This is a genomic window from Agrobacterium salinitolerans, assembly GCF_002008225.1.
Lineage (GTDB): Bacteria > Pseudomonadota > Alphaproteobacteria > Rhizobiales > Rhizobiaceae > Agrobacterium > Agrobacterium salinitolerans.
The window spans coordinates 56,373-279,942 of the sequence record NZ_MRDH01000006.1; the positions used below are offsets into that span (position 1 = coordinate 56,373).

Here is a 223,570-nt window from a genome sequence, read left to right on the forward strand (position 1 = left end):
CTGTCCATCTGTCGCCGTTGTATTCCTCTGATTGTGGGAAGTGACATAGCTTGCCCTAAGGGTGAAGTGAAAACTTGGTAATATTTATGATAGTTCTGGTCTGCTAGAGATAGGTATTGGAAAAGCCGATGCCATCTTTAGGGCAGAGGTTTCAGCAGCGACACTCAGGACGATGATGAAATGAACGACAACGTGGTGAAGTTCCGCAAACCGGCGCCGCCGAAAAAACCGCGCCAGCCGATGGGTCCGAAAGGGAAGAAGGCGCTGACGATTGTTGCTGTCATCGCGTTTTTTGTGGCGGCTTGGGGGTATTTCACGCTGATGGGGCAGGGGTAGGGCTCGGCTGCTTGCGGCGGGTACGCTGGGGGCGATGGTGTGAGCGCCATATTGGGGATTGACGCCGCGTGGACGGCGACCGAGCCGAGCGGCGTGGCGCTGGTCGTCAAGGACGGCCTTCACTGGCGCCTGCGGGCTGCCGCCTCGTCCTATGATCATTTTCTCGCACTTCTACTGGAAACATCCGCCCGCACTGATCGTCCCCGGGGTTCGGTTGCGCAGGCGACAGCGCTTCTGAATGCCGCGGAATCGCTTGCCGGATGCAACGTCAGTCTCATCGCGATTGATATGCCGCTCTCCAATGCCCCGATCAGGGCCCGCAGAGTGTCGGATAATCGTGTGTCATCGGCTTACGGCGCGCGTTATTGCAGCACCCACACCCCGAATGCACTGAGGCCGGGCAAGATCAGCGACGATCTCAAGCTCGCATTTGAAAGCGCGGGTTATCCATTGTTGACTAGGGAAATTTCCGGGCGGGGACTGCTCGAGGTCTATCCACACCCGGCACTGGTCGAATTGACGAAATCCGAGAAGCGGCTTCCCTATAAACACTCGAAAATCGGTAACTACTGGCGATCAGATCCCATTCCTGTCCGGCGCGCCAAACTCATCGACGTATGGCGTTTCATTGTCGCTCATCTCGATGAGCGTATCGCGGGCGTCGCCGATGCATTGATCGTTCCGCAGGCGAATGCTCGCGCCTGGGAGATGAAGGCCTTCGAAGACATGATGGATGCCGTGGTGTGCGCCTGGATCGGCATCTGCGCGCTGGAGGGCGATGCGATACCTTACGGCGACGACAGCTCCGCGATCTGGATTCCCTCGGCTGGCTGAGCCGCAATCGTCAAATGGAAGGTGGCGACCCCTGCAGGACTCGAACCTGCGACCTACTGCTTAGAAGGCAGTTGCTCTATCCAGTTGAGCTAAGGGGCCGTTATGCCGGGCAATCGATACTCCGGCAAAAAACTTTGATCGTCGTGTTTCAGTGCGTCCAGGGCTGGGTGCGGTTGAAACGGAAATTGTCGGTGTAGGAAACCACCTTGCGGGTCGCTTCCTTCGGCTGGATGACACGGTATTCGATGCCCTTGCGCTGTGCATAGGCTTCGGCCTGTTCCTGCGTCTCGAAATTCAGCTTCACCTGCTGCTTCATGTCGGAACTGGAGGTATAGCCCATGATCGGATCGATCTTGCGCGGAACCTCGGCGTCGAATTCCAGAACCCAGACATTGGTCTTCGCCTTGCCGGATTGCATGGCGGTTTTTGCAGGGCGGTAAATCTTCGCAGACATGTCGAAACTGCTCCGGTTGGACAGTGGGGCGCAACACCCCGAATTGTTCATCACGTACCTGAATACAATAACCAAATCGTGTCAGGAACGTTGAATTTGAAATGGACTGACTTCAGGTGAGAGTCAAGACGATTATCCCCCAGCAGCCAGATCGCACTCTGTCGTTTCGATGTTACGTTTTGCTCGCCAAAGCCGAGAGTGAACAAAGATGAATTTCCCTGTTGCGCAGTCTGGGTGAACCGTGTATTCCCCAGCCATCGCCTCGGCGGAGTGTAGCGCAGTCTGGTAGCGCATCTGGTTTGGGACCAGAGGGTCGGGAGTTCGAATCTCTCCACTCCGACCATTTTAAAGCAAAACATCAGCTTTCCGGCGTAACGTCTTCCAAATAGCTGTGATTTATTCCGTTGATGGACCGGCCAGGGTGCTTTCTGCCGTGCCGATTGTCATGACATTGCCGCGCCATGCCACCGCGCTGCCGATCCAGCTTCGCGCCCAGACGATGGGCATGATCATGTCGCGGGCGATCATCGCCGGCAGTGTGTGGAGCGATACCGGCCAGCGGTTTAGGGCCGCGAGCGCAAGTTCCGGCACGTACATGAGGGCGAGGACGGCAAAGGCGGTTGCGACGAGGTTTAGATCCATCATCGCCGCGGCGGCAAGCGCGAAGAGGAGCGGGGGAAGCGCCCCGGTTAAGATTTCCGGCGCGAAATATTGCGGGAAGGTCACGCGTCGCAACCGCGCCCAGCGGGTCTGGCGCGACCAGATCTCGCCGGCATGGCGCTGGCCGAGCGGCTGCTCGAACGGGGCAAAGACCAGATGCACCTTGCGGCCGGCGTTTCGCACCAGCTTCGTCGAAGCGGCGTCCTCGGCGATTTCTGCGGCAAGGGCGCGAATGCCGCCGTGGTCTTCGAGAAACGGCTTGTTCCACAACATAGATTTGCCCTGCGCGAAACCGATGCCGATCGCTTCCGCCGCATATTGCCAGCGTCCCTGCGAGCCATTCAGGAAGGCGCATTCCACATTGGCCCAGAAACCGGCCGGACGGGAGCCGAGCGGCGGCGAGCAGACCAGCCCGCTGTCCGGCCGCCAGGCCGACATCATGGTGGCTATATAGGATTTTGGCATCAGCACGTTCGAATCGGCGAGAATCACCCATTCATGTTTGGCGGCGCGCCAGCCCTTGACGCAATTGTTCAGTTTCGGATTGGCGCTGATACGGTCATCGCCAATGAGCAATTGCATGGAAACCGAGGGAAAGGCGGCTTGCGCGGTGCGAACTTCCTCGATCACGGGATCGAATTCATCAGCGACGCAAAACAGCAGCTCATAATTGGGCCAGTTGAGTTCGAAGGCGCGCGACAGGGTCAGCGACGTGAAGTTTTCCACACCGCGCAGCGGCACCACAAGCGAGACAGCCGGTGTTTGCCGGACAAGATCGTTTTCCGCGTCGGGTCTCGTCAGTCGCCAGCCGGCCAGAACGATGCCGAGAAGATTGAAGCCGAGGAGCAGAATTGCGCAAAGGGCAAAGACAGTTTCCATGCTGGCCAGTTCCACTCCCAAGCTTCGGCGGTCTGCGCGCCAATCGATTCCATGGAATTCGTCTCTGCCGATTATAACGTTTGCGTGACAGTTACATGTCATCGTCGGCTTGTGGGGAGGCAACGCCGTGCATCAAGGCGCCGCAGAAGCTGCGTGCGCAAAAGAAAAGCCCTCCGCATGGAAGGGCGCAATCGTCATAACAGTCGATAAATTTTAGTGGACGTTCAGGATATGGGCATGACTGCTTGCGACGAGAAACGATTCCCGTGCTTTCTCGATGTCGCATCTGCCCGCGATGGCATCGAGGCAGTTCCTGCGCGCCTCTTCATATTCCGGCCCGTGTTCCTCGGGCCAGCGGTACATCAGCATGTCCAGCGCCACCAGCGGGCTGTAGATTTCTACGGCGACGCATAGCGGCAGGTGAATTGCCACCGGTTTCATCCACGAGGCGTGGTGACACGGCTCTGTTCTGTTAATCAGCATGTCATTTTCCTCCCTGTTTTAGCTGTCTTGGAGGTCGTTCTCTCTCCTATGCGCGAAATGCCCGCCTCACGAAATGGTTCCCGATCACCAAAAATGTGATCGGTCAGGGGGTTCCAATTTTCCAAGATGAATGGAAGATGAACAAACAGATGAACCGGAGATGAACAAAACCGCCATCAGGGCGTTGTTATGTCCATAAGAAGGAGAACGCATATGTTCAATTTGTCAGGCATTCAGGAAAGCTTCTTCGGGGACCGCATGGCCGGCGTATGTCAGGCAATCACGTCGGCTCTGGCTTTCGAATCCGGGTTAGAGAAGTCGCGGATTTCGGCAACTGTCGAAAATGATGTGATCTATCTGGAAGGTACGGCCGATTCGGTAGAGGCGATCGACATCGCCATCAACCTTGCCTCTTCCATTTCCAATTGCCGGATTCTGAGCCATATCGAGCCGGTCTACTGACCATTGCGCCAGCCGGGCGAAACCTCGTCCGGCTAATTCTAACGCAATGACGCGGCAATGTCATTTCCGGTTGCCGATTTGCGCGCTGCGAACCATATCACCCGGCTTGATGCCATAGCGCTTCGCAGTGCCTCCATTGAGTTCAAGCACAAATTTTACTGGCCCGCGGGAGCTGATGATTGCCTCCGAATGCGGAACCGCGTTTTCGTGAATATGGGTAATACGGCCGTCACGGCCGATAAAAAGCATATCGAGCGGAATAAGCGTATTCCGCATCCACATGGCCACATCACGCGCTTCGCCGAAATCGAACAACATTCCGTTTTCAAGCGGCATGCTCTTGCGAAACATCAGCCCCTGTTCGCGCTGGGCATTGTTCAGCGCCAGTTCGGCAGTGAAATCGTGGCTCTTTCCCCCGGCGGTCTCAATCTGCAGCGGTTCGGACGTGAATGTCTGCTGTTGCTGGGCCTGCGCTGCGGCGGCCAGCGTAAAAAAAAGAAGCGCCATAACGGCGCTTTTCACCATATGGGGCAGGGCGGACATCAATGCGACATCCCGATGGAAACCGGGTTGTCGGGGTGGATTTCCGCCGCCATCAGGCCCTTGTCGCCATCGCCGTAACGCACCAGCACCACCTGGCCGGGGCGAAGCTCCGTCAGGCCGAAACGGCGCAGCGTTTCCATATGCACGAAAATATCTTCCGTTCCTTCGCCGCGCGTCAGGAAGCCGAAGCCCTTGGTGCGATTGAACCACTTGACGATGGCGCGCTCCAGCCCGCTGGACGGCGTTACCTGCACATGGGTGCGCACCGGCGGCATCTGCGAGGGATGGACAGCGGTCGACTGGTCCATGGAGAGAATACGGAACGCCTGAAAACCGCGGTCGCGCCGCTGTATGAGGGCAACGATGCGCGTGCCTTCAAGAATTGTCTGGTAACCGTCGCGGCGTAGGCAGGAGACGTGCAGCAGCACATCCTGTGTGCCATTGTCGGGCACGATGAAGCCGAAACCCTTGGCGACGTCGAACCACTTCACCACGCCGGTAATTTCGGTCAGGTCCACGGCATCGCCCGAAAGGTCCTCGACATCGACTATCGTTTTCGATGACATCCTATCAGCCATATCCTGCCAACCCCTCAATTACGCGCCATACACCGGTCAACTGATTCCTGTGCGCCAGATTAACATCTTGGTAACGGTTTCACGCAAGCCCTAGTTTTTGATTTACGCAGCTGCTTTTATGTCGCCGTCCTTGTCCGGGGCTTGCCGTCATGCGTTTGACGGCTCCGGACCCGTGTAATGGAGAGGAAGAAAATGCGGTATCTGCACACAATGGTTCGCGTCAAAGACCTTGGCGAATCACTGAAATTCTATGTCGATCTGCTCGGCCTTACGGAAATACGCCGAATCGAGAACGAAAAAGGTCGGTTCACTCTGGTGTTTCTTGCGGCGCGCGATGACATTGCTGCGGCGAAGGAAAACAAGGCTCCCTGCCTAGAACTCACCTATAATTGGGATACCGAGGATTATACCGGCGGCCGCAACTTCGGCCATCTGGCTTACGAGGTCGACAATATCTACGATTTCTGCGCGCATCTGCAGCAGAACGGCATCGTCATCAACCGGCCGCCGCGTGACGGGCACATGGCCTTCGTGCGCTCGCCGGATGGTATTTCGTTCGAGATTTTGCAGAAGGGCGAAAGCCTCGCACCAGCTGAGCCCTGGATATCTATGCAGAATACCGGTTCCTGGTAGGGACTTTCCGGTGAGCAGCGGCGTTTTCGGGTGCTCTTGCCTTGTCCCGAGGGGATGAGGCATAGTCCGCGAATCAAAACGGCCAGTCCCGTTTTGGGGAAGCACACGCGCCCGTTCCCGTGTTGCTGTTGGAAATGCAAGATACGGAGGCCACCCATGAAAACTGTCGAGAGCGCGAAAGGACGTCTGCTTCGTCAGCGTCTTGTCATCGCGGTTTCACTGTTTGGGCTTTCCGGATGCGTTTCGGCGGTGACCGACGACGAGATGGCCGGCACGACCAAAAAGCCGGAAATTTCCACACAACAGAAGCCGCAGACCGCCGCTTCAACTGCGGCGGCCGGCGCGCAACCGGGACATTATGTGGATCCGGCCGTGGCGTCGGCGGCTGGAGCGGCCGCGCCGGTCCAGCCTCAGGCAGCGGGCGGCCCGGCGCAGGCCTATGGCGCCGCCCCCGATATCGCCGGGTTGACGACGCAGCCAACGGCGATCTCGGCAGGTACGGCAAGCATTTATTCGACCGCCTCCGCCGCAGCAGCGCCCGCGGGTGCCGCAGGGGCACCGGGCGCCGCCGTCGCTACGGGTGTTCCTTCCCAGAGAATCACTCCCGCCGTCAGCAGCGTCTATTCGGCGCCGGTGCAGGCCGCACAGCCGCAACCGGCGGCAGCGCCGGCTCAGGTCCCGCCAGCCGGACAGGCGTCGGCGGAGCAGCACAGCGAAAATCTTCAGCCGGCTCCCGTACCCCTTCCGCAATCGGCATCTGGACAGCTCGCGGCGGCTGCCGCGCAACCAGCCGCCAGCGCCGGAGCGACCGGCGAGAAGCAGGGAGCCGATGGGCAGGGCATGACGCTTGCAGCATTTTTTGCCGGTGCGGCCAAGAAACGTCTGCCGAAAATGATTGAAAGCGGGACTGCGGGCAATACGCAGGTCGCTGCGCTTCCCGGAGCCGCGGACGGGACGATGGGCATTGCGCTTTCCGGCCGCTCGGTGATGTCCGACGAATTCGACGATGCCCATCTCGATGAAGAGGATGACCAGCCGACAGGCCTGATGAAACTCGCTTCACTCTCCGGCCTCACCCGCGTCGCCCCGAACGGGCTTTTCCTGCAGACGGACCGTGTCGAAGTCGGCTGTTTCAAGCCGGAACTGGTGCGGATGATCAAGGATGTGGAGCGCCACTACAACAGACCGGCGATCGTCACCTCGGGTTATCGTCCGCCGAAGGGCATAAGGCGGGGCTCCAAGCACTATACCTGCGATGCCGCCGATATCCAGATCAAGGGCGTCTCCAAATGGGAGCTTGCGACCTATCTGCGTTCCCTGCCGGAACGCGGCGGCGTCGGCACCTATTGCCACACCGAGTCGGTCCATATGGACACGGGTGAGCCGAGAGACTGGAACTGGCGTTGCCGCCGTACTGCCGCGCGCAAGTGATTTCCGGGTTTGGCCCTGAGCCTGAGGAACTATTCCTAGCGATCGAAAGCGACTGGCCCGGTTTTGCCGGGGTGCTGGTACGTGAGCCGGTGACCTTTGTCGCTGCGGCGGCGCTGAAACCAAGCTTGCGCTGGATATCGCTGGCTGCATTGCGAAGACTGCGAGCGAATCTTTTCCGCTCCCATGGGAGTTTGATCACCTTCAGTGATAACTCTTTGTGAAATATCAGGAAATTGGACTTGAGGTGGTGAGAGCGCAGGGATTCGAACCCTGGACCTACTGATTAAAAGTCAGTTGCTCTACCGGCTGAGCTACGCTCTCCCGTGTCGGGGCTTGGTTGCCCTTCGGAAGTGCGCGGAACATAGGTAGAGCGATCCGTTCGGTCAACCCAAAAAAAGCGGTTTCGACAATCAATCCGGTTTTTTTTGTCGCACCCCCGAAAAGGTGATTGGAGAGAGGGGGCGGCTGGGGATAAAACCGGCTTCAGACATGTCGGCTGGACGGGTGAAATCCTTTTGCAGCAATGACATGCACGAAAATGAAGCGTGAAGCGGCGGCGCAGCTTGAGAATCGCGGCGGCTTTGCGGGATGCGGAGTTCTTTGTTGTCGATTGCCGATATTTCCCTGTTCAGCGCGCTTCTGGCCGGCGCTCTTTCGTTTCTGTCGCCCTGCGTCCTGCCGCTGGTGCCGCCTTATCTCTGTTATATGGCGGGTGTTTCGGTCGAGCAGTTCAGGACGGAAGATACCGCGCCGCGGCCGGAGATTCGCAGGGCCGTGCTGTTTTCAGCCTTCTTCTTCACGCTCGGTTTCGCCACGGTCTTCGTGGCGCTTGGGGCAGGCGCCTCGACGATCGGTACGCTCCTGCGTCAGAATCTGGATATTCTCGCCAAGGTCGGTGGTTTCATCATCATTCTGATGGGGCTGAATTTCCTCGGCGTGTTCCGCATCGGCCTGTTTTCGCGCGAGGCGCGGTTTCAAGGCGCGGGCAAGCCGGCCACGCTGTCCGGGGCCTATGTCATGGGCCTTGCCTTCGCTTTCGGCTGGACGCCCTGCATCGGTCCGGTTCTGGGGGCTATTCTCGGCGTCGCCGCCGCACGCGATACGGTTGGCGACGGTGCGGCGCTGCTTGCGGTCTATTCTCTTGGCCTTGCGGTGCCGTTCTGGATCGCGGCGGCGTTTTCCGGCTCCTTCATGCGTTTCCTCGTCCGCTTCCGCCGCCATCTTGGGCTCGTGGAAAAGCTGCTGGGCGTGTTGCTGGTGCTGACCGGTCTCGCTTTCATGTCCGGTTTTATCACCAATGTGGCGATCTGGTTCCAGGAGACCTTTCCGATCCTGATGCAAATCGGCTAAGCCTCCCGCTGGAGTTGCTTGCGGGGGAAATATAGTGACGGATATCGTCGGATTGCTGTTGCCGTTTTTCGGCCTGATCTTCATCGGCTACGGTGCGGCGCGCATCACGAAGCAGCCGGTCGAGGCGATGGGCTGGCTGAACACTTTCATCATCTATGCGGCGCTGCCGGCGCTGTTTTTCAAGCTTGTGTCTAAAACGCCGGTGGAAGAGCTGGCGCGGATGGATTTCGTCGCGGCCAGTCTCGCCTGCACCTATGGCGTTTTCCTGGCTGTGTTCCTGATCGGCCGATTCGTACGGAAAAACAGCCTTTCCGAAACCACGATCCAGAGTTTCGCGGCCAGCTACGGCAATATCGGTTATATGGGGCCGGGCCTAGCGCTTCTGGCGCTTGGCGAGAAGGCGGCGGTGCCGGTGGCGTTGATCGTCTGCCTTGAAAACGCCGCCCATTTCATCGTCGCCCCGGCGATGATGGCGGTTGCCGGCGGCGACAAGCGTTCCCCGCCAAGGCTTGCGCTGGATGTGGCGCGCAAGGTCATTACCCATCCCTTCATCGTCTCCGTCATCGCCGGCTTTCTGGCCGCATCGCTGTCGTGGCAGCCGCCGGAGGCGGTGCAGCGGCTGGTGGATTATCTGGCGCAATCGGCGGCGCCCTGCGCACTGTTTGCCATGGGCGTGACGCTGGCGCTTCGGCCAATGAAACGTGTGCCGGTGGAAATCAGCTATATCGTGCCGGCAAAGCTGATCCTGCATCCGCTGGCCGCCTATCTCGTGCTGTCGTCGCTCGGGCGGTTCGAGCCGGTGTGGATCTATTCAGCCGTGCTTTTGGCCGCGCTGCCGACCGCGACGAATGTCTTCGTCATCGGCCAGCAATATCACGTCTGGCAGGAGAGGGCGTCTGCGACGATCCTGATTTCGACGGTTCTGTCTGTCTTCACGCTCACCGGCGTGGTTTATTTCATCCAGCCTTTTTGAAGCTGCCGAACAGCAGCGAGGGCAGGGCCTTCAGCCCGCGACCCGGCTCGATGCCTTCGCGCATGACCATGCTTCTCAGCGTGCCGATGCCGGAAAGCACATGCAGTCCCGCCGCGCGCGCCATCTGTACCGGCAGGAGATCGGAAAGCAGCGAGCGGTTCAGGAGATCGACGCTCAGCGTGCGGCTATAGACATCCGCTCGCCGCTTGCGGTCGAATCTATCGCCGGCGTCGGCCGCAATCGGCCGGTCGGAGACGGCGCTCAGCAATTCCGTCAGCGCGATGATGTCGCGCAGGCTGAGGTTCAGCCCCTGCGCGCCGATGGGCGGAAAACCGTGCGCTGCCTCGCCGATCAGGGCGACGCGGCCCTTGCCGAAGCGGTGCGCAGTCATGGAAGAAAGCGGCCAGGCCTGAACGCTGTCCTCGACGGTGACCGCTCCCAGCATGGATTGCATGCGCTCCTCGACGCGCAGGCTGAGCGTCTCCAGCGGCAGCGCCGTCAACTCTTCCGCCTGCTGCGGGGTAACGACCCAGACGAGGCTGGAGCGGTCGCCGGGCAAGGGAACCTGTGTGAAAGGCCCGGTGGGTGTGTGGAACTCCGTCGAGACATTGCCGTGCGGCCGGCTATGGCCAAAGTTCAAAACAATGGCGGTCTGCGGATAGGACCAGGATTTGACGCCGATGCCGGCTGCATCCCGCACCATGGATTTGCGACCATCCGCGCCGATGAGGAAATCGGCGGAGAGCGTTTCGTCATTCGCAAGGGTCACCGTCATGCGGTCGTTGCCGATGTCGATTGTCTCGGCGGAGGTGTCGAGGCGGGAAATATTGTGTTCCTGCTCGACCGCTTCGCTCAGGACGCCGAGCAGCGCCTCGTTGGGGATGTTCCAGCCAAAGGCGTCCAGCCCGATTTCGGAGGAACGGAACTGCACGGTGGGTGCACGCAGCAGGCGGTCGGTGCCATCGATGATCTGCATGGTGGAAAGGCGTGCGGCCGAAGGCGCGATGCGCGACCAGAGGCCAAGGCGGTCCATGAAACGGATGGACTGGTCCATTAGCGCGGTGGTGCGCTGGTCCTTCCTGTCGCTGGAAGGTGCGATGAGCGCCACGTGGCGGCCCGCCCGCGCCAGCGCGATGGCCGCGATCTGCCCCGCAAGTCCCGCACCGGTGATGGCGATATCGAAGTGTCTCATGGTCGTGATCCGTTGTTATTTCCAAACCATCATAAAGGCTTCGGTTGGGTAAATCCACTTCGGTCCCGGAACATCCGGTTGCGAAGATTCGTTAGTTGTGCCGCTATATTAGTCCTAGGATAAGCGGATTGAGCCGGTTGCAAAGCGTGGTGAATGGCCGCATACCGGAACAAACAGGGCGGATGAAAAACGGGGCGCAGACGCTGACCATGAAAATTTTCAACTATAAGCGTGTTCCCTACGCGGAAATCCGCGCCTTTTCCGTCCACATGCTCACGGCCTCCGGCTCGTTTCTGGCTTTTCTCGGTGTTGTCGCCGCAGCCGAACACCGCTTCGTCGATATGTTCTGGTGGCTGGGGCTTGCGCTGCTGGTGGATGGCATCGACGGTCCCATCGCCCGCAAGGTCAGGGTGAAGGAAGTGCTGCCCAACTGGTCCGGTGATACGCTCGATAATATCATCGACTATGTCACCTATGTGCTGTTGCCCGCCTTTGCGCTTTATCAGAAGGGCATGATCGGCGAGCCGCTGTCCTTCGTGGCAGCCGGCATGATCGTTGTGTCGAGCGCCATCTATTACGCCGACATGGGCATGAAGACGGACGAGTATTTCTTCTCCGGCTTTCCGGTGGTGTGGAATATGGTAGTGTTCACCCTGTTCGTCATGGACGCCAGCGCCACGACGGCAATGGTTGTCGTTACCGTTTCGGTGTTTTTGACATTCCTGCCGATCAACTTCCTGCATCCGGTGCGGGTGAAGCGATTGCGGCCGCTCAATCTCGCCGTGGTCTTCATTTGGTGTGCGCTTGGCGGTTATTCGCTGCTGATGCACTTCGAAACCCCGAGCTGGGCCGTGATCGGCTTTGTGACAAGTGGCCTCTATCTTTATTGCATCGGTGGAATATTGCAGTTTTTCCCCTCGCTCGGCGCGAAGTAAGAACGGGTAAAGCCATTTATTGCTTGTGCAAATTGCATTTAAGCGGCTTCTTTTTCAGTTGTGCGCAGCAGCAAAACCGTTATCAATAAGTCTTGATTGGATGAGATTGCATACGCATTGGCGTCCGATTGGGAACAATGACCACGATCGTTGGAAACGCTTCGAAGAAGGCGCGGCGGTCGGTGAGAGAGGGAACTCGTGACTGGAACTTTGGCGCCGGAGGCCGTGCCTCTCCTGTCCGTTCGCAAGCTGACCAAGCTGTTCGGCAATTTCGCCGCCTGCAACGGCATCGATCTCGATATTGCGCCGGGCGAAATCCACGCGCTTCTGGGTGAAAACGGCGCGGGCAAATCCACGCTCGTCAAGATGCTGTTCGGTGTTCTCGCGCCAAGCGAAGGCGAGATTGTCTGGCAGGGCCAGCCGGTTTCCGTCGCCTCGCCAAGCGAGGCCCGCAGGCTTGGCATCGGCATGGTGTTCCAGCATTTTTCGCTCTTCGAAGCGCTGACGGTGGCTGAAAACATCGCCCTATCGCTCGACCCGAAAATTTCACTGAAGGAAATCGCCGGGCAAGCGGAAACGTTGTCGCGCGCCTATGGCCTGCCGCTCGATCCCAATGCCCATGTGGCCGATCTTTCGGTCGGCGAGCGCCAGCGCATCGAAATTGTCCGCGCGCTTTTACAGAACCCGCGCCTGATCATTCTCGATGAGCCAACCTCGGTTTTGACGCCGCAGGAGGCCGACAAGCTGTTCGAGACGTTGGAGAAGCTGAAGGCTGAAGGCCGTTCCGTGCTTTATATCAGCCATCGTCTCGAAGAAGTGCAGCGCATCTGCGACCGTGCCACCGTCCTACGGCATGGCAAGGTGACGGGCGCCTGCGATCCGCGCAAGGAAACGCCAGCGTCGTTGGCGCGCATGATGGTCGGCAGCGATGTCGCAAGCGTTTCGCGGGCCACGGGCGAGACGCTCGGCGCGCCGCAGATCGAGGTCAGTGGGCTCTCGGTGGCGCCCCGCACGCCTTTTGCGGTGGCGCTGAAATCGATATCCATGCAGGTGCGCGCCGGCGAGGTGCTGGCGATTGCCGGTGTGGCCGGCAATGGCCAGGGTGAGTTGTTCGATGCGCTTTCGGGCGAATATCCGGTCTATAACAATGACGCCATTCGCCTGCGCGGCAAGCCAGTCGGTCGCATCGGCATCAATGGCCGCCGGCTGATGGGCGCGGGTTTTGTGCCGGAAGAGCGCCACGGCCACGCCGCCGTTCCCGGCATGAGCCTGTCCGACAATCTGCTCTTGGCGCGGGCGCGCTCCGACCGCAAGGCGTTTCTGACCGGCGGTTTCCTGCGCATCGTGCGTGGCTCAGTCATCAGGGCTGCGGCGCGGCGCATTTCGGAAACCATGGATGTGCGCAAGAGCGGCGCCGATCCGCTGGCGGGCTCGCTTTCGGGTGGCAATCTGCAGAAATTCATCGTCGGGCGCGAGCTTGACCGCCAGCCTGCCGTGCTGGTGGTCAACCAGCCGACCTGGGGCGTGGATGCGGGTGCGGCGAGCCGCATCCGTCAAGCGCTTGTCGACCTTGCCAAAGCGGGCTCGGCCGTCATCGTCATCAGTCAGGATCTCGATGAGATCTTCGAAGTCGCCACCAATATCGCTGTCATTTCCGACGGCAAGCTGTCAGAGACCCATTCGGTGGAGGAAATGACGCTCGAAAAGATCGGCCTGTTGATGGGCGGCATTCACACGTCACATTCGGGAGCCGCCCAGCATGCGCATTGAACTTGAAAAACGCGCAGGCGTCTCCCGGCTTTTCACCCTGCTTTCGCCGCTTCTGGCGCTCACGCTGACGCTGCTTGTCGGCGCCATCATGTTCGCCATGCTCGGCAAGAACCCGTTGGACGCGCTCTATGCCTTTTTCGTCGAGCCGCTGCTGGAAGTCTGGTCGCTCCATGAACTGGCGATCAAGGCCGCACCGCTGATCCTGATCGGCGTCGGGCTATCGATCTGTTATCGCTCCAACAACTGGAACATCGGCGCGGAGGGGCAGTTCACCATCGGCGCGATCACCGGTTCCATCCTGCCGGTGCTTTATCCCGATTGGCATTCGCCGCTGCTTTTGCCTTTGATGCTGGTGATGGGCGCCGTGGGCGGCGCGCTTTATGCGGGTATTCCCGCACTTTTGAAGACGAAATTCAACACCAACGAAATCCTCGTCAGCCTGATGCTGGTCTATGTCGCGCAGCTTTTCCTCGACTGGCTGACGCGCGGCATCTGGCGCGATCCGGGCGGCTACAACTTCCCGCAGACCAAGCCTTTCAACGACAGCGCCGTTTTGCCGGAAATGCTGGCCTCGGGCCGGGCGCATTGGGGTTTCGTTTTCGCCATCGTTGCGGCCATCGCGCTGTGGTTCATGATGCGCTACATGCTGAAGGGCTTCGAAGTCACCGTGCTTGGCCAATCGGCGCGGGCAGGGCGTTTCGCCGGTTTTTCGTCGAGCCGCATGGTGTGGTTTTCGCTGCTGCTTTCCGGCGCGCTGGCGGGGCTTGCTGGCATATCGGAGGCCTCCGGCTCCATCGGCCATCTCCAGCCCAGCATTTCGCCGGGTTACGGCTTTACCGCCATCATCGTCGCCTTTCTCGGTCGTCTCAATCCGCTCGGCATCATCCTTTCCGGGCTGGTGCTGGCGCTGACCTATCTCGGCGGCGAAGCGGCGCAGCTTTCAATCGGTGTGTCGGACAAGGTGACGCGCGTGTTTCAGGGGCTGATGCTGTTCTTCGTGCTGTCCTGCGATACGCTGATCTTCTATCGCATCAGGGTGTTCTTTCCCGGCAAGGCGCATCGTAAAGAAGGAGCGGCATGATGGATATGCTTCAGGCCATTCTCCTCACCGTCATCACCGCCGCCACGCCGCTCGTCATCGCCGCTTCAGGCGAGCTGGTAACGGAGCGCTCCGGCGTCCTCAATCTGGGTGTCGAGGGCATGATGATTATGGGTGCGGTCTGCGCTTTCGCGGCCGCGCATATGACCGGATCTCCCTATCTCGGCATTCTGGCTGGCATTGCCTCCGGTGCGGTTTTCTCGCTGCTCTTCGGTTTCCTGACGCTGACGCTCGTTACCAACCAGGTGGCGACGGGTCTTGCGCTCACCATTCTCGGCCTCGGCGTCTCGGGCATGCTGGGTGAAAGTTTCGTCGGCCTGCCGGGCATCAAGCTGCAGCCCATCGTCTTTCCGCTGCTGTCGGACATTCCCTTCCTCGGTCCGCTGCTTTTCCGGCAGGATTTGATCTTCTACCTCTCCATCGCGCTTGTCGCCGGCATCAGCTGGTTTCTGTTCAAAAGCCGCATGGGTCTCAAAATTCGCGCCATCGGCGATAATCACGCTTCGGCCCATGCGCTCGGCATCAATGTCATCCGCACCCGCTATCTGGCCGTCATGTTCGGCGGCGCCTGTGCGGGGCTTGCGGGGGCGCAGCTGTCACTGGTCTATACGCCGCAATGGGTGGAAAACATGGCGGCCGGGCGCGGGTGGATTGCGCTGGCGCTCGTCGTCTTCGCCTCGTGGCGCCCATGGCGAGTGCTGGCGGGCGGTTATCTGTTCGGCGCTGTCACCATCGGCCAATTGCATGCGCAGGCGTTCGGCATCGGGGTGCCGTCGCAATTGCTGTCGGCGCTGCCCTATCTCGCCACTATTGTCGTGCTGGTCATCATCTCGCATAATCGCCGCACGACCTTGATCAATACACCGGCCTCGCTTGGCAAGTCCTTCGTGCCGGACAGGTGAAGCATTCTCACGTCTCCAAACCAACAGGGGTAAAAATGAAAAAACTGGTCATCGCACTCGCCGCTTCCGTTGCGGCTCTCGGCGGCGTCGTTTCCTCGGCTGAGGCCGCCGACGCCAAGAAGGTCTGCTTCATCTATGTCGGTTCAAAGACCGACGGCGGCTGGACACAGGCGCACGATATCGGCCGTCAGGAATTGCAGGCGCATTTCGGCGACAAGATCGAAACGCCGTTCCTCGAAAGCGTTCCGGAAGGTCCGGATGCCGAACGCGCCATCGAACGCATGGCCCGCTCGGGTTGCGAACTGGTGTTCACCACCTCCTTCGGCTTCATGGACGCCACCATCAAGGTTGCCCAGAAGTTCCCCAAGGTGAAGTTCGAACACGCTACGGGCTTCAAGACCGCCGAAAATGTCGCGACCTACAATTCGCGCTTCTATGAAGGCCGCTACATTCAGGGCCAGATCGCCGCGAAGATGTCGCAGAAGGGTCTCGCCGGCTACATCGCGTCCTTCCCGATCCCGGAAGTGGTGATGGGCATCGACGCCTTCGTGCTCGGCGCGCAGTCCGTTAATCCGGACTTCAAGGTGAAGGTCGTCTGGGCCAACACCTGGTTCGACCCCGGCAAGGAAGCCGATGCCGCCAAGGCGCTGATCGACCAGGGCGTCGATATTCTGACCCAGCACACCGACACCACCGCGCCGATGCAGGTTGCCGCAGAACGCGGCATCAAGGCCTTCGGTCAGGCGTCCGACATGATCGCGGCCGGTCCGAAGACGCAGCTTACCGCCATCAAGGACACCTGGGGCGCCTACTACATCAAGCGCACGCAGGCTCTTCTCGATGGTACCTGGAAGTCCGAATCGGTATGGGACGGCCTGAAGGACGGCATCCTGACCATGGCGCCTTACACCAACATGCCTGATGACGTGAAGAAGATGGCTGAAGACACCGAAGCCAAGATCAAGTCGGGCGAGCTGCATCCCTTCACCGGTCCGGTGAAGAAGCAGGACGGTTCGGAATGGCTGAAGGCGGGTGAGAAGGCCGAGGACGGCGTTCTGCTCGGCCTCAATTTCTACGTCGCCGGTGTGGACGACAAGCTGCCCCAATAATGCTTTTTAGCCATCGTTACTGAAGCAAGGCCGCACATATGTCATGTGCGGCCTTGCTTATTTTCACGCGTTTTATTGCAGGGATGAAGTTTACCTTTGCTTTTCATGCAACTTGATGTTTTTCACTATAATCTGACTTGAGATACACACGTCTGGCGCGATTTTTTCAAGATCGCCAACCGAACGGAAGGATATGGCACTTGCAGCGCGGAATGCTCGATGCGGCGATCGGTTTTCGAAAGCTGCGGACAAATCATGCACAGGTCGTTCACAAGCTCGGTCTCGATATCGTGTCCGGCGTCTTCAAGACGGGTGATATACTGCCGGGCGATGCCGAGCTGATGGACCGCCTGAAAGTATCGCGCACAGTGCTGCGCGAAGCGATGAAGACGCTGACCGCCAAGGGTATGATTTCCCCCAAGGCGCGGATCGGCACCCGGGTGACGGAGCGCGAAAGCTGGAACATGTTCGACAGCGAGGTGCTGCTCTGGCATTTCGAGGCTGGCGTCAGCGACGAGTTTCTGTTGCATCTTTACGATATCCGTCAGGCCTTCGAGCCCTATGGCGCGGGGCTCGCTGCCATCAGGGCGCAGGACGCCGATATCGCCAAGCTCGCCGCTTACGCCAACGAGATGGGCAATACGGCCTATTCCAAGGAAAAGCGCGCGCTTGCGGATATGAATTTCCATGTGCTCATCACCGAAATGTCCGGTAATCCGTTCATGCGCACCGTCGGTTCGCTGATAAAGGCGGCTCTGGTGGGCATTTTCCGGATGAGCAACCCGGAAACCGATCCCAATGAGATTTCCGACGTGTCCGCCTCGCATCTGCGGCTCGTGGAGGCGTTTCGCCTGCGCGATGAGGGTGCAGCGCGCCGCGAGATGGAAAGGCTGATCGAAAACGGCCGCCAGCAGGTGCTGGAATTCACTGCCCGCAATCCACGGCGATAAATCAGACCGAGGGAACGGGATGCGATACCGTTGCAATCACGTTTGATGAAAATCGTTGCGGAAATTTGGTGCAGATTTGCATGGTTTCTTAAGTGGGCCGCCGTTATAGCAATTTCGGAATGAAATTACCGATGCGCCCGTTCGTTTTGCCGGACGGCGTGAAGTCAAACATATGCCGCCGTCCTGACCGTCCTGCGGTCGGTGACGTGGTGTTGGAGGTCTTATGGAGCGCAGCTCTCTAGCCGTTATTCTCGCAGCGGGCGACAGCACGCGCATGAAATCGTCGAAATCCAAGGTGCTGCATCCGGTCGCCGGGCGTCCTATGATCGCCCATGTGGTTGGGGCGGTGGCTGGATCTGGCGTCAGCACGGTGGCGTTGGTGGTTGGGCGCGATGCCGGGAATGTCGCTGCGGCCGCAAGCCTGCCGGGCCTTGAGGTGGAAGCTTTCGTGCAGACGGAACGCAAGGGCACCGGCCATGCGGTGCTTGCCGCACGCGCAGCTATCGAACGCGGTTTTGACGATCTCATCGTTGCCTATGGCGATGTCCCGCTCATCACGTCTGCAACGCTCGACCGGGCGCGTGAGGCGATTGCCGCCGGCGCCGATGTCGCCGTCATCGGCTTCCATACCGACCGCCCGACCGGTTACGGCCGGCTTCTGGTCAAGGATGGCGAACTTGTCGCGATCCGCGAGGAGAAGGACGCGACCGATGCGGAGCGTAAGGTGACCTGGTGCAATAGCGGATTGATGGCCATCAACGGCCGCAACGCCCTTGATCTGCTCGACCGCATCGGCAACAGCAATGTGAAGGGCGAATATTATCTGACCGATGTGGTCGAGATCGCCCGTTCCCTCGGCCGCCGCGCCGTCGCCATCGATGCGCCGGAAACGGAACTGGTCGGCTGCAACAACCGTGCCGAACTGGCCTTTATCGAGAAGCTCTGGCAGGAGCGCCGCCGTCATGAGCTGATGGTCGATGGCGTCTCGATGGTCGCGCCCGAGACAGTATTCCTTTCCTTCGATACGAAGATCGGGCAGGACGTATTGATCGAACCGAATGTCGTGATCGGTCCCGGCGTCACCATTGAGCCGGGCGCCGTCATTCATGCGTTTTCGCATCTGGAAGGGGCGTATGTTGCGCAAGGTGCGGCCGTTGGTCCCTATGCGCGGCTGCGTCCGGGCGCGAACCTGCACGCCAATGCCAAGGTGGGCAATTTCTGCGAGGTCAAGAAGGCTGAGATCGGTGAGGGCGCCAAGGTCAACCATCTGACCTATATCGGCGATGCCTTCATCGGCGCGGGCAGCAATATCGGTGCGGGCACGATTACCTGCAATTATGACGGTTACAACAAGGCGGAAACGCGGATCGGGGCCAACAGCTTCATTGGCTCGAACTCGTCGCTGGTTGCACCTGTCACCATTGGCGAGGGGGCCTATATCGCTTCCGGCAGCGTCATCACCAATGACGTGCCTGCTGAGGGCCTGGCTTTCGGGCGCGCACGGCAGGAGGTGAAACCCGGTCGCGCGACCGTGGTGCGCGAGCGGGCAAAAGCGCTGAAGGAAGCGAATAAAAAGTCGTCCTGACGGACGTTACCAAACGATACCGAAAGTGACCGGCGCCATAATTGCGGATTGTTCGGGAACGGTTAGTAGTTTCGGCGAAGAGATCGCCGTCTGGAGAAATATATGTGCGGAATTGTCGGAATTGTCGGAACCCAGCCCGTTGCTGAACGGCTTGTCGATGCGCTGAAGCGTCTCGAATATCGCGGTTACGATTCGGCTGGTGTCGCCACCATCGACAATGGCGCGATGGATCGCCGCCGGGCGGAAGGCAAGCTGTTCAATCTCGAGAAGCTGGTTTCGGAAAAGCCGCTGCCGGGTGTGGTCGGCATCGCCCATACGCGCTGGGCGACGCATGGTGTTCCGAACGAAACCAATGCCCATCCGCATTTCGTCGATGGCGTTGCCGTTGTCCACAATGGCATCATCGAAAACTTCGCCGAACTGCGCGAGGAGCTGACAGCCGAGGGTGCGAGCTTCACCACCCAGACCGATACCGAAGTGGTGGCGCAGCTGCTGGCGAAATATACCCGCGAGGGTCTCGGCCATCGCGAGGCGATGCTGAAGATGCTGAACCGCGTGACGGGTGCCTATGCGCTGGTCGTCATGTTCAAGGACGATCCCGGCACGCTTCTCTCGGCGCGTTCCGGCCCGCCGCTTGCCGTTGGTTACGGTCGGGGCGAGATGTTCCTGGGGTCTGATGCCATCGCGCTGTCGCCGTTTACCAATGAGATCACCTATCTGGTGGATGGCGATTGCGCCATCGTGACCCGGCAGGGTGCTGAGATCATCGATTTCTCCGGCAAACCGGTGAAACGCGAGCGGCAGATATCGCAGGCGACGGCCTATGTGGTCGACAAGGGCAACCATCGCCACTTCATGGAAAAGGAAATCTACGAGCAGCCGGAAGTCATTTCCCATGCGCTCAGCCATTACGTGGACTTCGCCTCCAAGACCGTGAAGCAGGCCGACACGGCCATTGATTTCGCCAAGCTTTCCGGTCTTGCCATTTCCGCCTGCGGGACGGCCTATCTTTCCGGCCTGATCGGTAAATACTGGTTTGAGCGTTATGCACGCTTGCCGGTGGAAATCGATGTCGCCTCGGAATTCCGTTATCGCGAAATGCCGCTTCAGCCATCGCAGGCGGCGCTGTTCATCTCGCAATCGGGCGAGACTGCCGATACGCTGGCGTCGCTGCGCTATTGCAAGGAAAACGATCTCAAGATCGGCGCCATCGTCAATGTGCGGGAATCGACCATCGCGCGGGAATCCGACGCCATTTTCCCGATCCTTGCAGGCCCGGAGATCGGCGTCGCCTCCACCAAGGCTTTCACCTGTCAGCTTGCGGTCCTCGCGTCTTTGGCAATCGCCGCTGGGAAGGCGCGCGGTACGCTGAAGCCGGGCGAGGAAAAGGAGCTGGTGCAGCAGTTGATCGAAATGCCGCGCATCATGAGCAAGGTGCTGAACCTCATCCAGCCGCAGATCGAGGCGCTGTCGCGCGATCTGTCGCGCTTCAAGGACGTGCTTTATCTCGGCCGCGGCACCAGCTTCCCGCTGGCGCTGGAGGGTGCTTTGAAGCTCAAGGAAATCTCCTATATCCACGCTGAAGGTTATGCTGCCGGCGAGCTGAAGCATGGGCCGATCGCGCTGATCGACGAGAACATGCCTGTTATCGTCATCGCCCCGCATGACCGTTTCTTTGAAAAGACCGTTTCGAACATGCAGGAGGTCGCCGCGCGCGGCGGCCGCATCATCTTCATCACCGATGAGAAGGGGGCTGCTGCCTCCACGCTCGACACCATGGCGACGATCACGCTCCCCAATGTCGACGAGCTGATTGCGCCGATGGTCTTCTCGCTGCCGATCCAGCTGCTTGCCTATCACACCGCTGTCTTCATGGGCACGGATGTGGACCAGCCGCGCAATCTGGCGAAGTCGGTCACGGTGGAATGATCGTCCGGCCGGAGCGGCAGGGGGATGAAGAGGCGATTGCTCGCGTAACGGAAGATGCCTTCCGTAACGTCGATTACAGCGACAAGACGGAGCATCTCATCGTCGGGCGGTTGCGCAGGGCAGGTGCGCTCACCGTTTCACTGGTTGCCGAGGACAGCGAAGGCATCATCGGTCATGTCGGCTTTTCGCCGGTGACGCTTACCAGCGGCGAGACCGGCTGGTTCTGCCTCGCGCCGCTTTCCGTAACGCCGGAACGGCAGGGGCAGGGTGTCGGCTCCAGGCTGGTGCGGGACGGGCTTGCCGCCCTGGAGCGTCTGAATGCTTCCGGCGTGGTCGTCGCGGGCGATCCGGACTACTATGGCCGCTTCGGTTTTCGCCATGTCGATGGGGTGAATGCGGAAGGGATTCCTGACGAATATTTCACAGTTCTTCGCTTGCATGGTGGAACTCCATCCGGCATTGTCGGTTTTCATCCGGGTTTCGATGGCGACAACGCTTAATTCCGAACGGTAAATGACCGATATTCCAGTAAAAATTTCATTCGCAGCCCGCCTGCGCAACAGTTTCCTCACGGGCGTTCTGATCCTTGCGCCTGTTACCATCACCATGTGGCTGGTGTGGAGCTTCCTGCAATGGGCGGATAGCTGGGTGAAGCCCTATATTCCGGCCCGTTACGATCCGGAGCAATATTTCGATGTGGCGATCCCCGGTTTCGGCCTGCTGATCGCCGTCATCGGCATCACACTCATCGGCTTTCTGGGCAACAACCTGATCGGCAAATGGATCGTCGGCGTCGGCGAATCCATCCTCAACCGCATGCCGCTGGTGCGGCCGATCTATAAAAGCATCAAGCAGCTGTTCGAATCCGTTCTGAAAGAGCATTCGAACTCCTTCAAGAAGGTGGGCCTGATCGAGTTTCCGTCATCCGGCACCTGGGCGATGGTCTTCGTCGCGTCCGAGGCCAAGGGCGAGCTTGCCCATCGTTTCAACGAAATGGGCCAGCAGATGGTCGCCGTGTTCCTGCCGCCCACGCCGGTGCCGACGGCGGGCTTCCTGCTGTTCGTGCCGAAAGACAAGATCGTGATGCTGGACATGACGCCGGAAGATGCGGCGAAACTGCTGATATCCGGCGGTTTGGTGGCCCCGGATTTCACGCCGCCGAAAATGATTGCGCCGGTTTGAGGATTTGTGACGCACTGGGTTCGTTGCTCTGTTCTCCCTTGAGTTTTCATGCCCACGGTTGACGAACCAATATGGTTCACCGATAATCATAGTGAACCACGAAAGGTCGCAACCATGACTGCATTCACGGTGCGCTTGCCGGACGAAGTTGCCAACAAGCTTGAACAGCTGGCGGAAAAGCTTGATCGCTCGCGGTCCTACATGGCGGCACGGGCGATTGAGGACTTTGTTGCTCGCGAAGAGTGGCAGCTCGCGGAAATCGAGGCCGGTTTGGCGGAAGCGGATCGCGGCGAGTTTGGAACGCAAGACGATCTGGCAAACATTGTCGGGAAATATGTAAAGTCCGCTCGGCCGTCATGAGCGACCGGAGAATTCGCTGGACTGTGCGGGCGCTGCGACGGCTCGATGAAATCGGTAGGCATATCGAAACGGACAATCCTGCAGCTGCCGCCCGCGTGATTTCCCGTATTGTGTCAGCGGCCGACATGTTGGTGGATCAACCAGCTATGGGACGGGTCGGGCGCATTAAGGGAACGCGGGAAGCCGTGCTGTCCGACATTTCCTACATCGTTGCCTATCGTGTTGGCCGGGATATCGAAATCCTGACGGTTATTCACACCTCGCAGCGATGGCCGTCGGCACTTTAACCAAACTATTTCTCAGGCGCCCCGATCAATCCTCGTCATCCAGATCGTCCATCTCTGTCCCCGTCGTGGTCGCGTGGAAAACCGGAACGAAAAGCCGCATATAGACCAGCCGCACGGTCCAGCCCTGTTCCAGTGCCTCCGTCCATGCCTTCTTGCGGCCTGGTTTCTTGAAGGCCTTGCCGATGGCTTTTTTCTCGCTTTTCGCAAATGTCTCGGGCTGCAGAATATTCTGCGGCGAGCAGAGCGCGTAGCCTTTCCTGAAGGCGGGCGGTGGGCGGCGCGGGTCGATCATGTTCATGGGCGTTCACTTTCAGCCAGCGTGCAGGAAACGAATCGCTTCGTCGCGGCGGTGCAGGTAGAGCAGGGTGCGTAGGGCATCGCCGCGTGGACCTGTCAGTTCGGGATCACGCTCGATGACATAGGCTGCGTCCTTGCGGGCGATTTCGAGAAGATCGGCATGGGCCTCGAGGCTGGCGATGCGGAAGCCCGGCGTGCCGGACTGGCGGGTGCCGAGCAGCTCGCCTTCACCGCGAAGCTTCAAATCCTCCTCGGCGATCAGGAAGCCATCCTCGCTGTCGCGCAGGATGGAGAGTCGTGCGCGGCCGTTTTCGCTGAGCGGGCCCTTGTAGAGCAGGATACAGGTGGAAGCCTCGTCGCCGCGTCCGACACGGCCGCGCAGCTGGTGAAGCTGAGCAAGACCGAAACGTTCGGCATGTTCGATGACCATGATCGTTGCATCCGGCACATCGACACCGACTTCCACCACGGTCGTCGCCACCAGCAGCCGGGTTTCGCCGCTCTTGAAAGCGAGCATCGCAGCATCCTTCTCCGGGCCGCTCATGCGCCCGTGAATGAGGCCGATATTGGCGCCGAGCATCTGCGACAGAACCGCATGCCGCTCCTCCGCCGACATCAGGTCGGATTCCTCCGTTTCCTCCACCAGCGGGCAAATCCAGTACGCCTTCTTGCCGTCTTTTAGCGCTGCGCGCAGCCGTTCGACGATGTCGCCGATGCGTTCGGTGGGGATCGTCACGGTCTGGATGGGTTTGCGGCCGGCCGGTTTTTCGGTGAGCTTGGAAACGTCCATATCGCCGAAGGCGGCCAGAACCAGTGTGCGGGGAATGGGCGTGGCGGTCATGACCAGCATATGCGGCGTGATGCCTTTGGCGGTGAGGCGCAGGCGCTGGTGCACGCCGAAACGGTGCTGTTCATCCACAACGGCCAGCACGAGGTTCCTGTAACTCACGCTGTCCTGAAACAGCGCGTGGGTGCCGATGACGATCTGCGCTTCGCCCGAGGCCACCCGCTCCTCGATCTCGCGGCGCTCCTTGCCCTTGGTGCGGCCGGTCAGCACTTCGACGGTGATGCCCGCTGCCTGCGCGAGTTTGGAGATGGTGGCGTAATGCTGGCGGGCGAGGATTTCGGTGGGCGCCATCAGCACCGCCTGTCCGCCGGCCTCCACCGCAGTCGCCATGGCCATCAACGCCACCAGCGTCTTGCCCGCACCGACATCGCCCTGCAGCAGCCGCAACATGCGGTCTTCGCCGGCCATGTCGGTCAGGATATCCTTGACCGCAGCGCTTTGGCTCGCCGTCAGCGAGAAGGGCAGCTGAGACAGGATTTTTGCGGCGACATCACCCTTGGCGCGGATCGGCTGGCCCGCCACCTTGCGCAGTCGCTGGCGCACCAACGCCAGTGACAGCTGTCCGGCGAGGAATTCGTCGTAGGCGAGCCGCCTGCGCGCCGGGGCCTGCGGTTCGATATCGGCGCTGTCGCGCGGATCGTGCAGTTCACGGAAGCTCGAAGCGACATCGCCGAAACCCTGCCTGGTCTTGAGCGTCTCGTCGATCCATTCCGGGAAGGCCGGCAGCTTTGACAGCCCGCCCTCGATGGCGCGGCGCAGCACCTTGGGCGATAGACCGGCGGTCATGGGATAGACCGCTTCCACCAGAGGCAGGTTTTCCGCCTCGGAAAGCTTCACCATGAAATCCGGATGCACCATGGAGGCGCGGCCGTTAAACCAGTCCACCTTGCCGCTGACGAGAACCTCTTCATCGACGGGCAGGGCCTTGGACAGCCAGTCGCCCTTGGCGCGGAAAAAGGTCAACGCCAGTTCGCCGGTCTCGTCATGCAGGAAGACGCGATAAGGCGCGGAGCGGTTTCCCGGCGGTGGCGGCTGGTGGCGGTCGACGCGTCCCTGAATGGTGACAATGGCGCCGGGGCTGGCCAGCGCAATGCCGGGGCGGTTGCGGCGGTCAATGACGTTGGATGGCGCGTGGAACAGGAGATCGATCACGCGGGTGTCGTCAGCGCTTTCCCGGCTCAAGAGCTTGGCCAGAAGATCGGCAAGCTTCGGCCCCACACCGGCAAGGGTGGAGACGGAGGCAAACAGCGGATCGAGAATGGCCGGGCGCATGGGTCAGCAAAATCGGGGAAGGGGGCGGCTTATGCAAGACTTCGCTGGTCACAAAGGCGGGTTATCACCGGCAGATTTTCACTACTTCGGCATTATTTCGATAAAAACCGGTTCCCAAGCGTTCGCCTCCTGTTCTATAGGAGGTCGCAGTCAACAATTTGTTGATTAATCAACCGAAAGGTGAATGCGATGACTGGACTGGTGCGCACGAGTGCCGACCTCGATCCGAGACGCCGGCGGATTCTTTACCGCTGCTGGCACCGGGGCATTCGCGAGATGGATCTGGTGCTCGGGCAATTCGCGGAAGACAATATTGCCGGGCTTTCCGATGAGCAGCTCGATGAGCTGGAAGTCATCATGGCGGAAGAGGATAACGACCTCGTCAAGATGGTGACCGGCGCGCTTGCCATACCGGAAAAATTCCAGACCCCGCTGTTTGAGAAGATCGCCTCCTACCGTCCCGATTTCGATCTCGTCACCACTGACACCCTGAAAGCCTGAGAATATGATAGCCGGATTCGATGCAAAGCTGGTGTCGTCGGCCGATACGCCGCTGACCATCGGAAACGTACCATCAGGCATGGAAGCCCTTTTGCTTGCTGACATGGCACGGGCGGGCACGTCGGTGGCCTATGTGATGTCGGACGGCCAGCGGGTCGCCGATCTCGAACAGATCCTCGGTTTCGTCGCACCGGATATTCCTGTTATGACGCTGCCGGCCTGGGACTGCCTGCCCTATGACCGCGTGTCACCGAGCGCCGACACCTCTGCGCGCCGGCTGGCAGCGCTCTCCGGTCTGATCTCTCACGCCAAGAAACCGCATCCGGCCATCGTTCTCGTCACCGTCAACGCCATGCTGCAGAAGATGGCGCCGCGCGACATCATCGAAAGCCTGGGCTTTTCGGCGCGCCCCGGCAACCAGATTCGCATGGAGGAGATTGCCGCGCGGCTGGAGCGCAACGGTTTCGACCGGGTGGCAACGGTGCGTGAGGTGGGCGAGTTCGCCGTGCGCGGCGGCATTCTCGATGTCTTCGTGCCGGGCACGGAAGAACCGGTGCGGCTCGATTTCTTCGGCGATACGCTGGAAAGCATCCGCACCTTCGATCCGGCCAGCCAGCGTACCATCGGCCAGGCGCGCTCGCTCGATCTGAACCCGATGAGCGAAGTGACGCTGACGCCGGATACGATCAGCCGGTTCCGCAAGAATTACCTGTCGCTGTTCGGCGCGGCGACGCGTGACGATGCTCTTTATCAGGCTGTCTCCGAAGGCCGCCGTTATGCCGGTATGGAGCATTGGCTGCCACTGTTTTATGAGCAGCTGGAGACCGCTTTCGATTATCTGAGGGGCTTCCGCATCGTCACCGATCATACGGCGCGGGAGGCGGCGAAAGAACGCTCCAAGCTGGTGCTCGATTATTACGATGCGCGCCGCAGCTCCGGCGAAACCAAGGGCTCGACGCAGGGTGCGCCCTACAAGCCGGTTTCGCCCGGCCAGCTTTATCTCGACGGCAAGAGCTTCGATGCCGCGCTTGCTGCCGTCAATGCGGTGCGTCTCACGCCCTTCAACGAGCAGGACAGCGAAGGCCGCCCGGTCGCGACGCTCGATGCCCATGTCGGTCCGCGCTGGGCGCGTCCGCCAACCGAAGGCGAGAGCGAAGAACGGGTCAATGTTTTCGATCTGGCCGTGAAGCACATTGCCGAACGCCGCGCCAAGGGCTGGAAGGTGCTGATCACCGGCTGGTCGGAAGGTTCGCTCGACCGGTTGTTGCAGGTGCTGAACGAGCACGGGCTTGAGAAGATCAAGCCGGTCACCTCGCTGAAAGAGGTGGAGAAGCTCGGCAAGGGCGAGGCGGCCTCGGCGGTGCTGAGCCTCGAAGCGGGTTTCGAGACTGGAAACCTTGCCGTCATCGGGGAGCAGGATATTCTCGGCGACCGTATGGTGCGTCGCTCGAAGCGTCGCAAGCGCGGTGCCAATTTCATCTCGGAAGTGGCCGGGCTGGACGAGGGCTCGCTGGTCGTCCATGCCGAACATGGTATAGGCCGTTTCGTCGGCCTGCGGACCATCGAGGCGGCGGGTGCGCCGCGTGCGTGTCTGGAACTGCATTATGCCGATGACGCCAAGCTGTTCCTGCCGGTTGAAAACATCGATCTTTTGTCCCGTTACGGTTCCGATGCGGCGGAAGCGCAGCTCGACAAGCTTGGCGGTGGCGCATGGCAGATGCGCAAGGCCAAGCTCAAGAAGCGCCTGCTCGACATGGCCGATGAGCTTATCCGCATTGCGGCCGCGCGTCTGGTGCGCCATGCGCCGGTGCTGACAGCGCCGGATGGGCTTTATGACGAATTCGCCGCCCGTTTCCCCTATGACGAGACGGAAGACCAGCTGAACGCCATCGAAGCCATCCGCGAGGATCTCGGTGCCGGCCGGCCGATGGACCGGCTCATCTGCGGCGACGTCGGTTTCGGCAAGACAGAAGTGGCCCTGCGCGCCGCTTTCCTTGCCGCCATGAATGGCGTGCAGGTGGCGGTGGTGGTGCCGACGACGCTGCTGTCGCGCCAGCATTTCCGCACTTTCTCGGAACGTTTCCGCGGATTGCCCATCCGGGTGCAGCAGGCTTCGCGCCTTGTCGGCTCCAAGGAACTGACGCTGACGAAAAAGGAAGTGGCTGATGGCAAGACCGATATCGTCGTCGGCACCCATGCGCTGCTGGGTGCGGGCATCAGTTTTGCCAATCTCGGCCTGCTCATCATCGATGAAGAGCAGCATTTCGGCGTGAAGCACAAGGAGCGCCTGAAAGAGCTGAAGAGCGACGTGCATGTGCTGACGCTGTCTGCGACGCCCATTCCGCGCACCTTGCAGCTTGCCATGACGGGCGTGCGGGAATTGTCGCTTATCACCACGCCGCCGGTGGACCGCATGGCGGTGCGCACCTTCATTTCGCCCTTCGATCCGCTGGTGATCCGCGAGACCTTGATGCGTGAGCATTATCGTGGCGGCCAGAGTTTTTACGTCTGCCCGCGTCTTGCCGATCTCGCCGATATCCATGCCTTCCTGCAATCGGATGTGCCGGAACTGAAGGTGGCGGTGGCGCACGGCCAGATGCCGGCGGGTGAACTCGAAGACATCATGAACGCCTTCTACGACGGCAAATATGACGTGCTGCTGTCGACCACCATCGTCGAATCCGGCCTCGACGTGCCGACTGCCAATACGCTGATCGTGCATCGCGCCGATATGTTCGGTCTTGCCCAGCTGTACCAGCTGCGCGGTCGCGTCGGCCGGTCCAAGGTGCGTGCCTTCGCGCTCTTCACCCTGCCGGTCAACAAGGTGCTGACGACGATGGCCGAGCGGCGGCTGAAGGTGCTGCAATCGCTCGATACGCTGGGCGCTGGCTTCCAGCTGGCGAGCCACGACCTCGATATTCGCGGTGCGGGCAATCTGCTCGGCGAGGAACAATCCGGCCATATCAAGGAAGTCGGTTTCGAGCTTTACCAGCAGATGCTGGAAGAGGCGGTTGCCGAAGTGAAGGGCGATGAGCAGGTGCAGGATAGCGGCTGGTCGCCGCAAATCTCGGTCGGCACCTCGGTCATGATTCCGGAAGATTATGTTCCCGATCTGCATCTGCGCATGGGGCTTTACCGCCGCCTTGGCGAGCTTGCCGATATCAGCGAGATCGACGGTTTCGGCGCGGAAATGATCGACCGTTTCGGCCCGCTGCCGAAAGAGGTGCAGCATCTGCTCAAGATCGTCTACATCAAGTCTCTCTGCCGCATTGCCAATGTCGAGAAGCTGGATGCCGGGCCGAAGGGCGTTGTCGTGCAGTTCCGCAACAAGGAATTCCCGAATCCGGGCGCGCTGGTCGGTTACATCGGCAAGCAGGGATCGATGGCGAAAATCCGCCCCGATCACAGCCTGTTTCTGAACCGCGATCTGCCGACGCCGGAAAAGCGGCTGACGGGTGCGGCAATGATCATGACGCAGCTTGCGGAACTGGCTCGGTCGTAGATTTGAGCTTCAGGGGGTGCCCGTTCGACAACTGACCGAAGGTGGGTGGGGTTTACCCCCCTCTGCCCTGCCGGGCATCTCCCCCTCAAGGGGGGGAGATCGGCAGGAGGCCCTTTCCTCGCTTCATCCTCAAACGTTGAGAGGGGCGAAACCTAGCCGCAGATCGATCTCCCCCCTTGAGGGGGAGATGCCCGGCAGGGCAGAGGGGGGTAAAGCTCCACCCACCTTCGGCCCGCTAACAAATGGCCAATCCTCGGAAAACCCAGCCCGCAAGGCTCAGCGAGAATTACCGCGATGTAACGAAACGGACATGCGCCGGTAGTCTTTGCGGGCGTAATCTTTGCCTCATACCCGGTGCGGCGGATCGTGAAGCCGCCGGGTGATGAAGGAGCAGGACGATGTGGACCAATATCAACAGGTTTGCCACCGCTGGTCTGGTTGCTTTGACAATTGCGGGCACCACAATTGCCACCACCAGTCAGGCGGAAGCGCGCAATAATTTCGGCCGCGGCCTTGCCGCCGGCATCGCAGGCACGATCATCGGCGGAGCGCTTATCGCCGGGGCAAGACATCCCGGTTACGCTTACAGCCCCGCCTATTACGCGCCGGCTTACGGTCCACCCGTCTACGCTGCGCCGGCTTATGGCCCGCCGGTTTATCCGCGCTGCCATGTGGCTTGGAGGCAGAATGCCTGGGGTGACATGTATCGGGTCAGGGTTTGCGATTGATCGACTGGCAGACCGGCGGTGTGCAGAGCGTCGTCGGTTTTTGCATGTTTTTAGCTAGCGGCTGTCTTCCGGGGTGATGCCAACAGCCACATTCTGGTCGGTAGCCGCAATCGAGGCGGGAAGCGGTACTTTTCTCTGTTTTTCACGGATCAGCGTCAACAGGCCGGAGCCGACGATGAGGGCGATGCCGATCAGCATCCATCCGTCGATACGGTCGCCGAATATCAGATAACCGAACAGGATGGCCCAGAGCATCTGGCTATATTGCGTCGGGCCGATCATCGCGGCCGGCGCATATTGGGCGGCATACATGACCAGCACGTTGCCGAGCGCGCCGAGCAGGCCGTATCCCGCCAGCAGCAGCCATTGCTCGCCGGCTGGCATGATGAAGGTCGGGACCATGGCGATGCCGCTTATGGTGAGACAGCCGAGCACACCAGCACCATAAAGCGAGACATTCTTTTCCGACGGGCCCATGGCGCGGAAAATGACAATGCTGAGCGCGCCGCTGAAGCCGCCTATGATGGCGCCGAGATGGCCGATGCCGAGTTCGCGGAAGCCCGGACGCAGGATGACCAGCACGCCGAGGAAACCGATGATGACGGCCGACCAGCGCTTGATGCCCACTTGTTCTTTCAGGAACACCACCGACATGATGGTGACGAAGGAAGGCAGCAGGAAGATCAGCGCGAAGGCTTCGGCCATGGAAAGATGGGTAAAGGCGGTCACGCTGCCGACGGCACCCGTGCCGGCGGCAAAAAAGCGGATGATCCACAAGGGCCGGTTTGTCGTCTTCACCACATCCAGCCAGCTGTCATTGCGCTTGCGGATGAATGGCAGGGCGACGAGGCCGAACACGGCGCCGAAAAAGACCGATTCGATCGGCGAAATCTGGCCTTCTATGAGTTTAACGCTCGCATCGCTCCAGGCGTAGGCAGCGAAGGCGGCAAAGGCGAGCAGAATGCCTTTCAGGGTCTGGTCGGACACGGAAACACCGGCGGAAAATCGAGTTGCAGAAAACCGCCGGTGGTTTGGCCGTCAGTTCATCGATCTATGCTCGTCCGCCTTGATTTTTGCAATATCCCGCAATGCAGCAATCAGGATGTCAGGCGTTTGTGCACCGCTTATGGCGTATTTCTGGTCGATGATGAAGAAGGGTACGCCGGCGACGCCCATCTGCTGCGCAGCGTCGATTTCGGCAACGATCGTATCCTTGTCCGCGTCGGAGGCGAGCAGCCGCTCGACCACTTTCGCGTCCATGCCAGCCTTTGCGGCAATGTCTGTCAGCACAGCATGATCGCCGATATTGCGACCTTCCTCGAAATTGGCCTTGAAAAGGCCGGTCACGACCTTCTCCTGGAGATCGCGGCCTTCGGAATGAGCCCAAAGCGACAGGCGGTGTGCGTCGAGCGTGTTCGGCCCGATCTCGATCGCGTCGAAATCGTAATTGATGCCGACTTCCTTGCCGAGTTGCACCAGGGTGGCATGGGCCTGTTCCAGGCGCTCCTTGCCGAGCTTTTCCTCGAGAGCGGCTTTCTGGTCGACGCCTTCCGGTGGGTAGTCCGGATTGAGGCGGTAGGGACGCCAGTTCACGTCGACGCTGATTTCATCCTGCACTTCGGCAATGGCGAGATCCAGCCGCGCCTTGCCGAGGTAACACCACGGGCAGACCATGTCCGATACGACGTCAACAACGATTCGTTCCATGGCTGAGGTTCCTTATATGATCGACCTGACGGTGGCAGGTTATTGCGCCCGCGCGTCCCACCAGGTCTGTTTCTGATTGCCCTGTATTGGTGTCATATCCGGGCGGTCGATATATTTCCAGCGTGCGATCCATTGGGCGCCGATGTAATAGAGCGGAATTATATAATGGCCGGCCACAAGCAGGCGGTCGTAGGCGCGCACGGCTGCCTGAAAGTCTTCCGTCGAGCGGGCCTGCAACAGCGCCTCTATCATCCGGTCTATGTCGGGATTGGCAACACCCGCATAGTTGAAGCTCCCCTGCGCATCACGCGAAAGCGAATTCCAGCGATTCAGTTGCTCCATACCAGGCGAAAGCGACGAGGGCAGGGAGCGGATGATCATGTCATAATCGAAGCTGTTCGAGCGGGACTGGTATTGTCCGTCATCGACGGAGCGGATGCCCATCGCGACGCCGATCAGGTTCAGCGAACGTTGATAGGCAAGCGCGATGCGTTCCTGCGCCGGGTTCTGCGTCATGATCTCAAAGGCGAGCTGGCGCCCATTGGCATCGGACATCTTACCGTTCTTGATGCTGTAACCAGCCTCTTTCAGCTTGTCGACGGCCATCTTCAGCACCTTGCGGTCGGCACCCGTGCCGTCGGTTTCGGGCAGGGCGTAGGTGCCGGCCAGCAGTTCCGGCGACATGGTCTTCGCTGCGTCGCCCAGCAGCGCCAGCTCGCGCTCGTCGGCGGCGTTGCCGTAAGCGCCGAGCGGCGAATTCTGCCAGTAGCTTTGGGTGCGCTTGAAGGAGCCGCCGAGGATGTTTTTGTTCATCCACTCGAAATCGAACGCATAGGTGAGGCCCTCGCGCACCTTCTCGTCGGCGAAGACGGGACGTCGTGTATTGAAGACGAAGCCGAACATGCCGGTCGGCAGGCGCGGCTGGAACACGTCCTTGACGATATCGCCGCGATGGACGGCCGGGAAATTATAAGCCTGGCCCCAATGGGAGGTGTCGGAGGTGCCGTTGATGGCGTCACCCTCTGGGTAGATGTCGATATCGCCCTTCTTGAAGGCCTCGAACATGGTCGTGACCTGAAGGAAATAGGTGATGCTGATTTCGTCGTAATTATCGAAGCCGACTTTGCCGGGAATATCCTTGCCCCAGTAATCGGGGTTTCGCTCCCAGATGATTCGTTCACCCGGGCGCAGCGTTTTGATTCGGTAGGGGCCGGAGCCGATAACATCGCCAAGGCCCGCCTGTTCGAATTTTTCCGGATCGATCGCATGTTTCGGCAGGATCGGCGTGGAGGAGGCGAGAATGAGCGGGGTTTCGCGGTTGGCCTTGTCGTTGAAGGTGAAGCGCACGCTGCGATCGCCAATTTTTTCCATCTTGGCCACGCCGTCGAGGCGGCTGTTGAAAGGCGGGCGGCCTTTGTCCTTAAGCAGGTTGAAACTGAAAATCACATCGTCAGGTGTGACCGGCTGACCATCCGACCATTTCGCCCTTGGATTGATGTTGAATTGAACGAAGCTGCGCTCATCGTCCCATTCCACCGTTTCTGCAAGCAGGCCATAGAGGCTGAAGGGCTCGTCGCTCGAGCGCAGCATTAGCGGCTCGTAAAGCAGATTGCCGAATTCCGGATCCCAGACACCACGCGCCGTGGTGCGCATTCCCTTGAGAACAAAGGGATTGAGGCTGTCGAAGGTGCCCACCACGCCGTAGGAAATGCGACCGCCTTTTTTCACGTCCGGATTGACATAGGGCAGGTGCCGGAAATCGGCAGGAAGGGCAGGCGTGCCATGCATGGAGATGCCGTGTAGCGGCTGTGCCTGCGCTGCCCCAGCTGGAAGCAGGGATGATCCCAAAAGGAACAATGCGGGGATGAGGGCCGCAAGGTTGCGCATGTCATTATCCTGTCTAACTATCCGTCCGATGATCGTTACGATGGTTTATCGTCATGATTCTGGCAGATATGTAGCACAGGGACATTGCAGGACCCATGCGAGTGCGGGAAATCTTGGGTCCGCTCAAGAAAAAGTTAAAGAAGTGCTGGATATCGCCGCGATCGGCATGTAACAGGGTGGCCGGAAGAGACGGGTCACGCATTTGCCTCATTTAAACGACAGTTGAACGGGCAGAAGGATACCGCCATCGGCGAACAGGATCTTGCGGTTCTGTTCTGGCAGACATTCAGGAGACGGAACTCTTATGATGCACAAGGCAAACACATTCACCCGGACAGCTCTGTCCGCTCTGGTCCTTTCTCTCGGCGCAATGTCTGCTCCGGCAATCTCGCAGGCGCAGGATGCTGCTCCCGCCGCTCAGGGCGCTGGCGCTCCGCCGCTCGGCTGGTTCAAGACCTGCTCCAAGCAGGAAGACAACGACGTCTGCGTCGTGCAGAACGTGGTTCTTGCCCAGAACGGCCAGATGATCACGGCTGTCGGCCTCATTACCGTTGAAGGTAAGGTCAACCGTAAGCTGCTGCAGGTCTCGGTCCCCACCGCGCGTCTCATCCCTCCGGGCGTGATGATGCAGATCGACGGCGGCAAGGGCCAGAAGCTCGATTACGCCGTTTGCCTGCCCGACAAGTGCACGGCCGAAGTTCCGCTGACGGACGCCATGATCGCTTCGCTGAAGAAGGGCAACGAGGTGGTCTTCACCTCCATCAACTTCCGCCGCGCACCGAACCCCATCAAGATCGCGCTCACCGGTTTCACCGGCGCTTTTGACGGTCCGGCCATCTCGCAGTCGCAGCTTGCCGAAAGCCAGCGCAGCTTGCAGGAAGGCATGCAGAAGAAGGCTGAAGAGGCCCGCAAGAAGCTGGAAGCCGCACAGGACGCCGCCAAGGGCGCGCCGAAGCCCTGATTGCAGCGTAAGCTTCAGGAACAGAAAAACCGGTCTGGCGACAGACCGGTTTTTTTATGTCCCGGGGAGGGCGGGAGAAAGTTGGCGCGGCGTCAATGCGCCGTCGACATTTTCGGTCGCCATTCGCCGTTCGGTGCTTTGTCGAAGATGCGGCCGATATTGGGATTTCTCAGCGGCGTCTCGTTTTCGTCATGGACGAGGTTCTGTTCGGAAACGTAAGCGACATATTCAGTCTCTTCGTTTTCAGCCAGAAGATGATAGAAGGGCTGGTCGCGATCCGGCCTGATTTCCGCGGGGATGGCGTTCCACCATTCCTCGGTATTGGCATATTCCGGGTCCACGTCGATCACCACACCGCGGAACGGAAACACCTTATGGCGAACGATCTCGCCAAGCGTGAATTTTGCGTCTCTTTGTTTCATGGCATGAACTTCCTTTCCCAATACTAGTTGGGTGCGTAATGCGAAATATCAAGACCTAGCGGTTTGAGGCTGTCTGCCGGCCGGCTCAGCGTCTTCTGCCGATCGGCGCGGTGGCCAGAATGACGCCCCCGGTGACCAGCACAATTCCCACGGCGTGATAGGCCTCGAAGGTCTCCCCGAGGAACAGCGTGGCCATGAGGATCGAGACCGGCGGCATCATATAAAGCGTGACCCCCGCCGTGGCGGGACCGAAGACGCGTACGGTATGGGTGAAGCAATAAAAGGCCAAGAGTGAGGCGAACAGGATGATGCCGCCGATCTTGGCCCAGGCCATTGGGGTGGCGGGCAACATGCCGCCCTGCGCCAGTTCCAGCGCCGCCGGCGGCAGAAGCACGAGCGCGCCGGAAAAGGCGATCAGGCCGAAAAGGCTGAAAGAGGCCATCTGTCGCGCGGCGGGATCGCGCAGCAGCAGCGAGTAGATCGCAAAGCAGATGGCTGCGGTCAGGATCGCGAAATCGCCAATGTTGAAATTCAGGCGCCAGAGGGCGGACACATCGCCCTTCAGCACGATGGCCGCCACGCCGGCAAAGGCGATGACCATGCCAGCCACTTCGAGTTTGCGGATCGGGCGGCCCTGAAAGACGCGCTGGAACAGGATGATGAACAGCGACGACGTCGTATAGATCAGTGTGCCGTTGGCGGCCGTCGTCATAGTCAGCCCCCAATAGACCACGCCGCCGCAAATTCCCATGCCCAGAATGCCGAGGACGAGCCAGAGCAGCGTTTTCCGCCGCACGAAAGCAAGGCAGTTGCGCCAGTCCGCGATCATGAAGGGAGCGATGATGAGGGTCGAGCCGATCCAGCGAATGAAGGCGGCGATGAAAGGCGAGACTTCGCCGACGACGCCACGGCCGAAAATGACATTGCTGGAGAAAAAGAACGGCACCGCCAGAAAGATAAGCCAGTCCGTGAGGCGCGTTTGCTGAGAGGCTGGCTTGTTCGACATTCTTCGCAATGATGGCTGGGTTCCAAAAGAAAACGGCGGCTTTCCGGGGAAAACCGCCGAGATGGATCGAGCGCTCCTGTAGAGCGCTCGCAGGGCCGATCAGGCCGAGTAGTACATGTCGAATTCGACCGGGTGAGGGGTCATTTCGAAACGCATGACTTCCTGCATCTTCAGTTCGATGAACGAGTCGATCTGGTCGTCGTCGAAAACGCCGCCAGCGGTCAGGAACTTGCGATCCTTGTCGAGGCTTTCGAGCGCTTCACGCAGCGAACCGCAGACGGTCGGGATCTTCTTCAATTCCTTGGCAGGAAGATCGTAAAGGTCCTTGTCCATCGGCTTGCCGGGGTGGATCTTGTTCTTGATGCCGTCGAGGCCGGCCATCAGCATGGCCGCAAAACCGAGATAGGGGTTCTGGGTCGGATCCGGGAAGCGGACTTCGACGCGCTTTGCCTTCGGGTTGGAGCCGAAGGGGATACGGCAGGAAGCAGAGCGGTTGCGCGCGGAGTAGGCGAGCAGAACCGGCGCTTCATAACCCGGCACCAGACGCTTGTAGGAGTTGGTGGTCGGGTTGGTGAAGGCGTTGATCGCCTTGGCGTGCTTGATGATACCGCCGATGTAATAGAGGCAGGTCTCGGAGAGGCCGGCATATTCATCGCCTGCGAAGGTCGGCTTGCCGCCCTTCCAGATGGACTGGTGAACGTGCATGCCCGAACCGTTGTCGCCGAAGATCGGCTTCGGCATGAAGGTTGCCGTCTTGCCATAGGCATTGGCGACCTGGTGCACGACATACTTGTAGATCTGCATCTTGTCGGCGCTGGAGACCATCGTGTCGAACTTCACGCCCAGCTCGTGCTGCGCAGAAGCGACTTCATGGTGGTGCTTTTCGACGACGACGCCCATTTCGGCCAGAACCGTCAGCATTTCGGAGCGCATGTCCTGCAGGCTGTCGATCGGCGGAACCGGGAAATAACCGCCCTTGACGCGCGGGCGGTGACCGAGGTTGCCGGTCTCGTAATCGGTGTCGTCGTTGGAGGGCAGTTCCGACGAATCCAGCTTGAAGCCGGTGTTGTAGGGGTCTGCCTTGTACTTGACATCGTCGAAGACGAAGAATTCCGGCTCGGGGCCGACGAAAACCGTGTCGCCGATACCGGATGCCTTAAGGTAAGCTTCGGCCTTCTTGGCGGTGCCGCGCGGGTCGCGGTTATAGGCTTCGCCCGAGACCGGGTCGAGAATGTCGCAAAGGACGACGAGGGTGGACTGGGCGAAGAACGGATCGATATGGGCGGTGGCCGGATCGGGCATCAGCACCATGTCGGACTCGTTGATGGCCTTCCAGCCGGCGATCGAGGAGCCGTCGAACATGACGCCATCGGCGAACATGTCTTCGTCCACACAGACAACATCCATGGTGACGTGCTGCAGCTTGCCCTTGGGGTCGGTAAAGCGCAGGTCCACGAACTTGATGTCGTTATCCTTGATCTGCTTCAAGATATCGTTTGCGGTCGTCATTTAAACATTTTCCTTGAGTGTGATGATGACGAGGTGAAAACCCAAGCCTCCCCGGCTCGGGACGTTCTTGATTATATGGCGTCAACGCCTGTTTCACCGGTACGGATGCGGATGACTTCCTCGACATTGGAAACAAAAATCTTTCCGTCGCCGATACGTCCTGTCTGGGCCGCATTGCGGATCGCCTCGATGACGGCTTCCGCATTCTCATCCGCCAATACGACTTCGACTTTCACTTTCGGCAAAAAGTCCACAACGTACTCCGCACCGCGGTAGAGTTCCGTGTGTCCCTTCTGACGACCAAAGCCTTTTGCTTCCGTGACCGTGATTCCCTGAAGTCCGACTTCCTGAAGGGCTTCCTTCACTTCATCGAGCTTGAAAGGCTTAATGATCGCTTCGATCTTTTTCATGAGAAAATATCTCTCCGCTTCTCCCGTTAAAGCAGGTAACTCCCGCTCTGCCACAAGAATGCACGTATTGTGCCAGATCGGAAGCGGGCTTGAAGAAAAAACTTCGATCCCCCGGCCTTCCGGCACAAAATGCATTCGCTTTTTGCGCTTTTCCAGCCAATTTCTCGCCGAAACCCGAAAAATCGACCAGCATTTATGCGCATTTGTATTATTTTAGGAATCCTTGATATTTGAAGGCGCGCAGATGTGGCTCGGATTGATTGTCTATATTTTATGCATTTGATTATTATTTCGTCGCTAAAAATTGCTTATTTTTGTATCGATTGCCTTTTCGGCGTTTTGAAGGGATGATCGGGCATGAAATTCCTGTCTCCGTTTTCCCTTTTCGATCCTGCTACGATGGCGCTTGTCGATGTGGCGGCCGGGCAGTCCGGCATTCCGCTCTATGATCTGATGGAGCGGGCGGGGCAGGCGGTCGCCTCTTCCGCGTTGCGGTACTATCCGCAGGCGCTGCGTTTCGTCGTGCTCTGCGGCGGCGGCAATAATGGCGGCGATGGTTATGTGGCGGCGCGGGCGCTTTTGCACAGCGGAGCGGTCGTCGCGGTTCATCATCTCGGCGATGTCGGCGCGCTCAGGGGCGATGCGCGGACGGCATTCCAGCGAAGCGGCGTGACGCCGCTGCCGCTCGGCGACTATAGGCCGTTCTCGGGCGACGTGGTGATCGACGCGGTATTCGGGGCTGGATTGTCCCGCGATGTTCCGCAGGAACTTATCCGCGTGATCGAGGCGGTCACGCAAGCGAAGGCGCCGGTTCTCGCCGTCGATCTGCCCTCGGGCCTCTGCGGCAGACGGGGCGTGCCTCTCGGCGCATCGTTCAGGGCTGAGCGTACGGTGACCTTCATGGCGCGCAAGCCGGGTCATCTGCTGATGCCGGGGCGGGCGCTTTGTGGAACGCTCGAGGTGTTCGATATTGGCATTCCGTCCCGTATCCTCAATGCCCACGCGGGAGCGGTGGCGGAAAATAGCCCGCCGGTCTGGCGGGATGTCTTGCCTCATGCCGATATGGAAACCCACAAATTCCGCCGCGGGCACCTGACCGTGTTTTCCGGCCCGGCCCATGCGACGGGTGCAAGCCGCATGACCGCGCTTTGTGCACTGAAGGCGGGGGCGGGGATCGTCACCATCGCCGCGCCGAGGCAAGCGCTCGACGTGCTGTCCGTCACGCTAACGGCGGTGATGAACGCGCCGGTGGACGATGCCGACGATCTGCGGTCGTGGCTGGATGATAGGCGTCATGGCACTTTCGTTCTCGGCCCGGGTTTCGGCGATCTCGAAAAGGCGCGGCAATACGTGTCCCTGCTTGGAGATAAGGCGGTGGTGCTGGATGCCGATGCAATTACGGCTTTCAGAGATCATAGGGAGGCCCTGTTTGCGCGCGTCGGGTCGGGCGCGGGCAAATTCGTGCTGACGCCGCATGAGGGAGAGTTTGCGCGACTGTTTCCCGATCTTGTCGCCGACAAGATATTGAGCAAGATCGAAAGGGCGCAGATCGCCTCGGCGCGCAGTGGCGCGGTGCTGGTCTATAAAGGTGCGGACACGGTGATTGCCGCACCCGACGGCCGGGCGCTGGTCAACACCAATGCGCCGGCGAGCCTTGCTACGGCTGGATCAGGCGATGTGCTGGCCGGCGTCATCGGCGCGCTTTTGGCGCAGGGTACGCCGGCCTTCGAAGCGGCTGCGGCCGGGGTCTGGTTGCATGGCGAGGCCGGCCATAGGGCAGGTGACGGCATGACGGCGGAGGACCTTGGTCATGCGGTTCGGCCGTTTTTGTGAACTGTTTTCCGGTTGAGGCCAGGCGCGTACCATCGCGCCTGAGAGGTTAGAGCCGCCTTCTCAATGCGCGGCCTTGCCCGCCTGATTCGCCATAGCCATTCTCGATGCGCTGATCAGGAGCTTGCGTTCGGCGCGCTCCTGCTGCGGGGTGCGGTTATAGATTTCGCGATAACACTTGGAAAAATGCGAGGCGGAGACGAAACCGCAGGCGACGGCGACTTCGACCACCGGCATGGCCGATTGCACCAGCAGGTGGCGGGCGCGGTCGAGGCGGATTTCGAGATAATAGCGGGCGGGCGAGCGACCCATCTCCTGGCGGAAGAGGCGTTCCACCTGCCGGCGCGAAAGATCGGCCGCGTCGGCGATGTCGAGCAGCGACAGCGGTTCGGCGAGATTGCCTTCCATCAATTCGATGATCGACAGGACCTTGCTGTTCTGGACGCCGAGGCGGGCGCGCAGCGGCAGGCGCTGACGGTCATTGGGGCTGCGCACCCGGTCGGTCAATTGCTGTTCGCAGACGCGGTTGACGAGGTTTTCACCGAAATCCTGGCCGATCAGGCTCAGCATCATGTCAAGCGAAGCCGTGCCACCGGCGCAGGTGTAGATGTTGCTATCGACTTCGAAGAGGTCGGCATAGACTTCCACCTGCGGGAAGGCCTCGGAAAAACCGGGCAGGTTCTCCCAGTGGATCGCGCAACGCTTGCCGTTCAAAAGGCCGGCCTGTGCCAGAATATGGGCGGCGGTACAGAGGCTGCCTATGGCGATGCCACGATTATAGGCTTCGCGCAGCCAGGCGTTGACGGACTTGTTGATGTGTTGGTCCACATCGATGCCCGAACAGATGATCGCCATTTCCGGGCGGTTTTCGCCGCTGACGTAACGCCGCTCATCGGCAAGACAGGTGTCGGCCTCCAGACAGATGCCGCTTGATGACATGACCTTCTGGCCATCAAGCGAGGAGAGGCGCCACTCATAGGCCTGATAGCCCAACATTCGGTTGGCGATGCGAAGCGTTTCAACCGCTGCAGCGAATGGCAGCATGGTAAATTGCGGAATGAGAAAAAAGACGATTGAGCGTTTCTTCTGGGAGTTCCTGCTCATTTGCCCGTGCTCCGTTGCGAATACGCAATTCCTCTCTTGGAATTGGTCTTCTGGATGTCCTGCCTACGACATCTTTAACGAAAAATACGCCGTGGAATCGGGGCTGTCAAAAAATCGCTTTTGAAATATGCAAATTTTGCGACAAGTCTTAAAAAAAGGCGGTGTGTCGCATGTAAAACAGGCAGGCTGTTTTGCGCACTCGTCCTTGCACTAGACGGGTTGGTGGGGATGGCTCGCACATCTGAAAACGTTGCGAGCCATCGTTTGAATGTCATCTGCGGATGACGTTTATGCGGCTGTTGTCCGTCGTCGGCCATCCGATATCCTTCAATGTTTCAGGAGGCAGTGCTTCCAGTGCACGAAGCATTTTTTCGCGACGCCATGCCGCATAACGGGTGGAAACATGGTCGGACAGGCGATGAAGCCAGCCGCTGGATGACGGACGGTGCGAGGAACGGTTCGCCACCGGTAGATAATGTATCATGGTCATGTCTTGATCCTTTCCTGAACCACGATCCTGTTTGCGATTTCTATAGTCGCCGCCGACGAGGCTCGATGCTCCCCGTCAATCGATGTCCCGGATGGTGCGCGCTTGTTGACATTCAATCAAACGAAATGATATCCATCTATAAATCAAAATATTTGAAGGTGCGTGCCATGACCGTGACTTTCCGCCAGCCGCTGCCGTTGCTGGATAACGACATATTGAGAACCTTCGTCGCCATCGCGGAAACGGGAAATTTCTCCACCGCCGCGGAAGTGGTGTTCAGAACGCCTTCCGCCGTTTCCATGCAGATCAAGAAGCTCGAAGAGCAGTTGAAAACGACGCTTTTCCTGCGCGACGCCCGCTCGGTGACATTGACGGCGCATGGCGAGACGCTTCTGACCTATGCGCGGCGGATGATTGCGTTGTCCAACGAGGCCGTGTCTCGTTTCGTCATGCCCGAGCTTTCCGGCGTCGTCCGTCTCGGCGCGCCGGAGGATATTGGCGAGCGCGGCCTGCTGCCGGGCATTCTCAAGCGCTTCGCCGAGGCTTTCCCCGGCATCATGATCGACGTCACCATCGATTCCAGCTCCAATCTCTACAAGCGCATGGATGAGCAGAGGCTCGATCTCGCCCTCGTCAACTGCGCCTCCCATCCCTTGCGGGATACGGGCGAGGTGCTGATGCGCGAGCGGCTTGTCTGGGCAGGCGCCAAATGCGGCGCCGCCTATTTGCGCGATCCGCTGCCCATCTCCATCTGGGAAGACGGCTGCATCTGGCGTTCGGAAGCGATTAATTCGCTGGAAAAGCGAGGGCGCAATTTCCGGGTGGCCTATCTCAGCGGTCATACCATGGCGCAACGTGCGGCGATTGTCGCCGATCTCGCCATCGCGCCGCTGCCGCGATCTTATGTGCAGAACGACATGGTCATTCTGGGCGAGAAGGAAGGCCTGCCCGAGCTTGGGTGTTTCGATATCCGCCTGATCATGGGCGACAAGGCGTCCCGTCCTGTTCTTGCCGTCGCTGAAAGCATTCGCAATGCGTTTCTCGAGGTTGCCAAGGCGGCTTGAGGCCTCGGGAGTACGCGGCGGCCATGGCCCGTCGCGCGGCCAGAATGGCGGTTTTTAGAGTATTTTTGGCGCATTTCCGGACGGAAACCGGGGTCCGCTTTTCCCGGAAATGCTTTAGCCAGCCCTTGAATCCGGCGATGCAGAACGGTCCGCTGCGCCGGTTTGCCAGCTTCCACGTTTGACCAGCCAGTCGGCCGAATTCTGCAATCCGCCGAAGGGAAAGACGTGAATTTGACGTATTGGCCCTTGCGGATTGGCCTGCCAGTGCCGCTCAATCGGCCCGACGATGCTTTCCGGCGAGTGTCCTCTGGCAAGCGTCGTCAGGGAAAGCGCGTTTTTCTTCAGATAGGCAATGGAATTGCCGACGCCGCAGAGTGCTGCATATTTCAAGAGCGTCGTGATTTTGGCCGGGCCGGAAACGCCGATATGCACCGGGAGCTCAATGCCAGACGCGATAAGCCCTTCCGCCCAGGCGATGAAACGGGCGGGATCAAAACCGAACTGCGTGACGATGCGCATGGCGGCATCGCTTCTTTCCGCAAAATCGCGTTTCAACCGGAGTGCGGCCATTGCCGTGTCGTCGTTGAAGTCCGGGCTGCCTTCGGGGTGGCCGGCGATGGCAATCTGATTTATGCCGCAACGGTCGAAAATGCCGGTGGACAACATGTCCATGCTGGATGCGAAGGGGCCGACCGGCCGTTCGACGCCGCCGCCGACAACCAGAACATCTGTTACGCCCGCTTCTCCGGCAAGCCGTCTGACCTGTTCTACAAACGCCGCGCTTGAAGGGATGCGTCGTGCTGCAAGATGCGGCACCGGTTCGTAACCGAGGTCGCGCAAATGTGCTGCGGCTTCAACGAGCCGTTGCTGCGAGGCCGCTCCGGTGTCGGTGAGATAGACGCGCACGCCCTGCGGAAAAAGGCCAGCAAGGTCGGTCGCGCCAAGCACCTGCGCGGGCGAGGCTTCGATGGAGGCGGGAATGATGGGAGCAGCGGAAATATCGGGCAATTTGTGCGTGATCCTTTTTATTACCATGCACCTATTTCGCGGCGAAGTCTGTGCCTGTTGCGGCAAGACAGGCTTGCATCTGCGACGAAGCTCGCCCCCAATTCATTGACGTGCGGTTTTACCAGATTCGTTTCGTCAGGCCATTCCACAGCCAGGTCCAGATGGTTGGCGGGAAGCGCAGTACCGATTTGCCGGGCGAAGGCGGCTGCGGCGCAAGGCTGCCGGAAAGGGCGTCCTCTATGGCGCTGACGGCGATATCCACCGAAGCGGCGGTCAAGAGCAGCGGATAGGTGGCAATCGTGTCGGAAGGCGAGGGTTTCAGCCGCTTTTCGTAGAGCGTGGCGCCGGTATCCACACCCTTGTCGACCAGATGCACGGTCGCGCCGAAATTGCCGCGGTCCCTTTCCACCAGTGCCCAGTAACCGCCCATCTGGCCACGATATGCGGGGTTGATGCCGGCGTGGAAATTGATGACCGGGCATTGCAGGGCTTGCAGCGTGGCTGGCGTCAGCAGGCGGCAGGAAATGGTGAAGATCGCCGCCGGTTTCAGCAGATTGGCGGCGTTGCGGCATTCTTCATCGTTGAGCGAGGCGAATTGCGTGACGGGAAGGCTGTGGTGGAGATCGGCGGAAAGACCGTGTTCGGCGATGATCTCAGCGCTTCTACGCACCGTGAAGCGTTTGCCGAGCCGTGAGGCGATCATCGTCGCCATCTGGCCTGCGGCGATTATCCAGCCCAGTCGGCGCGCACGCCGCCGGAAAATCACCGACTTGCTTTCCGGCTGCTCCATGAAAACATGGATATCGGGAAATCGTGTTGCCAGCGCATTGATCATGACATTGGGGTTTGCGCCCCCCGCCGTCATCACCAGAAGCCGATTGTTGATGTCAGTCATATCACCCACGGGATTTTCCTAAGCCATGATCCAGATGCCGAGTTTCACGCGTGAACTTCAAAACCATGTTAATTTTCATCGACGGGATTTTTTGAAATGCCGCTGGAACCGTTTTTTCGGACTCACGTTATTGTGACGCATATCACATCGGCGCTTGCCTTTGGACGGCAAGTCATAGGGGAGTAGTTTCACATGATTACACGTATTCTTTCGACCGTTTTCGTGGCTTTGCTGACCGTTGTCACCCTGAGTTCCTGCGGCAACACCATTCGCGGCATGGGCCGGGATACGGCAAACGCCGTTGACGCGACGCAGGATGCGGGCCGCAGCGTGGACCGCGCAGCGCGCCGTTAATCCACTCCCCTCTCGGAAAGGCGTTGCCCGAAAACCAGGGCGACGCCTTTTCTTTGACCGAATTTCCCTGCGAATGTTCGCCTGATGAGAATCAAAGGGGCGGGCATTATTTTATCGATGAAGAAACTGGCGCAGTTGCTGCTGCCGTTGCTTTTGCCATTTTCCGCGCAGGCCGGCGGGCAGGCGGATTTCTGCAAGGCCATCGACCATGCGGGTGGGCGCTATATCGTCTGCAGTTTCGATCCGGCGAAGAATACCATCCGTATTTATGATCGCGACCATATCTCCGGGCAGGGATATCGGAGTTTCGCCGATCTTTCTTCAGCCCTGTGGCGCCAGCATATGTTCAGCATCTTCGCCATGAACGGCGGCATGTATCATTCCGACTATTCGCCGGTCGGCCTCTACATTGAAAATGGGGTGGAGCGCTCATCGATCAGCACGCGGGGCGGCTGGGGTAATTTTCACCTTCTGCCGAACGGTGTGTTTTATCTGAAGGGGGACAAGGCTGGCGTACTGGAAACCGGGGCCTATCTGGCGGCGGATCCGAAACCGGATTTCGCCACGCAATCCGGGCCGATGCTTGTCATAGCCGGCGCGTTGCATCCGCGCTTTCTGCCCGATAGCGACAGTCTGAAGCGGCGCAACGGCGTCGGCGTTTCCCGCGATGGCATGGTGCATTTCGCGATTTCGGAAAATACCGTGCGATTTTACGATTTCGCCACGCTGTTCAGGGATGTGCTGGATGCGCCGAACGCGCTCTATCTCGACGGCACGATCTCAAGCGTCGATATTCCCGCGATGAAAAGGCGGGACTCGCTCTTTCCGATGGGGCCGATTATCGCTGTTGTCGACAGGGTGCCGGACTAGGCGGGCCGATCAGATCGGCGCCTTGGGATAGGCTTTTTCGAGACCGGCCGATGCCGTCAACCCCTTGCGGAAGGCGATATAGGCGGGGTGCTGGCTGGCCCTTGCGGTTTCGGTGATGCGAATCTGCAGCCGGGCAGGGGCATTGCCGCCAAGCCATTCGCCCGCCGTTTCCAGTTTCAGGCTGTTGAGGAAACGGGCATTGGCCTGCCGGTCGAGATAAAGATTGAGGCCGGCCAGCAGGTTTTCGTCCTGCAGGGCGTTTTCCATCAACAGCAGCACCCAGGCTTTATCCTCACTGCCAAGCGAAGTGAGTTTCGACGCGACCGTTTCGCGATCAGGAAAGGAGGATGCCTGCTGCATGGAAAGACTCGCATCGTTGTCGTTGCCAACGTCGATAAAGCAGCAATCGCGGCCTTTCAAGACTCGGCGCTTCGGCGAAAGAAATTCGACTCTAAGGTGTTTTGCCGAATGAGTTTTCAACAGGCGTTTGTGGGAAAGCTTTAAATAACGGTTACACTTTAGCCTAAATTGCGGCGATCGCCAAAATGGCGCTTAAACACACATCGCGCTAACACCTTGTTTTTTCACATACCTATGCATACCGCGAATGGCAGCCTGTCAAAAACGCCTTCATTTAGCCGCTTTTTGCATTTGCCTTCGCCGCCGGATTTTAATAAATGCTTGGCTCAACGGGCCGGGTCTTGAAGATCCCCCGGAGAGTGAATAGCTGGAGTAATCATGGAAGAAACCGCTCAGAAATCCTGCTGGGGCGTCACTTTGCGCGCACTTGCAGGCTTTGCCGCTTTTCTCGCATTGACATACATTTTTGGCAGCCCATAAGCACTTCTCCTGAATGACGGGTTTTGAAACGGCGCGGTTTTCCTCTGGAAACCGTGCTGTTTTCGTTTCCGGGACGCTCATGTCGCAGCTGCGCAAACCGCTGACGCTCTTTTGTGGCGATCCGTTGCCGCTTTGGATATGATGGTGGTGGAATCCATTCTTATTCAGGGCGAACTTCATGTTTCTTTCGGTCTTTGACGTCTTCAAGATCGGTATCGGTCCTTCGAGCTCCCATACGATGGGGCCGATGACGGCAGCCAACCGCTTTCTGGCGCTGATCCTTAGCGATGAGTGGCCGCGGCCGGCAGGCGCGGCCGTTGCGCAGCTGAAGGTCAGCCTGCACGGTTCGCTTGCCTTTACCGGCATCGGCCACGGTACCGGGCGTGCCGTCATCCTCGGCCTGACCGGCGAGCGGCCGGACCTTGTCGATCCCGATGCCATGGATGCGATCATCGACACGGTAGAAAAGGCGGGCACGGTCACACCGCCCGGTCACCCGTCCTATCTGTTCCATCCGGCCGAGGATCTGGTCTTCGACAAGAAGAATCCGCTGCCCGGCCACGCCAACGGCATGACTTTTTCCGCCTTCGACAATCAGGGCAGGCTTCTCATCAAGCGCATCTATTATTCCGTCGGCGGCGGTTTCGTCGTGACCGATACGGAACTGGAGGCGATCAAGCAGCGCGGCAAGTCCATCGATAACGGTCCGCGCGTGCCTTATCCCTTCGGGACGGCGCGGGAAATGCTGGATATGGCGGCCCGTTCCGGCCGCACCATCGCCCAGATGAAGCGCGCCAACGAGGAGACGGTGGTTTCCCGCGAAGAACTGAACGAGCGTCTCGACCAGATCTGGGAAGCTATGAATGGCTGCATCGAGCGCGGTCTGAAAGTGGATGGCATCATGCCTGGCGGTCTGAAGGTGCGCCGCCGCGCCCGCTCCATTTACGAAAAGCTGAATGCGGAATGGCGCAGCAACCGGCTGAACCCGGTCATGGCCAATGACTGGCTGAGCGTCTACGCCATGGCCGTGAACGAGGAAAACGCCGCCGGCGGCCGTGTGGTGACCGCACCGACCAATGGTGCGGCTGGTGTCGTTCCGGCCACCGTCAGATATTTCCGGCATTTCCATGAGGATGCGACGATTGACGACGTGCGGGACTTCCTGCTGACGGCCGCCGCCATCGGCGGCATCATCAAGCACAATGCCTCGATATCGGGCGCGGAAGTGGGCTGTCAGGGCGAAGTCGGATCGGCTGCGGCGATGGCGGCGGCGGGTCTTGCCGCGGTCATGGGCGGATCGCCCGAACAGGTGGAGAATGCCGCAGAGATCGCGCTCGAACATCACCTTGGCATGACCTGCGATCCGATCGCGGGCCTCGTGCAGGTGCCGTGCATCGAGCGCAACGCGCTTGGCGCCGTCAAGGCGGTAACAGCGGCTTCGCTGGCGCTGAAGGGTGACGGCCAGCATTTCGTGCCGCTCGATGCCTGCATCGAGACCATGCGCCAGACCGGCAACGACATGAGCGAGAAATACAAGGAAACCTCCACCGGCGGCCTCGCCGTCAACGTTGTGGAGTGCTGAGCGGGCAGGGCGGCAGGCGTCGTGCAGATGCTTGACGCCCGTCGCAAAAAGGCATTGATAGAGGCATGCCTCTACATCTCATCAAACTTTGCGTTGGCGCGGATTCAATCCAGGACTTGCGAGACTGGGTCGCGCACCGCGCGCTGACAGCAATTGCCGCTGGCCTTGAGCCGCATAGCGTCCACACCACCCGGATGATCCCAAAGCGCGTCGAGGAATTGCTGGAAGGCGGCTCTCTCTACTGGGTCATCAAGGGACAGGTGCAGGCGCGGCAGACACTTCTCGATATCCGCTCCTTCAAGGGCGAAGACGGTATTTCCCGCTGCGATCTCATTCTCGGCCCAGAGGTCATCGAAACCTCACCCGCGCCGAAGCGCCCGTTTCAGGGCTGGCGTTACCTGAAGGACGACGAGGCGCCACGCGATCTCGGCGGCGGCATGGGCGGCGAGGACATGCCTTCCGATCTCAGGCGGGAACTGGCGGAGCTTGGGCTGCTCTGACGCTTAACGGATTTGAACATGAAAAAGCCGGCATCCTTGCGGAGCCGGCTTTTTCGTTTGGGGAGACAGGTCGTTTGTTGGTTCAGTTGATGCCGCCGACCGCAGTGGTGGCACGACCATCCTGAATTTTCACCCAGCGGCCGGGATTGGCGGTGTCCTGGCGCTTCAGATAGGTATATTCGGTTTCCGACCAGTTCATGACCTTGTTGCGCATGTTGTCAAGAACAAAATCGCCACGATCGGTGCGGACGGTCAGAACGGCATGGCCTTCGCCATTCGGCTGCAGAACCACGGTGATCAGGAGGTTGGAGGCGGAGAAGCCCTTGTTCATCAGCATCTTGCGCTTCAGGAGCACGAAGTCTTCGCAGTCGCCGACCGTGGTGGGATAGGCCCAGCGTTCTTCGACGCCATAGATTTCCATGTCGGTCATCGGCGTGATGGTGGTGTTGACGGTGTAGTTGACGTCGAGCATCGTCTTCCAGCGCTCTTCGGTCAGCTTCATCGGGCCGTTGTCCAGCGAGGTCGGCTGGCATTCGCTCTGATAGGTCTGGCAGAATTCATAGTGGCCGATCGGCGGGTTGGCTTTGCCGATGACGCGCATGACGGCGGCCGGCGAGGCGCTTGCCTGATGCGCGAAGGCGCTGACGATGAATGCGATCAGAGTGAAAACGAAACGGTTGTTCTTGTTCATTGCTTGTCTCCCCGTGGTGAGGAGACATTCGCAGGTATATTTTGACCCGGCGGAAATTTGCGAAGCGCAATTTGAGCTTAAATTTCAGCAAATTAGCCGTTGTTTTGAACTGTATTCGAACTAGTTTTTATGCGTGTTTGAAGCAAATTTTATTACAATTTTACGCGTCTTGGCCTTAGGCTTTTGGTAGCCATCTAGACCGCTGTATTGACAGCGATTTTCCGCGTCCTGCGGTTTTCATGGCGGCGCGCGGCCGGTTCACGGCGCTCAAGGAAGTGGTGGATTTCCCGTTTCGGGATGGCTGTTTCAGGCTGGGACAGGCCGGAAAAAGCGGCAAAAAAACTTCAAAAAAACTGCATTTTTTCCGGAAAAAAAGTTTTGCGGAGCGTTTTTTGTCCCAGTTCGCGCGGCGGCTGACCTGAGCGAGGGCGCGAAATGGTCCGCGGCGCTGTCTCGGATCAGAGCCGGCGCGGTCATGGCGTGAAAACCGAAGTTCGGCGGAGAGAAGCAGAGAATGGTGCGGCGGACGCGATGAGCGATGTGTTATCGTGACGCTGCCGCGAAGGGCAGAGCATAGACTGCCACACCGCGATCAGGGAATCTTCTCAATTATGAGACGATGGGGCGAGCGCAACGCGCGCTGAAGACGCCGCCGTATTCTTACGGGCGCAAAACCTGCCGCGTTCGATGGAACGTCCTAGAGAAATTCAATCAGCGCATCGGGCGATTGCACCCGGTCGAATTCGACCGCGACGCCTTCCATGAAGTGGCGCACGATCTTGCCGCTCATATTCTTGCCGAGCTGGACCCGGCTTCCGAGCGGCGGCCGGTTTTCGATCTCAATGGCCGCACCTGACAGGGAAAGGTCGATCAGCCGGCAGGCGACGAGCACGCCGTCTTCCAGAACGAGCTGTGCCTTGGCGTTACGCGGCGTCAGACGGTCGTGGCGACGGTCTTCCGGCAGGCCGAGCAATTGACGCTTGGCGATCCAGGCGAGCTGCGCGGCGAGTTTTTCCCGCTTGCGCTCCGGCGCGTTGATGGCGATGAGGAATCCGGATGCGATGAGTGATGTCACCGTGCCTTCGATCCGACCGATATGCTGGAGATAGGCGATGACGCGATCACCGCGGCGGGCAATGCCTGGGCAGGTGAACTGCGCCCTTTCGGCAGTCATCTCGGTTGCGGTGCAATCATATTCTTCATGATCGGGCAACATCAGGCGGCCGGTGAAGGACACACGGACGGCGTCGTCGAGGTGAGCTTCCTCAACCGGACGCAGGATTTGGGCGGTGTTGGCCGAACGAGACGAAAACATGGGCAGCGCAATTGTAATGAATGATGACGGTAAGTTTCTACCTTGCGCGAGTTAACAGACTGTATTGTTTAATCTCTACAATTTTTCTGATCGGCAATATCGTTACAGTTCTGACGTATTTTTTTGAGATTCGGGTGCTGCCGGACCTCTCCTGGAGGGGCGGGGAGCGTTGGAACAGGTCCGTCAGCGGCTTTCGGCGCGCGGTGTATCGGCGGCCATCCCATTCACCGGATACCCTGCCGGCGCGATGTCCAGGAGCAGAAGGCGGCTGCTCTTTATGGACAGGCACTGGATGGGCGCGGCGAATTCGTGTCGCGGCCGCTCCGCAAGCAGCGCCCCGAGCAGCCTTGGGGCGGCGTCGGGATCGGTGCGCAGCGGCAGGAGCAGCATTTCGAATGCCAGCGGCGCCGCGCCATAGCTATCCTCCGCCTCGACATCGAAGACCACGGGTAACTGGTGGTGCAGGATGCCGCGCGCGACGCGGCAGGGGAAGACGGCGTTCGCCGGCTGCCATAACTCCGAAAACGGGCGATCCCGCAATTCCCGGCCGAACAGGTCGCAAAGACGTGTACCGGCAAGGCGGAAAAACGGGGTGTTCTCTCCCTTGTCCGTGAGGATAAAAAGATCGCCGAGGTGATGTTTCAGCTTTGCGGGATCGATGTCCTCGCGTCGCGGGGCCGATCGCTTGCCGCGCAGTTCATCCCAATAAGCGTATATCTCCAGTCCGGCCATGCTCTTCATAGCATCTCTCCATGTTCGTTTTTGGGACATCATGTCCATCCGAACGTCTGTATCTGGAGGTGTAGCGATTTTCGTGCCAAGTGGATTTATTAAGGTTAACAAAGGGTTGACATTGAATGACGGCGGCGGTCGTGGCATCGGAGCGGCCATGTCGGGGAAAGCTCCGTCAGCACAATTCGATGGCGTTGCCTGTTATTTCAAGGCGAGCCCGCAAGCCGGACCGTCTGCGGCCCGGCGTCTTTGCCGATAGCGGTTTGGGCGTCGCGCGCTTCGAAGGCGGGACGGCTTTTTTTTCGTTCGGGCTTCCTATATTGCTCGGGGAACGCAAAATTCGACCAAGACAGGGATGGGATCATGTCCTACGGGGACGGCGAACAGCCGCCGGTTTCGGAAACGCCGGAGCCGAAAGACGACACGAACAATCCCGTCTTCAACTTGCCGTCGCTGCTGGTCGGCATTCTGGCCGCGCTGATCGTCGCTTATGTCGTTCCCGCCTATCTTCTTTCGGAGGAAGGCAATGGCTGGTTCATCTTCACTTTCGGCTTCATTCCGCTGCGTTATGCGGTGCCGTTTTCCCAGCAGGGTCTGGAATGGCTCTGGACGCCGGTGACCTATTCTTTCCTGCATGGCGGCATCGAGCATATTCTCTTTAACGGCCTGTGGCTGATGGCCTTTGGCGCGCCGGTTCTGCGCCGGATCGGTACAGTGCGTTTCGTGCTGTTATGGTGCATTTCCGCCGCCGTTTCGGCCTTTGGTCATGCGGCGCTGAACTGGGGCGATGTCACGGTGCTGATCGGGGCGTCCGGGGTCGTTTCGGCGCTGATGGGGGCGGCCTGCCGCTTCGCTTTTCCTGCGCGCGGTGGATATAGCGCCTCCTTCGGGCATCTGATGCCGAGACAGAGCATTCTCGGGGCGCTTTCCAACCGCACCGTGCTGATCTTCACGCTGATGTGGCTGTTCGGCAATGTGCTGATTGCGGTCGGCGTGCCGCTGTTCGGCGATGTCGGCGGTCAAATCGCCTGGGACGCGCATGTCTTCGGCTTTCTGCTCGGCTTCCTGTTCTTCGGGCTTTTCGATCGGCGACTGGTCTGAGCCGATCACGCTCCTTGTCGGCCGTGGCGCAAATTTGCTTTCGCGCGTCCCATCCGGGATTGCATTCATGCGGGCCTCAGCGCACCATATCCCATGATTTGCAACCGCCGGGGGAGACTGCGGCGCTGCGGGTCGCTGCAAAGAGGAGGAAGGCATGGCAACATTCGTAAAGGATCTTCTCGACCGCAAGGGCCGGGATGTCGTGACTGTCAGTCCCGACGTCAGCATCGGTGAGGCGGCGGGCACGCTGCATGCGCACAAGATCGGTTCCGTCGTCGTCACAGACGCCGATGGTGTTGTTCTCGGCATCTTTACCGAGCGCGATCTCGTGAAGGCCGTTGCAGGCCAGGGCGCCGCCTCCCTCCAGCAATCCGTGTCGGTGGCCATGACCAAGAATGTCATTCGCTGCCAGCATAATTCCACCACCGATCAGCTGATGGAAATCATGACCGGCGGACGCTTCAGGCATGTGCCGGTTGAAGAAAATGGCCGCCTTGCCGGCATCATCTCCATCGGCGACGTGGTGAAGGCGCGGATTGGCGAGATCGAAGCCGAAGCGGAGCAAATCAAGGCCTATATTGCCGGGTGATTTCGTTCGCGACGCGAATCACGTCCCTCATTCCTGTGCTCGCCACAGGAATCTAGTCAGCCCAAGTCCTTGGGCTGAAAGGAGTCCCTCCGCCATGCAGATGCGTCGGCTGGATTCGTGTGACAAGCATAGGAATGAGGGTCTCGCGCATCAGCGCCGGAATGCCTGCTGCATGCGCTCCAGTTCCGGAATGCGGGAGCGTGTTTCCTCATATCCCCGGTCGATGGCTTCACTGGCGCGATGGAATTCCGAGAGGCCGATATCGTTGATGCGGGGGTGAAGCATCAGGTCGGGCGGGTCGCCCGCCAGGCGCGAGCGCGAAATCCTGTCCTGAATGATGTTGAAGGCCTGCACCATGACGCCCGGCAGGCCGGGACGCGGCGGGCTTTCCACAGCCGGCGCAACGCCGCCATGCGATGGCGACGCGGAGTGCTTGACCACGGCGGAGCGGCCGAAAAGATCGTAATTCAGATTGACCGCGACGACCAGCGCCTGCTCATAGGCCCGGCAGACCGAAACCGGTACGGGATTGACGAGCGCGCCGTCGATCAGCGTGCGGCCGTTGCACTGCACGGGTTCGAAAATGCCCGGCAGCGCATAGGAAGAGCGCAGCGCGGTGACGAGATCGCCCTGGTGAATCCAGACCTCGTGGCCGGTGCGCAGTTCCGTCGCGACCGCGATGAAGGGATGGTCGAGGTTTTCGACGCGCAGGCCTTCCAGATGTTCCTGCATGCGCTTGGTCAGCCGCATGCCGCCGAAGAGCCCGCCGCCGCCGATCGTCAGATCGAGCAGGCCGGCAATGCGGCGCATCGTCAGCGAGCGGGCGAATTCTTCCAGCTCATCGAGCTTGCCGGCGAGATAACAACCACCGACCAGCGCGCCGATCGAGGTGCCGGCGATCATGCCGATCTTCACTCCTGCCTCATCCAGCGCCCGCAGGACGCCGATATGGGCCCAGCCGCGCGCAGCCCCACCGCCAAGCGCGAGCGCTATGCGGTGCTTGTCGACGATCTGGGTGACCGGCGGTTCGTTGCCGAAGGCTTCGGGATTGCCAGCCGAAAGTTGATTGTGACGATTTCCCCATCCCAACATGACTGCACTCCCTGCCAGTTCCGTCAGGCTCCGTCCTATCCCCGGAACCCGCTATATTGGTAGCAAATTGGTGCGGCCGATGGAAGGTAGCCGTTCAAGTTGCGGAATAGGTGGTCGCCGGATCGAAATGGCGGGTATCGTCGGTGATCTTCGTCACCGCCTGGCCGTCGGAGAGTTCGACTTTGCGATAAAAGCACGAGCGGCGGCCGGTGTGGCAGGTCGCGTCATGGCCGGCGACGGAGACCTTCAGCCACACGGCGTCCTGATCGCAATCGGTGCGGAATTCCTTCACCGTCTGCAGGTTGCCGGAGGTCTCGCCCTTCTTCCAGATTTTGTCGCGCGAGCGGCTGTAGTAATGGGCAATGCCGGTTTCGAGCGTCAGCGACAAAGCTTCAGCGTTCATATGGGCAACCATCAGCAATTCGCCGTCACGCGCATCGGTGACCACGGCGGTAACGAGGCCGTGAGCATCGAATTTCGGCGAGAACAGGCCTGCGTTTTCGAGCACTTCCTTGTCCGCAGGCGCGGATGGAAAGGGAATGGACATGGTAACCCCGGAAAATGGCGGAACGATTAGCGGTTCCGCACCATGGTCATGAAGCGTACCTGCTCGGCCGGATCGTTCTTGAACGTGCCGGTGAAGCTGGTGGTCAGCGTCGTGGACCCTTGCTTGTTGACGCCGCGCATGGACATGCACATATGTTCGGCGTCGATCATGACGGCCACACCGCGCGGCTTCAGCGTTTCTTCGATCGATCTTGCGATCTGCGCGGTCATGTTTTCCTGCGTCTGCAGGCGGCGGCCGAAGATTTCGACGACACGGGCAATCTTCGAAAGGCCAAGCACGCGGCCGGCCGGAAGATAGGCGACATGCGCCTTACCGACGATCGGCACCATATGGTGCTCGCAATGGGAGAAGAAGGGGATGTCGCGCACCAGCACCACATCGTCATAACCGCCGACTTCCTCGAAGGTCGTGCCAAGCACGTCCTGAACATTCAGCTCATAACCGGCAAAAAGCTCGCGATAGGCCTTGGCGACGCGCTTCGGCGTATCCAGAAGTCCTTCGCGGGCGGGATTTTCTCCTGCCCAGCGCAAAAGAACGCGCACTGCTTCTTCCGCTTCGGCCTGGCTTGGGCGAGCTTCTGCCACGTCGGGTTTTGCGCCAGCGCCGGGGAAATTCTTCACGATCGCATCCATTCCGTCTCTCCCGATGCGGGTAAAGGCCGCACCTGAATTCGTTTTTCATCGCGAACTCATGTTCGCAGTTGCTGCTATCTGGTTGTTTTACAGCATTTTGGCAAGACCGGTGCTGTTATTTCGGTATCGGAGCCGTTAATTTCATCACGGCTTGATGTCCAGAAAGCTCGTTAGCATATAATGAGAATGAAGGGCAGGAAAGCTTCACTGCGACAAACGCTGTGTTTGAAAAATCTGACCTGTCCTGTTTTTGGGCATTCTTGAGCGCGCCGGGCACCTGACGATGGACGATATCTACAACAATCGCATTCTGGACTTCGCCGGGAATATTCCACTGACGGGAATTCTCGAGGATGCCGATGCGAGTGCTGAAAAACACTCGCGACTATGCGGCTCTAAACTCAAGGTCTATCTGAAGGTTGAAGAAGGCATAGTGACGGCTTTTTCGCACGAAGTCCGTGCATGTGCACTGGGGCAGGCCTCGGCCTCCATCATGGCGCATCACATTGTCGGGGCTTCCAGCGGCGAAATCCGGCAGGCGCGGGAAGACATGCTCGTCATGCTGAAACAGGACGGTGAGGGGCCGACGGGTCGTTTTGAGGACATGCGAGTGCTTTTGCCCGTCCGGGATTTCAAGGCCCGCCACGCCTCCACCATGCTGACCTTCGAAGCGGTGGTCGATGCGCTCGACCAGATTGAGGGGCGGCCGGCTCTGAACGTTGCGGGTTAGGCGATGTGTGGCGAACCGGGCTGCCGGCACCAGCAGACAGCGGAAAAAGCGAGCCGATCACGCAATTGGGCGGGCAGCTTCGCCAAAACGCCGGGGCGGCTTCTGGGCGTGGGTTTCATCCGGCTTTATCAGCTGACGCTATCCGGCTTCATCGGAAATTCCTGCCGCCATATCCCCACCTGTTCCGAATATGGCTATGAGGCGATTGCCCGCCACGGGCTGTGGGCCGGCGGGTGGATGACGCTGTTTCGCGTGGCGCGCTGCGGCCCGGGCGGCACCAGCGGGCTGGACCCGGTGCCGGAAACGCTCGGCAGCACGCGGCGCTGGTGGGCGCCGTGGCGTTACTGGAGCCTGCATCGATGAATGATTATGTTGCCCTGCTGCACAGTATCGTGCTCGGCCCCGGCAAGCGGCTCATCATGGCCGATCTCAGGGCATTGGCGGAACAGCTGGGGTTTACCGACTGCAAGACGCTTGTCGCGACCGGAAATCTGGTTTTTCGCACTGAAGCGGCACCTGTTCGCGAGATCGAGGACAGGCTGGAGCGCGCCTTCGAAAAGCGTTTCGGCAAACATGTCGATATTCTCGTTCGCGCGGGCGACGACTGGCTGAAACTGGCGGCGGATAATCCGTTTCCGCAAGGCAATCCGCCGGATGTCTGCGTGAGGGTCATGCGGGCGCCGTTGGACCACAGCGTCCTCGAATTGCTGGAGAAATATCGGGGCAGGGAGAAGATCACGCTTGCCGGTGGCGATCTATGGATCGATTTTTGCGGCAAACCGAGCGAGAGCCGGCTGTTGCCTGTCCTGACCACCAAAAGGCTTGGTGTCGGCACGACCCGCAACGCCAATACGGTCAATGGCCTTGCGGAAATGCTTCGCTGAAGCACCCTTCACCTTTGACTGCAATGGCAAAAGCCTTTATCAGCCTGCGTGCCCGCCTGTTGCGGGCAAATCATTATTCCAACACCACCCGCATTCGTTGGCGGGACTGGACAGGAGCACGAGACGATGTCTGAAGCCATTTCCCTTACATTTCCCGATGGATCCGTGCGCAGCTACCCCGCCGGTACGACCGGCCGTGAGGTCGCCGAATCCATCTCCAAATCGCTTGCCAAGAAGGCCGTCGCCATTGCGCTTGATGGCACCGTGCGCGATTTGTCCGAGACCATCACCGATGGCAAAATCGAGATCGTCACGCGCGACGACAAGCGCGCGCTGGAGCTTATCCGCCACGATGCCGCCCACGTCATGGCCGAGGCCGTGCAGGAACTGTGGCCCGGCACGCAGGTGACGATCGGCCCTGTTATCGAGAACGGCTTTTATTACGACTTTGCCAAGAACGAGCCTTTCACGCCGGAAGATCTGCCGAAGATCGAAAAGCGGATGAAGGAGATCATTCAGCGCAACAAGCCGTTTACCCGCGAGGTCTGGTCGCGCGAAAAGGCGAAGGAAGTCTTTGCCGCCAAGGGCGAAAACTACAAGGTCGAACTGGTCGACGCCATTCCCGAAGGCCAGGACCTGAAGATCTATTATCAGGGTGACTGGTTCGATCTTTGCCGCGGTCCGCATATGGCCTCCACGGGACAGATTGGCACGGCCTTCAAGCTGATGAAGGTGGCCGGCGCCTATTGGCGCGGCGACAGCAATAATGCGATGCTGTCGCGCATCTATGGCACCGCCTGGGCAACGCAGGAAGAGCTGGACAATTACCTGCATGTTCTGGCCGAAGCCGAAAAGCGCGACCATCGCCGCCTTGGTCGCGAAATGGACCTGTTCCATTTCCAGGAAGAGGGTCCGGGCGTCGTGTTCTGGCACGGCAAGGGCTGGCGCATGTTCCAGACGCTGACTGCGTATATGCGCCGGCGGCTTGCTAACACCTATCAGGAAGTCAACGCGCCGCAGATTCTGGACAAGTCGTTGTGGGAGACTTCAGGTCACTGGGGCTGGTATCAGGAAAACATGTTCGCGGTGAAATCCGCCCATGCCTTCACCCATCCCGATGACGAGGAAGCCGACCAGCGTGTCTTTGCGCTCAAGCCGATGAACTGCCCGGGTCACGTGCAGATCTTCAAACATGGCTTGAAGTCTTACCGCGAAATGCCCGTCCGCCTTGCGGAATTTGGTAATGTGCATCGCTACGAGGCTTCCGGCGCCCTACATGGCCTGATGCGCGTTCGCGGCTTTACGCAGGACGATGCGCATGTCTTCTGCACGGAAGAGCAGATGGCGGCGGAATGCCTGCGCATCAACGACCTCATCCTCTCGGTCTACGAGGATTTCGGTTTCAGCGAAGTTGTCGTCAAGCTCTCCACGCGCCCTGAAAAGCGCGTCGGTTCCGACGATCTCTGGGATCGCGCCGAAAGCGTGATGATGGAGGTTCTGAAGACCATCGAGGAACAGTCCGAAGGCCGCATCAAGACCGGCATCCTGCCGGGCGAGGGCGCATTCTACGGGCCGAAGTTCGAATATACGCTGAAGGATGCCATCGGCCGTGAGTGGCAGTGCGGCACGACGCAGGTAGACTTCAATCTGCCTGAACGTTTTGGTGCCTTCTATATCGACCAGAACTCGGAGAAGACGCAGCCTGTCATGATCCATCGCGCCATCTGCGGTTCGATGGAGCGTTTCCTCGGCATTCTGATCGAGAACTTCGCCGGTCACATGCCCTTGTGGTTCGCCCCGCTGCAGGTGGTAGTCGCGACGATCACCTCGGATGCCGATGATTACGGCCGCGAAGTCGCCGAAGCGCTGCGCGAAGCGGGCATGGCGGTCGAGACCGATTTCCGCAACGAGAAGATCAACTACAAGGTCCGCGAGCATTCGGTGACCAAGGTTCCGGTCATCATCGTTTGCGGCCGCAAGGAAGCGGAAGAGCGCACCGTCAACATCCGTCGTCTCGGTTCGCAGAACCAGACGTCGATGTCGCTCGAGGAGGCGATCACCAGCCTCGTGGACGAGGCGACGCCGCCGGATATAAAGCGCAAGCTTGCGGCGAAGAAGCAGGTTGCTTGACAAATAACGACGGCCTCTTCGGGGGCCGTTTTTGTTTGCGGGGTAAGGGACGCTTAAAGCTCTCTGAAGTCATCCTCGGGCTTGACCCGAGGATCCACGGTCTGGCGCGGGGAATGGATCCTCGGGTCAAGCCCGAGGAGGACGTGGAGGGTGGTGGGTCGTTCCTCACAATCTCGCCTCCGACGAGACGATGAATGTGAAATGTCGGCTACTCAAAATCCCCGGACATCTCTTCCGGCGCCTGGTCCTTCATCAGCACTTCCACGTCCGAATCCCGGCCGGAGGTCACCTTGAAATTGCGCTGGTAGACCTTGTCCTTGTTGCGGGCGATGGCGGTATATTCGCCTTCGGCAAGAACCATGGTCGAAAAGGCGCTGACACTTTCGTTGACAACGTCGCCGCCGCCGTTCAGCACCGACCAGGCCGTATCGGCAATGGCTTCGCCGCCCGGTTCTGAGACCAGCTTGAGGGTGATCTGCGCGGCCTGATGCTGCAGGGTCGCTTCCGTCAGCTTGCCGGCTTCCACCTGGATGTCGGCGCGCACCACCGCGTTGACATTGCCGTATTCAGAAACCACGTGATAGGTCCCGGCGTTCAGCCGCACGATGGTATTGGGCTTGATATCGGCCATGACGAGGCCGCGTTCTCCGTCGGAGCGGACGTCTGAGGAATAGACGGAAAATTTGAGCTGGTTGCCGGAAATCTGCTTGTCGGAACCCGCAACCGCATTCAGTACGAAGCCGCCGGCATCGAGAATCAGCACCTGTTTCTGCACGTTGCCTGAAGTCGGGACATTGAGCTTTTTGGTGACGCCCGCGCGCCCGAAGGCGACGTTGACCAAATATTCGCCCGGCACCAGATGAAATTCGGCGGAGCCGCCTTCCGAGCTTGCCAGCATCGGCAATTTGCCGTCAGCGCCGGGAATGGGGCTGAATACGCGCCATGACAGGCCTTCCTTCACCGCTTCGCCTTCGCTGGTCAGCTTGGCTTCCATGGCGATGTCACGGGCGGCGCTTTCCGGGGCGTTGGGCGCCGTTGGGGCGGTGAAAGCATTGAGCTTCGGCATTTTCGGCGTGCCGCCGAGCTGCTTGAAGTCTTTGAAGGCGTCCTGCGAAAAAGCGGCTTGTGATAAAAGGCCAAGCACGGCACATGCAATGGTCAGACGTGCCGCGATTTTGATTGCCGACATTTTCGATACCGATTGACTTCTTGATTTTCCCGGATCACTTCAAAACCAATGCCGTGGCTATTTCAAGGCCCAATGTTTTTGCGATGACAGCAGAATGGAAGATTTTTAATCATGACCAGTGATATCAAGCTCCTCGACTATCTCAAGGTTCGCCGTTCCACCCCGGCCCTGCAACTTGCCGAGCCGGGGCCTTCTAAGACTGAAATCGAGGAAATCCTGCGTCTTGCCGTGCGTGTGCCCGACCATGGCAAGCTGGCCCCCTGGCGTTTCGTCGTTTATCGCGGCGAGGAGCGCGTGCGTATGGGTGAGACGGCGCTCAGGATCGCGCTTGAAAAGAACCCGGAACTGGACCTGCAGCAGCAGGAAGCGGAACGGACACGCTTCACCCGCGCGCCCGTCGTTATCGCCGTTATCAGCACCGCAAAGCCGCATTTCAAAATCCCGGAATGGGAGCAGGTCATGTCCGCCGGTGCTGTGTGCCTCAACCTCATCTTCGCCGCCAATGCCAGCGGTTTTGCAGCGAACTGGCTGACCGAATGGCTTGCTTTCGATTCCGCATTTCTTACGGAAATCGAGGTCGGCGCGGAAGAGAAAGTGGCCGGGTTCATTCATATCGGCTCGACGACATTCCCGCCGGTGGAGCGGCCGCGGCCGGAGCTTGCCGATGTCGTCACCTGGGTCGGGGACGTTTGATGTTCTACACCACGGACACCAATCAGCACGGCCTGCCGCATGATCCGTTCAAGGCTATCGTCGCGCCGCGTCCGATCGGCTGGATCGGCTCGAAGGGCAGCGACGGTTCTCTCAACCTCTCGCCCTATTCCTTCTTCAATGCGATTTCGGACCGGCCAAAGCTTGTGATGTTCTCCTCCAGCGGCAGGAAGGACAGCCTGCGCAACGTCGAGGAAACCGGCGTCTTCACCGCCAATCTCGTCAGCCGCCATCTGGTGGACCGGATGAATGCGTCTTCGGCGCCCGTCGGTTATGATGTCGACGAATTCGCCCTTGCCGGTCTCACTGCCGTCGACGGGCGGGTGGTGGATGCGCCTTTCGTCGGCGAGGCGCTGGCGGTTCTGGAGTGCCGCGTGACCCAGATACAGCAGCTTACGGACGTCGAGGGCCAGCCAGCGGATTCGTGGATGGTGATCGGGCAGGTCATGGCGATCCATATCGATGAAACGATCATTCGCGACGGCCGCATCGATATGGGGCTGTCGCGACCCGTGGCACGAATGGGCTATATGGACTACTGCGATGGCGGCAGCGATGTATTCCAGCTGCAGCGCCCCTCTACCGCGCCGTAAATATAGCCCTTCTTCGGCGGCGGTTAATTTTTATGGTGAACCAAACGTAAACCATTTGCGCCTAGAGTTTTATACATGGTGGCGGCGATGATGCCGTCATCCATTGTTGCGAATGTTTTCGAGGCTCAGGTGATCGTACAGGCATTTCTTCGCTGGTCTGAAAAGGCTGGATCGACCGAGCGGGCGAAGGCCGCCAATGCGCTCGGCCGTGCCTATCTTCAGTCCGACATGGCGCGCGAGAACCGCGATGCCGCCTATATGGCGATGACCTATCTGCTTGACGATCCTTCGCCGCGTGTGCGGCTGGCGCTTGCCGAAGCGCTTGCCGACGCCCATGACGCACCGCGCGCCATTCTCGTTTCACTCGCCGAAGACCAGCCGGAAATCGCCTGCACCGTCATTGCCCGTTCACCGGTTCTCGGTGAGGCCGACCTGGTTGATCTGGCCGGGCGCGGCGAAAGCCTGACGCGCGCGCTCATTGCGGCACGGCCTGGCCTGCCGCGCGGTGTTTGCGCAGCGCTTGCCGAAGTGGGCGAACTGCCGGAAACCATCATCCTGCTCGAAAACGACGATGCCTTTATCACGCCGTTTTCGCTCAGGCGCATCGCCGAGCGTCATGGCTCGGACGCCGATATTCGCGACCTCCTGCTTCGCCGCGAGGCGCTGCCCGCCGATGCGCGTCACCTGTTGGTGGGCCGCATCAGCGAAGCTCTCGCAGGCTCCGCGCTCGTTCACGCGATGATCGCGCGAAACCGCGCCGACAGCGTTTTCCGCGAGGCGGAAGATTCCGCCACCATCCTTATCGCATCAAACGTTTCCTCGCCGGAGCTGCCGGCGCTGGTGGAGCATCTGCGCCAGCGGCTGGAGCTGACGCCCGCGCTGCTCATCCATGCCGTCTGTTCGGGACGCCTGGAATTCTTCACGGCGGCCATGGTCAATCTCTCCGGTCTCGATGACCGCAAGGTGCGCGCCATTCTGGCGACCGGGCGGCCGCATGCGTTGAAGGCGCTATTCCAGTCGGTCGGTCTTTTCGGCGATGTTGTCGACGTCTTTATCGAGGCGACGCTGCTGTGGCGCCGCGCTGCCCGATCGCAGCTTTCCGATGTGGCGGCCTCAGTCTCGGCGGAACTGCTGGCGCATTTCCGCGACGTCAACGGTTCCGAAACGCTGTTCGAATTGCTGCATGCCGTGCGCAAACTTGCCATTGCGGAAGAGCGGCAAAAGGCGCGGTATTACGCGGAAGCGCTTTCGCTCGAGGCGGCGTGAGATTCGTGATGTTTCCGGGCAGGAGAATCCCCACACTCTCATTCCTGTGCTTGTCACAGGAATCCAGCCGACGCGCGTCTGCGCGGCGAAAAGACTCGCTCTAAGCCCTAAGGACTTGGGCTGGCTAGATTCCTGTGACAAGCACAAGAATGAGGGAAGATCGGTTCCTAGCAATCACTTATCGAACCGCTTTGCGATCCACGAATAGCTGTTCTCAACCATCCTCACCGGCGTGCCCAGGAGATGCTTTATGCCTTCCGTGGAAGGCAGGATACGGCTGACACGGCTGATTGCCTGTTTTGTGAGGCTTTCCTCCTCCTTCGGCGTAACCGCTGCCGTTGCCTGCGGGGCAGTGGCCGGCGCAGTGGCTGGAGGTTGCGTACCGGCCGTCTGCGGCGCCTGTTCGCCCGGTGTCTGGCACACGGCTACCACGACAGGGTAGGGCGCGTTGGCGTAACGCTCCAGCTCCTTTTCCGACACGGCGTCGCACAGTTCGATGCTCGTCCAGCGCTGCTGCGAGGTGGCGAGGTAATGGCAATCGGTGGCGCTGTCGTCGCAGCCAAGGAAGGTCATGAGAACGAGGGCTGTTTTCATGGGGTGTGTTGCCTCTGTCGGGAATTATGCTCTAGAAACTCATCTATCCCGATTGCAGTGACATTACGACGAAATACGCATTTTTACAGAGAAGGCAGGCATCGCATTGGCCACCGAAATCAAGCTTGAAACACCGAGGCAGGATGCGGTTCTGCGCCTCATCGACCTTTCCAACGCCTATATGGCCTCGCTTTATCCCGCCGAAAGCAATCATCTGGTCGATATCGGCCAGCTTGAGCAGGACAATGTTTCGTTTTTCGTGGCGCGGCACGATGGCCGCGTGGTCGGCTGTGGCGCGCTGGTGGAGGCGGGTGACGGCACGGCGGAGATCAAGCGCATGTTCGTCGATCCCGAGGCGCGGGGATTGCGGATCGGCAAGCTGATCATGGATGCGCTTCTTGCGCGCGGCGCCGAGCTTGGCCTTTCCGCCATTCGCCTCGAGACCGGCATCAGCCAGCCGGAGGCGATCGGTCTTTACCGCAAGGCGGGGTTCGTGGAGATCGAGGCCTTTGCGCCTTATAAGCCGGATCCGCTCAGCCTGTTCATGGAGAAGGCGCTTTAAGACTACGGCGCCAGTTTGCCGAGACCCTGCCGCGATCTAATCACGGAGGCGCCTGCCGCAGACTTCAACGATCAAAACGCCGCTTTCCGAAACGCGGTCGTTTGCTCGCTATCCTCTTCGAGCGCGGCAACCTCATCAACCGAATCGTCCTCTGTCGGCGGCGGTGGCGGAGCCTCGGGGATCGCGGCGGCGGACAGTTCCACCTCGCGCACCCATTCGCGCCAGATTGCCACCAGAAGCGCCATCAGCACCGGGCCGATGAAGAGGCCGAGGAAGCCCATGGTCTTGACGCCGCCGACGAGGCCGAAAAAGGTGGGCAGGAAGGGCAGCTTGATCGGGCCGCCGACGAGTTTCGGGCGGATGGTCTTGTCGACGATGAAGAGTTCCACCGAACCCCAGACGAACAGCGCCAGCCCATGGGCGGGCGAGCCGCTGGCGACCAGATAGATCGAAACCAGCGTAAACGAGAGCGGCGCACCGCCCGGAATGAGCGCCATAACGCCGGTGAGCACGCCGAGCGTGACGGGTGAGGGCACGCCGGCGATCCAGTAGGCGATGCCGAGGATGATGCCTTCGCCGATGGCGATCAGCGTCATGCCGGTGACCGTGGAGCTGATGGTGGCTGGCACGACGCGGGAAATGCGTTCCCATCGCGTCGGCAGGATGCGTTCGCCCACCAGATCGACCTGCCGGGTGAAGCCTGCGCCGTTGCGGTAGACGAAGAACAGCGCGATCAGCATGAACAGCAGGGTCAGAACCAGATGAAACGCGCCGTTGCCGGCGGCGAGGATCGCCCGATAGATATTGCCGATATTCGCGCCGCTGACGAGCTGGATGAGTTCGCCGATGGCGCCCGGCGTGCCGATATATTTCACCCATTGTTCGCCAAGCCAGGGGCCGACGGCGGGAAGGGCGGCGATCCAGCCCGGCACGGGTGCACCCGTCTTGTTGACATGCACCGCCCAGCCGAACCATTCGCGGATTTCGCTTGCCGTATAGGAGGCGGCGATGAAGATCGGCACGACGAGGAAGGCGAGGATGAGGATGATGGCGATGGTGGCGCCGAGCGTGGTGTTGCCGCCCACCTGCCGCAGAAGCCGGGTGTAAACCGGCCAGCTGGCGAAACCGATGACGAGAGCGGCGAGAACGGGAACGAGGAAGCCATGGAAGAAATAAATGCCGGCAAGAGCGACGAGAACGAGAAGCCAGCGCGCAGCCGAGATGGGCGGGATCAGGGCGATCCGCGTCGGGCTGGCAGGACCAAGCCATCTCGGTTCGCCACTGGGCTTACGGCTGTCAATGTTACTCACGGCAGGCTCTTTCTCGCATTCTCCCCGAAGGGTGCATTCACTCTGTCACACCGATACATATAAGTGCAATATAACCCGATCACATTACCGTTGTGTGTTTATTGCCGAACCTATTGAACGATTTTGGTAAAAATAGAACATCGGTCTTGGCGCGCGCATTGAAATATGACAATTAAACTCCGTTTTTCTGCGGCATCACGTCGCCGCGCCCGATCGTCAGGTCATGCCATGCTCCGCCGTTTCTTCGCCTATTATCGCCCCTATCGCGGTCTGTTCATTCTCGATTTTTCCTGCGCGGTTTTGTCGGGCGTGCTCGAACTCGGTTTTCCGATGGCGGTGAAGGCCTTTGTGGATGTGCTGCTGCCGGGCGGTGAATGGGCCATCATCCTTGCCGCTTCGGTCGGGCTGCTGCTTATCTATGTGCTGAATACCGGGCTGATGGCGACCGTCACCTACTGGGGACACATGCTCGGCATCAATATCGAGACCGACATGCGGCGGCTGGCTTTCGATCATCTGCAGAAGCTTTCCTTCCGTTATTTCGACAACCAGAAGACCGGCCATCTGGTCGGGCGGCTGACCAAGGACCTCGAAGAGATCGGCGAGGTGGCCCACCACGGCCCCGAAGACCTTTTCATCGCCATCATGACCTTCATTGGCGCGTTCCTTTTGATGCTGTCGGTGAATGTGCCGCTGGCGCTCATCACCGCCGCCGTCGTGCCCGTTACCGCCTGGGTGACCAGCCGTTACGGCGGCCGCATGACGCAGAATTTTCGCGCGCTTTACGGCCGTGTTGGGGATTTCAATGCCCGTATCGAGGAAAATGTCGGCGGCATGCGGGTGGTGCAGGCCTTCGCCAATGAGGATCACGAGCGGACGCTGTTCGAGAAGGACAATCAGAAATACCGTCGCACCAAGCTCGACGCCTACAAGATCATGGCGGCCAGCACCTCGCTCAGCTATATGAGCATGCGCCTGACGCAGATGATCGTGATGATCTGCGGTGCATGGTTCGTGCTGACGGGCGATCTCACGGAAGGCGGCTTCGTCGGCTTCCTGCTGCTGGTGGGCGTGTTTTTCCGGCCGGTGGAAAAGATCAATTCGGTCATCGAGACCTATCCGAAGGGCATTGCCGGTTTCCGCCGCTTTACCGAACTTCTGGACACCGCGCCCGATATCGTCGATGCGCCCGATGCGGTGGAAGCGCCCTTGCTGCGCGGCGATATCGAATATCGCCATGTCGGTTTCGGTTATGCCGAGGGCAAGACGGTTCTTACCAATATCGACCTGAAGATCAGCGCCGGCGAGACTGTTGCCTTCGTCGGTCCTTCGGGGGCGGGCAAGACGACGCTGTGCTCGCTTTTGCCGCGCTTTTACGATGTGACGAGCGGTGCGATCACCATTGACGGCATCGATATCAGAAAGATGAAGCTCGCCTCGCTGCGCAACCAGATCGGCATCGTGCAGCAGGATGTTTTCCTGTTCGGCGGTACGATCCGCGAGAATATCGAATATGGACGGCTTGGCGCTTCGGATGCGGAGATCATGGAGGCGGCGCGGCGCGCCCGTCTTGATGGTGTCATCGAGGCCATGTCGCTCGGGCTTGACACCGTTATCGGCGAACGCGGCGTCAAACTGTCCGGTGGGCAGAAACAGCGTCTCGCCATTGCCCGCATGTTCCTCAAGAACCCGCCGATCCTCATTCTCGACGAGGCCACCTCGGCGCTCGACACGGAAACCGAGCGCGCCATCCAGCAATCGCTGACCGAGCTTGCCAAGGGCCGCACCACGCTCGTCATCGCCCACCGGCTGGCGACAATCCGCGATGCCTCGCGCATTGTGGTGGTGGACCAGAGCGGTATTGCCGAAACCGGCGCGCATGCCGAACTCTTGGCTGCCAAGGGCCATTATAGCCGTCTGCATGAGGCGCAGTTCAGCGGGCATCTTGCTGGCCTCAGCTGAGTCCGGTGCGGTTGCGCCGCCGCTTACCCGCCGTTCTCTGCCGCCTGCTCCTCCACGATGCCGGGGTTTGGCTCCGGCTTGCCGGGGTGGCTTGTGACGAGATAACCCATGGCAACCGCGGCGGCGACAATGAACAGCAGCACGATTCCGCTGATCGTCATCATCCAGTCGCGTGGTTTCCTGTTCGCCATAATATATTTCGGCCACCGGCTTGGATGGTTCACCAGACTGAATTTGTGGCCCTGTCGCATAAATTTCCCCCGGTGTTGGAGTGCTTCCTCAAAGACCAACGCAGGCGGGTGCGCAGCTGTTCCGAAATCCACAGGGCAGGCAGATGACAAGGCTGTGAGGCGCAAGCCCGACACGCGCCTGCGGCGTCGTGTGCCGATATCCGGCCGCAAAACGCCCCTTGCCAGTCGCTGCCGCTTATGCGAATGATTTGCAATTGCATCAATTTATTCTCCCATTTGAAAGCGCATAAGATGGACAAGCCTGTCTTTGGATGGCGACGGAACGGCGACGATCTCTCGTTGTCCGACGTTCACTCCTCGATCCGCATCAAACCGAATGCCGGGACGTTTCGGCGCGCCATGGCCTTTTTCGGCCCCGGCTATCTTGTCGCGGTCGGTTATATGGATCCCGGCAACTGGGCGACGTCGCTCGCCGGTGGTTCGAAATTCGGCTACACGCTGCTGACGGTGGCGCTGATGTCGAACATCATGGCCGTTGTCCTTCAGTCGCTCTGTGCCCGTCTTGCGATCGGTTCCGGGCGCGATCTGGCGCAGGCCTGTCGCGATGCCTATCCGAAACCTGTGGCGATGGTGCTGTGGCTGCTGGCCGAAATCGCCATCATCGCGACCGATATTGCCGAGGTCATCGGTACGGCGATCGGTCTCAACCTGATTTTCGGCATTCCGCTGGAGCTGGGCGTCCTCATCACCGCGCTTGATGTCTTCCTGATCCTTTACCTGCAAAGGCTTGGCTTCCGCTGGGTGGAAGCGCTTGTCATCACGCTGCTCGGCGTCATCGCGGTGTGTTTCGCCATCCAGCTGGCGTTGGCCGATCCAGACTGGGGCCAGGTGATCCGCGGTTTTGCGCCGACGACCGACATCGTGACCAACCCCGACATGCTCTATCTGGCGCTCGGCATTCTCGGCGCGACTGTCATGCCGCACAATCTCTACCTGCATTCCGGCATCGTGCAGACCCGCGAAATCGGCAAAACAATTGCGCAGAAACGCGAGGCGTTGAAATTCGCCACGCTCGATTCCACCATCGCGCTGACATTCGCCCTCGTCATCAATGCCGCGATCCTCATTCTCGCGGCGGCGACCTTCAACAAGGCGGGGCAGACCAATGTCGCCGAACTTGGAGAGGCGCATAATCTGCTCGCACCGCTGCTCGGCCTTGCCATTGCGCCGACGCTGTTCGGCGTGGCGCTTTTATGCTGCGGTATCAATTCCACCGTCACGGCAACGCTTGCGGGCCAGATCGTGATGGAGGGTTTCCTCAAGATGCGGCTCGCCCCCTGGCTGCGCCGCCTCATCACCCGCGCCATCGCCATCATCCCCGCCGCCGGCGTCACCATTCTCTATGGCGACAGCGGCACGGGCGAACTGTTGATCCTGACGCAGGTGGTCTTAAGCCTGCAACTCTCCTTTGCCGTCTTCCCGCTCGTGATGTTCACCGCCGACCGGACGAAGATGGGCGAATTGCGTTCGCCACTCTGGCTCTCGGCCTTTGCATGGTTGATCGCACTGGTGATTGCGGCGCTGAATGTGAAGCTGCTGGTGGATTTTATGGGGTGAGGTTGAAAGCGGGCATCGCGGCAACGTGTCTCTAATTCACGTCTTCTGAATGTGTGCACTTATAGTATACGTACTTTAGGTGAATCTTTGGAGTCTGGACCACCCTCAAGTTCCGGTTCAAACCGGTGGATTCGGTCTGACAAATAGTATAGTGAGAAAAAAGTAACGGATATCAAATTAAATAAAATAAAGAGAATTATGTATAGTGATATCCATGGAAATATGTTTCCTATCTTAACTTCCGTTACTGTGACCTCTTTTATTATCGATATCGGCTTTTTAAGGTATGTCGAGAAGAGGCTTACCGTAAAAAGCAATATGCTCGTAAATGCAAGGTACCCAAATTGTAGAGATAGGAATTGACGCCTTGTCGGATTGTTAGTTGTACTTTTGCCTAGGATTTTGATTTTGTCGCCCGGCATTTCTCTGTCGAGTGAAGCTATGGGAAATGCGGACACCGCGGTTAAGGCGGCAATGTAAAACCCTGCAAGCGCACCTAATAGAGGAACCAGCAATGAAAGAAGGCCGTCAGAACTGAGAAGGCCGGTTGATGGATAGTAAAAGAAACGCAGCAAAAATATGGCCGTAGCGGCTGCCAGCGGCATTATGAAGTCAATAAGCAATTTTGTTGGGTGCCATACCCTTAGATAGAGAAGCGGCCCTACTAAATTTTTCATTTGATATACTTCAACATAGCTGAATGAAGTTCAGACTGTATTTTTTCTGAACATTGTGGCAACGGTGTGCTAACACCTATTCTCTCTACGCGCCCAAACAATACGTCTCCAACATCGGCACGGGCAGTGCCAAGTGCAACAGTTTTTGTTTGCTTGTTCGCGTTCACCCATCGAACACGCATATCGTAGTATTTCTTGTTGTTCGCGAATATCTTTATTTTATTTAATAAGTCAGTGGCCATATTTCCTGTTGGGCGACCAGATATTTTTATAACTGTCGTGGTTTTTTTCTCCTGAAGTCCCGCAATTTGGTCGAAGCCACCAGTGGCTTCGTACTTTGTCACCTCGACTTCAGTTAAATATCCGCCTGATGACAGAGACTTACTCAATTGCTCACTCTGTTTTACAACGAGAGTTGGAACAGGCCATGTTTTCTGTTCATTCTTATTCTGGTTTTGAAATTTATAGGAACTAGCGTTTTTGAACGCGCTTCGCAGGAATGGCTCAAGCAAAGTCCGACCAATGCCAGGAACGTCTTCTAGTATCGCAGGATATAGCCCGTTTATGGCATTGGCTTTAAGCCCGAACATTAGGTGAGCGGAGATAGCGACGCCTTCTCCATCTAATTTGGGTTCGGATCGAAGTGTTCCTTTTTCCAAGTTAGCGAAAACTGGATCGGCCCCCCTTTTGTCAGCGTATGTTATGAGCAACGTTGCAGTATTGGTTTGAAAATCAACGTTGATGTCATTCAGCCTCACAGCCGCTTGCTCATTGTCTATGAGTTTTACGAAACCCTCTTTTCGGTTTTCATCTTCCAGTGATCTCAGGATTCCGTCGAGGGGGATATCTTTTATGCCCTCGTGATGCGGCTTCAAAATTGTATCGAAAAAAAGGATATTTCTAACTGAAGCTTCAAGCATCTATACAGCATCCTGAAATTGCATATTTCTTCATTATTGCCATAGGGTTGCGTCCATTCAAACAAAAAAGGGCCGCGACGCGGCCCTTTCCAAATGTTTTTTTAGTTAAGAGCAACCGCTCGTCGCACCACAAGTATCGCACTTCTCGCAAGTGCCGTTCCGCACCATTGTGAAGTTCTGGCATTCCGAGCACATGTTGCCCGTGTAGCCCTGTGCAATCGAGCGCATGCGGCGTTCGTTTTCGACCTTCTTGGCCTCCGTCTTGGCCGAGGCAGCGTCTGCGGCGGCCTTGTCGGAGAAGAGGGCGGTGGCGGTCTGCTGGGCTTCCTGGACGACCTCGTCGATCACTTCTTCGGCGATTTCTTCGGCCAGTTCCTTGGCGCGCTCTTCATAGTCCCGCTTGAAGGAGACGATTTCGGAGGTTGCGATGGAGACCGTTGGTTCCAGCTTGCGGGCGGCGGAGCCTGCAAAGGAGGTGACGTTGGCCGAGGCGCGGGCAGGGGTTGCCGTTGCCGAACCCTTGGGTTCGGAGGCGGCGCGTTCGCCCTCGTTGCTGGAAACCAGCGTCGGCTTGTAACCGCGTGTCCAGCCGGTGGAGAGCAGGTTGGTCTTGCCTTCCTGGATGCCCTTGCCGAGTGCCGTGTTGGAGAAGTCAGACGTATCGACATGAGCGAGGTCGTGACGGCCGAGATAGGAGACGGCGAGTTCGCGGAACACGTAGTCGAGGATCGAGGTGGCGTTCTTGATCGCGTCATTGCCCTGCACCATGCCGGCCGGTTCGAACTTGGTGAAGGTGAATGCCTCCACATATTCTTCCAGCGGCACGCCATATTGCAGGCCGAGCGAAATGGCGATGGCGAAGTTGTTCATCATCGCACGGAAAGCCGCGCCTTCCTTGTGCATATCGATGAAGATTTCGCCGATGCGGCCGTCACCGAATTCACCGGTGCGCAGATAGACCTTGTGACCGCCCACAGTTGCCTTCTGGGTGTAACCCTGACGGCGGTTCGGCAGCTTTTCACGCTCGCGCGAGACACGCTCGATGACCCGTTCGACGATCTTTTCGGTGATCGTCACGGCCTGCTGTGCGGCGGGCTGCTGGATCAGCTCTTCGATCAGGTCTTCTTCGTCCTCGTCTTCCACCAGCGAAGCATTGAGCGGCTGGGAAAGCTTGGAGCCATCGCGGTAAAGGGCGTTGGCCTTCAGCGCCAGCTTCCAGGACAGCATGTAGGCTGCGCCGCAATCTTCCACCGTCGCATCGTTCGGCATGTTGATCGTCTTGGAGATCGCGCCGGAGATGAAGGGCTGAGCCGCCGCCATCATGCGGATATGCGATTCGACCGAGAGGTAACGTTTGCCGATCTTGCCGCAGGGGTTGGCGCAATCGAAGACGGGCAGGTGCTCGTTCTTGAGGAACGGTGCGCCTTCCAGCGTCATCGCGCCGCAGACGTGCACGTTCGCCGCTTCGATGTCCTTTTTGCCGAAGCCGAGGTGCTCGAGCAGGTTGAAGCTCATGTCGGAGAGCTGCTCGTCGGAAACTTTCAGCGTTTCCTTGAGGAAGTCGGCGCCGAGCGTCCACTGGTTGAAGACGAATTTGATGTCGAAGGCGCTCTTCAGCGCGCCGTTGACGGCTTCGATCTTCTCATCGGTGAAGCCCTTGGCCTTCAGCGTCGAGGGGTTGATGGCCGGCGCCTGGTTGAGATTGCCATGGCCGACGGCATAGGCCTCGATCTCGGCGATCTGGCTTTCGGAATAACCGAGCGAACGCAGCGCCTCCGGAACAGCCCGGTTGATGATCTTGAAGTAACCGCCACCGGCGAGCTTCTTGAATTTCACCAGCGCGAAGTCCGGCTCGATACCGGTCGTGTCGCAATCCATGACGAGGCCGATCGTGCCTGTTGGCGCGATAACGGTCGTCTGGGCGTTGCGATAGCCGTGCTTTTCGCCAAGTTCCAGCGCCTTGTCCCAGGCGGCTGTCGCGTGGGTGATCAGGTCCTGATCCGTGCAATCGGCATGAATAAGCGCGACCGGATTGACCGACAGGCCCTCATAACCATCCGACAGGCCATGGGCGGCGCGGCGGTGGTTGCGGATGACGCGCAGCATGTTGTCGCGGTTCGGCGCAAAGCTCGGGAACGGGCCAAGCTCGCCGGCCATTTCAGCCGAGGTTGCGTAGGAAACGCCGGTCATGATGGCGGTCAGTGCACCGGCAATGGCGCGGCCTTCGTCGCTGTCATAGGGAATGCCGGAGGACATCAAGAGACCGCCGATATTGGCGTAACCGAGGCCGAGCGTCCGGTATTCATAGGAGCGTTCGGCAATCTGGCGCGACGGGAACTGCGCCATCATGACCGAGACTTCGAGAACGACGGTCCACAGGCGAACGGCATGTTCGTAATCGGCGATGTCGATGCGCTTCGTCTTGGCATCCTTGAACTGCAGCAGGTTCAGCGAGGCAAGGTTGCAGGCCGTGTCGTCAAGGAACATATATTCCGAGCACGGATTGGAAGCGCGGATCGGGCCTTCGGCCGGCGAGGTGTGCCAGTCGTTCATGGTGGTGTTGAAGTGCAGGCCCGGATCGGCGGATGCCCAGGCGGCGTGGGAAATTTTTTCCCAGAGATCGCGGGCCTTCAGCGTCTTCATGACCTTGCCGTCCTTGCGGGCGGTCAGGTTCCAGTCACCGTCATTTTCGACAGCGCGCAGGAAGTCATCCTTCAGCGAGACGGAGTTGTTGGAGTTCTGGCCTGATACCGTGAGGTAGGCTTCCGAATCCCAGTCCGTGTCATAGGTCTTGAACTGGATGTCCTTGTAACCCTGCTCGGCGAACTGAATGACGCGCTTGACGTAGTTTTCCGGCACCATGTCCTTCTTGGCAGCGCGGATTTCGCGCTTCAGGGCAGGGTTCTTGGCCGGGTCGAAGCAATCGCCATTGTCGGCCTCGCAGTTGACGCAGGCCTTCATGATCGCCTTCAGGTGCTTGGCGACGATCTTGGAACCGGTGACGAGAGCGGCAACCTTCTGCTCCTCGTTCACCTTCCAGTCGATATAGGCTTCGATATCGGGATGGTCGGCATCAACGACCACCATCTTGGCCGCACGACGGGTCGTGCCGCCGGACTTGATGGCGCCGGCTGCGCGGTCGCCGATCTTGAGAAAGCTCATCAGGCCGGAGGATTTGCCGCCGCCGGAAAGCTTTTCGCCTTCGCCGCGCAGATAGGAGAAGTTGGAGCCGGTGCCGGAGCCGTATTTGAACAGGCGCGCTTCACGCACCCACAGGTCCATGATGCCGCCTTCATTAACGAGGTCGTCCTCAACGGACTGGATGAAGCAGGCATGCGGCTGCGGATGTTCGTAAGCGGATTTGGACTTGGTCAGCTTGCCCGTGAAGGGGTCGACATAGAAGTGGCCCTGGCCGGGGCCATCGATACCATAGGCCCAGTGCAGGCCGGTGTTGAACCATTGTGGGGAGTTCGGGGCAACACGCTGGGTTGCGAGCATATAGGCAAGCTCGTCGCGGAAGGCCAGCGCATCTTCTTCGGACGAGAAATATTTGCCCTTCCAGCCCCAATAGGCCCAGGTGCCGGCCAGACGGTCGAAAACCTGGCGCGCATCGGTCTCGGAGCCGAAACGTTCGGCTTCCGGCACGTCCTTCAGCGCCTTTTCATCGGCAACGGAGCGCCACAGGAAGGAAGGAACGTCGTTTTCCTCGACCTTCTTCAGGAACTTCGGCACGCCGGCCTTGCGGAAATATTTCTGCGCCAGAACGTCGGTCGCAACCTGGCTGAACTGCGCGGGAACGTCGATGTCCGCCAGACGGAACACGATGGATCCATCCGGGTTCTTGATTTCACTGACGGCCTTGCGGAAGTCGATCTCCGCATAAGGCGATTGGCCGGGCTTCGTGAAGCGGCGTTCAATGCGCATGGGTTTGTGTCCTCGTCCATTGGGCGCCCGGTGAAGGGCGCAAAAATCCGTTCCAGCCGTGCGATGCCTTCGCGCAGCCGGGTTTTGCCGATCTGATAGAGATGCTCATCCTTGGATGTCATCCCTGTATCTCGTGTTTAAGATGGCTGCAAGCCTACTATATATAGTATTAACACATTCTTGCTGCCAGTCCCCGCCTCATGTTTTTGGCGGTTCCACAAGGCGCAGAAAAACCACCGGCGAGCCGCCCCTTCATGGCCGGGACGCCGTTTGGACATGCGCGCTGAAGATGGAGAAGAACCGGCCTCGTTACTTTCCGGTCCGTTGCCGCCGCAACATAAGTGTCACTTTCCTCTCGCGGCACAGATTCGTCAAGCCATAGATTGAAACCCATTTTTAACCACAAGATATTGTGTGGAGTGCCTGTGGAAAACGGGGATAGGAAAAGCTAGTAGAAAAATCAGTGACTTGGCGGGAAGGTTTGAAGCTTGCGCGAGGCTGGTTTCCGCAACGGAAAGGTAAAACCCTGCATTTCCGGGGTGAGGCATAATGGCGACACTGCGGTTTTTCCGTGTTTTCCGCAGCTTTCAAAAAAGACGTTTCTCCACAAAAAACCGCCCACGAAGGGGCGGCTTTTCATGTGCGATTTTGAATGAGGGCAGCAATCAGCCGCGCGATCCCTTGGCGATCGGCTCCTGATAGGTGAAGCCCATGTCCCAGGGAAAATAAATCCAGGTGTCCTGGCTCACTTCAGTGACGAAAGTGTCAATGGTCGGCACGCCCTTCGGCTTGGCGTAAACGCAGGCAAAATGCGCCTTCGGCAACATTTCGCGTACTTCCAGCGCCGTCTTGCCGGTGTCGGTCAGATCGTCGACAACAAGCACGCCTTCGCCGGCGTCGCTCGTCAGCTCGGGGGCCACGCCCTTCAGGAGAACCGTGTCGCCCTGGTTGACATAGTCATGACGGGTGGCGATGCAGACCGTGTCGATCATGCGGATGTTGAGCTCGCGCGAAATGATCGCCGCCGGAACGAGGCCGCCGCGGGTGATGCAGACGATTGCCCGGAACTCTTTGTCGAGACCGGCAAGACGCCAGGCAAGCGCACGGGCGTCGCGGTGGAACTGGTCCCAGGAAACGGGAAAGGCTTTATCGGGAAGGGACATGTCGTCTACCATCTGGTCAAAATTGTCGATGGCTTTGGCTAATAGCCGCAAGACCGGCAAAAAGGCAAGAGTTCCGCAAAAAGGTGAGTGCGGGAGATTGCGGCTTGGTTCTTCTCCCCACGGGGGAGAAGGTGGCCCGAAGGGCCGGATGAAGGGGCAACGGTAGAGATATGCGGAGGGCTTGCCCCCTCATCCCGCTGCCGCGGACTTCTCCCCGGCGGGGAGAAGAACCAAGCGGCAATCGCCCGCTTCATGTCGGATGTTGAGGGGGTATCCGCGCCCCATCCATTTTCAACGCGACAGCAGCGTCATCGCCGTCATGGAATCGAGCAGTGTACGGGTGACGCCGCCAAACAGCAGTTCCCACCAGCGGGAATGGCCGTAAGCACCCATGACCAGAAGGTCGATGCTGTTATCCGATAGACGGTTTTCGATAGCCGCCTGTGGTGAGATGCCGGCGATCTTTTCCTGCGAGGTGACCGTGACGTTGACACCGTGGCGGGCAAGCGTGGCGGCGAGTTCCGCACCGGCAAGGCCTGATGACTGCGTTTCGCTTTCCGCCTGATCAACGGAGAAAATTTCGACGCTGTCGGCCGCTTTGAGGAAGGGCAGGGCGTCGAAGGTGGCGCGGGTCGCCTCGCGCGAGCCGTTCCAGGCAATCAGGACGCGCTTGATCGGTTTGGCAACGGTCAGCACATGCGGCACGAGGAGAACGGGGCGGCCGCTTTCATAAAGGAAACCGTCAATATCCGAGCGGCTGTCCGATAGCGCCGAGGAACTGCTCTGGCGCGCGATAATGAGGTCGGCGCAGCGGGCGCTGTCGATGGCGGAGGCGGAAGCGTAACCGACCGAGGTGACGAAGCTGCGCCATTCATGCGAGATGCCGTTGGCCGACAGCGTGCGCTCGAAAAGCGCGCCGACATCGGTGGTTTCCTTGTGCGCTACGTCCTGCAGCGCCTGCACGGTGGCGGGGTCGGGAATTTCCATCGGCGCGACCAGCGGAACGGCCGCCAGCGTTTCCATGTGAAGGCCGATCACATGCGAGGAAAACTGGTCGGCAAGGCTCACCACGAATTCGCCGAGCTTCTGTGTGTTCGAAACATTGTCGACCACTGCCAGTATCGTCTTGTAACCCATTTTCTCTCTCCTCGGTGACATCTGGTTGCTGTGCGCAGAATGGCCGTCTTTGCCGATGGCCACCTTGATTTTGGTCAACTCGACGCCTTTGAAATTTCTCCCTCAGGCGGTTGCATCGCCCTTGCTTGCGGCCAGCTGTTTTTCCTGGCCGATCGCTTCGATCATGGCGGCAACCGCGTCTGCTGCTGCCTTCAATACGCCAGCGTCGCGGGCGCGCACGACGATTTCGGTTGAGAAGCGCTGCCCGTCATATTTCGGATAGGAGCCGATGCTGGTTTCGGGATGGGCCTTTTGGATGGCTGTCAGCGGCGTGCCGATATCGCCTTCGCCATAGGGCGAGCGCACCGCCTGCGACATGACCTTGGCGCCGGTGCGCAGGGTTGGCATGACATTGTCCAGCATGGCCTGAAACACCTGCGGCACGCCGGCCATGACATAGACATTGCCGATGACAAAGCCGGGAGCGACGGAAACGGGATTGGCGATATGGGCCGCACCTCTCGGCATGCGCGCCATGCGCTTCCTCGCCTCGGTGAACTCCATCTCGCGGACGCGATACATATCACCCAGCAGGCGCAGCGCCTCGGTATCGTGCTCGCAGGGCAGGCCGAACGCCGCAGAGACCGCATCTGCCGTGATGTCGTCATGGGTCGGGCCGATGCCGCCCGAGGTGAAGACATAATCATAGCGGCTGCGCAGTGCGTTCAGTGCTTCCACGATCGCTTCCTCCTCGTCGGAGACGATGCGTACTTCCTTCAGGTCGATGCCGGACATGGTGAGGACATCCGCGAGGTGGCCGATATTCTTGTCTTTGGTGCGGCCCGAAAGCAGTTCGTCGCCAATGGCGAGCATGGCGGCGGTCACGACGGATTGAGCGGAGGAGGGATTGGACATGATTGCACTCGTCATCTGTTTCACCCGACGTTAACGCCGCGCCAGCGCGAATGCAAAGCGGTTTTGAAGAAACGCAGAAGGGGGATTGGTTGACGATGACTCGGAGCGTTCACTCATCGTGAACAGTGCGTATGCCAATCCCCGGCTGGCGGCAGACCGATCCGTCCGCTACCTTTTTGTCATACGCTTTTTACAGGTCAAAGCCGATGATCATCGAGTTTTTAAAGAAGCTTGTCGCCGGTACGCCGGAAACAGTTCCAGCAAAGGAAACGAAGAGAATGACGAAGGTTCTGGTACTTTATTACTCCTCTTACGGCCATATCGAGAAAATGGCTTATGCGGTTGCCGAGGGCGTGAAGTCCACCGGCGCGGAAGCCGTGGTGAAGCGCGTTCCCGAACTCGTTCCGGAAGAAGTTGCAAAGTCCTCCCATTTCAAGCTGGATCAGCCGGCCCCGGTGGCGACGGTGGACGAACTGGCGGATTACGACGCCATCATCGTCGGCGCCGGCACACGTTTTGGCACGGTCGCCTCGCAGATGCGCAATTTCTGGGACCAGACAGGCGGCCTGTGGTTCAGTGGCAAGCTGGTCGGCAAGGTCGGCTCGGCCTTCACGTCGTCCGCCACCCAGCATGGTGGCCAGGAATCCACCATTCTCGGCTTTATCCCTACCTTCCTGCACCACGGCATGGCCGTTGTCGGCCTGCCCTATGCTTTCCAGGGCCAGATGGGCGTCGATGAAATCAAGGGCGGTTCGCCCTATGGCGCCTCCACCATCACCGATGGCGACGGTTCGCGCCAGCCTTCCGAAATCGAGCTGGAAGCCGCTCGTTATCAGGGTGCCCATGTCGCCAAGCTGGCGGCCAAGCTTTCTGCCTGATGGGATGATGTGTTGAAACAGAAATGCGGCCCAAAAGGCCGCATTTTTTATGCCGGAACGTCAAGTCGCCGGTTCTGTCGGAGACAGATTTTTGAGGTCGCTCAAATCGGTGGGTTGACCATGAAAAGGCAGCTTGCGACCACGAAGCCGATCATCGAGATTTCCAGAAAACCGTTCAATCCGTCACGCATTCCAACCATCCTCCTGTCGAGTGAAAAGAGAACGGGCAAAGCTTATCGCGGTTCCATAACGAAAGAATGAAATTCAGCAAATTCCCAAATCCAGCCTCTCCGCCGTCCGACGGAGGGCGTTTTCACGCTTCAGCCAGTGACGACGAAAGCGACCACGAGGTGGCCGAGAAGGCCGATCGCCAGGCAGGAGAGGAGAAAAATGAACAGGGCTTTTTTCATATTTCCGGAAGCTTCCATCTGTTGCGATCCATCGAACCTGTCTTTTTGAAAACGCAGCGCTTCTGGCGGCATTTATAGTCTGCGGCCCCAGTTATTTCGACGTCAGGCCTTGATATCGAGGCCCGCTTCGATTGCGGCTGCGATGAAGGCCTTGCGCGCATCCTCGGGCTTTTTCCGGCCTGCATCGACGGCGGCGCAGATCAGCAGCGCCTTGTCCAGCGCATCGCCGTCTTCTATCGGCCAGTCCTCGATCAGCGCCCAGGAGGCGGCCTGCGTGGTGTCGATGCTCGTGTAATCGCCCGGCGTTTCGAACGCGATCAGGACGGGTTTCTGCCAGCGCGTATTCATCGCCTATCCATCGTGGTTGTTGCGCCCGGCTCTAAACCAAGCGGTCAGGATGCGCAATCCCGTTGCGGATGCGTTTCTGCCGGTTACGGTGCGGTCAGTCGTCGCGCCCGAACAGCCATTCGCGGATGATGCGGCGGTCGATGAGTTCCAGCGAGCGGTCCGGCGCGATGCGGTAGGTTTCCACCGCTCTCGTGCTGCCGTCGATGCGGAACTCATGGGTGAAAGTGCTGCCGATTGGCGATTTCGTCAGTTTGGTTCGCGGCTGGCCCCTGTAGATGATGCTGCCGGGGATGGGTTCGACATAGGGCGCGGGGCCGAGATAGGCGGCCGGCCCGGCCGTGGTGCATCCGGCAAGCGCCAGTGCAAGCGCGATAGCGGCCGACGATACGAGCGTTTTCATCCTGTCCTCCCAAGTGCGTCTGTGAAAACGATGTCGAGGCGCGACGGTTCCCGGCGGCAGAGGGGCGGAGACGATTTTCCCGACTATTTGCTCTTCGGTTTCTGAATGTCGCGCGCGACCCAGCGAAAGAAAAAATAGACGAGGAGGCCAAAGATGAAAAGCGGGATGAGGTTCGCAAAACCGGACATGTGATGCTCGTTTCTCCCTCCCGGTCCGGGGTCTAGCCGGAGTGAAACCGGCAATGCAAGCGAAAGGCAGGAGATAGCCGGTAAAATATCCGTGTGCCTGCGAAGGTGAAGGGGATATGAGGGGCTGTTGGGAGGGGCGGGAGAGATCCGGCGCACTGCCAGTGATGCCGGATCTCTCCGTCTCCCGCCAGTTTCAGGGGACGGGTGACTGGCATTAATATGACGGACAACCGTCAATAGACATAGGCCGAGAAATCACCTCGGATAAATCGCTGCTTTGGTCATCCCGGTGAAGGCCGGCCCGCCACAGCTCCTGAGGGCTTTTGTGGCGACCTAACTTGGCGGAGAATTATTTCCCGAGACGGAGCGGCAAGGCAGCATTTCAGAATTTCCGGTGTAACCCGTTGAAACTGAAGAGGATGCGTTTCCACCCTTATGCTGCCGGCTATAGAGAGAAGGGAACTTTTTGCGCGTTTCATCATTCAAACATGCAGGACATATGCCAATAGTGGAGGGTTACACATGCTCGGCACCATCCTCGTCATCCTTCTCATTCTTTTTCTCATCGGCGCACTGCCAAGCTGGGGTTACCATAATTATGGCTACGGCCCGTCAGGCGGTCTCGGACTGGTTCTGGTCATCGTCCTGATCCTGGTTCTGCTTGGGCGAATCTGACCTTCCGGCACAGCAAATGCAGCATCGCCCGCAACGGCGCAAACGCGCCGGGTGCGGGCTTTGTTTGTTCCGAAATATGCAGCGGATACGAAAAGCTTCATAATCTTAAGCGCTTAGGAGTTCGGCTGCTGTGGTGTGCCGGTCCGGCCCGAAAAAACACCACATTCGGAACGAACCCTCTTGCGCCCATAATGGATTCGTTCTAAATGCCCGCCATCGCTTGATTGATGAGCGTGTGAGGCCTCGTGGCGGAGTGGTGACGCAGAGGACTGCAAATCCTTGTACCCCGGTTCAATTCCGGGCGAGGCCTCCAAAAATTTCACCTTATAAAACAAGCGCTTGCAGTCGAAACTTCAATTTTTTTGTAGGGTTTCGTGTCGCGGTGTGTTGCGACCCGTTTCCCCGTGATTGCGGGCGCTTCCTTCTAGTCACGGCGAATCCATGCAACATGAGTTGCGACATGGAGAACCGCGTTATGAGAGACAGAAGTGAAATATTTCACTGGAATAAGGCGGCGATTCGCCTGGCCGCCGACATAGCGAAAGAGAAGGGCGTTATCGTCAAACTCAATCGCGACGGATCAATTCACGTCACACCTTTACAAGACGATGCTGTGGAGGAGATGCGCACTTTCATTGCATCTCAAGCGTTGCCTGAGGCGTGGTGACTGTTCAGCGGACGAATACCTGATTGAAGCGGTATGGATGTTGGAATGACAACCAAGGCGTTGGTGACGAAATCAGAGCTTCTGAGGATGGCCAAAATTGCGAAGCAGTGTGGCGTTATCGTAGAGCAAGAGTACAAGGGCGTGATCGTTCGCGTTGCGCCAATCGACGCTGGAAGCGTAAAGCCGGCGAAGACGGAGCCTCGCTGGGCACCGGCTGAAGATGCGCCGCCGCCGCCCATACAACCTCCACTGAACAGGTACGAGGAAGCGGTGATGAAGACTCTCGCAGCAATCGGACCGAACGCAAAACTGCGCTACACCCAGCTACGGTCATTTGGGCCAGCGACGGAAGAAAAACTCTTGGCGCGCGGATACATAGATGTAATTCGACCAGCCGGGGGAAGGTTGAAGGACGAGGTCGTTTGCCTCACCGAAAAAGGTTTTGATGACTGGCAAAAGCACCGCGATCACATCAGCAGCCATCCTTACTTATAGGCTGGTGCCGTCATCCTGACACCCGCTCCGATCTCGCATCATCTTACTCGCGATGCTGTTGCCAGACCCATCGAATTTCAAATCACCGCTGTACGGCCGCCACTCGTCCTCAGAATGGCAGCAATCCTGCTCGTCGCCGTTCTGGTCAGTTTCTTCTGGTTCCCGCTCATCGTCATCTTCCCGGTCGCCCGCCGCCGGGTCACTGTCCGCCAAATAGGGTTCCATGTTCTCGTCACCGTCGAGAAGATCCAGCAGGGCAACAAGTTCCTCAATCTTGGCTTCCAAGCGAGCGCGAGTGAATTCGATCTCAGTCCGGTTCATGTTGCCTCCCTCCGACTTTCGGCTGCAGGGGCCACCATCGCGAACGCGGCGTTATCTGAATGCTGGATGTGAACGCGCCACGTCATGCCGTGGATCTTCTGCATCGCTTGCGCGAGCTCGGTCGCTAGGCGATCAACTTCGGAAATCAGATCCTTCCCGCCATCCAACTGGCGGGAAATGTCGGGGTGAATTGCCGCAGCGATCTTCATGCCTTTGCCCTCAGATCGAACACGCCGACCTTAGTCAGCATGACAGTGTGACCGGCCGAGGCGGAGGGCAGAACCACCGCTTGAAAAGCGCCGTTCTGATACCGGCTCAAGGCTTCGGAAAGCTCCCACGAGAGGCGCTCGACATGATCAACCGGCAATTCGTCGCGAGTTTCCCTCATAGGGAAGGAAGCAAACCCGTTAAACGAGGGCGGAATCGGAGGCATTACGTGAGCAGACCATTTCGCGTTGTCGCAGTCCGCGAGTGTGTCCGAAAGCTCTTTCATCAGACGGCGCGCCTTGGTCCACGGATGTTCCTCGGTGCCGGGAATGGTAAGCTTGGTGTAAACGCCGTGCTTGTTGGCGGTAACCTGGTCAATCATCAGATTGGGATTAGCACGGATGATTTTCCCAGCTTCTTCGAGGGTGGCGTCGAGCCGCTTCTTCGGGGATTGCGCTTCAGCGGGCATGGCTTCGCCAGCGGCCGGAATCGTATTCGGCATGATACATTTCCCTTTGTTTATGAGCATTTTCTGTTTATACGTAAACCATAACGGTTAACCAAGGTCAACAGTAAATGTTTACGTGTAAGCAAAAATTGTTTATATAGAGGCATGCCAAGAGGGACTGATGTTGAGAGCAAATCAAATCCGGGCCGCGCGAGCCCTGTTAAACTGGTCGCAATCGGAGCTTGTCGAGAAGTCGGGCTTATCGCTGACGACGATCCGTCGCATGGAGGACGATAAGATCGGGCCAGAAAGAAGTTCGGCTGGCAATGTCGCCACCGTGACGAGGATCATCGAAGACGCTGGCGTCACCTTCTTGAGCGACGGTGAAGTGGTCGAAGGTGGCCCAGGCGTGAGGATGTCATGAACGGACTTTGGCAAAACTCGATAGCTACCGTCGGCGTGGTTAGTGGCTTGCTTTCAATTATCGCCATGATTGCTCCTTTCCCCGTTAGAGAGAGTAGAGTCGCGATCGGTCTATACGTGATTGTCGTCGCAATTCTGGCCACGTTTGCTACTCATTTCTCAAGCCGATTGACACGGATTGAGGAAGTTTCGCGGGTAGCGGATCAGATGGTGAAGGAAAGACAAGTGAACTACACCCATCGAGCATTTGTACTCGCCAGCTTGTCCTTTTTGGAGAAGAACAAGGATCTTTTTCCGGACACCTACGACCGAGCAAAAAAGCTCTGCGAAACGTTCCGATGCGGTGATCCCGAGGCCTCGTTGGAGATGATCGAACTGTCCTATACGATGGCGGGCATTGTCAGGGGACTTGGGACAATGTCGTCATCCAAGTAAGCGGTAGTGAGAAACCCGCTTGTCGCTACCAGTTGACCCCGGAGGTTATCTAATGGGCGTGCGTAGAACGCCGACGTTTCCGCCTGACACTTGGCCGCCGAGGATGATGGCCGACATGGCAGCTGCTTATTGTGGCGAGCGTCACGTCGAAGATTTTCTCGAGCGGGTAGGTACCTCTTATCCGCAGCCGCGAGTCATCGAGACTGCTCGGCGCAAGTTTTGGTATCGTGTCGATTTGGACCGAGCCATGAGCATCGGTGCTGCTGAATCTGGTCCTAGTATGGGAGCGATTTTCCGCGCGAAGATGCAGGAGAAGAAGCGTTCGGCGGCGAAAGCAAAGCTGAACGACGAGGTCTGACGCCATCTTTCAGGGTGTTCGCATGACACGAATACCTCTGCACGTGCATGACACACATACCTCGGGGCACCTGCACCATACAGGCACCCGAGCCCCAAAATGTGCCGGTGGGGCACGCTATGAAAAGGAGAGCATTGAATGTCCGCATTGACGTTGATCTCCTCACAGCCGGGAATAGAGGCTGTCTCCGATCTCTCTGTCTCCGATCTCTCTGACGCTGCGCTCGACTACGGCCGCGCTGCGCTATCCAGCAACACCATGCGGGCCTACAGAAGCGACTGGCAGGATTTTCAGGACTGGTGTGCGGCTCGCGACCGATCGCATCAGCCGGCCACCCCTGCGACCGTGGCCAACTATGCATCGTCTCTGGCCGAGGCTGGGAAGAAGGTGCCCACAATCGCCCGCAAGTTGGCCGCCATTCGCTTCTTTCACCGCGGCGCTGGCCTGGATAACCCGACCGATAATGCGGGCGTGGCGGCCATCCTGAAGGGCATACGCCGCACAGTGGGCACAGCGGCCCGCCAGAAGGCTCCAGCAACGGTTGACGTCATTCATGCCATGATGGCGCGGATCAACGCTGACAGCCTCCAGGGCAAGCGTGATAGGGCATTGCTGTTGCTTGGCTTCGCTGGCGCCTTCCGTCGATCGGAGCTTGTGGCTATCACTGTCGAGGATCTGACGTTCAGCGAAGAAGGCGTGGACGTGTTCTTGCCGAAATCGAAGACCGACCAGGAGGCGAAGGGCCAGTCGGTAGCCATCCTGAACGGCAAGGCTCTGAAACCCGCTGACAGGCTCAAGGAGTGGCTTCAGGCGGCGGGGATAAGCTCGGGCCCTATCTTCCGCCGCTTCAATCGGGGTGACCGCCTGACGGCCGAGACGCTGACGGATCAAGCCGTGGCGCTGATCGTGAAGAAATATGCCGACGCGGCCGGCCTCGATGTGGCGAGCCTATCCGGTCACTCGCTGCGCGCTGGCTTTGTTACCTCGGCGGCAGAGAACCGGGCGAGCATATCGCGCATCATGGAAGTGACCCGGCATCGCGACCCGCGCACCGTGGAAACCTATGTGCGCCGAGCGGACCGGTTCAAGGATCATGCGGGGGATGGGTTCCTATGAAGACGTTCACCTTTGATACAAACTGCTTGATTGCCCTGTCCGACGAAACCCGCTCTGAACATGGTGACGTTCTGAAGCTCGTGGAGGCCAGCAAGAAAGGCCTGATCAGCGTTGCCATGGTGGCGTCCAGCGCCGCAGAGCGGCAGTTGTCGGGCGAATACCTCGGCAACATCGCAGGATTCAAGCAGAGGATGGCCGATCTGAACTTAGACCACGTCGAGCTTCTGCGGCCAATCGGTACCTACGGCATGACATTCCATGATCATGCTATCTATCCAGATGATGCGCAGATGGCATTGCAAACGCAGATATTCGAGACCCTTTTTCCAACCACCCCAGCTAGTTGGCCGGATCATGCCGCTGATCTCGGCCAGAGCACCGAAGATACTGAAACACCAGCCGGCGTAAAGTGGCGGAACAAATTCCTCGACGCCCAAGGGATGTGGGGGCATATCAACTACGGTCGAGACGTCTTCGTCACGTCCGATGCAAACTTTGCCCGCCGCTTCAAGGCCCGCGAGGAGTTCAAGCGTGTCGTCATCGCGACCCCAAGCGAGGCCGTCGAGATGTTGACCACTGCATGAAAACCTTGGAGAAAACGTCCGGAACTCCGGACGAATTTCGCACTCCGCCAAACTCCAAATTTCTGCCATTTGCTGCCAATTGGCTGAGCCCATATGTTGACATTTGTTGACGGCTTGCTCGCGATAAGGGTGATTATCGATAGCAAGTTGGATCAAGATTCCGGAAGTTCCGCAGCCGTTGGCGGAACTATGGAGTACCAGTTGAACTGAAAGACGGCTTCTCTGTCTGCATTGAGGTCGGCAGAGAGTATTAAACCGGTGCCAGGCAATCCCGTTTTCTTGTTCACGACAAGAACGGTGAGGGGTGGGAGCCCGTTTTCGTCACACCAGTACATCAGGTGCCCGAGTTGCCTATCCAAAACGCCAGACCCCTTATAGCCTAGGCGGTCTGCGACCATCTGGTACGTTAGAATCTCTCGGCGATGGGCTGCGCCAATTAGAATTAGGTAGATTTGTACCGCTCTGGTTCTGGTCGTGGAATTGGTAGCAAAATACGAAATCGGCACTATCGAATCCTCTAGTTGTCCTGAGACGTCATGCGGGCCTAACTGCAAGAGGCCAGGGCGGTTAAAGCGAGCGCAGATCCTTCACGAGCCTTCTCCCAAGAACAGCTGTTTCTAACCACAGATCAATTTCGCCGCGTATTACGCGGGCTACGCCTTCTGGGCCCAGATCGTCATATGCCCCTACCTGCATATCGGCTACCGTTGTTCTAATACCAATCACACGGGTGTAGAACTTCGCAAGCGGGCCGGTGATTTGCCCAAGCGTGCCAATATTCCCCATGTTTGCTGTGAAAATCGGGAAAGGGTCTCTCGCTTGCTCTTGATCAGAAAGCCAGCCCTCCACTTTGGGGATCGTGCCTTCGGTAGCTTGCTTGAATAGCATTTCAGCGACCGGGACCCAGCCTCGGTGATCGACAATGTCTATGTAGGCCTCAATTTCAGCAGCTATGGCGAAAGCGATTGACTGGCGACGGTGGGTAATTTCATGGCGACGCTGAAGGTGTTGGCCGAACAACGCGGCGCCGGCACCGATCAAGGCACCAACAAAGCCAGTAACGGCAGGTAGCACCTGCAGCCAAACACTCATTACGTTCTCCAAGATTACGCGTGCCAGGTGGTGTCTGTCAGACCCTTAATCGATGTACTTCTTTGCCGTCGCTCTGAGCCTGTCAGAATGCTCATAGATTTGATCAAGGCTGTCGATGATGAGCCGCTCTTCCGCCTCACCATCGAAGAGGCCAATGTATTTGATCGATCGATTGAAGTGTAAGCGTGCCAGGGGCTTACGGTTATTGTTGTCGATCAATACGCCGCAATAGGATTTCTGGTCGCGCATGACCACGCGGGCAGGACTTATGGTATCTCGCACGATTGCTTTCACAATCATGTAGCCTTCCCGTTCTTCTTCCGTCGTGACGATTTCCGGCTCGTCTTCCACAGGAGCGTCGATCTTCTCGATGACTTCTTCCGTGTCCGCCAGGGCGCTGGAGAGCCTGCTCTTAACGGTGTCCATAATCACTTCGCGAAACGCGGTCCTAACCACGCCGGTAAGCATTTCTCGTACCTGAGCCGTCATCCGGCCCTCATAGACTCCAGCAGACACGATCCGCACAAATTCCTCGGAGGGCTCTTCAATCAGCTTGGAAATGACCTGCTTGATTCCCGAGGTGTATTTGAGACGCTCGGCCGTTGCGAGTATGGCATCCACGTCGAAGGCGGACTTCTCAAACTTCCTAAGCTCGGTGACGATGCCCGCATTGAAATCGGTCACATCGAAGACAAAGAAGGGACGGGTATCGAGTTTATTTGGCGCTTCCAGATCCGTGTAGAAATTGAAGGTTCGCCCGTTCGTCAAGATGGCGAATTTCGCATTCGTAACGCTAAAATAGCGGTACAGTTGATCGAGATGCTTTTTATCCAGAGCCACTGATATGGGTTTGCACTCGATCAGTATGCGCACCTCGTTGTCGATCTTGATCGCGTAATCGACCTTTTCACCCTTTTTGCCCACAGCATCCGCAGTGAACTCGGGAACAACTTCGGAGGGGTCGAAAACATCATAGCCAAGCGATCGCAAGAAAGGCAACACGACGGCGGTCTTGACCGCTTCCTCGGTGGCCATCGTGCTGGAATGCGATTTCACCCGCTCAGCGATTGCGCGCAAGCTTTCTTCGATCGTGCTCATGTGTTCCCCCTGCCGAGCCATAATCAAAGTAAAGTTGCTTAACAGATTGATTCCGTCAATCTGGCGTTGTCATCAATTTCACGACTTGCTTAACAAGGGCAGGGCTGACTGGTAGCGATAACGGTCATTCTCACGATGAAAAGCTGAAGCGCGTTGCGACGGCAATCGATCGCCTTGCAGCCGGTGAGACACCCGAACAGATCAAGGCCGGGCCGCGGCCTGAATACGATCCGACGCCGGCGGAGAAGGAAGCCATAGCTGAGTTTATGGAACTTCCGGAAGGCCTGCCGCAATACATTAAGGTGCCTGATCTGCCGCAGATGTTGAGGTTTCAGCACCCCCGGCAAGAGGTCGCGTTGGCGGTCGTCATGAAGGCTCTAGGGATCACCGATCAACGTCTATATACCTCGATGATCTCACAGATCACTAATGCGCTCTCGCGCGGGGAGGAAGCGGAAGTTGCTGAATTGAATGCTGCCATTGCTCTGGTGGCCGGCATCGAGCCCAGAGACCACCTTGAGGCAATGCTGGCCTTCCAAATGGCCACGGTGCATGTCCTGTCTCTCCGTCACACCAGATCGCTTGTCACCGCTGATCGCGTCGATCTCCTGGACCTGCATGAGCGTATCGTCAACAAGCTGATGCGGACATTCACAAGCCAGATGGAGGCCCTGCGAAAGCATCGCAATGGCGGCAATCAAAAGGTCGTTGTCGAGCACGTTTATGTTGGCGAAGGCGGTCAGGCGATCATCGGCAATGTCACCCACGGGGGGCGGGGTAGAAACAAAAAAGGTGCACAATCCCATGGACAAGAAGATTTATCCTTACCAGCTCGCGCCGCGGTGCTCGGCCATGTCGAAGCGGACAAAGTGCCAGTGCCAGGCGCCAGCGGAACGCGGGAAGATGGTTTGCCGGTTCCACGGAGCGCGCGCCGGAGCGCCAAAGGGTAGCAAGAACGGTGCATATAAGCATGGTCGGTTCACCTGCGAAATGATCGAAATCCGCAAGGAGATTGCCGAGATAGGGCGTCAGCATCGCGACATGATGGCGCTTCTTTCCGGTGGCGGCCGGTAGCACCTTATCAACACAATTCAACACACAAATTGATGTTGTTGCGCAAACCTATCATCATCTGTTATATATTCGCCAGCGACCACGGATGAACTGGCGCAAAGGATTGGCCGGCCTTCCGAGGTGACGGCCTTTCTTTTTGCCTGGAGCACCAGATGATTACCGAGATCGAGATTGAAGACGTTGGCATGCTTCGTCCCATGAACGCTTTCCAGCTTCACCGAGCCATGAGGATCAAGGATCGGGGCAATCGTGCTATCGCATTTGCAGCCTTCGGACTCGGCTTGAGTGTCCAGCAATTCAAGAAACTGCCTACACAAAAGCAGCGTGAAATCTGGGATGCTCATAGCCGCCTCATATCGCCCGCTTCAAGCGCGCCAAGGCGTGAGCGCAGTGAACATGCTTCCAACCCGCCAAAGCCATATACGAGACTGTCAGAGGCGCAGAAAGCCTACTACGGTAAACAGCTTATCGACATGAAGGCTTCGTTGCCTCGCGGTCATTTCGGTCCATGGCTACGTGAAAAGAGTGGGCTGACTGTTAGCCAAGCTCAACGGTATATGCGAATGGCGAGGTGAATCCCGTTGACAGGCACAACCTGTGATGATGAAAATTCAAGCTTGCGGCTTGGAGGGATATGCATGCGCAAATGGGTTCTATCAGCAGTGTTTTTCGTTTCGATCACTGCTCCTGCAATGGCGGGTTTTCAGCAATGGTCAGTGGACACAGAGGACGATCCTTTCTCTGGCGGTAAGCGTGTAACCGTCGATTTTATGAGCTCCCTTCGGTCGGGCGTGATCGTAATATGTGACACCGCCGAGAAGGGACTTATGTTCCGAGCAATACCTGGCTTCGCATTCGATACGCGGCTTCAGGGGCTTACTCCCGAGATAGAATTCGCGATCGACGGGGTAAGACTTCTTGGGCAGACCGGAGAGACAGGGGCAGTCGGGGATAACTTGGCCGCCGCCCAAGTGATGCTGACGAAAGAGAACGCAGAATCTCTCGTCGCAGCGTTCGCCACTGCCAAGAAGCAGATTGCGATTAAGGATGGCATCAGCGACAGACCGCATCTGTTGACTGCCAGAGGATCAACGAAAGCAGGTGCCTCGTTGCTCACTTGTATGAAATTGCAGAAGTGAAGCCGCAGCACCTTGAAGCTTCGAAGGATCGGTAGCGAGAAGACCAGTTATCAATACCGATCGCGGTGCCAGGAGCCGTTCAGATCGGCCACCATCTGGTCGTAAGCCGCCATGGACTTTGCCTCGTCGTCGGTAACCTTCGGGGTGCCTACATCCGCGCCGTCGAGGATGGCGAAATACCTTTCCGCCGGCATTCCAGAGGTCACCACGCCGCGCACGCCATCATAGAGCGGCAGGGCTGCAGCCTGGTCGAGCGGCATGCCTTTCACGCTGTCTTTCATCGTTTGGCGTTCGGCATCGGTCATCGCCTGAGGTTCCTTCCGGTTGGCACCGTCACCAATGCGCAGTTCAGAGCCGCCACGCGCGGCCGGGACAACGGCGATATGGTTGCTGCGGATACCGCGCTGAATCGCGTCGTAGGCCTCGCCAGAGGGCGATACGCCAGCCGTCCAGTCGAGATCACAGGTGTAGCCCATGGAGAGCTCTCTGGTGCCGTCCTCGATCTCTCTGATAGTGCCGGCGTCGGCCAGCAGCATGGACACGCGGACAAACTCGCCATCGCGCGCCACTTCGCCGTCGCTCCAGCCCTTTGCCACGTCTTTCCAGTTGTTGGCCGACACAGCCTGATTAGGATGCCCCAGCGTCACCGGACGGTGAGCGAAGCTCTGCATCGTGTCGCTGCTAAAAACCTCGTCAGCGGGCCGGAAAACGCGAACCACGGGCATCTCCGGCTTGCCCACCTCTGAGCCCGCGTAAAGCTGCACATTGTTCGCCCGGGCGACCTTGGCATTGACCGTGAGATATCCGTCGCGAGTGCGGTGCTGGCCGTCGATCGTCAATTTGTCCTGAAGGTGCATGTTCAGTTCCTTTCAAGTTGAGCGGTGGCGGGAAGCCCTCGGGCGGAGACAACCCATCTTCCCGCCACCTCATGCCGACGGTTACCAGTCGCGGGCATATCAATTCTCCGGTGGTTGTTTGTGGGCGTCACGAAGGCGTTGGACAGAATCCTGATAGGCCTTTTCGGCCGCATCCTTCGGATCATTCCGCCTGATGCCATCGGCCATCACGACCGCAAACGGATCGGTGTTTACGCGCGCTGCGAGGAGGTCAAAGCGCTCATCGATGTAGGCTTCAGTCTTGCCATCCACAGCGCCGTCACCGCATCGGCGGCGAACGACTTCCCGTTTCACATCGAGCGCGCTCGCGAAATTGTCAGCGTCAAAAGCGGGGTAGATTTTTTTGGCGATGTCTTTCGTGTCGACAAGGGCAAGCGCGCGACGATGAATTTCACCATCCTGATCCTGCAGCTTCGCCTTCTTGCTTTCGATTTCGCGATTGATTGCGGCGATCTGGGCGTCTTTCTGCGCGATATCAGCGATATGTCGTTTCCGGGCGTCCTCGATCTCAGCTTCGATAAGCGCTGCCTCGTCTTCCATAGCCTTGACGAAATATGCCACGTCAGCGTCAGTGAGCAGCTTCAGCGGCTCTTCCTTTCGGTCGGCCACCGGCTGGCGGTGCCCACGCTGGAGAGCGGCCCAATCCTTGACGAACTCGGCAACCTTTGCCTCAACGCCATCGCTCAGACCGACGCGCTGATGAGTGCCATCTTCTTTCTTGCGGTTGAAAAGCATTATGCGGTTCCTCGTCAGTAAGCGGCCGGCGGCCACATGAAGCCGTGCACCGAATTTTCGTTCTTGCGGAATTTCGGAAGACGCACGCCGTCGATCAGGTTCGGAAGCTGGGAATCGTGCTGGACGCCGAATTCAAAACTGGCATCGCGTGCAATCTTCTGGGCGGAGTAGAGCCACGTGTCGGCGCTCTGGCCAGCATTGGCGCGCTGCAGGCGGTCGCTGTTCTTTGCGAGCCGGTCAAGCAACTGAACGATTGCGGAGGCGTGCTTCTCGTAAGCCGCCAGATCCTTCACAAGCTGGTCGCGCTCTGCTTTGGCCGCGTCATACTCGGCGGCGCGGGCAGCGGCTGCCTCGTTGCTCTTTGCGGTCTGGAGAAGCTCACTCAACTGATCGGCGGCGGCGTCCATGCGCTTGCTTCGGAAATTGGCGTCTTCCATTTCCTTGCGGGCTGCCTCGACTTCGGCGGGGCGCAAGCGGGGATTGAGCGCGCGTTGCTCTGCGGCCTCGCTGGTGGCCTTGGCATCGGCGCTGGTCTGCTGGACTTCCTGAAGTAGCGCGGCAATGGTCTGGGAGGTCTGTTCGCCTGCGAAAGCATCGGCAATGCGATCATCCAGGCTGGTGGCTTCCTTGCTCATTCGGTTCTCCTTTGTTGAGAACCATAAGATCACGCTGAGAGGCTTGGCAGAATTCGAATAATTTGGAAGTCTATGCTAGTTTCTGAGTCTTTTGCGGGGGCGAAAATGGATTTATTTCAGAATTTTATAGTTTATTGGCCGTTCTCATTGGCGGGAATTTTGATATTTTTTTATGCGATGATTTTGGTGCATAGGAAAATTGATATCGGTGTTGGCCATTCTATTCTTGTGGTGGCAGGTTTTTTGATAGCGCTCGTTCCATTTGTAACAGTCAAAGTTGGGACTGATGGATCCATCGAGCTGCAGCGCCTTAAGGTTCTTAATGAGGCAACTCAAAGTACGGTCGAAGGGGTCGGCGAACTTCAAAAAAGACTTGAGAACTTAGCGTCAGTAACAGAGAAGCGCCTAGATGCCTTGGAAAACCCGAAACCTACTGGCACTTTCACTCATACTGGCGTGACGTCGTTACCTACAATCGTCAATCCGCCGAACATCCAGATTCCCGCATTGGACGACCCACAAGCGATATTGAACACTCTTCAGAGAGATGACTGGCGAAATAACCGACTGCCGATCCATTGATCATCTGGAAGGTCGGCGCCTGATTTCTTCGAGTAGCGCGACAGCGCGCGATAAATAAACTGCGACCAACGGGTGTGTTCGTTGACCTTGGCGAAGGCGTTCAAGTGTTTCGACTTCCCCGTCTAACTTCATTAGTAGGGCGGGCAGCGATATTTGGAGCGGAGAATGTCTTTCCGCCTGCCGTCCTATACCGTCTTTGCGGGCCCAAATGCGTATCGTCTTGTCGCTGACTTGGCCGAAGTACATTGCTGTTTCGATTCTGATGATTTCAGACGGCATCATAGGCACTGGCAGCTTCCGGCCGCCGGCGATGCCACGCTGGATATCGTCGTGATCGAGGAGTGAGGGCGCGGGGTTGATCAAAAGGCATCCCCGATGATGTTCTCGTGGGCCCAGGCCACATAGCGATCGAGGACGGGGCCGGCATCTTCACCAGTGCACTTGCGATAAGCTTCGCGCGTCGGCCGGTCCTGTATCGCCCATAGAAGCGCGTCAGCATCGACAGGGAGCGGATATCCTTCCTCTGGATTGATATCGGGAATACCGTTTATCGTGACTGGTTCGGCTGTCATGCTGCGCCCTCCAGTTCCTTTGCCAGCCTGGCGCTCTCGACTATTGCTCGTGATCGAATATCGACGGCAAGGTCATGCAGTTCGGCGGTCCGCTTGATGATGAAGCGAAGGCCTGCTACCTGAGCAGTATCGACGGCTGCCGCCAACACGTCGAGTTCGTGGCAAACCGCCTCAGCCTCGGCTTTAAGGGCCAGCGCTTCCCCGAGGTCGTCTCGTGCTTCAAGCACCCGCAAAGCTTCGTTGACTGTCAAATCCGACACGCGTTTCGTTTTTGCCATGATCTCCGGCCAGCGCTTTGCAACTCGCATGTAGCGCTGAGCGGTTCGCGATCCGCCTTTGAAGTTTTCCTTTAGCCAGGATTCCCATTCACCATGCGGCACAAGGGCTTTCGCATCAAGCAACGCTGAGCCGGCTTCCCTCGCGGATTGTGCGGCCGACCGAAGCGCCACGGCTGCCGCCTCATGGGCATCATTCGCCATCTGAGCGAGAACAGGGAGATGATTGCTCATGCCACGCTCCTTTTGAGGGGGATCGGATCGCCGCCGCCTTTCGGCCGAGGGATGTTGTAGATCGTCTCCATTGCGGCCTTTCGGATAAGCGCAGGCATCGCGTCGATAACATTCGATGGCTTGCTGTCTGCCCACTGAAAGAGATCAAGCTGCTTCATCTTGTCCTCGCTTGCTTTTGCACAACGTCCCACTCCTCAATATCGAACGGAAACAGGTCCCCATCCATCAGCGTATTAAGACGACGCTGGAATTCATGCGCAGGGCAACCTCGCTGCTGCAAAAATGACCGACCATCTTCAATTGAAGACGGCACTGGGAAAGCACGACTGTCCCTCTGCTTAACCATTCCTTCCTTTTCATAAGCCCCCATTGATGGTGGTGCCTGTGGCGCTGCCGGTGGCGGTGTTTTTGATTGTAATGGTGATGGTGGTGGTAATGGTGATGGTGTTTCGTTTAGCTTTCATCAGCTTTACCGTTAGCTTTACCTGTAGGTTTTGTTTCGGTTTCGTTTAGGTTTTCAGGCTGCTTGCGTGGGCGCCCGCCTTTCTTGCCGTTTTCGACTTTCGTCTGCCGAAGTGCCTCAGACTGGAGACGCAATTCTGCAGTCTTGGAATGCCGCCAAACCCAATCAAACAAGGGTGCTAGCGCGTCACGAATGCCAGCCCATTGTTCTCGATCCGCCATGCAGATGCGGCGCAACCGCTCATCATCGGTCGGGAGTTCGCCGTGTTGCCATTGATGGAGACGGAGACGCATATGGCAACCGTATTCTTCTGGGCTTAAAGCAGAGGTTTCTGCCAGTTCGTCGCCTATGTAGATTTGCATCCATGGAAGGTGGCTCATGCGTTTGCTTGCCTCCACATCCGGTACTTGTTGGACAGCGCCGCCGCCTCACACGCCTCCAGCGCCGAGAGGCCGAAGCGATCGCGCAGGTTAGGAATAATCGGTGTCGGTGCTGGGTTTTGCTCGGCAAGCCATTGTGCGGCCTGGATAACTGTTTCGCTGTGTTGATGATCGGCGCCTGTCATGCTGCCTCCACCAAAAAGTCAATTAGCTTCTGAAGGCTAGCAACCCATCGACCGCCGACTTTCTTTGCGGGGATCTCGCCCTTCTCAAGAAGGCTGAAGGTGACCCTTGGGGTGCGCCCGATTACTTTAGAAATTTCTTCTCCACCCCATACGAGGTCAACAACGGCATTTTTCTCGGCCATGGTCTTCTTTCATCTCCGGTGAATTTACGTGATGGCTAGTAGCCACTAGTTAACTATGGCTAGTAGCCGCTATTGCGTCAAGCAGAGATTCGTGGCTAGTAGCCACTATGAGCAAAAAGCCAGTGATCCAGCCCCAAGACAAATACGTGTTACGAATGCCTGATGGTCTGCGCGATAGAATAAAAGCGTACGCCGAAAGACACGGGCGAAGCATGAATGCAGAGATTATCCGAGTTTTGGAGCGAGAGTTTCCGGAGCAGTGGCCAGTCGATGACCGCTTAATAGAACTTGCAAAAATGCTGAATGTCTTGAGTGCGGGCCGTGGTGATCCTCGGCTTGACGGCTTTATCGATCGGTTCAAGGAGACCGTGGACGGAATTGTCTCCGGACGAGTGACGGGCGTAGATGCGGAAACAAGGGAGTCTGTCAGAGAACTGTGGGCTGCATACAAGGCCGAAGCTGACGAAGCAGCGCACGAAGCCTTCAAAGACTCTCAGATGGATTACAGTGACGATGAGTTGGAAGCTCACGAGCTCACAGGGAACTATGAAAAGTACGCCGTCCCGCCACCCAAACGGCCGCATCCTGTAGGGGACAGCTTCTATTTGATGGATATCATTCCGCGTGGTCCTCTGTCGGAAATAGCCGAGCGATTGAGTTCCGGCGACACCGAAGGTGCGGCGGATATCATGCGAAAGATACCAAAGCGCCAAATAGAGGAGCGTTTGAAATTTCACGCATTGTCAAAGTTCGAACAGGATGAACTTCGCAGTAACCCGGATGCGGGGGCTCCAGAAGAAAATTACGACCCGTTTAAACTCTCGGAGTGAGGCATGAGTGTACGCAAGCGCGAATGGACAACTCCAAAAGGCGATGCGAAGAGCGCTTGGGTAGTCGACTACTTCGACACTGCCGGGAAGCGCCGGCTGAAAACATTCAAGCTAAAAAAGGAAGCCGACCGGTTCGCCGCGACGGCCTCTGTGGAGGTCAGGGAAGGCGTTCACGTCGCTGACAGTGCAAGTGTGACTGTCGAGAAGGCTGGCGCGCTGTGGATCGCCTCGGGCGAAAGCGCGGGGCTTGAGCGCTCATCGATGGATCAGCGCAAAAGCCACCTGAAGCACCACATCAATCCATTGATTGGCCAGACGCTGTTGTCGCGCCTCAATGTTCCGGCCGTCAGGGACTTCGAAGACACGATGAGGCAGAACGGCCGATCGCCAGCAATGGTGAAGAAGGTTCTGACCTCGCTCGGCTCGATCCTGTCTGATGCGAATGAGCGTGGCCTGGCAACGCGAAATCCAATCCGGGACATCCGATCCAGCCGTAAGGGCCGTGACAGGCGGCAGGAGAAGCGCCAGAAGGGCAAGCTTGTCGTGGGCGTGGACATACCCACCAGAAGCGAGATTAAGGCGCTCGTGGCCGCTCTGGACGGCAACTGGAGGCCGTTGCTTGTGACGGCAATCTTCACGGGTATGCGTTCCTCAGAATTGAGGGGCCTGCGGTGGCAGGACGTTAATTTCAAAAAGGCAGAGATCCACGTCAATCAGCGCGCCGACCAGTTTAAGGAAATCGGCCCGACAAAGTCAGAGGCCGGCGTAAGAACGATCCCTGTGCCCCCTGTCGTCATCGCAGCGCTGAAGGAACATAAGCTCCGCCAGCCGCCGGGCTTCGAACTAGTCTTTGCCAATCCAGACGGTGAACCTCGGTCACATGCGAACATCGTCAACAAAGGCCTGAAACCAGCGATGATTCGAGCTGGTGTGACTGTGGGTGAGGGGGATGCCATCGAGGCGAAATATACTGGCCTCCACGCGCTGCGCCACTTCTACGCCTCTTGGCTTATCAACCGAAAGGAAGATGGCGGCTTAGGTCTCCCGGTCAAAATGGTGCAGGAGCGCATGGGGCATTCCTCGATCGTGATGACAATGGACACCTACGGGCACCTATTTCCGCGGCTGGATGATGGGACAGAACTAGCACAAGCCGCGAACATTTTGCTCGATTGATTGCAACATAATTGCGACAAACGGGGAAATTGCGATGGTAAATCAATGGCGGGTGAAAGCCTGCAAATCCTTGTACCCCGGTTCAATTCCGGGCGAGGCCTCCAAAAAATTCCACGAACACAATGTTTTCGGTATTTGTGCCCCGCTTCGCGGTAATTTGCTGTTCCGGAAAACTCCACTGTTTCGCTTTTTCCCGCACATCCTGCTCAGCGCGCTTGAAAGCGTGCGCTTGGGCAATTATGAGATTATCCAAAGGCGAGGGTGAGCCCCTGCCATTTTGAGCTTTTGGAGCCGAGGCTTCCCGACCGGCATCCTTGAAATTGAGGCGAGACGATATGATGGATTTCGAAACCGCACGCGCCAATATGGTCGACAGCCAGTTGCGTACGACCGACGTGACGTCGCATTCCGTGCTGAAGGCGTTTTTGAGTGTGCCGCGCGAGGCATTCGTGCCGGCGGGCGTGCGGCAGATTGCCTATGTGGACGAGGACCTGCAGATCTGTCCCGCCCGCGATGGCCGTCCGGCCCGTTATGTCATGAAGACCTCGCCGCTGGCAAAGCTGCTGCAGCTTTCGGCCGTGTCGAAGGAGGACGTGGTGCTGGAAGTCGGCGGCGGCGCAGGTTATGCGGCTGCCATCCTTTCGCAGCTTGCCGGTTCGGTGGTTTCGCTTGAAAGCGATGAGGCGCTGGCCGCACAGGCGACCGAGACGCTCGCCTCGCTCGGATATGACAATGTCGCCGTCGTGACAGGCGATCTCGAAAAGGGCTATGCGGGCGAAGCGCCCTATGACCTCATTTTCATCAACGGCTCGGTGGAAGAAGTGCCGGCGGCACTGATCGACCAGCTGCGCGACGGCGGACGTCTGGTCGTGGTCGTCGGATATGGTGGCGCCGCAAAGGCCACCGTCTATCGCCGCGATGGCAACAGCACATCGGCAGCCGCTTTCTTCAATGCTTCGATCAAGCCGCTGCCGGGTTTTGCCAAGGCGGCCGAATTCGTTTTCTGATCGGCAAAGGATCATCTTCTCTTTTGACGCCGGGGTGACGTTTCCGCCCCGGCGTTTTTATGTTCGGTTTGCCGGCGGGCGCTTCCTTCCGGGCCGCTCTCACAAAGCTGTGCATCATCACGAAACTTGTCGAATCAGTGATTTAGTTCCTCGCTATGCTGACCTAAACTAAGGGTGATTCGGGGTGTGCGTATTTCTGCCCCGCATGATCCTGCGACAGGGACGGCGAAATGCTCAAGCGCTTGGCCGGCCATGTTTCAGAGCATCGGTGTGACGATCGATTTCGGTTGTCGAAAACGCGATGTGCAAATTGAACAGGTCAAGGAGCGCTCATCCGGTGTCCGAGGGATGCGGCAAGGGCGCTCGAAGAGTGGAAACCGGGGATTGATATGGCTCAGCCAAGCGTAGCGCGTGAACCGTCCATGGAAGAGATTTTGGCGTCTATCCGCCGGATCATCGAAAGCAACGAGACCGGACCTGCCGGTGCGTTTTCCGGGCAGTTGCCGCCGGTCTATGACGATGAAGACGAGGCTGCGAGCGAAGCGGCCTTCGTGGCGGAGCCCATCAGCCCGCCGGCGCGTGTTCCCCCCGCTGCAAACCAGGCTTTCGGCTCACGGCCTGCGCAGGAGTTTTCGCCGGTTTCCGAAAAGCCAATGGCTGAAGGGCAGGAAAGCGCCGCCGAAAAGACCATGTCCCTTGCCGATGTTGCCGCCCGTGTGCGTGCCGCTGCAGACCGTAACGCGGCCATGGGGCCGCAGGCTTTCGCCGCGCAGGCCCGCAGTGGCGCGTCCGAGACCGCGCCGCCGGCTGCTGCGCCGGCTCTATCGCAGCCTTTGTCCGCGACGTCTTCGGAACGCGCTGCACCGCAGCGCCCGACGGATGTTCGGCCGCTGATGGCTGCGGCCGCCGCGAGCGTCGGCGAGCAGCCGGCATCCAGCGTGAGCGAGCAGCCGGTATCTTTTGCCGCCGAGGATCGCGCCGCCGCTGCCGCCATCGAGAGCGCGCCTTCGGCCGAAAACCGCTTCGATCAGCTGTCGCTGCGCGGTGCCATCGAAACGCCGCTGACAGCGGATCGTTTCGATATGGCGGTGCTGGAACCTGCTGTTGAAAAACATGCATTCGATCTGGCCAAGCCACAGGCAGAAGACGTGGCGGTTGGTGAGGGCGGCGTGTCGCTCAATCTCCTTTCCGCCGCTGCCGGCGCGCAGATCGCCCGTTCCTTCAGCGAGCTTGCGCAGGTTTTCGACGGCGTCGAGCGGCGCTCGATCGAGGACATGGCGGCTGAAATGCTGCGCCCGATGCTGCAGGACTGGCTGGAAGACAATCTTCCGACGCTCGTGGAGCGTCTGGTGCGTGAGGAAATCGAGCGCGTGGCGCGCGGTTCGCGCCGCTAAGTTCTCCTCCGGCCGCACGAGCGATTGCGGCGGATGCTACGAAACAGGGGCCGCTCCGGCATAGGGGCGGCTTTTTTGTTGAAGATGAAGGTGTTATGGGGGCATAGTCACCCGTGGGTCCGCTCAATGGTTGGCTCGCGGGCGGGTTTCTGTTGACTCTCTCCCGTCCATCCTTATTTAAAAAATCCACACAAGAACTCTAAAATTCAGGTCAGGAAATGCTCGAAAAGACCTACGATTCCGCTTCCGTCGAACCGAAAATCGCCAAAGCCTGGGACGAGGCTAACGCTTTTCGTGCCGGCGCCAACGCCAAACCGGGTGCGGAAACCTTCACCATCGTCATTCCGCCGCCGAATGTGACCGGCTCCCTGCATATGGGCCACGCGCTCAACAACACGCTGCAGGATATATTGGTCCGCTTCGAGCGCATGCGCGGCAAGGACGTGCTGTGGCAGCCGGGCATGGACCATGCCGGCATCGCCACGCAGATGGTCGTCGAGCGCAAGCTGATGGAACAGCAGCTTCCGGGCCGCCGCGATATGGGCCGTGAGGCTTTCGTCGAAAAGGTTTGGGAATGGAAGGCCGAATCCGGTGGCCTCATCTTCAACCAGCTGAAACGTCTCGGCGCCTCCTGCGACTGGTCGCGGGAACGCTTTACCATGGATGAAGGCCTCTCCGAAGCGGTTCTCGAAGTTTTCGTCACGCTCTACAAGCAGGGCCTGATCTACAAGGACAAGCGCCTCGTCAACTGGGATCCGAAGCTGCTGACGGCGATTTCCGACATGGAAGTCGAGCAGATCGAGATGAAGGGCAATCTCTGGCACCTGCGTTACCCGCTGGAAAAGGGCGTTACCTATCAGTATCCGGTTGCCTTCGACGAAGAGGGCAAGCCCACCGAGTTCGAAACCCGCGATTACATCGTCGTCGCAACGACGCGTCCGGAAACGATGCTCGGCGATACCGGCATTGCGGTGAACCCGGAAGACGAGCGTTACAGGGGCATCGTCGGCAAGCATGTCATCCTGCCGATCGTCGGACGCAAGATCCCGATCGTCGCCGATGACTATGCCGATCCGACGGCCGGCACGGGCGCGGTCAAGATCACGCCTGCGCATGATTTCAACGATTTCGAAGTCGGCAAGCGTTGCGGCCTGCGCGCCATCAACGTCATGAATATCGACGGCACGATCACCATCAAGGAGAATGAGGATTTCCTTGAAGGCCTCAGCCATCCGGCTGCGCTGCATGGCGCATGGGACCGTCTGGAAGGGCAGGACCGTTTTACCGCCCGCAGGATCATCGTCGAAATCTTCGAGGAAGCCGGCCTGCTCGACAAGATCGAGCCGCACAAGCACGTCGTGCCGCATGGCGATCGTGGCGGTGTGCCGATCGAGCCGCGCCTGACCGACCAATGGTGGGTGGACAACAAGACGCTTGCCCAGCCGGCGATTGCCTCGGTGCGCGAAGGCCGCACCAATTTCGTGCCGAAGAACTGGGAAAACACCTACTTCCAGTGGATGGAGAACATCCAGCCCTGGTGCATCTCGCGGCAATTGTGGTGGGGACACCAGATTCCGGCATGGTATGGCCCGGACGGGCAGGTCTTCGTTGAGAAAACCGAGGAAGAGGCGCTTCAGGCGGCCATCCAGCATTATATTGCCCATGAAGGTCCATGGAAGGCCTGGGTGGAAGAGAAGCTCGAAAACTTCAAGCCGGGTGAAATCCTAACGCGCGACGAAGACGTGCTCGACACCTGGTTCTCGTCGGCGCTCTGGCCGTTCTCGACCCTTGGCTGGCCCGAGCAGACGCCGGAACTGGCGCGTTATTATCCGACCAACGTGCTGGTGACCGGTTTTGACATCATCCCCTTCTGGGTTGTCCGCATGATGCAGATGGGCCTGCATTTCATGAAGGACGATGCCGGCAACCCGGTCGAGCCCTTCAGCACGGTCTATATCCATGCGCTGGTTCGCGACAAGAACGGCCAGAAGATGTCGAAGTCCAAGGGCAACGTCATCGATCCGCTGGAACTGATCGATGAATATGGTGCGGATGCGCTGCGTTTCACGCTGGCCATCATGGCGGCGCAGGGCCGCGACGTGAAGCTCGATCCGGCGCGTATCGCCGGTTATCGCAACTTCGGCACCAAGCTGTGGAATGCGACCCGTTTTGCCGAGATGAACGGCGTGAAGCGCGATCCGCATTTCCTCGCCGAGACCGCGTCGCTGACGATCAATCGCTGGATCTTGACCGAGCTTGCCAATACGGCGCGCGACGTGACGGCGGCGCTTGAGAACTTCCGTTTCAACGACGCCTCCGGAATTCTCTACCGTTTCGTCTGGAACCAGTTCTGCGACTGGTATCTGGAACTGCTGAAGCCTGTCTTCAGCGGCGAAGACGAAGAAGCGAAGAGGGAATCGCAGGCCTGCGCGGCCTATGTTCTGGACGAGATCTACAAGCTGCTGCATCCCTTCATGCCCTTCATGACCGAAGAACTGTGGGCACATACGGCCGGCGAGGGCGAGGAGCGCGACGATCTGCTCTGCCTCACCGACTGGCCGGAGCCGGAATTCCGCGACGATGCGGCAGCCGCCGAAATCAACTGGCTGATCGATCTCGTCTCCGGCATTCGCTCCGCGCGCGCGGAGATGAACGTGCCGCCGGGCGCTACCGCCTCGCTGGTGGTCGTCGGTGCCAATACCTCCACGGAAGCGCGACTGGACCGCCATGCCGCGGCCATCCGGCGCCTGGCGCGGGCGGATGAAATCCGCGCTGCCGATGTCGCGCCGAAGGGTTCGGCCCAGATCATCGTCGGTGAGGCCACGGTCTGCCTGCCGCTCGGCAACCTCGTCGATCTCGCGGCTGAACAGGCCCGGCTCGAAAAGGCGATCGGCAAGGTGGATGCGGAAATGGAACGCATCGACAAGAAGCTGTCGAACGAGAAGTTCGTGGCCAATGCCGATCCGGAAGTCGTGGCCGCCGAGCGCGAGCGCAAGGCGGAGCTGGAAGTGCAGCTTGCAAGCTTGAGAACAGCGCTTACACGGGTCAGCGAAGCCGGATAATAGCTGCCTCCGTCATTTACGAATACAAAACGCCTCCTCGAAAAGGGGGCGTTTTTTGTTTTTGCGGAACAATTCGCCCCGGTTGATTGCTGCGCCGCAACGACGAATCACGCGGGTTCGAAAGAGCGATTATTTCAGGCCATGCCCGCCCGAAAACCTTTGGAACAGCCAAAAAATCCAACAAAAACGGCCTGATAAGTGCGTTTCTTCGGGAAACTCGCAAGTGTGGTTATTTGGCGACAATTCCTGTCTCAAGTGGGAATTTGTTTCATTTTATGTCTGATTGCTCCAATTGGATTAGAAAAATAACCTAAAATGACTATTTAAGGGCATACGCATAAAATTCTTACGTAAAAAATGGAGAAGTGTCGCGGAACTGTGCCAGTGTGCGGCAGATTGTCATTTGCCGCGAAGCGCTTCACTCTTTTGACGATCACATTGCCTTGATTGGGGAGAGAGATGGCAAAAACTGCAATTTTTCGCGGCGCGGTATGTTTCGCAGTCAGCATCGCGGCGGTAACGCCTTCACTGGCCGGCGGCCTTGAGCGTGGCGGTTACAATATCGACCTGCTGTTCGATCCGTCCGATTATGTTCTCGACAGTTCCGCAACCTTCGTCGCGCCGCAGCGCAAGGTGGAGAATGCGCGCGACAACCCGGCAAAGAGCGGTCCCTTACCTGCTTCTTGGTCAAGCACCGCAGACGACTCTGAAAACTTCTGGTCGACCCGCGTCGGTGCCAAGGCGGCAATCGGCGATTTCGGCGACTGCATGTTCGATTATTCGCAGCCCTGGGGCGCACATCTCAATCCCGGCATCTGGCAGGGATCGAGCTACAATATCGAGACCAAGGTCAAGTCGCACAATTACGCTACCACCTGCCGGGTGAAGTTCGATCTTGGCAAAGGCGACTTCTCGATCATCGGCGGCGGTTTCTACCAGGAGATCAGCGGTTATAAATACCGTCAGGTTCTCGGGCCGGCCGTTCTGGGCCTCAATCCGGCCTGGTCCAGCTTCAGCGGCGTTGGCAAACTTGAGATGGAAGGTGATGGCTGGGGCTGGCGCGCCGGCATGGCCTATGAGATTCCAGAGATCGCCTTCCGTGCGAGCCTTGTTTATAACAGCGCCGTCGATCACGACTTGACCGGCTTCGCCGATGTCAGGGCGATTCCGCAGACGCCGCCGTCCATTTCTCCGACGCTTGCGAAATACGGCGGCAAGCTCGTGCCGATCTATGGCTCTGTTTCCATGCCAGACAGTATCGAACTCAAGGTGCAATCCGGCATTGCGCCGGACTGGCTTGCTTTCGGTTCGGTGAAATGGACCGACTGGAGCCAGATTCAGGTCATTCCTTTCTGCGCTGTCGGCACGTCACCTTGCGTTCCCGCTGGACAAGACACGTTGAACACGCTCGACCTGTTTTACCGCGATGGCTGGACGATTTCCGGTGGCGTTGGCCACAAGTTCAATGAGCAGTGGAGTGGCGCTGTGAGCCTGACCTGGGATCGCGGTACATCGACTGTCATCGGCACCCAGACCGACACCTGGACGCTGGGCACGCAGATTGTCTACTCCCCGAACAAGAATATCGAGTTCAAGATTGCCGGTGCTCTCGGCCTCCTGACCTCCGGCAGCTCTTCCATTAATGGCGGACCGTGCGGTGCCGGGTTCACTTGCGGCAACGAGGTGGGCTACGACTTCGGCAACGACCTCGTGGCAGCAATCTCCACGGGCGTGAAGGTCAAATTCTGACAGCATCCTTCCGCAGATGCTAAAATAAAGGTCCGGTTTACCAGCCGGGCCTTTTTCGTGCGCGACTATGATTCCTGCTCGATAAAATTTTCTAGGCCGAAAGTTTTGTGACGATTTGGCAACACTTTTCTGCAAGCGTGTGGTCGCGTTGGAATGTGAGCATATCTGTCCATTTCCCGCCACAAACAGGGTGCTTGGCTTATGTTTAGGGACGCGGGAATGGAAGAACATGCAGGCGTTTGATGTGGTGATGCGCAAGGCCGGAAAGTGAAAACGGGTTTGGATTCAGGGTTTAAGCAAGTAATACGGGAATTACATCCGGCATTCTTGTTCAGGTCTGACCGGTGGACGGTTAAATGCCGTTATATTGCCGGAAATTATGCCTATATCTGTCTCACTGGAAAATTAGGGCAGTTGCTGCAAAAGACCACCGGTGGTGCGCTGGAAAGTGCTGCCGGAAAGACGCAGTGTGTTCGAAAAATCGCGACCCGGCGGAGTTCGGCTTTGCAGTATTCCGCAAGTATTGGCTATATGCCGGGAAGAGTGAGAGAAGTTCGCTGAAATGCTGAAATGTGAAGCCAACGTTTTAAAGCCGCTCCTCATGGGCATGTTGCTTGCGTCGCTCGCAATGCCTGCTGCGGCTTTTGACATCAATGCGGGCGTGACCAAGGAATCCGGCCCCTTCGACCTGTTCAAGTTCGGCTTCAAGGCCTACAAGAACGGCAACAAGGGCGAAGCCGTCGAGGCCTATCGCTATGCGGCTGAAAAAGGCCATACCGGCTCTCGCTGGGCGCTTGCCAATATGTATGCCTATGGCGACGGCGTTGCCAAGAACGACTTCGAAGCTTTCAAGATCTACAGCGAAATCGCCAGCCAGGGCGTTGAGCCCGGTTCGGAAGATACCGGCTTTTTTGTCAATGCGCTGCTTTCCCTTGCCGATTATTACCGTCACGGCATTCCCGGCAGCCCGGTGAAGATGGACCTGTCGCAGGCCCGCCAGCTTTATTTCCAGGTTGCCTCCACCTTTGGCGTCGCGGAGGCGCAGTTCCGTCTGGCGGAGATGATTCTCGCCGGCGAGGGCGGTCGCGCCGACGTGCAGCAGGCCAAGAAGTGGCTCAATCAGGCCCGCAAACACGGCCATGCCGGCGCGATGTCGATCTTCGGCAACCTGATCTTCCAGGAAGGTCAAACGACGCGGGGGCTGGCCTTCATGACCGCTGCGCTCGACAAATGCGCGGCGGCGGACTGTACCTGGATACAGAACCTGCAGGAGCAGGCTTTTTCGCTCGCCGGTGAGAAGGATCGCCGCGCGGCAATCGCACTCGCACAGAACATGCAGTTTAGCGATCCGGATTGAGAGTTGGCCGGATTGAGAGATGGCCCGGATTGAGAATGGCGATCAGGGTGGTTTCTTCCGCCTGAAGGGGCCGGTCAGCCGACTGGATTGAAAGCGAAATAACCGCAGACCGGCACATGGTCGGACGGTTTTTCCCAGGCCCGCACATGTTTTTCGATGCTGACGGATTCCAGCCTGTCCGCGGCTTCGGCTGACAGCATCAGATGATCGATGCGGATGCCGTTGTTTTTTGGCCATGCGCCAGCCTGATAATCCCAGAAGGAATAAAGTCCTGCTTCATCCGTCGTCGCCCGCGCGGCATCGGTGAAACCGAGATTCTCCAGCTTGCGGAAGGCTGCGCGTGTTTTCGGCAGGAACAGGGCGTCGCCTTCCCAGACACGAGGGTCGTGGCAATCGAAGGGTTCGGGAATGACATTATAGTCGCCGGCCAGGATCAGCGGCTCTTCCATTGCAAGGCGATCTTCGGCAAAGCGCTGCAGGCGCTCCATCCAGGCAAGCTTGTAGGGATATTTCACCGGATCGTCTGGCGGATTGCCGTTCGGCAGGTAAAGCGAGCAGACGCGGATCGCGCCGCCTTCCACGGAAAACACGCCTTCGATGAAACGGGCCTGTTCATCGGCATCATCGCCCGGCAGGCCACGGTTGACCTCGTCCGGCTTCACCTTCGAGAGCAGCGCGACGCCGTTAAAACCCTTCTGTCCGTGAGTCTCGACGTGATAACCGAGCGCCTCAATCTCCAGCCGGGGAAAACCCTCGTCAATCGACTTGATTTCCTGAAGGCAGACGATGTCAGGCGATGAATCCTTCAGCCACTGGCAGAGGTTTTCGATACGCGCCTTGACGCCATTGATGTTCCAGGTGGCAATCTTCATCGGAGTTTCCCTTTTGTGGGGGTACTTTTACCCGATGCAAAACCGATTGCCACCGTTTTTGGAAGGTGGTGGCGAGGATGTGGTGGATAGAATCGTCAGATCGAGAAGCTGGTGCCGCAGCCGCAGCTTGCCACGGCATTGGGGTTCTTGATCTGGAAGGACTGGCCCAGAAGATTATCGACGAAGTCGATTTCGGAGCCGGCCATATAGATGACCGACATGCTGTCGATCAGCACCTTGGCGTCGCCGCGGGCAATCACGATGTCGTCATCGGTTTTGTCTTCGGCCAGATCGAATTTGTAGGAGAAGCCCGAGCAGCCGCCGCCTTCCACCGAGACGCGCAGCGCCTGTTTGCCGGCGTCGGCGGCGACGATCTGGGCGATTCGCTTTGCCGCGGCTTCCGAAAGGGTAATGTCGCTGTTTTCCATGTCGTTCCTCCTGCCGGGGTCAAGAACCGGAGAGCAATAATCTCGTTGTCACCATTATAAACCGGTCAAATTAACGGTCTATAGCCTGTGTGAAGGCGGTCAGCGCGGCGATGATGCTTTGCGCCGACCTCTGCGATAGGTATGAAGGGTAAATGAAAAGGTCAATGGCCGAGGTGAAAAGGAAGTCACAGTCTAGGTCATGGCGGCGAAGACAACAGGTGGATGCATGATCATAGACCAGCGCGCATTGGGTTTCGGAAGCGGTGAGAGGGCGGTTTTCGCCTCGGATCCATGGACCACGCGCGGGCGTCTTTTTCCCGAAGAGGGAAGCCTGACGCGTTCCGAATTCCAGCGCGACCGCGACCGCATCGTTCACACGACGGCCTTTCGCCGCCTGAAGCACAAGACCCAGGTCTTCATCAGCCCTGACGGAGACCACTATCGCACGCGGCTTACCCACACCATCGAGGTGGCGCAGATCGCCCGTGCGCTCGCCCGTGCGCTGAAGCTGGATGAGGATCTGGCCGAGGGCGTGGCGCTGGTGCATGATTTCGGCCACACGCCCTTCGGCCATACCGGCGAAGACGCGCTGGATGCGGTGCTGCTCCCCTATGGCGGCTTCGATCATAACGCCCAGTCGCTGCGCATCGTCACCAAGCTGGAGCGCCGTTATGCCGAATATGACGGTATCAACCTCACCTGGGAGACGCTGGAAGGTCTCGTCAAACACAATGGTCCGCTGGTGAATGCGAAGGGCGAGGGGATCAAGGGGCCGGTTCCGCTGCCCATCCTCGAATATTGCGAGCAGCAGGATCTGGAAATCGGCAGCTATGCGAGCCTCGAGGCGCAGGTGGCGGCGATTGCCGATGACATCGCTTATAATACCCACGATATCGATGACGGATTGCGTGCCGGCTATCTCACTTTCGAGATGCTGGAAGAGGTGCCATTCCTCAGCGGACTGATGGCGCAGGTGCGGGCGAAATATCCCGTGCTCGACAAGGAGCGTTTTGCCAATGAGATCATGCGCCGCCAGATCACCCATATGGTCGAGGATGTGATCGGCGTTGCCCAGCAGAATCTTGCCCGCCTGAAACCACGAAGCGCGGCCGATATCCGCGCCGCCGATTTCACCGTCGCGACCTTCTCGCCGGAAATGGCCGAGACCGACCGGCAGATCAAGAAGCTGCTGTTCGGCCATATCTACCGCCATCCGGAAATCATGCGCATCCGCGCCGGTGCCACGCAGATCGTTACCGATCTTTTCCACCGTTATATGGAAGTGCCGGCGGAAATGCAGAGCCATTACTGGGTGGACAGCATTTCCGGCATGAGCGTGGCCGCAAAAGCCCGGCATGTGGGCGACTATCTGGCCGGCATGACCGATAGTTATGCACTGCGCGCCCACCAGCGGCTGTTTGACCACACCCCCGATTTGCGATAGGGCAGCGGGCAATCGCGGAGCCGACCCGGTTATGATGGCCGGACATAAACAGAAGCCCTTCGCGCAGGTTGGAACGATGAACATTTTTGCTGATTTCGATACCAGGATCAAAAACGCGCTCGAGACCCTCGATCTCGTGAAAGAGAACCGCGAAAAGGTCGATTTCAGTCGAATTACCGTCGAATCCCCGCGCGATCTCAGCCACGGCGATGTTGCAACCAATGCCGCCATGGTGCTGGCCAAGCCGCTCGGCACCAATCCGCGCGCGCTCGCCGAACTCATCGTGCCCGCGCTTCAGGCGGATAGCGATGTCGACAGCGTCAATGTCGCGGGTCCTGGTTTCATCAATCTCAAGGTCTCGGTCGGTTACTGGCAGCGTCTTTTGGCAGACATGATCGGGCAGGGCATCGATTTCGGCCGCTCCACCATCGGTTCCGGCCAGAAGATCAACGTCGAATATGTCTCCGCCAATCCGACAGGCCCGATGCATGTCGGCCATTGCCGTGGCGCCGTTGTGGGCGACACGCTGGCGAACCTGCTGGCATTCGCAGGCTACGGCGTTACCAAGGAATATTACATCAACGATGCCGGCTCGCAGATCGATGTACTGGCCCGTTCCGTCTTCCTGCGCTACCGCGAGGCGCTCGGCGAAGATATCGGCACCATTCCGTCCGGTCTTTACCCCGGCGACTACCTCGTTCCCGTCGGCCAGGCGCTGGCGGATGAATATGGCATCAAGCTGCGCGCCATGCCCGAGGAAAAGTGGATGCCTATCGTCAAGAACAAGGCGATCGACGCGATGATGGCGATGATCCGCGAGGATCTGGCGCTGCTCAACGTCCGGCACGACGTGTTCTTCTCGGAGCGCACGCTGCATGAGGGCAATGGCGGTCCGATCCTCTCTGCTATCAATGACCTGACGTTCAAGGGCCATGTCTACAAGGGCACCCTGCCGCCACCGAAGGGCGAATTGCCTGACGACTGGGAAGACCGCGAACAGACGCTGTTCCGCTCCACCGAGGTGGGCGACGACATGGACCGCGCGCTGATGAAATCGGACGGTTCCTACACCTATTTCGCCGCGGACGTCGCTTATTTCAAGAACAAGTTCGACCGCGGTTTTTCCGAGATGATCTATGTGCTCGGCGCCGACCACGGCGGCTACGTGAAGCGGCTGGAAGCGGTCGCGCGCGCCGTCTCCGAAGGCAAATCGAAACTGACGGTGCTGCTGTGCCAGCTCGTCAAGCTGTTCCGCGATGGTGAGCCGGTGAAGATGTCGAAGCGCTCCGGCGACTTCGTCACGCTGCGCGATGTTGTCGACGAAGTGGGTCGCGACCCGGTGCGATTCATGATGCTTTATCGGAAGAATTCCGAGCCGCTGGACTTCGATTTCGCGAAAGTGACCGAACAATCGAAGGATAATCCGGTCTTTTACGTGCAATATGCGCACGCCCGCTCACAGTCGATCTTCCGGCAGGCGCAGGAAGCGTTTCCGGGGCTTTCTCCTTCGGCTGAGGAGATGGCGGCCTCCGTCGCTTTGATTAGCGATATCAACGAGTTGCAGCTGGTTGCAAAGCTCGCCGAATATCCGCGCCTGATCGAATCGGCGGCTCTTTCGCACGAGCCGCACCGGCTTGCTTTTTATCTCTATGACCTCGCCAGTTCCTTCCATGGACACTGGAACAAGGGCAAAGACCAGCCGGAATTACGTTTTATTAACGATAAAAACCGAGAATTGAGCATTGCCAGACTTGGGCTGGTGAATGCTGTCGCAAATGTTTTGAGGTCCGGCCTCACGCTTTTAGGAGCGGACGCACCTGCCGAAATGCGATAACATATCACCATTATTTGCTCACAATACGCTGGCAAGAGCTGCAATGCGTAGATGGTGGAACACGTAATGGTCGAAAAAAAAGTCGCGTATAACCGGGACGCCCGGTCCGAAGGGTTCGCTGACAACGATCCTCTGGCAGAACTGGCGCGTATCGTCGGCTTCGAAGATCGTCCTTCGCATGCGGGTTCCGAGGCTGCGCCGCGCGCCGCTTCGCCGGCGACCCGCCGCGAACCGGAATTCAACCTCGAGGACGAGCTTCTGCGGGAGTTCGAAGTCTACGATGCGCCGCATGCCGATCCGGTCGTTCTTGATCCGGCAAACGATGTTCGCACAGGCATCCATCCCAACGATTTCATGCAGCGTGTCGAGCAGGTTTTCGCCCGCCGCGAGCCCGAGCTTGCGCCGGCGGATGAACCCGCGCCTGTTGCCGCATCCGCACCGGAGGTGATGGAAGAGCCGCTTCCGGAAGTCGATCAGGCCTATATTCACAACTACGTCGAAACGACCGCGCAGGATATTCGTGCGGATTTCCGCGACGACGCCTCCGCGGTGGCGGAAGTTTTCGATGTGCATTCGCGCCAGTCGCGTCCCGCCGAGCCGATGGTTTACCAGCCCGTCGCCGAGCAGGCTGGGTGGGAAGAGCCGCAGGCAGTGGAACCCGCCGCGACCGAATGGCATGCGATGCCGGAGCTTCCCGCCGATGTTTCGAGCAACATTCACGCCGATGGTCATTCCTATGCGCCGGAGCCGCAGGCTTTCGATCTCGCCGACGAGGTGGAAATAGCTGTCGCCGAGGAGGCGCCCGCACCGGTTTCCGTGCGTCCGCCGTCGCATGGCGGCCGGTCCTCGCTGGAATTTTCCAGCCTGCGGCTGCCGCTCGCCAATTTCGGCGCGCGCCGGGATGTTTCGGCTGTCGATCCGAGGCGGGTTGAGCCACGCTCCGAGCAGCAGCCTGCCGCAGCCCGCATCGAGCCGCAGGTCGAAGTCGATCCCGCGCCTGCCGTCGTTCAGGCGGTGGAGGCCGCTCCGTCCTTTGCGCCTTCGGTCGCCGAGACCTTCACGCCTGCCGCAGAGCCTATGGCGTTTGAGGTTGCCGAGAAGCCGGAAGCGAAACATCTGTCGCCGATGGACGAGCTGATTTACGACGTCGCGAAATATTCCATTCCCGGTCGCGGCGAAACACCGCTCGTACAAGATGTTCCCGCTGCGCAGGCTGCGAAGGTGGAGCCGCCCGTGGTTGCCGCCGCGCCGGTCAAGGCCGCGCCGATTGCCGCTGCTGCGCCTGCGGCACCCGCAGAAGAGCTGGATTTCACGGATTTCGCCGGCTTCAACGATGATGATTTCGAGCTTGCGCTCGACGATCTCGATCTGGATCTCGATTTGTCTGAAATCGCCGAGGCGGAAGTTGCACCTGCGCCCGCGCCGCAACCCGTTCGCCAGCAGCCAGCCGCTCCGGTTGCCGTTGCGGCCGCCGCGCCGCAGCCGGTGAGGGAACAGCCCGCGCCGCAGCCGCGCCCGGCTTCCGTGGCCGCATCTGTGACCGCCGTTCCGGTGCAGCCGCGCCCCGCTGTTGCAGCAGCACCGCAGCCAGTCGCACCGCAGACGCTGGAAAGCCTGCCTTTCGATCCTTCGCAGATCGGCGAGACGGAAGAACATCCGGAAACCATCGTCGAAATGGATGTGCCGGAACTGCCGGTCGGTGTTTTTGAACCCAAGCCGGCCGCGCGCCGTCACGAGGAAGATCTCGATATCGATACCGAGCTTGCGACGCTGTTTGCACCTGCCGTCGCCGGTGGTCTCGACCGTCACAAACATGGCGACAGTCGCGGCGCCGCCCAGGCGCGTCCTGCGCCGGCTCCGGAAGAGGCCGATGAATTCGAGAGGGCGCTGGAAGAGGATTTCCGTCGTTCCATGCAGGAGGCTGCGGCTTCCCGTGGCAACGCATCCCGCGACGCCGAGAATACCTATGTGGAGCATCCGGCGGATTATCGTGGTGAGGATGAACGCGGCGGTCGCCGCTGGATCATGCCGGTTGCCGCGGCAATCGGTCTGGTGCTGGTCGGTGGCGGCGTGTACGCGCTGGTTTCCGGCGGTTCGTCCAGCATGGGTTCGAATGGCGCGCCGGTCATCATCTCCGCCGATAGCGATCCGATGAAGGTCGTTCCGGAAAATCCGGGCGGTCGCGTTGTGCCGAACCAGGACAAGGCGGTTTATGACCGCGTGGCCGGCGGCGGCGCTGCCGATCCGAAACAGCCGTCGTTGATTTCCAGCAACGAGCAGCCGGTGGATGTGGTGCAGCGTACGCTGATCCCCGAACAATTGCCGCTGGAAGGCGAAAACGATGCGGATATGGAACCCGCCGGCACGCCGGTTGGCGAAACAGAAGATCCGCGCCTGCTTTCGCCGGAAGAAAAGGCTGCGCAGAATGAAGGATCTGCTGCAACCGGCGTTTCGCCGCGTAAGGTCCGCACCATGATCGTCAAGCCTGACGGCACGCTGGTTGCCCAGGAAGTCGAAGCGCCGGCCGCCCAGCCGCCGAAGGCCGACAAGGTTGAGGAGCTTGCAGCACCGCAGACCGCAAAGCCGGGTGAGGGCGCGCCCGCCGTCATCGCCGCATCGCGGGTCCCGGTCACACCGGAGCAGGCTCAGCCGCAGGCGAACACGCCTGCCGCCACGACACCGGCAGCACAGTCGGCGGCGCCAGTTCCCTCGGCGCGTCCGTCCTCGCAGCCAGCCAATGTGGTGGCGACTGTGACCAACCAGGGCAATGTCCGCCCCACGAACGCTCCGGCACAGCAGCAGACGGCGGCCGCGACGCCGGCGGCGACCAGCACGCCTTCCGCCGGCGGCTACTACATCCAGATCGCCTCGTTGCCGAGCCAGGCGGAAGCCCAGAAGTCCTACCAGAACATGTCGGCCAAGTTCGGCTCGGTCATCGGTGGACGCGGCGTCGACATCAAGGCCGCCGAAATCGCTGGCAAGGGCACGTTCTACCGCGTCCGTATCCCGGCCGGTGACAAGAGCGAAGCCGTGGCGCTGTGCGAAAGGTTCCGCTCAGCCGGCGGCAGCTGCCTGGTGGCGCGGTGATAGTGGCCGGATTGGCTTAGACAGATCGGGGCTGCCGCGTGAGGCAGCCCTTTTGGATGGCACTCGGCCTTTCCTCACGCTCCGCCGTCATCCTCGGGCTTGACCCGAGGACCCATCGCTCCGGGTTGTGGATTCTCGGGACAAGCCCGAGGATGACGGCGGAGAGGTTATGCGAGGATGGCGGCCGCAGGTCCACCTGACTGTTTTCGCACTCCGAGAGCACATCCCCTTTTACCCACCCTCCATCTCTTTTCCCTTTGAGCGTGACACCCATGACCGATTGCAAAGCTATGATCCTCGGATGCAGTGGGCTTTCGCTGACGGCCGACGAGATTGCCCTTTACCGCGATGAACAGCCCTGGGGCTTCATCCTGTTCGGGCGCAATATCGGCGAGCCGCAGCAGATCACCGATCTCGTCGCCGCCATGCGCGACGCCGTCGGGAGGTCAGATGCGCCGGTTCTGATCGATCAGGAGGGTGGGCGCGTGCAGCGTATCAAGCCACCGATCCTGCAGGCCTATCCGAACGCCCGCATTCTCGGTGAAATCTATGAGCGCGACCGGGGGGCGGGTCTGCGCGCCGCCTGGCTGATGTCGCGCCTGCATGCCTTCGACCTCATGAAATTCGGCATCAATGTCGATTGCCTGCCGGTGCTCGATGTGCCGGTGGAAGGCGCCAGCAATGTCATCGGGAATCGCGCCTATGGCTACACGCCGACCATGGTGGCCGAGATGGGGCAAGCAGCGGCGGACGGCCTGAAGGCGGGAGGCATGCTGCCTGTCATGAAACATATGCCGGGCCATGGCCGCGGCATGGTGGATTCGCACCACGAACTGCCGGTCGTCGATGTGCCGCTCGATGAGCTGGACGCCCATGATTTCGTGCCGTTCCGGGCGCTGAACCGTGAATTGATGGCGATGAGCGCGCATCTGGTGTTCAACGCCGTCGACCGTGAGCGCCCGGCGACGACCTCGCCGAAGGTGATCGAGGAGATCATTCGCGGGCGGATCGGCTTCGACGGTCTGCTGATGTCCGACGACAGCTCCATGAATGCGCTGAAGGGCCCGCTTGGTGAAAGAGCTGCGAATATTGTTGCGGGCGGCTGCGATATAGTCTTGCATTGCAACGGTGTGATGGGTGAAATGCTGCAGGTCGTGAAGGAGGTTCCTGTTCTTTCCGGCCGTTCGCTGGAGCGGGTGCGGGCCGTGGAAGCGGGTTTCCCTGTTGCGGACCCTTCCGACGAAGCGGAGCTGAGAGCCGAATTCAACGCCATGTGGGCCGTTTCCTGACAGTCGGGCGGCGGCCCGGTACTCGGGACGACAGGCCGGACGCCCGGCGGATGGAACAATGGCCGCAGACAAGTCTCGCAATTCGACACCGATGGACAAGCTCTGGCAGGATGTGACGCCGGAGCGGCTGACGGGCGAGGCCGGGCTGGTCATCGATGTCGCGGGTTTTGAAGGTCCGCTTGATCTGCTGTTGCATCTTGCCCGCACGCAGAAGGTCGATCTGTCGCGCATTTCGGTGCTGGCCCTTGCCGAACAATATCTGCAATTCGTGGAAAGCGCGCGCCGCGTCCGCATCGAGCTTGCGGCTGACTATCTCGTCATGGCGGCGTGGCTCGCCTTCCTGAAATCCAAGCTCCTCATTCCGCAGCAATCCAAGGATGACGGTCCCTCGGGCGAAGAAATGGCCGCCACGCTGGCCTTCCGGCTGAAGCGCCTGGAGGCGATGCGCGAGGCGGCCGAACGTCTCGTCAACCGCGCCCAGCTCGGCCGCGATGTGTTCGCCCGCGGCGCGCCCGAGCATATTCCGCACATCAACCGCTCCGCCTATGAGGCGAGCCTTTATGACTTGCTCAGCGCCTATGCCAATCTGCGGCAGCGGCAGGCGATTACCCAGGTCACGATTGAAAAACGGCAGGTCTGGTCGCTTGTCGAGGCGCGTGAGCTTTTGACCAACCTCCTCGGCGATGTCGGGGAATGGACCGTGCTCGACCAATATCTGCTGCAATATGTACCCGATCCCGCCATGCGGGTGACGGCGATCGCCAGCGCCTTTGCCGCTTCGCTGGAACTGGTGCGCGAGGGATCGCTGCAAATCCGGCAGGAGGGCGCTTTCCAGCCCATTTATATGCGCCGCGGCACGAGGGATGAGCCCGCGGCCAGTGCCGGGAGGAGCGACAATGACTGATGATGAAGAGACCGGCGAGGCGATGATCGTAACAGATGGGGTGGGATTCGAACCCACGGTATTTTCCGAACGGCAACTGAAGGAGGCCGAGCGGATCACCGAGGCTTTGGTCTTCGCCTCGTCCGAGCCGGTCTCCGTGGCTTTCATCGCCGAGCGCCTGCCGCGCGGCATGGATGTCGTTGCCATTCTGCAGCGTCTCAAGGTGCTTTATGCGGAGCGGGGCGTCAATCTCGTGCAGGTGGGCGGGCAATGGGCCTTCCGCACCGCCGGCGATCTTTCCTTCGTCATCCGCGCTGAGGAAAAGGAGCCGAAGAAGCTGTCGCGCGCGGCGCTGGAAGTTCTGGCGATTATCGCATATCATCAACCGGTGACACGCGCCGAAATCGAGGAGATTCGCGGCGTGCAGACATCGCGCGGCACGCTCGATGTGTTGATGGAGGCGGGCTGGGTCAGGTTTCGTGGCCGCAGGCGCACCCCCGGCCGGCCGGTGACGATCGGCACCACGGTGGAGTTTCTCGATCATTTCGGTCTTGAGGAGTTGCGCGATCTGCCGGGGCTCGAGGAGCTGAAGGGGGCAGGGCTGCTTTCGGGCCGCATTCCCTCCAATTTCGGCGTACCTTTGCCGATGATGAGTGACGAGCTGCGCGAGGATGAAGATCCGATCACACAGCTGGATCTCGAGGAACTGGGCCTGCTGGCCCCCGGCGGCGGCGATGGCGACGACTGATATCGACATCCTGCCGGCGCGGCCACGAAAACTTTATGCGCACTCGCTGTCGAAGGGGTGATTTGTCGTTTGAAAAAGCCTTTCAAACGTCTTACATCGTCTGAAAGCGAAATTCAGGAGTTTCAGTTATGGGTTCTTTTAGTGTGTGGCATTGGCTCATCGTGCTGGTGATTGTTCTCGTCCTCTTCGGACGCGGCAAGATTCCGGAATTGATGGGCGATGTCGCAAAGGGCATCAAGAGCTTCAAGAAGGGCATGGCTGACGAAGACCAGACGCCGCCGCCGGCCGATGCCAACACGAAGACCGTCGACCACAAGGCTGACGAGATCAAGTAAGCGGCCTTTCGCCGCTTGGTGTGAGACTGGCGCTAGAGCGCCTTGCGTCCTTTTTTGACGCACCAAGGACGCTCTGCCACTTGTATGTTGCGCTTCATTCCCGTCGAAAATCGATTCCGATTGTCGGGCCGGAGCGCTAGGGTCTCGGGAGCATATTGATGTTAGATATCGGCTGGAGCGAGCTGCTGGTGATTGCGGTCGTGTTGATCGTGATCGTCGGGCCTAAAGACTTGCCGCCCATGATCCGCGCTTTCGGCAAAACGATGGCTAGCCTTCGCAAGATGGCGGGGGATTTCCGCAGCCAGTTCGATGAGGCCCTCAAAGAAGCCGATATGGACGATGTGCGCCAAACCATCTCCGATGTCCGCAATCTAAACCCGACCAATTCGCTACGCGATGCGATGAACCCACTTCGCCAGCTGGGCAACGAGATCAAATCCGATCTCCAGAAGGCGACGGCTGCGCCGGATGGCCTTTCGTCCACGCCGGCGCCGGCGACAGGGGAGCCGGTCGCGCCGCTGGTCAGCGTGCCTGAGCCGGAAATGAAGCTGCCGGATGCGCCGCCTGCCGTTGCCGCACCCGCTGCGCCGGTTGCCGCAGCTGTCGCCGCGGAGGAAAAGCCCAAGCGCGCGCGGGCGAAGTCCATTGCGACTGTTGAGGCCGAAGCGGTTGCCGCCAAGCCGAAACGTGCAGCGCGGAGCAAGGTTGCCTCAGCGCCAGAAACCGCCGCCACCGTGAAAACCAGTGAGCCCGCCGCCTTGAAGCCCGCCGTGAAGACGGTCACCAAAAAGGCGGCTGCCAGCAAGTCCTCCGCAGACAAGGCGGCCGTGGCCGTGGCCAAGCCGGCTAAAACGGCAAAAACCAAGGCTGCAAAGCCCAAAAAGGATGAAGCATGAGCGGGGATATCGAGGATAAGCCGCAGCCGCTGATCGAGCACCTCATGGAACTGCGCACGCGGCTGATCTGGTCGCTCGGCGCGTTCTTCGTCGCCTTCATCGCCTGTTTCGCCGTTGCCAAACATCTGTTCAACCTGCTGGTCGTTCCCTATAAATGGGCGGTGATCTGGGCCGGGCTCGATGTTGCGAAGTCGTCGCTGATCTATACCGCGCCGCAGGAATTCTTCTTCACGCAGATCAAGGTCGCCATGTTTGGCGCCATTGTGATTTCCTTCCCGGTGATCGCCTCGCAGCTTTATAAATTCGTGGCGCCCGGCCTTTACAAGAACGAGCGGGCGGCCTTCCTGCCGTTCCTCATCGCTTCGCCGATCCTTTTCCTCATCGGTGCGGCGCTTGTCTATTTCTTCTTCACGCCCATGGTCATGTGGTTCTTCCTCGCCATGCAGCAATTGCCCGAAGACGGCGAGGTGGCGATTTCGCTGATGCCGAAGGTGTCGGAGTATCTCAGCCTCATCATGACGCTGGTTCTCTCCTTCGGTCTGGTGTTCCAGCTGCCCGTCGTCACCACACTTCTGGCCCGCGTCGGGCTTTTGACCAGCGACTGGCTGCGGCAAAAGCGCAAGTTCGCGATTGTCCTCGCCTTTGTAGTCGCAGCCGTCCTGACGCCGCCGGACCCCATGTCCCAGATCGGTCTTGCGCTGCCTGCAATCATTCTCTACGAGATTTCCATCTACATGGCTCGACTCGTGGAGAGGAAACGTGCGGCAGAATCCGCAAGCACGGAGCTGGAGGAGACCTGATATTCTCGAAGGTCTCGCCGCTCACGACATTTCCTCGCGCCGGGCTCATGCCCGGCGTTTTGCTGTAAAACACCGATGATGCAACAACGGTCTGGAACGACGATGCACGACATTAAATGGATACGCGAAAACCCCGAAGCTTTCGATGCGGCGCTTGCACGCCGTGGCGCAGAGCCCGCCGCCAGCGGCCTGATCGCGCTTGATGAAAAGCGTCGTTCCGTCATCCAGTCCCTGCAGGACATGCAGTCGCGCCGCAACGCCGCCTCCAAGGAAATCGGCGCTGCGATGGCGCAGAAGAACATGGAGCTGGCGGAAAAGCTGAAAGCCGAAGTCGCCGACATCAAGGAAAACATGCCGCGCGCCGAGGAGGAGGACCGTCTGGTCACCGCCGAGTTGAACGATGCGCTTTCGCGCCTGCCCAATATGCCCTTCGACGATGTGCCCGATGGCAAGGATGAGCATGACAATGTGGTGACCCGCGTCGTCGGCCAGAAGCCCGGCTGGAACCATGAGGCAAAGGAGCACTTCGAGATTGGCGAAGCGCTCGGCTATATGGATTTCGAGCGTGCCGCCAAGCTATCGGGCGCACGTTTTACCGTGCTGACCAGCCAGCTGGCGCGTCTGGAAAGGGCGCTCGGCCAGTTCATGATCGACCTGCACACCTCGGAACATGGCTATACCGAAGTTTCCTCGCCGCTAATGGTGCGCGACGAAGCCATGTTCGGCACCGGTCAATTGCCGAAATTCTCCGAGGACCTGTTCAAGACCACGGATGGCCGCTGGCTGATTCCGACGGCCGAGGTGACGCTGACCAACCTCGTGTCCGGCGAAATTCTCGATCAGGAGAAGCTGCCGCTACGTTTTACCGCGCTGACGCCATCCTTTCGTTCGGAAGCGGGTTCGGCCGGCCGCGACACGCGCGGCATGCTGCGCCAGCACCAGTTCTGGAAATGCGAACTCGTCTCCATCACCGATGCGGAAAGTGCGGTCGCCGAACATGAGCGCATGACGGCCTGCGCCGAAGAGGTGTTGAAGCGCCTCGGCCTGCATTTCCGCACCATGACGCTCTGCACCGGCGACATGGGCTTTGGCGCCCGCAAGACTTACGATCTGGAAGTGTGGCTGCCGGGCCAGAACACCTATCGCGAAATTTCGTCCTGCTCGGTCTGCGGCGATTTCCAGGCGCGGCGCATGAATGCGCGTTATCGCGGCAAGGAAGACAAGGCGACGAAATTCGTGCACACGCTGAACGGTTCCGGAACAGCTGTCGGTCGCTGCCTGATCGCGGTTCTCGAAAATTACCTGAACGACGATGGTTCCGTCACAATTCCGGATGTGCTGCTTCCCTATATGGGTGGTCTGACTCGGATCGAGAAAGCGGCCTGAGGGAGCGCAGCGTCGTGCTATTGGAAGGAGAGTCTTCCAATCAGGCCGACGTCGTCCTCGGGACAGGCCCGAGGATCTGCACCTATCGATTGATTTCGACGTGATTAGATTCTCTGGACAGGCCTGAGGATGTCCATGGGAGAGCTGCACACCTCACTGCCGGTGGGGGGATGCTCCGTCCTTGAAGATATGAAAAGCGGAGAGAGAACCATGCGGATTTTGCTGACCAATGACGACGGTATCCACGCCGAAGGTCTGGCGGTGCTGGAGCGTATCGCCCGCACGCTGTCCGACGATGTTTGGATCGTTGCGCCGGAGACAGACCAGAGCGGTCTCGCGCACTCGCTGACCTTGTCCGAACCGCTGCGGTTGCGAAAAGTTTCCGACAAGCATTTCGCGCTGCGCGGCACGCCGACCGATTGCGTCATCATGGGCATTCGCGAGGTTCTGCCCGAAAAGCCGGATCTGGTTCTTTCCGGCGTCAATGCTGGCGCCAACATGGCCGATGACGTGACATATTCCGGCACCATTGCCGGCGCCATCGAAGGCACGCTGCAGGGCGTGCGCTCCTTTGCGCTAAGCCAGGCCTTCAGCCATGCCGAAGGCCGTGTCGTGCCGTGGGAAGTGGCGGAGACCTATGCGCCCGATCTCATCCGCAAGCTAATCGATGTCGATCTGCCTGATGGCACCTTCCTCAACCTCAACTTCCCCAATTGTGCGCCCAAGGATGTGCAGGGCGTGTCTGTCACCGGGCAGGGCAAGCTCGATTTTGGCCTGACGGTGGAGGAACGGCAGGACGGTCGCGGTCTTCCCTACTACTGGCTGCGCTTCGGCGAGCGTCTCGGTACCTTCCGCGAAGGCACCGATATCCACGCTTTGAAACATGGCAAGATTTCCGTCACACCGCTCAAGCTTGACCTGACGGACTACACGGTGAAGGATCGGGTTGCGCAAGCACTTGGATTCGGAGTCGCCGATTGAAATCCGCAATGGTCGAAAAGGAAGGTTTTGCCGCTCTCGTTCTCCGCTTAAGGGGTGAGGGGATTTCCGATCTCGACCTTCTGACGGCGGTCGAGCAGACGCCGCGCTCGAAATTCGTGCCGCCGCAATTTGCGGCCGATGCCTATTCCAGCCGCACGATCCCGATCGACTGCGGCGCCTTCATGGAAGGCGCCGACATGGCGGTGAAAATCCTTGCCCGACTGCAGCTGAAACCCGGCCAGCGTGTGCTGGAAATCGGCACGGGCAGCGGTTTCATGACGGCGATCATCGCTCGGCGGGTCGAACGCGTCTTTTCGCTGGAGCGTTACAGGACGCTGGTGCAGCGGGCGCAGAACTGTCTCGACGATCTCTCCATCCGCAATGTCGTCATCCGTCAGGCGGATGGCAGCAACGGCCTGGTGGGCGAGGGTACCTTCGACCGAATCGTCTCCACGGCGGCCTTCACCACCATGCCCCGCTTCTTTGCCGAACAGATCGTTTCAGGCGGCATGATGATCGCCCCGATCATTCTCGAAGACGAGCGTTGCGTGATGACGCGTTTCTCCAAGACCGGCAGCCGCTTCGAGAAGGAAGAACTGTTCGAGGCGCCTTACCTGCCGCTCAGCACGCATATTGCGCGTCATTTGTGACGAAATGAAAATTTTGGAGACATTCCATCTTTGTCTCCTAATGTTCTGAATTTCTGCAACTAACTGATTTTTAATATCATTATTGTTCCAACGTGACGCATTCTGTTTTCGTCATGGTTATCGAAGTGTCAAAAAAGCGCCAAGCGGCTTAACGTTTTAACGGCGTGGTAACACTAACGCGCTTTAATCATAAACATCGACGCATGGTTTTCCCACTTCGGGAAATGGGCCTTGCAAGAAGTGAAATTTGTGCCGGATCGGTCTCGATGCGGCGGGTTGGCGTCAGTGTAGATCGAGTCATGCGTATGAGACATTCGTCTAAAATCGGAAAATCAGTCGCAAAAATGTTCGCAGCGGCATTGCTGGCAAGCGTCGCAACGGGCTGTAGCTCGGATGCAACGCGGTTCAGCGGCCTCTTTTCCAGTGGACCGGATCAGATGACCACGGCGTCAATTCCTGCCCGTCAGGGCGGCGGTGCTTACGGGCAGGCCCCGGTGCCGCAGGGCGACATGAATGGCGGTTACGCCTCCGCCGCGCCGCAGGGCGGTTATGCCAACCAGAACATGGCGGGCAATTCCTATCCGCAATCGGGCGGTTATGGCGGCGTTCAGCCTTCCATGGCCCGCTCGGCTTCGGCCTCTCCCGTGCAGCGATCCGAGTTGGCTGCGCCGACAGCTGTGGCAAGCCGCGATCCTTCGACCCGCAGCGAAGCCATGGCCCAGCCTTTCCCATCCGCCCAGCCCAAGGTCGTGCCGTCTCTTGCAGCGCCCGCCCGGCAGGCTGCCGCTCCCGCGGCCGACAATCTGACCACCGCAACGGTCCGCTCCGACAAGAACGGCTGGCACACGGATGGCGCCGCCTCCGTGACCCTGCGTCCCGGCGAAAACATCGCGACGCTCTCCAACCGTTACGGCGTTCCGGAAAAGGAACTGCTGCGCGTCAACGGCCTGAAGACCGCATCCTCGGCACAGGCCGGCCAGTCGATCATCATTCCGAAGTTCGGTCAGGTCCGCAATGCCGCCAAGGATGCCGCCGGCAATATTGCGCTCAACCGCAATGGCGACCAGCCGACGCCGCTGCGTAGTCCCGAGGGGAACGTGGCTGTGCTGCCGTCGCAGGCCGCCGCCCGTGACAAGGTTTCCTCCGAAACCGGCAAGCTGACGCCGCCCGGCGGCAAGCCGCTGCCGCCCACCGGCGGCTACAAGGTGCAGCCGGGCGACAGCCTGTCCAAGATCGCCCGCGCAAACGGCGTGTCGGTCGCCGCCCTCAAGGCGGCAAACGGTCTCAGCAACGAAAGCATCCGCGTCGGCCAGACGCTCAACATGCCCGGCGCTTCGACGGATGCCATCAAGACGGCTTCCGTTCCGGCCAAAGAAGCGGCCAAGCCGGTCGAAACCGCATCCGCCAAGCCTGAGCCCTACAAGGCACCGGCTGCTGCCGCGGCTCCGACTGCGCCTGCCGCACCGGCCACCGCCAGTGTCAGCGACATCGAGAAAAAGGCCGACATGGCTTCCGTCGCACCGGAATCCACCGGCATCGGCAAATATCGCTGGCCGGTTCGCGGCGCGGTCATCAACAATTTCGGCGATAATGTCGAAGGCAGCCGCAACGATGGCATCAACATCTCCGTTCCGGAAGGCACGCCGATCAAGGCCGCCGAAAACGGTGTGGTCATCTATGCGGGCAACGGCCTGAAGCAGCTCGGCAACACGGTTCTCGTGCGCCATGACGACGGCAAGGTCACCGTTTACGGCAACGCCGCCAATCTTGACGTGCAGCGCGGCCAGAAGGTTCAGCGCGGCCAGACCATCGCCACATCGGGCATGACCGGCAGCGCCAAGCGTCCGCAGGTTCACTTCGAAGTTCGCAAGGATGCGACGCCGGTGAACCCTTCCACTTTCCTTGAATAGGTATTGCGTCTCAAGGAATGATGAAGCCGGGTGATGAGCCCGGCTTTTTCATTTTTTGGCTTGATGACGGAGGAGAGGAGGCGGCGGAAACGTCGCTACTGCCTCACCAGTCCCACCGTCTTCTCGATGAAATCGGCAATGGCGCCGGTATCGTCGAGATCGAAAACGGGCAACGTCGTGTCCGCCACGTCATGATCGGCAGCAATGGCGATTATATGCGGATCGAGCGGCGCGAGCGGTTCGGTCTTGGCCGCGTCCAGTCGGCGCGCCTCGATCTTCGGCACCGGCTCGTATTTATAACCCTCGATCAGCACGAGATCGCAGGGGGCGAGGCGGGAGAGGATGTCCTCGAAGGAGGGTTCCGGTTCGCCGCGCAATTCATGCATGATGGCGAAGCGGGTGCCGGAGACGATGGTGACTTCGTGCGCGCCGGCCTGCCGGTGACGCCAGCTATCCGCCCCGACCTTGTCGATATCGAAATCATGATGGGCGTGCTTGATGGTGGAGACGCGGTAGCCGCGCGCCGTCAGCTCGGTGACGATACGGACCGCAAGGCCGGTCTTGCCCGAGTTTTTCCAGCCGGCGATGCCGAAGACCTTTTGTGCCGTCATTGCTCCAGCTTCTCCAGATAGCTGCGCGCCAGCGCCAGTTCATCCGGCGTGTTGATGTTGAAGAACGGATCGAGGCTGCCCTTTGCCGTTTCCAGCGGCGGGAAGGCCACGCCGATGGTGACGTGCCGGGCCAGATAGGCGCGGATGCGCCGGTTTTCATCTTTCGTCAGCCAGTCCTCGAGATCATCGGCAAGCGCTACCGGCCACAGCGCAAAAACCGGGTGAAGCTGGCCGCTGGAGGCGGCGATGACGATTGCATCGTCTGACAGGTGTTCGCAAAGCCGCGCCACGAGATCGTTCGGGAAAAACGGGCTGTCGGCGGGCGCGGTCAGGAAGTGACTGACCGCGCCCTCACGATGCTGGAAATGGCGCATGCCGGCCAGAATGCCGGCAAGCGGTCCGGCATGGCCGCTCAGCGTATCTCGAAGCAGCGGCAGGCCGAAACTCTCCGCCCAGCCATTGGCGGCATTGATGGTGACGTCTGACACCTGCCGTGCGATGCGGTTGATGACATGGGAGATGAGGGGCGTATCGCCCAATTGCACCATCGCCTTGTTGCTGCCCATGCGCCGCGAAAGCCCGCCGGCGAGCACAAGACCTGGTATTTCGAAAGGGGCCGTCATTCCCGCTGTTCCTGCAGCCTTACGACATGGGTGGTGAGGAGGGCGACAAGGCCGGTCGCCAGCATCACCAGAAGAAGCGGCCAGGTTCCGTCCTCCCTGGACAGGACCGAGGAGGCGAGCACCGAGAGCGCTGCGCCGCCGCCGATGGTCATCGCGCCGCCGAGGCCGGAGGCGGAGCCGGCCAGATGCGGTTGGACGCTGACCATGCCGGCATTGGCGCTCGGCAGTGTCACGCCGTTACCGACGCCGATCAAGGCAAGCGGCACGAAAAACGCATAGGCGCTTTCCGCCCCGGCGGAGATCAGCAGCATGGTCGTTACGATGCCGGCAATGGCGATGACATTGCCCGACAGCATCATGCGGGTAATGCCGATTTCGCTGGCATAACGACCGGAGATGAAGTTGCCGAGCATGTAACCGCTGGCCATGAAGAAGAATTGCAGGCCGAGCATGGCCGGGGCGAGCCCGTAAAGCACGCTGCCGACAAAGGGCGCGCCGCCGAGGAAGGAGAAGAACATGCCGGACGAGAAGGTCGAGGTCAGCGCATAACCCCAGAAGAGCGGAGAGCGCAGAAGTTCCGGCCAGGCGTGAAACTGCTGCGAAAAGCTCGCCGATTTATTATGGTTGGTTTCACCGAGATCGAACCAGGCGAGCACCAGAATGCCGACGCCGAGCAGGGAGAGGAGGGCGAAGCTCGACTGCCAGCCGGAAATGTCGTTGAGCAGCCCGCCAACCGTCGGCCCCACCATCGGCACCACGGACATGCCCATGGTCACGTAGCCGATCATCGAGGCTGCCTGTTCCATCGGCACCATGTCGCGCACGATGGCGCGCGCCAGCACGAAGCCGGAAACGACTGCTGCCTGCGCAACGCGCCCGATCATGAAGACGGTGATGTTGGGCGCGAGCATGCAGCCGAGCGTTGCGACGATCATGATGGCGATGCTGGCCAGCATGACCGGGCGGCGCCCGAAAAGATCGGAAAGCGGGCCGATGATGAGCTGCAGGCAGGCGGTGGCGGCAAGATAACCCGAAACGGCAAATTGCATCACCGCGTAGTCGGTCTCGAAATAAACCGCCATGGCCGCAAGCGAGGGCAGGAACACATTCATGCACAGCGCCGCAACGCCGGCGATGACGACCAGCGTGATGATGTGCGGCGGTGTGGTCCTGTCCAGAAAACGGCCGCTGTTCATATCATTCTCCAGCCTCGCCCGTTACGGCAGCTTTCGTAACGGAAGCCGGCCGTACCGTGGTCGCGGCGGTTGGGGTGGCGGCCGCGCGCTTGGCCATCTGCGAGCGCTTGCGCAGGCTTTCGCGGTAGAAGGTGTAGAGGCCCGAACCGATGACGATCAGGGCGCCGACGATGGTATAATTGTCGATTTTTTCATTGAAGAAGAATACGCCGATCATGAAACCCCAGAGCAGGCTGGTGTAACGGAACGGCGCGACGAAGGAGATTTCGCCCGATCTCATGGCGAGAATGATCGCCTGATAGCCCACCAGCACCAGGATGGCGGAACCGGCGAGATGTGAGAGGATCATAAAATTCATCGGCTGCCAGCCGCCGAAGGGCACGATCAGCAGGCCGCCCACCGCCATATTGACGAAAGCGGTGATGACGGTGATGGCGAGCGAGGGCACATCGGCATACATTTTCCGCGTCAGCAGATCGCGCGCGGCGGTGACGGCGAGCGATGCGACGACCAGAAGCGCCCCCGGCGTGAAGCCTTCCGGGCCGGGCCTGATGATGACGAGCACGCCGATAAAGCCGACGATGATCGCCATCCAGCGTCGCCAGCCCACCGGCTCGCGCAGAAACAGCGCCGCACCCAGCGTCACCACCAGGGGCAGGGACTGCAATATGGCCGAGGCATTGGAAAATCCGATGAGGCCGAGCGCCGTCAGATAGAGCACGGCCGCAGTCACTTCGCAGATACAGCGCAGGATGATGATGGGGCGCATGAGGGTTTTCAGCGGCCGGAGCGCACCGAAATGGCGGGCGGCGATGTAGATCAGCACCACCGTTATGATGCCGCGGACGAACATGATCTGGCCGGTGTTGATATAGGGGGTGACGGATTTCGTCAGGGCGTCATTGGCCGTGAAGCTTGCCATGGCGAGCGCCATGAAAAGGGCGCCGCGCGTATTGTCCGTCAATGCCATTCCAAAATATCCCAGACCATGCGCGGTTTTCCCGGCCGCCCTTTCGGGGCGATTTGGGCCGCCTTTCGGGCGTGACCACGCATTCCTCCATGCAAAGAGACGTGGCACGCCACAGCCGGCATTTCAACCGTTTATATGGGTGGGTGGACGAGAAACAGTTTCAGCCTTCGCTCAGCCGCCGGTCACGCTCATATGGCGGGAGACGGCAGGCCGGTTGTGGGTGCGGTCGATGATGAAATCATGCCCTTTCGGCTTGCGCAGAAGGGCTTCATCGATGGCGCTGGAAAGATAGGCGTCACTGTCGGAGGCGCGCAGCGCGGTGCGCAGGTCGGCGGCGTCATCCTGGCCCAGGCACATATAAAGCGTGCCGGTGCATGTGAGGCGGACGCGATTGCAGCTTTCGCAGAAATTATGCGTCATCGGCGTGATGAAGCCGAGCCGGCCTCCGGTTTCCTTCACCGTCACGTAACGGGCGGGACCGCCGGTCTGGTAATCGCTGTCGATCAGCGTGAAGCTCTTTTCCAGATCGGCACGCAACTGCGAAAGCGGCAGGTAGCGGTCTGTCCGGTCTTCCTCGATCTCCCCCATCGGCATGGTTTCGATGACCGTCAGGTCCATGCCTCGACCATGGGCAAAACGCATGAGATCGGGAATCTCGGCGTCGTTGAAGTCCTTCAGCGCCACCGCGTTCAGCTTGACCTTGATGCCCGCGGCCTGGGCGGCGTCGAGCCCCTCCATGACGCGGTCGAGATCGCCCCAGCGGGTGATATGGCGGAACTTATCGCGATCGAGCGTATCGAGCGACACGTTGATGCGGCGCACCCCGCAATGGGCAAGCTCGTCGGCAAATTTGGCGAGCTGTGAGCCGTTTGTCGTCAGCGTCAGCTCTTCCAGCATACCGGTTTCAATGTGGCGGCCAAGGTTTCTCACCAGCGACATGATGTTCTTGCGCACCAGCGGTTCACCGCCGGTCAGCCTCAGCTTGCGCACGCCGCGCGTTATGAAGACGGAACAGAGCCGGTCCAGTTCTTCAAGCGTCAGAAGATCCTTCTTGGGCAGGAAGGTCATGTGCTCGGACATGCAATAGGTACAGCGGAAATCGCAGCGGTCGGTGACCGAGACACGCAGATAGGTGATGGAGCGACCGAAAGGGTCCACCATCGGTGTGCTGTTTTCCGTCAGGGTTTTCGCCTTTTCAAGCGAACCGGAGAAACCGTTCACGTCTCCATCCTCACTGCCCCTCGCGCCTGGCACACACGCCGAATGTGTGCTCTATCAGGTGATGTAGTGGCTTGCCTATCGTGAGGCAAGTTCGTAATTCTGACGCATATGACGAGCTTGCGGAAGTGAAAAATGAGTGATGCCTGGCCTACCGAGCTGCTTGTGTCAAAAGACCGGCGCGAACTGACCGTCTCTTTTGATGACGGCAGCGTTTACCGTCTCCGAGCCGAGATGCTGCGCGTCCTTTCTCCCTCGGCCGAAGTGCAGGGCCACGGGCCGGGGCAAAAGGTCACGGTGCCCGGAAAACGCGATGTCGCCATCCGCTCCATGGTCGCGACCGGCAATTATGCGGTGCGCATCATCTTTGACGATGGCCACGATAGCGGCATCTACACCTGGAAATATCTGAAGGAACTGGGCGAGACCGGCGATGGGCTGTTTGCGGATTATGAGCGGGAGCTCGCCGAAAAGGGCTTGAGCAGAGAGCCGCGATACCGGTAGACGGACGCAAGGCCTGCGGCCCCACCCTCATTCCTGTGACAAGCACACCAATGAGGGGAGGAGGACAGCGGCATCCGAGGATCGCATGCCCTGAGCGACAAATAACCCGTTGAATCTGTGCATCGTCCTTCAGTAAAATCGTTTTCGCTTTTCACGCCGATGCGCTAGGAAGTGAGGGAGGGAACACCCTCGTCTTATCGATTTTCAGCGGGGTGGCGTGTGGCTGTAGAAGCGAACGGGAATGATCTGGCCCAGGTGGTCGTGCTTCTGGCGGCCGGCGTTATCGCTGCGCCGATCTTCAAGCGCATCGGCCTCGGTTCGGTGCTCGGTTATCTGGCCGCCGGTCTGGTGATCGGGCCTTACGGTCTCGGTTTTTTCTCCGATTCGCAGGCCATTTTGCATATAGCGGAACTCGGCGTGGTGATGTTCCTGTTCATCATCGGCCTTGAGATGCAACCGTCGCGGCTGTGGTCGATGCGGCAGGATATTTTCGGGCTGGGTGCGCTTCAGGTGCTAGTCTGCATGGCCGGCCTGACATTGATCGGGGTCGGTCTCGGTTTTCCCGTCATCATGTCGTTCGTTGCCGGCACCGGTTTCGTGCTGACCTCGACGGCCATCGTCATGCAGATGCTGCAGGAGCGCAACAGCATGTCGAGCCTGAAAGGGCAGCGTATCATCGCCATTCTGCTGTTTGAGGATCTGGCCATCGTGCCGCTGCTGGCGCTTGTCGCTTTCCTCGGTTCGGGCGGCGAACACGTCACGGCATCGGAGCGCTGGGCTTCCGTCGGCATCGCGCTTGCTGCCGTCGGTGCGCTCATCCTCGCCGGGCGTTATCTGCTCAACCCGTTCTTCCGCCTGCTGGCGGCCTCCGGCGCGCGCGAGGTGATGACGGCCGCCGCGCTGCTGGTGGTGCTGGGTTCAGCGCTTCTGATGCAGGTCAGCGGCCTTTCCATGGCCATGGGGGCCTTTCTCGCCGGCGTGCTGCTGTCGGAATCCTCCTTCCGCCATCAGCTGGAAGCGGATATCGAGCCGTTTCGCGGCATTCTGCTCGGCCTGTTTTTCCTCGGTGTCGGCATGGCGATCGATCTTGCCGTCATTGCCTCCAGCTGGCAGCTCGTGGTCATCAGCGTTGTGGGCTATATGCTGCTCAAGGCCTTCCTGATCTATGGCGTGGCGCGGGCGCTCGGCACCACCCGGCGCGAAAGCCTGGAACGGGCGGTGCTGATGGCGCAGGGCGGCGAATTCGCCTTCGTGCTCTATTCGGCTGCCGTCAGCGCTGGCATTCTCGACCGGGAGGCGAACGCCATCCTGACGGCGACCATCATCATCTCCATGGTGCTGACGCCGCTGATGGTCATCCTGCATGACCGGCTGGTGCCGGCGGCGGTTCCCAATACCGACGATCTCGACGTGCCTGAAAATGTCGAGGGCAGCATTCTGCTGATCGGCTTCGGCCGTTTCGGCCAGATCGTCAGCCAGCCGCTTCTGGCGCGCGGTTATACGCTGTCGCTGATCGACAAGGACGCCGACTTCGTGCGCGATGCGGCGGAATTCGGCTTCAAGGTCTATTATGGCGACGGTTCGCGGGCGGAAATCCTGCATGCCGCCGGTGCCAGCACGGCGCGCGCGGTACTTATTTGCGTCGATGACAAGGAAGCTGCTGTGCGGATCGCAGAGATCGTCAAACACGAATTTCCGCTGGTTCCGGTTCTCGCCCGTGCTTACGACCGCGGCCATGCCATCGATCTGCTGAAAGCCGGCGTCGACTACCAGATCCGCGAGACGCTGGAATCGGCGCTGAATTTCAGCGAGGAAGTGCTGGGCGCCATGGGCGAGGAGCGGGAAGACGCCGCACGTCTGGTGGAGGAATTCCGCGACCGCGATGAAGAGCGTTTCGCCATGGAAGTCGTCGGCGGCATCTATGCCGGCCGTTCGCTGATCCGCGGCAACGCCCAGCCGGCCGATCTCGTGGCCGCCCGCACCGCGCGCGAGCGGGCAGAGCGGGAAAAGGCGGAAGCCGCAGAGGAATAGGACGCCCCGGTCTTTCGGCGGCGACAGAGGCAATTGGCAGGGATAGGAACGGACATGACGATCATTCGCACGGTTGAGGAATTGAAGGCCATCTATGACGGCACGAGCGAGGCGTCGATCGCCAAGGTGACAGCCGCGCTGACAGCCGAATACCGGCTGATGATCGAAACTTCGCCTTTCCTCGCGCTGGCAACGGTGGGGCCTGAAGGCATGGACTGTTCACCGCGCGGCGACAAGGGTGGCGTGGTGCGGGTGGCCGATGACAGGACCGTGCTGTTGCCGGACTGGCGTGGCAACAACCGCATCGATTCGCTTCTGAACATCGTGCGCGACCCACGGGTGGCGCTGATGTTCCTGATCCCCGGTTCCAACACGACCATGCGCATCAATGGCCACGCGGTGGTTTCCGTCGATACGGGGTTGTTGCAGAGCTTCGAGATGGATGGCAAACATCCGCGCACCGTCATCGTGGTGACGATAAACGAGGTCTATTTCCAGTGTGCACGGGCGCTGATGCGCTCCGAACTGTGGAACCCCGCCAATTTCGTCGATGTGGCATCGCTGCCGACGCCCGGCACCATGCTCAAGGCGGCGAAGGCGGAGTTCGATCAGGAGACTTATGATCGGGAATGGGCGGCGCGGGCGGCAAAGACCATGTGGTGAGGCATCAATTGCCGCAGCAACAGGTTGGCATTTAAAGGGCATGCACTTGCGTAACCCCGCCCTCATTCCTGTGACGAGCACAAGAATGAGGGCGTCAACGGAACGGCTGCTGCCCTCTAATTTTCACGTCCGATAAATCAGCCAGTTCTTGCCTGCATAGTTCTTCTGCATGCCGTCCTCGTAATAGACGGAGCGGTTTCGGCCGGTTTCCTTGGCATGATAGAGCGCGGTGTCTGCATGGCCGTAAAGCTCGCTCGGGTTGCTGGCCTGTGCGGCGGAAGCGAAGCCGAGGGAGATTGTGACCGTGCCGTAGTCGGCGCCTGATCTGGAATTGCGGAAGGGCGTGCTTTCCAGCGACAGGCGGATGCGCTCGCACATCACCATCACCTCTTCCGGCGTATTGCCATCCAGAATGATGGCGAATTCCTCGCCGCCGCTTCTGGCGACGAAACCATCCTTGCGGACATTGGCGCGGATGACGGAGGCTACGGTGGCGAGGATCTTGTCGCCGACCGGGTGGCCGAAAGTGTCGTTGATCCGCTTGAAGTGATCGATATCGAGCAGGACGAGCGTGGTATATTGCAGGCCGATGGAGCTGTCATAGATGGACGCCAGCCGGTCATCGAAGGCGCGTCGGTTGGACAGGCGCGTCAGCGAATCCGTATTGGCGATGCGCTTGTACTCATCCAACTCCAGGCGCACCTGGTGCATTTCCTCGGCATGGCGGTTGACATCGTTGAAGGTCTTTTCGCCGTCGATGATTTTCGAGCCAGTGGCCTCGGCCAGCAGCGAAATCGCATTCCTTAGAATATTGCTGCTGGCTGCATTCTTGTCATCGATGCGCTGGCGCGTTTCACCGAGTATCCGGTTGTAGTTTTCGATGGAGGATTGTTCGTGCCTCAGCGTGCCCAGAAGGCCCTCCAGTTCGCGCCTGAGCTTCTCATGCGCGTCGTCGATCGACCGGGCGGGATTTCCTTCTCCGTAACGGGAGGACAGCTCGTCCAGATCCTCCTGCGTCACCCGGTGTCCAAGCGCGGCCAGCTCCTTCGTCAGGGCAGGGTTCGAGCCGATATAGGCTTCGTAAAAGAGACTATAGTTACGCGGGATCGGCGAAACACCCATGCTCCGCATGGCATAGGCAATCTGCCCGGCAATGTCGGGCCCCGTGGTTTTGGGCGTGGATGCCGTGTTCATCAAGAAACTCCAGTGAGTCTGCTTATCGACTATGATTATTATTATGAAGTTCGTTTTGGAAAGCTTAATTTATGGGAAACTAATTTTTGTGCCATGAAACTTCATTTTTGCCACTTTGTATTTTATTTAATTGATAAATATAAGTAATTTTCATTTTCCAGAATTCCGGAACTTTTTCCTCTATTGTTTGCCTTGGTGACAGAACCGCATTTATTCTGTCAATCCCAATAACGGAATTCGTGTGGTTTATTTTGGTACAACAAGATGGAGAAATAATCCCGGCGTGAAAAGGTATGGTGGCTTTTTAATTCGGCGCGACCCCACCTATAGGCGGTTCTTTTTTTGTCATTCGTGTCGGGATACAGGAATGTTACAGTCTTATCTTGGGTTCCTGCGCCTGCGGGACGCGGCAGCGCCGTTTTGGGACGGCGCGGCAATCATTCGGCAAGGTTCAGGAAAAGGCCAGTTATGCGGCCGGCCGTAATCCGCCCGTATAGACTGTGCGTCAGGATTTCAACCGGATGACCGGGCATTCTGTCCCAGCCGCCGCCGCTGGCGCATTTGGCGGGCGCACGAGCAGCCCGTCGGAATGGGCCAATATCTTCATCATCGATGAGTCCTGCTTCGTATGGGCTTCCGCCACCAGCAGGCCGTTTTCGTCGGTGCTGAAACGGGCGCGCAGATAATCCTGCCGATGATCATTCGCTTTCAGCGGTGTGGCGGTGCGGGCGGTCGCCGCTCGTTGCCGGGGCGCGCGGCGGGCGATGCTGCGGATCAGCGGTTCCAGGAACAGCAGGCCGCAGACAAGGCTGGCAACCGGGTTTCCAGGCAGGCCCAGAACCTGCATGGAGCCGATGGCGCCGACCATTAGCGGTTTTCCCGGACGCATGGCGATGCGCCAGAAATCGAGCTGCATGCCTTCCGCCTTCAAGGCTGCCTGCACGAGGTCATGGTCGCCGACGGAAGCGCCGCCGAGCGTCACCAGCACATCGACATTCGCTGCGACGGCCTTGCCGATGGCGGCGCGGATCAGCCTGTCATTATCGGCGACAATGCCGAGATCGATAACCTCGGCCCCGGCCTGCCGGGCAAGGGCTGCGACGCCGAAGGTGTTGGAGGCGATGATCTGCGCGGGCTGTGGCGCGCTTCCCGGCGGCAGCAACTCGTCGCCGGTGGCGAGGATGGCGATGCGGGGCCTGCGATAGACGGTGAGAGCGGCATGGTTCATCGCGGCCGCCAGCGTCAGTTCGGTGAAGCCGAGTTCCCGACCGGTCTTCAGGGCCGCTTCGCCTTCGGTAAAATCCTGTCCGCGCGGGCGGATATGTCGCCCGGCGGTGACGTCGAAGGCGGTGCGGATTTTTCCGCCCTCCAGCACTTCGGCATCTTCCTGAATGAGAATGGTATCCGCACCCTGAGGCACGGGCGCGCCGGTGAAGATGCGAACGGCCTGGCCTTCACCTACCGTGCCGGTAAAGGCATGGCCGGCGGCGGCCTGACCAATGACGGTCAGCACCGAGCCGATATCGGCCGCATCGGCGCTGCGTAGCGCGTAGCCGTCCATGGCAGAGGCGTCGAAGGGCGGCTGGGTGAGGCGCGCCGTCAGATCGGTCGAAAGAACCCGGCCATCACATTCGGCAAGCGGCAGGGTCTCGCTTTCCGCTACAGGAACCGCCGCTTCCAGAAGGCGCCTTATGGCTTCATCCACGGGCAGCAGCGGTTTCATTCAATTCTCCTGTCGCCGGAAATCGCCGGATTTACCGCCGCTCTTTTCGAGCAGGCGGATATTGACGATCTCCATCGCCTTGTCGGCGGCTTTCGCCATGTCATAGATTGTCAGGCAGGCGATGGAGACGGCGGTCAGCGCTTCCATCTCCACGCCGGTCTTGCCGGACAGTTTCACCAGCGCTTCGACCCGCAGGCCGGGCAGGGCGGCGTCTTCGGCAATGTCCACCGCCACCTTGGTCAGCATCAGCGGATGGCAGAGCGGGATGAGGTTTGCCGTCTGCTTGGCGGCCATGATGCCGGCGAGGCGTGCTGCGCCGATGACATCGCCCTTCTTGGCGTTGCCTTCGCGGATGAGCGCCAGCGTTTCCGGCTTCATCTTCACGAAACCTTCGGCCACTGCGACACGGACGGTTTCGGCCTTGTCGCCGACATCGACCATATGCGCTTCGCCGCTTGCATCGATATGGGTGAGCTTCTGGCCATCGCTCATTGGCGTCTTATTCCGCGGCCAGAATGCCGGACTGGCCGGTCAACAGGGCCTTGGTGGCCGCCGTCACATCGTCCTTGCGCATCAGGCTTTCGCCCACGAGGAAGGTGCTGATGCCGCTTTTTTCGAGACGCTTGCAATCTTCGAAGGTGAAGATGCCGCTTTCGCCCACCAGCAGCTTGTCAGCCGGTACGAGGCCCGCCAGTTTTTCGCTGGTTTCGAGGCCGACTTCGAAGGTGCGCAGGTTGCGGTTGTTGATGCCAAGAAGCGGGGAGGCGAGCTTCAGCGCGCGCTCGGTTTCCTCTTCATCGTGCACTTCGATCAGCACATCCATGCCGAGCGCGAAAGCCTCGTCTTCGAGGCGCTTCGCATCGTCGTCCGACAGCGATGCCATGATGAGGAGAATGCAGTCCGCACCCCAGGCACGGGCCTCATGCACCTGATAGGTGTCGAACATGAAATCCTTGCGCAGCGCCGGCAGGGCGCAGGCATTGCGGGCGGCGGTCAGAAATTCCGGTGCGCCCTGAAAGCTTGGCCTATCCGTCAGCACCGAAAGACAGGCAGCGCCACCGGCTTCATAGGCTGCGGCCAGCGCCGGCGGGTCGAAATCCGGTCGGATGAGGCCTTTCGAGGGGCTGGCCTTCTTGATTTCGGCGATAAGCCCGAACTTGCCTTCGGTCTGTTTCGCCCGCAGCGCCTTATAGAAACCGCGCGGTGCACTCTGGTCCGCAGCCATGGCCTTCAGATCGGCCAGCGAAACCTTGGCCTTGGCGGCTGCGATTTCCTCGAGCTTGTAAGCCTCGATCTTTTTCAGGATGTCGCTCATGATCTCGCTCTCATTCCTGCCCTGAATTGGCTTCGTTGGATACGGCGACCAACCGGTCGAGCGCGGCAGCGGCCTTGCCGCTATCGAGCGCATCGCTTGCAATCGTCATCGCGTCGGTAAGCGTTTCCGCCTTGCCGGCAATGACCAGCGCTGCGGCCGCGTTGCACAGCGACACGTCACGATAGGCGTTGCGCTTGCCGGACAGAACCTCGCGCAGCGCTGCCGCATTGGCAATGCCATCGCCGCCCTTCAGGTCTTCCATGGAAGCGGGCTCGACACCGAAATCCCTCGGCGTCAGATCGAAAGTGCGGATCTTGCCGTCTTCCAGCGCCGCGACGTGGGTAACGCCCGTCGTCGTCACCTCGTCCATGCCGTCGCCATGCACGACCCAGATGCTCTCCGACCCCAGATCGCGCAGCACTTCGGCGAGCGGCACCAGCCAGCGCGGCGAGAAAACGCCAAGCAGCTGACGTTTTGCACCGGCGGGGTTGGAGAGGGGGCCGAGCAGGTTGAAAATGGTGCGGGTGCCGAGTTCGACCCGGCTCGGGCCTACATGGCGCATGGCCGAGTGGTGAAGCTGCGCGAACATGAAACCGAGGCCAGCCTCCGCGATGCAGCGGGCGATGAGATCGGGACCGATATCGAGCTTCACGCCGAGTGCCGAGAGGGCATCTGCCGTGCCTGACTTGGAGCTCAGCGCCCGGTTGCCGTGTTTGGCGACCGGCAGACCCGTGCCGGCGGTGATGATCGAGGCCAGCGTCGAGATGTTGTAGGTGCCGATGCCATCACCGCCGGTTCCGACGATATCGATGGCATTGGCGGGGGCCGAAACCGGCAGCATGCGGGCACGCATGGAAGAAACGGCGCCGACTATTTCGTCTACCGTTTCGCCACGCACGCGCAGCGCCATCAGGAAACCGCCGATCTGCGACGGGGTGGCTTCGCCCGACATCAGAATGTCGAAAGCAGTGCGCGCATCCTCGCGGTTCAGGCTTTCTCCGTTCGCGACCCTGGCGATCAGCGGCTTCAGTTCGGCCATCTTGTCGCCCCCCGGTTAGAAACCGACCATCGCCTGATCGGCGAGGGCCTGATTGATCGTCACACCATAGTCATTCTGCAGGCGGTTGACCATCTGGTCCAGCATGTCGTCGCCGGCGGCGCGGGCAATGGCGGCGAACTGCTGGTCGTCATTGGCGAGCGCATCGGCAGGCGCATTGGTGTCGACCGAGGTGACCTTGAAGAGGATACGGCTGGAACCGCCGGCATCAGCCGCCTCGCCCACCTTGCCCTCTGCGCCGGAGAAGACCGCCGCGATCGTCTGCTGGCCGAAAATAGCGTCTTCGCTGTTGCGGCGCAGGCCGGACTTCTGTTCGACCGCGAGGCTCAACTCACCCGCTACTGCTTCCAGCGTCTCGCCCTTTTCGACGCGCGTTTTCAGTTCTTCGGCTTTGGCGGCAAGCGCGTTGCGCTGCTGCTCCGCCGTCCAGTCGGCCACGACATCGTCGCGGACTTCGGCAAGCGTGCGGTCGCGTGCGGGGATGATCTGGTCGACATCGAACCAGATGTAGCCTTCACGGCCGAGATTTATCGGCAGCGCTTCCGTCCCGGGTTCGGTCTTGAAGACCTCCTGCGCCAGCTGCGGGGAGGGAAGGCCCTCAACCTTATCACCCTTTTCATCGAGGCCGGACGCGTCGATGGCGGCGACGGTGACGGGTTTCAGGTTCAGCTGCTGGGCAGCGTCGGCGAGCGAAGAACCGCCGGCGCGCAGGTCTTCATACCGGTCGTGAACATTGGTGATTTCTTCGGCGGCGGCGGCCGTGGCGAGATCCTTGCGGATATCTTCCTTCGCCTCTTCCAGTGTGCGGGTCGTTTCCGGCTTGATGCCGGTGACGCGCAGGATGACCGGGCCAAAAGAGCCGTCGACCACCGGAGATACGCCGCCATCCTTCTGGATGGCGAAAGCGGCGTCGGCAATCGACTGGTCGGGAATGGTGTCCTTGGTGAATTCGCCGAGCGTGACGTCGGACGCGGTCTTGCCCTGATCCTTCACCACCTGGTCATAGGTGGTGTTGCCAAGCCTGATCTGCTCGGCGGCAGCGGCTGCCATTTCCTTTTCCGGGAAGGTCAGCTGCTCGACGGTGCGACGGCCGGCGGTGCGGAAGCTGTCCTTGTGGCTGTTATAATAGTCGGCAATCTGCGCGTCCGTTACCGAGGCCGGCTCGGCGATGTCGGACGGTTCCAGCTTCACATAGGTGAACTTGCGGAATTCCGGTGCGCGATATTTCGCCTTGTTGGTTTCGAACCAGGGGGCAAGCACGTCGTCGCCCGGTGCCTTGACCGGTGGAATGACGGCGTTCGAAAGAATGACGTAATCGACGGCGCGCTGCTCGTTGCGATATTGTTTCAACGCATCCACCAGCACCTGCGGTGCGGTAAAACCGTCCGACACGGCTTCGACGATCTGGCTTCGGACGGCGACCTTGCTGCGTTCCTTGATATAGTCATCCTCGCGGAACCCCGAATTGCGCAGGCGTTCGCTGAAGAGATTGCGATCGAACTGGCCGTTGACCGACTTGAAGGCCGGGTCTTCGGCGATCAGGTTGGCGAGGCGGTCTTCCGAAAGGCCGAGATTCATTTTTGATGCCAGTTCGTCAAGTGCTGCGCCCGCCGCAAGCTGGCTGAAGACCTGACGATCAATGCCGAAGGCCTTGGCCTGCTCGGTCGTCAGCCTTGTTCCGAATTGACGGCTGAGATCGGAAATCTGGCGCTGATAGGCAAGGCGGAACTCCTGCGGGCTCACCGTCTGGTCACCCACCGTCATGACGGCATGGGAATTGGAGGTGACAAGCGATGCGGAAACGCCCCAGACGCCGAACGAAACAACAAGCAGGAGAAGCAGCAGCTTGGCTGCCATGGTTCGAGAAGCATTTCTCAGGGAATCGAGCATCGTTATGCAAACCTCACAGGAACGTCATTGCGGTCGCCAGCCTTCCGGCCCGCAACGTATCGGCGTTCCTTAAATCAATCCAAAGGGAAATTGAAGGGAATTTGCCTTGGAAAAACGGGGTTTTGAAAACGCTTATGTGATTGGAGGCCGGTTTTTCCGCCGTCATCTTCTCCGTATCGCCCCGTGAGGCGGCAAAATAAAACCGCCCGGAGGGTCCAGGCGGTTACGAAGAATCATTTTAAAAAGCGCTGAGGCCGGTCTGCCGCGCTCAGAAGGCGCGGTTTCGGCGGATCGTCGCCTTGAATTCCTCATCCTCGCGTCGCATCTCGGCGACCACGGAGATCATCGACGTCACGAACATTACGCTGATCAGGGCCAGAAGCATCGTCAGAAATGTAAACATGATATCGTCTCCGGGAGATTTGAGAAAATTCTCTCCGTTACTCAGTAATAATTCATATACTGGTAGCGGGCGGTCAGCTGCGGGTAGTCCGGTCCCTGCGTTTCAGACTTGTGCTCATAAAGGCTAAACGTCGTTGCTACCATTGCGATAACCAGTACTGTCCAGGCGGTGCTGATGACGCTGATTTTCGCCGAAGTAGACTGTTTTTCTCTTACAAACATCTGTCCGTTCCTTTGGTTCTGTCTTAACGCACCATGTTTCAACATGTTCCGCATTAACCGTAAAAATCGATTAGCATCGCCCCGGTGAAACTTCCTTGAATGGCTCGTTCATCTGGCGTTCAGGAATCTGGCGAAGGGCGTCATTCGAAAAAAACATACTCGGCTGCGAATGATGCGATGACCGAAAGGACGATCATGAAGGCCAGCATTTTCAGTTCTCCGGGTGATTAACGGGTGAGGGGCGTTTCGGTTTCCCGATGCTGTGCATTTAAACAAAATAGCTGTGAAACAGCACTGAACGGCCCATTCATCCGGGGTTCACGCCACAGCCGTGCGTGTGAGGGATAGTTATAAAGTCTTGCGCGGCGTGCCTCTCCATGACAAAAGGCGGCACATATGTCGAAGCGTCGAGACGCGCCCACCACTTGAGAGCGATATGACGATTGCCTTTTATCCAGGATCCTTCGATCCGATGACCAACGGACATCTGGATGTGCTTCTCCAGGCGCTGAACGTGGCGTCGAAAGTCATCGTGGCCGTCGGCATTCATCCCGGAAAGGCGCCGCTGTTCAGCTTCGAGGAACGGGCAGGGCTGATAAAGCAGGCGCTTGCCGAACATCTGCCGGGTGAAGCGGCGCGCATGGAAGTCGTCTCCTTCGATAATCTGGTCGTCGATGCCGCCCGAAAGCACGGCGCACGCCTTCTGCTGCGCGGCCTGCGCGACGGCACCGATCTCGATTATGAAATGCAGATGGCCGGCATGAACCGCCAGATGGCGCCGGATATCCAGACCGTATTCCTGCCCGCCGGCACATCGTCGCGACCCATTACAGCCACATTGGTCCGGCAAATCGCCGCCATGGGCGGCAATGTCGAGGCTTTCGTGCCGAAAGCCGTGCTTGAAGCCCTCAACGCCAAGCTGAAGCGCTGACTTCAGCCTTACATTCTGGAGCCAATCCGATGAAACTCGTTCGATTTGCCTTTGCCGGCGCCATGTTTGCAGGCGCACTTGCCGCCAGCACCCTTGCTTCTGCAGCCGAACTCTTGACCGTGCAGCTGAAGGACGGTCCTGTCGTCATCGAGCTGATGCCGGAAGTTGCGCCCAAGCACGTTGCGCAGATCGAGGCGCTGGCCAAGAAGGGCGCTTATGACAATGTCGCCTTCCACCGCGTCATCGACGGCTTCATGGCGCAGACCGGCGACGTGCAATACGGCAACATGGAAAAGGGCTTCAGCGCCCAGCGCGCGGGTACGGGCGGTTCCGACCTGCCGGATATTCCGGCCGAATTCTCCAAGGTTCCGTTCACGCGCGGCGTGGTCGGCATGGCCCGCTCGCAGGATCCGAACTCCGCCAATTCGCAGTTCTTCATCATGTTTGCCGACGGCCCGTTCCTGAACGGTCAATATACCGTGGTCGGCAAGGTCGTGTCCGGCATGGAAGCCGTGGACAAGATCAAGCGCGGGCAGGGCGGCAACGGCGAAGTTTCCAACCCCGACCGGATGATCAAGGTCACCGTCGGCAAGAAGTAAGGTAGGGCAATAGAGCCCGAACAGAGGAGAATAACATGGCCGAGATCAAGGATCCGGAAAACACCATCATCATGGAAACCACGACCGGCAAGGTCGTGATCCAGCTGCTACCTGAAGTTGCGCCGGGCCACGTTGCCCGCATCAAGGAACTGGTATCGGAAGGCGCCTATGACGGCGTCGTTTTCCACCGCGTCATCGAAGACTTCATGGCCCAGACGGGTGACGTGAAGTTCGGCAAGAAGGGTTCCGAAAGCTTCAACCCGGCCCGCGCCGGCATGGGCGGTTCCGACAAGGAAGACCTGAAGGCAGAATTCTCCGCCATTCCGCATGTGCGCGGCACCTGCTCCATGGCCCGTTCGCAGAGCCCGAACTCCGCCAACTCGCAGTTCTTCATCTGCTTTACCGATTCCCCGTGGCTCAACAAGCAGTACACCGTCTGGGGCCAGGTCATCGAAGGCATGGAAGCCATCGACAAGGTCAAGCGCGGCGAGCCGGTGAAGGATCCCGATTCGATCGTTTCGATGAAGCTCGCTTCTGCGGCTTGAGTGTAACGTATAAAGCGTTTACCCGCTCCGCAGCAAACTGCGGGGCGTTTCACATTGATGACAAGGGTGCCAACCATTCAGACGTCATCCTCGGGCTTGTCCCGAGGATCTAACGATCCACAACGTCAACGTGGTTAGATCCTCGGGACAAGCCCGAGGATGACGTCGAGTGTAGAGGCACGCTTGTCATCACCTTCCACCCGCCCCACGCAATGCAGGGCGGGTTTTGATATTTTCGAGAGCCCCTGCAATGCGCGTAGACCTGTTCGATTTCGATCTGCCCGAGGAGAATATCGCCCTTCGCCCGGCAAACCCGCGCGACAGTGCGCGCCTGCTGGTGGTCGATCCGAATGAAAATCGCATGGAAGACCATCGCGTCTTCGACCTTCCGTCCTTCCTGCGACCCGGCGATGCGCTTGTCTTCAACGACACCCGCGTCATTCCTGCCCAGCTGGAAGGCGTGCGCCTGCGCGAAGGCGCGCCGGAGACGGCGGTTTCGGCCACGCTGCACATGCGCGCCGATCAATCGCGCTGGAAGGCCTTCGCGCGTCCCGGCAAGCGCATCAAGGAAGGCGACCGCATCCGGTTTGGTTACGAGCGCGACAATGCTTGCGGCCTTGCCCATCTGGAAGCCACCGTCGAGGAAAAGGGCGAGGACGGCGAAATCACGCTGCTGTTCGACGTCTCCGGCCCGGTGCTGGATGAGGCGATTGCCTCGGTCGGCCATATTCCGCTGCCGCCTTACATCGCCGCCAAGCGACCGGAAGATGCGCAGGACCAGACGGACTACCAGACCATTTATGCCCGCGAAAAGGGCGCTGTCGCCGCCCCCACCGCCGGCCTGCATTTCACGCCCGAGCTGTTTGCGGCGCTCGACAAGGCCGGTATCGAGCGGCATTTCGTGACGCTTCACGTGGGGGCAGGCACCTTCCTGCCGGTCAAGGCCGACGATACCGATGACCACAAGATGCATTTCGAGATCGGCCACGTCTCGCAGGAAACCGCTGACCGGCTGAATGCGGTGAAGGCGCGCGGCGGGCGTATCGTCTGTGTCGGCACGACGTCGCTGAGGCTGATCGAAAGTGCGGCGACGGAAGATGGCGCCATCCACCCATGGTCCAATGCTACCGGCATCTTCATCACGCCGGGATACCGCTTCCGCGCGGTCGATATGCTCATGACCAATTTCCACCTGCCGAAATCGACGCTGTTCATGCTCGTTTCGGCTTTCTGCGGTCTCGAAACGATGCGTGACGCATATAAGCACGCCATAGAAACCGGATACCGCTTCTATTCCTATGGCGATTCCAGCCTGTTGTTCCGGAAAAACTGATGCACGACAAATTCACTTTCACCCTGAAAGCCACGAGCGGCGGCGCGCGCCTCGGCGAAGTCGCCATGCCGCGCGGCGTCATTCGCACGCCCGCCTTCATGCCGGTCGGCACGGTCGGCACCGTCAAGGCCATGTATCTCGATCAGGTGCGCGAGCTGGGGGCCGATATCATTCTCGGCAATACCTATCACCTGATGCTGCGGCCCGGCCCGGAGCGCGTGGCGCGCCTCGGTGGCCTGCATGAGCTGATCCGCTGGCCACACCCGATCCTCACCGATAGCGGCGGTTTTCAGGTGATGTCGCTTTCCGGCTTGCGAAAGCTTGACGAGCAGGGCGTGACTTTCAAGAGCCATGTTGACGGTTCGCTGCACCACATGTCGCCGGAACGCTCCATCGAAATTCAGGGCATGCTCGATTCCGACATTCAGATGCAGCTTGACGAATGCATCGCGCTGCCCGCCGAACGCAAGGAAATCGAGCGCGCCATGGAAATGTCGCTGCGTTGGGCGGAACGCTGCCACGTCGCCTTTGGCGAGCAGCCCGGCAAGGCCATGTTCGGCATCGTGCAGGGCGGCGACCAGCCGGACCTGCGCATTCGTTCCGCAGAGGGACTGAAGCAGCTCGATCTCAAGGGTTACGCCGTCGGTGGCCTTGCCGTCGGCGAGCCGCAGGATGTGATGCTCGGCATGCTCGATATCACCCTGCCGGTGCTGCCCACCGAAAAGCCGCGTTACCTGATGGGTGTCGGGACGCCTGACGATATTCTCAAGTCCGTCGCGCGCGGCATCGACATGTTCGACTGCGTGATGCCGACCCGTTCCGGCCGCCATGGTCTCGCCTTCACCCGTCGGGGCAAGGTCAATATCCGCAATGCCCGCCACGCCGAGGATATGCGCCCGCTGGACGAGCAGTCCAACTGCCCGGCCTCGCGTGACTATTCCCGCGCCTATCTGCATCACCTCACGCGCTCCAACGAGGCGCTTGGCGGCATGCTGCTCTCCTGGCACAATCTTGCCTATTATCAGGAGCTGATGCAGGGTATCCGCAAGTCGATCGAGGAAGGCCGTTTCGCCGATTTTTATGCGGAAACCATCGAAATGTGGGCGCGGGGCGATATAGACCCGGTTTAGGTTGCAGAGTTTTCCCCTCACTCGACGTCATCCTCGGGCTTGTCCCGAGGATCCACCACTGTAGCAGAAATCAACGAGCGGCAGATCCTCGGGACAAGCCCGAGGATGACGGAGGAGAAGTTTCCACCCGCCGCTTAAAACGCCCCAAACTTTCCTTCTACGGATTTTTCCTTGGCACATGCGCCTTACGTTCTTTTCCGGGATGATACGACCGGCACGGTGACAGCCTTCACCGAGCCGGAAGAGATCATCGTCGCGGATGAACCGGCGGCGTTTTTTGCCGCGCTGGAGCGCATGGAGGCGTTGCGGCGCGCCGGGAAATACCTTGCCGGCTACATGTCCTACGAGGCTGGTTTTCTGTTCGAGCCGAAGCTTGCGCCTTTTGCCGCCGAGCCCCGCAACGTACCGTTTCTCAATTTCGGCGTCTTCTCCGGCTCGCAGCCGGATGAAGGCCGCTTTGCGCGACCCGACGCGGTGCCAGATGCGGACGCCTTTCTGACCGAACCGGTAGCGGCCTGGACGCTTCCCGAATATCGGCAGCGTTTCGAGAAGCTGCATGAGCATCTGCGCCGCGGTGATTGTTACCAGGGCAATCTGACCATGCCCGTTCACGCCCGCTGGAGCGGCGATCTGCTGACGGCCTTCTGGTCGTTGATCGAACGGCAGCCGGTGAAATATGGCGCGCTGGTCGATCTCGGCGGTCCGGTCATCCTGTCACGCTCGCCGGAACTGTTTTTCTCGATCGATGGCGAAGGTTTCATTGAGACCCACCCGATGAAGGGAACCACGCCGCGGGGCGCGGATGCGGAAGAGGACCGGGCGATCATCGCGGCGATGCTTGGCGACGAAAAAACACTCGCCGAAAACCGCATGATCGTCGATCTCTTGCGCAACGATATTTCCCGCATCACCGAGGTTGGCAGCCTCGATGTGCCGCGGCTGTTCGATATCGAGACCTATCCCACCGTGCATCAGATGGTCAGCCATGTCAGGGCGAAACTTCTGCCCGATGTGACGGTGGAAGATATCTTCGCCGCCCTGTTTCCCTGCGGCTCCGTTACCGGCGCACCGAAAATGTGGGCGATGAAAATCCTGCGCGAGCTGGAGGCGACCCCGCGCGACGCCTATTGCGGCGCAATTGGCTTCATGTCTCCAGATGGTGAGATGCGGTTCTCCGTGGCGATCCGCACGCTCAGCCTGTTTGACGACGGCCGTGCGGTCTTCAATGTCGGCGGCGGCATCGTGTTCGATTCCGTAGGTGAGGCAGAGTATGACGAGTGTCTGCTGAAATCGAAATTCGCGGTGGGGGACAGGTTGCTGCGGGCTAAGCAGCCAAATGTGTGCCCTTAGGAAAGCCGGTTACGGTTTTCGCTACCAAACGTCGTCAGCGCCCGATCACCTCAAACGTCCCATCCTCAACCAGCACTTCCTTCGCCGCCGGGTGGCTGAGAAAGCCCACGGGGCTGGCGCTGGCGCCATAGGCGCCCGATTGCAGGATGGCGATGAGGTCGCCGGCTTTCAGCTTCGGCAGGGCCGCATTGCGGGCAAGCGTATCGAGCGGCGTGCAGAGCGGGCCGACGATGGTTGCCGTTTCCTCATGCTCCGCCTGCATCATGGCAGGTGCGACAATGGGATAGTTGCGCTTGACGATCTGGCCGAGATTGCCGGAGGCGGCGAGATGGTGATGCATGCCGCCATCCACCACCACGAAGGTGGTGCCGCGCGAGGTCTTTACCGAATTCACCTCCGCCACATAGAGGCCGCCGGAACCGGCGAGGAAACGGCCGGGTTCGATGATGATATGGGCTTCGGCGATCAGCGGGTGCTCGTTAAGAAGCGCCTTGAGATCGGGAATGGAAGCGGCCACCTTGGCGAGATCAAGCGGCGTTTCGCCTGCAAAATAGGGGATGCCGAGACCGCCGCCGAGATCGATGGTTTCGAGCGGCTTGCCGAGCATCTCGGCCATGCGCGCGGCAACGGAAATGCCGTGTCGCCACTGGGAGACAAGCATGTCGGCATCGAGAATCTGCGTGCCGCCGTAAATATGGACGCCGACGAGATCGATATATCGGGCGTCCTTGAAGAGCGGCAGGACATTTTCCAGCTCTTCCTCGTCGAAACCGAAGGCGGTGGCCTTGCCGCCCATGCGCATGGCGCCCGCCTGCGCATCCGGCACCGGATTGATGCGGATCGACGCCTTGACCGGCCTGCCGATCGCCTCGATGCGGGCAATTTCCTCGGCGCTTTCGATGTGGATTTCGCCGATACCGCTCTCGATCACTTCGCGCAGTTCGGCCATGCCTTTGCCGGGGCCGGCGAAGATGATGTTTTCCGCTGCGACACCAGCCTTAATGGCGGCGCGATATTCGCCGACGGAAGCGATTTCCGCACCCGCACCTTCCTGCCGGAAAAGCGAGACGATGGCGGGCAGGGGATTGGCCTTCACCGAATAATAGATATCGGCAAAACCGCCCAGCGCGGTTTCGAGATCGCGATAGGCGCGACGCATGGCGGCGGCGTCATAAAGGAAGCACGGCGTTCCGGTCCCGGCGACAACATCGCGCACGGAAAGTCCGCCGATCATCAGATCGTTCTCGCTTATGTCGAATGACGCGGCTGCAAAGGCCGGGCCGTGGGTCTGGGGTTTATCCGTTGGCGCCATTGTCCGTCCGTTCGCGCACCAGCGCGCGGTAATCCACCTTGCCATTGGCCGTGACCGGCAGTCGTTCCACCAGTTCGATGGCGCGCGGGATCATGAAGGGGGCGAGCATTTCGGCGGCCTTCTTCAGCGCTGCCGAAACGTCGATATTCTGGTTGGCGGCAGTCGCCACGGCATGGACCTTTTCGCCAGCGAAGGGGTCCGGCAGGCCGATGACGGCGACCTCACGGAAAAGCCCCGTCGACATCAGGCTTTCCTCCACCTCGGTCGGGCTGATGCGATAGCCCGACGATTTGATCATCGCATCGTTGCGGGCGACGAAGCTGAAGAAACCGTCCTCGTCCTCCACCGCCAGATCGCCGGAATAACACACGGTCTCGCCGCCCAGCGCCGCCGGAATGAAGGGGTGAGGGCGCAGCACCTTTGCCGTATCCTCCGGCCGGTTCCAGTAACCCAGCGAGACGGTTGGGCCGCGATGCACGAGAATGCCGGGTTCACCCGGCTTCGCCCTCTGTCCCTTATCGGTGACGATGAAGATTTCACATTCGGGAATGGCCTTGCCGATGGAAGTTGGGCGGCGGTCGATTTCATCGGGCGGCAGGAAGGTGGAGCGGAAGGCTTCCGTGAGGCCATACATCAGGTAGATTTTCGTATCCGGCAACTTCTCGCGCAAGGCCTTGACGGTTTCCTGCGGCACGCGTCCGCCGGAATTGGTGATGTAGCGCAGATGCGGCAGAGGCGTCTTTGTCAGCGACGGGGCGGCTTTCGTCAGGATCGCCCAGATCGTCGGCACGCCGGCGAGACCCGTGATGGCATGGTCGCGCAGATCGCGGATAATCTCGTCGCCCAGCCGGAAGGTGGAGATGATCGTGGCCGCGCCCTGTTCCACCGCCGTGAGCAGCTGGTTCAGGCCATAATCGAAGCTGAAGGGCAGAAGGGACAAAATGCGGTCCTTGCCGGTGATTGCCAGATAGGTGCGCACGATGCGCGCGCCGGCCAGAAGATTGCGGTGTGACAGCATCACGCCCTTGGGCGAGCCGGTGGAGCCGGATGTATAAAGAATGGCGGCCAGGTCTTCGCCGATTGCCGCTGAGGGGCGGGCGAGTGTTTCGGCGCGTGCCTCAATTTCTTCCGCCAGCAGGACCGTGACCTCGGGAAGGTCTTCCAGTGCCGCTTTCAGCTCTTCCATCATCGCGGCGTCGCTGATGACGATTTTTGCGCCGCAATCCTTGACGATATGGCGAATCTGCTGCGCTTTCAGCAATGCGTTCACCGGCACGAAGACGCCGGACGCCATGCTCACACCGAAGATCGACCAGCATTCCGCGATGCCGCGCGGCAGATAGATAACGACGCGGTCACCGCGTTGCGCGCCGGCTTCCTGCAATGCCGCTGCGCAACGGGCCGCCGCTGTGGCAAAGTCGCGATAATTCAGCGATCGGTCCTTGTGGACTAGTGCCTGGTCGTCGCTTGCCGCGCGGGCGGTAAGCAGGTGGTGCAGCAGGAAATGGGGTGTCATCTCCTCCGTTCCCTGAGGACGAAGGCGACGAGATCGGCCGGCGTGCCGAGATTTTCGGGCTGGAAATGCTCGTCATCGAGAATGATGCCGAAACTCTCGCCGAGGAAGACCATCAACTCGAGAAAGCCGAGCGAATCGATCGCGCCGCCTTCGAGAAGCAGCGTATCGGCGGAAAAGGGGGCATAGGCGGGAAAACGGTCAGCCAGGTAGGAATAAATCGTGTCGGCAACGTCGATTTCATTTTCTTTCGCCGCGAGCATGCTTGTTCTCCAATTTCCCGTTTGAAACCATGGACCCGCCCCGGAACGACGCTTTGCCTGTAAAGGCCAGGATTCCATCAGGTCACGAAGGATTCACTAGAATACCTAAGGTGGCAATAACACCAACTCTGAGTATGTTTCGTTAATAAACTGTGGGTTCCATGCGCCTTTTACTTGTATTGGTGCAATTTTATGTGCGGCAAAGCCGGCCGCCTTTCGGTCCTCCTCGCAAGCCGCCATGGTGAGCGCGAGCCGGCCTTTACCCACCAGGTGGCGGGCAATGGCGGGCAGGTGGCTTTGCGCGATCTGCCGGTCCTCGCAATAGATCAGGCGGGCGGAGGGGAGTTTTTTGGTTATGGTTTTCAGGAAAACCAGAGGATAGGGACGGCCTTCCGCTTCCAGAATGGCCACGATGCAGCCCAGACGGGCGTGGTCTTCCAGCATGTCGCGTGTTTCTGAAGAGAGAGTTTTCGCCGTTGTCTGTGTGAACGGATGAAGCCGTCCGCCTGTCGGGCGAAAAGTCGTGAGCGGCAGCGGATAAAACAATGTGCAATTTGTCACCGTGTGAAACCCCAGCCGCTCGTTCAGCTGGCGGGCTTCGGGCGAGGGGGTGAGATCGGTGAAGAGTTCGTTTTCGGCCGATGACGCCATCTGCAACATGCGCGGCGCGAACCAGCGGCAGGACGGCTCGACATACCAGCTTGAAAGATTGACGATCACTTGGCCGGTATCGGGCAGGCGGCTCCTGATTGTCAGCAACACGCCTGCGGCATCGTCGCCCTTCATCAGCAATTGGCCTATCGGGCCGAGATGACGCCGCTCGTGATGTTCACCGATAAGCGACAGGCCTCGAGCCCAGAAGGCCTCGCTTTTTTCCGGAAAACCTTTCGCCAGAAGGCCAACGGCGGCGGCGCGGTTTCCGTTGTCGATCGGTACGATTTTCACGGGTGGCTCTCCGCTGTCTGGCCTTGCTCTGGCCGGGGAGAGGTTTTCAACTCCACCGCGCAGTATCGGCTTACGACGATAGATTTACCGTGCCGTTAATCGCCATGGCTGCAGCAGACTCTTGGCAATCACATTTGCACGAATGGCGGGCGCACCGTCAGGCGCGCCCGCCTTCGCCTGGAATCAATAAACCACGACGCCGCGGATCGATTCACCCTTGTGCATCAGCTCAAAGCCCTTGTTGATGTCTTCGAGCGGCATGGTGTGGGTGATCATCGGGTCGATCTGGATCTTGCCTTCCATGTACCAGTCGACGATCTTCGGCACATCCGTGCGGCCGCGCGCGCCGCCAAAGGCGGTGCCCATCCAGTTGCGGCCGGTGACGAGCTGGAACGGACGCGTGGATATTTCCTGGCCCGCACCCGCAACGCCGATGATGACGGATTTGCCCCAGCCGCGATGTGAGGCTTCCAGCGCCTGGCGCATGACCTTGGTATTGCCCGTGCAGTCGAACGTATAGTCCGCGCCGCCGATCAGGTCGCCATTACGCTTCGTCATGTTGACCAGATAGGGCACGATGTCGTCGCCGACTTCCTTCGGGTTGACGAAGTGGGTCATGCCGAACTTCTCGCCCCAGGCCTTACGATCATTGTTGATATCAACACCGATGATCATATCCGCGCCGGCAAGGCGCAGGCCCTGAAGCACGTTGAGGCCGATGCCGCCGAGACCGAAGACGATTGCGGTGGAGCCGATCTCGACCTTAGCGGTGTTGATGACGGCGCCGATGCCGGTCGTCACGCCGCAGCCGATGTAGCAGACCTTATCGAAGGGCGCGTCGGGATTGATCTTGGCCAGCGCGATCTCGGGCAGAACCGTATAGTTCGAGAAAGTCGAGCAGCCCATATAGTGATGGATCTTGTCCTTGCCGATGGAGAAGCGCGAGGTGCCGTCCGGCATCACACCCTGGCCCTGGGTGGCGCGGATGGAGGTGCAGAGATTGGTCTTGCGCGAGGTGCAGGAATAGCATTCGCGGCATTCCGGCGTGTAGAGCGGAATGACGTGGTCGCCCTTCTTGACCGAAGTGACGCCGGGGCCGACATCAACCACGATACCGGCGCCCTCATGGCCGAGGATTGCCGGAAACAGGCCCTCCGGATCGGCGCCGGAGAGGGTGAAATCGTCGGTGTGGCAGATGCCGGTGGCCTTCACCTCGATCAGCACTTCGCCGGCGCGGGGACCTTCAAGCTGAACGGTCATGACCTCGAGCGGTTTTCCTGCCTGAATTGCAACGGCGGCGCGAACGTCCATATTCGATCTCCTCAGTCTTTTAATGTCGAAATAAAAAGGTTTTGCCCGAGCGCGACTGGCCGGGCAAGGCAAAATCCGGTGACCCGGAATGGAAAAGGGGCGTGTGCGGACACATGCCCCTTTATTCTGGCCGATAGATGCGGGGCAGGCCTATGGCGTTGCGTCGCTCTCTTGTTCCGTTGCGACGTGTTCCACGCCAAGCCAAGCGGCACAATGCTTCAGCGCCCGCGCTGCGATGAGCTGGCGCTTCATGATGGTCTTGTCCTTGCCGCGAAAACGTTTCACGCCATCAGGCTTGACGATGGAGCCCGGCTCCAGTTCCGGGAACAGGCCGAAATTGATGTTCATCGGCTGGAAGGAACGCTTGCCCGGCTCATCATCGGAAGAGAGGTGGCCGCCGGTGATGTGGTTGAGCAGCGAGCCAAGCGCTGTGGTGGCCGGCGGCAGGCTCGGAGCCTCGCCCTTCCGCTCCGCAGCGGCGAAGCGACCGGCGAGAAGCCCGACGGAGGCGCTTTCCACATACCCTTCGCAGCCGGTGATCTGGCCGGCGAAACGCAGGTCCGGCCGCGATTTCAGCCTTAGCGAGCGGTCCAGCAGGATGGGGGAATCGATATAGGTGTTGCGGTGCAGGCCGCCGAGGCGGGCGAATTCCGCATTTTCGAGACCGGGAATCATGCGGAACACATCCGCCTGCACGCCATATTTCAGCTTCGTCTGGAAACCGACCATGTTGTAAAGCGTGCCGAGCGCATTATCCTGCCGCAGCTGGACGACGGCATAGGCCTTGACGGTCGGGTTATGGGCATTGGTCAGCCCCATCGGCTTCATCGGGCCGTGGCGCAGCGTCTGGCGGCCGCGCTCCGCCATGATCTCGATCGGCAGGCAGCCGTCGAAATAGGGGGTGCCCTCCCATTCCTTGAAACCGACGGTATCACCGGCAATGAGCGCATCGATAAAGGCGTTATATTGCTCCTCATCCATCGGGCAGTTGATGTAATCCTTGCCCGTGCCGCCGGGGCCGACCTTGTCGTAACGTGACTGGTACCAGCAGATATCCATGTTGATGCTGTCGCGGTGCACGATGGGCGCGATGGCATCAAAGAATGCCAGCGCATCTTCGCCCGTCTCGGCCTGAACCGCTGCCGCAAGATCCGGCGAGGTGAGCGGGCCGGTGGCGATGATGGTGCTGCCCCATTCCTTTGGCGGCAGGCCTGTTACTTCTTCGCGGACAATTGTCACCAGCGGGTGATTTTCAAGCATATCCGTCACGGCCTGCGAAAACCCGTCGCGGTCGACGGCGAGCGCGCCGCCGGCCGGCACCTGATGTTTATCGGCGCAGGCCATGATGAGAGAGCCGGCAAGCCGCATTTCCGCATGGATGACACCGACCGCATTGGCCGTCGCGTCGTCGGAGCGGAAGGAGTTGGAACAGACCAGTTCCGCCAGCGTATCGCCCTTATGCGCATCTGTGCCGCGCACGCCGCGCATTTCGTGCAGGATGACAGGCACGCCGCTCCGCGCGATCTGCCAGGCGGCTTCCGAACCGGCCAGTCCGCCGCCCACGACATGAATGGGAGAAGTGGTCTTGTCTTGCATGCTGGCGTCCATGAACCGCGCGCGGGGCAAAGCTCCCGTCCGGCGGCTGTCATTCGAGTGATGGTTCCGCGCGGGTCCCTTGGGGACGCGGCATTGTTGCGGGATGCACTAGCATGCATGGCCGGGGCAGCCAAATGTTTTTGCGGGGAAGGGATACGAAGATGGTCAGGCTACCAATTTCGCTGCAGGGCTAAAAAGCAGGCAAGTGTTTTTTGGGGAGTGAGCGCGCGCCACTTGTTTCTTCTCCCCGAGGGGGAGAAGGTCGCGGCAGCGGGATGAGGGGGCAAGGGTGCGATCCATCGCTGGCGTCGCCCCCTCATCCGACCCTTCGGGCCACCTTCTCCCCGGCGGGGAGAAGAAGTGTGCCGCGATGCCCGGCCTTCCTCGTGATTCTCAATGCTGGGCGATGTTGAAGGCCGAACTCAAGCCGAACACCCAGAATCAAAAACGGCGCCCGAGGCGCCGTTTTCTTAAAACCTGTCGCTCAATCGTCGCGCCCTGGAGGTCGGGCAGCGGGACGATCGTTTACGCCTTAGCGGAACGAACGGGAAGCAACGTTACGGATGTCGTAACGGGTCAGGCCGATGTCGCTCAGGGCCTGGTTGGACAGGCTGCCGAGTTCGTTGATCGTGCGGCGATAGGAGATCCAGTTCTTTGCGATGCGGATAGGGTTCATGGTCGTTTCCTCAATCTATCTCTGTTGATTTCGTCGGCCGGCTCAGCGTTTCTCTGTGCTCTCGGCTGTTGAGGTTTATATATAGACATTGAGCCATGTTGTGCAGTGCAGATTTTAGGCTACTGCCATGCATTTGTGCACTATGTCGGCTAAATTTGCGGCTTTGAATATCATCTGAGCAAAATATGAGCGGAAATGCCTGTGTTTCAGGCGGTTTTGACGGGTTTGGCAGCCTTTGGCGGCGCAAAAGGGGCTTGCCGGTGTAAAAAGACGCATCGGGAAGGGCGCGCGCTATCCGGGCGTTGCGTAAATGGGGTCGGCCATCGATGCATTTTTCATCTGCCGACCCTGCGGGCGGCTGTGGCATTGCCGGTTCGCCCCGGAGAACCGCCCAAAACGAAAAAAAGGCCGGAGGCGGGAGCCTCAGGCCTTTTGAGTAGGTCGTCTCGCATCCGCCGCAAGGAGCGGCGTGCGTATAATCAGAAGCCGACGGCGGTCTTGGCGACGCGGCGGATGTCCTGACGGCCGATGCCGAGGTCGCTAAGTTCACGGTCGGTCATGCGGCCGAGTTCGGTTACGGTCTGACGATACTTGCGCCAGTTGGTGAGCGAGCGTGCAATGTTCATTTTCATCTTCCTCTTCGTGCTGTTCAGTCTCAACGGCCAGTCTTGGGAGGCTTTGGTCCGGGGCTGAACTCGATCTCTGTATGGCCATGAATATAATCGGTTTAATCAAAACAAAAACAGACAAAGCAAGATGTCACCTATGCGCTCATTGCAATGCAAGCCGGTAAATCAGGCCGATTGCGACGATTCGTGCATAATTTGTGACCATTTTATGAGCTTTTGGTGATCGTCTGGTGGGTGGTCGTGCGAGAGCGTGCGGTATGACCGGATAATGCCGGGGCAAGGGTGCAGAAGCCCTCCATCGCTGATTTGGAGCAAGGGCCTGCAATCCGGCTGCGGCGGGCGCTATATATAATGTCAATGCAGCTGCATAAATATTGTCTGCTTTTCTCCGCCTGCCGGCATGCGATGCGCCGGGCGGCCCGGGTCGGGAAGGCGAGGGAGGATGGGGTGCAGCTTGCCGTTTTCCGCCCAAAGATTGCCTCTGCCCGGCTGTCGCGCGCTGTCCCCCGTCAGGGCGGCGAATAAGCGGCGCCCGCCGACGGTACTGCGGGTGAGAAAAGTCCGGAGGAAACGAAAGGCGGCGATAAGGCGCGCTTGACCCTTTCAGAACATTGTGACATACCGCCGCCCAACGTGCGGGTATGGCGGAATTGGTAGACGCATTGGTTTTAGGTACCAACGCTTCGGCGTGGGAGTTCGAGTCTCTCTACCCGCACCACAAGCAAGGCATGGCTGCGCCACGCTTGCGCCAGAGTGCATCTTTATAAGATGCGAGGGCTTTTGGGGTGTCCCTCAAGCTGTCTCAGGCGCGGGCGCGAAGGTGTCCGGCAGGCGCTTGTGCAACGAAATAACAGAAGCCACGGCCGGGACGTTGTTCCAGTGCAGTGCTCGAAAGTAAACCAACGGCTGTCTGAGCACCGCCGCCATGATGTGAAGGTTTGAGAAAATGCAGGTTATCGAAACGCTCGCTGAAGGGCTGAAGCGCGAACTCAAGGTCGTTATTCCGGCCGCCGACATGAAGGCCCGTCTGGACGAGCGCCTGGTTGACGCCAAGGACAAGGTTCGCATCAACGGTTTCCGTCCCGGCAAGGTGCCGGTTGGCCACCTGAAGAAGATGTACGGCAAGTCCATCATGGCCGATCTCGTCAACGAGCTGGTTCGTGAAAAGCCGACCGAAATTCTCTCCAGCCGTGGCGAAAAGTCTGCAACGCAGCCGGCCATCTCCATGACCGAAGACGAGCAGGAAGCCGAAAAGATCCTGTCGGCCGAATCCGATTTCGAATTCACCGTTGCCTACGAAATCATTCCGGCCATCGAACTGAAGGCCAATGACGGCATCAAGGTTACCCGCGAAGTTGTTGAAGTCTCCGAAGACGAAATCAACGAGCAGATCCTCAAGATCGCCGAAAGCGCCCGCACTTTTGAAGCCAAGAAGGGCAAGGCCGCTGAAGGCGACCGCGTCACCATGAACTATCTCGGCAAGGTTGACGGCGAAGCCTTCGATGGCGGCGCTGCTGAAGACGCTGAACTGGTTCTCGGTTCGGGCCGCTTCATCCCCGGCTTCGAAGACCAGCTCGTTGGCGTCAAGGCCGGCGACGAAAAGACCATCACCGTGACGTTCCCGGCCGATTACCCGGCTGCGAACCTTGCCGGCAAGGAAGCCAACTTCGACATCACCGTCAAGGAAGTTGCTGCCGCTGCCGCCGTTGAAATCAACGACGAACTGGCTGAAAAGCTCGGTCTCGAATCGGCTGAAAAGCTGAAGGAAATCGTCAAGGGTCAGATCGAGAGCCAGTATGGCAACGTCACCCGCCAGAAGGTCAAGCGTCAGATCCTCGACCAGCTCGACGAAATGTACAAGTTCGACACGCCGGCTGGCCTCGTCGACGCCGAGTTCGACAATATCTGGCGCCAGATCAACACCGATCTCGCCCAGTCGGGCAAGACGTTTGCTGACGAAGACACGACCGAAGAAGAAGCCCGCGAAGAATATCGCAAGCTCGCTGAACGCCGCGTCCGTCTCGGCCTCGTTCTCTCCGAAATCGGCGAAAAGGCCGGCGTCGAAGTGACCGAAGAAGAAATGCAGCGCGCGCTGTTCCAGCAGCTGCAGCAGTTCCCGGGTCAGCAGAAGGAAATCCTCGATTTCTTCCGCAACACGCCAGGCGCTTCCGCTTCGCTGCGCGCTCCGATCTTCGAAGAAAAGGTCATCGACAAGCTGCTCACCGAAATCTCGGTAACGGACAAGACCGTTTCCAAGGAAGAGCTTCTGGCTGACGACGGCGAAGAAGCAACGGAAACCAAGAAGAAGGCGCCTGCCAAGAAAAAGGCTGCTGCCAAGGCTGACGACGCCGCTGAAGGCGAAGAAGCCGCTCCGAAGAAGAAGGCTCCTGCCAAGAAGAAGGCCGCTGAAGGCGACGCTGAATAATCTTGGTTGGCGAAAGCTGATTGAATGGAAGGGCCGCGGCGAAAGCTGCGGCCTTTTTGTTTGGGCGCCCCGCTTGTTCAGCTACGCAATCGCCCGTTTCTCAATCCTTCGACATCGTTGCGTCATTCCTGGTTATTATAGTCGAAACCCATAATGCTGGGTCAGGCTTCAAGGACCATAGTCGAGGAATGCCGAACGGCAGTGCCATGGGTGTGAGAAATTACTTGGTCGAGGGTGTCTCCGGGGTCGGCAAGACTTCGGTTGCGACAGAACTTCAGCGGCGTGGCCATCATGTGATCCACGGCGACCGGGAGCTTGCCTACAAGGGCGACCCTGAAACCGGCGAACCGCTCGATCCCGCGTTGTTGCGGGGCGATGCGACCGATATGCCTTTCCGGCATCGGCATCATATCTGGGATGTCGAAAAGGTTCGGCGGATCGCCGCCGACCGCAGCCACGCACTCACATTCTTTTGCGGTGGCTCGAGAAATTTTCAGCGTTTCATGGATGTGTTCGATGAGGTCTTCGTTCTCGATCTCGATAGCGAGACCTTGCGAAAACGGCTGATCGAGAGACCCGCGGACGAGTTCGGCGGAAACCCGCAGGAGCGCGAATTTGTCCTGCAACTCCATGCAACGAAGGAAGACATCCCCGTTGACGCAACGGTCCTCGATTCATCCAGACCTTTGACCGTGGTGGTCGATGATATTCTCGCCCGCTGCGCGCTTCCGGTCGAAAAAGGGTAGCGGCCGAACTTCCCGCGCCATTGTTCCGATCACAATGCAGTGCAGCATGATTTTTTGCTGCATCTGCTCTTGTTCATCTCCCGTTCATCTGGCACCCTGCGCAGCATGATTTGCTCAGGTCGTATTCAGCGGCCGTTCGGGCATGAAGCGCCGCTCGATGCGGCCTCGTCGATGCCAACCATTGGCCTTACGCTTTTACCGTGCCTGCCGGGTTCTCCCGGCGCGCCCTTAATTTGCCAGGGGACAAGATATGTCGCCAAGAATGGGTTTTACCCTCCTGTTGTCTCTTTTCACCGCCACTGGTACCGCGGCCCATGCTGATGAGGCCGGGCTGATCTGGAAGCCGGTCAAGAATTCAGACCGTTCCTATACGGCGCGCATCGGCGCGAAGCTGCCGGTCGATACGCCGATCCGGGCGGGCCTCGAAATGGGCATGAGCGCGTCTAAGGGTGGGCAGCTGGTCGATACGCCGGTGCGGCTATGGGGCAATGTCACGCTGCTCGCCGAACAGTTGCCTGGCGTTTCCCTGGCCCGTGATGTCGGCGTCATTTTCAATGCGCTGACGGGTTCGAGCAGTATCTCCATGACCTCGCGGCAGAAACGTGTCGTCACGCCGGAGCTGGATATCGAGGCGAACCGCAATTTCACGGTCCGTTATGACGGCACGGCGCAGCAATGGAACGGGCTGGATGTGTCGCAGTCGCTGCGCCTGTCCCGGTCGGAAACCGGCACGGCCTTTGTGCTGACGGGGGCGAGCCGAAACAGTTTCAATGAGTTCAGCAGCGGCGTGGCGGTGGAGCAGAAGATTGGCGATCACCTGACTGTGCGCGGCACGCTTGATCAGGGCTATGCGGATCATTTCCGGCCCGGCGTGAGTGCGCGGTATAGCATTCGGTGGTGAGGGTATGCGTGACCTGTCGTCTAAGCAATGCGTACGACCGGCATTCTCGCTCGATACGCGGCGTCATCCTTGGGCTTGTCCCAAGGTTCTAATCACGTCTCATAAACCGAGACGTTGCAGATGCTCGGGACAGGCCCGAGCATGACGGCAGGAGATGTTTTCGAACATTGCAGATTATCTCCTTACCCGCGACAAAGCCTCAATCCTTCTTGATCTCACCCATCCGGTTCCAAGCATCCAGCCCGGCGATCTTGTAAGCTTCCGCAAGTGTGGGATAGTTGAAGGTATTCTCGACGAAATATTCCACCGTGCCCTTGAGGTTCAGCACCGCCTGGCCGATATGCACCAGTTCGGTCGCACCTTCGCCGACGATGTGGACGCCGAGCAGGCGGCGGGTTTTCAGAGAGAAGATCATCTTCAAGAGCCCGCTGTCGAGGCCCATGATGTGGCCGCGTGAGGTTTCGCGGAAATGGGCGATGCCGCATTCATAGGGAATGTTGCGTTCGATGACTTCCTCTTCCGTCAGGCCGCAGGTTGAGATCTCAGGCACGGCATAGATGCCATAGGGGAAGAATTGCGGCGGCTCACCGGCCGGTGCGCCGACGGCATGGCGGGCGGCGATGCGGCCCTGTTCCATCGACGTGGAGGCAAGGCTCGGGAAACCGATGATATCGCCGGCAGCATAGATGTTCGGCACAGAGGTCTGGAAGGTCTCGGGATCGACTTTAAGGCGGCCACGGCTATCGGCCTCCAGCCCGCAGGCGGAAAGATTGAGCGTATCGGTGGCGCCGACGCGACCGGCGGCGAAGAGGACGGTCTCGGCCTTCAGCACGCGACCGTTGCCGAGCGAGACAAGGCATTTGCCGCTCTCGTCGCGTTCCACCTTTTCCGCCTTCTGGCCGAAGATCAGCTTCATGTTGCGGTCGCGCAGCTGATAGGTGAAATCCTCGACGATTTCCTTGTCGATGAATTCCAGCATGGTCTCGCGCGGTTCCACCACAGTTACCTGCGTGTCGAGCGCGCTGAAGATGGTGGCATATTCGATGCCGATGACGCCAGCGCCAACGACGATCATGGAGCGCGGCAGTTCCTTGATTTCCAGAATCTCGTCCGAATCGAGCACCGCTTCGCCATCGAAGGGAATATGCGGCGGCCTGTAGGGGCGGGTGCCGATGGTCAGCAGGATGGAGGTGGCGGTGACAGTCATGATCTCGCCGTCGCTCTTCACCACCTTCATTGTGTTGGCGTCGATGAAGCTTGCCGTGCCGCGAATGTGCTGCACGCGGTTGCGGGAGAACTGGTGTTCCAGCACTTCCACCTCGTGATCCAGCGTGATGAGGAGGCGACGGCGCAGGTCTTCCGCATCGATCTCCTGCTTGACGCGATAGGCGCGACCGTAAAATCCGCGCTCGCGCCAGCCGGTGAGGTTGAGCGCGGTTTCGCGCAGGGTTTTGGAAGGAATGGTGCCGGTATGCACCGAAACGCCGCCAACGCGGCTGCCCTTCTCAATGACCAGAACCCTCTTTTCGAGCTTGGCGGCCTGAATGGCGGCCCGTCTACCCGCCGGACCGCTGCCGACAACAATCAGATCGAACTGGTGCATGAAAAACCCCGGAACAGAATATTGCGATGACCGGATGTCGCATCCGGCGTGGCGTCGCCGCGAAATGGTCGTGATGCCATTTTGACGATGGGGAGTGATTCCCGCATCAGCCTTGCCCGCTAGAGTGCAATGCAACAAACGCCTGCGTCAATCTGTAGCGTAAGAATCTGACGGATTCGTAACTGGGGGTGGATTTTCGGGAGATCGAGGGTGGGTGTGGCTTACCCCCCTCTGCCCTGCCGGGCATCTCCCCCTCAAGGGGGGAGATCAGCAGGAGGCCCTTTTGTCGCTTCATCCTCAAACGTTGAGAGGGGCGAAACCTCGCTGCAGATCGATCTCCCCCCTTGAGGGGGAGATGCCCGGCAGGGCAGAGGGGGGTAAAGCCCCGCGCACTTCCTGAAGACGCCCCAAAAAAACCAACACCTTCATCCCGCACGGCGCTGCCATGCGGGGTATGGATGGAGAGCACCGGGCGATCCCCGGCTGCGCTTCATGTGAGGTTGGGGTTTGTCGGATGCGTTGCGCAGCCGGGTCTTTCACCATGCCGTATCTCGCAAGGGCCGTGCACGGCGGCCTTGCGAAATGGTCCTTTCCACGAACGTTGCCAGCGTTCCACCACCAGGACCGTCCTTCGGTTTGCGCCACGTCTGGCACTCACCCGGCAGGACTGCGTTCACTTTAACAGCGGGTCGCGGGGCGGGGAAAAGCGGGGATGAATTTTTTCGGCGTCAGTCTTCCTTGCGAGCGACATGGCGGTGAAGCGCTGCAAGGTCCTGGCGCAGTGCCGCCAGTTCGGCCAGCACCTTCACGTCGATCTTTTCATGCAGGGACAGAACCTCAAGCTCGGCCTTCAGGTTCACCTCGTAGTCCTTGGCGGCCTCGAAACGGTCGCGGGCGGCCTGGCGGTTCTGCGACATCATGATGATCGGCGCCTGGATGGCGGCCAGCATGGAGAGAAGCAGATTGAGGAAAATGAAGGGGTAGGGGTCGAAAGCGCGGGTGGTCAGCACGATGGTGTTGATGATGGCCCAGAAGATCAGGAAAAAACAGAAGCTGAGAATGAAACCCCATGAGCCGCCGACCTTGGCGATATTGTCCGCCAGCCTGTCACCGACACTGGCCCCGGCGGAAAATTCCGCATTGGTGTCGCTCGAAACCAGCTTCTTCTGGTGCGACAGTTCCAGGATGCGCCGTTCCACCTCGCCGATTTCACGGGAGGAGCGCTTGAAATGCGAAATGATATAGTCGGAGATATCTGACACGGTGTGTCTCCGGTTCTGATGAGGCCTGAACGTTTTGCGAGATAAACCCGCATGGCGGTGGAATTCAAACGATTTCCACCGCCATGCGGTTCAGGCGTCCCTCGCCGAAAACCATCAGACCGATGGCGCCCCCTCGTGCAGCCAGTTGAAACCGGGGAAGAAGCGTTCGCGGCCATATTGCTGGCCGAACATCATGTCGAATTGCAGCATCCTGTAATCGCGCACCACCTCGGGAACGGCGTTCGCGGCAATCGACCAGTCGGGCTGGGCCTTGCCGTCGGCCGTCACCAGCATGTGCCGGTCGACGACGGAAAAGGCTTGCTGAACCTCGCCGAGCATGCCGGTATAGAAGGGATCGGAGAAGCCCGCCGTCTTCAGCACATGATAGGGCAAAAGCGCCGGGCTGATGGTGCCGATATTCTTGCGCACGCCCTTCTTTGAGGACCAGACGACGAGCGGTGTCTCGTGTTCCTTTTTCATCACCTCCAGCGGCGCGCGGCGGCTTGCCACCATGCCCGGCATGTAACCGCTTTCGACAAAGGTCTGGCCGAGCGGCGGCAGGTGATCGCCGAAGAGGACGATAATGGTTTCCCGGTCGCGCTTCTTCGCCCAGCGCATCAGTTTCAGCAGCGCTTCATCAGCTTCCGCCACCCCTTGAGAATAGGTGGCGAGCGCCTGCGAGGCCGAGGCGGAGAGGTCGCCTTCGACGCCAATCGTGTTTTTTGCGTAACGGGTCACCTCATAGGGACCATGTCCCTGAAGGGTGACGGCGAAGAGGAAGAGCGGGTTCTGCGCCTTTTCGGCCGTCGCCATGATCTCGTCCATCAGCGCATCGTCGGAGGCAAAGTTGCCGCGTTTTTCCATGGCCGGCAGCGTCTCTTCGGAGCGGAATTCCTCGAAGCCGAAATTCGCATAGACCTGCTTGCGGTTCCAGAACCATTCCTGGAAGGGATGCATGGCGATGGCGGAATAACCTTCGCCACGGAAGAAGCTGGCGAGCGAGGGCACCGGGCGGCGGATATATTGCTGATAGGGAATGCTGCCATAGGGCAGGAAGGCGTTGGAGAAGCCGGTCAGCGCCTCGAATTCCACATTCGCCGTCATGCCGCCGAACTCCGGGGAAAAGACATTGCCGGACCGTTTGGCGCGGATCGTCGGCATGGGATCGTCGGAGAGCTTCACATTTTCCAGCCGCTTCGGATCCCACAGCGATTCGCTCATCAGCATGATGACATCGGGGTAATCGCCCTTGTTGGCGGCGAAGGCGGCGGGCTTGGATGTCAGGTCGGCGATGGCATTTTCGCCATACCCCTGCGGCGCTGCGACATTGGCCATCGGAATATTGAAGGCGAAGGCCATCAGGAAGCCGTTATGGCGGTAATTTTCCTGCTGATCCCACATCATGGGAATGATGTTGAGGCGATCGCGCACCCAGGAATAATGCGAATAGTCCATAAGCGAGGCAAGACCGGCGAGAAGCGGCAGCGCCAGCGCGAGACCAGCGGCGCGTTCGCGCCAGCTCAGGCCCGGTGAGTGGCGGCGCGCCAGCAGCCAGAGGCCCGTAAGTGCCGCAATCGTGGCAAAGATGCCGAGGGCGACGAGGGCTGCCGTCATCGGCTGAGCCCTCAGCATGGTCGGCAGAAGCTCGAGGATCTGGCGGCCGAATAAGAGGTCGGATGGATAAAGAGGATCGGAGAGATAGGTCTGCTTCTGCGCCGAAATCAGCCCCGTCAGCGCGCAGAGCGGCGCAAGCGCGATCAGCGACAGGTAACGCCTGCCAAGAAGTGCATCCAGTGCCACGAGGAGGGCGAGCACGGCGGCAATGGTGGTCATTCCGGGGCGGGCGGAGGAGGTGAGGAAAACGCCGACATCGGTGAGCGAGCCCCGCGCGATCCACTCCAGCGCCACGACCAGCACGACGGACGCGACCGTCAGATTGGCAAGCGTATAGGCCGTGCCCGAAAGCCTGGAAAGGCTCCTTGTCCATGCAGGCGAAAAGACGAAACCAGCCTTTTCGGAAGCCGTTGTTTTTGGCGCCGAATGTTTCAAACCCATACTCCGGTATTGCAGGCGGCACGACCAATCCGGGGAGGTGAATCGGGTGTCGCAAAAGTGTCATGTAACTGTCACATAAGCGCGATGAACGCGACATGAACTTTGAAGAGTCTGGCCGGTGCGGCGATAACCTTAGCGTGAAGGCACGCGGCCGAAGCGTAACGGGCGCCGCCATGCAATTGCCGCGTTGCGGAGCGGCCACGGGCGCGGTATTGAAAAGCCATGAGCGACAGACACGATATAGAGAACCATCTCCGGATTGCCGTCGGGCAGTTCAATCCCACCGTTGGCGACGTGGCGGGCAATCTCGCCAAGGCGCGCGAGGCAAGGGCCGATGCGGCGACGCAGGGCGCCGATCTTCTGCTCCTGACGGAGCTATTCATATCCGGCTATCCGCCGGAAGACTTGGTGCTGAAGCCGGCTTTCCTGAAAGCCTGCCTGAAAGCGGTGGAAGAGCTGGCGGCGGAGACCGCCGATGGCGGACCGGGCGTGGTCATCGGCTTTCCCCGACAGGGCGAGACGGGCCGGCACAATTCCGTGGCGCTGCTGGATGGCGGCAAGATCGTTGCGCTGCGCGACAAGATCGACCTGCCGAATTACGGCGAATTCGACGAGAAGCGGGTTTTCTCTGAAGGGTCGATTTCCGGGCCTTATAATTTCCGTGGCGTGCGGATCGGCATTCCGATCTGCGAGGAAATCTGGAACGATATGGGTGTCTGCGAAACACTCGCCGAAAGCGGGGCGGAAATCCTGCTGGTGCCGAACGGTTCGCCCTATTATCGCGGCAAGCTGGATGTGCGCCATCAGGTGGCGCTGCGGCAGGTTATCGAAAGCGGTCTGCCTCTCGTCTTCGCCAACCAGTTGGGCGGGCAGGACGAGCTGGTGTTCGACGGTGCGAGTTTCGCCTTTAATGCCGACAAGACGCTTGCCTTCCAGATGAGCCAGTTCGAGGCCACGCTTGCGGTCACCGACTGGAAGCGTACTGCTGACGGCTGGCGCTGCGAGAGCGGTCCATTCTCGAAAATCCCTGAAGGCGAGGAGGCGGATTACCGCGCCTGCATGCTGGGTTTCCGTGACTACGTCAACAAGAACGGCTTCAAGAGCGTGGTTCTGGGCCTTTCCGGCGGCATCGATTCGGCGATCTGCGCCGCCCTTGCCGTCGATGCGCTGGGCGAGGAGCGGGTGCGCTGCATCATGCTGCCTTACCGTTATACCTCGGAAGAATCGCTGAAGGACGCCGCCGATTGCGCGAAAGCGCTCGGCTGCCGTTACGATATCGTGCCGATCGTCGAGCCGGTCGAGGGTTTCCTGTCGGCGCTTTCCGAACTCTTTGAGGGTACGGAAGAGGGCATTACCGAAGAAAACCTGCAGAGCCGCACACGCGGCACCATTTTGATGGCCGTTTCGAACAAGTTCGGCTCGATGGTGGTGACGACGGGCAACAAGTCTGAGATGTCGGTGGGTTACGCCACGCTTTACGGCGACATGAATGGCGGTTTCAACCCCATCAAGGACCTCTACAAGATGCAGGTCTACGCCATTTCCAGCTGGCGCAATGCCCATGTGCCGCCGGGCGCTCTAGGCCCTTCCGGCGAGGTGATCCCCGCCAATATCCTTTCCAAGGCGCCCTCGGCCGAATTGCGCCCCAACCAGACCGACCAGGATTCGCTGCCGCCCTATCCGGTGCTGGATGACATTCTGGAATGCCTTGTGGAGAAGGAAATGTCGGTCGAGGAAATCCTGGCGCGCGGGCATGATATTGCGACCGTGCACCGGGTGGAGCATCTGCTTTACCTCGCCGAATACAAGCGCCGGCAATCGGCCCCGGGTGTGAAGATTACCAAGAAGAATTTTGGGCGTGACCGGCGTTATCCGATTACCAACCGTTTCCGGGATCGGTAGTCGAAGGGGCGATGCGGGTAGGTTCGGCGGTGCCACCTGTTTCTTCTCCCCGCGGGGGAGAAGGTGGCCCTAAGGGTCGGATGAGGGGGCAACCCCTCCGTATATATTGACGCTCGCCCCCTCATCCCGCTGCCGCGGACTTCTCCCCGGCGGGGAGAAGAAACAAGTGGTATGCGCTCGGCCCAGAATAAGCCTACGTATCTGAACAGACGGCGCGGAGAAAACCCCGCGCCGCCCGATCACTTCAAATAACCTGCCCCACATCGATGCGGTTGCCGTCAGGATCTTCAAAGACAAAGGCCCGGAGCCCATAATCCTTGTCCTGCAGGCCCTTGATAATGCGCAAGCCCTGGCTCTTGCAGAGCGCATGCAGCGCGTCCACATCGCTCACCATCATATGCGCCACATTGAAGGGTGCCGCTTTGTGGGTGGGCTGCAATGTCAGGTGCAGCTCGGTATTGCCCTGTTTGAGGATCATGAAGCCGACAGGGTTGCCGTTTTCGAAGGTCTTTTCGAAGCCGAGCACGCCAACGTAAAAATCATGGGCCTTTTCGATGTTTTTGACAGGGAGCATTGCGGCGATCCGGCCGAAGCGGATGCTGTGATCGGCGATGGAATTCATCGCGGAACCTCGGATCTGGGAGAAACGGGGAGGGCCACGGACGGTGCCGGAGCGCTGGCGTTTTTTCCGGTTTGAATTTGCAGGACGGTGCCTGCCGCCCTAGGATCATAATCAAGGCCATGGTGGATGCAAACGGAATGTCTGCGTCACCAAGCGTTTTGAATAAGAACAGGGACATGCCCGGGAGGCAGAATGCGCAGCTCCATCGAAATCTTCAACATCCGCACCCGCCAGATGCGGGTGGTGTGGCAGACGCCTGATCTCTTCGAAGCGCCGAACTGGTCGCCGGATGGACACTATCTGCTGCTGAACAGCGAAGGGCTGCTGTATCGCCTGTCTCTTGCCGGTGATGCGCCGCCGGAAAAGGTCGATACCGGCTTTGCCACACTCTGCAACAACGACCACGGCATTTCACCCGACGGTTCGCTCTACGCGATTTCCGACAAGGTGGAATTCGGCAAGAGCGCCATCTATCTGCTGCCTTCGGCGGGCGGCGCGCCGCGGCTGATGACCAAGAACCTGCCTTCCTACTGGCACGGCTGGTCGCCGGATGGGAAAGGTTTTGCCTATTGCGGCATTCGCGATCAGGTTTTTGATATCTATTCCATGGACATAGACAGCGGTGTCGAAACACGTCTCACCCATGGTGAGGGCCGCAATGACGGGCCGGATTATTCGCCCGACGGCGAATGGATTTATTTCAATTCCAGCCGTACCGGGCTCATGCAGATCTGGCGGGTGCGTGTGGACGGCTCCGCCGTCGAGCGCATCACCGACAGCGCTTATGGCGACTGGTTCCCGCATCCGTCTCCGAAGGGCGACAAGGTGGTGTTCATTTCCTATGATGCCGATGTCTTCGACCATCCGCGCGATCTGGATGTGCGGGTGCGGCTGATGGATATTGATGGCGGCAATGTCGAAACGCTGTTCGACCTGTTCGGCGGGCAGGGCACGATGAACTCGCCCAATTGGTCACCTGATGGCGATGAGTTTGCGTATGTCAGGTATTTCCCGGTGGCATGATGACGGTAAGGTGCAGCAGGCCACATTGCCGCACCACCCGCAGGATACTTGCATTCGCAAGCTTTTTTGCCCATAGCTTCTCCCGTCAGGTGCCCGCCCTTGCGGCGGGAGAATCGGGAATCCGGTGAAAGACCGGAACGTGCCCAACGCTGTGAGGCGGATGCCCTTTTTCTCATGCCACTGAAGTTATTCGGGAAGGCGAAAGGGGTGGATGAAGCCTAGTCAGAAGACCGGCCTGACACGATAGACCGAACCGCGCGGACGGCGGCAGGTTGCTGAAAAAGCGCGTCGTCGCGGCGGAACCGGTATGGTTTCTGCATCGGCGCGCCCGCATTGTTGGGGATAAACGATGCCGACCGAACCGCCTGTCACAACGTCGTCCGAGGTCAATCCATTCGATCACGCGCTTTCGCCCGCCCGCCCGTTTTCCCGGGAGGAGCGCGAGGCGATCTACCGCGCCATCGAGACGCGCCGTGATGTGCGCGACCAGTTCTTGCCGGAACCGCTGCCGGATGATCTCGTCGAGCGCCTTTTGAAGGCGGCGCATTCCGCACCTTCGGTCGGTTTCATGCAGCCATGGAATTTCACCCTCGTCACCGATGGCGCCGTGCGCCAGGCGGCCTTTGTGGCCTTCAGCCGCGCCAATGAGGAGGCGGCGGCGATGTTTACGGGCGAAAAGCAGGCGCTTTATCGCAGCCTGAAGCTTGAAGGCATTCGCAAGGCGCCGCTCAGCATCTGCGTCACCTGCGATCCCACACGCGGCGGCAAGGTGGTGCTGGGCCGCACCCACAATCTGCGCACGGACGTTTATTCCACCGTCTGTGCCATCCAGAACCTCTGGCTTGCCGCCCGTGCCGAAGGCATCGGTGTCGGCTGGGTCAGCATTTTCCATGACAGCGATATTCGCGCCATTCTTGATATACCCGAGCATATCGAAATCGTCGCATGGCTGTGTCTCGGCCGGGTCGACACGCTCTATACCGAGCCGGAACTGGCGGTGAAGGGTTGGCGGCAGCGCGTGCCGCTGGAGGAGCTGGTGTTTCGCAATCGCTGGGGTGGGCGGTAAGGGATGAGATGCGCATAGCGTCGCCTATCGTTTCTTCTCCCCGGATGGGGAGAAGGTGGCCCGAAGGGTCGGATGAGGGGGCCAGCTCTCCGAATATCGCCGACGTCGCCCCCTCATCCCGCTGCCGCGGACTTCTCCCCGGCGGGGAGAAGAAACAAGGGTCGCGCGCTCGCCCCATTACGCGCGCGCAAGAGATTTCACTGCTGCGGCTGAATGCCCTTCAGCGCCGGGTTCTTCAGATCGATCCGGCCTGTCTGGTCCGGCAGGAATTTGGGGCCGATGACGCGCACCCTGGTGTCGTTCGGATCGTAGTCGCGTTCGGGAACGGGCTGCTCAGGCGGTTTTGCGGCCTGTTGCTGTTCGGTGGGGTTCTGCGACTTGTCACTTTGGGATGATGGGATGGTGGTGATGCCGGAATAGGGCTTTTCGGCTTGCGGCCGGGCGGCCTCTTCCTGTTTTTGCATCTCCTCGTGATAGGCGGCCATATTGCAGGCGCAGCCGGGTGCTTTCACTGACGAATTGCGGTAGGCGAAGGCCGTGGGCAAATCCTTGTAGGGTTTGCCGGTTTCAGCGGAAACCATGTCTGATGTTTCCTGATCCGTCATGGAGTGGAAATAGAGTTCGGTCTCCGTCCCCGGACACATTTTCTCGCACTGCTCCGCCTGGGTGCGGAAATCGAGCGGTGAGGCGTTGGAGGCGATGGGGAAAAACGAGCCGTCGCAGGTGCGCACGCAGAGGGTGCGAAGTCCGCCCTCGGCGGCGGCGTTGGGATAGGGCGAAAGCCCCGCTTGTCCCGGCTCGTCGCCATTGTGTCGGAAGGCGTCGGGATAACGCGTCACATCCCGAGGCGGCGGCAATTGCGTTTCCGTTTGCGGTACGGTGTTGCAGCCATTGGCATCGAGGGCGGCGAGGATGCGCTGACGCCTGATGTCGCCGTCGTTGTCACGCGCGGCCGCCATGGCGTCGTCGCGGTCGCGGATGATCGCATCACGCTCGGCTTCAGCTTCCGCCAGCGCATCGCCAATCTCGGCGCAGAGACCGGCATTGGGATTGCCATAGACAATGACGCTGCCGGATGAGCAGCCATAGCTGCGCAGGTCGTTCCTGATCTTGCGGATGACGATGTTCTGGCGGGCAAGCGCATTGGCGTAACGCCGCACCTCGGCCGTATTGCCGATGACGCGCGGCGGCTCGCGCAACTGCCCATAAAGCGTATCGCAGACCTGATCCGCAGAAGCGGCGGCAGGAGCCATGAGAACAAGGGGAAGCAGGAGGCCGATGATGCGGCTGCGGCGGGTCAATTGTTCGATCCGTTCGATGTCCCCGGCCGGTGGCAGGGGTGTTATGCTTCAGGAAATCCGTGTTTCAGGAAGATAACATAAGCTGTTGCCGCAACTCGGCAACAGCCTGTTCAAAATTGCGTTAATGCGGCCTCTATCACACCGAAGGGTGTGAGGCCTGCACCACGGCAAAGGCTGCCATGTTGACGACGCCGCGCGAGGTGACGCTGGGCGACAGGATATGGGCGGGCAGGGCCGTGCCGAGCAGGATCGGGCCGACATGCAGGCCTTCCGTCAAGGTGCGGGTGACACCCAGCGTGATATTGGCGGCATCGAGGTTCGGGAAGACCAGCAGGTTTGCTTCGCCGGTCAGGACGCTATTGGGCATGGCGCGTTTGCGCAGTGCTTCCGACAGCGCCGAGCCGCCCTGCATTTCGCCGTCCACTTCCAGTTCCGGTGCGGCTTCCTGCACGATCTTCAGGGCGCGGCGCATCTTGCGGGCGCTTTCGGAATCACGCGAGCCGAAATTGGAGTGGCTGGCGAGTGCTATTTTCGGCGTGATGCCGAAGCGACGGATTTCCTTGGCCGCGAGAATGGCCATTTCCGCCACTTCCTCGGAGGTCGGGTCATAGTTCACGAAAGTATCGGTGAGGAAGAGCGCACCCTGCTGGGTGATGAGCAGGCTCAAGCCCGCGAAAGAACGCACGCCTTCCTGCTTGCCGATGATCTGGTTCACGTCGCGCAGATGGCGGTCGTAACGGCCTTCGAGGCCGCAGATCAGCGCATCGGCTTCGCCGCGCTTGACGGAAAGCGCACCAATGACGGTCGTGTTGGTGCGCACGATGGTGCGCGCCGCTTCCGGGTTGATGCCGACGCGGCCGACGAGGGCGAAATAATCATCCACGTATTCACGGTAGCGCGGATCGTCTTCCGGGTTGACCACGGCGAAATCCGTATGCGGGCGGATGCGCAGGCCGAAGCGCTTCAGGCGCGTTTCGATGATCTGCGGACGGCCGATGAGGATCGGGACGCCGGTGCCTTCTTCCAGGAGCACCTGGGCGGCGCGCAGCACGCGCTCGTCTTCGCCTTCGGCAAAGATGATGCGCTTCTTTTCGGCGGCTTTCGCGGCATTGAAGACAGGCTTCATGATGAAGCCGGAGCGCCAGACGAAACGGTTCAGCTGGTCGAGATAGGCTTCGAAATCGGTGATGGGCCGGGCGGCGACACCGCTTGCGGCGGCGGCACGGGCGACCGCAGGGGCGATGCGCAGGATGAGGCGCGGATCGAAGGGCGAGGGGATGAGGTAGGTTGGGCCGAAGATCGGCGTTTCGCCGCTATAGGCCTTGGCGGCCACTTCGGAGACTTCCTCACGCGCGAGTTCCGCGATGGCCTGCACTGCGGCCATCTTCATTTCTTCATTGATCGTGGTTGCGCCGCAATCCAGCGCGCCGCGGAAGATATAGGGGAAGCAGAGAACGTTGTTGACCTGGTTCGGGAAATCCGAACGGCCGGTGCAGATCATCGCATCCGGACGGGCAGCACGCGCCGCTTCCGGCATGATTTCCGGATTGGGGTTGGCAAGCGCCAGGATCAGCGGGTTTGCCGCCATGCGCTCGAGCAGTTCCGGCTTCAGCACGCCGGCGGCGGAAAGGCCGAGGAAGACATCCGCGCCGTCGATGGTTTCGGCCAGCACGCGCTTGTCGGTCTTCTGGGCGTAAACTTCCTTCCACTCGTCCATCAACGTGTTGCGGCCGTCATAAACGAGGCCTTCGATGTCGTGGACCCAGATGTTTTCCTTCTTCGCGCCCATGGCGACGAGCAGGTTGAGGCAGGCAAGGGCAGCTGCACCGGCGCCCGAGGCGACGATCTTGACGCTGGACAGAGATTTGCCGGCCAGTTCCAGCGCATTGGTGACGGCGGCGGCGACGATGATCGCAGTGCCGTGCTGATCGTCGTGGAAGACCGGAATGTTCATCTTCTCGCGCAGCTGGCGCTCCACTTCGAAACATTCCGGCGCCTTGATGTCCTCAAGGTTGATGCCGCCGAAGGTGGGCTCCAGCGCCGCGATGGTGGAGACCATGTCGTTGATGCCGGGTGCGTCGATCTCGATATCGAACACGTCGATGCCGGCGAATTTCTTGAAGAGAACGGCCTTGCCTTCCATCACAGGCTTGGAAGCGAGCGGGCCGATATTGCCAAGACCGAGCACCGCCGTGCCGTTGGAAATGACGGCAACGAGATTGGCGCGGGCCGTATAGTCCGCCGCCATTTCGGGGTTCTCGTGGATGGCGAGGCACGGGGCGGCCACACCCGGCGAATAGGCGAGCGCCAGATCGCGCTGGTTGCCGAGCGGCTTGGTGGCCTGGATTTCCAGCTTGCCGGGGCGCGGGTAGCGGTGGAAAAAGAGCGCCTGTTCCTCGATGTCGGCCTTTGCCGTGTTGGCGGGCGTGTTGTTCTTATCGTGAGAGGTCATTCTTCCACCGTCATGTCTGGTTCAATTCCGGCCCCCTGAATACAACAAACTTCCCCGTGGTACAGCCGTTATTTACCGCCTCCTTATGCAAATGCGGGCATGGCTTATTCGCGTTTTCGTGAAGCTATCCGTCATATTCCATACAAAAAACCGCCGCTGTCATGTTGCTGAAACACGAGTCTGGTTCTGAGAGGTAAGAAAGCCGCAGGGACGCAACCGAACAGGGGGATGAAATCCGTGGCCGGTCAAATCGAAACCAGACAGTTCAGAACGCTTTTCATTTCGGATGTTCATCTCGGCTCCAAGGCGGCCAAGACGGATTATCTGCTCGACTTCCTGAAATACCACGAAGCCGAAACGATCATTCTCGTCGGCGACATCGTCGACGGCTGGCGCCTGCGCCGCAGCTGGTACTGGCCGCAGGGCTGCAACGACGTGGTGCAGAAGCTTCTGCGCAAGGCCCGCAAGGGCACCCGCATCGTTTATATTCCGGGCAATCACGACGAATTCCTGCGGGAGTTCCCAGGCATGCATTTCGGCGGCATCGAAGTGGCCGAGCGCATGATCCACGAGGCGGGCGACGGCAAGAAATACCTCGTCATCCATGGCGACGAGTTCGACGTGGTGGTGCGCAACGCCCGCCTGCTCGCTTATCTCGGCGACTGGGCCTATGACGCGGCAATTGCGCTCAACATCGCGATTGCCGCCGTGCGCCGCCGCATCGGCTTGCCTTACTGGTCGTTTTCGGCCTGGGCCAAGCTGCAGGTGAAACACGCCGTCAACTTCATCGGAGAATTCCAGCGCGTGGTGGCCGAAGAGGCGCGGCGCAACAATGTCGATGGCGTCATCTGTGGCCACATCCACCATGCTGTCATGGAAGACATGGACGGCATCCGCTACATCAACACCGGCGACTGGGTGGAAAGCTGCACGGCGATTGCCGAAAACGCCGATGGCAGCTTCGAGTTGATCACCTGGATGCAGACGAGCGACGTTACCGCCGAACAGGCATCGGACGAGATGGAGCCGGTGGATATTCCGGGTTTGATTGGCAAGCACGCGGCCTGATTGGGCCTGCGAGCTAAAGGGATACCTAGCCTTCGGTGTTTCCTTGCGATCAATGCGCGCTCGTGTGGGACGAGTGGATGCCGCTTGTTTCTTCTCCCCGCCGGGGAGAAGGTCGCGGCAGCGGGATGAGGGGGCAAGCTCTCCGAAATTCGGCTACGTTTCCCCCTCATCCGACCCTTCGGGCCACCTTCTCCCCGGCGGGGAGAAGAAATACGCGGTGGCGTCGCACCTCATCTGGTTCTAATTTTAGGGGCTCACCCCCACAGTTCCGGCCGCGCCGGATAAACCAGCGAACCCTCATAAACCAACCCGGGATCACGATCGTGCGCCAACAATAGCGGCCCATCGAGATCGGCGAAGGCCGCACCCTGCGCCGCCAGCACAGCCGGCGCCATGCCGAGCGAGGTGCCGAGCATGCAGCCCACCATGATGGTGAAGCCGAGCCGTTCCGCTTCCGCTTTCATGACAAGCGCTTCAGTCAGGCCGCCGGTCTTGTCGAGCTTGATGTTGATTGCATCGTAACGGTCGCGAAGGCCGGCGAGGTCCCTGGTGGAATGCACGCTTTCATCGGCGCAGATCAGCACCGGATGGTCGATGCGGGCGAGGATGTCATCCTTGCCGGCGGGTAGCGGCTGCTCGATGAGCGATATCTTCAGCTCTGCCGCAAGCCGCAGATAATATTCGATATTATAGTCATTCCAGCCCTCATTGGCGTCGATGATGATGCGCGCTTCGGGTGCGGCGGCGCGCACGGCCCTTAGACGCGCCTCGTCATCCGCCGTGCCGGTCTTGATCTTCAGCAGCGGGCGGCCTGCGTTTTCCGCCGTTTTCGCGGCCATGGTCTCCGGGTCGGCAAGCGAGATGGTATAGGCGGTGACGAGCGGCTTTGCCGCCTGTCCAAGGATGCGCGCGGCAACAGTCTTGCCGCTGATCTTGGCCTCGAGGTCCCATAGCGCGCAATCGACCGCATTGCGGGCGGCGCCGGGTTGCATCGCCTGCTGTAGTTCCTGTCGTGTCACGCCGCCGGCGATCTGTTCCGCCATCGCCTCGATATCGGCGATGACGCCCTCGATGCTTTCGCCATAACGCGGATAGGGCACACATTCACCTCTGCCGGTAAAGGAACCATCGCGGATGGTACACGTTACGACATCCGCATGCGTGCGGGTGCCGCGTGAAATGGTGAAGCTGCCAGCCACGGGGAAACGTTCTGTTGTGGCTTGAAGGTAACGGGGCATGTTTTTTCACTTCCTAACAGGCGTCAAAAGACACATGACGCCAAATTTATCGCGAATTGTCGGCCGTCACTGTGGCTTGCCGAAGGTCAAACCGTTATGAAACCATTAAGAATCTCGTGACGACTGCACTCGCTCGGAGCATTATGCAAGAACAGGACACACGGCAACAGGCGAACCCGGCCGCAATCACCGAAGACGATAACGTCTCCGGCGGCGGTTCGCGTTTTGCCCTGAGCGGTTCCTGGCGCAACAGCAATCTCGCCGGTGTTTTCTCCAGTCTTGAAAAGATCGAAAAGAGCAAATCCACCGGCCCGGTGGAAATCGATCTTTCTTCCGTCGAGGCCATCGATACGACCGGCGCATGGATCATTCAGCGCCTGCGCAAGGACCTGGAGGCAAATGGCGCCACCGTCACCGTGACGGGCAATGACCGTATCGAAGAGGTCATTTCCCAATTGCCCGAAAAAGTGGAAATGGAGGGCGCGGCCGCTGCGAAGGCGGGGCTTGCCGAACGTATTTTTGCGCCTGTCGGCAAGGCCGTCGTGCAGAACGGTGCGGATTTTCTGGCGGGCATGTATATTCTCGGCTCCGCCGTGCGCGGCGCGCAGATGAAGCTCGGGCGCGGGCGCGGCGTTTCGCCGGCGGCCATCGTCAACCAGATCGACCATATGGGCGTGCGCGCTGTGCCGATCATCATGCTGATGTCGTTCCTGATCGGCGCGATCATCGCCCAGCAGGGCGCGTTCCAGCTTCGTTATTTCGGCGCGGAAGTCTTCGTTGTCGATCTCGTCGGCATTCTGCAATTGCGCGAAATCGGTGTGCTTCTGACCGCGATCATGATCGCTGGCCGTTCCGGCAGCGCGATCACGGCGGAAATCGGCTCGATGAAGATGCGCGAGGAAATCGACGCGCTGAAGGTGATCGGCCTCAACCCCGTGGGCGTTTTGGTGTTTCCGCGGCTGGTGGCGCTCACCATCGCGCTGCCGCTTTTGACCATTCTTGCCAATTTCGCCGCCCTGTTTGGCGCCGCCATCGTGGCCTTTGCTTATTCGGGCATCACGTTTGAGGTGTTCCTGTCTCGCCTGCATGGCGCGGTCGAGGAGTCGACCATTGCGGCCGGCATGATCAAGGCGCCGTTCATGGCGCTCATCATCGGCATCGTCGCGGCGGTGGAGGGCATGAAGGTGGGCGGTTCGGCGGAATCGCTTGGCAAGCATGTCACCTCGTCGGTGGTCAAATCGATCTTCGTCGTCATTCTGGTGGATGGTCTTTTCGCCATCTTCTACGCAGCCATCGATTTTTAAGGAGGGCGCGTTGGAAACACTGGACCAGAAACCGCAAGAGACAAAAACTGAAAAGGACGGCCGCGAGGCGGTGCTTTCCGTCGAGGGTGTGACTGTCGGCTTCAATGGCCGCAACGTGCTCGAAGATCTCAATCTCGATGTCTATCGCGGCGAAATCCTCGGCTTCATCGGGCCATCCGGCGCGGGCAAATCCGTCCTGATGCGCGCGATCCTGCGGCTTCTGCCCCGCCAGGCAGGTGCCATCCGCATTCTCGGCACCGATTACGACAAGGCGAGCGAAGACGACCGCATGATGCTCGATCAGCGCCTTGGCGTGCTGTTCCAGCAGGGCGCACTGTTTTCCGGCCTGACGGTGAAGGAAAACATCCAGCTGCCGATGCGGGAATATCTGGACCTGCCGAAAAAGCTGATGGACGAGCTGGCCTATCTCAAGATCGAGATGGTGGGGTTGAAGCCCGATGCCGGCGACAAATACCCATCCGAACTATCAGGCGGCATGATCAAGCGCGCGGCCCTTGCCCGGGCGCTGTCGCTCGATCCCGATCTCGTCTTCCTCGATGAGCCGACATCCGGCCTCGATCCCATCGGGGCGGCGGAATTTGATATGCTGATTGCGCGCTTGCGCGATTCGCTTGGCCTGACCGTCTATATGGTGACGCACGACCTCGACAGCCTGTTCTCCGTCTGCGACCGCATTGCGGTGCTGGGACAGAAGAAAGTGCTGGTGGAAGGGACATTGCAGGACATGTTCGCCTGCGACGACCCGTGGGTGCAGTCCTATTTCCGCGGCAAACGGGCGCGCTCTGTCGTTCTTCCGGACGGCAGACACGAAAATCCGGTGGAGTAACAAGAAGCATGGAAACCAAGGCGAACTACACCATAGTCGGAATTTTCACGCTGATCGTGATCGCCGCCGCATTCGGCTTCGTTTACTGGATGGCCGAGTTTGGCCGCGGCGGCCCGACGGCGCAATTGATCGTGCGTATTCCCGGCTCCGCCAACGGCCTTTCGGTTGGCTCTCCGGTGCGGTTTAACGGTATTCCCGTTGGTACGGTGCGCGGGCTTGCGATTGACCGCGACGATCCGGCTTACTCCATCGCCTTTACCGAAGTGCAGGCGGATGCGCCGGTGTTTCCGTCCACACGCGCTGTGCTTGAAATTCAGGGTCTGACGGGCGCCGCCTATATTGAGCTTTCCGGCGGCAACAAGGATGGCGAGCGCATTCTGCAGAAAGCCGTTGAAAGCGGCGTTCCGGCCGAGTTGACAGCCGACCTTTCCAGCGTCACCAACCTGCTTGCCACAGCCGATAAAATCCTGAAGCGCGCAGATGGCGCGATCGGCGAATTGCAGGGTTTCGTGCAGGATGCGCGCGGGCCGCTGACGCAGACGGTGCGTAATGCCGAGAAATTTTCCGATGCGCTGGCGGCCAATTCCGACGGGATCAAGAATTTCATTTCGAGCCTCAGTTCGCTGTCCACGACAGTGCAATCCGTTTCGGTGCGGCTCGACGGTACGCTCACCGCGGTCGAGGATCTGGTGAAGGCGGTGGATGCCGGCAAGATCGATTCCATCCTGTCCAATGTCGACAAGGTGACGAAGGATGTGGCATCCGCTTCCAGCGATATTCAGGGCATCATGGAGACGGTGCAGAGCACGGCGCGCAATTTCGAGGCGGCGAGCACGGAAGTGCAGACGGTTGTGAAGCGCGCGGACGAGCTTCTGGCATCGGTCGATCCCGCCAAGGTCAGCACCGTGGTGGGCGATGTTTCCGCAGCCACCGCCGATGCGCGCGATGCCGTGGCGAATTTCAAGCGGATCGCCGATGATGTGGGTGCACGTCGCGCCGACATCGACCAGGCGGTTTCCGATTTCACCGAGATGGGCCGCAAGCTGAACCTTGCCTCCAGCCGCGTCGATGGCATTCTCGCCAAGGTGGACGGCATGCTCGGCACGGATGATGCCAATTCGCTGTTTGCCAAGGCGCGCGAGACGCTAACCTCCTTCAAGGCGGTGGCCGACAATCTCAATGCCCGCATCGGGCCGATTGCAGACAACCTAACCCGTTTCTCCAGCTCCGGCCTGAAGGATTTCCAGGCGCTGATCGGCAGCACGCGACAGACGGTCGACAATCTCAACAACGCCATCACCAATATCGACCGCGATCCGCAGCGGTTGATCTTTGGCGGCGAAACCGTGAAACAATATGACGGCAGAACAAGGCGCTAAGAGGGGTATCGACCAATGAGACTATCGATGAACGGCCAGAAGCGCCGCGCCCTTCTTCTCGCTCCGCTGCTTGCCGCGATGATGGCGGGCTGTGCGGGTGCGCCGAAAAACGATACTTTCGACCTTTCCGTATCGCCGGCGGCGGTAACGCAGGGACCATCGCTGAAAAGCCGTCAGCTGCTGATCGCCGACCCGACCGCCTTGAAGGCGCTCGATAGCGAGAACATCGTGGTGCGGCTTTCCGGTTCCGAGGTGCAATATCTCGGCAATTCGCAATGGAGTGACCGCCTGCCGCGCATGGTGCAATCCAAGCTCGTGGAAGCCTTCGAAGATACCGGCAAGCTCGGCGGCGTCGGCCGGCCGGGGCAGGGGCTGGCAATCGACTATCAGGTCGTGAGCGATATCCGCGCCTTTGAAATCGATACGGCGAAGAATATCGCCAATATCGAGATTTCGGTGAAGCTCCTGAACGACCGTAACGGCACGGTGAAGGCGCAGGAGGTGTTCCGCACCAGCGCCCGCGTCAGCGGTTCCGGTAATGCGAATTTCGTGAAGGCGCTGGATCAGGCCTTCGCTGCCGCCACGCGGGAGATCGTGGCCTGGACGCTGAAGTCGCTTTAAGCGTTCAGCGTGATTGCTGCCACAGGAAACCGCTTTATGTTCGCGTAGCGCAGGATGTTGCGAGACTGCGTGACGATCTGCCGGTGAAACCGGATTATCGGATGGTGGACGGGGCGGGGCACTTTTCCTTTATTGCACCTTGCCCGGCGGAGATGGCAAAAGCCGCGCCCCAGATTTGCAGCGACGCGGCGGGCTTCGACCGGGTGGAGTTCCATGGCGGGTTCAATGCTGATCTCGTGAGCTTCTTCAAGGCGTCACTGCGCTGAACCGCCTATGTCGGCTGTGGCCGCCGCCTCTCAGGCGGCGTCCTGCTGCGACTTCCATTCCGGCAGGGGGAAAACCCGGTCGTAGCTCCAGTTGAAGACAAAAGCATAGACCACGTAAAACAGCGCAAAGGAGATATCCATCACCAGCGCGTGGGCAAGGCTGATATTCAGATACCAGGCGATGAAGGGCATCAGCACGATCAACAGGCCGAGTTCGAAAAGCACCGCGTGGGCAACCCGAATGGCCGGCGTTTTCAGCGTCGTGCCCTTCAGGCGCTGCATGGCGTGGTCGAAGCCCAGATTATAGACATAGTTCCAGATCGTGGCGAGCGTGGCGCTGACGATGCCGACGATGCCGATATCTTCCATGGGCATGCCGAAAAGCAGCGCGCCCAGGGGAATGACGAGCATAAGGCCGATGATTTCAAAGCTGAGCGCGTGGCGGATACGATCTTGCAGGGAACGCATTTCATTCTCCGGTATATGACCGGGCCGTCCCGCATGCTGTCGCCGATATGGCCGAGGTCGTCCTCGCGCCTGACGATATAGAGCTTTTGGGTGGATTTTTCAAGCGCCGGGTGCTGCGGCATCCAGGGCGGTGCTTTCATTCTCGTACATACCAACGGAACCGTGATCGGAACAAGATCGGCGTATTTTCGTTATCGCTGATGGAAGGAGGCGCGCCATGCAGCAGAAACCCTCTGAGGGAAGAACCATCAAGGCCGCCAATGCGGAGAAGGTTTCGACTTATACGCCCAGTCTCATTTCCCTGAAGGGAAGTTACGTGGCGATGATATTTCGAAGACCGCTTTGCCAAAATCCACTGGATGTGCGGGAAAAATAGGACGATGCAATCGCCCCTCGACTTGCCCGCACACCGAAAATGACGACTGCCGACATGATGATGAGCTTTAGATGTCTCTAAAGTGTGATTTTCAATCGGGCCCGTCTCCACATAGACTGGAGATTGCCACAAGAGCGAAGGGAGAATGACATGAAATCAGTTCTCATTATCGCCGCTGTCTTTGGTTTTTCGGCCAGTGCAGCGCTTGCGGAATGTGCAGGTCATCAACAGATCAACGCTTCCGTTCCTGTCGTAGATCGCGAATTCAAAACCGCAAGCATCGTTCCGCCGACAGATCCGGTGGAAAAGCCAGTCGTCATCCTGAAAAAGACCGACCGCCTTCCTGCAACGGTTGCGACGACCGGCGAACCGGAAGCCGCAATGCAGCGCATGCAATAGACAAAAATAATAACCTCTTCATTCTTAAAATCCCGTGCGTGAGGTGATGCGCACGGGATTTTTGCTTTTTGGACGCGCCTGCCGGTTATTTGCATCGGCGACTAGCTGTCGAGTTTCAGCGACAGCTGTTTCGGCCCTTCGTTCTTTTTGAGGACGTAAAGCGGCCGGGTGACGATGACTTCCGTTCGCCGTTGCAGCTCACGCCGCCGCTCGAGCGCGCGTTCGCGCATATCCCGGGAGCGGGCGACAACGGAGAGGGCATTTTCTATGGCTGCGTCTGCTGTGTTCATCGCTGACCTCCATAATGTTCACTTTATGTTCTCATTATTGGTGGCTTGTGTCAACACTATGGCAGGGTTGCCGGCGGCGGTTGGGCGCCTGGCATAACGAGCGGACAGGCGCGCGACAGGCAGTGTCGGGTGCGCGAGGCATCGGCTTTTGCCCGAAATGTCGACCTTCACAGCACAAACCTTGTTCCGGCAGTGTCGACAGGGACACTCCGGACCTGCTGTGTTGATTTTTGCGATGATGTTTCGATGACGCCGGCGGTGATCCGCCGGCTTCAGGCAGATCAGGAGAGGGGACGTTGATCCGGCGCGGGAATGTCGCCGGCGGACAATAAATCGGTGAGATGCTCGCTGGCGAGCGCGACGATGGCAAGGGCGGCCTGCTGGCGGTTCCAGCCGGCATGTTCGGCTTTTTCCATCAGCTTTTGAATGGACGGCTCCAGCGCGAACTGGCACTCGGCCTGATAGTCCATTGTGTCGATCGAAAGCGACGGGGAATTGATCGAGGCCCGCATCTTTTGGTCTCCCTGTTTTCCGTCATGCTCATCATACGCGAGACGCAAATCGGAACATGTACATTCAGAGGCCGGTGATATCGGGTATGCTCATGAGCCCCGCATATCACTGGCAGCGAATCCCCCAGCGGCAGGACGTTAGCGGCAAGTCGTAAGCGCTGTCAACGCGTGCGCGGCGGCAATGACGTCGCCGTCCCGTTTTCAGAGCCTTCCGTTCCGGAAAGGCTTTCGCCGCCAGATCAGCAGCGCCATCACATACAGCGCAAAAAGCACGAACCATGTGACGGGCAGCACCATGAAAAGCGCCGCATAAGCGCAATTTCCCTCAAAACAGGAGCCGAGAAATCCAGAATCGGCGAGCGCTGCCGATAATAAAAGCGCACATATCCCGCTCCCGACCGCGCCGAGAATAAAAAGCAATATGTTGATGAGCAATCTCATGATCCCGATCATAAGGACGATTGAGACAGCTTTGGGGAAACGGGCGGTGCTGCAGCGAGATTCCTGTTCCTTGCGGATATCGTTGCCGGCGGCAGGGATGCCAATGCCGAAGTGAGGGGCCGCATCCGCACAAAGGATCATGCGATGCTTTAAGTTTGCATCGCAACGTCTTGTCATTTCAGGAGGAATTTGGTGGGTGATGTAGGGCTCGAACCTACGACCCGCTGATTAAGAGTCAGCTGCTCTACCAACTGAGCTAATCACCCGACCGGCACCGTGTGGCGGTGTGAGGGGGCGTATAAAGGGGAAGTTTGGGCTTGTCCAGCGCGGAAATGAAATTTCTTCGATTTTTGTGACGAAAAAATTTCAGTCGCGCTGGAAAATCCTGGAAATCCGCGGTTTTACGGATTTTTTCTTTTCTTTACCCGCGTCTGAAAGCCCGGCCGACAAGGATGAGGATGCAGGCGCCGATGAAGCCGGCGATGAGATAACCGAGCCAACCTTGCAGAACGATTCCAAATACCGAAAGAATGGCGTTGGCGACGATCGCGCCGACGATTCCAAGAAGGATGTTCATGAAAACACCCATATTGCTTTTCATGAATTGTTCGGCGAGCCACCCGGCGACACCACCGATGATGATGGCTGCGATCCAGCCAATGCCAGCAGATTCCATGATTTCCTCCCATGTTGCTGCACCATCGAAGGTGATGATTTTCGTGGTGAAAAGCAAGGCAAACTCCTGAAAACCTCCCTCAATGCGGGTGGTTTTCCACGCGGCAGGCGCTAAAAAGCCTGATGCGGTGCAAAAAAACGAAAGGCGTGGATGTGCGGTTGATGTTCGGCGGATTGATGGACGGCAGGGTTTTCGACGGCTTGGCGCCGGATCGGCGGCAGAGGAGTGCCATGGCGACGATACTGGCCGTGGTGCTTTTTCTTGCCGGCGGTCTCTTGTCGGCAATGCCGGCGGCAGCGCAAGGGGAAACAACATCGCCCGCGCCGGTGGCTATCCAGGCTTCGACCGTCGAACAGGCGAGGGCGGAGCTGGAGAAATGGAAGGGCGATGTCGCTGCTATCGCCCAACAGGTGGAAGCCGGCGGCCGCGACGATGCGCAGCTAGTGGACCTGAAGGGCCGCGCCGACACCATTGCCACCGATGCCGCCGCCGCCAACACCAAGCTGCGCACCCGTCTCGACCAGATCAAGACCCGGCTGGATGCGCTGGGTGCGGCGCCTGCGGACGACCAGCCGCCGGAAGCCAGCATGGTGACGGAGGAGCGAAACCGGCTGACGGCGGAACGGGCAGAGGTGAATGCGATTGCCGGCGAGGTGGAGAGCACGGCCACCAATGCCGCACAGATCTCCAACAACATCACCGCCGTTCGCCGCGCGCTTTTCGCCGCCACGCTGTTCAAGCGCACGGAAGTTTCGGCGCAGACGCTGGGCGACGCGTCCTCCGCCTTTCTGACCGAATTGACCAACCTCAACAACGCCTTCAGCAGCTGGGCAGGCTTCGTCTGGAATTACAAGCGCCTGCCGATGTTCGGGGCGGTGATGCTGTCGATCATGGCGGGGCTGCTGTTTCTCGTGGTCGGTTACCGCTTTTTTGGCAGCCGTATGGACCGGCGGGCCTTTACGGGCGAGCCTTCCTATCTGAGACGGCTTTCGGTCGCCTTCTGGTCAACCATGGTGCAGTCGCTGTCGCTGTTCCTGTTTCTCGTCACCTCGGCCTTCTTCCTCGATAATTTCAACGTGCTGCGGTCGGACATCGCGCCTATCCTGTTCGGGGCGATGGCGATCACCGGTTTTGTTTATTTCGTCTCACGACTGAGCTATGCGATCTTTGCGCCGACACAGCCGGAATGGCGCCTTGTGAAGGTATCCAACAAGGGCGCGCATACGCTGTCCTCGGCGGTGTTGCTGATGGCGCTCGTCAATGGTCTCGATTACCTGTTCGGCACGATCAGCGAGACGCTTTATTCGCCGCTGATCGTGACCGTCGCCAAGAGCTTCGTCGCCTCGATCATCATCGGCCTCATCCTGCTCACCGTGTCGTTCCTGCGGCCGGTGATCGGCGAGGGGCAGGATTATGAGACCGGCAACCAGCGCCTGCCGCGCTGGCTCGTCATCCTGCTGCGAGTGGGCGGCCTCGTTCTCATCGGCGCCTGCCTCACCGGTTATGTCGGGCTTGCGCGCTTCCTTGCCACGCAGATCGTCGCCACCGGCGCGGTGCTGGCGACAATGTATATCGGCATTCTCTCGGGCAAGGCGATTTCGCGACAGGGCGCCTTCGCGGAATCTCTTGCCGGTCGTTATCTCGCGCGGCGTTTCGGTCTGGGCGTGGTCGCGCTTGATCAGGCCGGCCTTGCCGCCGGGCTCGGCATCTATATCGTGGCACTGGCCTTCGGCGTGCCGCTCATCCTGTTTTCCTGGGGCTTCCAGCCGGGCGATATCGAAAGCTGGGCTTATCGTCTGTTGACCGGCATCACCGTCGGCAATGCCTCTATTTCGCTGATCGGCATATTCGGCGGCATCCTCGTCTTCGCCATCGGTTACACCATTACCCGCTGGTTCCAGAGGTGGCTGGACAACAACGTCATGGCGCGCGGCCAGGTGGATGCCGGGGTTCGCAATTCCGTCAAGACCGGTATCGGCTATCTCGGTATCGCTGTGGCGGCGATCTTCGGCGTGTCTTCGGCGGGTCTCAACCTCTCCAGCCTGGCGCTGGTGGCTTCCGCCCTTTCTGTCGGTATCGGTTTCGGCCTGCAGAACATCGTCTCGAACTTCGTGTCCGGCCTTATCCTGCTGGTGGAGCGCCCCTTCAAGGTAGGGGACTGGGTGGTGACGGGAACCACGGAGGGCACCGTCAAGCGGCTCTCCGTGCGCGCCACTGAGATAGAAACCTTCCGTGGTCAGTCGATCATCGTGCCGAATTCGGAATTCATCAATTCCTCCGTCGGCAACTGGACACACCGCAACCGCATCATGCGCGCCGAAATACCGGTTTCCGTCTCTTATGATTCCGATCCGCAGCAGGTCATGGACATTTTGCTGGAACTGGTGCGCGCCCAGCCGCCGGTGCTGCGCAATCCCGAGCCACACGTGGAATTCGTCCGCTTCGGTGATTTTTCGCTGGATTTCGAACTGCGCTTCTATCTTGCCGATCTTTCGAACGGGCTCGGCGTGAGAAATGCGATGAGGATCGCCATCCTCAAGCGCTTCCGTGAGGAAGGGATCGATATTCCGTTCCCGCAGCGCAATCTGAATATTCACATGGAGGGCGAAGCCAACCCGCAGATGATGGCGGCGCTGCTTTCGGAAGAGGGCGAAAAAGCGCAGGCGGCCCATACCGGCGCGGCTTCTGCGCCGGAAAAGGAAACCTCGAAAGACGGCAAGGTGACCGAACCGAAGGAGAAGCCGGGCGCATAAAAGCCTAGATTGCTGTTTGCCTCAGGCGTCGAAGCTATCGGGCATGGATTTGCGGCCTGTCGCCTTCTTCCCGGCGGGAGAAGAAACGAGCCGTGGAGCTGTGCGATCTTCGTCCGGCATGCTCGGCATTTTCACGCCTGTCGCAGCACCCTATGGCCATGTCGCAATCAGGCGGCTGAACGGCCGCCAAGCGCTTCATATTCCTCCCATCCAATGTCGGCGGAATAAGGCAAGGCCGGCGCTTTTCAGGGGTTCTGTAAATGAAGACACATGCACGGGCGGTGGTGATCGGTGGCGGCGTCGTTGGCGTTTCGACGCTTTATCATCTTGCCAAGAAGGGCTGGAGCGACAGCGTTCTCATCGAGCGCAAGGAGCTGACCTCGGGTTCCACCTGGCATGCGGCCGGGCTTCTGCCGTTGTTCAACATGAGCTACTCGGTTGGTCAGATCCACAAATATTCCGTGAAGTTCTATGAGGAGCTTCAGGAAGAGACCGGCATGAATGTCGGCTTCTCCAAGGTCTCGAATATCCGTCTCGCCCGCACCAAGGATCGCTGGGACGAATATATGTATTATGCCGGCATCGCCGAGACCATCGGTGTGCGCGTCAACATGCTGACACCGGAGCAGGTGAAGGAAATCTGGCCGCTGTGTGAGACGGACGGCCTGCTGGGCGCCATCCAGCATCCTGACGATGGTTACATCCAGCCCGCCGATCTGACACAGGCGCTGGCCAAAGGCGCGCGTGACCGCGGGGCGACCATCTATCGCAACACCACAGTCACCGCCATCGAGCAGCTGGAAGACGGTCACTGGAAGGTGACAACGGACAAGGGCGAGATCATCGCCGAACATATCATATCCTGCACGGGTTCCTTTGCCCGCAAGACCGGCGAGATGGTGGGCATCAATATCCCGGTCATTCCGGTCGAGCACCAATATATCGTCACGGAGCCGCATCCGGCCATTCAGGAACGTCGCCGCCAGGGCCTGCCTGAAATGGGCGTTCTGCGCGAATCCGATTCTGCCTGGTACATGCGCGAAGAGGCGGGTGGCCTGATCCTCGGTCCTTATGAAGTCGGCGCGCCGGTCTGTTATGTCGACGGTCCTTCCGATGACAGTGAATATGAGCTGTTCCAGGAGGAACTCGACCGCCTGATGCCGCATATCGAAACGGCCATGGTGCGTGTTCCGGCTTTCGGCGAAGTGGGCATCAAGAAGGTCTATAATGGCGCGATCGCCTATACGCCTGATGGTAACCCGATTGTCGGCCCTGCACCGGGCCTGAAGAATTTCTGGCTGAACGAAGGCCATTCCTTCGGCATCACCGCTGCCGGTGGTGCTGGCTGGCAGCTGGCCGAGTGGATCGTCGATGGTGAGCCGACGCTCGACCTGATGGGTGTCGATCCGCGCCGCTTCGGCCCCTACGCAACGGAAGGTTACCTCATCGCCAAGAACGAGGAAGCCTATGCCAACGTCTTCACCATGCATTACCCGGATGAAGAGCGCTCCGCCGCCCGTCCGCTGAAGACGACGCCGGTTTATGACCGTCTGAAGAAGCTCGGCGGCGTGTTCGGCTCCGTCTATGGCTGGGAGCGCGCCAACTGGTATGCGCCGGAGGGTTATGCTCTGCGCGAGGAAGACCTCGGCGTTGGCGCCGATGTCATCACCAGCCACAACCATGCGCCGGCTCTGGATGACGGTCGTATCGTTGAAAAGTGGTCGTTCCGCCGTTCGAACTATTTCGAACATGTCGGTAACGAGGTGAAGAATGTGCATCAGAATGTCGGCGTGCTCGATATGTCCGCCTTCGCCAAGATGGAAGTCTCCGGCCCTGGCGCACGGGCCTGGCTGGACAGCATTCTCGCCAATGCCATCCCGAAGAAGCGCGGCCGTATCGCGCTTACCCATCTCCTGACGCCGAATGGCGGCGTGAAAGCGGAATTCACGGTCTATGAATGGGCGCCGGGCCGCTTCTACATGGTTTCGGCCGGTGGTCTCGAAGCGCATGACCATGACGTTCTGCGCCGCCTTGCCCCGACCGACGGTTCTGTGGTGTTGCAGCCGATCACCCAGAAATACGGCGTGCTGGTTCTTGCCGGTCCGAAGTCGCGCGATCTGTTGAAGAAGCTGACACGCACGAGCCTTGAGAACAAGGATTTCCCCTGGCTTACCGGCAAGCAGATTTCCGTCGGCGTGGCGACGGCGCATGCGTTGCGCGTCAACTTCGTGGGCGAACTTGGCTGGGAACTGCACCATCCGATCGAGATGCAGAACTACATCTTCGACCGGCTGATGGAAGCGGGCGCCGAATTCGGGATCAAGCCATTCGGTATCCGCGCCATGGTCTCCATGTCGCTCGAAAAATCCTATCGCAACATGGGCCGCGAGCTGTCGGTGGAATACAACGCCTATGAATCCGGTCTTGATCGCTTCGTGCGCCCGGAAAAATCCTTCATCGGCCGCGATGCGCTGGTGGCTTACAAGGAAGCCGGTGCGAAGTGGGTGTTCTCGACGCTGACCGTGTCTGGCAATACAGACGTCGATGCGCGCGGTTCTGAGGCGATCTTCGATGAGAACGGTGTGCTTGCCGGGCGTGCGACGAGCGGCGGTTTCGGCTGGCGCATGGGCAAATCCATCGCACTCGCCATGCTCAAGCCGGAATATGCGGCCGTGGGCACCAAGCTCAAGATCCGCATTCTCGGCACGTCCTACGATGCTGAAGTGGTGGAAGAGAGCCCGTTCGACACCGATAACGCGCTTCTGCGCGTATAAGACAGAAATCCCCTCCCAAACTTGGAATACGGCCCCTCGCGGGCCGTATTTCCGTTTAAGTAAGCATGTGCTCAACTGAAGCTTCAGAAATAGTGCTATTAATCATTCTGAAAAATGAGCCTGCTATCTTAAGCTGACATTCGATGGGGGTCGGGACAGAATGAATTTCCTGGGCATAACGGGCATGCAGTATTCGGGCGTGCCTTTTACAAATAGCCGGATTTTGCTGGCGGAAGACAGCAACGTGTTCACCCAGATGGTGAGCAGGCGGCTCAATGAGATGCTGGGCGTTTCCGTGGAGGTATGCCGCTCCTTCGAAGAGTTGCAGGCCTGTTACGAACATTCGTCCGAACCGGTAACGCTCGCCATTTCCAACATCAACCTGCCGGGAGCGGAAAAGGGCGAGGCGCTGGAATATCTGATCGATCTTTCGATCCCGACCATCGTTTTCACCAGCACGTTTCATGAGGCGACGCGCGAAACGCTGATCGCCAAGGATGTGGTCGATTATATTCTGAAGGACAATATTTTCGCCGTGGACATGCTGACGGAATCCGTCTGTCGCTTTCTCACCAACCACCGCCATCATGTGCTGATTGTCGATGACAGCCCGACGGCGCGGGCGCTGCTTTCGAGCCGCCTCAAGCGTTATAATTTCCGTGTCAGCCTGGCGGATAGTGGGGCGAAGGCGCTCGATATCCTGAAGGCCAATCCCGATATCGGCCTTGTGGTCACCGACTATAACATGCCCGATATTGACGGCTTTGAGCTGACGCGGCGCATCCGCACCGTGCGCGGGTCGCATGAGCTGCGCATCATCGGGGTTTCGTCCTCCACCAACCGGCTGCTTTCCGCGCGGTTTTTGAAGGCAGGCGGCAATGATTTCATGCTGCGTCCCTTCATCGATGAGGAGTTTTATTGCCGGGTCAACCAGAACCTCGACACGCTGGTGCAGATACAGCTGGCGAAAGCGGGGGTGAGGCCGGCGGCCTGATCCAACGCTTTCCCCGTTAAAGCTGCGATTCCAGCGGCAGGAAGCGCATGACGCCGGCAACGATGCGGCGGCTGATGGCGGCGTCTGGTTCGCGCCGGTATGTTCTGGTTCGCCCCTGTTCTTCCGTCTTCCAGACGATATGCCTGCCCTTGTCGATTTCCAGCGCGAAGCTCATGCTGGGGCGGATTTCTTTGGCGAATATCTCGTCCATGCGGGCAACCAGCGGGGCTGAGTTGAACACGACGCCCATCTCCGTATTGAGCGAGGCGGAGCGTGGGTCGAAATTGAGCGAGCCGATATAACCGGTCGCGCCATCGCGGGTGAAGGCCTTGGTATGCAGGCTTGCCTGGCCCGAGCCGCGCAGGGTGAAGCTCGCCTGATCCGCCTGCGCGCGCAATTCGTGCAGTCGCACCCCGGCGGCCAGAAGCGGCTTGCGATAGCGGGCATAACCGGCGTGCACGGCGGCCACATCCGTTGCGGCCAGCGAATTGGTGAGGATGGCGACCGAGACGCCGCTTTCGGCAAGTCCTGAAAATATCCCCACGCCCTGTTTGCCGGGAATGAAATAGGGAGAGGTGATGTGAAGGCTGTCGCCTGCCTCCTGCATCAGCGGCAAAAGGCTCTCCATCAGGAAGTTATGGCCCTTGCGGCGCTTTCCCGCCGCCTTCTCCGGTGGGTCGGCCAGCACATCTGCCGATTCGACCCAGTGCAGACGATCCGACATCAGGAAATGATCGCGGCCATGTTGGCTTTCGACCCGTTCGAGATAAGGTTTCGCCGCCTCGCTTTTCGGCAACGCGTCCAGTTCGCGCCGTAGCTTTGCAAGCTTGTTGGGCCTGCGTGCGAGCAGCGACCGCACCGGAACGGCAACGGCGCTGTTCCAGTAATCGTCAAAGATTTCGGTGGCATCGGCAACGATGTTGCCGAAACCGAGAATATCGAAATCGTGAAAATTCGCCCGCTCGGCGGCGTCGAAATAGGCGTCGCCAATATTGCGTCCGCCGACGATGACCGCGCGCCCATCGGCAATCCATGCCTTGTTGTGCATGCGCCGGTTGACGCTGCGGAAGCGCAGCACCAGCTCGATGCTTCGATGCAGGATGTTTTCCCGCGCCCGGGTGGGGTTGAACAGTTGCAACTCGATGTTCGGATGGCTGTCGATGGCGTGGAAGATGCGGTCGGAAATGGAAACGCCGAGATCGTCGAGCAGCAGGCGCACGCGCACGCCGCGATCGGCGGCGGCGATGACTTCGCGCATCATCAGCCGCCCGGTGAGATCGGCGTTCCACATGTAATACATGAGATCGAGGCTGCGCCCGGCGGCGCGCGCCGCCGCCACGCGCACCGCAAAGGCATCGAGGTTGGAATGCAGCAGGCAGAGCGCATTCTTCTCATTCCAGCCGTTTTTTATCGATTGCCAGTGCCGGTCCAGCGTTGTTGCGTCTTCGGCAAGGGGCAGGGCGGCGGAAGGGCGCTTGGGAATGGTCCTTTCCCGCTGTTTGCCGATGACGACAAACAGGCTCGGCCCTATGACCAAGAGAAGAATGATGATGAAGACCGTAAATGCCGTCACTTGTTTTGATCGCTCCCGGCCCGAAGAGTATCAGGCGGGATGAAAACGCGCGAGGGGATAAAGCGTTCATGGCACCTCGTGCCATCAGTGTGAAAAAGGCGTGTTTTCCACGCGCCGAAAGGACTTGTGAATCACATAAGTGTGTGCTTATGTGTTGCTATGACAGAGAACGATATTTTCCGGGCGCTGGCCGATCCGACGCGACGCGCCATTTTCGAAAAGCTGGCGGATGGCGCCATGAACGCTTCCGCCCTGCGTGAGGGGATCGAAATCAGCCAACCGGCCATGTCGCAGCATCTTTCAGTGTTACGCGGGGCAGGGCTGGTGGTCGAGAAGCGGCAGGGCCGTTTCGTCAATTACGAAGTCGATCCGGACGGGCTGACGCGCATTGCGGCCTGGCTCGGCAAATATCGCGCCTACTGGCCGCAGCGCATTGAGGCTCTCAAACTCCTGCTGAAGGATATGGACCAATGAACAGGCAGACACCGGAAGCGCCTAAAAACGGCATCGAGCTTGAATATGATCTGGACGAGCCGCCGCAGAAAGTGTGGCGCGCCATCAGCATTCCGGCGTTCCGCGCCATATGGTTGCCGGCGGAGGCGCTGGCGGAAGCGGAAGCAATCGATATCACGCCCGGCGAAGAAGTGCGCTACAGGTTGCGGGAGGACACGCCGCCATTTCTGGAAAGCACCGTCACCTTCAGGATCGCGGCGAATACCCAAGGCGGTACCAGCCTGCGCATCATTCATGATTTGCCAGTCAATACCGGCCGGATGATAAAGGCCGCCGCAAATCACAACGGTTCGTCGATCAAGCTCGCGGCCTGATCCCTCCCGTTCCCCGACATTTCTTAACGACAGGAGTTCGCCGATGCGCGAAGCGATGCAACTCGTCCCTATGGTAGTCGAACAATCCTCCAGGGGAGAAAGGTCTTTCGATATCTATTCCCGCCTGTTGCGGGAGAGGATCATCTTCCTCAACGGCGAGGTGAACGATACGGTTTCGGCGCTGGTCTGCGCGCAGTTGCTGTTTCTCGAGGCGGAAAACCCGAAGAAGCCGATCCATCTCTATATCAATTCGCCGGGTGGCGTCGTGACCAGCGGTCTCGCCATGTATGACACCATGCATTATATCCGCGCACCGGTTCATACGCTCTGCATGGGAACGGCCCGCTCGATGGGATCGTTTCTGCTGATGGCAGGTGAACCGGGTGAGCGGAGCGCCCTTCCCAATGCCAGCATCCACATTCATCAACCTCTGGGCGGTTTCCAGGGGCAGGCGTCGGACATGCTGATCCATGCCGAAGAGATGCGGCAGACCAAGCACCGCATGACGCGGCTTTACGCTGAACATTGCAAACGCAGTTACGAGAAATTCGAAGCCGCCATGGATCGGGATTTTTTCATGACGGCGGAGCAAGCATTGGAATGGGGCCTGATCGACCGCGTTCTGGGCGTGCGTGAGGATGTTGCGGCGTAGTGCCGGGTACTATCCGCATGATGTTGCCTCCATATCAAAGCAAAAGGCAGCGCCATGCGCTGCCTTTCAAGGTTTGGTCCGGATGATCAGATATCCAGATTATCCGCAAAGGCCGCCCGTTCCTGAATGAAGCGGAAACGGGCATCCGCCTTGGTGCCCATCAGATTGTCGACGGCCTCGCGGGTTCCTTCGAAATCCACGTCGTCGATCTCGACGCGCAGCAGGGTGCGCTTTTCGGGATCCATGGTGGTTTCCTTAAGTTGCGCGGCCATCATTTCGCCGAGGCCTTTGAAGCGGCTGATTTCCACCTTCTTGCCCTTGAACATGGTTTCCATCAGCTCAGTGCGGTGGGCGTCGTCGCGGGCGTAGGCGGATTTCGCACCTTGCGCGATCTTGTAGAGCGGCGGCACGGCCAGATAGAGATGGTTGCCGCGAATGAGTTCCGGCATTTCCTGATAGAAGAAGGTGATGAGCAGCGAGGCGATATGGGCGCCGTCGACATCGGCATCGGTCATGATGATGATGCGCTCGTACCGCAAATCCTCTTCGCGGTACTTTGTGCGCGTGCCGCAGCCCAGCGCCTGGATGAGATCGGCGATCTGCTGGTTGGCGGAGAGCTTTTCGCGGCTGGCGCTGCCGACGTTGAGGATTTTACCGCGCAGCGGCAGGATGGCTTGGTTGGCGCGGTTGCGCGCCTGCTTGGCCGAGCCACCGGCCGAGTCGCCCTCGACGATGAAAAGCTCAGCGCCTTCTGCGGTGTTCTGGGCGCAATCCGCCAGCTTGCCGGGCAGGCGCAGCTTTCGCACGGCGGTCTTGCGATTGACTTCCTTTTCCTTGCGGCGGCGCAGGCGTTCTTCGGCGCGCTCGATCACCCAGTCGAGCAGCTTTGCCGCTTCGCCCGGATTGCCGGCGAGATAATGGTCGAAGGGATCGCGTAGCGCGTTTTCGACGATGCGCTGGGCCTCGACGGTTGCGAGCTTGTCCTTGGTCTGGCCGACGAATTCAGGCTCGCGGATGAAGACGGAGAGCATGCCGGCAGCCGAGATCATCACGTCATCGGTGGTGATGTCCTTGGCGCGCTTGTTCTGCGTCAGGTCCGCATAATTCTTCAGGCCCTTGGTGAGCGCGATGCGGAAGCCCGCCTCATGCGTGCCGCCTTCAGGGGTCGGGATGGTGTTGCAATAGGAATGGATCTGCGTGTCGCCGCCATACCAGGTGACTGCCCATTCCAGCGCACCGTGGCCGCCGGTCTTTTCCGTGCGGCCCGAGAAAATTTCGCGGGTGACGGTGAATTCCTTGCCAAGCGTGGCGGCGAGATAGTCCTTCAGGCCGCCGGGGAAATGGAACACGGCCTTTTCGGGGATTTCACCACCGGCCGGCACCATGCCGGGATCGCAGCTCCAGCGGATTTCAACGCCGCCGAACAGATAGGCCTTGGAGCGGGCCATGCGGAAGATGCGGGCCGCCTCGAATTTCGCGTGATCGCCGAAAATTTGCGGATCGGGATGGAAACGCACGCGGGTGCCGCGACGGTTGTGCACGTCGCCCAGCTCTTCCAACGGACCGATCGGCAGGCCGCGCGAGAAACGCTGGCGGTAAAGCTTGCGGTTACGCGCCACTTCCACTTCCAGAAGATCGGAGAGCGCATTGACCACGGAAACACCGACGCCGTGCAGGCCGCCCGATGTCTCATAGGCCTTGCCGTCGAACTTGCCGCCGGCATGCAGCTTGGTCATGATGACTTCGAGCGTGGACTTGCCCGGCACCTGCGGATGGTTTTCCACCGGAATGCCACGGCCATTATCCGTTACCGTCAGGAAACCTTCCGCATCGAGATGGACCTCGATGAAATTGGCGTGGCCGGCGACGGCCTCGTCCATGGAGTTGTCGATGACTTCGGCAAAAAGGTGGTGCAGCGCCTTTTCGTCCGTGCCGCCGATATACATGCCCGGGCGCATGCGCACGGGCTCAAGCCCCTCGAGCACGCGGATCGAGGACGCGCCGTAGTCGTCACCGGTCGGTGATACAGGGGCGGGCGGCGTCACGGCCGCAACGGCTGCGGGTTTCGGCTGCACATTCGCGTTGGCGGGCACGTTGGCGGCCGCGGTCACCGGCGTCTTTGCGGCATCCCCGTTCGTTTCCGTATCGCTGTTTCGTGCTGCCGGAAGACCGGAGAAGAGATCGTTGCTGTCGTCCATCATGTCCAAAGTTCAAAAGCGTGTGTCAGAATTTCGCCATGCGAATCATTATGCCAGTAGCGTCAATCATAACGCCAAACGCGGTTCCCGTCCGATTCAAGGGTCCGTCTGGCAAACGCGGCGCATCCTATGCCACGATTGTGTCAGGGTTTCGCAACAGGAGGATTGCGCTGCCGGCTTTGCGATGGCAAGTCTCGCAGCCACGAATGAACGGTTAGCCAAGGCATGTCCACAGTTCATTTCACGTTTTGTACTCTTTTTAGCCTGACTGTGGCGGCAATGCCGGTTGCGGCCTCTGCCGCTGATGGGCCGCTGCGTCCCTTCAAGGATGAGCTGTTTTCCGCCCATACGGTGCTTTCCAGCGGCGATGGCGGCGCGTCCGAGGTCATCGACTATCAGGAAATGCGCGATATCAATGGTCGCGACGAGGTGCCGGAACGCCGGGTGAAACGACAATATGTCGATATGACGCCGAAGAAGGCGCAGGCGCTCGAAACCGTTTCCGCCGGGGGCAGGGCGCTTGAGGTCGGTCGCGTCGGGCCGGCGAGCGGCCAGGCCTTCACCGTCATCTTCATCCACGGGCGCGGCGGTGACCGGCGGCTCGGCATGAACGACTACACCTTCGGCGGCAACTTCAACAGGCTGAAAAATCTGGCTGTCGCCAATGGAGGCACCTATTATGCGCCAAGCGTTCGTTTCTTCGATGAGAACGGCGTTGCCGATATCGCGGCGCTGATTGCGGATGCGGCGGGAAAGTCGGGCGGTAAGCCTGTTATTCTGACCTGCGCCTCCATGGGTAGTTTCATCTGCTATGGCATCAGCCGTGACAAGGCGGCCGTCGCCAATCTCAAGGGCATGGCGATCCTCGGCGGGGCGGTCGATCCGGATTTTCCGAAAAGCGCTTTTGCAAAGGCGAAGAAGCCGGTCTGGTTTACCCACGGCAGCGCCGACAAGGTTTATTCGGCCGATCAGCAAGCGACGATCTTCCGCACGTTGTTGAAGGCTGGCGAGCCGGCGCGGTTCACGCGTTACGAGACCGGCAGCCACGGAACGCCGGTGCGCATGACCGACTGGCGGGCGGTCTTGAACTGGATTTTGAGCCGTTAGGGGAGCATTCAGGGCGTCCTCACGACAAATTTTTCAAATTCGCAGCTGGTTTTAACCCTTGCACCGCTTTTTTGTACCAATTGTCGCTGCCTGCGGCTAAAGGAATATCCGGGAAAATTCCGGCAGAGCTTCTGTCGTGATCAAGGGCCTCTGGAGGCCGAGGGTTGGAGCGCCGCCAGCGGCGCTGCTAGACAAAGGGAATGGGATACGCATGACGCCGAATGTTCGACCGCTTGTAGCCGGAAACTGGAAGATGAACGGCACGCGTGCCTCGCTCGATCAGATCAAGGCCATGGCAGAGGGCGTCAAGGGCGCGCTTTCCCAGAAGGTGGATGCGCTGATCTGCCCGCCTTCGACCTTGCTTTATGTCGCCACCGCGCTCTGCGATGACAGCCCGCTGATGATCGGCGCTCAGGATTGCCACCAGAACGCCTCCGGCGCGCACACCGGCGATATTTCCGCTGAGATGATCGCCGACTGCTTCGGCACCCATGTCATCGTTGGTCATTCGGAGCGCCGCACCGACCATGCCGAGACCGATCATCTGGTGCGCGCCAAGGCATCCGCCGCCCATCAGGCCGATCTCATCGCAATCGTCTGCATCGGCGAAACGGCGGATGAGCGCAAGGCGGGTCAGACGCTCGATATTCTCAAGCGCCAGCTCGCCGGCTCCCTGCCGGATGAGGCGACGGCGGAAAATACCGTCATCGCCTATGAGCCCGTGTGGGCGATCGGCACGGGTCTGACACCCACCGTGGACGATGTGCGCGAGGCCCATGCCTTCATGCGCGACGAACTCGTCAAGCGCTTCGGCGACGCCGGCAAGACCATGCGCATCCTCTATGGCGGCTCGGTGAAGCCCGCCAATGCGCTGGAGTTGATGGGTGTTGAAAACGTCGACGGCGCGCTGATCGGCGGTGCGAGCTTGAAAGCCTCCGACTTCCTGTCCATCTATGCGGCATACGAGCAACTGACGGCTTGATCGGAGCTTTCCTGCGAGTGGAGCGGGAAAGGGGCTTGGAATAAGCCTTCGCCTCATGTAAAGAGCCGCGAAACCTTCTTTGTAGTGCTCCGCGCGGGGCATGGAATGGATTGTCATGCAGACCGTTTTGATTGTTATTCACCTCATGATCGTGCTGGCGCTTGTCGGCGTGGTCCTGATCCAGCGTTCCGAAGGCGGCGGCCTCGGTATCGGCGGCGGTTCGGGCTTCATGTCCGCGCGCGGAACGGCCAATGCGCTGACGCGCACCACGGCGATCCTTGCCGCGCTGTTCTTCGCGACCTCGCTCGGCCTCGGTCTCCTGACGCGCTACGAATCGCGCCCGACCGACATTCTGAACCGTATTCCGGCCACGCAGGGCCAGGGTAACGGCATTCTCGATACGCTCGGCCCGGCGACGACGCCGTCGACGCCCGCTCCGGCTGAGAATGGCGTTCCGACCAATGGTGCAGCCGCACCGGCTCAGACGACCCCGGCTCCGGCCGCTTCCGGCACGGCCGCGCCGGCCCCGGCGCAGCCAGCCGATCCGAACGCAGTTCCGACCGGTCAATAAGCCCGGTTATGATTTAACGCTCCGGCAGGCCAAAAGCCTGCCGGTTTTCTTTTGTTCGCATTCCGGCCTGTGACCCATCGCAAATTCGTCAACAGCGAATTTTCGAAAGCATGAAATTTGGGCTGGCGGAATCAGAGGTAAAAAGGTATCCGGTGAATCCCATGGCGCGATATGTATTCATCACAGGCGGCGTGGTCTCCTCTCTAGGCAAGGGCATCGCCGCGGCAGCACTCGGAGCTTTGTTGCAATCCCGTGGTTATCGGGTGCGGCTTCGCAAACTTGACCCCTATTTGAACGTCGATCCCGGCACCATGAGCCCGACACAGCACGGCGAAGTGTTCGTGACGGATGACGGTGCCGAGACGGACCTCGACCTTGGCCACTATGAACGCTTTACCGGGCGTTCAGCCACCAAGACCGACAACATCACGACCGGCCGCATCTACAAGAACATCATCGACAAGGAACGGCGCGGCGATTATCTCGGCGCGACCGTTCAGGTCATTCCGCATGTCACTAACGAGATCAAGGATTTCGTCACCGAAGGCAATGACGATTACGACTTCGTCATCTGCGAAATCGGCGGCACGGTGGGTGATATCGAGGCGATGCCGTTCATGGAGGCGATCCGTCAGCTCGGCAACGACCTGCCGCGCGGCACGGCGATCTATCTTCACCTGACGCTGATGCCCTATATTCCGGCAGCCGGCGAGCTGAAGACCAAGCCGACCCAGCATTCCGTCAAGGAGCTGCAGGCGCTCGGTATTCATCCCGACATCCTCTTGGTGCGCGCCGACCGGGAAATCCCGGAAGCCGAACGCCGCAAGCTTTCGCTATTCTGCAACGTGCGTCCTTCCGCCGTCATCCAGGCACTGGATGTGGCGAATATCTACGACGTTCCGATTGCCTACCACAAGGAAGGCCTCGATTCGGAAGTGCTGGCCGCTTTCGGCATCGAGCCGGCGCCGAAGCCGCGTCTGGAACAGTGGGAAGAGGTTTGCAACCGCATCCGCACGCCGGAAGGCGAAGTGACGATTGCGATTGTCGGCAAATATACCGGTCTCAAGGACGCGTATAAGTCGCTGATCGAGGCGCTGCATCACGGCGGCTTTGCGAACCGCGTCAAGGTCAAGCTTGAGTGGATCGAGTCGGAAGTCTTCGAAAAGGAAGATCCGACGCCCTATCTGGAAAAGGTCAACGGCATTCTGGTGCCGGGCGGTTTTGGCGAGCGCGGTTCGGAAGGCAAGATCATGGCGGCACAGTTCGCGCGTGAGCGCAACGTGCCCTATTTCGGCATCTGCTTTGGCATGCAGATGGCGGTCGTTGAAGCGGCCCGTCATCTGGCCGGCATCGAACATGCCTCCTCCACCGAATTCGGGCCGACGTCCGAGCCGGTCGTTGGTCTGATGACCGAATGGGTGAAGGGCAACGAGTTGGAGAAACGCTCCTCCAAGGGCGATCTCGGCGGCACGATGCGCCTCGGCGCCTACAAGGCGGCGCTGAAGAAAGACACCAAGATCGCTGAGATTTACGGCTCCACGGATATTTCCGAGCGCCACCGTCACCGCTATGAGGTGAATGTGGACTACAAGGACCGTCTGGAAGAATGCGGTCTCGTCTTCTCGGGCATGTCTCCTGATGGTGTCCTGCCGGAAACGGTGGAATATCCTGACCATCCGTGGTTCATCGGCGTTCAGTACCATCCGGAACTGAAGAGCCGTCCGCTCGACCCGCATCCGCTGTTCGCGAGCTTCGTGGAAGCGGCGGTAGAGCAGAGCCGGCTGGTTTGACGGTTTGAATGAGATGAAGAGGGCCGCTTTTGCGGCCCTTTTTTGTTGGGTGATACCTTCCCTCCGTCATCCTCGGGCTTGACCCGAGGATCCATCCCCGTCACAGCGCTTGAGACGTTAGTAGATCCTCGGGTCAAGCCCGAGGATGACGTCGAGTATGGGGGAAAGGCTTGTCAGCTGTGCGAGGTAGTGTCATGCGCTTACAGCAAACAAAAAACGGGCCCGAAGGCCCGTTCTGCATTCCATCAAAATCCAAACCGATTACTTCGGCCCGATCATGTTCTCCGGGCGCACATACTGGTCGAACTCCTCGTTGGTGAGGTATCCGCCGCCGACGGCCTCGTCGCGCAGCGTCGTGCCGTTCTTGTGCGCGGTCTTGGCGATCTTGGCGCAGATGTCGTAGCCGAGCTTGCCGTTCAGCGCCGTCACCAGCATCAGCGAGTTTTCGACGCCCTTTTTGATGTTGTCTTCGCGGGCCTCGATGCCGACGACGCAATTGTCGGTGAAGGAGACGGCGGCGTCGCCCAGAAGCTGGACCGACTGCAGGAAGTTGTAGGCCATCATCGGGTTATAGACGTTGAGCTCGAAGTGACCCTGCGAACCGGCGAAGGACAGTGCTGCATTGTTGCCGAAGATGTGGGCGCAAACCTGCGTCAGCGCTTCCGACTGGGTGGGGTTGACCTTGCCAGGCATGATCGACGAGCCGGGCTCGTTTTCCGGCAGCGAGAGTTCGCCGAGACCGGCGCGCGGGCCGGAGCCGAGGAAGCGGATGTCGTTGGCGATCTTGAAGAGCGCAGCCGCAGCCGCATTGATCGCGCCATGGGAGAAGACCATGGAATCATGCGAGGCGAGCGCTTCGAACTTGTTCGGGGCGGTGACGAAGGGCAGGCCGGTGATCTTGGAAATTTCCTCTGCGACCTTTTCGGCAAAACCAACCGGAGCATTGAGGCCCGTGCCGACGGCGGTGCCGCCTTGGGCGAGCTTGGAAAGCGCGGGCAGGGTGGTTTCGATGTTGGCGATGGCGGAGGCGACCTGCGCGGCGTAACCGGAGAATTCCTGGCCGAGCGTCAGCGGCGTTGCATCCTGCGTGTGGGTGCGGCCGATCTTGATGATCTTTTCGAACTGCTTGACCTTGGCTTCCAACGCCTTGTGCAGGTGCTTGAGGCTCGGCAGCAAGTGATGAACGATCTCTTCCACGCAGGCGATATGCATCGCAGTGGGGTAGGTGTCGTTCGAGGATTGGCTCATATTGACGTGGTCGTTGGGGTGCACGGGCTTCTTGCTGCCCATTTCGCCGCCGAGCATTTCGATTGCGCGGTTGGAAATCACCTCATTGGCGTTCATGTTGGACTGGGTGCCGGAGCCGGTCTGCCAGACGACGAGCGGAAAATGCTCGGTCAGCTTGCCGTCGATCACTTCCTGCGCGGCGGCGATGATGGCCTCACCGATCTTCGGGTCGAGGCCGGCAAGCGCCATATTGGCGCGGGCTGCGGCCTGCTTGACGATGCCGAGCGCGCGAACGACAGAGGCGGGCTGCTTTTCCCAGCCGATCTTGAAGTTGCCGAGCGAGCGCTGCGCCTGGGCGCCCCAATAGCGATCGGCCTGAACTTCAATGGGTCCAAATGTATCGGTTTCCGTCCGTGTGGCTGTCATCAATCTTGCCTTTTTTCCTCGTTTTCCTCCGCCAAAACGGCGCCTTCGCCCGCCTTGCGCGGCCGATATATAGAATCATCGCGCCGGCAATGAAAGCGCTGCAATGCGGCGCAGGCAGATATTTCCCGCCGCGCAAAAGCGATTTCGCCGTATGGCGCGGCGCGGGGCGAAAAAGGTGCCGGCGTGTCATTTTTACTACGACGCGAAATGGCCGGCGAACCGGGCTTTCCGGGGTGCCGTGATGAGCTGATGGGCAGGGCAAAGTGAATGAAATAAATAGAAATTTAACCATTCTCGCCAATTCTGGAAATTACGTTTTTATGGCTTTGGCTGTATTATAAGGTTCATTTCGGCACGGTTGTGGGCTTTTTCGCGTTTTCTTTTCAACTGGCCGTCTATCGGCTAGACAGGCATGAAACTGATGCCCGCCTTTTGCTGGCGGTGCTGGGTGCTACGAGGATCAAATTGCAAGTCACATCTGGAAAAACATCGGCAGCACTGGTGCTGGCTCTCGGTCTTTCCGTTTCCACCGCTCTTCCCGGCAGTGCCGGGGCGGTAACGCTGATGGACCTCCTGCGCGGTGGCCCCGGTAAGATCGCGCGGGATCGCGGCGAGTTGCCGCCGGCCGGCATCGTTACCTCACCCTCCGGATCGAGTGCGGGCCAAAGCGCCGATGCTTCCGATCCCGAGCCATTGCCGCGTGTTTCAGGCCCGCGCTATTACAACTACAAGGCGGATTCGGCCCGTGCGGTAAACACGGCGAATTTCGGTGAAGGCCTTGCCAATCTGAAGTTCAGCGCCACCCCTGAGATCGCCAAGGCACTGGAAGCCTATTACGGCGCCGGCGGCAAGACGCTGTGGGTTTCGGAAGGCGAGCTGACCGCGCGCGCCAACGCTGTCATCGCCTTTCTCGAGACGGTCGATGAAAGCGGCCTCGATCCGGCCGATTACAGCATTTCGCCACCGGCAAAGGATGTGACGGCCAGCATCACCAATGCTTCCGGCGCGGCTGCAACCGCTACGACGGTGGAGATGGCCTCGGCGCCCGTGTCCGACGCCTATCAGCGGGCCCAGATGCAGTTCGAGCTGGCGCTTTCCGCCAAGGTTCTGGCCTATGTTCAGGATACGACCCGCGGCCGTGTCGATCCGAACCGGCTTTCCGGCTATCACGATTTCAAGCGCAAGACGGTGAACCTCGCACCGGTGCTGAAGCTTGCCGGCCTGAGCCCCGATGTTGCCGCGTATCTGCGCAGCCGCGAACCGTCGAGCGCCGAATATCTGGCGCTGAAGGCTGAACTTGCGCGCCTGCGCGACGAGGGCGATGCAGCGCATGTCGTCCGCGTTCCTGCCGATCTATTGCTAAAGCCGGGCAATAGCAGCGCGGACATGGCCAATGTCGTCATGGCCATCGAACATCGCGCTTCGCCCGCCTTCAAGGCCGAGCATGCGGCAATCATTTCCGCTTACCAGCAAACGCCGGACTATACGCCCGATCTCGTCGATCTGGTGAAGGCGTTCCAGAGCGAAAACGGCCTGAAGCCGGACGGCGTTATCGGCCGCGCGACCGTGCGCGCCATGGTCGGCGAAAGCAATGACGCGAAGATCGCCAAGGTGCAGGTGGCCATGGAGCAGATCCGCTGGCTTCCGGCCGATCTCGGCCAACGCTATGTCTTCATCAACCAGCCGGCGTTCATGGCCTACTACCACAATGACGGCGTGGAACAGTTCGGTATGAAGGTGGTCGTCGGCTCCAAGGCCAACCAGACCTATTTCTTTCAGGACCAGATCCAGACTGTCGAGTTCAACCCCTATTGGGGTGTGCCGCAGTCGATCATCGTCAACGAGATGCTGCCGAAGCTGCGCCGCGATCCGTCCTATCTCGACCGGCTCGGTTACGAAGTGCAGGTGGGCGGCCGTGCGGTCTCTTCCACCAGCGTCAACTGGTATGGCTCCACCAACGCCGTTTCCGTGCGCCAGCCGCCGAGCAGCGACAATGCGTTGGGCGATCTGAAAATCCTGTTCCCCAATGCACATGCCATCTACATGCATGACACGCCTGCCAAGAGCTTCTTCAACCGCGACATGCGGGCGCTGAGCCACGGCTGTATCCGCCTCGTCGATCCGCGCCGCATGGCCGCCGCCGTTCTTGGCACCAGCGTCGACAAGGTCGGCGAGCAGATCGCGTCGGGCAAGAACCGCGCCGTTCAGGTGCCGGAGAAGATTCCGGTCTACGTGGCCTATTTCACCGCGTGGCCGGACAAGGACGGCAAGGTGCAGTTCTTTGACGATGTCTATGATCGTGACAGTTATGTGCAGAAGGCCTTTGCCGTGACGACGAAGGCGCGGGCTGCGTCGATCTGATGGAAATATCACCGAGAGAAAAAGCGCAGGCGACGGTGCTCAATTCTCTCTTCCGTCATGCTCGGGCTTGTCCCGAGCATCTGCAATGCCTCAATTTATAGGACGCAATTAGATCCTCGGCACAAGGCCGAGGATGACGTCGAGGGTGAGGGGGGCATCATCCTCATTCAGCGCTGTCTGCTTTTATGTCGTCCGGTTTCTCCTGCCGCTCCCTCAAGCCGCCGCTGCCCCCTTGGCGACCAGCTTTTCAAAGAGCGCTGGTGTCAGAGCTGCGAAATCGTCGATCACGACATCCGGTTCGAGCTCGGCCATCGGCACGTCCGTGTAGCCGAAGGTAACACCGATGGAGGGGATACTGGCGTTCCTAGCGGCCAGGATGTCGTTGATGCTGTCGCCGACCATGATCGTGCGCTTAGGGTCGCCGCCGGCTCTTTCGATGGTGCCCAGGATATGGCGCGCGTCTGGCTTTCGGAATTCGAAACTGTCGCCACAGGTAAGCGCGGCAAAGTACTTCATAAGATCAAGTTCTTCGAGCAGCGGACGGGCGAGAACTTCGGTCTTGTTGGTGCAGACGGCAAGCGTGATGCCGGCTTGCGAGAGTGCGTCCAGCGTCTCGACAATGCCCGGATAGGGGCGGCTTTTTCCGGGTATCTCTGCGCGGTAATGCTCTATCAGCCGTTCGTAGAGCGGTTCCAGTCCTGCCTCCGGCAGTTCCTTTTCCCGCAGAGCGAAGGCGCGTTTGATCGTTACGCGTGCACCCTGGCCGACGAGATGAGTGATGTCCTCATAAGTGACCGGCGCAAGCCCTGCGATGGCAATCGTGTGGTTGAGGCTGGCAATAAGATCGGCGGCGGTGTCGACCAGCGTACCGTCGAGATCGAAAATGGCGAGCGGGGAGAGCGGGCGGGGTGTCAAGGAAACGACCTCTTGGGGAACGCGGGGCTGAACTTTTTATTCTTTCATTGGGGTCAAGCCTAGGCAAATGGACCTGTCTTTGCAAGCACACGACAACGTTCTGTTCGTTGACTTGAAAAAGGCTTTCGTTTGGCTTTCGACCCGTGTAAACAGCACGGCGACGATAAAGCTACCGGAGTTTCAGGCACATGGATGCCCGCCAGATGAAGATCAAGGCCGCCGAGGCCGCATTGTCCCATGTACAGGATGGGATGCGGCTCGGTATCGGCACGGGCTCGACGGCCGAGGAATTCGTCAGGCTTTTGGCCGAGAAGGTCGCGGCAGGGCTCAAGGTCGAGGGCGTGCCGACATCCGAGCGCACCGCGCGCCTGTGCGTCGAGCTTGGCGTGCCGCTGAAATCGCTGGATGAATTGCCGGAACTGGATTTGACCATCGACGGTGCGGATGAGGTCGATCATGCGCTGCGCCTCGTCAAGGGCGGCGGCGGCGCGCTTCTGCGCGAAAAGATCGTTGCGGCGGCATCCGCCCGCATGATTGTGATCGCCGACCAGAGCAAGGTGGTGGAGACGCTGGGCGCTTTTCCGCTTCCCATCGAAATCAACCCTTTCGGCCAGGTGGCGACGCGTATCGCCATCGAAAAACTGGCGTCGCGTTCCGGGCTTTCCGGCACGCTTGCGCTGCGCTCTTCCGGCGACGGCGCCTTCATGACCGATGGCGGGCACCTTATCCTCGACGCATCTTTTGGCCGTATTCCTGATGCAGAAGCGCTAGCACGCGAGCTGAACACGATTCCCGGCGTCGTCGAGCACGGACTTTTCATAAATTTGGCATCGCTTGCCATTATCGCGGGTCCTGAAGGCGCCCGCGTGATGCAGGCAGTATAACAGGAGCGAGATTTTCATGGTCAAACTAGCGGGACTGGGCAAAGCTGCCGCTGCTTCGATCCTCATTTCCGGCATCGCGTTCGGTACTGCCGCACGCGCCCAGGAAATTTCTGAAGCGCATATCGCCGCCGCACGGCAGGCGATCACTTCTCTTGGCGTTACCGACCGTTTCGATGACATTCTGCCGGGTCTGGCGGAGCGTCTGAAGGCCGAACTCATTCAGGCTTCGCCGAACGTTCAGGATGCGATCACCGAGACTGTTGACGCGAAGGCTCTCGAGCTTGCGCCGCGCCGCGCCGATCTGGAGCGCGAAGCAGCGCTCACCTATGCGCGCGCCTTCACCGTTGAAGAGCTGAACGCCATTTCCACCTTCTACAGCAGCGAAGCCGGCAAGAAGCTCCTGAAGGACGGCCCGATCGCCACGCGCGAACTGATGAAGGCCGCCGATATCTGGGCCGCCGGCATCAACCGCGACCTCAACGCTTCCAGCATGTCGGAACTGCAGAAGGTTGCCGGCGCCGATCTGAAGCCGCTTCCGGCCGATCAGAACGCCACGGGCGGCGCTCCGGCGGCTCCCAAGCCCTGATTGGGTGAACGGACAATTCAGAAATATTCAAAGCCCGGCCGCAAGACCGGGCTTTTCATTTGTGCGTCGCAGCACCTATATGTGCCGTGAATGCGCCGCCGCCCGTCTCGAGGCTGAGGACGGCGGTTTTGATCAGGGGTTTTGACTATGACAGCTTATGACTACGATCTTTTCGTCATCGGTGGCGGTTCCGGCGGCGTGCGCAGCGGCCGCGTGGCGGCCTCGCTCGGCAAGCGCGTGGCGATCGCCGAGGAATATCGCTATGGCGGAACCTGCGTCATCCGCGGCTGCGTGCCGAAGAAGCTGTTCGTTTATGCCTCGCAATTTCCGGAGCATTTCGAGGACTCGGAAGGATTTGGCTGGAGCGTCGGCGAGCGCAGCTTCGACTGGAAGAAGCTGATCGCTGCCAAGGACAAGGAAATCACCCGTCTCGAGGGGCTCTACCGCAAGGGTCTGGAAAACGCCAAGGCCGATATTTTCGACAGCCGGGCGGAATTGGTCGACGCCCATACCGTGAAGCTGACAAAAACCGGCGAGACCTTCACCGCCGAGCGTATCGTGATCGCTGTCGGCGGCACGCCGAACGAGCACAAGGCGCTGCCTGGCCATGAGCTGACGATCTCCTCCAACGAGGCCTTCGATCTGGAAGAACTGCCGAAATCGATCCTGATTGCCGGCGGCGGTTATATCGCTGTCGAATTCGCCAATATCTTCCATGGGCTCGGCGTTGAAACGACACTGATTTACCGCGGCAAGGAAATCCTCTCGCGGTTCGATCACGACATGCGCAAGGGTCTGCATGAGGCGATGGAGGCCAAGGGCATCCGCATCATTCTCGAAGACATCATCGAGGAAGTCAGCAAGGATGGTGCGGGCGGTTTCGTGGCGCGCACCAAACAGGGTAGCTCGCTGCATGTCGGTCTGGTGATGCTGGCGCTCGGCCGCGATCCGAACACCAAGGGCCTCGGTCTCGAAAACGCCGGTGTGAAGCTGGATGCGCGGGGCGCGATCATCGTTGATGATTACTCGCGCACCAACGTGCCTGGTATCTTCGCGCTGGGCGACGTCACCGACCGGGTACAACTGACGCCGGTGGCGATCCACGAGGCCATGTGCTTCATCGAGACCGAATACAAGAACAACCCAACGAAGCCGGATCACGAGCTGATCGCAACGGCGGTGTTCTCGCAGCCGGAGATTGGCACCGTCGGTCTTTCGGAAGAGGAAGCGGGCAAGAAATATCCGGAACTGGAAGTTTATCGCGCACAGTTCCGGCCGATGAAGGCGACGTTGTCCGGCCGTCAGGAAAAGACGATCATGAAGCTGATCGTCAATGCTAGCGACCGTAAAGTCGTCGGCGCGCATATTCTCGGCCATGAGGCGGGAGAGATGGCGCAGCTTCTCGGCATCACGCTGAAAGCCGGCTGCACCAAGGATGATTTCGACCGTACCATGGCGGTTCATCCGACAGCGTCCGAGGAACTGGTGACGATGTATTCGCCGAGCTACCGCGTGGTGAATGGCGAGCGTGTTTAACGTCGGTACAGGCGCGATATAATCGCCGCCCCCATCAGCCTGCCGCCCTTTGAAAGCGAAGTTTTCGAATGGCGGCGGGGTTGTTAAATCGTTTGAATTGACTTTTGTACGTCTGGAACGCCCAAAACGGGCAGAATGAGCCTGTTAGCTCAGGGATCGGCTATGCAAAGCCGATGCTTGGAGCTATAAGCCGCTCAATTTTTCGAGGCGGCCGCGCGACGTCGCGCGGGCGAAAAAAGGGTTAAGAACATGGCACAGAATTGGACCCCCGGCAGCTGGCGGCAGAAACCGATCCAGCAGGTTCCCGAATATCCGGATGCGGCAGCGCTTGCGGCAACGGAAGCCACGCTTGCGACTTACCCGCCGTTGGTGTTTGCCGGCGAAGCCCGCCGCCTGAAGAAACAGCTCGCCAATGTGGCCGAAGGCAACGCCTTTCTGCTGCAGGGCGGCGATTGCGCTGAAAGCTTCCTCGAGCACGGTGCAGACAACATCCGCGACTTCTTCCGCGCGTTCCTGCAGATGGCCGTCGTGCTGACCTATGGCGCGCAGCTGCCCGTCGTGAAGGTCGGCCGCATTGCCGGTCAGTTCGCCAAGCCGCGCTCTTCCAACGTGGAAGTGCAGGATGGCGTTTCCCTGCCGTCCTACCGCGGTGACATCATCAACGGTATCGAATTCAACGAAGCCTCGCGCATTCCGAGCCCGGAGCGCCAGCTCGACGCCTATCGCCAGTCCGCTGCGACGCTGAACCTGCTGCGCGCTTTCGCGATGGGCGGTTATGCCAATCTCGAAAACGTTCACCAGTGGATGCTCGGCTTCATCAAGGACAGCCCGCAGGCGGATCGTTACCGCAAACTGGCCGACCGGATTTCCGAAACCATGGATTTCATGAAGGCGATCGGCATTAGCGCTGACAGCAATCCGAGCCTGCGCGAGACCGACTTCTTCACCAGCCATGAAGCGCTGCTTCTCGGTTACGAAGAGGCGCTTACCCGCGTCGATTCAACGTCCGGCGACTGGTACGCGACCTCTGGACACATGCTTTGGATCGGTGACCGCACGCGTCAGCTCGACCATGCGCATGTGGAATATTTCCGCGGCATCAAGAACCCGATTGGTCTGAAATGCGGTCCGTCGCTGACGCCTGACAATCTGATCGAACTGATCGACGCGCTGAACCCGGCGAACGAGGCCGGCCGCCTGACGCTGATTTGCCGTTTCGGCCATGACAAGGTGGCGGACAGCCTGCCGAAGCTCATCCGTGCTGTCGAGAAGGAAGGCCGGAAGGTCGTGTGGTCCTGCGATCCGATGCATGGCAACACGATCACGCTCAATCACTACAAGACGCGTCCGTTCGAGCGGATCCTTTCGGAAGTCGAAAGCTTCTTCCAGATTCACCGCGCCGAAGGCACGCATCCGGGCGGCATCCACATCGAGATGACCGGCAAGGACGTGACGGAATGCACCGGTGGCGCGCGCGCCGTGACGGCGGATTCGCTGTCCGACCGTTACCACACCCATTGCGACCCGCGCCTCAACGCCGATCAGGCGCTGGAACTGGCATTCCTGCTATCCGAGCGCATGAAGAGCGGCCGCGACGAGAAGCGTCTGGCGATTGCCAACGCCTGATCCAGGCAATGAGCACATAAAACAAAAAAGCCGCCGGGAGACCATCCGGCGGCTTTTTCGTGCGTGGTGCCAGATTACTGAACCAACGCGGGCTGCTGGCAGCGGACATCGGTCACCCGGACATCCGCTTCGCCGATCTTGACGCCGAGAACCAGAAGCACATTGTAGAGCAGTTGATCGACCGGCGCTGTGACCGTCGCCAGCGTGTTGGCCAGCGCCGACTGGATGACCGCGAGGCCCCCCAGATCAAGGTTGATGAAAAAAAGCCTGATATCGAGGTTGAGGTTCTTCAACAGCGAACTGACCAGCGTCGTGACGGTGTCTTTGGTCGAGACGCTCTTGATCTTGGCCTGTGTAATATCCGACTGGGTGAAGGTTAGCTTCGTCTTTGTCATATTGGTGGCATTGATGAGGGCGCTGCCGTTAATGGCAAGCAGTGCCGAATCCACGATGGCTGCCTTGGTCACGCGCGGATCCCTGCCGAAATTGGCAAAGGCCGAGGTATCGACATTGCCGAGTGCGATTTCCGCAACGCCGGGAACGACTTCCACGTCCACCGTGCCCTGTCCGCCGCCGGTGCAGCGGATATCGGCGAGCCGTGCTTCTGCATGGGCGACTTCCACATAAAGCGGGAGGTTGACCTTGAGGCCGGCAATGGCCTGCAGGCCATCGACCACGACATTGACCGCAAGCCGGGTCTGCGCGGTGCGCACGATGGTGCCCTGACCACCGACGGCGAGCGATGGCGTTTCGACGGGCGGTTCACCGATGGCAAGCGTTGCCTTGACCGAGGCGAGGCCGAGAAGATTGGCGTTGAGATTAAGGCCCAGTTGGTTGCCGCCATTGCCCGCTACGGCGGCGGCGTTGATGAGATCGAAGACGCCGGCGGTGACCTTGAGGTTTTCACCCGTGCCGATCAGCTTGTCGGAGAACGGGCCGAGATTGAGGATTTCTTCGAGCTTGATCTTGACGTTGCTCTTGTTGACCGCTTTTTGCAGCGTATTCAAAATGTTGACGACCGCCGGCTGCAGGCCGGAGGTTTTCGTCAGCACGTCGAGGAATTTGCCGTAGCTGATTTCCGTCTGCAACACATCCTTATAGGTGCCGGCGGTGAGGTTGAGATCGATGGCCAGCGCCTCAACGATCTTCAGCGCATTGACATCGGCGGCGAGAAGCGCCTGGTAATCCATGACCTTCAACGACACCGTGGTGCCGAGAAGGCCGCCGAGCAGGCTGTTGAGAATTCCCTCATCAAGGCTCGCCAGCCGCGATCCCACTGAAAATGCCGCGATCTTCTGCGCTGAGGCCGTTCCGACCGCCGAAACCTTCGGGGGCGTGGTGAAGGCGGAAGCGAAGAATATCTGCCCCTGTTCGACGATGTTCACCTTGATCGCATTGGTGGGCAGGGCATTGTCAACGAAACGCTGGCCGACAGGGACTGTCGCATCCGGCTCGTAGTGCCCCTTGATGACTTCGGCATAACCCTTGCTGTTGGCGAATTCATTCTGGGGATCGAAGGGTTGCAGGCCCTTTTCGGTCAAAAGACCCTTGTCGGTCTTGACGCCGAGATCCATGCCGTTGAGGGCGAAATATTGCTGGACCGCCTTTTCGGCGTCCGTGGCGTTGGCTGCCGCCGAGATGGCGGCGAGATCGGCGGTTTGCTGCAATTGCCGTTTCTGCAATGTCAGATAACCGTAATCGACACCGAGCGCCAATATGCCAATGAAAAGCGGTGCGGTGAGCCCCGCCGAAATGGCGATATTGCCCGTTCTATCTTTCAGGAAGCGCGGAAGCAGGGAATGAATATCTCGCATGTCATACTCCTCCGATCCGGATGGTGGAAAAACGCCGGATGACCGGTTCGGGCAGGGTGTAGCTGTAGAGGCTCCAGATCGGCAGATCGCGGGCGTCATATTCAACCTTCACCGTAAACTGGTTGGCATTGGCGGGATCGGTGGCGACATCGACGGTGAAGCGGCTCTTGTCCATGAAGGCGTAACTGAGGTCGCTTTTTGTGACGAAATCCCGGGCAAGCTGCTGGCGCTCGGTCGTATTGAGGCCGGCAACCGCCGTCCGCGCCGCGTCGGCGGCGATCTGCTGCACCGAATAGGCCGCCATAAGATAAATGCCATAGGCGATCATGGTGAGCAGGACGAGAAAGAATATCGGTGCGACGATGGCGAACTCGACAGCAGACGAGCCAGATCTATCGCGAAAGAAACGCACTCCATTAAACATAAAGCACCCCCGTTCCTTTTGGCATCAAGGTTCGATGCCTTGATTTATTATTTTCGGAAATGCTAATTTATAGATGTTAATTTTGTGTTGATGTCGCCTCTATGGGTTGCAGCTCGCGTTAAACTTTCGCGTTTTCTTCAGATCAACCGAAGGCCTTTGAAGCTGGCGTGACCGTCCTTGCCGATGATGATGTGGTCGTGGACGGTGATGCCGAGCGGCTTTGCCGTATCGACGATGGTCTTGGTCATCTCGATATCCGCGCGCGAAGGGGTCGGGTCTCCGCTTGGGTGATTATGTATTAAAATCAAAGCAGTAGATGAAAGCTCAAGGGCGCGGCGCACCACTTCGCGCGGGTAGACTGGTGTATGATCCACGGTTCCTTGACCCTGCACCTCATCGGCGATCAGGACGTTGCGCTTGTCGAGGAACAGGACGCGGAACTGTTCGCGCGTTTCATGGGCCATGGCGGCGTGGCAATAATCGATGACCGAGGACCAGGAGCTAAGCACCTGCTTGTTGCGGATCTCGCTTTTCAGCATACGCTGGGAAACGGAGGCGATGAGCTTCAGATCGAGCGCCACGGTTTCGCCCACGCCCTTCACCTCCTGCAACAACGGCAAGGGCGCGCCGAGCACGCCGCCAAGCGTTCCGAAACGGGCGATCAGGGCCTTGGCAATGGGTTTGGTATCGCGCCTCGGGATCAGCCGGAAGAGAAGAAGCTCCAGCAATTCGTAATCGGCAAGGGCTGTGTCACCGCCATCGCGATAACGCGCGCGCAGCCGCTCGCGATGTCCGTGATAGTGGGCGGCATCGGTTTCTTGTTCGACGATGGCTACCGGCCTTTTCGCGCCGCTTCGCGGTTCGGCAAAAAAGCCGCGCTCATCCGTCTCGCCGAACAGATCGCCTTCGCCCGCCTGAAAGCCGGGAGTTTTGGAAAGATCGGCGGAAGGCGGGGCGGGGCGTTTTGCCATGGGCGGGTCTGGCCTTATGCGGGGGGAAGCGGCGGCAAGCCCGGACGATCAAAACCACCCGGTGACAGCGTGAAGATTTCGCAGCCGGTGGCCGTGACGCCGACGGCATGTTCATATTGCGCGGAGAGGGAGCGGTCACGCGTCACCGCGGTCCAGCCGTCCGAAAGCACCTTCACATGCGGTTTGCCGAGATTGATCATCGGCTCGATGGTGAAGATCATGCCTTCGCGGATTTCCGGCCCTTCTTCCGGCTGGCCGTAATGCAGGATGTTGGGCGTATCGTGGAACAGGCGTCCGACGCCATGGCCGCAGAAATCACGCACGACAGAGCAGCGTTCCGCTTCCGCATAGGCCTGGATGGCCGCGCCGATGGCGCCGGTGCGCGCACCGGGCTTTACAGCCGCGATACCGCGCATCAGGCATTCATAGGTCACTTCCATCAGGCGTTCTGCCGCACGCTTGATCTGGCCGACCGGATACATGCGGCTCGAATCGCCATGCCAGCCATCAAGCACATAGGTCACGTCGATATTGACGATGTCGCCCTCACGCAGCGGCTTTTCGTCAGGAATACCGTGGCAGACGACGTGGTTGATCGAGGTGCAGACGGACTTCGTATAACCGCGATAATTCAGCGTCGCCGGCAGCGCACCGTGGTCGGCGCCGAATTCGAAGACGAAACGGTCGATGGCGTCGGTCGTCACACCCGGCTTGACGATGGCCGCCAGTTCATCGAGGCAGCGGGCCGTCAACTGGCACGCCTTGCGCATCCCGTCGAAATCCTCAGGCGTATAGAGGCGGATGACGCCGGTATTCTTGAGGGGGGCGGAGGCTGCGTCGATATAGGTGACCATCATAGTGCTTTCTGTGTCTTTACGTTCCTGTTCATAAAACAGCCGGACGCCATTCGTCCATCTTAACCGTTCCGCTGACCGAAATTTGTGAGGGCGAGACCGTGCATTTCACCGCATAGGCCTCCACGCCGCGCACTATTGCCCGCTGAAACGCCAGCGCATAAACGGGATCGAGATCGTCGCAGATGCGCATCCGGTCGCAATCGTCGCGCTGGATGAGATAGAGCATCACCGAACGGTAACCTGCTTCCGCCGCGTCACCCAGCTCGTCCAGGTGCTTGGCACCGCGTTTAGTGGCGGTATCGGGAAATTCGGCGAGGCCTTGCTCGCGCATGAAATGCACGTTCTTGACTTCCACATAGGCATCCGGCCGGCCGGGTTCGGATAGGAGAAAATCGATGCGGGAATTGCGGCCGTATTTCTGTTCGCGCCGGATCGTCGAATAGCCGGCAAGTTCGGGGATTCGGCCGTTCAGGATCGCCTCTTCCGTCAGCCGGTTCGGCATGCCGGTATTGATGCCGACCGTAGTGCCATCGGCCTCGACCATTTCCAGCATGTGCCGGTACTTGCGCGTGGGGCTGTCATGTTCGGACAGCCATATGCGGGAGCCCGGTGTCGTCAGCCCGCGCATGGAGCCGGTATTGGGGCAGGAGCCGGTGATCGCCGTGCCGTCTTCCAGAACGGCATCGAAGAGGAAACGCTTATAGCGGGAGATCAACGTTGCGGGAATAAGCGGGGGTGTGAAGAACATGATGCCTTGAAGATAAGCGTGTGTGTTTGCGGGGTCTTTTATCCCTCATCCCTGTGCTTGTTACAGGAATGAGGATGAGGTGAACGCCAGGGGAAGACACCTTTCTGTCGTGTGTGGTCATCTTTTTCACCGTCATCCTACGAAAGGACGTAGGTTCCCGGCGCATCGCCGAGCACGGGCCGCTTGCCGTCCCCCGGTTTTCGCGCCTTCACCCTTTCGGCATTCTGGTTTTCGATCCAGTTCTGCCAGTGGACCCACCAGGAGCCCTTATGGGCGGTGGCGGCGGCCTGCCAGGCGTCGAAGTCTCCGGCCGGTGATGGGCCTGTCCAATATTGGTACTTTTCAAGCTGCGGCGGATTGATAACGCCTGCGATATGGCCGGATGCGCCGAGCACGAATTCGACCGGCCCGCCGAACAGCGCGGCCCCCGTGAAAACCGATTTCGCCGGCGCGATATGGTCGTCGCGGGTGGCGAGATCATAAACCGGGATTTTGATATCGCCGAGATTGATCCGCTTGCCGGCGACCCGCATCAGCCCACGGGCGAGATTGTTCTCGAGATAACAATTGCGCAGATAAAACGAGTGGCTGGCGGCGGTCACCCGGGTCGAATCGGAGTTCCAGTAGAGCAGATCGAAGGGCAGGGGCTCGGCGCCGCGCAGGTAGTTATCGACCACATAGGGCCAAATGAGATCGGAGGCGCGCAGCATGTTGAAGACCGTGGCCATGATCGAGCCATCGAGATAACCGACCGCCTGCATGTGCTTGTCCAGCGCCGCCAGCTGGCCTTCATCGATGAAGACCTTGAGATCGCCGGCATGGATGAAATCGGTCTGGGCGGCGAGCAGCGTGGCGCTGCGGATACGCTCATTGCCCTGCTGCGCATGCAGCGCCAGCGCTGAGGATAACAGCGTGCCGCCGACGCAATAACCGATGGCGTTGATGTCCTTTTCACCGGTCCGCTCCTCAATCGTGTCGAGCGCGAAATCGATACCTTCCCTGATGTAGTCGTCCCAGCCCTTGTCGGCGAGGCGCGCATCCGGGTTGATCCAGGAGACCATGAAGACGCTGTGGCCCTGTTCAAGGCACCAGCCGACGAAGGATTTCTGCGGATTGAGATCGAGAATGTAGAATTTGTTGATCCAGGGCGGGACGATCAGCAGCGGCCGCTTGAAGACCTTTTCCGTTGTCGGGGCATAATGGATGATTTCGCAGAGCGGGCTTTTTGCCACCACCTTGCCTGGTGTGACGGCGATATTCTGGCCGATGACAAATTTGCTGTAGTCGGTCTGGCGCAGTTTCAGGTGACCGTTGCCGGCCGCGACATCCTCGGCCAGTTGCGCCATGCCCTTGACGAGGTTGGCACCGCTGGAGGCGACCGTTTCGCGGAAGACCTGCGGATTGGTGAAGACGAAATTGGCGGGCGAAAGCGCCTCCGTCACCTGCCGCATGTAAAACAGCGCCTTGGTGCGGGTATGCTCATCCAGCCCATCGGCTTCCGTCACCATCCGGTCGGCGAAACCGACCGTGGTCTGGTAGGCTTTCAGCAGGAAATCGAAGAACGGATTCGTCTGCCAGTCGGCATCGGCAAAACGCTTGCTTCTGCGTTGTGCAGGCCCGCTTTCGGCCACATTTTCCGGGGGCGAATCGGCGTCGCCGGAAAATTGCGCCAGCGATTTCGTCCACAGATCGTAGTAGCTGGAGAGAAGATGGGTCTGCGCCTCCAGTGACCGCTTCGGTTCGGCCATCCAATATTCGGCGACATCGGACAGCGTCTTGACCAGATCGGTCACAGGATCGGCGCTGGTTTGGGGGATGTCACCGCGTTCGCGCGGCGCCAGCCATTCTGAGGCGGCTTTGCCAAGATTTTCGAGCGCACGGGCGATGTTGATCGCGAAGGTTTCCGGGTCGCGGATCAGGTAGGCCTCGGCGGAACTGGCGTCGAAGCCGGGCGTTTTGCCGCCCTTTTTCTCACCGCCGCCGTCAACACCTGCCATGCACGATCCTCCGCCAAATTTGTGTTTGCACATTCTGCATGAAAACGAATACAAGTTCCACCAGCAAGGGGAGGCGCAAAGGGCCGAACCGCAGTCGAATTCGATATCGGCGATATCCTTACAGGCGGAACATGACGATGGGCAAGCACATGGGGACATGGGGAACATATGCGGAAAATGCGGCAAGAATCGCTGTTCTTTCGCTCTCCGGCGTAATGCTCGCCGCCACGCTTGCCGCCTGCAAGGCTCCGGAGCCGATCGTCGCGCCCGCCCATATGCGCCGCCCGACGGCCGAAATCGTCGGCCCGCGCCCGGTCAGCGACACGGCGGTCAGCCAGAAGCGCAACACCGGCACCTATCCCACTTTCGCCCAGCCGCTGACGGCCGCCGGCACCCAGATGGGTGAGGATGAGGCCTCCACCATGGAAGCAAACCTCTCGCGTCTCGGCGCGGCGCGGAAAAACGGGCAGATTTCCGAAGCTGAATATAATCGCCGGGTTGCCGAATTGCGGGCGCTCGCCGAAAACCAGAAGCCGGTTGCGACACCTGCCGCTTCGCAGTGAGATCATGCCGGGCATTTGACGCGGTTCGCTAGACTGCGCTTTAACGTCTTCACATCCCCCCAATGGAACGAACGATCGCCGCTTGTTTCTTCTCCCCGCCGGGGAAAAGGTCGCGGCAGCGGGATGAAGGGGCGAGGGTAGTGATAACCCGCGAGCTTGCCCCCTCATCCGACCCTTCGGGCCACCTTCTCCCCGGCGGGGAGAAGAAACTTGTGGCGATGCCGAGCCTTCCGTAAAGACATTAGACGGCGCGCGCCGTCCGGCAATCATAACCCCTTCTTTACCCTGCCTTTGAACTATCCGCTTACCCAAGATCTTAAGCGGATGGATGCGGTTTGCCGCTTATGATGCAGCCATAACAAACAGGCCGCTTAAAAAAAGCGGGGCACGGGGTGAAATATCATGAAATGCATCGCCGCTTTGCTGGTTCTTGCCGGTTTTGCGCTCGCACCCGCTCAGGCGCGGGCACCGGACATCAATTTCGGAACACCTGTGCTTCAGGGCCGGTGAGAGGACGAATTCCGTCAGTCGTTGCCCGCGGCTTCGCTCAGCGCGTTGAGATGAGGCACGGTGATATGCCGATTGTTCTCGATACGGATAATGCCTTCCTTGCGCAGCTTGGTCATTTGGCGGCTAACTGTTTCGATGGTGAGGCCAAGGAAATCGGCGATATCGGCGCGTGAGAGCGGCAGGTCGAAGCAGGATTTGTCGTCGTTTTCCGGGTCGATATGGGTGGCGATCAAATAAAGGAAGCTGGCAACCTTTTCCTGCGCCGATTTGCGCCCGAGCGTCAGCATCCAGTCGCGCGCCTCGTCCAGTTCCTTCAGGGACTGGTTGTGGAGCTTGCGTTCCATATCGGGCACTTCGGAAACCATGCGGTCGACGACGCGGCGCGGGAAGAGACAAATCTCCACATCGGTTGCGGCTTCCGCCGTCATCTTGCTTTCCGCCATGAACGGGCGGCCGAGAAAGTCCGGTGCAAATTGCAGGCCGACGATCTGCTGGCGGCCATCCGACATCATTTTCGACAGCTTCACCACGCCGTTCAAAATATTGCCGTAGGAGGTGACGAGTTCGCCCTGACCGAGAAGCTCATTGCCCGCTTCAAGTTTCTTGCGGCTGGAATGGCGGTTCAGTTCGCAAAGCTGTTGCGGCGTCAGGCTGCTGCAAAGCCCGCCATGGCGCGCCTCGCAGGAGCGACAAACGACAGGTTCTTCCGAATTGTGGATGGTCTTCTGCAGCGTGTCCATAAGCCTTTTCCAATGCTGGCTTTTTCAGGACGATTGCGACCGTAGGTGTCAAATCCGGTCTCATGCAAGGCTTTCGCCACGTAGCCGTCGCCCCCGCGTCTACTTTAGCAAGAACTTACGGCGCAATTTGATTGAAGTCAAAGTTGCAAACTGTCGCAGCCGCTACTGAGAGAGAGGAAATCGACATTTTCTTGATAAAAGGCAAATCGGGCGATGAATACCGAACTTCTTCACAAATATTCGGGTGCAGTGCCGCGTTACACGAGCTATCCGACCGCGCCGCATTTCCACGAGGGAATCGATAATTGCATCTATCGCCGCTGGCTTGGCGCGCTCGGTCACAGGAATCGCCTGTCGCTTTATCTGCATATTCCCTATTGCGACCGGCTGTGCTGGTTCTGCGCCTGCCACACCAAGCACACGCTGAAATACGAGCCGATTGCCGTTTATCTTGAAGCACTTAAACAGGAAATCGAAGCCGTCGGCGCGCTGGTTTCGCCGGATGCGGTGGTGAGTGCCGTGCATTTCGGCGGCGGCTCGCCCACCATGCTGAAGCCGGAGGACATAAAGAGCCTGATGGACTGTCTGCGGCGTCATTTCACTTTCGGGCTCGCACCTGAAATCAGCGTCGAGATGGACCCCAACGATCTGGACGACAGCCGCTATGATGCGCTTGCCGCCATCGGCATGTCGCGGGCAAGCCTCGGCGTGCAGGACTTCGATGACAAAGTGCAAAAAACCATCAACCGCATCCAGTCTTTCGAACAGACGAAATCCGTCGTTGATGCGGTGCGGGCGAGGGGTGTTCACTCCGTCAATTGCGACATTCTTTATGGGTTGCCGTTCCAGACCTGCGAGACGCTGAAGAAGACCGTGGACCAGATCGTCTCGCTCGATCCCGACCGGGTGGCGCTTTTCGGTTATGCCCATGTGCCGTGGATGAAAAAACACCAGTCGCTGATCCCCGAACACGCGCTGCCCGACATTGCCGAGCGTTATCGTCAGATGACGATGGCGGGCGAAATGCTGAGGCAGGCCGGATACGGCGAGATCGGGATCGATCATTTCGCCAAGCCGGCGGACACCTTATGCCAGGCCGCCGAAGCGGGTGCGCTGCGCCGGAATTTCCAGGGCTATACGACCGACACGGCCGATGCGCTGATCGGGCTTGGTGCATCATCAATCGGTCGGTTGCCGCAGGGCTATGTGCAGAACATGGTGGCGACGGGCGAATATCAGCGCATGGTGGGCGAGGGCGGCCTTGCCGTCGTGAAGGGTATAGAGTTATCGCGGGATGATCATCTGCGCTCGCATGTCATTGAGCGGCTGATGTGCGATTTTTCTGTCGATCTTTCGGACTTGCAGCATCGTTTCGGCAAGGTGAGCCATTCCGTGAGGGATCAGGCGCAACAGTTTGCCGCAGGCGACAGGGATGGCGTGGTGCGTCTGCATGCGAATGTTTTTGCCGTGACAGAGGTTGGAAAGCCGTTCGTGCGTAACATCGCGGCAATCTTCGACACCTATCTCGGTAACGGACGCGGTCGTCATTCGGTTGCTGTTTAGGCAACAGTTTTGGGGCAAATTTCAAAGTTAGGTCACGAAACCATTGGCTTTTTTGTGCGACTTGCCTATGTGGTGCGTCAGAAAGAATAATTCATACGAACGACAATAAGGATTATGGGCGTGACAGCTACATTCGACAAGGTTGCCGACATTATCGCCGAAACCAGCGAAATCGACCGCGAAACCATTACGCCGGAGAGCCACACGATCGACGATCTGGGCATCGACAGCCTCGACTTTCTTGATATCGTTTTCGCCATCGACAAGGAATTCGGCATCAAGATTCCGCTCGAGCAGTGGACACAGGAAGTCAACGAAGGCAAGGTTTCCACCGAAGAATATTTCGTGCTGAAGAACCTCTGCGCCAAGATCGACGAATTGCGCGCAGCCAAGGGCTGAGACGACAATGCCCGCGTCAAGCGGGCATTTCTTTTTAAAGCTCGCCGTCATGGCGGGTTAAACCGACCAGAGACGGGCCGGACGGATGCTGCTTGAATATTTTCAGATGATCGACAGGGTCGAAGCCGTGGACATGGCGACGCGCACATTGAAGGCGCGGTCCGTCGTTCCCGACAAGAGCCCTGTTTTCGAAGGCCACTTTCCCGGCATGCCGCTGGTTCCGGGTGTGCTCTTGATCGAGACGATGGCGCAGGCCTCCGGCATGATGGTTCTGGCATTTTCCGATTTCGCGTCCATGCCGTTCCTGATGTCGGTCGATGGCGCCAAGATGCGCACCTTCGTGGAGCCGGGCGCTGTTCTCGATATCGAGGCGGTGCTGGAGCATGACGGTTCCGGTTTTGCCGTTACCAAGGCCAAGATCACCTCTGCCGGCAAGAAGGTCTGCGATGCCCAGCTGAAACTGCGCACCATGCCGTTCAGCGAAATTCCGCTTGGGCCTGTCGTCAAGAAGCGGGCCGAAGAAGTCGGCCTGATGGCGGCGATTACCGCGGATGCGCAGAAATAAGCGCTCCCGCCCGTTTCAAAAGGGGAGCGTTTTTCCCGTCGGCCCGGTTTTGACACATGAAAATCGTGAGCTCGCGACGGTGGATCGGGCCTTCACCATTGCCAATCCGCATCGCGCGCTTTATTCCGCAACGCATGAAGTGGTTGTTCGCAACCGCTGTGGATAGCCGTGACCGTTTCGGCGGAGCCGGCTGCAAAGGATGACAGACGATGAAATCTGACAATGATGTGGTGATAACAGGGGTCGGCATCGTGACCTGTCACGGCGTTGGCAGCCAGGCGCATGTGGCGCTTCTTTCTGGAGCCGCCGCGCCGGCGACGATTGTCGAGACCGAAAAATTCAAGCCCTATCCGGTCCATCCCATGCCGGAGATCGACTGGTCGGCGCAGATCGCCAAGCGCGGCGACCAGCGCCAGATGGAAAACTGGCAGCGTCTCGGCGTTTTTGCCGCCGGTCTCGCACTCGACGATGCCGGTCTGAAGGAAAATGCCGAAGCCTGCGCCACCATGGACATGATCGTTGCCGCCGGTGGCGGCGAGCGCGACATCAATGTCGATACGCTGATCGTCGATGAGGCGCTGAAGCGCAATGACCGAGAAAAGCTGCTGAACGAGAAGCTAACGACGGAACTGCGGCCAACGCTGTTTCTCGCCCAGCTTTCCAACCTGATGGCCGGCAATATCTCCATCGTGCACAAGGTTACCGGGTCTTCCCGCACCTTCATGGGCGAAGAGGCGGCCGGCATTTCCGCCGTCGAAACCGCGTTTCACCGCATCCGCTCCGGCGAATCGAGCCACGCCCTTGTCGGCGGCGCCTTCTCGGCCGAACGTCCCGACATGATCCTGCTGTTCGAAGCCATCGGCGCGCATGCGCAGGGTGGCTGGCAGCCGCTTTGGTCGCGTGGCGACCAGGACGGCGGCGGCATGATTTCCGGTTCGCTCGGCTCCTTCCTCGTGCTGGAATCGCGCAAGCATGCCAGCGAGCGTGGCGCGCGCATCTATGCCCGCATCGACGCCATTGAGGGCGACCGCGGCAGCCGCGATGACGGCAAGATGGAAAAGCGCATGGAGCGGCTGCTTGCTCCCGCCAAGGACAGTGCGGCAACCGTCGTGTTTTCCGGCGCGAGCGGTTATGACGGCGTGACGGCCCGCGAGAAGGACATTCTCGACAAGGTGCTGCCAAATTCGGTCATTCGTGGTTTCGGCGGTGTCACCGGTCATGGACTTGAGGCACAGTTTCCACTCGGGCTCGCTCTGGCGGCGCTGACGCTTGAAAGCGGTGCGAAGGTTCCTACCTTCGATGCGGCTGCGGAAAAGCCAATGGGCGAGGTGGCCACCGAGGCCGTTGTCACCACCGTTGGCCATGTGCGCGGCGAAGGTGTCGCCGTTCTGTCCCGCGACGTTTGAGGAGAAAAGACCATGGCTTCCAACTTCAGGGATCATCTCGGTCGTCCCATCGTCGCTGTCACCGGCATGGGTATTATCACCTCGCTCGGGCAGGGGCTTGCCGATAACTGGGCGGCGTTGACATCGGGCAAATCGGGCATTCACAAGATCACCCGTTTTCCGACGGAGGGGCTGTCGACCCGCATCAGCGGCACGGTGGATTTCATCGATATCCCGGTTCCGAATTCCGTCGAGCGTTCTTATGCCTTTGCGCGCGAAACCACCATCGAGGCGCTGGCGCAGGCCGGTATCTCCGGTGATTTCAATGGGCCGCTGTTTCTCGCAGCGCCGCCGATCGAGCCGGAGTGGAGCGCCCGTTTCGAGCTTGCCGACCGGTCTCCGCCGGCCGCCCAGCCGGGTGACGCCTATGAACGGTTCCTGACGGCGTTCCGCCAGCGTCCCGACCCGGCATTCCAGGAAGCTGCCCTGTTCGGCGCGATTTCCGAGCGACTCTCCGACCGCTTTGGCACGCGCGGCCTGCCGGTCACGCTTTCCACCGCCTGCGCATCCGGCGCGACCGCGATCCAGCTCGGCGTCGAGGCGATCCGTCAGGGTCGCACCGAACGGGCGCTGACGGTTGCGACTGACGGTTCCGTCAGTGCCGAGGCGCTGATCCGCTTCTCGCTGCTGTCTGCGCTTTCGACCCAGAACGAGCCGCCGGAAAAGGCCTCCAAGCCATTCAGCAAGGACCGCGACGGTTTCGTGATTGCCGAAGGTGCGGCAACGCTTGTGCTGGAATCGCTCGAAGCCGCCGTCGCCCGTGGCGCCAAGGTTCTCGGCATCATCAAGGGTGCCGGTGAAAAAGCTGACAGCTTCCACCGCACACGCTCTTCGCCCGATGGCGGCCCGGCGATTGCGACGATCCGTGCGGCACTGGCCGATGCGGGCGTGGCCGAAAGCGATATAGGTTACATCAATGCCCACGGCACCTCGACGCCTGAGAACGACAAGATGGAATACGGTTCGATGCTGGCCGTCTTCGGTGAAGGCCTGAAGAACATTCCGCTGTCCTCCAACAAGTCGATGATCGGTCATACGCTCACCGCCGCAGGTGCTGTTGAAGCCGTGTTCTCACTGCAGACCATGCTGACGGGCACGCTGCCGCCGACGATCAACTACAACAATCCCGATCCAACCATCACGCTCGATGTGGTGCCGAATGTGAAGCGGGATGCTGAGGTGGGTGCGGTTCTGTCCAACTCCTTCGGGTTTGGCGGGCAGAACGCAAGCCTTGTCATGACGCGCGAACCGGCTTAACCGGTTCCGTTACAACAGGGGCGTTTCCGAATGACTTGCGGAAACGCGCCCGTTTCTTTGATTTCGCATTCCAGCCGCAAAACCGTTACAGAGTTTTGCTGGAATGATTTTAGGTAACGCCTTCGGGCGAAGGACTGATATATGCGCGCTCTTCAACTCGTCGACGACCGGAAGCTCGAAAAAGTGGACCTGCCCGAACCGGACGCTCCGGGCCCGGGCGAGGTGACGCTGCGCGTCAAGGCCGTGGCGCTCAATCATATCGACGTGTGGGGCTGGCGCGGCATGGCTTTCGCCAAGCGCAAGATGCCGCTCACCATCGGTGCGGAAGCCTCCGGCGTGGTCGAGGCCATCGGCCCCGGCGTTTCGAATGTGCTGCCGGGCCAGCTGGTCTCGGTCTATGGCGCGCGCACCTGCGGGCTCTGCAAACCCTGCCGCGAAGGCCGCGACAATCTGTGCGAACATGTTCAAGGCGTTCACGGTTTCCATCTCGATGGCTTCGCGCAGGAAAAGATGAATATTCCAGCACGCCAGCTCGTGCCGGCACCGCACGGCATTGACGCCGTTGCTGCGGCGCTCGCGCCTGTCACTTTCGGCACCGTGGAGCACATGCTGTTCGACAATGCCAAGCTTGAGCCGGGCGAAACCATTCTCATCCATGCCGGCGGTTCCGGCATCGGCACGGCGGCCATTCAGCTTGCCAAGAAGATGGGCTGCACCGTCATCACCACAGTCGGTTCCGACGACAAGATCGAACGGGCGAAGGCGCTCGGGGCCGATCATGTCATCAACTACCGGACCGACCGTTTCGAAGGCGTCGTGCGCAAGCTGACGAAAAAGAAGGGTGTCGATGTTGTCTTCGAACATGTTGGCAAAGACACTTTTGTCGCCTCGATGTTCTCGCTGAAGCGTGGCGGCCGTCTCGTCACCTGCGGCTCTACCTCGGGCGTTTCCACCGAAATCAATCTGATGATGCTGTTCCAGCAGCAGCTGAAGCTGCTCGGCTCCTTCGGCTGCCGCATGGAAAACATGGCCAATGCCATGCAGAAGATGGCACGCGGCATCGTTCATCCCGTCATCGACACGGAAGTCACCTTCGACGATATCGACCGGGCACTGGAGCGCATGGAAACGCGTCAGGTATTCGGCAAGATCGTTCTGCGAATGGACTGAGCATCTTGAAGCTGTTCCTGACACGGATTGTCCTGAAACTGGACCACTTCCGGCAGTGGCTGATTGCGACGCTCGCCTTTGGCCTCCTCAACCTGCTGAAGCTTTTTCCCGCCGATGCCGGCATTCGCGCCGCCGACCGGCTGGCGCGCTGGGTGGGGCCGAAAACCGGGCGCCACAAGCTGATGCTTTACAATCTGGCCCGCGCCTTCCCGGAGAAATCCGAGGAGGAGCGGCTTGAGATCGCCATGGATAGCTGGGCCAATATGGGCCGGCTTGCGGCGGAATATGTATTTCTAGACCGGCTGTTCGATTTCGATCCGGAAAAGAACAAGCCGGGCCGCATCGAGGTCGAGGGCATTCCGACCTTCCTCGAGCTGCGCGACAATCCTCGGCCCTTCATCGTCTTTACCGCCCATAGCGGCAATTTCGAGCTCTTGCCGGTTGCAGGCTCGGCTTTCGGTCTCGATGTAACGGTACTGTTCCGGCCGCCGAACAATCCTTTCGTGGCCGACAAGGTGTTCAATTTCCGCAAGGAACGCATGGGCAATCTTGTGCCCTCGCATGCCGGTTCCTCCTTCGCGCTTGCGCGGCAGCTGGAAAAGGGCGGTGGTGTCGGCGTGCTCGTCGACCAGAAATTCGGAAAGGGCCTGACGACGAAGTTCTTCGGCCTTGAAGTTCGCACCAATCCGCTGCTTGCCAAGCTGGTGCGGCAATTCAACTGCGATGTGTATCCGGCCCGTTGCGTGCGTCTTCCCGACAATCGCTACAGGCTGGAAATAGAGCCCAAGGTTGAAATTCCGCGCGATGAGAAGGGCAATGTCGATATTCAGGCGACGGCGCAGCTTCTGAACGACAAGGTGGAAAGCTGGGTGCGCGAATACCCCGGACAATGGCTGTGGTATCACGACCGGTGGGATGTGAAGCACCAGATTTGAGTTCATTGTGGTGCGGCCGGAGTTTGTACGATTTTTACGACATTCGGCCGGAGAATGATGCATTTCGATATTTTTCCGTATTAGCGGAACCTCATTTTTCGTTCATGGATTATCGAAATTGAAAAATTAGCGGCTGCTGTGATATTTTGGACAACAATCCCCGCGGCGTTCCCGCGTTTCGTTACGTCATTTTTAAGCGCAAAGACGCTATAATCGAGGGGCAAAGGGTTAATCCGTTCGCATAGGTAGCGGGGGTTATGCCCGTTCAGGGAGAGTTGGGTTGAAAGATTTGATTGAGTTGTTCTGGCTGCGTTATACGGAACTGCAATCTGCCGTTGGTAAAAACGAAGCCGACAAGATTGCCGTGCTGGAGCGTGAACTGGAACAGCTCCTCGAGCGGGTTGTCGGACGCAAGACAGAAAATTCCGAAGATATTCGCGAGCAGTTCCGTTTTGCCATCGATCTCCTCAACCACGAGGCGGAAGACCTTGGCTGCGTGCAGCGCAACTCCGAGCTTCTGCGGACGCTCGTTGATCGTTACGTCGGCATGCCTTCGAAGGCCAAAGTCGTTGGTGACGAGGACGAGGACACGCTGGAGTGGCACCATCGCCACCTGATCCTCGATGAAGACATGCTGAACGATCTGGATGATCCCGTTGTGATCGTTACGCCTGGTTATCGCGTCTCGTTCGCCAATTCTCTCGACGCATTTCAGCGCAATGCGCCGGAAGGTCTTGTGGGGTGCCATATTGCTGAACTGGTTGGCGTTCACCGTTTCCAGAACGACCTCAGAGACAAGCTGGATAATTGTTTCAAGGGCGATACGTCGAAGTATACCTACGCGGAAGACCAGAACGGTCGCACGATCGTGAAATCGTTGGAAATGTCGCCGTGTTACTCATCTGCCTACAAGCTTGTCGGCGCCATGGTCGTCATCCGCGAAATCGAGGACCGCAGACGCCGCGCCACAGCGTGACGTTATACGCCTGTCTCTGACGACAATCCCTTTTATTTCGGGAATATCGTTTCCCATATCGTCGCGATGGACCACGCGGATGAAGCGTCGACAAGAAGCTTCATCGCCATGGCCAGGCAGGAAAGCACCAGCAACGGGCGGATGATCTTCGCACCGTTTTTCATCGCGAAGCGGGAGCCGATCTGTGCGCCGATGAACTGGCCGACGCCCATGGCGAGACCGAGCTTCCACAAAACCGCACCACCCATTGCAAAGACGAGAAAACCGCCGAAATTCGAACCGAGGTTGAGAAGCTTCGTGTGGGCGGTCGCCTTCAGCATTCCGAAGCCGGCAAGGCTCACAAAGGCCAGCATGTAAAAAGACCCTGCGCCGGGGCCGAAAACACCATCGTAAAAACCGATCAGCGGTGCGACCGCAAGCCCGAACACGAAGGGCGTGATGCGGCGATGGCTGTCGATATCGCTGAGCTGTGGCTTGAAGGCGAAATAAAGCGCGATCGCAATCAACAGGAACGGCATGACGGCGCGCATCAGATCGGCTGGCACGAAGGCGGCTGTCAGCGCACCGAGC

General features: G+C 59.4%; 224 protein-coding genes, 6 tRNA genes, 1 pseudogene and 1 riboswitch (1 of these 232 running past the window's edge). Of the genes and pseudogenes, 127 read left to right on the forward strand and 104 right to left on the reverse strand.

The genetic code is table 11. The features are described 5' to 3' along the window. The first annotated feature begins 180 nt into the window (after positions 1-180). Both BS627_RS04265 and BS627_RS04270 read left to right on the forward strand, forming a co-directional pair. Positions 181-336, forward strand: coding sequence for a hypothetical protein (locus tag BS627_RS04265; protein ID WP_077982055.1), 156 nt, complete (start codon positions 181-183; stop codon positions 334-336). 39 nt (positions 337-375) lie between these two features. After that, a complete protein-coding gene (locus BS627_RS04270) occupies positions 376-1,170 on the forward strand; it encodes a DUF429 domain-containing protein (RefSeq protein WP_245307005.1) in 795 nt (264 codons plus the stop codon). Between the two features lie 22 nt (positions 1,171-1,192). Here the strand turns inward: BS627_RS04270 and BS627_RS04275 are convergent. After that, positions 1,193-1,269 (reverse strand) — tRNA-Arg (locus tag BS627_RS04275). Positions 1,270-1,318: 49 nt separating this feature from the next. Beyond that, positions 1,319-1,624, reverse strand: a complete 306-nt coding sequence (locus BS627_RS04280; protein WP_077982056.1) for an ETC complex I subunit — start codon at positions 1,622-1,624, stop codon at positions 1,319-1,321. A gap of 266 nt (positions 1,625-1,890) precedes the next feature. On the opposite strand from BS627_RS04280, the gene BS627_RS04285 reads away from it, so the two are divergent. After that, positions 1,891-1,967 (forward strand) — tRNA-Pro (locus tag BS627_RS04285). Positions 1,968-2,020: 53 nt separating this feature from the next. Here the strand turns inward: BS627_RS04285 and BS627_RS04290 are convergent. Together BS627_RS04290 and BS627_RS04295 are read right to left on the reverse strand one after the other, a co-directional pair. Beyond that, the gene (locus tag BS627_RS04290) at positions 2,021-3,163 is read right to left on the reverse strand and encodes a ceramide glucosyltransferase (RefSeq protein ID WP_077982883.1); all 1,143 of its coding nucleotides are present in this window, start codon (positions 3,161-3,163) and stop codon (positions 2,021-2,023) included. A 213-nt stretch (positions 3,164-3,376) separates the two neighbouring features. Beyond that, the gene (locus tag BS627_RS04295; protein WP_035262940.1) at positions 3,377-3,646 is read right to left on the reverse strand and encodes a DUF982 domain-containing protein; all 270 of its coding nucleotides are present in this window, start codon (positions 3,644-3,646) and stop codon (positions 3,377-3,379) included. Between the two features lie 213 nt (positions 3,647-3,859). Between BS627_RS04295 and BS627_RS04300 the strand changes: the two genes are divergently transcribed. Beyond that, the gene (locus BS627_RS04300; RefSeq protein WP_077982057.1) at positions 3,860-4,108 is read left to right on the forward strand and encodes a BON domain-containing protein; all 249 of its coding nucleotides are present in this window, start codon (positions 3,860-3,862) and stop codon (positions 4,106-4,108) included. Positions 4,109-4,168: 60 nt separating this feature from the next. On the opposite strand, the gene BS627_RS04305 is transcribed toward BS627_RS04300, so the two are convergent. Then, positions 4,169-4,651: a DUF192 domain-containing protein gene (locus BS627_RS04305; protein WP_165691125.1), complete on the reverse strand. Its 483-nt coding sequence runs from the start codon at positions 4,649-4,651 to the stop codon at positions 4,169-4,171. Continuing rightward, on the reverse strand, positions 4,651-5,229 hold the full coding sequence (locus BS627_RS04310) for a cold-shock protein (RefSeq protein WP_077982058.1): 579 nt from the start codon (positions 5,227-5,229) through the stop codon (positions 4,651-4,653). Before BS627_RS04310 ends, BS627_RS04305 begins: the two co-directional genes overlap by 1 nt. 192 nt (positions 5,230-5,421) lie before the next feature. Between BS627_RS04310 and BS627_RS04315 the strand changes: the two genes are divergently transcribed. Further along, a complete protein-coding gene (locus BS627_RS04315; protein WP_077982885.1) occupies positions 5,422-5,862 on the forward strand; it encodes a VOC family protein in 441 nt (146 codons plus the stop codon). 156 nt (positions 5,863-6,018) lie between these two features. Continuing rightward, positions 6,019-7,293 (forward strand): YcbK family protein, encoded by a 1,275-nt coding sequence (locus tag BS627_RS04320; protein WP_165691126.1) that lies wholly within the window; start codon positions 6,019-6,021, stop codon positions 7,291-7,293. 245 nt (positions 7,294-7,538) lie between these two features. On the opposite strand, the gene BS627_RS04325 is transcribed toward BS627_RS04320, so the two are convergent. Next, positions 7,539-7,614, reverse strand: a tRNA-Lys gene (locus BS627_RS04325). Between the two features lie 282 nt (positions 7,615-7,896). On the opposite strand from BS627_RS04325, the gene BS627_RS04330 reads away from it, so the two are divergent. After that, positions 7,897-8,643, forward strand: a complete 747-nt coding sequence (locus tag BS627_RS04330) for a cytochrome c biogenesis CcdA family protein (RefSeq protein WP_089153212.1) — start codon at positions 7,897-7,899, stop codon at positions 8,641-8,643. 34 nt (positions 8,644-8,677) lie between these two features. After that, a complete protein-coding gene (locus tag BS627_RS04335) occupies positions 8,678-9,616 on the forward strand; it encodes an AEC family transporter (RefSeq protein WP_077982060.1) in 939 nt (312 codons plus the stop codon). Here the strand turns inward: BS627_RS04335 and BS627_RS04340 are convergent. Beyond that, positions 9,600-10,808, reverse strand: coding sequence for a UbiH/UbiF family hydroxylase (locus BS627_RS04340; protein WP_077982061.1), 1,209 nt, complete (start codon positions 10,806-10,808; stop codon positions 9,600-9,602). The genes BS627_RS04335 and BS627_RS04340 overlap by 17 nt on opposite strands. A 209-nt stretch (positions 10,809-11,017) precedes the next feature. Here BS627_RS04340 and pcsA point away from each other — a divergent pair, with 209 nt between their 5' ends. The 12 genes from pcsA to BS627_RS04400 all read left to right on the forward strand — a co-directional run bounded on the left by pcsA (position 11,018) and on the right by BS627_RS04400 (position 22,916). Then, positions 11,018-11,743, forward strand: coding sequence for a phosphatidylcholine synthase (gene pcsA / locus BS627_RS04345; RefSeq protein ID WP_077982887.1), 726 nt, complete (start codon positions 11,018-11,020; stop codon positions 11,741-11,743). A 210-nt stretch (positions 11,744-11,953) separates the two neighbouring features. Beyond that, positions 11,954-13,513 (forward strand): ABC transporter ATP-binding protein, encoded by a 1,560-nt coding sequence (locus tag BS627_RS04350; protein WP_165691192.1) that lies wholly within the window; start codon positions 11,954-11,956, stop codon positions 13,511-13,513. After that, positions 13,503-14,594 carry an ABC transporter permease gene (locus tag BS627_RS04355; RefSeq protein WP_077982063.1) on the forward strand — a complete coding sequence of 364 codons (1,092 nt, stop codon included), beginning with the start codon at positions 13,503-13,505 and terminating at the stop codon, positions 14,592-14,594. Before BS627_RS04350 ends, BS627_RS04355 begins: the two co-directional genes overlap by 11 nt. Then, a complete protein-coding gene (locus BS627_RS04360; protein ID WP_165691193.1) occupies positions 14,594-15,514 on the forward strand; it encodes an ABC transporter permease in 921 nt (306 codons plus the stop codon). Before BS627_RS04355 ends, BS627_RS04360 begins: the two co-directional genes overlap by 1 nt. Positions 15,515-15,549: 35 nt before the next feature. Beyond that, positions 15,550-16,623 carry a BMP family ABC transporter substrate-binding protein gene (locus tag BS627_RS04365; protein WP_077982065.1) on the forward strand — a complete coding sequence of 358 codons (1,074 nt, stop codon included), beginning with the start codon at positions 15,550-15,552 and terminating at the stop codon, positions 16,621-16,623. A 212-nt stretch (positions 16,624-16,835) separates the two neighbouring features. Beyond that, on the forward strand, positions 16,836-17,573 hold the full coding sequence (locus BS627_RS04370; protein WP_077982066.1) for a FadR/GntR family transcriptional regulator: 738 nt from the start codon (positions 16,836-16,838) through the stop codon (positions 17,571-17,573). 223 nt (positions 17,574-17,796) lie between these two features. Further along, positions 17,797-19,158 carry a bifunctional UDP-N-acetylglucosamine diphosphorylase/glucosamine-1-phosphate N-acetyltransferase GlmU gene (gene glmU, locus BS627_RS04375; RefSeq protein ID WP_077982067.1) on the forward strand — a complete coding sequence of 454 codons (1,362 nt, stop codon included), beginning with the start codon at positions 17,797-17,799 and terminating at the stop codon, positions 19,156-19,158. A 102-nt stretch (positions 19,159-19,260) separates the two neighbouring features. Beyond that, on the forward strand, positions 19,261-21,087 hold the full coding sequence (gene glmS, locus BS627_RS04380) for a glutamine--fructose-6-phosphate transaminase (isomerizing) (RefSeq protein ID WP_077982068.1): 1,827 nt from the start codon (positions 19,261-19,263) through the stop codon (positions 21,085-21,087). Next, complete coding sequence (locus BS627_RS04385) at positions 21,084-21,587, forward strand: GNAT family N-acetyltransferase (RefSeq protein ID WP_077982069.1); 504 nt, start codon at positions 21,084-21,086, stop codon at positions 21,585-21,587. Before glmS ends, BS627_RS04385 begins: the two co-directional genes overlap by 4 nt. A gap of 13 nt (positions 21,588-21,600) precedes the next feature. Then, on the forward strand, positions 21,601-22,269 hold the full coding sequence (locus tag BS627_RS04390) for a DUF502 domain-containing protein (RefSeq protein ID WP_077982070.1): 669 nt from the start codon (positions 21,601-21,603) through the stop codon (positions 22,267-22,269). 114 nt (positions 22,270-22,383) lie between these two features. Further along, positions 22,384-22,629: a CopG family ribbon-helix-helix protein gene (locus tag BS627_RS04395; protein WP_077982071.1), complete on the forward strand. Its 246-nt coding sequence runs from the start codon at positions 22,384-22,386 to the stop codon at positions 22,627-22,629. After that, on the forward strand, positions 22,626-22,916 hold the full coding sequence (locus BS627_RS04400) for a type II toxin-antitoxin system RelE/ParE family toxin (protein WP_077982072.1): 291 nt from the start codon (positions 22,626-22,628) through the stop codon (positions 22,914-22,916). Before BS627_RS04395 ends, BS627_RS04400 begins: the two co-directional genes overlap by 4 nt. Positions 22,917-22,941: 25 nt before the next feature. Here BS627_RS04400 and BS627_RS04405 read toward each other — a convergent pair whose 3' ends face one another. After that, positions 22,942-23,214: a hypothetical protein gene (locus tag BS627_RS04405; RefSeq protein ID WP_077982073.1), complete on the reverse strand. Its 273-nt coding sequence runs from the start codon at positions 23,212-23,214 to the stop codon at positions 22,942-22,944. 12 nt (positions 23,215-23,226) lie between these two features. Next, positions 23,227-25,332, reverse strand: coding sequence for an ATP-dependent DNA helicase RecG (gene recG / locus BS627_RS04410; RefSeq protein WP_077982074.1), 2,106 nt, complete (start codon positions 25,330-25,332; stop codon positions 23,227-23,229). Between the two features lie 189 nt (positions 25,333-25,521). Between recG and BS627_RS04415 the strand changes: the two genes are divergently transcribed. The 3 genes from BS627_RS04415 (at position 25,522) to BS627_RS04425 (ending at position 30,063) form a co-directional block, all read left to right on the forward strand. Then, on the forward strand, positions 25,522-25,833 hold the full coding sequence (locus BS627_RS04415; protein WP_077982075.1) for an FAD assembly factor SdhE: 312 nt from the start codon (positions 25,522-25,524) through the stop codon (positions 25,831-25,833). Between the two features lie 4 nt (positions 25,834-25,837). Continuing rightward, positions 25,838-29,335, forward strand: a complete 3,498-nt coding sequence (gene mfd, locus BS627_RS04420; protein ID WP_077982076.1) for a transcription-repair coupling factor — start codon at positions 25,838-25,840, stop codon at positions 29,333-29,335. Positions 29,336-29,733: 398 nt separating this feature from the next. Then, positions 29,734-30,063 carry a hypothetical protein gene (locus tag BS627_RS04425; RefSeq protein ID WP_077982077.1) on the forward strand — a complete coding sequence of 110 codons (330 nt, stop codon included), beginning with the start codon at positions 29,734-29,736 and terminating at the stop codon, positions 30,061-30,063. Between the two features lie 54 nt (positions 30,064-30,117). Here BS627_RS04425 and BS627_RS04430 read toward each other — a convergent pair whose 3' ends face one another. The 3 genes from BS627_RS04430 to BS627_RS04440 are packed head-to-tail and all read right to left on the reverse strand — an operon-like array spanning position 30,118 to position 33,657. Further along, positions 30,118-31,050, reverse strand: a complete 933-nt coding sequence (locus BS627_RS04430; protein WP_077982078.1) for a DMT family transporter — start codon at positions 31,048-31,050, stop codon at positions 30,118-30,120. A 51-nt stretch (positions 31,051-31,101) separates the two neighbouring features. After that, positions 31,102-31,770: a DsbA family oxidoreductase gene (locus BS627_RS04435; RefSeq protein ID WP_077982079.1), complete on the reverse strand. Its 669-nt coding sequence runs from the start codon at positions 31,768-31,770 to the stop codon at positions 31,102-31,104. 39 nt (positions 31,771-31,809) lie between these two features. Continuing rightward, positions 31,810-33,657, reverse strand: coding sequence for an extracellular solute-binding protein (locus BS627_RS04440; RefSeq protein ID WP_077982080.1), 1,848 nt, complete (start codon positions 33,655-33,657; stop codon positions 31,810-31,812). A 304-nt stretch (positions 33,658-33,961) separates the two neighbouring features. Here BS627_RS04440 and BS627_RS04445 point away from each other — a divergent pair, with 304 nt between their 5' ends. Continuing rightward, positions 33,962-34,618, forward strand: a complete 657-nt coding sequence (locus tag BS627_RS04445; protein WP_077982081.1) for an invasion associated locus B family protein — start codon at positions 33,962-33,964, stop codon at positions 34,616-34,618. Between the two features lie 92 nt (positions 34,619-34,710). On the opposite strand, the gene hspQ is transcribed toward BS627_RS04445, so the two are convergent. The 4 genes from hspQ to BS627_RS04465 all read right to left on the reverse strand — a co-directional run bounded on the left by hspQ (position 34,711) and on the right by BS627_RS04465 (position 37,965). After that, complete coding sequence (gene hspQ / locus BS627_RS04450; protein WP_003508038.1) at positions 34,711-35,040, reverse strand: heat shock protein HspQ; 330 nt, start codon at positions 35,038-35,040, stop codon at positions 34,711-34,713. 85 nt (positions 35,041-35,125) lie between these two features. Further along, positions 35,126-36,046 (reverse strand): DMT family transporter, encoded by a 921-nt coding sequence (locus tag BS627_RS04455; RefSeq protein WP_077982082.1) that lies wholly within the window; start codon positions 36,044-36,046, stop codon positions 35,126-35,128. 99 nt (positions 36,047-36,145) lie between these two features. Continuing rightward, on the reverse strand, positions 36,146-37,555 hold the full coding sequence (gene glnA, locus BS627_RS04460; protein WP_077982083.1) for a type I glutamate--ammonia ligase: 1,410 nt from the start codon (positions 37,553-37,555) through the stop codon (positions 36,146-36,148). 71 nt (positions 37,556-37,626) lie between these two features. Beyond that, positions 37,627-37,965, reverse strand: a complete 339-nt coding sequence (locus tag BS627_RS04465; protein ID WP_003515720.1) for a P-II family nitrogen regulator — start codon at positions 37,963-37,965, stop codon at positions 37,627-37,629. Between the two features lie 357 nt (positions 37,966-38,322). On the opposite strand from BS627_RS04465, the gene BS627_RS04470 reads away from it, so the two are divergent. Beyond that, positions 38,323-39,798: an NAD(P)H-hydrate dehydratase gene (locus BS627_RS04470; protein ID WP_077982084.1), complete on the forward strand. Its 1,476-nt coding sequence runs from the start codon at positions 38,323-38,325 to the stop codon at positions 39,796-39,798. 60 nt (positions 39,799-39,858) lie between these two features. On the opposite strand, the gene BS627_RS25060 is transcribed toward BS627_RS04470, so the two are convergent. Together BS627_RS25060 and BS627_RS04480 are read right to left on the reverse strand one after the other, a co-directional pair. Then, entirely contained in the window at positions 39,859-40,899 is a 1,041-nt protein-coding gene (locus BS627_RS25060; RefSeq protein ID WP_077982085.1) for a GlxA family transcriptional regulator, read from the reverse strand. A 271-nt stretch (positions 40,900-41,170) separates the two neighbouring features. Further along, positions 41,171-41,389, reverse strand: coding sequence for a hypothetical protein (locus BS627_RS04480; RefSeq protein ID WP_077982086.1), 219 nt, complete (start codon positions 41,387-41,389; stop codon positions 41,171-41,173). Positions 41,390-41,514: 125 nt separating this feature from the next. Between BS627_RS04480 and BS627_RS04485 the strand changes: the two genes are divergently transcribed. Next, positions 41,515-42,453, forward strand: a complete 939-nt coding sequence (locus BS627_RS04485) for a LysR family transcriptional regulator (RefSeq protein ID WP_170985519.1) — start codon at positions 41,515-41,517, stop codon at positions 42,451-42,453. A gap of 114 nt (positions 42,454-42,567) precedes the next feature. Here the strand turns inward: BS627_RS04485 and BS627_RS04490 are convergent, their stop codons facing one another. After that, positions 42,568-43,488, reverse strand: a complete 921-nt coding sequence (locus BS627_RS04490; protein ID WP_077982087.1) for a methylenetetrahydrofolate reductase — start codon at positions 43,486-43,488, stop codon at positions 42,568-42,570. Positions 43,489-43,579: 91 nt separating this feature from the next. Beyond that, a complete protein-coding gene (locus BS627_RS04495; RefSeq protein WP_077982088.1) occupies positions 43,580-44,356 on the reverse strand; it encodes a formyl transferase in 777 nt (258 codons plus the stop codon). 192 nt (positions 44,357-44,548) lie between these two features. On the opposite strand from BS627_RS04495, the gene BS627_RS04500 reads away from it, so the two are divergent. Together BS627_RS04500 and BS627_RS04505 are read left to right on the forward strand one after the other, a co-directional pair. Further along, positions 44,549-44,710: an entericidin domain-containing protein gene (locus BS627_RS04500; protein WP_004442283.1), complete on the forward strand. Its 162-nt coding sequence runs from the start codon at positions 44,549-44,551 to the stop codon at positions 44,708-44,710. 117 nt (positions 44,711-44,827) lie between these two features. Then, a complete protein-coding gene (locus BS627_RS04505; RefSeq protein WP_193600482.1) occupies positions 44,828-45,580 on the forward strand; it encodes a phosphodiester glycosidase family protein in 753 nt (250 codons plus the stop codon). A gap of 9 nt (positions 45,581-45,589) precedes the next feature. Here the strand turns inward: BS627_RS04505 and BS627_RS04510 are convergent, their stop codons facing one another. Together BS627_RS04510 and BS627_RS04515 are read right to left on the reverse strand one after the other, a co-directional pair. Beyond that, positions 45,590-45,940 carry a hypothetical protein gene (locus BS627_RS04510; protein ID WP_077982890.1) on the reverse strand — a complete coding sequence of 117 codons (351 nt, stop codon included), beginning with the start codon at positions 45,938-45,940 and terminating at the stop codon, positions 45,590-45,592. 270 nt (positions 45,941-46,210) lie between these two features. Further along, entirely contained in the window at positions 46,211-46,600 is a 390-nt protein-coding gene (locus BS627_RS04515) for a hypothetical protein (protein WP_165691127.1), read from the reverse strand. Here BS627_RS04515 and BS627_RS04520 point away from each other — a divergent pair. Together BS627_RS04520 and BS627_RS04525 are read left to right on the forward strand one after the other, a co-directional pair. After that, positions 46,599-48,002, forward strand: a complete 1,404-nt coding sequence (locus BS627_RS04520) for an L-serine ammonia-lyase (protein ID WP_077982089.1) — start codon at positions 46,599-46,601, stop codon at positions 48,000-48,002. The two genes, BS627_RS04515 and BS627_RS04520, sit on opposite strands and share 2 nt — an antisense overlap. Positions 48,003-48,067: 65 nt before the next feature. After that, on the forward strand, positions 48,068-48,502 hold the full coding sequence (locus tag BS627_RS04525) for a DUF1489 family protein (RefSeq protein ID WP_077982090.1): 435 nt from the start codon (positions 48,068-48,070) through the stop codon (positions 48,500-48,502). 82 nt (positions 48,503-48,584) lie between these two features. On the opposite strand, the gene BS627_RS04530 is transcribed toward BS627_RS04525, so the two are convergent. Continuing rightward, positions 48,585-49,193 (reverse strand): transglutaminase-like cysteine peptidase, encoded by a 609-nt coding sequence (locus BS627_RS04530; RefSeq protein ID WP_003523403.1) that lies wholly within the window; start codon positions 49,191-49,193, stop codon positions 48,585-48,587. Positions 49,194-49,432: 239 nt separating this feature from the next. On the opposite strand from BS627_RS04530, the gene BS627_RS04535 reads away from it, so the two are divergent. Then, on the forward strand, positions 49,433-49,615 hold the full coding sequence (locus BS627_RS04535) for a hypothetical protein (RefSeq protein WP_245307008.1): 183 nt from the start codon (positions 49,433-49,435) through the stop codon (positions 49,613-49,615). A gap of 275 nt (positions 49,616-49,890) precedes the next feature. Here the strand turns inward: BS627_RS04535 and BS627_RS04540 are convergent, their stop codons facing one another. Together BS627_RS04540 and BS627_RS04545 are read right to left on the reverse strand one after the other, a co-directional pair. Further along, a complete protein-coding gene (locus BS627_RS04540; protein WP_077982091.1) occupies positions 49,891-50,508 on the reverse strand; it encodes a PilZ domain-containing protein in 618 nt (205 codons plus the stop codon). A 183-nt stretch (positions 50,509-50,691) separates the two neighbouring features. Then, positions 50,692-51,249 (reverse strand): PAS domain-containing protein, encoded by a 558-nt coding sequence (locus BS627_RS04545; RefSeq protein ID WP_165691128.1) that lies wholly within the window; start codon positions 51,247-51,249, stop codon positions 50,692-50,694. 354 nt (positions 51,250-51,603) lie between these two features. On the opposite strand from BS627_RS04545, the gene BS627_RS04550 reads away from it, so the two are divergent. Both BS627_RS04550 and BS627_RS04555 read left to right on the forward strand, forming a co-directional pair. Continuing rightward, positions 51,604-52,341, forward strand: a complete 738-nt coding sequence (locus BS627_RS04550; RefSeq protein WP_077982093.1) for a rhomboid family intramembrane serine protease — start codon at positions 51,604-51,606, stop codon at positions 52,339-52,341. A gap of 154 nt (positions 52,342-52,495) precedes the next feature. Beyond that, positions 52,496-52,930 carry a CBS domain-containing protein gene (locus tag BS627_RS04555; protein ID WP_077982094.1) on the forward strand — a complete coding sequence of 145 codons (435 nt, stop codon included), beginning with the start codon at positions 52,496-52,498 and terminating at the stop codon, positions 52,928-52,930. 150 nt (positions 52,931-53,080) lie between these two features. Here the strand turns inward: BS627_RS04555 and BS627_RS04560 are convergent, their stop codons facing one another. The 3 genes from BS627_RS04560 to folE form a co-directional block, all read right to left on the reverse strand. Then, on the reverse strand, positions 53,081-54,022 hold the full coding sequence (locus BS627_RS04560; RefSeq protein WP_077982095.1) for a patatin-like phospholipase family protein: 942 nt from the start codon (positions 54,020-54,022) through the stop codon (positions 53,081-53,083). A gap of 94 nt (positions 54,023-54,116) precedes the next feature. Further along, entirely contained in the window at positions 54,117-54,569 is a 453-nt protein-coding gene (gene hisI, locus BS627_RS04565) for a phosphoribosyl-AMP cyclohydrolase (RefSeq protein ID WP_077982096.1), read from the reverse strand. A 26-nt stretch (positions 54,570-54,595) separates the two neighbouring features. Beyond that, the gene (folE, locus tag BS627_RS04570) at positions 54,596-55,222 is read right to left on the reverse strand and encodes a GTP cyclohydrolase I FolE (protein ID WP_003495569.1); all 627 of its coding nucleotides are present in this window, start codon (positions 55,220-55,222) and stop codon (positions 54,596-54,598) included. 283 nt (positions 55,223-55,505) lie between these two features. On the opposite strand from folE, the gene BS627_RS04575 reads away from it, so the two are divergent. The 4 genes from BS627_RS04575 to thrS all read left to right on the forward strand — a co-directional run bounded on the left by BS627_RS04575 (position 55,506) and on the right by thrS (position 58,966). Beyond that, positions 55,506-55,952, forward strand: coding sequence for an iron-sulfur cluster assembly scaffold protein (locus BS627_RS04575; RefSeq protein WP_077982892.1), 447 nt, complete (start codon positions 55,506-55,508; stop codon positions 55,950-55,952). A gap of 3 nt (positions 55,953-55,955) precedes the next feature. After that, positions 55,956-56,315, forward strand: a complete 360-nt coding sequence (gene yidD, locus BS627_RS04580; protein ID WP_077982097.1) for a membrane protein insertion efficiency factor YidD — start codon at positions 55,956-55,958, stop codon at positions 56,313-56,315. Further along, positions 56,312-56,836: a DUF1697 domain-containing protein gene (locus tag BS627_RS04585; RefSeq protein ID WP_077982098.1), complete on the forward strand. Its 525-nt coding sequence runs from the start codon at positions 56,312-56,314 to the stop codon at positions 56,834-56,836. The genes yidD and BS627_RS04585 overlap by 4 nt, the downstream gene beginning before the upstream one ends. A 126-nt stretch (positions 56,837-56,962) precedes the next feature. After that, entirely contained in the window at positions 56,963-58,966 is a 2,004-nt protein-coding gene (thrS, locus tag BS627_RS04590; RefSeq protein ID WP_077982099.1) for a threonine--tRNA ligase, read from the forward strand. A 208-nt stretch (positions 58,967-59,174) separates the two neighbouring features. Here the strand turns inward: thrS and BS627_RS04595 are convergent, their stop codons facing one another. Next, a complete protein-coding gene (locus tag BS627_RS04595) occupies positions 59,175-60,155 on the reverse strand; it encodes a hypothetical protein (protein WP_077982100.1) in 981 nt (326 codons plus the stop codon). Between the two features lie 111 nt (positions 60,156-60,266). Between BS627_RS04595 and BS627_RS04600 the strand changes: the two genes are divergently transcribed. From BS627_RS04600 to BS627_RS04610, 3 genes are all read left to right on the forward strand, one after another. Further along, positions 60,267-60,848 (forward strand): nitroreductase family protein, encoded by a 582-nt coding sequence (locus tag BS627_RS04600; RefSeq protein WP_077982101.1) that lies wholly within the window; start codon positions 60,267-60,269, stop codon positions 60,846-60,848. Next, positions 60,848-61,459: a flavin reductase family protein gene (locus BS627_RS04605; protein WP_077982102.1), complete on the forward strand. Its 612-nt coding sequence runs from the start codon at positions 60,848-60,850 to the stop codon at positions 61,457-61,459. The genes BS627_RS04600 and BS627_RS04605 overlap by 1 nt, the downstream gene beginning before the upstream one ends. A 75-nt stretch (positions 61,460-61,534) precedes the next feature. Beyond that, positions 61,535-62,725 (forward strand): DUF2336 domain-containing protein, encoded by a 1,191-nt coding sequence (locus BS627_RS04610; protein WP_077982103.1) that lies wholly within the window; start codon positions 61,535-61,537, stop codon positions 62,723-62,725. A 174-nt stretch (positions 62,726-62,899) separates the two neighbouring features. On the opposite strand, the gene BS627_RS04615 is transcribed toward BS627_RS04610, so the two are convergent. Continuing rightward, positions 62,900-63,319 carry a hypothetical protein gene (locus BS627_RS04615; RefSeq protein ID WP_077982104.1) on the reverse strand — a complete coding sequence of 140 codons (420 nt, stop codon included), beginning with the start codon at positions 63,317-63,319 and terminating at the stop codon, positions 62,900-62,902. Between the two features lie 106 nt (positions 63,320-63,425). Here BS627_RS04615 and BS627_RS04620 point away from each other — a divergent pair, with 106 nt between their 5' ends. Continuing rightward, positions 63,426-63,881 carry a GNAT family N-acetyltransferase gene (locus BS627_RS04620; RefSeq protein ID WP_077982105.1) on the forward strand — a complete coding sequence of 152 codons (456 nt, stop codon included), beginning with the start codon at positions 63,426-63,428 and terminating at the stop codon, positions 63,879-63,881. A gap of 71 nt (positions 63,882-63,952) precedes the next feature. Here BS627_RS04620 and BS627_RS04625 read toward each other — a convergent pair whose 3' ends face one another. After that, entirely contained in the window at positions 63,953-65,191 is a 1,239-nt protein-coding gene (locus BS627_RS04625) for an AI-2E family transporter (RefSeq protein ID WP_077982106.1), read from the reverse strand. A 228-nt stretch (positions 65,192-65,419) separates the two neighbouring features. On the opposite strand from BS627_RS04625, the gene BS627_RS04630 reads away from it, so the two are divergent. Beyond that, positions 65,420-67,153 (forward strand): ABC transporter ATP-binding protein, encoded by a 1,734-nt coding sequence (locus tag BS627_RS04630; RefSeq protein WP_077982107.1) that lies wholly within the window; start codon positions 65,420-65,422, stop codon positions 67,151-67,153. A 23-nt stretch (positions 67,154-67,176) separates the two neighbouring features. Here BS627_RS04630 and BS627_RS04635 read toward each other — a convergent pair whose 3' ends face one another. Then, on the reverse strand, positions 67,177-67,404 hold the full coding sequence (locus tag BS627_RS04635) for a hypothetical protein (RefSeq protein ID WP_077982108.1): 228 nt from the start codon (positions 67,402-67,404) through the stop codon (positions 67,177-67,179). A 231-nt stretch (positions 67,405-67,635) separates the two neighbouring features. On the opposite strand from BS627_RS04635, the gene BS627_RS04640 reads away from it, so the two are divergent. Continuing rightward, positions 67,636-68,961 carry an Nramp family divalent metal transporter gene (locus BS627_RS04640; protein ID WP_165691129.1) on the forward strand — a complete coding sequence of 442 codons (1,326 nt, stop codon included), beginning with the start codon at positions 67,636-67,638 and terminating at the stop codon, positions 68,959-68,961. Between the two features lie 59 nt (positions 68,962-69,020). On the opposite strand, the gene BS627_RS04645 is transcribed toward BS627_RS04640, so the two are convergent. From BS627_RS04645 to BS627_RS04670, 6 genes are all read right to left on the reverse strand, one after another. After that, positions 69,021-69,638 (reverse strand): hypothetical protein, encoded by a 618-nt coding sequence (locus BS627_RS04645; protein WP_077982110.1) that lies wholly within the window; start codon positions 69,636-69,638, stop codon positions 69,021-69,023. Continuing rightward, positions 69,635-70,558, reverse strand: coding sequence for a hypothetical protein (locus BS627_RS04650; protein WP_077982111.1), 924 nt, complete (start codon positions 70,556-70,558; stop codon positions 69,635-69,637). The genes BS627_RS04645 and BS627_RS04650 overlap by 4 nt, the downstream gene beginning before the upstream one ends. A 105-nt stretch (positions 70,559-70,663) precedes the next feature. Continuing rightward, positions 70,664-74,482, reverse strand: coding sequence for a vitamin B12-dependent ribonucleotide reductase (locus tag BS627_RS04655; RefSeq protein ID WP_077982112.1), 3,819 nt, complete (start codon positions 74,480-74,482; stop codon positions 70,664-70,666). Positions 74,483-75,147: 665 nt separating this feature from the next. Beyond that, positions 75,148-75,645 carry a xanthine phosphoribosyltransferase gene (gene gpt / locus BS627_RS04660; RefSeq protein WP_060724333.1) on the reverse strand — a complete coding sequence of 166 codons (498 nt, stop codon included), beginning with the start codon at positions 75,643-75,645 and terminating at the stop codon, positions 75,148-75,150. A 291-nt stretch (positions 75,646-75,936) separates the two neighbouring features. After that, positions 75,937-76,782 carry a universal stress protein gene (locus BS627_RS04665; RefSeq protein ID WP_077982893.1) on the reverse strand — a complete coding sequence of 282 codons (846 nt, stop codon included), beginning with the start codon at positions 76,780-76,782 and terminating at the stop codon, positions 75,937-75,939. Positions 76,783-76,884: 102 nt separating this feature from the next. Further along, positions 76,885-77,676, reverse strand: a complete 792-nt coding sequence (locus BS627_RS04670) for a competence/damage-inducible protein A (protein WP_077982894.1) — start codon at positions 77,674-77,676, stop codon at positions 76,885-76,887. Between the two features lie 278 nt (positions 77,677-77,954). On the opposite strand from BS627_RS04670, the gene wrbA reads away from it, so the two are divergent. Then, the gene (gene wrbA, locus BS627_RS04675; RefSeq protein ID WP_003509751.1) at positions 77,955-78,554 is read left to right on the forward strand and encodes an NAD(P)H:quinone oxidoreductase type IV; all 600 of its coding nucleotides are present in this window, start codon (positions 77,955-77,957) and stop codon (positions 78,552-78,554) included. 257 nt (positions 78,555-78,811) lie between these two features. Then, positions 78,812-79,042 (forward strand): hypothetical protein, encoded by a 231-nt coding sequence (locus BS627_RS23860; RefSeq protein WP_089153213.1) that lies wholly within the window; start codon positions 78,812-78,814, stop codon positions 79,040-79,042. 24 nt (positions 79,043-79,066) lie between these two features. Here BS627_RS23860 and BS627_RS04680 read toward each other — a convergent pair whose 3' ends face one another. Together BS627_RS04680 and BS627_RS04685 are read right to left on the reverse strand one after the other, a co-directional pair. Continuing rightward, the gene (locus BS627_RS04680; protein WP_003523370.1) at positions 79,067-79,312 is read right to left on the reverse strand and encodes a DUF982 domain-containing protein; all 246 of its coding nucleotides are present in this window, start codon (positions 79,310-79,312) and stop codon (positions 79,067-79,069) included. A 94-nt stretch (positions 79,313-79,406) separates the two neighbouring features. After that, on the reverse strand, positions 79,407-79,712 hold the full coding sequence (locus BS627_RS04685; RefSeq protein WP_077982113.1) for a hypothetical protein: 306 nt from the start codon (positions 79,710-79,712) through the stop codon (positions 79,407-79,409). Positions 79,713-80,422: 710 nt separating this feature from the next. On the opposite strand from BS627_RS04685, the gene BS627_RS04690 reads away from it, so the two are divergent. From BS627_RS04690 to BS627_RS04705, 4 genes are all read left to right on the forward strand, one after another. Further along, positions 80,423-80,575: a DUF3309 family protein gene (locus tag BS627_RS04690; RefSeq protein ID WP_003495626.1), complete on the forward strand. Its 153-nt coding sequence runs from the start codon at positions 80,423-80,425 to the stop codon at positions 80,573-80,575. A gap of 239 nt (positions 80,576-80,814) precedes the next feature. Beyond that, positions 80,815-80,888, forward strand: a tRNA-Cys gene (locus tag BS627_RS04695). A gap of 147 nt (positions 80,889-81,035) precedes the next feature. Beyond that, a complete protein-coding gene (locus BS627_RS04700; protein ID WP_131829403.1) occupies positions 81,036-81,242 on the forward strand; it encodes a hypothetical protein in 207 nt (68 codons plus the stop codon). 45 nt (positions 81,243-81,287) lie between these two features. Further along, positions 81,288-81,737 carry a hypothetical protein gene (locus tag BS627_RS04705; RefSeq protein WP_131829404.1) on the forward strand — a complete coding sequence of 150 codons (450 nt, stop codon included), beginning with the start codon at positions 81,288-81,290 and terminating at the stop codon, positions 81,735-81,737. Here BS627_RS04705 and BS627_RS24105 read toward each other — a convergent pair. From BS627_RS24105 to BS627_RS04720, 3 genes are read right to left on the reverse strand one after another with little or no spacing between them, the layout of a single operon-like run. Next, positions 81,732-82,058 carry a hypothetical protein gene (locus tag BS627_RS24105; RefSeq protein ID WP_193600480.1) on the reverse strand — a complete coding sequence of 109 codons (327 nt, stop codon included), beginning with the start codon at positions 82,056-82,058 and terminating at the stop codon, positions 81,732-81,734. The genes BS627_RS04705 and BS627_RS24105 overlap by 6 nt on opposite strands. Beyond that, complete coding sequence (locus BS627_RS04715; RefSeq protein ID WP_077982117.1) at positions 82,055-82,267, reverse strand: hypothetical protein; 213 nt, start codon at positions 82,265-82,267, stop codon at positions 82,055-82,057. Before BS627_RS04715 ends, BS627_RS24105 begins: the two co-directional genes overlap by 4 nt. Next, positions 82,264-82,767 carry a hypothetical protein gene (locus tag BS627_RS04720; RefSeq protein WP_131829405.1) on the reverse strand — a complete coding sequence of 168 codons (504 nt, stop codon included), beginning with the start codon at positions 82,765-82,767 and terminating at the stop codon, positions 82,264-82,266. The genes BS627_RS04715 and BS627_RS04720 overlap by 4 nt, the downstream gene beginning before the upstream one ends. 127 nt (positions 82,768-82,894) lie before the next feature. On the opposite strand from BS627_RS04720, the gene BS627_RS04725 reads away from it, so the two are divergent. From BS627_RS04725 to BS627_RS04745, 5 genes are all read left to right on the forward strand, one after another. After that, positions 82,895-83,137, forward strand: a complete 243-nt coding sequence (locus BS627_RS04725; protein ID WP_077982119.1) for a helix-turn-helix domain-containing protein — start codon at positions 82,895-82,897, stop codon at positions 83,135-83,137. After that, positions 83,134-83,571: a hypothetical protein gene (locus tag BS627_RS04730; RefSeq protein ID WP_077982120.1), complete on the forward strand. Its 438-nt coding sequence runs from the start codon at positions 83,134-83,136 to the stop codon at positions 83,569-83,571. The genes BS627_RS04725 and BS627_RS04730 overlap by 4 nt, the downstream gene beginning before the upstream one ends. Before the next feature lie 115 nt (positions 83,572-83,686). After that, complete coding sequence (locus tag BS627_RS04735; RefSeq protein WP_245307009.1) at positions 83,687-83,929, forward strand: hypothetical protein; 243 nt, start codon at positions 83,687-83,689, stop codon at positions 83,927-83,929. Positions 83,930-84,067: 138 nt separating this feature from the next. Further along, the gene (locus BS627_RS04740) at positions 84,068-85,045 is read left to right on the forward strand and encodes a site-specific integrase (RefSeq protein ID WP_077982122.1); all 978 of its coding nucleotides are present in this window, start codon (positions 84,068-84,070) and stop codon (positions 85,043-85,045) included. After that, positions 85,042-85,629, forward strand: coding sequence for a hypothetical protein (locus BS627_RS04745; protein WP_077982123.1), 588 nt, complete (start codon positions 85,042-85,044; stop codon positions 85,627-85,629). The genes BS627_RS04740 and BS627_RS04745 overlap by 4 nt, the downstream gene beginning before the upstream one ends. 567 nt (positions 85,630-86,196) lie before the next feature. Here BS627_RS04745 and BS627_RS04755 read toward each other — a convergent pair. Then, positions 86,197-86,721, reverse strand: coding sequence for a hypothetical protein (locus BS627_RS04755; protein ID WP_077982124.1), 525 nt, complete (start codon positions 86,719-86,721; stop codon positions 86,197-86,199). Positions 86,722-86,766: 45 nt separating this feature from the next. Then, complete coding sequence (locus BS627_RS04760; protein ID WP_077982125.1) at positions 86,767-87,819, reverse strand: type I restriction endonuclease; 1,053 nt, start codon at positions 87,817-87,819, stop codon at positions 86,767-86,769. Between the two features lie 266 nt (positions 87,820-88,085). Here BS627_RS04760 and BS627_RS04765 point away from each other — a divergent pair, with 266 nt between their 5' ends. Then, positions 88,086-88,769 (forward strand): hypothetical protein, encoded by a 684-nt coding sequence (locus BS627_RS04765; RefSeq protein WP_245307011.1) that lies wholly within the window; start codon positions 88,086-88,088, stop codon positions 88,767-88,769. 141 nt (positions 88,770-88,910) lie between these two features. Here the strand turns inward: BS627_RS04765 and BS627_RS24460 are convergent, their stop codons facing one another. Continuing rightward, the gene (locus BS627_RS24460; protein WP_165691130.1) at positions 88,911-89,237 is read right to left on the reverse strand and encodes a hypothetical protein; all 327 of its coding nucleotides are present in this window, start codon (positions 89,235-89,237) and stop codon (positions 88,911-88,913) included. A gap of 294 nt (positions 89,238-89,531) precedes the next feature. Between BS627_RS24460 and BS627_RS04775 the strand changes: the two genes are divergently transcribed. Next, positions 89,532-90,032 (forward strand): hypothetical protein, encoded by a 501-nt coding sequence (locus BS627_RS04775; RefSeq protein WP_131829406.1) that lies wholly within the window; start codon positions 89,532-89,534, stop codon positions 90,030-90,032. 50 nt (positions 90,033-90,082) lie between these two features. On the opposite strand, the gene BS627_RS04780 is transcribed toward BS627_RS04775, so the two are convergent. The 3 genes from BS627_RS04780 to BS627_RS04790 form a co-directional block, all read right to left on the reverse strand. Further along, positions 90,083-90,889 (reverse strand): DUF2213 domain-containing protein, encoded by an 807-nt coding sequence (locus BS627_RS04780; RefSeq protein ID WP_077982129.1) that lies wholly within the window; start codon positions 90,887-90,889, stop codon positions 90,083-90,085. A gap of 99 nt (positions 90,890-90,988) precedes the next feature. Then, positions 90,989-91,663 carry a hypothetical protein gene (locus BS627_RS04785; protein WP_131829407.1) on the reverse strand — a complete coding sequence of 225 codons (675 nt, stop codon included), beginning with the start codon at positions 91,661-91,663 and terminating at the stop codon, positions 90,989-90,991. Positions 91,664-91,677: 14 nt separating this feature from the next. Further along, a complete protein-coding gene (locus tag BS627_RS04790; RefSeq protein WP_077982131.1) occupies positions 91,678-92,298 on the reverse strand; it encodes a hypothetical protein in 621 nt (206 codons plus the stop codon). 105 nt (positions 92,299-92,403) lie between these two features. Here BS627_RS04790 and BS627_RS04795 point away from each other — a divergent pair, with 105 nt between their 5' ends. Both BS627_RS04795 and BS627_RS04800 read left to right on the forward strand, forming a co-directional pair. Then, positions 92,404-92,880 (forward strand): hypothetical protein, encoded by a 477-nt coding sequence (locus BS627_RS04795; RefSeq protein WP_131829408.1) that lies wholly within the window; start codon positions 92,404-92,406, stop codon positions 92,878-92,880. Positions 92,881-93,045: 165 nt separating this feature from the next. Next, positions 93,046-93,225, forward strand: a complete 180-nt coding sequence (locus tag BS627_RS04800; protein WP_077982133.1) for a hypothetical protein — start codon at positions 93,046-93,048, stop codon at positions 93,223-93,225. A 14-nt stretch (positions 93,226-93,239) separates the two neighbouring features. Here BS627_RS04800 and BS627_RS04805 read toward each other — a convergent pair whose 3' ends face one another. The 6 genes from BS627_RS04805 to BS627_RS04830 form a co-directional block, all read right to left on the reverse strand. Then, positions 93,240-93,452, reverse strand: coding sequence for a hypothetical protein (locus BS627_RS04805; protein ID WP_245307013.1), 213 nt, complete (start codon positions 93,450-93,452; stop codon positions 93,240-93,242). Next, positions 93,449-93,961, reverse strand: coding sequence for a DUF3102 domain-containing protein (locus BS627_RS04810; RefSeq protein WP_077982134.1), 513 nt, complete (start codon positions 93,959-93,961; stop codon positions 93,449-93,451). The genes BS627_RS04805 and BS627_RS04810 overlap by 4 nt, the downstream gene beginning before the upstream one ends. Next, on the reverse strand, positions 93,958-94,119 hold the full coding sequence (locus tag BS627_RS24465) for a hypothetical protein (protein WP_165691131.1): 162 nt from the start codon (positions 94,117-94,119) through the stop codon (positions 93,958-93,960). The genes BS627_RS04810 and BS627_RS24465 overlap by 4 nt, the downstream gene beginning before the upstream one ends. A 295-nt stretch (positions 94,120-94,414) precedes the next feature. Further along, complete coding sequence (locus BS627_RS04820) at positions 94,415-94,804, reverse strand: DUF1376 domain-containing protein (protein ID WP_077982136.1); 390 nt, start codon at positions 94,802-94,804, stop codon at positions 94,415-94,417. Further along, on the reverse strand, positions 94,801-94,989 hold the full coding sequence (locus BS627_RS04825) for a hypothetical protein (protein WP_077982137.1): 189 nt from the start codon (positions 94,987-94,989) through the stop codon (positions 94,801-94,803). Before BS627_RS04825 ends, BS627_RS04820 begins: the two co-directional genes overlap by 4 nt. Continuing rightward, positions 94,986-95,171, reverse strand: coding sequence for a hypothetical protein (locus BS627_RS04830; protein WP_077982139.1), 186 nt, complete (start codon positions 95,169-95,171; stop codon positions 94,986-94,988). The genes BS627_RS04825 and BS627_RS04830 overlap by 4 nt, the downstream gene beginning before the upstream one ends. Before the next feature lie 107 nt (positions 95,172-95,278). On the opposite strand from BS627_RS04830, the gene BS627_RS04835 reads away from it, so the two are divergent. The 8 genes from BS627_RS04835 (at position 95,279) to exoR (ending at position 105,746) form a co-directional block, all read left to right on the forward strand. Continuing rightward, entirely contained in the window at positions 95,279-96,001 is a 723-nt protein-coding gene (locus BS627_RS04835) for an Arc family DNA-binding protein (protein WP_077982140.1), read from the forward strand. Between the two features lie 3 nt (positions 96,002-96,004). After that, on the forward strand, positions 96,005-97,177 hold the full coding sequence (locus BS627_RS04840; RefSeq protein WP_077982142.1) for a tyrosine-type recombinase/integrase: 1,173 nt from the start codon (positions 96,005-96,007) through the stop codon (positions 97,175-97,177). Between the two features lie 34 nt (positions 97,178-97,211). Continuing rightward, positions 97,212-97,442 (forward strand): hypothetical protein, encoded by a 231-nt coding sequence (locus BS627_RS24340; RefSeq protein WP_131829409.1) that lies wholly within the window; start codon positions 97,212-97,214, stop codon positions 97,440-97,442. A 70-nt stretch (positions 97,443-97,512) separates the two neighbouring features. Further along, the gene (locus BS627_RS04845) at positions 97,513-98,184 is read left to right on the forward strand and encodes a protein-L-isoaspartate O-methyltransferase family protein (protein WP_077982143.1); all 672 of its coding nucleotides are present in this window, start codon (positions 97,513-97,515) and stop codon (positions 98,182-98,184) included. Between the two features lie 389 nt (positions 98,185-98,573). Next, the gene (gene popZ, locus BS627_RS04850) at positions 98,574-99,578 is read left to right on the forward strand and encodes a cell division protein PopZ (RefSeq protein ID WP_077982144.1); all 1,005 of its coding nucleotides are present in this window, start codon (positions 98,574-98,576) and stop codon (positions 99,576-99,578) included. A 218-nt stretch (positions 99,579-99,796) separates the two neighbouring features. Then, a complete protein-coding gene (locus BS627_RS04855) occupies positions 99,797-102,640 on the forward strand; it encodes a valine--tRNA ligase (RefSeq protein WP_077982145.1) in 2,844 nt (947 codons plus the stop codon). 459 nt (positions 102,641-103,099) lie between these two features. Next, positions 103,100-104,389, forward strand: coding sequence for an outer membrane protein transport protein (locus BS627_RS04860; RefSeq protein WP_077982146.1), 1,290 nt, complete (start codon positions 103,100-103,102; stop codon positions 104,387-104,389). A gap of 562 nt (positions 104,390-104,951) precedes the next feature. Beyond that, positions 104,952-105,746, forward strand: a complete 795-nt coding sequence (exoR, locus tag BS627_RS04870; RefSeq protein WP_077982148.1) for an exopolysaccharide production regulator ExoR — start codon at positions 104,952-104,954, stop codon at positions 105,744-105,746. A gap of 74 nt (positions 105,747-105,820) precedes the next feature. Here exoR and xth read toward each other — a convergent pair whose 3' ends face one another. Continuing rightward, positions 105,821-106,618, reverse strand: coding sequence for an exodeoxyribonuclease III (gene xth, locus BS627_RS04875; RefSeq protein ID WP_077982149.1), 798 nt, complete (start codon positions 106,616-106,618; stop codon positions 105,821-105,823). A gap of 95 nt (positions 106,619-106,713) precedes the next feature. Continuing rightward, complete coding sequence (gene erpA / locus BS627_RS04880) at positions 106,714-107,046, reverse strand: iron-sulfur cluster insertion protein ErpA (protein WP_077982150.1); 333 nt, start codon at positions 107,044-107,046, stop codon at positions 106,714-106,716. Positions 107,047-107,272: 226 nt separating this feature from the next. Here erpA and BS627_RS04885 point away from each other — a divergent pair, with 226 nt between their 5' ends. The 13 genes from BS627_RS04885 (at position 107,273) to BS627_RS04950 (ending at position 123,289) form a co-directional block, all read left to right on the forward strand. Continuing rightward, entirely contained in the window at positions 107,273-108,490 is a 1,218-nt protein-coding gene (locus BS627_RS04885; protein WP_077982151.1) for a deoxyguanosinetriphosphate triphosphohydrolase, read from the forward strand. Between the two features lie 76 nt (positions 108,491-108,566). Continuing rightward, positions 108,567-110,324: an arginine--tRNA ligase gene (gene argS, locus BS627_RS04890; RefSeq protein ID WP_077982897.1), complete on the forward strand. Its 1,758-nt coding sequence runs from the start codon at positions 108,567-108,569 to the stop codon at positions 110,322-110,324. A gap of 66 nt (positions 110,325-110,390) precedes the next feature. After that, on the forward strand, positions 110,391-113,411 hold the full coding sequence (locus BS627_RS04895) for an SPOR domain-containing protein (protein WP_077982152.1): 3,021 nt from the start codon (positions 110,391-110,393) through the stop codon (positions 113,409-113,411). A 272-nt stretch (positions 113,412-113,683) separates the two neighbouring features. Next, positions 113,684-114,700: a beta-N-acetylhexosaminidase gene (gene nagZ, locus BS627_RS04905; RefSeq protein ID WP_077982154.1), complete on the forward strand. Its 1,017-nt coding sequence runs from the start codon at positions 113,684-113,686 to the stop codon at positions 114,698-114,700. Between the two features lie 58 nt (positions 114,701-114,758). Continuing rightward, positions 114,759-115,604: a segregation and condensation protein A gene (locus BS627_RS04910; RefSeq protein WP_077982155.1), complete on the forward strand. Its 846-nt coding sequence runs from the start codon at positions 114,759-114,761 to the stop codon at positions 115,602-115,604. Then, positions 115,597-116,331 carry an SMC-Scp complex subunit ScpB gene (gene scpB / locus BS627_RS04915; protein WP_089153214.1) on the forward strand — a complete coding sequence of 245 codons (735 nt, stop codon included), beginning with the start codon at positions 115,597-115,599 and terminating at the stop codon, positions 116,329-116,331. The genes BS627_RS04910 and scpB overlap by 8 nt, the downstream gene beginning before the upstream one ends. 128 nt (positions 116,332-116,459) lie before the next feature. Further along, positions 116,460-116,666 (forward strand): twin-arginine translocase TatA/TatE family subunit, encoded by a 207-nt coding sequence (locus BS627_RS04920; protein WP_003509722.1) that lies wholly within the window; start codon positions 116,460-116,462, stop codon positions 116,664-116,666. A 158-nt stretch (positions 116,667-116,824) separates the two neighbouring features. Next, positions 116,825-117,562: a Sec-independent protein translocase protein TatB gene (tatB, locus tag BS627_RS04925; protein WP_077982156.1), complete on the forward strand. Its 738-nt coding sequence runs from the start codon at positions 116,825-116,827 to the stop codon at positions 117,560-117,562. After that, complete coding sequence (gene tatC, locus BS627_RS04930) at positions 117,559-118,362, forward strand: twin-arginine translocase subunit TatC (RefSeq protein WP_077982157.1); 804 nt, start codon at positions 117,559-117,561, stop codon at positions 118,360-118,362. Before tatB ends, tatC begins: the two co-directional genes overlap by 4 nt. 102 nt (positions 118,363-118,464) lie before the next feature. Continuing rightward, complete coding sequence (serS, locus tag BS627_RS04935; RefSeq protein WP_077982899.1) at positions 118,465-119,748, forward strand: serine--tRNA ligase; 1,284 nt, start codon at positions 118,465-118,467, stop codon at positions 119,746-119,748. 210 nt (positions 119,749-119,958) lie between these two features. Next, the gene (gene surE, locus BS627_RS04940; RefSeq protein ID WP_003509717.1) at positions 119,959-120,729 is read left to right on the forward strand and encodes a 5'/3'-nucleotidase SurE; all 771 of its coding nucleotides are present in this window, start codon (positions 119,959-119,961) and stop codon (positions 120,727-120,729) included. Positions 120,730-120,737: 8 nt separating this feature from the next. Further along, on the forward strand, positions 120,738-121,379 hold the full coding sequence (locus BS627_RS04945; RefSeq protein ID WP_077982158.1) for a protein-L-isoaspartate(D-aspartate) O-methyltransferase: 642 nt from the start codon (positions 120,738-120,740) through the stop codon (positions 121,377-121,379). A gap of 344 nt (positions 121,380-121,723) precedes the next feature. Then, the gene (locus tag BS627_RS04950) at positions 121,724-123,289 is read left to right on the forward strand and encodes a peptidoglycan DD-metalloendopeptidase family protein (protein WP_165691132.1); all 1,566 of its coding nucleotides are present in this window, start codon (positions 121,724-121,726) and stop codon (positions 123,287-123,289) included. A 95-nt stretch (positions 123,290-123,384) separates the two neighbouring features. Here BS627_RS04950 and mobB read toward each other — a convergent pair whose 3' ends face one another. From mobB to moaA, 5 genes are all read right to left on the reverse strand, one after another. Beyond that, positions 123,385-123,900 carry a molybdopterin-guanine dinucleotide biosynthesis protein B gene (mobB, locus tag BS627_RS04955; RefSeq protein WP_077982160.1) on the reverse strand — a complete coding sequence of 172 codons (516 nt, stop codon included), beginning with the start codon at positions 123,898-123,900 and terminating at the stop codon, positions 123,385-123,387. Continuing rightward, positions 123,897-124,523 (reverse strand): molybdenum cofactor guanylyltransferase MobA, encoded by a 627-nt coding sequence (gene mobA / locus BS627_RS04960; RefSeq protein ID WP_077982161.1) that lies wholly within the window; start codon positions 124,521-124,523, stop codon positions 123,897-123,899. The genes mobB and mobA overlap by 4 nt, the downstream gene beginning before the upstream one ends. Continuing rightward, entirely contained in the window at positions 124,520-125,719 is a 1,200-nt protein-coding gene (locus BS627_RS04965; protein ID WP_077982162.1) for a multidrug effflux MFS transporter, read from the reverse strand. Before BS627_RS04965 ends, mobA begins: the two co-directional genes overlap by 4 nt. A gap of 1 nt (position 125,720) precedes the next feature. Further along, a complete protein-coding gene (locus BS627_RS04970) occupies positions 125,721-126,689 on the reverse strand; it encodes a DMT family transporter (RefSeq protein WP_077982163.1) in 969 nt (322 codons plus the stop codon). A gap of 171 nt (positions 126,690-126,860) precedes the next feature. Then, positions 126,861-127,910 (reverse strand): GTP 3',8-cyclase MoaA, encoded by a 1,050-nt coding sequence (gene moaA, locus BS627_RS04975; RefSeq protein ID WP_077982164.1) that lies wholly within the window; start codon positions 127,908-127,910, stop codon positions 126,861-126,863. 132 nt (positions 127,911-128,042) lie between these two features. Here moaA and BS627_RS04980 point away from each other — a divergent pair, with 132 nt between their 5' ends. The 3 genes from BS627_RS04980 (at position 128,043) to BS627_RS04990 (ending at position 131,105) form a co-directional block, all read left to right on the forward strand. Then, positions 128,043-128,411 carry a gamma-butyrobetaine hydroxylase family protein gene (locus tag BS627_RS04980; RefSeq protein WP_077982165.1) on the forward strand — a complete coding sequence of 123 codons (369 nt, stop codon included), beginning with the start codon at positions 128,043-128,045 and terminating at the stop codon, positions 128,409-128,411. Positions 128,412-128,630: 219 nt separating this feature from the next. Beyond that, positions 128,631-130,442 carry a monovalent cation:proton antiporter-2 (CPA2) family protein gene (locus tag BS627_RS04985; RefSeq protein WP_077982166.1) on the forward strand — a complete coding sequence of 604 codons (1,812 nt, stop codon included), beginning with the start codon at positions 128,631-128,633 and terminating at the stop codon, positions 130,440-130,442. Positions 130,443-130,496: 54 nt separating this feature from the next. Then, positions 130,497-131,105 (forward strand): pyridoxamine 5'-phosphate oxidase family protein, encoded by a 609-nt coding sequence (locus tag BS627_RS04990; protein ID WP_077982167.1) that lies wholly within the window; start codon positions 130,497-130,499, stop codon positions 131,103-131,105. A gap of 123 nt (positions 131,106-131,228) precedes the next feature. Here the strand turns inward: BS627_RS04990 and BS627_RS04995 are convergent, their stop codons facing one another. The 8 genes from BS627_RS04995 to BS627_RS05030 form a co-directional block, all read right to left on the reverse strand. Next, positions 131,229-132,299: a GGDEF domain-containing protein gene (locus BS627_RS04995; protein ID WP_077982168.1), complete on the reverse strand. Its 1,071-nt coding sequence runs from the start codon at positions 132,297-132,299 to the stop codon at positions 131,229-131,231. A gap of 505 nt (positions 132,300-132,804) precedes the next feature. Then, positions 132,805-134,022: a molybdopterin molybdotransferase MoeA gene (locus tag BS627_RS05000; RefSeq protein ID WP_077982169.1), complete on the reverse strand. Its 1,218-nt coding sequence runs from the start codon at positions 134,020-134,022 to the stop codon at positions 132,805-132,807. Next, positions 134,023-134,514: a cyclic pyranopterin monophosphate synthase MoaC gene (gene moaC / locus BS627_RS05005; protein ID WP_077982170.1), complete on the reverse strand. Its 492-nt coding sequence runs from the start codon at positions 134,512-134,514 to the stop codon at positions 134,023-134,025. It lies immediately after the preceding gene. 7 nt (positions 134,515-134,521) lie between these two features. Beyond that, positions 134,522-135,337 carry an indole-3-glycerol phosphate synthase TrpC gene (gene trpC / locus BS627_RS05010; RefSeq protein WP_077982171.1) on the reverse strand — a complete coding sequence of 272 codons (816 nt, stop codon included), beginning with the start codon at positions 135,335-135,337 and terminating at the stop codon, positions 134,522-134,524. A 10-nt stretch (positions 135,338-135,347) separates the two neighbouring features. Then, entirely contained in the window at positions 135,348-136,376 is a 1,029-nt protein-coding gene (trpD, locus tag BS627_RS05015; RefSeq protein ID WP_077982172.1) for an anthranilate phosphoribosyltransferase, read from the reverse strand. A 15-nt stretch (positions 136,377-136,391) separates the two neighbouring features. Next, positions 136,392-138,284, reverse strand: coding sequence for a peptidylprolyl isomerase (locus BS627_RS05020; RefSeq protein ID WP_077982173.1), 1,893 nt, complete (start codon positions 138,282-138,284; stop codon positions 136,392-136,394). 268 nt (positions 138,285-138,552) lie between these two features. Next, on the reverse strand, positions 138,553-138,687 hold the full coding sequence (locus tag BS627_RS24925; protein ID WP_006314429.1) for a hypothetical protein: 135 nt from the start codon (positions 138,685-138,687) through the stop codon (positions 138,553-138,555). Between the two features lie 41 nt (positions 138,688-138,728). Then, positions 138,729-138,908 (reverse strand): hypothetical protein, encoded by a 180-nt coding sequence (locus BS627_RS05030; RefSeq protein ID WP_165691133.1) that lies wholly within the window; start codon positions 138,906-138,908, stop codon positions 138,729-138,731. Positions 138,909-139,344: 436 nt separating this feature from the next. On the opposite strand from BS627_RS05030, the gene coaD reads away from it, so the two are divergent. The 6 genes from coaD (at position 139,345) to BS627_RS05065 (ending at position 144,796) form a co-directional block, all read left to right on the forward strand. Next, positions 139,345-139,839, forward strand: coding sequence for a pantetheine-phosphate adenylyltransferase (gene coaD / locus BS627_RS05040; protein ID WP_077982176.1), 495 nt, complete (start codon positions 139,345-139,347; stop codon positions 139,837-139,839). A gap of 29 nt (positions 139,840-139,868) precedes the next feature. After that, positions 139,869-140,438, forward strand: coding sequence for a peptidylprolyl isomerase (locus tag BS627_RS05045; RefSeq protein ID WP_077982177.1), 570 nt, complete (start codon positions 139,869-139,871; stop codon positions 140,436-140,438). Between the two features lie 35 nt (positions 140,439-140,473). Next, on the forward strand, positions 140,474-140,983 hold the full coding sequence (locus BS627_RS05050; protein WP_077982178.1) for a peptidylprolyl isomerase: 510 nt from the start codon (positions 140,474-140,476) through the stop codon (positions 140,981-140,983). Between the two features lie 250 nt (positions 140,984-141,233). Further along, positions 141,234-142,316, forward strand: coding sequence for a tRNA preQ1(34) S-adenosylmethionine ribosyltransferase-isomerase QueA (gene queA / locus BS627_RS05055; RefSeq protein ID WP_077982179.1), 1,083 nt, complete (start codon positions 141,234-141,236; stop codon positions 142,314-142,316). Then, positions 142,316-143,446: a tRNA guanosine(34) transglycosylase Tgt gene (tgt, locus tag BS627_RS05060; protein WP_077982180.1), complete on the forward strand. Its 1,131-nt coding sequence runs from the start codon at positions 142,316-142,318 to the stop codon at positions 143,444-143,446. The genes queA and tgt overlap by 1 nt, the downstream gene beginning before the upstream one ends. A gap of 171 nt (positions 143,447-143,617) precedes the next feature. Continuing rightward, positions 143,618-144,796, forward strand: coding sequence for an aminodeoxychorismate synthase component I (locus tag BS627_RS05065; protein ID WP_077982181.1), 1,179 nt, complete (start codon positions 143,618-143,620; stop codon positions 144,794-144,796). A 34-nt stretch (positions 144,797-144,830) separates the two neighbouring features. Here the strand turns inward: BS627_RS05065 and BS627_RS05070 are convergent, their stop codons facing one another. The 8 genes from BS627_RS05070 to BS627_RS05105 all read right to left on the reverse strand — a co-directional run bounded on the left by BS627_RS05070 (position 144,831) and on the right by BS627_RS05105 (position 153,038). Then, positions 144,831-146,108 carry a type III PLP-dependent enzyme gene (locus BS627_RS05070; RefSeq protein WP_165691134.1) on the reverse strand — a complete coding sequence of 426 codons (1,278 nt, stop codon included), beginning with the start codon at positions 146,106-146,108 and terminating at the stop codon, positions 144,831-144,833. Next, complete coding sequence (locus BS627_RS05075; RefSeq protein ID WP_077982182.1) at positions 146,092-147,624, reverse strand: AMP-binding protein; 1,533 nt, start codon at positions 147,622-147,624, stop codon at positions 146,092-146,094. Before BS627_RS05075 ends, BS627_RS05070 begins: the two co-directional genes overlap by 17 nt. After that, positions 147,621-147,884 (reverse strand): acyl carrier protein, encoded by a 264-nt coding sequence (locus BS627_RS05080; protein ID WP_077982183.1) that lies wholly within the window; start codon positions 147,882-147,884, stop codon positions 147,621-147,623. Before BS627_RS05080 ends, BS627_RS05075 begins: the two co-directional genes overlap by 4 nt. Positions 147,885-147,989: 105 nt before the next feature. Then, the gene (locus tag BS627_RS05085; protein WP_165691194.1) at positions 147,990-148,730 is read right to left on the reverse strand and encodes a hypothetical protein; all 741 of its coding nucleotides are present in this window, start codon (positions 148,728-148,730) and stop codon (positions 147,990-147,992) included. Positions 148,731-149,012: 282 nt separating this feature from the next. Then, positions 149,013-150,140, reverse strand: coding sequence for an S-(hydroxymethyl)glutathione dehydrogenase/class III alcohol dehydrogenase (locus BS627_RS05090; RefSeq protein ID WP_077982185.1), 1,128 nt, complete (start codon positions 150,138-150,140; stop codon positions 149,013-149,015). Positions 150,141-150,290: 150 nt separating this feature from the next. Continuing rightward, entirely contained in the window at positions 150,291-151,748 is a 1,458-nt protein-coding gene (gene trmFO / locus BS627_RS05095; RefSeq protein WP_165691135.1) for a methylenetetrahydrofolate--tRNA-(uracil(54)-C(5))-methyltransferase (FADH(2)-oxidizing) TrmFO, read from the reverse strand. A gap of 520 nt (positions 151,749-152,268) precedes the next feature. Beyond that, positions 152,269-152,412 (reverse strand): DUF1127 domain-containing protein, encoded by a 144-nt coding sequence (locus tag BS627_RS05100; protein WP_003515516.1) that lies wholly within the window; start codon positions 152,410-152,412, stop codon positions 152,269-152,271. 479 nt (positions 152,413-152,891) lie between these two features. Beyond that, a complete protein-coding gene (locus BS627_RS05105; protein WP_004433052.1) occupies positions 152,892-153,038 on the reverse strand; it encodes a DUF1127 domain-containing protein in 147 nt (48 codons plus the stop codon). 638 nt (positions 153,039-153,676) lie between these two features. On the opposite strand from BS627_RS05105, the gene BS627_RS05110 reads away from it, so the two are divergent. The 4 genes from BS627_RS05110 to BS627_RS05125 all read left to right on the forward strand — a co-directional run bounded on the left by BS627_RS05110 (position 153,677) and on the right by BS627_RS05125 (position 157,113). Then, positions 153,677-153,759, forward strand: a tRNA-Leu gene (locus tag BS627_RS05110). Between the two features lie 228 nt (positions 153,760-153,987). Next, a complete protein-coding gene (gene tig, locus BS627_RS05115) occupies positions 153,988-155,466 on the forward strand; it encodes a trigger factor (RefSeq protein WP_077982187.1) in 1,479 nt (492 codons plus the stop codon). Positions 155,467-155,672: 206 nt separating this feature from the next. Continuing rightward, positions 155,673-156,212: an AAA family ATPase gene (locus BS627_RS05120; RefSeq protein ID WP_077982903.1), complete on the forward strand. Its 540-nt coding sequence runs from the start codon at positions 155,673-155,675 to the stop codon at positions 156,210-156,212. A gap of 250 nt (positions 156,213-156,462) precedes the next feature. Further along, positions 156,463-157,113 (forward strand): hypothetical protein, encoded by a 651-nt coding sequence (locus BS627_RS05125; RefSeq protein ID WP_077982188.1) that lies wholly within the window; start codon positions 156,463-156,465, stop codon positions 157,111-157,113. Between the two features lie 199 nt (positions 157,114-157,312). On the opposite strand, the gene sthA is transcribed toward BS627_RS05125, so the two are convergent. From sthA to BS627_RS05140, 3 genes are all read right to left on the reverse strand, one after another. After that, positions 157,313-158,716, reverse strand: a complete 1,404-nt coding sequence (sthA, locus tag BS627_RS05130) for a Si-specific NAD(P)(+) transhydrogenase (protein WP_077982189.1) — start codon at positions 158,714-158,716, stop codon at positions 157,313-157,315. 728 nt (positions 158,717-159,444) lie between these two features. After that, positions 159,445-159,978 (reverse strand): DUF1003 domain-containing protein, encoded by a 534-nt coding sequence (locus BS627_RS05135; RefSeq protein WP_077982190.1) that lies wholly within the window; start codon positions 159,976-159,978, stop codon positions 159,445-159,447. A 114-nt stretch (positions 159,979-160,092) separates the two neighbouring features. Then, positions 160,093-162,033, reverse strand: a complete 1,941-nt coding sequence (locus tag BS627_RS05140) for an LTA synthase family protein (protein WP_165691136.1) — start codon at positions 162,031-162,033, stop codon at positions 160,093-160,095. 222 nt (positions 162,034-162,255) lie between these two features. Between BS627_RS05140 and BS627_RS05145 the strand changes: the two genes are divergently transcribed. Continuing rightward, complete coding sequence (locus tag BS627_RS05145; protein WP_077982191.1) at positions 162,256-163,935, forward strand: NAD+ synthase; 1,680 nt, start codon at positions 162,256-162,258, stop codon at positions 163,933-163,935. Positions 163,936-164,179: 244 nt separating this feature from the next. Here BS627_RS05145 and BS627_RS05150 read toward each other — a convergent pair whose 3' ends face one another. Then, positions 164,180-164,557 (reverse strand): glyoxalase superfamily protein, encoded by a 378-nt coding sequence (locus tag BS627_RS05150; protein WP_077982192.1) that lies wholly within the window; start codon positions 164,555-164,557, stop codon positions 164,180-164,182. 192 nt (positions 164,558-164,749) lie between these two features. On the opposite strand from BS627_RS05150, the gene BS627_RS05155 reads away from it, so the two are divergent. Together BS627_RS05155 and bluB are read left to right on the forward strand one after the other, a co-directional pair. Next, positions 164,750-165,580 carry a TolB family protein gene (locus BS627_RS05155; RefSeq protein ID WP_077982193.1) on the forward strand — a complete coding sequence of 277 codons (831 nt, stop codon included), beginning with the start codon at positions 164,750-164,752 and terminating at the stop codon, positions 165,578-165,580. Between the two features lie 70 nt (positions 165,581-165,650). Continuing rightward, a riboswitch (cobalamin riboswitch) is annotated at positions 165,651-165,833 on the forward strand. Positions 165,834-165,929: 96 nt separating this feature from the next. Continuing rightward, complete coding sequence (gene bluB / locus BS627_RS05160) at positions 165,930-166,646, forward strand: 5,6-dimethylbenzimidazole synthase (protein ID WP_077982194.1); 717 nt, start codon at positions 165,930-165,932, stop codon at positions 166,644-166,646. A 197-nt stretch (positions 166,647-166,843) separates the two neighbouring features. Here bluB and BS627_RS05165 read toward each other — a convergent pair whose 3' ends face one another. Together BS627_RS05165 and BS627_RS05170 are read right to left on the reverse strand one after the other, a co-directional pair. Further along, complete coding sequence (locus tag BS627_RS05165) at positions 166,844-167,947, reverse strand: DUF2865 domain-containing protein (protein WP_165691137.1); 1,104 nt, start codon at positions 167,945-167,947, stop codon at positions 166,844-166,846. Between the two features lie 136 nt (positions 167,948-168,083). Continuing rightward, positions 168,084-170,399, reverse strand: a complete 2,316-nt coding sequence (locus BS627_RS05170) for an NADP-dependent malic enzyme (RefSeq protein WP_077982195.1) — start codon at positions 170,397-170,399, stop codon at positions 168,084-168,086. Positions 170,400-170,627: 228 nt separating this feature from the next. On the opposite strand from BS627_RS05170, the gene BS627_RS05175 reads away from it, so the two are divergent. After that, positions 170,628-171,467 carry a UDP-2,3-diacylglucosamine diphosphatase gene (locus BS627_RS05175; protein WP_162520381.1) on the forward strand — a complete coding sequence of 280 codons (840 nt, stop codon included), beginning with the start codon at positions 170,628-170,630 and terminating at the stop codon, positions 171,465-171,467. A 254-nt stretch (positions 171,468-171,721) separates the two neighbouring features. On the opposite strand, the gene dgcA is transcribed toward BS627_RS05175, so the two are convergent. Further along, a complete protein-coding gene (gene dgcA / locus BS627_RS05180; RefSeq protein WP_077982197.1) occupies positions 171,722-172,705 on the reverse strand; it encodes an N-acetyl-D-Glu racemase DgcA in 984 nt (327 codons plus the stop codon). Between the two features lie 143 nt (positions 172,706-172,848). On the opposite strand from dgcA, the gene BS627_RS05185 reads away from it, so the two are divergent. The 5 genes and pseudogenes from BS627_RS05185 to BS627_RS05205 form a co-directional block, all read left to right on the forward strand. Further along, positions 172,849-174,009 carry an ABC transporter permease gene (locus BS627_RS05185; RefSeq protein ID WP_077982198.1) on the forward strand — a complete coding sequence of 387 codons (1,161 nt, stop codon included), beginning with the start codon at positions 172,849-172,851 and terminating at the stop codon, positions 174,007-174,009. Between the two features lie 10 nt (positions 174,010-174,019). After that, positions 174,020-174,856: an ABC transporter ATP-binding protein gene (locus BS627_RS05190; RefSeq protein WP_077982199.1), complete on the forward strand. Its 837-nt coding sequence runs from the start codon at positions 174,020-174,022 to the stop codon at positions 174,854-174,856. Positions 174,857-174,864: 8 nt separating this feature from the next. Beyond that, entirely contained in the window at positions 174,865-176,235 is a 1,371-nt protein-coding gene (locus BS627_RS05195; RefSeq protein WP_077982200.1) for an MlaD family protein, read from the forward strand. 15 nt (positions 176,236-176,250) lie between these two features. Further along, positions 176,251-176,856, forward strand: a complete 606-nt coding sequence (locus BS627_RS05200) for an ABC-type transport auxiliary lipoprotein family protein (RefSeq protein ID WP_077982201.1) — start codon at positions 176,251-176,253, stop codon at positions 176,854-176,856. Between the two features lie 50 nt (positions 176,857-176,906). Next, positions 176,907-177,122, forward strand: a pseudogene (locus tag BS627_RS05205) (dienelactone hydrolase); the annotation flags it as partial. 30 nt (positions 177,123-177,152) lie between these two features. Here the strand turns inward: BS627_RS05205 and BS627_RS05210 are convergent. Then, positions 177,153-177,590 (reverse strand): PACE efflux transporter, encoded by a 438-nt coding sequence (locus BS627_RS05210; protein ID WP_077982202.1) that lies wholly within the window; start codon positions 177,588-177,590, stop codon positions 177,153-177,155. A 217-nt stretch (positions 177,591-177,807) separates the two neighbouring features. Here BS627_RS05210 and BS627_RS24470 point away from each other — a divergent pair, with 217 nt between their 5' ends. Next, positions 177,808-177,966, forward strand: a complete 159-nt coding sequence (locus BS627_RS24470) for a hypothetical protein (RefSeq protein WP_162854283.1) — start codon at positions 177,808-177,810, stop codon at positions 177,964-177,966. A gap of 150 nt (positions 177,967-178,116) precedes the next feature. Continuing rightward, a complete protein-coding gene (locus BS627_RS05220; protein WP_077982203.1) occupies positions 178,117-178,365 on the forward strand; it encodes a hypothetical protein in 249 nt (82 codons plus the stop codon). A gap of 101 nt (positions 178,366-178,466) precedes the next feature. Here the strand turns inward: BS627_RS05220 and BS627_RS05225 are convergent, their stop codons facing one another. From BS627_RS05225 to BS627_RS05245, 5 genes are all read right to left on the reverse strand, one after another. Continuing rightward, a complete protein-coding gene (locus BS627_RS05225; RefSeq protein ID WP_077982204.1) occupies positions 178,467-178,655 on the reverse strand; it encodes a hypothetical protein in 189 nt (62 codons plus the stop codon). Positions 178,656-178,936: 281 nt separating this feature from the next. Next, a complete protein-coding gene (locus tag BS627_RS05230) occupies positions 178,937-179,167 on the reverse strand; it encodes a hypothetical protein (RefSeq protein WP_077982205.1) in 231 nt (76 codons plus the stop codon). Between the two features lie 201 nt (positions 179,168-179,368). Beyond that, positions 179,369-179,620 carry a hypothetical protein gene (locus BS627_RS05235; RefSeq protein ID WP_077982906.1) on the reverse strand — a complete coding sequence of 84 codons (252 nt, stop codon included), beginning with the start codon at positions 179,618-179,620 and terminating at the stop codon, positions 179,369-179,371. Positions 179,621-179,798: 178 nt separating this feature from the next. Further along, positions 179,799-179,874 (reverse strand) — tRNA-Lys (locus tag BS627_RS05240). 155 nt (positions 179,875-180,029) lie between these two features. After that, on the reverse strand, positions 180,030-180,284 hold the full coding sequence (locus BS627_RS05245) for a GlsB/YeaQ/YmgE family stress response membrane protein (protein WP_077982907.1): 255 nt from the start codon (positions 180,282-180,284) through the stop codon (positions 180,030-180,032). 122 nt (positions 180,285-180,406) lie between these two features. Here BS627_RS05245 and BS627_RS05250 point away from each other — a divergent pair, with 122 nt between their 5' ends. The 3 genes from BS627_RS05250 to BS627_RS05260 all read left to right on the forward strand — a co-directional run bounded on the left by BS627_RS05250 (position 180,407) and on the right by BS627_RS05260 (position 186,805). Then, on the forward strand, positions 180,407-183,037 hold the full coding sequence (locus BS627_RS05250; RefSeq protein WP_165691138.1) for a mechanosensitive ion channel family protein: 2,631 nt from the start codon (positions 180,407-180,409) through the stop codon (positions 183,035-183,037). Between the two features lie 260 nt (positions 183,038-183,297). Further along, positions 183,298-185,811, forward strand: a complete 2,514-nt coding sequence (locus tag BS627_RS05255) for a GcvT family protein (protein ID WP_077982206.1) — start codon at positions 183,298-183,300, stop codon at positions 185,809-185,811. 160 nt (positions 185,812-185,971) lie between these two features. Beyond that, a complete protein-coding gene (locus tag BS627_RS05260) occupies positions 185,972-186,805 on the forward strand; it encodes a response regulator (protein WP_089153216.1) in 834 nt (277 codons plus the stop codon). A 16-nt stretch (positions 186,806-186,821) separates the two neighbouring features. On the opposite strand, the gene BS627_RS05265 is transcribed toward BS627_RS05260, so the two are convergent. After that, entirely contained in the window at positions 186,822-188,378 is a 1,557-nt protein-coding gene (locus tag BS627_RS05265; RefSeq protein WP_077982207.1) for a phospholipase D family protein, read from the reverse strand. A gap of 159 nt (positions 188,379-188,537) precedes the next feature. Between BS627_RS05265 and BS627_RS05270 the strand changes: the two genes are divergently transcribed. From BS627_RS05270 to BS627_RS05280, 3 genes are read left to right on the forward strand one after another with little or no spacing between them, the layout of a single operon-like run. After that, positions 188,538-188,852: an ArsR/SmtB family transcription factor gene (locus BS627_RS05270; protein ID WP_003524773.1), complete on the forward strand. Its 315-nt coding sequence runs from the start codon at positions 188,538-188,540 to the stop codon at positions 188,850-188,852. After that, complete coding sequence (locus BS627_RS05275; RefSeq protein ID WP_077982208.1) at positions 188,849-189,205, forward strand: SRPBCC family protein; 357 nt, start codon at positions 188,849-188,851, stop codon at positions 189,203-189,205. The genes BS627_RS05270 and BS627_RS05275 overlap by 4 nt, the downstream gene beginning before the upstream one ends. Positions 189,206-189,248: 43 nt before the next feature. After that, complete coding sequence (locus BS627_RS05280) at positions 189,249-189,857, forward strand: ATP-dependent Clp protease proteolytic subunit (protein WP_077982209.1); 609 nt, start codon at positions 189,249-189,251, stop codon at positions 189,855-189,857. Positions 189,858-189,943: 86 nt separating this feature from the next. Here BS627_RS05280 and parE read toward each other — a convergent pair whose 3' ends face one another. Continuing rightward, positions 189,944-192,058 carry a DNA topoisomerase IV subunit B gene (gene parE / locus BS627_RS05285; protein WP_077982210.1) on the reverse strand — a complete coding sequence of 705 codons (2,115 nt, stop codon included), beginning with the start codon at positions 192,056-192,058 and terminating at the stop codon, positions 189,944-189,946. A 222-nt stretch (positions 192,059-192,280) separates the two neighbouring features. Between parE and BS627_RS05290 the strand changes: the two genes are divergently transcribed. From BS627_RS05290 to BS627_RS05305, 4 genes are all read left to right on the forward strand, one after another. After that, on the forward strand, positions 192,281-193,162 hold the full coding sequence (locus BS627_RS05290) for an alpha/beta hydrolase (RefSeq protein WP_077982211.1): 882 nt from the start codon (positions 192,281-192,283) through the stop codon (positions 193,160-193,162). A gap of 211 nt (positions 193,163-193,373) precedes the next feature. Beyond that, a complete protein-coding gene (gene tpiA, locus BS627_RS05295) occupies positions 193,374-194,144 on the forward strand; it encodes a triose-phosphate isomerase (protein ID WP_077982212.1) in 771 nt (256 codons plus the stop codon). 115 nt (positions 194,145-194,259) lie between these two features. Further along, positions 194,260-194,715: a preprotein translocase subunit SecG gene (gene secG / locus BS627_RS05300; RefSeq protein WP_003524802.1), complete on the forward strand. Its 456-nt coding sequence runs from the start codon at positions 194,260-194,262 to the stop codon at positions 194,713-194,715. A gap of 152 nt (positions 194,716-194,867) precedes the next feature. After that, complete coding sequence (locus BS627_RS05305; protein WP_162520379.1) at positions 194,868-196,505, forward strand: CTP synthase; 1,638 nt, start codon at positions 194,868-194,870, stop codon at positions 196,503-196,505. Positions 196,506-196,766: 261 nt separating this feature from the next. Here BS627_RS05305 and fumC read toward each other — a convergent pair whose 3' ends face one another. Further along, positions 196,767-198,158 (reverse strand): class II fumarate hydratase, encoded by a 1,392-nt coding sequence (gene fumC, locus BS627_RS05310; protein ID WP_077982214.1) that lies wholly within the window; start codon positions 198,156-198,158, stop codon positions 196,767-196,769. A gap of 465 nt (positions 198,159-198,623) precedes the next feature. On the opposite strand from fumC, the gene BS627_RS05315 reads away from it, so the two are divergent. Continuing rightward, a complete protein-coding gene (locus BS627_RS05315; RefSeq protein ID WP_202048179.1) occupies positions 198,624-200,519 on the forward strand; it encodes a L,D-transpeptidase family protein in 1,896 nt (631 codons plus the stop codon). A gap of 213 nt (positions 200,520-200,732) precedes the next feature. Here the strand turns inward: BS627_RS05315 and BS627_RS05320 are convergent, their stop codons facing one another. Continuing rightward, positions 200,733-201,434, reverse strand: coding sequence for an HAD family hydrolase (locus tag BS627_RS05320; protein ID WP_077982215.1), 702 nt, complete (start codon positions 201,432-201,434; stop codon positions 200,733-200,735). 188 nt (positions 201,435-201,622) lie between these two features. On the opposite strand from BS627_RS05320, the gene rpiA reads away from it, so the two are divergent. From rpiA to BS627_RS05340, 4 genes are all read left to right on the forward strand, one after another. Continuing rightward, complete coding sequence (rpiA, locus tag BS627_RS05325; RefSeq protein WP_077982216.1) at positions 201,623-202,318, forward strand: ribose-5-phosphate isomerase RpiA; 696 nt, start codon at positions 201,623-201,625, stop codon at positions 202,316-202,318. Positions 202,319-202,334: 16 nt separating this feature from the next. Beyond that, positions 202,335-202,904, forward strand: coding sequence for a DUF2059 domain-containing protein (locus BS627_RS05330; protein WP_077982217.1), 570 nt, complete (start codon positions 202,335-202,337; stop codon positions 202,902-202,904). Between the two features lie 147 nt (positions 202,905-203,051). Beyond that, positions 203,052-204,440 carry a glutathione-disulfide reductase gene (gene gor / locus BS627_RS05335; protein ID WP_077982218.1) on the forward strand — a complete coding sequence of 463 codons (1,389 nt, stop codon included), beginning with the start codon at positions 203,052-203,054 and terminating at the stop codon, positions 204,438-204,440. A 249-nt stretch (positions 204,441-204,689) separates the two neighbouring features. Further along, positions 204,690-206,066, forward strand: a complete 1,377-nt coding sequence (locus BS627_RS05340; RefSeq protein ID WP_077982219.1) for a class II 3-deoxy-7-phosphoheptulonate synthase — start codon at positions 204,690-204,692, stop codon at positions 206,064-206,066. 74 nt (positions 206,067-206,140) lie between these two features. Here BS627_RS05340 and BS627_RS05345 read toward each other — a convergent pair whose 3' ends face one another. The 6 genes from BS627_RS05345 to BS627_RS05370 form a co-directional block, all read right to left on the reverse strand. After that, the gene (locus BS627_RS05345; protein WP_077982220.1) at positions 206,141-207,880 is read right to left on the reverse strand and encodes a TadG family pilus assembly protein; all 1,740 of its coding nucleotides are present in this window, start codon (positions 207,878-207,880) and stop codon (positions 206,141-206,143) included. 1 nt (position 207,881) lies between these two features. Then, positions 207,882-208,304 (reverse strand): TadE/TadG family type IV pilus assembly protein, encoded by a 423-nt coding sequence (locus BS627_RS05350; RefSeq protein ID WP_077982221.1) that lies wholly within the window; start codon positions 208,302-208,304, stop codon positions 207,882-207,884. Positions 208,305-208,441: 137 nt separating this feature from the next. Next, the gene (radC, locus tag BS627_RS05355; RefSeq protein ID WP_077982222.1) at positions 208,442-209,275 is read right to left on the reverse strand and encodes a RadC family protein; all 834 of its coding nucleotides are present in this window, start codon (positions 209,273-209,275) and stop codon (positions 208,442-208,444) included. 14 nt (positions 209,276-209,289) lie between these two features. Beyond that, complete coding sequence (map, locus tag BS627_RS05360; RefSeq protein ID WP_173989629.1) at positions 209,290-210,129, reverse strand: type I methionyl aminopeptidase; 840 nt, start codon at positions 210,127-210,129, stop codon at positions 209,290-209,292. Positions 210,130-210,160: 31 nt separating this feature from the next. Beyond that, positions 210,161-210,880: a DNA/RNA nuclease SfsA gene (gene sfsA / locus BS627_RS05365; RefSeq protein WP_077982224.1), complete on the reverse strand. Its 720-nt coding sequence runs from the start codon at positions 210,878-210,880 to the stop codon at positions 210,161-210,163. A gap of 137 nt (positions 210,881-211,017) precedes the next feature. After that, a complete protein-coding gene (locus tag BS627_RS05370; protein ID WP_077982225.1) occupies positions 211,018-212,877 on the reverse strand; it encodes a PHA/PHB synthase family protein in 1,860 nt (619 codons plus the stop codon). Between the two features lie 137 nt (positions 212,878-213,014). Here BS627_RS05370 and BS627_RS05375 point away from each other — a divergent pair, with 137 nt between their 5' ends. After that, a complete protein-coding gene (locus BS627_RS05375; RefSeq protein ID WP_244634914.1) occupies positions 213,015-213,440 on the forward strand; it encodes a hypothetical protein in 426 nt (141 codons plus the stop codon). A gap of 524 nt (positions 213,441-213,964) precedes the next feature. Here BS627_RS05375 and fnrN read toward each other — a convergent pair. Then, positions 213,965-214,690 (reverse strand): transcriptional regulator FnrN, encoded by a 726-nt coding sequence (fnrN, locus tag BS627_RS05385; RefSeq protein WP_077982228.1) that lies wholly within the window; start codon positions 214,688-214,690, stop codon positions 213,965-213,967. A 213-nt stretch (positions 214,691-214,903) separates the two neighbouring features. Here fnrN and hemN point away from each other — a divergent pair, with 213 nt between their 5' ends. The 8 genes from hemN to BS627_RS05430 all read left to right on the forward strand — a co-directional run bounded on the left by hemN (position 214,904) and on the right by BS627_RS05430 (position 223,000). Further along, positions 214,904-216,253, forward strand: coding sequence for an oxygen-independent coproporphyrinogen III oxidase (hemN, locus tag BS627_RS05390; protein WP_077982229.1), 1,350 nt, complete (start codon positions 214,904-214,906; stop codon positions 216,251-216,253). Between the two features lie 114 nt (positions 216,254-216,367). Beyond that, a complete protein-coding gene (locus BS627_RS05395) occupies positions 216,368-216,652 on the forward strand; it encodes an acyl carrier protein (protein ID WP_003495848.1) in 285 nt (94 codons plus the stop codon). An 85-nt stretch (positions 216,653-216,737) separates the two neighbouring features. Next, complete coding sequence (locus tag BS627_RS05400) at positions 216,738-217,217, forward strand: 3-hydroxyacyl-ACP dehydratase FabZ family protein (protein WP_077982230.1); 480 nt, start codon at positions 216,738-216,740, stop codon at positions 217,215-217,217. 209 nt (positions 217,218-217,426) lie between these two features. Next, complete coding sequence (locus tag BS627_RS05410) at positions 217,427-218,623, forward strand: beta-ketoacyl-ACP synthase (protein ID WP_077982231.1); 1,197 nt, start codon at positions 217,427-217,429, stop codon at positions 218,621-218,623. A 12-nt stretch (positions 218,624-218,635) separates the two neighbouring features. After that, complete coding sequence (locus BS627_RS05415; RefSeq protein ID WP_077982232.1) at positions 218,636-219,919, forward strand: beta-ketoacyl-ACP synthase; 1,284 nt, start codon at positions 218,636-218,638, stop codon at positions 219,917-219,919. Between the two features lie 141 nt (positions 219,920-220,060). Then, entirely contained in the window at positions 220,061-221,089 is a 1,029-nt protein-coding gene (locus BS627_RS05420; protein ID WP_077982233.1) for a zinc-binding dehydrogenase, read from the forward strand. Between the two features lie 5 nt (positions 221,090-221,094). Further along, a complete protein-coding gene (locus BS627_RS05425) occupies positions 221,095-222,024 on the forward strand; it encodes a lipid A biosynthesis lauroyl acyltransferase (RefSeq protein WP_374636842.1) in 930 nt (309 codons plus the stop codon). A 280-nt stretch (positions 222,025-222,304) separates the two neighbouring features. Next, positions 222,305-223,000, forward strand: a complete 696-nt coding sequence (locus BS627_RS05430; protein WP_035240634.1) for a hypothetical protein — start codon at positions 222,305-222,307, stop codon at positions 222,998-223,000. A gap of 32 nt (positions 223,001-223,032) precedes the next feature. Here BS627_RS05430 and BS627_RS05435 read toward each other — a convergent pair whose 3' ends face one another. Next, positions 223,033-223,570 carry the 3' portion of a TSUP family transporter gene (locus BS627_RS05435; protein WP_077982235.1) on the reverse strand. 266 nt of this gene lie beyond the right edge of the window, so the window shows 538 of its 804 coding nt (coding positions 267-804); the start codon falls outside the window, past its right edge — the gene reads right to left on this strand; it ends in the stop codon at positions 223,033-223,035.

What these genes read in the sequence shown, in the direction of transcription:
- BS627_RS04650 (WP_077982111.1), bottom strand. Translation starts at nt 70,558, where the DNA reads ATGCTTGAAGCTTCAGTTAGAAATATCCTTTTTTTCGATACAATTTTG.
- BS627_RS04780 (WP_077982129.1), bottom strand. Translation starts at nt 90,889, where the DNA reads ATGCACCTTCAGGACAAATTGACGATCGACGGCCAGCACCGCACTCGC.
- BS627_RS04265 (WP_077982055.1), top strand. Translation starts at nt 181, where the DNA reads ATGAACGACAACGTGGTGAAGTTCCGCAAACCGGCGCCGCCGAAAAAA.
- pcsA (WP_077982887.1), top strand. Translation starts at nt 11,018, where the DNA reads ATGAAAATTTTCAACTATAAGCGTGTTCCCTACGCGGAAATCCGCGCC.
- BS627_RS04435 (WP_077982079.1), bottom strand. Translation starts at nt 31,770, where the DNA reads ATGGAACGAATCGTTGTTGACGTCGTATCGGACATGGTCTGCCCGTGG.
- BS627_RS04535 (WP_245307008.1), top strand. Translation starts at nt 49,433, where the DNA reads ATGGCGGCGCGCGGCCGGTTCACGGCGCTCAAGGAAGTGGTGGATTTC.
- BS627_RS04690 (WP_003495626.1), top strand. Translation starts at nt 80,423, where the DNA reads ATGCTCGGCACCATCCTCGTCATCCTTCTCATTCTTTTTCTCATCGGC.
- sthA (WP_077982189.1), bottom strand. Translation starts at nt 158,716, where the DNA reads ATGCACCAGTTCGATCTGATTGTTGTCGGCAGCGGTCCGGCGGGTAGA.
- BS627_RS04310 (WP_077982058.1), bottom strand. Translation starts at nt 5,229, where the DNA reads ATGGCTGATAGGATGTCATCGAAAACGATAGTCGATGTCGAGGACCTT.
- BS627_RS05225 (WP_077982204.1), bottom strand. Translation starts at nt 178,655, where the DNA reads ATGAACACAGCAGACGCAGCCATAGAAAATGCCCTCTCCGTTGTCGCC.
- nagZ (WP_077982154.1), top strand. Translation starts at nt 113,684, where the DNA reads ATGACCGATTGCAAAGCTATGATCCTCGGATGCAGTGGGCTTTCGCTG.
- BS627_RS05290 (WP_077982211.1), top strand. Translation starts at nt 192,281, where the DNA reads ATGTCCACAGTTCATTTCACGTTTTGTACTCTTTTTAGCCTGACTGTG.
- BS627_RS04300 (WP_077982057.1), top strand. Translation starts at nt 3,860, where the DNA reads ATGTTCAATTTGTCAGGCATTCAGGAAAGCTTCTTCGGGGACCGCATG.
- folE (WP_003495569.1), bottom strand. Translation starts at nt 55,222, where the DNA reads ATGGATGCGATCGTGAAGAATTTCCCCGGCGCTGGCGCAAAACCCGAC.
- BS627_RS04760 (WP_077982125.1), bottom strand. Translation starts at nt 87,819, where the DNA reads ATGAGCACGATCGAAGAAAGCTTGCGCGCAATCGCTGAGCGGGTGAAA.
- BS627_RS05330 (WP_077982217.1), top strand. Translation starts at nt 202,335, where the DNA reads ATGGTCAAACTAGCGGGACTGGGCAAAGCTGCCGCTGCTTCGATCCTC.
- BS627_RS04560 (WP_077982095.1), bottom strand. Translation starts at nt 54,022, where the DNA reads ATGTTGGGATGGGGAAATCGTCACAATCAACTTTCGGCTGGCAATCCC.
- BS627_RS04670 (WP_077982894.1), bottom strand. Translation starts at nt 77,676, where the DNA reads ATGTCCAATCCCTCCTCCGCTCAATCCGTCGTGACCGCCGCCATGCTC.
- BS627_RS04405 (WP_077982073.1), bottom strand. Translation starts at nt 23,214, where the DNA reads ATGAACATGATCGACCCGCGCCGCCCACCGCCCGCCTTCAGGAAAGGC.
- gor (WP_077982218.1), top strand. Translation starts at nt 203,052, where the DNA reads ATGACAGCTTATGACTACGATCTTTTCGTCATCGGTGGCGGTTCCGGC.
- BS627_RS05340 (WP_077982219.1), top strand. Translation starts at nt 204,690, where the DNA reads ATGGCACAGAATTGGACCCCCGGCAGCTGGCGGCAGAAACCGATCCAG.
- BS627_RS04365 (WP_077982065.1), top strand. Translation starts at nt 15,550, where the DNA reads ATGAAAAAACTGGTCATCGCACTCGCCGCTTCCGTTGCGGCTCTCGGC.
- BS627_RS04370 (WP_077982066.1), top strand. Translation starts at nt 16,836, where the DNA reads ATGCTCGATGCGGCGATCGGTTTTCGAAAGCTGCGGACAAATCATGCA.
- BS627_RS04505 (WP_193600482.1), top strand. Translation starts at nt 44,828, where the DNA reads ATGAAGAAACTGGCGCAGTTGCTGCTGCCGTTGCTTTTGCCATTTTCC.
- tpiA (WP_077982212.1), top strand. Translation starts at nt 193,374, where the DNA reads ATGACGCCGAATGTTCGACCGCTTGTAGCCGGAAACTGGAAGATGAAC.
- BS627_RS25060 (WP_077982085.1), bottom strand. Translation starts at nt 40,899, where the DNA reads ATGAGCAGGAACTCCCAGAAGAAACGCTCAATCGTCTTTTTTCTCATT.
- BS627_RS04500 (WP_004442283.1), top strand. Translation starts at nt 44,549, where the DNA reads ATGATTACACGTATTCTTTCGACCGTTTTCGTGGCTTTGCTGACCGTT.
- fumC (WP_077982214.1), bottom strand. Translation starts at nt 198,158, where the DNA reads ATGACAGCCACACGGACGGAAACCGATACATTTGGACCCATTGAAGTT.
- BS627_RS04585 (WP_077982098.1), top strand. Translation starts at nt 56,312, where the DNA reads ATGAATGATTATGTTGCCCTGCTGCACAGTATCGTGCTCGGCCCCGGC.
- BS627_RS05220 (WP_077982203.1), top strand. Translation starts at nt 178,117, where the DNA reads ATGAAATCAGTTCTCATTATCGCCGCTGTCTTTGGTTTTTCGGCCAGT.
- BS627_RS05185 (WP_077982198.1), top strand. Translation starts at nt 172,849, where the DNA reads ATGCAAGAACAGGACACACGGCAACAGGCGAACCCGGCCGCAATCACC.
- BS627_RS04635 (WP_077982108.1), bottom strand. Translation starts at nt 67,404, where the DNA reads ATGCGACAGGGCCACAAATTCAGTCTGGTGAACCATCCAAGCCGGTGG.
- BS627_RS04595 (WP_077982100.1), bottom strand. Translation starts at nt 60,155, where the DNA reads ATGTCGGCAATCAAAATCGCGGCACGTCTGACCATTGCATGTGCCGTG.
- BS627_RS04550 (WP_077982093.1), top strand. Translation starts at nt 51,604, where the DNA reads ATGTCCTACGGGGACGGCGAACAGCCGCCGGTTTCGGAAACGCCGGAG.
- BS627_RS04730 (WP_077982120.1), top strand. Translation starts at nt 83,134, where the DNA reads ATGAACGGACTTTGGCAAAACTCGATAGCTACCGTCGGCGTGGTTAGT.
- BS627_RS04490 (WP_077982087.1), bottom strand. Translation starts at nt 43,488, where the DNA reads ATGGTAATAAAAAGGATCACGCACAAATTGCCCGATATTTCCGCTGCT.
- BS627_RS04700 (WP_131829403.1), top strand. Translation starts at nt 81,036, where the DNA reads ATGGAGAACCGCGTTATGAGAGACAGAAGTGAAATATTTCACTGGAAT.
- BS627_RS04360 (WP_165691193.1), top strand. Translation starts at nt 14,594, where the DNA reads ATGGATATGCTTCAGGCCATTCTCCTCACCGTCATCACCGCCGCCACG.
- BS627_RS04395 (WP_077982071.1), top strand. Translation starts at nt 22,384, where the DNA reads ATGACTGCATTCACGGTGCGCTTGCCGGACGAAGTTGCCAACAAGCTT.
- moaC (WP_077982170.1), bottom strand. Translation starts at nt 134,514, where the DNA reads ATGAGCGATGGCCAGAAGCTCACCCATATCGATGCAAGCGGCGAAGCG.
- BS627_RS04605 (WP_077982102.1), top strand. Translation starts at nt 60,848, where the DNA reads ATGTTCTACACCACGGACACCAATCAGCACGGCCTGCCGCATGATCCG.
- BS627_RS04525 (WP_077982090.1), top strand. Translation starts at nt 48,068, where the DNA reads ATGCCTCTACATCTCATCAAACTTTGCGTTGGCGCGGATTCAATCCAG.
- BS627_RS04600 (WP_077982101.1), top strand. Translation starts at nt 60,267, where the DNA reads ATGACCAGTGATATCAAGCTCCTCGACTATCTCAAGGTTCGCCGTTCC.
- BS627_RS05070 (WP_165691134.1), bottom strand. Translation starts at nt 146,108, where the DNA reads ATGGCGCCAACGGATAAACCCCAGACCCACGGCCCGGCCTTTGCAGCC.
- BS627_RS05235 (WP_077982906.1), bottom strand. Translation starts at nt 179,620, where the DNA reads ATGATCGGGATCATGAGATTGCTCATCAACATATTGCTTTTTATTCTC.
- trpD (WP_077982172.1), bottom strand. Translation starts at nt 136,376, where the DNA reads ATGGCCGAACTGAAGCCGCTGATCGCCAGGGTCGCGAACGGAGAAAGC.
- xth (WP_077982149.1), bottom strand. Translation starts at nt 106,618, where the DNA reads ATGAAGATTGCCACCTGGAACATCAATGGCGTCAAGGCGCGTATCGAA.
- BS627_RS04615 (WP_077982104.1), bottom strand. Translation starts at nt 63,319, where the DNA reads ATGAAAACAGCCCTCGTTCTCATGACCTTCCTTGGCTGCGACGACAGC.
- tig (WP_077982187.1), top strand. Translation starts at nt 153,988, where the DNA reads ATGCAGGTTATCGAAACGCTCGCTGAAGGGCTGAAGCGCGAACTCAAG.
- BS627_RS05370 (WP_077982225.1), bottom strand. Translation starts at nt 212,877, where the DNA reads ATGGCAGGTGTTGACGGCGGCGGTGAGAAAAAGGGCGGCAAAACGCCC.
- BS627_RS04715 (WP_077982117.1), bottom strand. Translation starts at nt 82,267, where the DNA reads ATGAAGATCGCTGCGGCAATTCACCCCGACATTTCCCGCCAGTTGGAT.
- BS627_RS05020 (WP_077982173.1), bottom strand. Translation starts at nt 138,284, where the DNA reads ATGCTCGATTCCCTGAGAAATGCTTCTCGAACCATGGCAGCCAAGCTG.
- BS627_RS04530 (WP_003523403.1), bottom strand. Translation starts at nt 49,193, where the DNA reads ATGAACAAGAACAACCGTTTCGTTTTCACTCTGATCGCATTCATCGTC.
- BS627_RS04845 (WP_077982143.1), top strand. Translation starts at nt 97,513, where the DNA reads ATGATGGATTTCGAAACCGCACGCGCCAATATGGTCGACAGCCAGTTG.
- map (WP_173989629.1), bottom strand. Translation starts at nt 210,129, where the DNA reads ATGGTCACCTATATCGACGCAGCCTCCGCCCCCCTCAAGAATACCGGC.
- BS627_RS05195 (WP_077982200.1), top strand. Translation starts at nt 174,865, where the DNA reads ATGGAAACCAAGGCGAACTACACCATAGTCGGAATTTTCACGCTGATC.
- BS627_RS04280 (WP_077982056.1), bottom strand. Translation starts at nt 1,624, where the DNA reads ATGTCTGCGAAGATTTACCGCCCTGCAAAAACCGCCATGCAATCCGGC.
- BS627_RS04575 (WP_077982892.1), top strand. Translation starts at nt 55,506, where the DNA reads ATGGACGATATCTACAACAATCGCATTCTGGACTTCGCCGGGAATATT.
- BS627_RS04390 (WP_077982070.1), top strand. Translation starts at nt 21,601, where the DNA reads ATGACCGATATTCCAGTAAAAATTTCATTCGCAGCCCGCCTGCGCAAC.
- glmU (WP_077982067.1), top strand. Translation starts at nt 17,797, where the DNA reads ATGGAGCGCAGCTCTCTAGCCGTTATTCTCGCAGCGGGCGACAGCACG.
- BS627_RS05105 (WP_004433052.1), bottom strand. Translation starts at nt 153,038, where the DNA reads ATGAACATTGCACGCTCGCTCACCAACTGGCGCAAGTATCGTCAGACC.
- BS627_RS04950 (WP_165691132.1), top strand. Translation starts at nt 121,724, where the DNA reads ATGTTCGCAGCGGCATTGCTGGCAAGCGTCGCAACGGGCTGTAGCTCG.
- BS627_RS05175 (WP_162520381.1), top strand. Translation starts at nt 170,628, where the DNA reads ATGAAATCCGTGGCCGGTCAAATCGAAACCAGACAGTTCAGAACGCTT.
- BS627_RS04295 (WP_035262940.1), bottom strand. Translation starts at nt 3,646, where the DNA reads ATGCTGATTAACAGAACAGAGCCGTGTCACCACGCCTCGTGGATGAAA.
- mobB (WP_077982160.1), bottom strand. Translation starts at nt 123,900, where the DNA reads ATGACGGCACAAAAGGTCTTCGGCATCGCCGGCTGGAAAAACTCGGGC.
- BS627_RS04990 (WP_077982167.1), top strand. Translation starts at nt 130,497, where the DNA reads ATGACGATCATTCGCACGGTTGAGGAATTGAAGGCCATCTATGACGGC.
- queA (WP_077982179.1), top strand. Translation starts at nt 141,234, where the DNA reads ATGCGCGTAGACCTGTTCGATTTCGATCTGCCCGAGGAGAATATCGCC.
- trpC (WP_077982171.1), bottom strand. Translation starts at nt 135,337, where the DNA reads ATGAGCGACATCCTGAAAAAGATCGAGGCTTACAAGCTCGAGGAAATC.
- BS627_RS04735 (WP_245307009.1), top strand. Translation starts at nt 83,687, where the DNA reads ATGGCAGCTGCTTATTGTGGCGAGCGTCACGTCGAAGATTTTCTCGAG.
- BS627_RS05200 (WP_077982201.1), top strand. Translation starts at nt 176,251, where the DNA reads ATGAGACTATCGATGAACGGCCAGAAGCGCCGCGCCCTTCTTCTCGCT.
- BS627_RS04810 (WP_077982134.1), bottom strand. Translation starts at nt 93,961, where the DNA reads ATGAGCAATCATCTCCCTGTTCTCGCTCAGATGGCGAATGATGCCCAT.
- BS627_RS04740 (WP_077982122.1), top strand. Translation starts at nt 84,068, where the DNA reads ATGTCCGCATTGACGTTGATCTCCTCACAGCCGGGAATAGAGGCTGTC.
- BS627_RS05270 (WP_003524773.1), top strand. Translation starts at nt 188,538, where the DNA reads ATGACAGAGAACGATATTTTCCGGGCGCTGGCCGATCCGACGCGACGC.
- BS627_RS04610 (WP_077982103.1), top strand. Translation starts at nt 61,535, where the DNA reads ATGGTGGCGGCGATGATGCCGTCATCCATTGTTGCGAATGTTTTCGAG.
- BS627_RS04540 (WP_077982091.1), bottom strand. Translation starts at nt 50,508, where the DNA reads ATGTTTTCGTCTCGTTCGGCCAACACCGCCCAAATCCTGCGTCCGGTT.
- serS (WP_077982899.1), top strand. Translation starts at nt 118,465, where the DNA reads ATGCACGACATTAAATGGATACGCGAAAACCCCGAAGCTTTCGATGCG.
- BS627_RS04800 (WP_077982133.1), top strand. Translation starts at nt 93,046, where the DNA reads ATGTCTTTCCGCCTGCCGTCCTATACCGTCTTTGCGGGCCCAAATGCG.
- BS627_RS04510 (WP_077982890.1), bottom strand. Translation starts at nt 45,940, where the DNA reads ATGCAGCAGGCATCCTCCTTTCCTGATCGCGAAACGGTCGCGTCGAAA.
- BS627_RS24925 (WP_006314429.1), bottom strand. Translation starts at nt 138,687, where the DNA reads ATGTTTACATTTCTGACGATGCTTCTGGCCCTGATCAGCGTAATGTTC.
- BS627_RS04465 (WP_003515720.1), bottom strand. Translation starts at nt 37,965, where the DNA reads ATGAAAAAGATCGAAGCGATCATTAAGCCTTTCAAGCTCGATGAAGTG.
- recG (WP_077982074.1), bottom strand. Translation starts at nt 25,332, where the DNA reads ATGCGCCCGGCCATTCTCGATCCGCTGTTTGCCTCCGTCTCCACCCTT.
- BS627_RS04685 (WP_077982113.1), bottom strand. Translation starts at nt 79,712, where the DNA reads ATGAAAACGCTCGTATCGTCGGCCGCTATCGCGCTTGCACTGGCGCTT.
- BS627_RS04415 (WP_077982075.1), top strand. Translation starts at nt 25,522, where the DNA reads ATGACTGGACTGGTGCGCACGAGTGCCGACCTCGATCCGAGACGCCGG.
- BS627_RS04470 (WP_077982084.1), top strand. Translation starts at nt 38,323, where the DNA reads ATGAAATTCCTGTCTCCGTTTTCCCTTTTCGATCCTGCTACGATGGCG.
- BS627_RS05395 (WP_003495848.1), top strand. Translation starts at nt 216,368, where the DNA reads ATGGGCGTGACAGCTACATTCGACAAGGTTGCCGACATTATCGCCGAA.
- BS627_RS04645 (WP_077982110.1), bottom strand. Translation starts at nt 69,638, where the DNA reads ATGAAAAATTTAGTAGGGCCGCTTCTCTATCTAAGGGTATGGCACCCA.
- BS627_RS23860 (WP_089153213.1), top strand. Translation starts at nt 78,812, where the DNA reads ATGAAATTCAGCAAATTCCCAAATCCAGCCTCTCCGCCGTCCGACGGA.
- BS627_RS04765 (WP_245307011.1), top strand. Translation starts at nt 88,086, where the DNA reads ATGGAACTTCCGGAAGGCCTGCCGCAATACATTAAGGTGCCTGATCTG.
- rpiA (WP_077982216.1), top strand. Translation starts at nt 201,623, where the DNA reads ATGGATGCCCGCCAGATGAAGATCAAGGCCGCCGAGGCCGCATTGTCC.
- BS627_RS04835 (WP_077982140.1), top strand. Translation starts at nt 95,279, where the DNA reads ATGAGCAAAAAGCCAGTGATCCAGCCCCAAGACAAATACGTGTTACGA.
- BS627_RS05230 (WP_077982205.1), bottom strand. Translation starts at nt 179,167, where the DNA reads ATGCGGGCCTCGATCAATTCCCCGTCGCTTTCGATCGACACAATGGAC.
- yidD (WP_077982097.1), top strand. Translation starts at nt 55,956, where the DNA reads ATGTGTGGCGAACCGGGCTGCCGGCACCAGCAGACAGCGGAAAAAGCG.
- BS627_RS04860 (WP_077982146.1), top strand. Translation starts at nt 103,100, where the DNA reads ATGGCAAAAACTGCAATTTTTCGCGGCGCGGTATGTTTCGCAGTCAGC.
- BS627_RS04705 (WP_131829404.1), top strand. Translation starts at nt 81,288, where the DNA reads ATGACAACCAAGGCGTTGGTGACGAAATCAGAGCTTCTGAGGATGGCC.
- BS627_RS04315 (WP_077982885.1), top strand. Translation starts at nt 5,422, where the DNA reads ATGCGGTATCTGCACACAATGGTTCGCGTCAAAGACCTTGGCGAATCA.
- BS627_RS05150 (WP_077982192.1), bottom strand. Translation starts at nt 164,557, where the DNA reads ATGAATTCCATCGCCGATCACAGCATCCGCTTCGGCCGGATCGCCGCA.
- BS627_RS04320 (WP_165691126.1), top strand. Translation starts at nt 6,019, where the DNA reads ATGAAAACTGTCGAGAGCGCGAAAGGACGTCTGCTTCGTCAGCGTCTT.
- BS627_RS04720 (WP_131829405.1), bottom strand. Translation starts at nt 82,767, where the DNA reads ATGCCGAATACGATTCCGGCCGCTGGCGAAGCCATGCCCGCTGAAGCG.
- BS627_RS04785 (WP_131829407.1), bottom strand. Translation starts at nt 91,663, where the DNA reads ATGCTTTTCAACCGCAAGAAAGAAGATGGCACTCATCAGCGCGTCGGT.
- BS627_RS24465 (WP_165691131.1), bottom strand. Translation starts at nt 94,119, where the DNA reads ATGAAGCAGCTTGATCTCTTTCAGTGGGCAGACAGCAAGCCATCGAAT.
- bluB (WP_077982194.1), top strand. Translation starts at nt 165,930, where the DNA reads ATGCCGACCGAACCGCCTGTCACAACGTCGTCCGAGGTCAATCCATTC.
- BS627_RS04520 (WP_077982089.1), top strand. Translation starts at nt 46,599, where the DNA reads ATGTTTCTTTCGGTCTTTGACGTCTTCAAGATCGGTATCGGTCCTTCG.
- fnrN (WP_077982228.1), bottom strand. Translation starts at nt 214,690, where the DNA reads ATGGACACGCTGCAGAAGACCATCCACAATTCGGAAGAACCTGTCGTT.
- BS627_RS05090 (WP_077982185.1), bottom strand. Translation starts at nt 150,140, where the DNA reads ATGGACGTTCGCGCCGCCGTTGCAATTCAGGCAGGAAAACCGCTCGAG.
- BS627_RS04920 (WP_003509722.1), top strand. Translation starts at nt 116,460, where the DNA reads ATGGGTTCTTTTAGTGTGTGGCATTGGCTCATCGTGCTGGTGATTGTT.
- BS627_RS04545 (WP_165691128.1), bottom strand. Translation starts at nt 51,249, where the DNA reads ATGAAGAGCATGGCCGGACTGGAGATATACGCTTATTGGGATGAACTG.
- wrbA (WP_003509751.1), top strand. Translation starts at nt 77,955, where the DNA reads ATGACGAAGGTTCTGGTACTTTATTACTCCTCTTACGGCCATATCGAG.
- BS627_RS05120 (WP_077982903.1), top strand. Translation starts at nt 155,673, where the DNA reads ATGGGTGTGAGAAATTACTTGGTCGAGGGTGTCTCCGGGGTCGGCAAG.
- BS627_RS04555 (WP_077982094.1), top strand. Translation starts at nt 52,496, where the DNA reads ATGGCAACATTCGTAAAGGATCTTCTCGACCGCAAGGGCCGGGATGTC.
- BS627_RS05080 (WP_077982183.1), bottom strand. Translation starts at nt 147,884, where the DNA reads ATGCTCGCGGCGAAAGAAAATGAAATCGACGTTGCCGACACGATTTAT.
- BS627_RS04840 (WP_077982142.1), top strand. Translation starts at nt 96,005, where the DNA reads ATGAGTGTACGCAAGCGCGAATGGACAACTCCAAAAGGCGATGCGAAG.
- BS627_RS24470 (WP_162854283.1), top strand. Translation starts at nt 177,808, where the DNA reads ATGCAGCAGAAACCCTCTGAGGGAAGAACCATCAAGGCCGCCAATGCG.
- secG (WP_003524802.1), top strand. Translation starts at nt 194,260, where the DNA reads ATGCAGACCGTTTTGATTGTTATTCACCTCATGATCGTGCTGGCGCTT.
- hisI (WP_077982096.1), bottom strand. Translation starts at nt 54,569, where the DNA reads ATGTCCATTCCCTTTCCATCCGCGCCTGCGGACAAGGAAGTGCTCGAA.
- BS627_RS05275 (WP_077982208.1), top strand. Translation starts at nt 188,849, where the DNA reads ATGAACAGGCAGACACCGGAAGCGCCTAAAAACGGCATCGAGCTTGAA.
- BS627_RS05375 (WP_244634914.1), top strand. Translation starts at nt 213,015, where the DNA reads ATGGGCAAGCACATGGGGACATGGGGAACATATGCGGAAAATGCGGCA.
- parE (WP_077982210.1), bottom strand. Translation starts at nt 192,058, where the DNA reads ATGATGGACGACAGCAACGATCTCTTCTCCGGTCTTCCGGCAGCACGA.
- coaD (WP_077982176.1), top strand. Translation starts at nt 139,345, where the DNA reads ATGACGATTGCCTTTTATCCAGGATCCTTCGATCCGATGACCAACGGA.
- BS627_RS05280 (WP_077982209.1), top strand. Translation starts at nt 189,249, where the DNA reads ATGCGCGAAGCGATGCAACTCGTCCCTATGGTAGTCGAACAATCCTCC.
- tatC (WP_077982157.1), top strand. Translation starts at nt 117,559, where the DNA reads ATGAGCGGGGATATCGAGGATAAGCCGCAGCCGCTGATCGAGCACCTC.
- trmFO (WP_165691135.1), bottom strand. Translation starts at nt 151,748, where the DNA reads ATGGACGCCAGCATGCAAGACAAGACCACTTCTCCCATTCATGTCGTG.
- mfd (WP_077982076.1), top strand. Translation starts at nt 25,838, where the DNA reads ATGATAGCCGGATTCGATGCAAAGCTGGTGTCGTCGGCCGATACGCCG.
- BS627_RS04440 (WP_077982080.1), bottom strand. Translation starts at nt 33,657, where the DNA reads ATGCGCAACCTTGCGGCCCTCATCCCCGCATTGTTCCTTTTGGGATCA.
- sfsA (WP_077982224.1), bottom strand. Translation starts at nt 210,880, where the DNA reads ATGTTCTTCACACCCCCGCTTATTCCCGCAACGTTGATCTCCCGCTAT.
- argS (WP_077982897.1), top strand. Translation starts at nt 108,567, where the DNA reads ATGAACATTTTTGCTGATTTCGATACCAGGATCAAAAACGCGCTCGAG.
- BS627_RS04790 (WP_077982131.1), bottom strand. Translation starts at nt 92,298, where the DNA reads ATGAGCAAGGAAGCCACCAGCCTGGATGATCGCATTGCCGATGCTTTC.
- BS627_RS05250 (WP_165691138.1), top strand. Translation starts at nt 180,407, where the DNA reads ATGCGGTGCAAAAAAACGAAAGGCGTGGATGTGCGGTTGATGTTCGGC.
- BS627_RS04385 (WP_077982069.1), top strand. Translation starts at nt 21,084, where the DNA reads ATGATCGTCCGGCCGGAGCGGCAGGGGGATGAAGAGGCGATTGCTCGC.
- BS627_RS05255 (WP_077982206.1), top strand. Translation starts at nt 183,298, where the DNA reads ATGAAGACACATGCACGGGCGGTGGTGATCGGTGGCGGCGTCGTTGGC.
- popZ (WP_077982144.1), top strand. Translation starts at nt 98,574, where the DNA reads ATGGCTCAGCCAAGCGTAGCGCGTGAACCGTCCATGGAAGAGATTTTG.
- glnA (WP_077982083.1), bottom strand. Translation starts at nt 37,555, where the DNA reads ATGACGACCGCAAACGATATCTTGAAGCAGATCAAGGATAACGACATC.
- BS627_RS05170 (WP_077982195.1), bottom strand. Translation starts at nt 170,399, where the DNA reads ATGACCTCTCACGATAAGAACAACACGCCCGCCAACACGGCAAAGGCC.
- BS627_RS04495 (WP_077982088.1), bottom strand. Translation starts at nt 44,356, where the DNA reads ATGACTGACATCAACAATCGGCTTCTGGTGATGACGGCGGGGGGCGCA.
- hspQ (WP_003508038.1), bottom strand. Translation starts at nt 35,040, where the DNA reads ATGAAACAAAGAGACGCAAAATTCACGCTTGGCGAGATCGTTCGCCAT.
- BS627_RS04400 (WP_077982072.1), top strand. Translation starts at nt 22,626, where the DNA reads ATGAGCGACCGGAGAATTCGCTGGACTGTGCGGGCGCTGCGACGGCTC.
- BS627_RS04480 (WP_077982086.1), bottom strand. Translation starts at nt 41,389, where the DNA reads ATGACCATGATACATTATCTACCGGTGGCGAACCGTTCCTCGCACCGT.
- BS627_RS04515 (WP_165691127.1), bottom strand. Translation starts at nt 46,600, where the DNA reads ATGAAGTTCGCCCTGAATAAGAATGGATTCCACCACCATCATATCCAA.
- BS627_RS05410 (WP_077982231.1), top strand. Translation starts at nt 217,427, where the DNA reads ATGAAATCTGACAATGATGTGGTGATAACAGGGGTCGGCATCGTGACC.
- BS627_RS04895 (WP_077982152.1), top strand. Translation starts at nt 110,391, where the DNA reads ATGGTCGAAAAAAAAGTCGCGTATAACCGGGACGCCCGGTCCGAAGGG.
- hemN (WP_077982229.1), top strand. Translation starts at nt 214,904, where the DNA reads ATGAATACCGAACTTCTTCACAAATATTCGGGTGCAGTGCCGCGTTAC.
- BS627_RS04630 (WP_077982107.1), top strand. Translation starts at nt 65,420, where the DNA reads ATGCTCCGCCGTTTCTTCGCCTATTATCGCCCCTATCGCGGTCTGTTC.
- BS627_RS04795 (WP_131829408.1), top strand. Translation starts at nt 92,404, where the DNA reads ATGGATTTATTTCAGAATTTTATAGTTTATTGGCCGTTCTCATTGGCG.
- BS627_RS05345 (WP_077982220.1), bottom strand. Translation starts at nt 207,880, where the DNA reads ATGCGAGATATTCATTCCCTGCTTCCGCGCTTCCTGAAAGATAGAACG.
- BS627_RS05030 (WP_165691133.1), bottom strand. Translation starts at nt 138,908, where the DNA reads ATGTTTGTAAGAGAAAAACAGTCTACTTCGGCGAAAATCAGCGTCATC.
- BS627_RS05000 (WP_077982169.1), bottom strand. Translation starts at nt 134,022, where the DNA reads ATGAAACCGCTGCTGCCCGTGGATGAAGCCATAAGGCGCCTTCTGGAA.
- mobA (WP_077982161.1), bottom strand. Translation starts at nt 124,523, where the DNA reads ATGACGGCCCCTTTCGAAATACCAGGTCTTGTGCTCGCCGGCGGGCTT.
- BS627_RS04805 (WP_245307013.1), bottom strand. Translation starts at nt 93,452, where the DNA reads ATGACAGCCGAACCAGTCACGATAAACGGTATTCCCGATATCAATCCA.
- BS627_RS04340 (WP_077982061.1), bottom strand. Translation starts at nt 10,808, where the DNA reads ATGAGACACTTCGATATCGCCATCACCGGTGCGGGACTTGCGGGGCAG.
- BS627_RS04825 (WP_077982137.1), bottom strand. Translation starts at nt 94,989, where the DNA reads ATGACAGGCGCCGATCATCAACACAGCGAAACAGTTATCCAGGCCGCA.
- surE (WP_003509717.1), top strand. Translation starts at nt 119,959, where the DNA reads ATGCGGATTTTGCTGACCAATGACGACGGTATCCACGCCGAAGGTCTG.
- BS627_RS04445 (WP_077982081.1), top strand. Translation starts at nt 33,962, where the DNA reads ATGATGCACAAGGCAAACACATTCACCCGGACAGCTCTGTCCGCTCTG.
- BS627_RS04885 (WP_077982151.1), top strand. Translation starts at nt 107,273, where the DNA reads ATGATCATAGACCAGCGCGCATTGGGTTTCGGAAGCGGTGAGAGGGCG.
- tgt (WP_077982180.1), top strand. Translation starts at nt 142,316, where the DNA reads ATGCACGACAAATTCACTTTCACCCTGAAAGCCACGAGCGGCGGCGCG.
- BS627_RS24460 (WP_165691130.1), bottom strand. Translation starts at nt 89,237, where the DNA reads ATGAGCATCCCAGATTTCACGCTGCTTTTGTGTAGGCAGTTTCTTGAA.
- erpA (WP_077982150.1), bottom strand. Translation starts at nt 107,046, where the DNA reads ATGGAAAACAGCGACATTACCCTTTCGGAAGCCGCGGCAAAGCGAATC.
- BS627_RS04820 (WP_077982136.1), bottom strand. Translation starts at nt 94,804, where the DNA reads ATGAGCCACCTTCCATGGATGCAAATCTACATAGGCGACGAACTGGCA.
- BS627_RS04640 (WP_165691129.1), top strand. Translation starts at nt 67,636, where the DNA reads ATGGACAAGCCTGTCTTTGGATGGCGACGGAACGGCGACGATCTCTCG.
- BS627_RS04910 (WP_077982155.1), top strand. Translation starts at nt 114,759, where the DNA reads ATGGCCGCAGACAAGTCTCGCAATTCGACACCGATGGACAAGCTCTGG.
- BS627_RS04725 (WP_077982119.1), top strand. Translation starts at nt 82,895, where the DNA reads ATGTTGAGAGCAAATCAAATCCGGGCCGCGCGAGCCCTGTTAAACTGG.
- BS627_RS05045 (WP_077982177.1), top strand. Translation starts at nt 139,869, where the DNA reads ATGAAACTCGTTCGATTTGCCTTTGCCGGCGCCATGTTTGCAGGCGCA.
- BS627_RS04425 (WP_077982077.1), top strand. Translation starts at nt 29,734, where the DNA reads ATGTGGACCAATATCAACAGGTTTGCCACCGCTGGTCTGGTTGCTTTG.
- BS627_RS05075 (WP_077982182.1), bottom strand. Translation starts at nt 147,624, where the DNA reads ATGACACCCCATTTCCTGCTGCACCACCTGCTTACCGCCCGCGCGGCA.
- exoR (WP_077982148.1), top strand. Translation starts at nt 104,952, where the DNA reads ATGCTGAAATGTGAAGCCAACGTTTTAAAGCCGCTCCTCATGGGCATG.
- tatB (WP_077982156.1), top strand. Translation starts at nt 116,825, where the DNA reads ATGTTAGATATCGGCTGGAGCGAGCTGCTGGTGATTGCGGTCGTGTTG.
- BS627_RS05350 (WP_077982221.1), bottom strand. Translation starts at nt 208,304, where the DNA reads ATGTTTAATGGAGTGCGTTTCTTTCGCGATAGATCTGGCTCGTCTGCT.
- BS627_RS04745 (WP_077982123.1), top strand. Translation starts at nt 85,042, where the DNA reads ATGAAGACGTTCACCTTTGATACAAACTGCTTGATTGCCCTGTCCGAC.
- BS627_RS05400 (WP_077982230.1), top strand. Translation starts at nt 216,738, where the DNA reads ATGCTGCTTGAATATTTTCAGATGATCGACAGGGTCGAAGCCGTGGAC.
- BS627_RS24105 (WP_193600480.1), bottom strand. Translation starts at nt 82,058, where the DNA reads ATGAACCGGACTGAGATCGAATTCACTCGCGCTCGCTTGGAAGCCAAG.
- BS627_RS04995 (WP_077982168.1), bottom strand. Translation starts at nt 132,299, where the DNA reads ATGAACACGGCATCCACGCCCAAAACCACGGGGCCCGACATTGCCGGG.
- BS627_RS04655 (WP_077982112.1), bottom strand. Translation starts at nt 74,482, where the DNA reads ATGCGCATTGAACGCCGCTTCACGAAGCCCGGCCAATCGCCTTATGCG.
- dgcA (WP_077982197.1), bottom strand. Translation starts at nt 172,705, where the DNA reads ATGCCCCGTTACCTTCAAGCCACAACAGAACGTTTCCCCGTGGCTGGC.
- BS627_RS05100 (WP_003515516.1), bottom strand. Translation starts at nt 152,412, where the DNA reads ATGAACCCTATCCGCATCGCAAAGAACTGGATCTCCTATCGCCGCACG.
- thrS (WP_077982099.1), top strand. Translation starts at nt 56,963, where the DNA reads ATGTCTGAAGCCATTTCCCTTACATTTCCCGATGGATCCGTGCGCAGC.
- BS627_RS04665 (WP_077982893.1), bottom strand. Translation starts at nt 76,782, where the DNA reads ATGGGTTACAAGACGATACTGGCAGTGGTCGACAATGTTTCGAACACA.
- BS627_RS05140 (WP_165691136.1), bottom strand. Translation starts at nt 162,033, where the DNA reads ATGGGTTTGAAACATTCGGCGCCAAAAACAACGGCTTCCGAAAAGGCT.
- BS627_RS05415 (WP_077982232.1), top strand. Translation starts at nt 218,636, where the DNA reads ATGGCTTCCAACTTCAGGGATCATCTCGGTCGTCCCATCGTCGCTGTC.
- BS627_RS05145 (WP_077982191.1), top strand. Translation starts at nt 162,256, where the DNA reads ATGAGCGACAGACACGATATAGAGAACCATCTCCGGATTGCCGTCGGG.
- BS627_RS04970 (WP_077982163.1), bottom strand. Translation starts at nt 126,689, where the DNA reads ATGGCATTGACGGACAATACGCGCGGCGCCCTTTTCATGGCGCTCGCC.
- BS627_RS05155 (WP_077982193.1), top strand. Translation starts at nt 164,750, where the DNA reads ATGCGCAGCTCCATCGAAATCTTCAACATCCGCACCCGCCAGATGCGG.
- BS627_RS05050 (WP_077982178.1), top strand. Translation starts at nt 140,474, where the DNA reads ATGGCCGAGATCAAGGATCCGGAAAACACCATCATCATGGAAACCACG.
- BS627_RS05420 (WP_077982233.1), top strand. Translation starts at nt 220,061, where the DNA reads ATGCGCGCTCTTCAACTCGTCGACGACCGGAAGCTCGAAAAAGTGGAC.
- BS627_RS04980 (WP_077982165.1), top strand. Translation starts at nt 128,043, where the DNA reads ATGAGTGATGCCTGGCCTACCGAGCTGCTTGTGTCAAAAGACCGGCGC.
- BS627_RS04455 (WP_077982082.1), bottom strand. Translation starts at nt 36,046, where the DNA reads ATGTCGAACAAGCCAGCCTCTCAGCAAACGCGCCTCACGGACTGGCTT.
- BS627_RS05260 (WP_089153216.1), top strand. Translation starts at nt 185,972, where the DNA reads ATGAATTTCCTGGGCATAACGGGCATGCAGTATTCGGGCGTGCCTTTT.
- BS627_RS04830 (WP_077982139.1), bottom strand. Translation starts at nt 95,171, where the DNA reads ATGGCCGAGAAAAATGCCGTTGTTGACCTCGTATGGGGTGGAGAAGAA.
- scpB (WP_089153214.1), top strand. Translation starts at nt 115,597, where the DNA reads ATGACTGATGATGAAGAGACCGGCGAGGCGATGATCGTAACAGATGGG.
- BS627_RS04355 (WP_077982063.1), top strand. Translation starts at nt 13,503, where the DNA reads ATGCGCATTGAACTTGAAAAACGCGCAGGCGTCTCCCGGCTTTTCACC.
- radC (WP_077982222.1), bottom strand. Translation starts at nt 209,275, where the DNA reads ATGGCAAAACGCCCCGCCCCGCCTTCCGCCGATCTTTCCAAAACTCCC.
- BS627_RS04680 (WP_003523370.1), bottom strand. Translation starts at nt 79,312, where the DNA reads ATGAATACGCGCTGGCAGAAACCCGTCCTGATCGCGTTCGAAACGCCG.
- BS627_RS04305 (WP_165691125.1), bottom strand. Translation starts at nt 4,651, where the DNA reads ATGTCCGCCCTGCCCCATATGGTGAAAAGCGCCGTTATGGCGCTTCTT.
- BS627_RS04290 (WP_077982883.1), bottom strand. Translation starts at nt 3,163, where the DNA reads ATGGAAACTGTCTTTGCCCTTTGCGCAATTCTGCTCCTCGGCTTCAAT.
- glmS (WP_077982068.1), top strand. Translation starts at nt 19,261, where the DNA reads ATGTGCGGAATTGTCGGAATTGTCGGAACCCAGCCCGTTGCTGAACGG.
- BS627_RS04855 (WP_077982145.1), top strand. Translation starts at nt 99,797, where the DNA reads ATGCTCGAAAAGACCTACGATTCCGCTTCCGTCGAACCGAAAATCGCC.
- BS627_RS04485 (WP_170985519.1), top strand. Translation starts at nt 41,515, where the DNA reads ATGATATCCATCTATAAATCAAAATATTTGAAGGTGCGTGCCATGACC.
- BS627_RS05125 (WP_077982188.1), top strand. Translation starts at nt 156,463, where the DNA reads ATGTCGCCAAGAATGGGTTTTACCCTCCTGTTGTCTCTTTTCACCGCC.
- gpt (WP_060724333.1), bottom strand. Translation starts at nt 75,645, where the DNA reads ATGTCCCTTCCCGATAAAGCCTTTCCCGTTTCCTGGGACCAGTTCCAC.
- BS627_RS05210 (WP_077982202.1), bottom strand. Translation starts at nt 177,590, where the DNA reads ATGCGTTCCCTGCAAGATCGTATCCGCCACGCGCTCAGCTTTGAAATC.
- BS627_RS04775 (WP_131829406.1), top strand. Translation starts at nt 89,532, where the DNA reads ATGCGCAAATGGGTTCTATCAGCAGTGTTTTTCGTTTCGATCACTGCT.
- BS627_RS04945 (WP_077982158.1), top strand. Translation starts at nt 120,738, where the DNA reads ATGGTCGAAAAGGAAGGTTTTGCCGCTCTCGTTCTCCGCTTAAGGGGT.
- BS627_RS04965 (WP_077982162.1), bottom strand. Translation starts at nt 125,719, where the DNA reads ATGAACAGCGGCCGTTTTCTGGACAGGACCACACCGCCGCACATCATC.
- BS627_RS24340 (WP_131829409.1), top strand. Translation starts at nt 97,212, where the DNA reads ATGGTAAATCAATGGCGGGTGAAAGCCTGCAAATCCTTGTACCCCGGT.
- BS627_RS05245 (WP_077982907.1), bottom strand. Translation starts at nt 180,284, where the DNA reads ATGGAATCTGCTGGCATTGGCTGGATCGCAGCCATCATCATCGGTGGT.
- BS627_RS04755 (WP_077982124.1), bottom strand. Translation starts at nt 86,721, where the DNA reads ATGAGTGTTTGGCTGCAGGTGCTACCTGCCGTTACTGGCTTTGTTGGT.